The sequence below is a fragment of the Streptomyces sp. P9-2B-2 genome (assembly GCF_030406865.1).
In the GTDB taxonomy this organism is placed as follows: Bacteria; Actinomycetota; Actinomycetes; order Streptomycetales; family Streptomycetaceae; genus Streptomyces; species Streptomyces platensis.
Genome location: NZ_CP129126.1, coordinates 1086770 through 1317455, shown reverse-complemented (window position 1 = coordinate 1317455; position 230686 = coordinate 1086770). Strand labels below are relative to the sequence as shown.

The window sequence follows — 230686 nt, the reverse complement described above, 5'->3', positions numbered from 1 at the left end:
GCTCGGGCCACGGAACTTCCGGCTCTATGGGGGCCCAGCAGTCATCGCCCGCCCTCGGGGTGCGCCCTGGTCGGGCGCCCGGTGGACGCGGCGCCGGCCTCGGTATCGCCCTGGTGTCCGCGCTCGCCTTCGGCGGTTCGGGTGTCGCCGCCAAGCCCCTGATATCCGCCGGCCTCGAACCGCTTCAGGTCACCTGGCTGCGGGTGGCCGGGGCGGCGCTGGTCATGCTGCCGCTCGCCTGGCGCCACCGGAATCTGCTGCTCCGCCGGCCCGCGCTGCTCGCGGGCTACGGGCTGCTCGCCGTCGCCGGCGTCCAGGCGTGCTACTTCGCCGCGCTCTCCCGTATCCCCGTCGGGGTCGCGCTCCTCATCGAATATCTGGCGCCCGCCCTGGTACTGGGCTGGGTCCGCTTCGTTCAGAAACGGCCGGTCACCCGGGCCGCGGCGGTCGGCGTGGTGCTGGCCGTCGGCGGACTGGCCTGTGTCGTCGAGATCTGGTCCGGGCTGAGCTTCAACGTCGTCGGCCTCGCGCTCGCGCTCGGCGCGGCCTGCTGCCAGGTCGGCTACTTCGTACTCTCGGATCATGGCTCGGACGGCGACGATGCGGTGGACCCGCTCGGTGTGATCGCCTACGGCCTGCTGATCGGCGCCGTCCTCCTCACCGCGCTCGCCCGCCCCTGGGGCATGGACTGGACCGTGCTCGGCGGCGGCGCGGACCTGAACGGAACCCAGGTGCCCGCCGTTCTGTTGCTCGCCTGGATCGTGCTGATCGCGACGGTGGCGGCCTACCTCACCGGTGTGGTGTCGATCCGCCGGCTCTCGCCCCAGGTGGCCGGGGTGGTCGCCTGTCTGGAGGCCGTCATCGCGACGGTGCTGGCCTGGGTCCTGCTCGGCGAGCATCTCTCCGCACCGCAGATCGTGGGTGGGGCGGTGGTGCTGACCGGCGCTTTCATCGCGCAGTCGGCCAAGCCGAAGACGACCGAGACCGCATGGGTCGCCGGTGCGGGGACGGGCGACGGCGTGAGCGCCCCTGGGGGCCGCGGTTCCCCGGAGTCCCCAGGGGGCGGCGACTCCCCGGAGTCCCTGGCCACCCCGGCGTCCTCGGCCCGGACCGGGGACGACTTGTCGGCCGGCTTTCCCGCGACATAGGGTATCGATCATGCATTCGACTGTGCTGCCCCCTCCCGCCGCGTAACGCGGGCGGCGGCCTCCGAGGAAACCCCGGCTCGGGCTGATCCCGAGCCGCCGGGGCCTGTCCGAGCCAGAGGCGCCGGACAGACCCCAGTCGCTGCCTGCACACGGGACCACGCGACCACTCCACGGCGCATGACGCCGTCCTGGATTTCCCGGAGCACCTCTCCCATGCATGCCACTGATTCCTCCGCCCTTCCCGTGGGCCGGGGGCTGCTGTACGTCACGTTCGCCGCGACCGCCTGGGGCACCGCGGGCGCGGCCGCCGCCCTCCTCTACCGCGGCAGCGGACTGGGCCCGCTCGCCCTCACGTTCTGGCGCACCTTCGGCGGGCTGGTTCTGCTGCTCGCCGTACGGGCGCTGCTGCGCCGCCGGTCGCGCACCGCCGCCGCCCCCGCCCCGTACGAGCCGCTCGGCCGGCGCCTGGCCCGGATCGTGCTGACCGGGGTCGCCCTCGCCGTCTTCCAGGCCGCCTACTTCGCCGCCGTCGAGACCACCGGGCTGGCCGTGGGCACCGTCGTCACCATGGGGGCGGGGCCCGTCCTCATCGCCATCGGGGCGCGGGTCACGATGGGCGAACGGCTCGGCGCGGGCGGAGTCCTGGCCGTCGCCGGGGCGCTGGCCGGGCTGGCGATCCTGGTCCTCGGCGGCGACGGCGGTGCCACCGTCCGTCCGGCCGGGGTGGGCTATGCCCTGCTGTCGGCGGCCGGCTGCGCCGCGATGACGCTGATCACCCGGCGGCTGGGCAAGGGCGGCGGCAGCGACCCGTACGCCTCGACGGTCAGCGCCTTCGCGGTCGGTGCGCTGTGTCTGCTGCCGCTCGCGGCGGTGGAGGGGCTGTGGCCCCAGGCGCACGATCTGGGCCGCAGCCTCAGCCTGCTGGCCTATGTCGCGGCGGTACCGACCGCGCTGGCCTATGGGCTGTACTTCGCGGGACTGGCCGCCGTGCGCGCCGCGACCGCGTCCGTGATCTCGCTCATCGAGCCGGTGTCGGCCGCGGCCATCGCGGTGCTGTTCCTCGGGGAGCGGCTCACCATGGCGACGGCGATCGGAACGGGCGTGCTGCTGACGGCCGTTGCCGCGCTGGCGGTGACCGAGGCGCGCGGAGCGGTGTCGGCCGCGCGGTCGGCGGCGCCGGTGGCGGGCTGAGGGCTCGGGTGCCCGGCCGGCGGTGGTCGGCCGGGCACCTGTATGCCCCCGTACGTCCGGTCCCCTTGGGCCGGGGGCAGGGGGAGCAGCCGGTCAGGAAGCGGGCTTCCCTGTGGCGGCCGCGGTCAGTCTGCGCTGCTGGTGGGTGCGCGCCGCCGCGTCCCCGGGGCCGTCGCGCTCGGCGAGGCGCTCCGAGATGCGGTGCTGGACGGCCTCGCTCCGCTTGCCCCCGTACTTGAACTTGGCGCGGACCTCCCGCACTTCGAGGCGCAGGCCACGGATGCCGGACAGCAGCCGCCCGTATGGAGCGGCACCCGTGGCGACCGGCGCCGAGCCGCCGTCCGGCTGGAAGTGCCCCATCTGGCGTTGCAGCAGCGCCGCCTTCTCCTCCGGGTCGTCCACGACATGGGCGGTGCAGGTCAGCTGGACCGCGGCATAGAAGCTGGTGGGAACGCCGTGCTCGGGCGGCTGGTCTTCGGCCGCCTGCCAGGGGCCGGGGATGAAGGTGTAGTCGTCCACCACGCTCAGCAGCACGGTCGGCCGGTCCTCCAGCGCGCGCCAGAGGGGATGGGGGCGGGCCAGATGTGTGACGGCCTCGTGGCGGGCCGGGTCGTAGGCGAAGTGCAGCGGCTGGAGCATCGGTGGTTCGCCGGGCCTTCCATTGGCGGCCAGCTGACCGAAGTCGTGTGCCGCGAGCCACTGTTGCCACTCGGCGTCTTCGGTGGGGGCGTCCCAGGGGTGGATCAGCACGGTGGCTCCTCAGCGGGCGGCGAGATACGCCGGCTCGGGCGTGCCGGGCGCGAGGTCGTCGGAGGGTATGGGGGCGCCGTACACGGGTGCCACGGGCAGGACGCCGCTCCAATACGGCAGCGCGAGATCCTCCGGCTCGTCGTTGGGGCCGCCGGTGCGGATCTTGGCGGAGACCTCGCGCAGGTCGAGACGGATCACGGAGGTGGCGGCCAGTTCCTTGGCGTTGCCCGGCCGGGAGTCCGCGGCGCGCCCGGGCAGCACATGATCGACGAGCGCGTCGAGCGCGGTGGTCTTCTCCTCCTCGTCGGTGACCTGGTGTGCGGTGCCGTGCACCACGACACAGCGGTAGTTGATGGAGTGGTGGAACGCCGACTTGGCCAGTACCAGACCGTCGACATGGGTGACCGTCACACACACGTCGAGGCCGGGGTCCGGTGCCGCGCCGGCCATCCGCAGCGGCCGGGATCCCGTTGAGCCGTGGAGATAGAGACGGTCGCCGACCCGGCCGTAGAGCGTCGGCAGGACGACCGGGGAACCGTCGCGGACGAAGCCCAGATGGCAGACATAGCCCGCGTCGAGGATGGCGTGCACCGTGTCGTGGTCGTAGGCGGCGCGGTCGCGGGCACGGGTGGGGGTCGTGCGCTCGGTCGGTTCGTACGCCTCGGCTCGGGCCATTGCGATCTCCATTGCACTAGTGCATAATCAATTTTGTGCTAGGAGAGTATCTGATCGAAGGGCGGCGCGCATCGGAGATTGCCGCCAGCGTCGAGCGGGCCGTCGGTGCGGGCCGGCTCCAACCGGGCGAAGTGCTGCCCCCGCTGCGGGAGTTGGCCGTCTATCTCGAGGTCAATCCGAATACGGTCGCGGCGGCATACCGCTCCCTCCGCGACCGAGGGGTGATCGAGACCGCGGGTCGACGCGGCAGCCGGGTGCGCCCGCGCCCGGCCAGCACTTCACGTGAGGCGCTGCGGGTGGAGGTGCCGCCGGGCGTCCGGGATGCCTCCGACGGAAACCCCGATCCGTCCCTGCTGCCCCCGCTCGAACGGGCACTGGCCGAGGCCGCCGCACGCAGCGCGCGGCGCCCCGTCCTCTACGGCACACCGGCCGTGGATGACGACCTGGCCGTTCTCGCCCGCGCGGCGTTCGCCGCCGACGGGGTGCCGGAGGCGCCCGTCGCCGTCACCAGCGGCTCGCTCGACGCCATAGAGCGGGTGCTGGCCGCCCATCTGCGACCCGGCGACGCCGTGGCGGTGGAAGACCCGGGGTGGGGCAGCCTGCTGGACCTCATCCCGGCACTGGGACTGCGCCCCGTCCCGGTCGGAGTGGACGACGAGGGCCCGCTGCCCGAGCAGTTGGCGCGCGCGATCCAGGACGGCGCCCGTGCCGTCGTCGTCACCGACCGGGCGCAGAACCCCACCGGCGCCGCCATCGACCGCGCCCGCGCCACCGAACTCCGCACCCTCCTGGCCGAATACCCCCACCTCCTCCTCATCGAGGACGACCACGGGCACGGCATCGTCGACCTCCCGCTCCATCCGCTCTCCGGGGTCACCGACCACTGGGTCCTGGTCCGTTCGACGGCCAAGGCGTACGGCCCGGATCTGCGGCTTGCCGTGCTCACCGGCGATGCGCTGACCATCGACCGGGTCTGCGGCCGCCAGCGCCTCGGGCCGGGCTGGATCAGCCATCTGCTCCAGGACACGGTCGTCCACCTGTGGCGGACCTCCGCGATCGACCCGAACGAGGTGGCCGGAGCGTACGGGCGGCGACGGGACGCGCTGATACGGGCGCTGGCGGAGCGCGGAGTCCGGGCCCGCGGCCGCAGCGGTATGAACGTCTGGGTGCCGGTCCCCGACGAAACCGGTGCGGTGGCCCGCCTCCTGCACGCCGGCTGGGCGGTGGCGCCTGGTGCACGCTTCCGCCTGCACTCGCCACCCGGCATCCGCATCACCGTCTCCGGCCTCTCCGATGACGACATCCTCCCCGTGGCAGACGCCATTGCCTCGGCTACGGGGGTGGGGGAGGCGCGGCGGTATGAGTGAGGGGTGGGGAGGGCGCTCGGGCTGGGGGGCGTGTGGCTGACCGTGGGCCGGGGCTTGGGCTGGCTCGGGGGGGGGCGGTGAGGCTCTACGCCTTGCCGGGAGGTCGGTAGGGGGCTGCGCCTCGCCGGGAAGTCAGTGGGGGTCTGTGCCTCGCCGGGATGTTGGTAAGGCCCTGCGCCTCGTCGGGGGTCGGTAAGGCTCTCCGCCTCGTCCGCCTCGGCTGCGACGTCCTTCGTGCTCCTCGCCCAGGATCGCAGCCGGGCACCGGGAGGGGGCGAACTGCCGGGGCAGGCTGGGTCGTTGACGCCAGGGCGCGGGGGAGAACGCCGGGAGCCCCCGAGACGAACTCGGGGGCTCGGCGGTGGCTCGGGCCCGGGTGCGGACGGGCGTCGTCAGGAAGAGGTCGCGTCGGTTCGCGAGGGTGCCGGGCGCCTCGGGCGGGGCCTGCTCTGGGTGAGGGCGGCGCCGGCCAGGATGATGAGGGCGCCGACCGGGGTGTTCCAGCTGAGCTGTTCGTGCAGGAGGGCCACGCCCGCCGCGGTGGCGATCACGGGGACGAAATAGGTGACCATCTGCGCGGTGGTGGGGCCGACCTCGGCGACCAGGCCGTACTGGATGAGGAAGGCGAGGCCGGTCCCCAGGGCGCCCAGGGCGAAGACGGCGAGCAGCGGGATGAGCGGGTAGTCGGCCGGTGCGGTGGTGAACAGGGGTGTCACCACGGCCAGTTGGGCGGTGGCCAGCAGGAGCTGGGCGCTGGACATGGACAGGTGGGAGTGCCGGGTGCCCGCCAGGGTGCGGCGGACATAGATCCAGCCGACGGGGTAGCTGAGCGAGGCGCCGAGCGCCATCAAGGTGCCGGTCAGATCCGTGCCGGCGAAGCCCTGCCAGGCGCCGAGCACAGTGAGCACACCCAGGAACCCGAGTCCGAGGCCTGCCACCCGGCGCCGGGTGGGACGGTCCTCGGAGAGCGCGACGACCGACAGCACCATGCCCCACAGTGGTGAGGTGGCGTTGCAGATGCCGGCCAGTGTGGAGGGGATGGTCAGCTCGGCGTACGCGAAGAGGGAGAACGGCAGCACGTTGAGGAAGAACGCGGCCACGGTCAGATGGGCCCAGGTGCGGGCGGACCGGGGGAGCCGTTCGCGCTTGACGGCGAGGACTGCCAGCAGCACCAGCGCACCGAACCCGACCCGGCCCAGGGTCACCTGGAGAGGGGCGAAGCCCTGGGTGCCCACCTTGATGAAGAGGAAGCTGAAGCCCCAGATGAGGGAGAGGACGGCGAACCGGAGCTGCCAGCCGTGGGCCCGGCCGCCGGCCTTCGGGGCCGCGGTCGCGGTGGTGGCGCGGAGCGAGGCGACCGCGAGGGCCTCGGTGGCGGTGGCGTCGCGGTCGGCCGCGGCGCACTCCGTCGCGACGGGAGGGTTGGCGGTGGTGTCGGCGGAGGCGGTGGGTGCGCCGGTGGCGGTGCTCATGAGGTCTACGATGCGCGGTACAACTTCGTAGCACAAGCGAGAATTCGTGGCCGGTATCGCTTAGCATTGCTTATATGTTGAACCTTGATCGCCTACGGACGCTGAGTGCGGTCGCCCGCCATGGCTCGGTGAGCGCGGCCGCCGACGGGCTGCATGTGACGACCTCGGCCGTCTCGCAGCAGATCGCCAAACTGGAGCGGGAGACCGGGCAGCAGCTGCTGGCGAAGAACGGGCGCGGGGTACGGCTGACCGACGCCGGACGGCTGCTCGCCGATCATGCGACGCGCATCCTTTCGCAGGTCGAGCTGGCCCAGGCCGAGCTGGAAGCGCATCGCGGCCAGGCGGTGGGCGAGCTGCGGCTGGGCGCCTTTCCCACCGCCGCCCGCGGACTCTTCCCGGCCGCACTCGTCACCCTGCGCGCCGAGCACCCCCAGCTGCGGGCGCGGCTGACGGAGATGGAGCCGGACGAGTCGGTCCGTGGAGTGGTGCGCGGCGACATCGATCTGGCGGTCGTCCTGGACTGGTACAACCGTCCGCTGTCCCTGCCCGACGGGCTGGCGAAGGCCCCGCTGCTGGACGATCCGGCCGATGTGGCGATGCCGTCCGCCCATCCGCTGGCCCGGCGGCAGTCCGTGGAGCTGGAGGAGTTCGCCGACGACGAGTGGATCTCCTGGCCCCAGGGGGAGTTCTGCAATGAATGGCTGATGTTCACGCTGCGCAGCAAGGGCATTGAGCCGCGGGTCGCGCACATGGCGGAGGAGCACGGCACCCAGCTCGCCCTGATTGCGGCGGGGCTGGGCGTCGCGGTGGCTCCACGCCTCGGCCGGGGGCCGGTGCCGGAGGGCGTGAGCGTGGTGCCCGTACGCCATACGATGCGCCGCCATGTCTATGCCATCTGGCGCGCGGATGCCGACCGCAGGCCCTCGATCCGGGCCGCGGTGGGGGCGCTTCGCACGGCCGGGAAGAACGTGGAGACATCCTGAACCTGGAGACTTCCTGAGGCGTCCACCGTCGCACCTTGAGGCGGCCTCCGTCGGCAGCCCCCGGCTCTTCTCAGGCCGGTGGCACGATGCCGCGGATGACGCCCAGGTCCAGCAAGTCTTGTGGGCGGATGCGGAGTTGGTCGGCGGTCTCGTGGACCTGCGTCTCGTCGCGTTTGAGGATGGCCGCGGCCAGTTCCGGGGCGATCACGGAGAAGTAGCTGTCGGGTGTGGCCCAGAGCCGGTCCGGTGCGGCCAGGGCCAGTGCGCCGCCCGAACCGCCTTCGCCGATGAGCATGGAGGTGACGGGGACCCGGGCGGTGGCGAGCGCCGCGAAGGTGTCGGCGATGGCGGCCCCGGCGCCGGCACGCTCGGCTGCCGCGTCGTTGGCGGCGCCCGGTGTGTCCACGAGGGTGAGGACCGGGATGCCGAGTCGGTCGGCGAGCCGGACGAGCCGCGCCGCGGTACGGAACCCGGCCGGGCGGGTGGCCGTACCGCACTGGGCGGCGAAGGCGATGGTGCGCCCCTGGCGACGGCCGAATCCGCACCGTATCCCGGGGTCGACGCCGCCACAGCGGTCGCCGCTGATCTCCTCCCGGTCGTCGAAGTAGGCACCCAGATACGCCTCGGCGCGCGGCCGCCCGGAGGCGCGGGCACGGACCACCGCACCCCAGCCGCTCTCCGGCAGCTCGGGCGGGCCGAGCGCCGCCGGCGGGGGTGCCGGCTCGACCGTCGTAGCATCGAACTCCCTGGGTGTACCCAGTAGTTGCAGCCATCGCTGGAGAGTGGCCCGCAGCCGGTCGGGCGGGACGACGGCGTCGATGTGGCCGGCGGCGAGCTGCCCCTCGGCGGTGTAGGCGGCGGGGTCGGCGTCCGGGGGACGCACCCGCGAGCCCGCGAAGCCGACCTGGGCCCCGGGGAGCGCGAGGATCACATCTGCGGCCGCGCCCAGGGTGGCCCAGCCGCCGCCGGTCGTCGGGTCGCGCAGCACGGCGAGCTGCGGGAGCCCCGCGGCACGGTTCAGCGCCGACTGCTGTGCCACCCGCTGGAGTTGGGTCAGCGCGCGCATCCCCTCCTGCATCCGGCTGCCGCCCGTGGCGATCAGTGAGACGACCGGCAGGCCGTGCTCGCGCGCATGGGTGTAGGCGGCCTCCAGCCGGTCGCCGGTGCGCTCGCCGAGGGAGCCGCCCAGATAGCGGAACTCGAAGGAGAGCACGACCGTTTCCCGGCCGCCTATCGTGGCCAGGGCGGTGACCACCGACTCGTCCTCGCCGGTCCGCTCCCGGGCGCGGGCCCGCGCGTCGTCGTAACCGCGCCAGCCGAGGGGCCCGTCCGGCGCGGACGACGCCCCGGGCGCGGTGCCACGACCGTCCGGCACAGCCGCCTCGCTGTAGGTGTCCGCCACCGCCGCGATGGCTTGACGGGCGGTCAGCCGGGCGCACGGCAGCGTCGCGGCGCCGACAGCGGCATTGGCACCGCCGCCCGGAGTTCCTCGGCGGGCCGCGGCCCCCTCGCCATCACGGCGGCCATCGGCCTCTCCGGAGCCCGCCTCGCTGTCCTCGGCACCGCCGCTTCCGCCGCTACGCATGCAGCTCACGCTTGAGGATCTTGCCCATGTCGTTGCGCGGCAGGGCGTCCAGGAAGTGCACGGTGCGGGGCCGTTTGTGCGGCGCGAGCTGGCGGGCGACATGATCGGCGAGTTCCTCCGCGGAGGGTGCCGGGCCGGCGTCCGGACCGGTCTCCGCCACGATCCAGGCGACGATCCGCTCGCCGAGATCCTCGTCCGGCGCGCCGGTGACGGCGGCCTCGGCGACACCCGGGTGGGCCAGCAGCGCGTTCTCGATCTCGCCCGCGCCGATCTTGTAGCCGCCGCTCTTGATGAGATCGGTGGCCTTACGGCCCACGATGCGGTAATTGCCGGCGGCGTCGCGGACCGCCATGTCGCCGGTGCGGAACCATCCGCCGTCGAAGGCCGCGGCGGTGGCATCGGGACGGTTGAGGTACTCGACGAAGAGGTTCGGGCCGCGCACCTGAATCTCGCCGACGGTCTCGGCGTCGTTCGCCTCGATGGCCTGGCCCGCCTCGTCGACGAGCCGGACATACACCCCCGGGAGCGGTACGCCGACGGTGCCCGCCGCATCGGGCCCGTCCGCCCGGACGCTGGTGTTCATGAGCGTTTCCGTCATCCCGTAGCGCTCGATCACCCGTCTGCCGGTGGCCGCCGTGATCCGCTCATGATCGGTCAGCGGCAGCGCGGCCGAGCCGGAGACCAGCAGCCGGGCCCGGGAGAGCGCGTTGGCGAGCGCGGGATTCTGCCCCGCTTCGGCAGCCAGACGGTGGTACATCGTCGGCACGCCGAACAGCATCGTGCCCTCGGCGGCGAGCTCCCGGGCCACCGCCTCGGTGCTGAAGCGGCCCAGATGGTGAACGCTGCCGCCGCGGCGCAGCGGCCCGAGGATGCCGAGGATCAGCCCATGGACATGAAAGAGCGGCAGGGCGTGCACCAGCACGTCGTCGGCGGTCCACTGCCAGGCGTCCGCCAGCGCGTCGAGGGTGTGCGTCAGGGCACGGCGGGGGAGGACCACGCCCTTGGGCGGCCCGGTCGTGCCGGACGTGTAGACGATCAGGGCCGGTGCCTCATCGCCCGGTTCGTTCGGCAGCGGGGCCGGCCCGGCCTCCTCGGACGGCGCCGCGGCCTCGATGTCGATACGGGACAGCGCGGCGAGCGGGCCCGGCAGCTCGGCACCCGGCTCGGCCAGGACGAGCGAGGGCACGCTGTCCGCGATGATGTGCGTCAGTTCGCTCTCGCCGATCTTCGGATTGACCGGCACCACGGCCACCCCGGCGAGCAGCGCCGCCACCACACCGACCGCGGTCTCCAGCGTCGGCGTCGCCCACAGGGCGATACGGGTCTCACCGGCGATCCGCTCGGCGACCACACCCGCCGCCGAAGCCAACTCACGATGGCTGAGGCTGCGATCGCCGAAGCGCAGCGCGGGTGCGGGCGAAGCGTCGCGCAGCGCGGGGAAGAGCACGTTCACCGGATCTCCTTCGTCCTCGTCGGCACCCGGCCACCTCGCGGCCGGGCCGCCCCGCTCGCGCACCTGCCGGTACCGAACGGGCTGACCCACACCACTCTCGCAGAGACCACTGACATGACGGCTTTGGTGTGGGCGTGGGCGTGGATGTCGGGGTGGGAGTCGGTCTCGGCGCTGCGACTTTGCGGGACAGGCGATGCCTGGTCTTGGTGGTGGGCACCAGCCTGAGAACCACCGAAGCCGTATCGGATTTCTGGGGTGGCCGTGCCCCACGCGCCCCCATGGCGGCAGCTCGTCGTCCAGACCGCCCGCCGCGCACTCGAAGACACCGGCGGCACTCTGGTCGCGGCCGGCGCCCGCGCCCTCACCCCGGGATCTTGCGGAAGTCCCACGACGCGACGGACTCCGGCGTCAGCCGCAGCCACGCATGCCGGCCGTCGTGCGGCATCGCGGACATCCCGAAGTACTTCTCCGCGAAGAGCCGCTCCGGGGCGTCCAGTTCGGGGCACGGCTCGCCGGTGCGCGGCGCCTCGCCGACGAACTCCACACGGCCCGCCAGCTCGGCCCCGCGCAGCTCGCCGTACCCGTGCCCGTCATCTACGACCACCGCGATCCGCGGGTCCTTGCACAGCTGGGCCCACCGCTTGCTGCGGGTGATCGAATAGAGCCACAGCGCCGTACCGTCCCAGACGAACCACAGCGCCCCGACGTGCGGCGCGCCGTCGCCACCGACCGTGGCGACCCGGCAGGTGCGCTGCGCCGCCAGGAAGGCGTCGAGCTCGCTCTGCGCCATCATGATCCGGCGCCCACGCCGCTGTGTGTCGGCCATCCGTCATCACCTTCCGCCGTGCGCCGCTCATGCGGCCCGGACCCGGTCATCTGACACTGCCACTGTCTCCAGATGCCTGACTGCCAGTTGTCTGGCTGCGCGCCAGAAAGCATGCGGGCTCTTCCTGATGTACGCAATGGCCGCTAGCCTCGGGCGGCCTTTAAGGGGCTCGCCTGACCCACGGGGACCAGACCCGCCAGAGAGGAATGCGATGTCTTCCGACACTGCACGGCTCATCGGGCAACTGGACCCCGCCGCGACGGTGCTGCTCACCGTCGAGTGCCAGCGCGGGGTGGTCGGCCCGGACAGCGCACTGCCCGAACTCGCCGACGCGGCCCGCGAGTCGGGGGCGCTGTCGAATGTCGCGCGCCTGGTGGCGGCCGCCCATGAGGTCGGCGTCCAGGTGCTGCACGCGGTCGCCGAACGCCGCCCCGACGGTCGCGGCGCCAGCCGCAACGCCCGCCTGTTCAAGGCCGCCGAACGACTGCCCGTCCAACAGCTCACCGGATCCGCCGCGGTCCGCATCGCCGACCCGATACCTGTCTCCGACGGCGACCTGGTGGTGCGCAGGCTGCACGGCCTCTCGCCGATCGCCGGTACCGACGTGGACGCACTGCTGCGCAGCTTCGGGTGCCGGACCCTGATCATCACCGGAGTGTCGGCGAATGTGGCCATCCCCAACGCCGTCTTCGACGCCGTGAACCTCGGCTACACGGCCGTAGTTCCCGCAGACGCCATCGCGGGCGTACCTGCCGACTACACCCCCGCGATGATCCGCCACACCCTTGCCCTGGTCGCCACCGTCACGACCACCGATGAGGTCCTGACCGCCTGGAGCCGACCGCACCAGGGCGCCTGATCGAGATCAAGCTGCGGATTTCGTTGCCGAGAGGGTCCATCTCAACGAAATCAGAAAAGCATCTAGCCACATACGGATGTAATCAGTAGGCTCCATGCAAGCTTCCGGACTCACCCCTCAACAACTACGCCCGTTCCACCACCAGTTACGGCTCCGCCCCCGGCCCCCGCACGCAGTCGCCACACCCAAGGACAGCCATGCCGCCGCCGCCCCCTCACGACCGGCCCCTGCCGGAGACCGAGCGCACGCGCCACCGCCGTCTCCGCGAACAGGGCAGCCTCGACCGTGCCGACCTCGACGCGATCCTGGCAGCAGGTTTCGTCTGCCACCTCGGGGTGAGCGTGGACGGCACCCTGATGGTCGTGCCCACGGTCTACGGCGCGGACGGCAGCACGCTCTACTTCCACGGCTCCGTCGCCAGCCGCAGCCTGGTCGCGTCCCCGGGGGCCGCCGTGTGCGTCACCGTCACCCACGTCGACGGACTGGTACTGGCCCGCTCGGTCTTCGAACACGGTGTCAATTACCGCAGTGCCATGGTCTTCGGCGTCCCCCGCCCGGTCACCGACGCGGACGAGAAACTCGAAGGACTGCGCTGCCTCACCGAGCAGGCCACACCCGGCCAGTGGGACTACGCCCGTCGCCCCAGCCGCAAGGAACTGGCCGCCACCGCCCTGCTCGCACTGTCCCTGGAGGAGGCATCGGTAAAGGTACGCACCGGTCCCCCCGACGATGGCGACAGCTCTGACGCGGAGCTGCCGGTGTGGGCCGGCACTCTCCCCCTGCACGCTTCCTGGGGCGCCCCCGAACCGGACCCCCTGCTCACCCCGGGAATCGTCGCCCCACCCCACATCGCCGAACGCTCGGCGGTCCAGTAGCGGCCGGCCGCTCCGCGCTATCCGAACTGGCCGACCTGGTAGTCCCCGGCGGGCTGCTGGGTGATGACGTTCCCGCGGTTGAAGGCATTGATGAGGGCAATGGCGCACACCAGGGCGGAGAGCTGCTCCTCGTCGTAGTACTTGGCGGCGTTCGCCCAGGCCTCGTCCGTGACGCCACCGGCCGCGTCGGCGATACGGGTGCCCTGCTCGGTCAGCTCCAGGGCGGCGCGCTCGGCATCGGTGAACACCGTGGCCTCCCGCCAGGCCGCGACCAGGTTGAGGCGCACCGAGGTCTCCCCGCCGGCGGCGGCTTCCTTGGTGTGCATGTCGATGCAGCCGGCGCAGCCATTGATCTGACTGGCGCGGAGCTTCACCAGCTCCTGCGTCGCGAACGGCAGCGCCGAGTCCGCGAGCGCCTTCCCCGCAGCAATGATGTGCTTCATGGTCTTGGCGGCGACCGGGCCGGCCATGAGGTTCAACCGAGCAGTCATGCTGCACTCCTGTGGGCTCGTGGTTGCTGTTGCCCTCTTGGACGGGACAGCTTGACGAGATGTGACACGGGCGGAAGAGGAAGCGGGCGTCGTCGCCCATGCCGCCCCAGGACGTTGTGGCCTACCTTGCGAGAGCCCCGCACCCGCCGTAATCCACCAGCCAGTTGACTTGCCGAAGGATCAGACCGCTCGCAACCGGGGCTGCCCGAACCGCCCACCCGCCATCCTCAGCGGCGGGGCAAGCGGCATCACTTGGCGCGGCGCAGTTCCCCGACGTCACCCCGTTGGCAAGAAGAAGGACCGTCCCCTGCCCCGTAACGAAGAATCGCCACAGCCAAGAGCGCAAACCACGCTCCGACGGAAGCCAGATGGATGCGCTGGGCCAGGCCATGGCCGCCCGGGTGTCCGAAGAAGGGGCCGACCGTAAGGATTGCGGCCGTCATGGAGATCGCCAAGAGCCATGGTCCCCAGCGGCGCACGAGTTCCAAGGGCGGGTGGCCGTGTCGGGCGGCGATGATGAAGAGCGCCATGGAGGCGAAAATGGCGAAGTGCACCATGCCGCTGGTTGTGGTGTGCCAGGGGCTGCCTTCCGGGCAGCCGCGTTCCACCGAGGGTGCGCAGTGCAGTGGCAGCAGCACGTCGGCGATGGAGAACACCCCGAAAGCTATGGTGGCCGCGGCCCCGGCCGAGGCCCAGCCCCCGGGCAGAATGCTCCAGGCGAGGGCTCCGCCTGTCACCACCAGCACCGCGCAAGCGACCTCTACCAGGCTGAACAGGAGCCGGTAGGGCTGGTCGGCAGCGAAGAGCTCGCTGACGTAGGAGTCGCGCTGGTGCAGCCCCGTGGGCAGGAAGAACTGGAGCACCCAGTCGTTGTAAACCACCGACGCCGTCAGCAGCAGCCCTGCCGAAGCCGTCCCCCGCGTCGGCCGCAGCCTCACCGGTACCGAACGGAAGTGGAAGCGGACACCGCAGCCTCCTCACGTATCGCCGAAACGCTGTCCATCGGCCGGCCACCACAGCGCGCAAAACCAAGCCCCCTAATGGTTGCTGCCCGAACCTGCGCCTACGCATCTCTGGCATGGCCGCCCTTCACCCGAACAGCCGACGGCTGTTCCCTTGCGGCGCCGATCTGTTTTTGGGTGTGAAGGGGAAAGGCGTGAGGGTGAGAGCGCAAGGAGTTCGCTGGGTCCGGCGCGCGGTCGGGTTCTCTCGCTTCTACGGTGAGGAAGGGTGCTGCCGGTCATCCGGGGGGAGAGTTCCGTGCCGGCCTTCCGAGGATTCCGTTGTCGTGAGGAGTGCGTGATGGCCCGTTGCCGGAGAGCGCATTCTCTTTATGGGCGCACTGCTGTGGTGACCGGGGCCGCTCGTGGGGTGGGGAGTGCGCTGGCTTGGGAGCTGGCTCGACGGGGAGCCCATCTCGCCCTGCTCGATCATGACGGGGATGCTCTTCGCCGGGTGGCGTCCTCTTTGCCGACCGAAGTGCATTGCTGGAGCGTCGATGTCACTCGGGACGGGGCCATGGCCCGGGTGGCGGAGGAGGTTCGCGAACGGCTGGGGGAGGCGAGTGTCGTCGTGGCGAACGCGGGAATCGCCGAAGGCGGGCCGTTCGCGGAATCCGATCCGATGACGTGGCGCCGGGTGATCGAGGTCAATTTGATCGGCAGCGCGATTACCGCTCGCGCTTTCTTGCCGGACCTGCTGTCCACCCGCGGATACTTTCTTCAGGTGGCCTCACTGGCGTCCATCGGCGCGGCTCCGCTGATGAGTTCGTACTGCGCTTCCAAGGCCGGTGTCGAATCCTTCACGCAGTCGTTGCGTGCCGAACTCGCCGCGCAGCATGTCCGGGTGGGAATCGCCTATCTGAATTGGACCGAGACCGACATGGTCCGGGATGCGGACCAGTACTCCGTGCTGCGCGAACTCCGCGCCCATATGCCGCCGCCGGCCCGAAAGGTCTACCGCCCGGAGTGGGTGGCCGCCCGGTTGGCAACGGCGGTGGAACGACGGTCGACCGCCGTGTACACACCCGCCTGGCTCCGTAGTGTGCAGGTGGTGCGCGCCGCACTGCCGATCGTCGTCACCCACTTCTCGCGCAGGGAACTCCCGCGGCTGGCTGCCCGTACCTCCTTCGAAGCGACGGGTCTGCTGGGGGCTGGAGGGCGAGCGGATGCCGAGGCCGCCCTCCGCCGGGCTGATGCCGAAGACAGCCCGCGGTGACCGAACGCGCCCGGCATCGCCGTCCCATTAGGGGGCGGTGCGGCGCGAGCCGCCTTCTTGGGGCCGAGGCGTGTCAGCGTGCAGTCTCTCCCTGACGCCGAAGAGGTCGAAGAAGCACGGTGCTTACGTGGTCACGCCTTCCGTACGGTGACGCCCGCCGCGGTCAGGTGGTCGGTCTGGTCGTCCGGTGCGGAGTCATCGGTGACGACGGCGTGCAGGGCGGGGGCGGGGGTGACGAACGCGAGGGCGGTGCGGGAGAGTTTGGTGGCTTCCGCGACGGCGATCACGCGACGGGAAGAGGCGATCGCGGCACGTTTGACGGCGGCGTCGTCCAAGTCGTAGGCGGTCATGCCACTTTCGGCGTTCAGTCCGCAGCAGCCGATGATCGCGGTGTCGAAGCGCAGGGCGGCCAGGGATGCCTGCGTCAGGGGGCCGGTCAGCGCCAGTTCGCCCGGCCGGGGCCGGCCGCCGGGTACCAGCAGGGTCAGCTGCGGCGCCTCTGCCAGTGCGTTCACCGCGTGCAGGGAGAGCGGCATGACGGTCAACCGGCGCTGCGCCAGCACACGGGCCACTTCCAGGCAGGTGGTGCCGCTGTCGAGGACGACGGACTCTCCGTCGGCCACCAGCCGGGCGGCCTCGACGGCAATGCGCCGCTTGACCTCCGTCCCCTCCTGGGCCCGCAGCGCGAACGGCGGTTCCTCGCCGCGCAGTAGCAGGCTCCTCGCACCTCCGCGGTAGCGCTCCAGTACCCCCTGGGAAGACAGAGCCTCCAGGTCACGCCGGATGGTCATCTCGGAAGCGCCGGTGAGCCCGGCCAGCTCCGCGACGCCGATGCTGCCCGCCTCCCGTACCGCCTCAGTGATCTGCCTCAGTCGATCTGTGCCAGCCATAGTGAGATTGAACATCGATCGCGTTCGAAAAGCAACCTTTCGAAAGCTGAACTTGTTCGCTATGTTCGGAGCGTGGAGAGATCACTACGGCTCGGCCGCCTGGCCACCTTCGCCTACTTCGTCCTGAACGGCTTCCTGATGGGGATGTGGGTCGTCCATATCCCCGATATCGAGCAGCGCGCAGGGATCAGCCATGCCGTACTCGGCTGGCTCCTGCTGCTGCTCGGCGCGGGAGCCTTCGCCGGTATGCAGCTCGTCGGCCCCCTCACCGACCGTTTCGGCGCCCGTACGGTCGTACCGCTCAGCGCTGCTCTGTGCAGCGCCGGTGTGGTCCTGCCGGGATGGGCCGCGAACCCCTGGACGCTGGGGGCCGCACTGCTGGTGCTCGGCCTCGGCAACGGCTGCCTGGATGTCAGCATGAACGCCCACGCCATCCAGGTCGAGCGCGGCTACCAACGGCCCGTCATGTCCGCCTTCCACGCCGCCTTCTCCATCGGTGGCGTCCTTGCCGCGCTGGTCGGCGCCCGCATGCTCAGCTGGGGGTGGAGCCCGGTGGCGAACCTCGGCACGGTGGCGCTCCTGGGGTTGGCGATTGCGGTGGCTGCAGCCCCTGCGCTGCTCAGGTCCGGCGGCACCGATATCCCCGAGACCTCCGAGACGCACGAGACCCCCGATGCCCCCGATGGCCTTGCTGCTGCCGCGAAGGGCCGGCGCAGGACCAAAACCCCCAGGCGCATCTGGGGACTTGCCACTCTCGCGCTGATGATCATGCTGTGCGAAGGCGTGGCCAATGACTGGAGCACGCTCCATCTGCGCGACGTCCTGGGGGCGCCGGCCGCCACCGCCGCCCTCGCCTACGGAGCCTTCTCCACCGCCATGACCATCGGCCGCCTGCTCACCGACCGGGTGGCCGCGCGTTTCGGCTCGGTGGCCGTGCTCCGCTACGGGGCGTCAGCTGCCGCACTCGGCCTGACCGCGGCGTCGCTCTCCTCCTCGATCCCCTTGACTCTGATCGGCTGGACCCTGTTCGGAGCCGGCCTGTCCGGTTGCGTCCCCCAGCTCTTCAGCGCCGCGGGCCACGCCGACCCGGACGCCGCCGGCACCAACGTCTCCCGCGTCGCGGGCCTCGGCTACGTCGGCATGCTCGCCGGCCCCGCGATCATCGGCCCCCTGACCCAGGTCATGCCGCTCCACCTCACGTTCTTCCTGCCCGTGGCATTCTGCGCGGTCGCCGCCGCCACGGCCGGCATCCTGCGGCCCCGTAACGCCGCCCCCACACGCCCGGAGAGCGGAGGCGGCACGACCGATTCCGGCAACAGCCCGGCCCATGCGGCCCCTCGTGAGACCGCACCCGACACGCACTCGGGAGAGCGAAGCCATAAGGGGTGAAGTGGAGAGCCTCCGGCACCCAGTTGGTGCCGGTGCTTGAGTCGATCCGGGTTCCACGCTTCGGCTCAGGCAGGCCCCGCAAGAAGCCCGACACCGTCGCGGCGGATAAGGGCTACCGCAACGGTCCCTGCCGCGAGTATGTGCGGCGCGGGGACGCCGGGCGGGCGGCGGCTCAGATGACCAGGACCCGGCGTCCCCGGGTGTGGCCGGCGCGGCTGTCGGCGTGTGCCGCCGCTGCCTCGGTGAGCGGGTACGACTTCTCGACCGGGATGTGGAGTCTGCCCCGGGCGATGAGGTCGACGGCCTCGGCGAGCGCGTCAGGCACGCTCCCGGCCACGCCGGAGAACCGGACGCCCAGCTGTGGCGCACCGAGGTCGGCGATGGAGACGACCTTGCGTGAGTCCCCGGTCAGCTCGACGAGTTCGCGGATCACGCCCGAGCCGGCCAGGTCGAGGGCCGCGTCGATCCGGCCCAGGTGCCGCACCCGTTCGACCCAGTCCTCGCCGTAGGTCGTGGCGAGGGCGCCCAGGCCGCGCAGGTAGTCCTGGTTCGCGGCCCCGGCCGTGCCGATCACCGTGATGCCGCGCTCGCGGGCGATCTGCAGCACCGCCGACCCGACGCCGCCGGACGCGCCGCTGACCAGCAGCGTCTGCCCGGGCCGCACGCCGACCTCGCGGATGATACGCAGCGCGGTCTCCACCACCGACGGGTACCCGGCCGCCTCGTCGAAGGTCAGTCCCACGGGTATCCGGGCCCAGGCCGACAGCACGGCGAACTCGGCGTACGTGTCGGCGCCTTCGCCGAACACGCGGTCGCCGACGTCGACCCCTTCGACGCCCTCGCCGACCTCGTCCACCACCCCGGCGGCGTCCAGTCCGACCCCGGCGGGCAGCTCGACCGGATGGGCTCCCAGGACTTGGCCCTCCCGAATCCTCCAGTCGACGGGGTTGACGCCCGCCGCTCGTACGGCGATGCGTATCCGGCCGGGGCCCGCGTGGGGCTCCTCGGCTTCCACCAGTTGCAGGACTTCGGGACCGCCGAACTCGGCGAAGCAAATTTTCCTCATGGGGCCGAACGTAGCCCTAACGGTTAGCTTTCCGCAACCGTTAGGAATTCATACCTGGTAGTGTCACGGCATGACCGAGCCGCCCGGACGCCGCGAACGCAAGAAGGCTGCGACCCGTCAGAAGATCGCCGACACCGCGCTGCGACTCTTCCTGGAGCGCGGGTACGACGCCGTGGGCATCCGTGACGTGGCGGCCGAATCCGACGTGGCCGTCACCACGGTGTTCTCCCACTTCGCCTCGAAAGAGGCCCTGGTGTTCGAGCGCGACCAGGACTTCGAGCAGCGCCTCACGCGGGCGGTCACCGACCGCGCCCCGCACGAGCCGCTCATCCCGGCGCTGCACCGCGAGGTCCAGGCCCTGGTGCGGCACTGCACGGCGGAGGGCAGCGCCCCCGTCCGGCGCATGATCGAGGGATCACCCGCCCTGCGGAAGTACGAGGAGTCGATGAGCCTGCGTCACGCGCAGGCGCTGGCAGCGGCCCTGGCCGCCGATCCCCACCTGTCCCGGAGTGCGACGGCCTGCCGGGCGACCGCGCGGTTCACCATCGACGCCTACGCACTGGCCTGCCAGGCGGACGATCCCGAGTCCACGACGGACGAGGTCTTCCGAATGATCAAGGCGGCTTGGGAAGCCACCGCGCCCTGAGAAGAGGCCCTGGATGCGTCGGCTGCCGCGGCCGGTGGTGTGCGTCAGCTCGCGTAGGGTCACGCCGCCGTCGCGGGTGCAGAGCAGGTCCCAGACCTCGGTGATCAGCGGGGAGGCCGGCGGGCCGGCCGCGAGTTGTCGGGCGAGGAGGGAGTCGAGAATCGCCCAGCGCCGGGGCCAGTTCGGCGCGGCCGCCAGCTGTTCGGTGATCCTTGTGGTCCAGCCGGTACCCATCACCTCGTCCGGCTCGACCACTGCCCTCGCCAGGTGGTGCAGGGGGATGCGCATACAGCGGTGGGCGCCGAGCGGGGTGAAGTCGACTTCGACCGCATGACCGGGGCCGAGGTAGCCGGCCAGGACGGGGGCGGTCTGGATGCCCGCGATCATGGCAGGCCATACGCTCGACGGCCCGGACCGGTTGAGGCCGTCGGTGATGTGGAGAGGGTCACCCCAGCCCAGGAGCAGGGTGACCGTGGCGGAGGGGAGCGAGAGCCGGGGCGGCCTGGGCCCTGCCATCCGGTAGCCGCGATAGCGGAGCACGTGCCCGCGCAGCCACCCCGGCGCGACGCGGTCGATGCTTTCGCCCTGGTCGCCCTGGTCGCCCTGGTCGCCCTGGTCGCCCTGATGGGCCTGACCGTGCTGGTCGCCCAACTCGCTCGCCGCCATGTGCTGCTTCGACACTGTGGCCCACCCCCGTCAACTCCCCAAGCCCGATTGCGCTTTCGTACAAGACCTAGGTTGCCCCCGGGGCCCAGGCTGTGGCCGTGCAAACAGTCTCTTTGGGAGGGGTTTCTCCATGAAGTTCAGCATTCGGGCGGCCGCGGGCGTCGTGGCGTCGGCTTCGTTCGTCCTGGGCGGGGCGCCGGCCGTGCCCGCCGACGCCGCGACACCGGCCGGGGCGGGCGCCGCTCCCGCCGTCCAGCGGCCGGCCGACGCGGTCGAGACGTACGGGAACATGGCCACCGGGTCCTGTCTCGACGACAGCCAGTTCGGCCTGCGCGGCTACGCCTGCAACGGCTCCGTCTTCCAGAAGTGGAACGTGCACAAGTGGGCCGACAACACCCGCCAGTTCCGCAGCCTCGCCACCAATGAATGCCTCTACGACGACGGCGTCACGCTCGACACCCGCTCATGCAACTCGTCTCGCCAGCAGAGCTGGTTCGTGTTCGTGAAGGGCGACAAGCTGACCTTCCAGAGCCAGGCCACGGGGGAATGCCTGGACGACAGCCAGTTCGGGCTCCGTACGATCCGGTGCAACGGCGGTCGCAACCAGACCTGGCGCTGAGCCGCCGCTGGACGGGAGCAGGGCGGCATCTGGTGAGCCCGCGTGCCTGGCCCGGTTGGCACTCAGCCGAGGTCGGCGACCAGAGTGGCGGCGAGCTCATCAGGACGGGCGGCGAACGGCGAGTGGCTGCCGGGTAGTTCGCGGACGGTGAAGGGGTTGTCAGGCGCGAACGCGTCGGCCTCGGTGATCATCAGGTCCTGCATGGCCGGTGTGGCAGCCCAGTCCTCGGCCAGCCGGAGGAACGTACGCGGTATGCGCCCCCAGCGGGCGGCCGTCAGGTGAACGGGCGTCGTCACGAGGGCAAGCGGCAGGTCGGGGCTGAGGGCGCGGCGCCAGCGGGCGAACTCCTCGGTGGGCACGTCGTGGTAGTAGGCCTGCCGCATGTCCTCGATGTACGCGGGATCGGTCGACAGGGGGTTGATGCGGAGGGCGCCGAGGCTCTCCATGTCACCGATGCCGAGCCCCCGGCCGCGGGCGGTCGTGGTCTGCTCCGGGGTGCTCAGGTAGTCGGTGAAGCGCGGGCGCCCGGCCGGGACGCAGGCGGAGAGGTAGACGAGCCGGTCGACGAGGTGCGGAGCGGTCTCAGCAGCGAGGGACGCCGGTCCGCCGCCCGCGCTGTGGGCCACGAGCACGACCGTGCGGAAGCGTCCGCGGACCTCCGTCAGCGTGGACAGGATGCTCGCGGCGCACTCGTCCGTGGTCAGCCCGGCGAGCGCGGACTTCTCCGTGGAGAGGCCCGGCTGCCCGGGGAGCAGATACCCGGAAGGCAGCGGCGCGCCGAAACCGTGACCGGGCAGGTCCAGCGCGACGCTCGCCGCACCGCGGTGCGTCAGCGAACGCTGCGTGGCCGCCCAGTGCCAGGAGGAGTGCCAGGCGCCATGGAGGAGGACGAACAGGGTGTCTCGGGAGGGAGCGTTCATAGGGACGTCACCTTTGAGGGGGTGGGGGCGGGAGTGGGGCGGAGTACGGGGGATGACTCTTGGCCGAAGAGGCCGATGAGGCCGATGAGGCCGAGGACGAGGACCAGGACGACACCGACGACGGTGGCGGCTCGGCTCAGGGGAGCCCCGGTGGTGGCATGGGGATCACCAGCGCGGGGTGCCGTACCGCTCCATTCCAATCGGCCTGCGACGCGCGGCCAATGCCGATGCCGGACAGGGGCCCGCGTGATACCTCACAGGTATGACGGGAGGGCTCCACTTACGCTGGGCGTATGGAAGCCCGTCATTTCCGCTACGCCCTCGCCGTGGCCGAGCACCAGCACTTCGGGCGGGCGGCAGCAGCCCTTGGTATCGCGCAGCCGCCGCTCTCCCGCCAGATCGCGGACCTTGAACGGGAGGTGGGCGAGCGTCTCTTCGACCGCACTCCCGGAGGCGTGTTTCCGACCGCGGCCGGTGCGGCGTTCCTGACGCCGGCGCGACGGGCGCTGTGCGAGATGTCGGCCGCGACGGTCGAGGCCGGTCGCGCGGCGCGGGGGGAGACGGGGCGTCTGCGTCTCGGCTTTATCAGCTCGGCCCTGCTCCAGTTCCTGCCGTCGGTCCTGCCGCCGTTCCGACGGGACCACCCGGATGTCCGGCTCGAACTGCGCGAGATGTCGACAGCGCGCAGCGCCGCCGCCCTGATCAGCGGCGAGCTGGACCTGGCCATCGGACGGGGCGCCCCTCGCGGGCCGGGTGCCGAAGGGCTCGTCTCCGTCACCGTCGGCCGGGACCACCTGGTCACCGTGGTGGGTACGGGCCACCCCTACGCCGGACGGAAGACGGTGGGACGGGCACAACTCAGCCGCCAGCACCTCATCGTGGCGCCGGTGGATGACGAACCGGCCACCTACGCGGGCCTGCGCACCTTCCTCGGCGACGACGCGTCGGCTCTCGACACCGCCACCGAGGCGAGGGACCTGCACACCATCATCGGTCTGGCGGCGTGCGGGGTCGGCGCGGGCCTCGGCCCGTCGTGCATGCGCGCGGTCGCCCGGCCCGGCACCTGGTTCTGCGATGTGACTCCGCGGACGCCGCTGCCCGACCTGGTCCTGTCCTACCGGGGCGACGAACGCTCCCCGGTACTCGCCGCATTCCTCGCGGAGACCCGGCGTCGTTCCACGGTGGGTGCTCGGCCGGGCCGCACGAAGAGGAGCGGACGCAAGGGGCCCGGGGCGAGCGACTCCGCTTAGGGGGCTGCTGGCGAGCTCACGGCCGTCGTCCCCACGCGGAGATCATCGGGGCCGTGGCCAGGTCGAGTTGACCGGTGGCGACGTTGGCCAGGTGACGGTCGATCTCCTCGTCGGTGGCCAGGCCGTTCCCGGTCAGCTGGTGGCGGATCTGCCGGACCGTCGCGTCTTCCAGTACGGCGCAGGCCGGCGAGGTGATGGGGAAGTACGCGTCCGCCTGCACCTCGTCCAGCCCGGCTTCGCGTAGCACCCTGGGCAGGGTCCGCCCGTACGCGAGGTCCGCACCGCGTGCCGCCATCAGGGTGCGGAAGCCGGACCGCAACCGGTTGGCGAGCTGTTGTTCGGGACCCGACTCGTCGGGGCACAGCAGTGGCTGCAAGGCGGGGTCGGCGTCCTCCAGGAGCAGCCAGCCGCCGGGCCGCAGCGCTTGGATCATCCGCCGCAGGGCCTCGGCGCGGTCGGCGACATGCACCAGGACCAGCCGCGCGTGCACGAGGTCGAAGCCGCCGGGCGGCGGATCGCCCGCCACGTCGTGGGAGCGCACCTCGATCACACCGTCGGCGACATCGCAGGTCCAGGACACATCGATATCGGTGGCGAGCACCGTGCCCGTTGGACCGACCCGCTCGGCGAGCCCGAGAGGTACGGAGGGACCGCCGGCGCCGACCTCCCAACACCGCATGCCGACACCGATGCCGAGCCGGTCGATATGCCGGAACGTCACGGGGTCGAACAACTCGGAGAGCGCGCCGAAGCGGATCCCCGCCTCCGACTGTTGGTTGTCCAGAAGGTATCCGCGGTCGCTCTCGTGTTCAGCCATGGGGCGAGTCTGGCAGAGGGGCGTAGTGTGGACTCGACCAAGAGAATGCGCTGGCTTGCGTGGGACGCACCCACACCCCTCGGCCCGGTCAGTGCGCGCGGAGAGGGCGCTTCAGCGGATCGCGCCATCCCCCAACTCCCGGGCCCAGCCGATCAGTTGACGGTCATCCAACCCGGCCCCCAACCAGTCGTGGTCGAGGTCGGCGCCCGGGAGGGACGGTGCGACCGCGACGTGCAGTCCGGCGGCACGGGCCGCAGCGATGCCGGTGGCCGAGTCCTCGAAGGCGACAGAGTGCTGCGGGGCCGCACCGAGTGCCTCGCAGGCCACCAGGTAGAGGTCCGGTGCGGGCTTGGGGGAAGCCACCTCGTCGGCGGCGAATGTGTGCGTGAAGTGCGCGGCGAGGCCCGCCGATTCCAGTGCCGTGTCCAGCAGTTCCCGGGGGCTGTTGCTGGCGACGGCTATGGGCACGGCCGCCCGGCAGGCACGCACCAGCTCCGCTGCTCCGGGGAGGGCGGCGGCGCCCGCGGCCAGCTCCTTACGGACTCGTCCGAGGAGCTCGGCGGCGAGCTCGGTACCGGCTCCGGGCCGCCCGAAGTAGTCCGCCATGGCCGCTGCCGCGGCCTCCACGGTACGGCCGATGACCAGCGCTTTCTGTTCGGGGCCGAAGGAGTGGCCGTGCGCGGCGAAAATGGCCGTTTCCGCGACGGTCCAGCAGACCTCGGTGTTGACCAGCAGACCGTCGCAGTCGAAGACCACGGCCTCCGCGCTGGTGGGGAGCGAGCGCATACGGGTGTCCTTTCACTTTGGGTGAGTCGGTTGCCTGTTCAGAGGGTGTGGGCGGGCCGGTCAGCCGTTCACGCTCATACCGGCCTGCCTCATGAACTGATCGTTCGGGTTCCGGAAGTCACCGAGACTCCGGCCTCCGGTCGTCGGCGTGCGGTCGACGCGGCCGGTGTCTCACTCCCCGAGCGCGAGCCGGACCCCGAAAGCGGCGATGACCGTACCGGTGAGGCGGTCGAGATAACGGCGCGCCGTGGGCTGTTGCAGGCGGTCCCGGAGCACGTGCCCGAGGGCGATCAGTACGCCGGCCCATAGGACGGCCAGCAGGATGTGGATGCCGGTCAGAAGCACGCCCGCGGTGAGGTGCGAGGTGTCGGCGGGGAGGAACTGCGGGAGCACCGCCACATAGAAGGCGCCCATCTTCGGGTTGAGAAGGTTGGTCGTGATCCCCTGACGCCAGCCGCCGGGCAGGGAGTCGCCGGAGCCTGATCCCGACGTGACTTCGGCCCCGCTCCCAGGTATCTCCGGGGCCTCGTCCACCGAGCGGCGCCAGGAGGCCCACAGCATCCTGCCGCCCATCCACACCAGGTACGCGGCCCCGGCCCAGCGGAGGATCTCGTACGCGAGGTGGGACGCGGTGAGCAGCGCGGTCACGCCGAGCGAGGTGAGGGTGCCCCAGATCAGGGTGCCGCTCTGGATGCCGAGGACCACGCCCCAGGCACGCCGACGGTGCCCGAGCGCGGCAGTGCGCAGGATGAGGGCGGTGTCCAGTCCGGGAGTGAGGGTGAGGAGTCCCACCATCAAGGAGAACGTCCACAAGGCGTCGATGGCGATCATGAGCGCTCACGATACGTCCGGAGCCATGGAACGGCTACATTCCTGCCCGGTATCGGGCAGGGATTGCGCTGCGATCAGGAGAAGATTGCGTGCACCTGATCGACTGATTCAGGCCCGTAGAGGGTGTGGCCGGAGGTCGGAGCCGAGGCCGCTACTCGCTCGCGTTCCGGAGGGGCGCGGCGCTGGATGCGCTCGGCCCACCCCACCAACCGGCCCACTAAGTCCGACGGGCCGGCGCTCAACACGTACAAGGGCAAATCAGAATATTCCGGTGTGCGTGATCCTAGAGTGGCCTGGTGAATGGTGGCCGGCCGGTACGGGATGACGAGGGGAGCGCGGCCCGGCTCCTCGCCTTGGCTGACGGAGTGTTCGCCATCGCGATGACGCTGCTGGCGCTGGACATCGCGGTGCCCGACGGGCTGGACTCCGCCGGGTTCGCGCAGGCACTGCGGGATGTGATGCCCAAGGTCTGGGCGTACGTCCTCAGTTTGGTGGTCATCGCGGCGTTCTGGCGGGGCCACTACGAGACCTTCCGGTACGTGCGGGACGTGGACGGCACGATCATCAAGCTGGTGCTGCTGGGCCTCGGGCTGATCGCCCTGATGCCGTTCCCCACCACCCTGCTGGCCGAGTACGGGGACGAGCCGCAGTCGGTGGCCGTCTACTCCGGTGCCGTCGCGGTCATGGGCGCCACGCAGCTCGCGCTGACGCTCGTGCTGTGGAAGCGCCCATGGCTGGGGAGAGCGGTGCTGTCCGACCCCGTAGCGCGCAACGATCTGGTCGATCTCGCGGCAACGGTGCTGGTCTTCGCCGTCGCCATCCCGCTCGCCTTCGTCTCGCCGACGGGCGCGAAGCTGTGGTGGGCGGTACTGATCCCGATCAGAATACTGACGGGCAAACGGGGCAAGCGCCTGCGCGCGGACGCTCAGCGGACCAGTGCCTAGGTGTATTGACCTGGAGCGTTGTTCACGCGGCTGATGGGTGGCTGGCCTGCGAGTGCGGTGTGGCACCGGTGGTGGTTGTAGTGGTGCAGGAACCTGTCCAGGGCTTCGGTGCGCTCAGTGTTGCTGGTGTAGGGCCGAATGTAGGCCCACTCGTCGGCGAGGGTTCGGTTGAAGCGTTCGACTTTGCCGTTGGTCTGCGGCCGGTAGGCGCGGGTGAGCTTGCCTCTTGCGCCGAGGCGGGCGAGGGCGTCGCGCCAGGCGAAGCTCTTTCGGTAGGGCCAGGCGTTGTCGGTCAGGACACGTTCGATGTGGTCGATGCCCACGGTCTTGAAGAACGCGGCGGCCCTTTCGAGGAAGGCCGCGCAGGTGGGGCCCTCTCGTCGCTGTGGATCTCGCTGTAGGCGAGGCGGGTGTGGTCGTCGACGGCGGAGTGGACGTAGTCGAAGCCCATGTTGCTGCGGGTGGCGCGACCGGCTTGGCGGCCGAGGACTCTGTGTCCGCCGCCGTCGGGGATCCGGCCGAGTTTCTTCACATCGACGTGGACCAGCTCGCCGGGGCGGTCGCGCTCAAGCGGCGGATGACCTGCCCGGTGGGCCGGTCGAGGAAGGCCAGGCGGCCCAGACCGTGGCGAGTCAGGACGCGGTGCACGGTGGAGGCGGGCATCCCCAGAATCGGGCCGATGCGGGCCGGTCCGAGCTTGCGGCTTGTGCGGAGGTGGCACACGCGCGCTTCGTCGGCTGTCGAGGTGCGGTGCGGGGTCCTGTGCGGACAGCTGGAGCGGTCGCGCAGTCCCGCTTCGCCTTCCGCCATGAAACGCCGGACCCACTTGTGTGCTGTGGTGCGTGAGACACCCATCTCCGCGGCCACATGGGCCACAGGGCGGCCGGCCCGGACGCGGTCGACCAGCAGCCTCCTGCCGTGAACGGTCAGCCGGGCATTACGGTGGGACACGAAGACCTCCGTCGTGTGGTGAAGCCTAGACACCTCCACCACACCGGAGGTCTTCGCCATTGATCAAACCGAGCAGCTGTCAACAAGGCTCGTGATCAATACAACTAGGGCCTGTCGTAGGACGGTGATGTACACGCCCGCCTCCGGGCGAGCGGCCGTGACCACGAGCCTCAGGTCATCCGACTTTGCCCCTGACGCACGTAGGCTGCCCGCGCTGACCATTCCTCACGAAAGGGGCAGCTCATGACCACTCGCCTCAACCCGTACATCAGCTTCTCCGGTGAAGCGAAGCAAGCCATGGAGTTCTACAAGGAGGTCCTCGGCGGCGAACTGGCCGTCAACACCTACGGTGCTTTCGGCTCCGAGGCGCCGCCCGGATTCGCCGACAAGATCATGCACAGCCATCTCGAGACCGCCGCCGGATTCACCCTGATGGCTGCCGACAACCCGCCCGGGACCGAGCACAAGCCCGGGAACAACTTCGCGGTGAGCCTGACCGGCGACGACTCGGACGAGCTGCGCGGCTACTGGCAGAAGCTGTCCGCGGGCGGCACCGTGGCCGTACCCCTGGAGAAGCAGATGTGGGGGGACGTGTTCGGCATGTGCACGGACAAGTTCGGTATCACCTGGATGGTCAATATCAGCGAGCAGTAGAGCTGATATTGACCAGACGTCGGCGCGTCGGTGCTCCAGCCGGGGCACCGACGCGTTGTCCGTATCCGGGACCGGCTCGGCGCGCATCCGATCGTGTCCCCAGCCGTCCCCGGCCGGGACGGGGCGCGCTTGATGCGGAGGCTAGGGGATAGGCGCTAGGGACGTTGCGTCAGTGCGCTGTTGGCGACATCGAGGATGTTGCGGAAGGTGCGGCTGATCACCGGCCGTGCGAGGTGGCGGGTGAGGAACGTGCCGAGCAAGGGGACGGGGATCTCGGCGCGGGTGGTCCAGTGCACGTGGGTGCCGCCGTCGACCTCGGTGAAGGTCATGCGGCCGAGTTCGCGCCGGGACGGCGGCAGACTGCGTTCGACGACGTACTCGGTGGCGTACGGCGGGTCGTACTGGGTGATGCGTTCCCGGAACCAGCCGATCAGCCAGAGGTGGCTGCGCACCGCGCCGACCCCATAGGGCGCGGACTCGCCGTGCCGGGTCAGACGGCAGCGCAGAATCAGGGGCGAGGCCGTGTAGTTGGTGGTCGTGGTGAGCCAGGTGAAGACATCCTTGATCGGGGCGGCGATGACGCGTTCCACGGTCATGGTTTCCACAGCGGGTGACCTCCTCGGTCGAGTGGGCGCACCGTCTCGGCGCGGTGCAGCTTGTCCGGGTTGCGGATGCCGTAGAGGCCGGTGATCCGACCGTCGTGAATCTCGAACGCGACCAGCCAGTCGAGTGCGTCACCGGTGACGAACCGTGCCGCGGGCATGCCGTTATAGGTGGCGTGCTCGATACGGGTCGCCGCGGTGGTGGTGCGGAGCACGCCGAGGACGAACCGGGCGACCTCGGCGTGGCCGGTGATCGGGCGGCGGGCGGCGACAACCTTCCCGCCGCCGTCGGAGATCTGCACGGCATCGGGCGCCAGCAGGTCCATCAGCGTCTGGACTTCGCCGGTCGCCGCCGCGTGCAGGAACCGCCGGACGACCTCCCGGGTGGCGCCCGAGTCGGGCTCGAAGCGGCGACGCCGCGCCTGCACGTGCCGGCGGGCGCGGTGGGCGATCTGGCGGACGGTGACCTCGGCCTTCCCGACCGAGGCAGCGATCTCGCCGTGGGTGTAGCCGAACACCTCGTGCAGGACGAACACCGCCCGCTCGGTCGGGTTCAGCGTCTCCAGGACGAGCAGCATGGCCATCGACACCGACTCGGCCAGGATCGCGTCCTCGCTCACTTCGGGCGCGGTACGGATCGGCTCGGGCAGCCATGTGCCGACGTACTCCTCGCGCCGTGCCCTGACCGCACGCAGGTGATTGAGGGCCTGGCGGGTCACGACGCGGACCAGGTAGGCGCGCGGATGCTCGACCGTGGCCGGATCGACCGCACTCCACCGCAGGTAGCTCTCCTGGAGTACGTCTTCGGCGTCGGCGGCGCTGCCGAGTATCTCGTAGGCGAGGGTGAACAGCAGCGGGCGATGCTCGGTGAACGCGCCCTCAGCCATGGCCTGACCCCACCACCAGCATGCGTCGGTACGACGGCATCACACGCGGCCCCTTTCTTCGGCTGCCCATCGAGTTCCGTGGCTGCCCATCGAGACACCGCACGTCAGCGATCTGTGACAGTCCACCATGGTGATTCGCTTCACAACGGACGCTCAGCGCTGTTGATCACTGCGCTACTTACTGAGCCGCAGGTCTTGGTCATCACCAGCCGGAGGCTGACAGACATGAGGGAGCCGCAACCCCTGTCGGCAGGGTTGCGGCTCCGGCTGGGGCCGGTGCGGCACGGGATGTGCCGGCGGGATCAGCAGGCCGTCGTGGTCTCCCAGGCGTAGAACGTGGTTCCGCCGACCTCGTAGCAGGTGTCCTGGTTCGCGGGCGCCTTCCGGGTGTTGATGGTGGACCAGTTCGGCCCGCCTTCCGCGGCCGTGCGCCAGAATCCGGTCCACCAGAAGCCGGTGTATTTGGACATCGTCACATCGACCTCTCCGGTGGTCCCCGGCTCGATCTTGGCGGTCTTGCACTGTCCGACGGGGAAGGCGCTGACCCACTTGTTGTTCACGGCGAAGTCGGCGACATAGGCGCCCTTGTTGCAGACCCTGATGCTGCCCGTTTCGCCGTCCGCTGCTGACGCTGCTGACGCGGAGGTCAATCCCGCGCCGGCCAGGGCAAGTGTGAGTGCGGCGGTGAACCCTGCGGATCGAAGGATACGTTTCATTGTTCAATGTCTCCGGATCTTCTCAGGTCGCCCTGGCGGACGGTGGACCGCAACAGGGCTTGAATATGGCCTATTCCTCGGCACATTGCCGGAGCCGTCCTATCCGTGGTTCTCGGCTCTTGTTTTCTGCTGCTCCTCTTCCGAGGTGAATGCAAGGGAGTGGAAGCAACCAGGTCAAGGGCCCGCCGCTAAGCTCGTGGCGCGTCTGAGTCAGCACTTCGGTGACCACGAGAATGCCGGGACTCGGGCGTGCGATCCGGGAGTTGTCGCCCCGGGCCGTGGCCGGATTTGCTTCAGGTTCTTGGGTCGCAGCCTCGTGGTCGGGCCTAGTTGATTCTGTGGCTCCGTCTTCGCCCAGCCGCATCTCGTGCCGGTGTGAGGGCATGGTCAGAAAGCCGCTTCGACCCGATCTCTATAGTCGTCCCCATGGATGAGAGAAACAGCGGAGAGCCTCAAAACCCTCGTACCCTGCGGGTCGCATTGTCAGTGGGCTGCACCTTATTGATTCTGGGACTTTTATGGGTCGTGGCGTGGAAGGTGGGGTGGTGGACTCCCGGCCTGGGGCTCCTGTCGGTAAAGGTGGCCGCCATGCTGTCGATGGGGCCCGCGGCCTTGGTCGCCTGGTTCGCCCGACGCCGGTAGACGTGCCGCGCCACTGCGAGTGCACTGCCATCGGTGCGGTGCGATGGCCTGTTGGCGGCAACCCAGGGGCTCACACCAAGAGCCGAGTGGTCAGTGGCTGACTGTGCGGGCAGCCAGGTCGAGGGGCGAGGCGCTGAGCCTTGGACAGAAGCAACTGTGGTCGCTTCTCTGTGCGTTGCTCAGGACCGCTCCTTGCAGTGCGGGCCGGTGAGGCGGCGTTCGGCGAAGCGTGACCCTACTGCCAGGACCATGAGAACCGCGGTGCATCCGCCCAGCGGCATGAGCGCGGAGGGAGAGGTGCGGTCCAGGATGAGGCCCCCTACGAGGGCACCAGTAGAGAGCGTTGCCTGGAAGGAGGCGGTGAACAGGACCGATGCCGCTTCCGGGGCATGCGGTGCCGCCTTGGAGAACCAGGTCTGCGACGCGACCGGCACGGCGCCATACGCCACGCCCCACACGATGAGCAGTATCACTGCGCCGATCTCCCAGCGGCCCAACACTGGAAGCAGGAGGGTTACCGCGGCGATCAGACCGGCCGCGAGCCCGAAGACGGTCCGGGGATACCGGGCCACCCAGGCGCCGCCCAGGAAGTTGCCGAGGATGCCGGCGGCACCGTAGAGCAGCAAGAATGTGGTGATCAGAGCACTGCTGGCGTGGGTGACCTGTTCCAGGAAGGGTGTCACGTAGGTGTAGGTGCCGAAGTGAGCCAGTACCACAAGGAACGTCAGCAAGAGTGCGAAGCGGGTGTTGACGCTGCGGAGCATGTCGTTGAGGACGCCCAGCCGTGTGACCTGGACAGGAGGAAGCGGCGGCACGAGCAAGAGCAGCATGACCAATACGCCGACCGTCAGGGCTCCTATGACGGTGAAGGCCGTTCGCCATCCGCCGAGATCTCCGATCAGGGTGCCGGTCGGCACGCCGAGGACGGATCCCAGCGGGACGGCGGAGAAGATCACAGCAGTAGCCCTGCCGACCGAGGCCGGCGGCACCAGTCGTTCCGCCAACCCGGCCCCGATCGACCAGAAGCCGCCGATCGTGATCCCGACCATGATCCGGGAGATGAGTACGAGCCAGTAGTCGGTTGCCGCAGCGGCAAGGAAGTTCGCCAGTGCCAGCAGGAGCATGAAGACGCACAGCATCAGTCGGCGGTCGAAGCGCGCCGTGGCCACGGTGACCAGTGGAGCCGCGATAGCAGCCAGGAAGCCGGGCATGGTCATCATCAGTCCAGCCACCCCGTCCGAGACGGTGAAACTGGATCCGATCGAGGTCAGCAGGCCGATCGGCAGGATCTCGGTGGTGACGATGGCGAAGATTCCCAGCATCACTGAGACCACGGCCAGCCACCCCATCAGCGGGGACCGAGGCGATAGGCGTGGGCCGTTGACTGAAGCGGTAGAGGTAATCGGCATGGCATTCCGTCCTGTGAAAGGCAGCGCGTTTCGCGATCAGTCCAGCAGGCTGCGTCGAGAGGTGGCTGGCAGGATTGCGACTGCACCCTTGCCCTTCACGGTGATGTCGCATATCCGCCGACAACTGCCCACGCAATGCGGTGCCTTGGTGCGCGAAGTGGTGCCGGCAGGGCGAACTCAGCACTCTGACTGCTTGGGGGCTTCACCATGGATCGTGCGGGACTGGACCGAGGCCGGAGGCCGGCAGCCGATCGCTGCCTGAGCCGGTCTGGCTGGCAGAGACGTCCGCAGGGCGGTGGACCGTGGTTCGGCCGGGGCTACCTCGCCTCTCGCCCGTGTCCATCCGCGTCACCGCAGGCACCCATGCGGCACTATGTGCGGAAACACCCCATTTGCCTGGAGGCTGGCATGAGCCGTGATGATCTTCCGTATCCAGAGACCGGGCTGCTCCTCACCCACTTCCTGACGGTGGCCGACGTGGCCCGATCCCGTGCCTTCTACGCCGATGTTCTGGGCGGTGAAGTGGTGCTCGCTGAGAATCCCTGCATCGTCAAGCTCGCCAACGGATGGATCATCATGAACCCCGGCGGCGGGCCGACCCCCGATAAGCCGGACGTCACCCTGCGCCCGCCCACGGACCCGAACACCGTCAGCAGTTTCCTCAACATCCGCGTCGCCGACATCGAGGAATGTCACCGGCAGTGGAGCGCCAAGGGAGCGGAATTCCTCACCCCGCCCCTCGACCGCAAGGCGGAACTGCGCTGCTATCTACGAGACCCCGACGGGTACCTCATCGAAGTAGGACAAGCCACCGGTATGCAGCAGGGCGTCTTCGCCGACCCACCCGCCGGCAACGACTGAGACTGACGGGCCGAGAACGCGGCCGCCTGCTGCGAAACCCAAGGCGAATCGGTGCATCAACAAGCTCAAGCAGTGGCGGCGCGGCCTGGCCACGCGCTATGACAAGACCGCCGCCAATTGCCTCGCTGCCCTCCACACCGTTGGCAGGATTCTCTGGCCGGCAAGGACTTCCAGAAGGATGAAGTGCCCCGGTGGCCTGGGCCGTGTTTTAGGTTCGGATTCCTGTGTGCGCCCTGCACGATGATGATCAAGATGTGGGGCGAGGGGATCTTTCTGATGAGCAGTGGTCGGTGCTGGAGTCGTTGCTGCCTGCGGTGGGCATACGTCGCAGGAGGCCTGGCTGTCGGCGGCTGGTAGACGGTGTGCGGTGGCGGGTTCGGACCGGAGTTCCGTGGCGGGACCTGCCGTTCGAGTACGGACCGTGGCAGAAGGAACCGCCAGGCGGAGTGAGCGCCGAACCTGAAGACCATGGACTGGGCAGGTCGCGAGGCGGGTTCACCACGAAGATTCATCTGGCGTGTGGGCAGGGACAGAAGCCGTTGTCGCTGCTGATCACCGCCGGGCAGCGCGGTGACAGTCCGCAGTTCGAGCCGGTCCTGAACGCGATCGGGGTGGCCCGGCCTGGTGTCGGCCGGCCGAGAAGCCGCCCGCTGCGGGTGCGAGGCGATAGGACGTACTCTTCACGCGCGAATCGCGCCCACCTGCGCAGACGTGGCATCAGGTGCACGATTCCTGAGCCGGTCGATCAGGTCCGCAACCGCAGGCGCCGCGGACGTGCCGGTGGCCGTCCGCCCTTCTTCGACCGCGAGGACTACAAGGCCCGGCACGCGGTTGAATGCGGGATCAGCCGTCTCAAGCAGCACCGGGCCGTGGCGACCCGGTTTGGCGAACTTGCAGTTCGGTTCGAGGCGACGGTTCAGGTCGCAGCGATTCATCAGTGGCTGTGAACCCTCAGCCTGCCGCCGTGCGGATGCCCCAGCAGAAAGCGACGGCCCTGCGGTCCTTACGGAGGAAGGGCGCATTTCCTGGCATTGGCGCGGGGCGGTGTGTAGGGGGTTGCACCTTCCGTAGCGGCATGTGGTCCGGTGGACCTACGTCCCGATCCTCTTGAGGAAGGTCCCTGCTCATGCATTCGTCTTTCATGCCACCCCGCCAGGTCAAGATCGGTGACGCGGCGGCCTTCGCCGGCAGCACGCCACGGGCGATTCGCCATTACCACGAGATCGGCCTGCTCCCCGAGCCTGAGCGGGGCGGCGATGACCGCCGCCGCTACGGGTACGAGGACATGATCCGCCTGCTGTGGATTCGCAAGATGGCCGACGCCGGGATCGCCCTGGACGACATCCGTGACGCCTTTACCACCGGCATGGCTTCCGCCGGGGCGGACAACGGAGACGGTATCGCGGACATCCTGGAGCGGTTGGAGGAATCCTTCGCCGAGCAGGAGGCGGAATTGCGGCGGCAGCGGACCGCCGTGCAGCGGATGCGCACCGAAGGCAGCCGGATGGGCCTGCTCTCCGACGTCGTCACCGAACGCCTCAAGAGCCTGCCCGAGGGCTCCCTGCGTCCGGCGGACCTGGACAGTCTGCTGGTCACCGAGCGGATCTTCGGACCGCTCGGCGCGGCCGTCCAGGCCACCCGCTTCGTCGTCCTGGCCACGCATCCCACTCTGCGGGAGGATTCCGACCGCATCGATGACGCCGAGGAGGCACTCGATGACAGCGTCGCCGTCGACGATCCACGGGTGGCTCAAGTGGCCGTCGAGCGGCACGCCTTCGAAAGCGCCCTGCAAGCCGTCATCGAGGAGTCCGGCCTGGATGAGGACGACGATGCCCTCTGCGAAGCCTGGGACATTTTGCACCCTGCTACCGCCGATGACGGCGAGGACGAGGCCGACCTCAGCTCTGGCAGGCGGGAGGCTGACTCCATGAGCGTGTTCGAAGCCACCGGCAAGATGCCTTACGACTTCTCCCCAGCCCGCCTGCGCTGTATGGAACTGGCCGAAGAGCTATCCGCCCAAGACTCACCCGCTACCTAAAACTCGGCCTAGGGGGTGTCCGCAAAGTCCCGTCGTTCGCCCGGAGGGCGGGGCTCGCGGCGTCTGGTGCGTGCGCTCGCAAGGCGGAGGGTCGTCCTCGTAGTGGGCCTACGTGGACGATCCCGACAACACAGCGAGCGTGCGTGCCTGGGGGCACCTCCCAGCGGTAGCTGGGGGAGCGTCGCGAGCCAGGCGGGACTTTGCGGACACCTCCTAGCCCTTCGAGTCCGGCTTCCAGTCCTGGGCGAGGAGCCCGAGCAGCACCTCGTCCAGGAACTCGCCCATCACCCAGGCCGAGGAGCGCATCACGCCCTCGCGGACGAAGCCGTTGCGCTCGGCGGCGCGCAGCATCGCGGCGTTGTCCGACAGCGTCTCGACCTGTAGCCGCTGTAGGCCGCGCACGATGAAACCGTAGTGGCACAGCGCCGCGACCACGTCGGTGCCGTAGCCCTTGCCGCGGGAGGACGGCAGCAGCCCCAGCCCGATGTGCGCGGCCCGGTTGTGGTTGTCGATGCCCCACAGGTTCGCGGTGCCGATCAGCGTGCCGCCGTCCAGTTCCACCACGGAGAACGGGACAACCCCCTGCACCTTGTCGTCCACCACGAGCCGCGGATCCTTCGAGCCGGGCGTGATCGGTCGCCACGGACCGCCCTCGGCCCGCGAGGCGTTGACCACGTCGTCGTAGAGCTCAGCCCGCAGGACCGGGATGTCGTCCTCGTGCCGGGCCCTCAGCCCGACCCTGTTGCCCTTTAGCATGCAGGCTTCCTATCCGACGGGGCTGGCCTGCGCAAATGAATTTGAGGCCAGCTCAGTTGGTGTAGTGGAGGTAGTAGATGAGGGCGGCGGTGATGCCGACGAAGGCCAAGGGGGGAGGCGCTCGGCTTTGTGAGACAGCGCGCTGCGTCAGCCGAGGGTGACCGAGCCGCCCTTGACCGTCACCTTGGCGGGGGCCAGGCCCTTGGTGGCGGGGCCGGTCTTTACGCTGCCGTCGGTGATGTCGAACTTGCTGCCGTGGCACATGCAGTTGATGGTGCCGCCGGAGACCTCGCCGACGACGCAGCCCGCGTGGGTGCAGATCGCCGAGAAGGCCTTGATGTCGCCGTCCTGGGGCTGGGTGACGACGACCTTCTCGCCCTTGAAGATCTTCCCTCCGCCCTTGGGGATCTCCGACGTCTTGGCGAGGGCGGGGCCGCTGTCCCCACCGGCGGAACCGTCGGCCCCGCTCCCTCCGGCGCCGCCCGCACCGTTGTCGCCGCCTCCGCCGCTCGTCTCCGGGGCGGCCTGATCATCACCCGCGGCCTTGGAGCCCCCGCTCCCCGCATCCGACATGCTGCCGCCGCAGGCCGCCAGCGCTGCCGTGAGACCGGCCGCGCCGACCGCCGCGACGACGGCCCGCCGCCCCGTCCCACGTCCCGCCGGCGCCGGGCCGGCCTCCTCCGCTGCGGTCACCGCTGCGGTCTCCGTCCGCTCCGACGCTGCCTGTCGAGCCATGGTGTGCCTCCGGTTCTTGGTGGTGCCTTCGGTGCGCGATGTGCTCCATGGACGTTGCACAAGGTCCATACGGAGCCACCGCCCGGAGCGTTCAATGCGGGGGTGTGTCATCCGCAGGAGCAGGCCTCGGGGGGCAGGCCGTGGCGGTAGGCGGAGGGCGGAGGTGGGCGGCGGAACAGCAGGAAACGTCACGCATCTGACGGGCAACGAGCGACCGTCGAGCGGTGCGAACGGGCCTTTCGTCGTTGGCCTCTTCCTGGTCAGCTCGTGCCCGACAGAGTTCATTCGAGGAGAGCCTCAGCTGCCGCCCGTGAGTGCCGGCCGTAGTTCGCTTCCCCCAGCACCTGGCGCGACTGGCTGCTCCGAACGAAATGCCTGGGCGTCTCGCTTGGACCTTGCGGGCTCGCGTGCCCCAGCTGGTTTTGTTCACGAGTGTTGGCAGTAGTTGTTCACCATCTCGGGAGGCAGCTGGATCGACACGGGGGCGATGTGCAGGAGAACGGACGGCACCAAATGGTCCGGCTTCCTGTGAGGTCACCGTGATCCACTCATGACTCGCGGGTCACGGCTCTTCCGCCAGTCGCTGGAGCGTCCGCCAGCGCGGAGCGTCGTCATCAGGGATGTCCGGGGAAGCGAAGTGGAACGGCACACCAAGGCGGTCGGCTAGCGCGCGGCCGGTTTTGGCGGCGGCAACGCCAGGAGGAGAGCCGTCAGGGCGTTGGTAGAAGGTCGCCAGGTGCCCTTCCCCATCTGGGGCGTCCAGGACCGCGACCAAGAGCACGAACCAGTTGTGCACGGTATCGCCGTCCCAAAGCGCCTCTACCGCTGCCACAGGGCCCGGCAGAGCCGCGGCGCGGGTTTCGAGTGAGGCGAGGTCGTGTGGATCGGGAGGCGTAAGCTGCACTCGGTCGCCGAGGGCCTGGTATCGCGCGTAGACCACCCGCTCGGCCTCGTGCAGACCCACCCCCAAGGGCCGCAGTGCGTCCCAGACGGACCTGACCGCCGACAGCCGACGATCCCGCAGTACGTCGGCGTCGACCGCCGGGCAGGTCCGTTCTTCCAGATAGGCCCACCAGCCGCTCATTGGGCCACCAGCCGGGATTTCAGGGCACGTGTCATAGGTCCGAACGTACGTCAAGGCGCCGAGTCGGCTCCGGCCGCACCTTGGTGGTGCAGTCAAATCTCGTGAACATTGCCTGCGGTCTCGTGGGTTTGCTGTCTCCCGAGTCGGTGTCGATGTGCTGTTCGAGCTCGTGGACGAAGCCACCCGACCCCCGTGCCGCGTCGGCCTTGTCGTCGGCCGGTCGGGCTCCGCCATGGCTCCCTTCCCCGTCACACGCATCACGGCACCGGCCCCCGCTCGCTGATCCGGCCTGATCCGGGGCCTGGTCCGAGCGCAAGACCTAGTGCACGGTGTGGTCCCCCTCGTCCGCTGGAGTGAGGGCTTCGAGGTCGTCAGCATAAGAGCGGATTTGGGTGTCTCGGTGGGCGCGGGTGGCGGCGATCACGGGGGTGAACGCCGGGTATGTGTGGGGGTGTTCCTCCAGCAGGGCTACGGCGGCGACGGCGCCGCACTCTGCGGTGTCCTCGTCTTGCGACTGGGTCAGCCGTAGGCAGATCTCGGCCGCGCGGACCGGGTCAGCCATGACGATGAGCGTTTCTGCCAGCGGGTTGTCCGACCAGCGCCACTGTTCGCCTTCAATGACATCGCCGTTGAGCACGTCGCCGTGCGCCCAAGCCTCGGCGACGGCGGTGGTCGCCTCGGTGGTCCATGGCAGTCCGGCTTGGGCGATGCCCCACGCCGCGGCGGCGCGCACAGCAGGCGAGTGACGGGGCGCCAGAGCACCGGAGAGCCACGCGGCGCGGCCGGCGACGTCGTGCCGGGCGACGCCGCCGGTCATGACCGCCGCGATGAGCGGGTCCGGTTCGCTGAGCGCGCGCTCGGCCAGCGCACGTACGGCCAGTTCCTCGTGCCCGGTGCGCAACCCGGTCACGTAGGCGATGCGGTGCCGCACTTCACGGGCCGGGTCGGCGAGGAGGGGGAGCAGGCGGGGTGTTGCCCGTGTGTGGGCCGCACGGATTTCGCGGTGTACGGCTTCGGTCTCCGCGATGCCGATGGTGATGCCGAGCAGCAGGTCGGCGAGGGTTGCCCGGCCGGGTGCCGTGGGGTCGAGCAGGAGGTCCACGAGAACGGGGTACGCCCTTGCCGACCCCGCATAGACGCTTCCCTGGTGGACCAGACAGTTGTGGAGGACGCCAACAGCCCGCTCGGCGCGATCCGGGTCCTCGCCACAGGCGTCGAGAAGCCACTTGAGGGTGTCCGCTCCGTCGCCGTAGGCGTGTTCGGCCCCGGTCCAGTCGGTGTCGTGCAGTTCGGTCCGTGCCCGCATCGTTGCCTTCGTCCCTCCGAGGTGTGCGGCGCACCGTCGCGCCATCGGTCGCCAAGGCTAGGGTCCTTCGTTCGGATCAGGCCCCCGGGGCAGGCCGGATCAGCGAGCGGGGGCCGGTGCCGTGATGGGTAGGGCGCGGAAGGGGGCCGTGGGCGGATCCGCCTGGGGAAATGAGCGGCAGAGTCCTTCTGGTACGCGGTACGGTGCGCCGATGTCGGCGATCAAGAAGTTCCAAGTCACCTTTGACTGCGCAGAACCTGAGCGTCTCGCTCGCTTCTGGTGTGAAGTGTTGGGGTACGTCATACCGCCGCCACCGGAGGGGTTCACCACCTGGGACGATTTCCACCGCACCTTGCCTCCTGAGCAGCAGGGATCATGGTTCGCTTGCAGTGATCCCTCAGGTGTGGGCCCGCGCCTGTACTTCCAGCGCGTCCCGGAGGGGAAAGTCGTTAAGAATCGGGTGCATCTTGATGTGCGGGTCGGCACCGGGCTTGTGGGGGACGAGCGCCTCGCCACGCTCGAAGCCGAGTGCGCACGACTGGTCGCGCTCGGTGCGACCCACGTGCAAACACTGTATGCCGATGAGGAAAACGAGTCGTGCATCCCGATGCTGGACATCGAGGGCAACGATTTCTGTATCGACTGAGTACTCTCCGAGCCGGGGAGTCGGCTTGTGCTCCTCTTTCCGAGCTGGCAGTTCGGTCTGGCCGCGTTCACGTGGCGGTGTGGGATGAGCAGGCCGGTGCCCTGATAGCCGCCGTCCGCGAGGGCCGTAGCCCGGCCGACGGCGGCCTTCTATGGGAAAGCCCCTGGCCGCCCGAAGACCGCCCGGCCTTCCCGCGCCTATCACTTCTTGCCGGCGCCTCCCTCCAACGCGTTCATCAGGAAGTCCCGCTGGAAGTACAGAAGTTGGGCGTTGACCGTGTCGTCGGCTGGGAGGTGGGTGGCGCCGGGGAGGGGGAGCACGCTGTGGGGTTTGCCTGCTGCGAGTAGTTCGGCCGAGAAGCGGAGGGTGTGTGCGGCTGCCACATTGTCGTCCGCGAGGCCGTGGACCAGCAGTAGTGGGCGGCTCAGCAGATGACCGTGGCCTATCAGGGAGGTGCGCCCATAGTTTTCCGGTTGCTCCTCCGGGTGGCCCAGGTAGCGCTCCTTCCAGTGGGTGTCGTACATCCGCATGTCGGTGGGCGGGGCACCGGCGACCGCCGCGTGGAAGATCTCGGGGTGGTACAGCACGGCGGCCGCGGCCAGGAACCCGCCGAAGGACCAGCCGCGGATCGCCACCCGTGTCAGATCCAGGTCGCCGCACTGCGCCGCGGCTGCCTGTAGCGCGTCCACCTGGTCCGCCAGCGCCGGGCCGAGCTGGTCGCCGTGAATGGTCTTGTCCCAGGCCGGGCCGCGGTTCGGGGTCCCGCGTCCGTCGACCGCCAGCACCGCGAAACCCTGCTCGGCGAACCACTGCGAGACACAGGTGAACCAGTCCCGGGCCCGTCCTACGACCTGCATGCCCGGCCCGCCGTACGGGTCGAGGAGTACCGGCAGCTTTCCGGTGCCCTTCTCGTGCCACGACGGCAGGTAGAGGACGCCGCGCAACTGGCGTTCGCCGAGGGTCAGATGGACCGGTCGCGGGGTGATCGACGGTTCCTCGGCAAGCGAGGTGAGGGTCTGGTACGGCGGGTCCCCGGCAGCCCCGGCAGTCCCGTCGCCCCGCAGTACGGCCACCTCGTTGCCCCGTGGGGTCAGGCCCGCCAGGACGAGCGTGCCGCCCCGCGCCGCCCCCGTATACCTGCCGGGCTCCCGGCTCAGCCTACGGAGGCCGTGGCCGGGCTCATGGCACCACACATGGGTCTCCAGCGGGTCGTCGCTCGCGGTGAACAGCACCTGCTCGCCCTCGACCCCGAGGACCGCGCACAGCTGTAGCCCCTGCGGGGTGATCCGTTGGCCGCCGACGGTCAGATAGCGGGTGTCGCCCTCGTCCTCGGGGAGCACCAGGGCGCCCGACGCCGTACGGGCCGGGGTGCCCGTGATGATCTCCACCCAGGCGGGGTCGGTCCGTTCATGGAGCACTTCGGTGGCACCGGTCTCCGGATCGACCGCGAGCGTGCGCATGATGCGCTGGTCGCGGCTCTGCACGGTGACGAACGGACCGTGCGCGTCCCAGCCGGCCGCCACGACGTACTCGTACGCCTTACGGTCCCACTCCACCTCGACCCGCTCGCCCTCCAGCGAGAGGAGCTCCAGGGTGACCTCCGCATTGGCGGTGCCGGCCGACGGGTAGCGGATCGCCTGCGGCGGCTTCGTCGGGTCGGCCGGATCGCTGAGGTAGCGCCGTTCCACGGGGCTGGTGTCGACCCTGGCCACCAGGAGGTGGCGGCTGTCCGGCGCCCACCAGTAGCCGCGCGACCGCTGCATGGATTCGGCGGCGGCGTACTCGGCGAGACCGTAGGAGATCTCCGGGTCCTCCGCACGGGCCAGTTGCCGGTCGGCGCCGGTCAGATCGACGATGTGGAGGCAGCGGCGGCTCACGTAGGCGATGTACCGGCCGTCGGGGGAGGGGCGGGGGTCGACCACCGGACCGGCCGCGGGGACGGAGAACGGTGTGCCGCCGTCGGTACGGACCGCCCACAGGGCCCCCGACAGCGCGAACGCCACCAGACGGGCGGCATCATCCGTCGCGTACGACACCACTCCCACCGACCGCTCACGAGCGCGCTCCCGGCGCAGCCGCTCCTCCTCGGGGACCGCTCCGGAACCGGCCCCTACCAGGAGCGCCGGATCGGCCAACAGCCGTTCCGTGCCGTCCTCGTACTGCCACAGCCGGCCTACCGGATCGGTGCCCGAGCCCGTGCGGATGAAGAGCACCCGGTGGCCGTCGGGGGAGACGGTGAAATGCCTTGGAACGCCCAGGGAGAAACGGCGGGTGCGGGCGAACTGGCGGGGAAAGTCAGCGGAGTTCGTGGACTGCTCGGACATCAGGGTGCTGCTGTGCAAGATGCTGTCCTCCAGATGCTGAGGGCGTTCCGGTCTGCGGCGGTCCCGGGGCGCGGCAAGCCCTGGGTGCAACCTAGGCATATTTCGGATTCAGGGAAAAGGCCTGGCTGTGAGGTGTGGATCGGTGCAGCGCTGAGCGCCGGTAAGTGACCGGGCGCAGCGGGATGAAGGGCTGGCGACGGGACGAAGCCGTGGCCATGGTGGTGGTGCAGAAGGTGGCCTGAGAAGCCAAGCACTGTGGGCTGTGACGCCGTGCGTGAGGGCGGCCGCTCCCGGAGATCGTAGGGACCGACGATCTCTGTACTTCTATCACAGGGCCCCGTCGGCGTGACGAGAGCAGGTTGTTGGAGAACTGGGGGTCAGCGTCGGGGGTCGGCGGGGTGTGCGCGCGGTCTTCGTCGGACCCCGCCCCCGATGCCGAGCACTTTGCCCGGGCCGAGCAGGTCGCGCTCCTGCAATAGCGTCTGGTGCTTCATGTACTGAAGATTATTGAAGTCAGGGCGAGTTGGCGCAGATCCCGTCGTGGCTGTGGATAAGTGCGGCAGCGGTGGGTGGGACCGGCCGCGGCAGCCGTGGGTGGGACCGGCCGCGATCAGCCCGCGTACAGCTCCGGGCGGCGGTCCCTGAGGTAGGTCGTGGTGCGGCGCGCCGAGGCCAGTGTGGTGGGGTCCACCTTGCCGAACAGGAGCTGGTCCCCGTCGGAGGCGGCGGCGGGGTCGAGGCATTCCACCGTGCCGTCCGGGGCGGCGATCGTGGTGCGGCCGCAGAAGCGGAGGCCGCCGTGCTCGCCGGTCCAGTTGGCGTAGGCGACGTAGAGCTGACTCTCGAAGGCGCGGGCGGGCACGAGGGTCCGGGCGACGAAATCCCAGGGGCTCATCAGGCCCGTGGGGACCAGGAGCAGATCCGTGCCGGCGAGCGCGTGGGCCCGTACGGCCTCGGGGAACTCGACGTCGTAGCAGATCAGCATGCCCACCGTCAGGCCGCCCAGGGAGGCCTGGACCACGCCTTTGTCCCCAGGGGTGAACAGCTCGTGCTCGGCCCGGCCGTAGAGATGCGCCTTGCGGTAGACGGCCAGCGGCCGCCCGTCCCGGCCGACGAGCCGCACCGCGTTGTAGAGGTGTGCACCGTTCCTCTCGGGCCAGCCGTACGCCATCGCGATCCCGGCTTCCCGGGCGATCTCGGAGACCGCGGTGCACTGCGAACCGTCCGCGGTGCCGGCCGACTGCGCGAGGGCCGCGGGCTGGAGCGGATAGCCGCCGAGGGTCATCTCGGGAGCGAGCAGCAGCTCGGCGCCCTCGGCGGCCGCCTTCCCCGCGGCGTCCCGCAGCCTGTCGAGGGTCTGCGGGAAGTCCGTCGGGCCACAGACGGTCTGAAGGCAGGCGATCTTCACTGCGTACGTCCTCCGGGGGTGACACCCGCCGGCGGTGCCGGTGCCGCCGGCGGCGACCTCACCGGCCGCGGGCCCGGGCGAGATGCTCCAACTGCCGCTTGTCCGGCTTGCCGTTGCGGTTGAGCGGGAAGTGTTCGAGCACGACAACCCGGTCAGGGTGCTCGTAGGCCGCCAGCATGCCACAGAGCCGCTCGCGCCAGTACGCGTCCTCCTGGCCCTTGTCGTCCTCCACGAAGAAGACGAGCTGGGCGCCACGCCGCTCGTCGGGCAGGGCGACGATCCTGACGGAACAGCCCTGCGCCGCCACACTGCGTTCGATCAGTTCGGGGTAGAGGGTGTACCCCTTGCGGTGCACCGCGTATTTGCGGCCCAGGACGATCAGATTGCCGTCGGCGTCGAGCCGGCCGAGATCGCCGGTGCGCTGCCAGCCCTGGGGGGCGGGCTGGAGGGTGCCGTCCTCGGCGAGGTACCCCTCCAGTGCGTCGGGGGTGTTCACCTCCACCTCGCCGGGCTCGCCAGCGGGGACCGCCCGGCCCTCGTCGTCGACGACGCGCACCCGGATACCGTCCATCGCCTGCCCGCACGCCACCGGGTTGTCCGGCGTCGCGAAGGCGATATTGCCCAGTTCGGTGCTGCCGTAGCTGTCCAGCAGCGGCCGTCCGAACTCCGTCTCGTACTGGCCGACCAGCGGATCGTCCAGCGGCGCCGCGCCGACGCAGAACATCCGCGCCCCCGCCAGCCCGGGGCGCAGACTCGGCTTCCGCGAGGCGAGGTTGAGCATGCTGCGGTAGCTGGACGGCGTGGCGTCGATGACCGTGGCTCCTGACTCCTCCGCCATCAGGAGCGCGCGGTCCAGCCGCCGGTACGGGGCGATCACCAGCGAACACCGCTTCAGCCAGGCGATCAGCACCATGGAGAGGCCGTATTGGTGGGCGAACGGCAGCAGCGGCAGCAGGACGTCGTCCTCCCGGTGCCCGACCTGCGCCGCGTTCCGTTCGAGGTTCTTCAGGAACTTGCGGCCCGACTTGACCACGCCCTTGGGGGTGCCGGTCGAGCCGGAGGTCCACATGATCAGGCCGTCGGGGAGCTCGCACCAGGCGTCGGCGGTCAGCCGCTCGCCCGTGACCTGCCGGCCGGCGGCGGACACCAGCAACTCGTAGAGGTGCACGGCTTCCTGGTTGCTGTCGAGCGGTGAGTCCTCGTCACTGAGGACCAGCTTCGTACCGGTCCGCAGGATGATCCGCCGGGTCGGCTCCGCATGCTCCTGCTGGTCGACCAGCACGATCGAGGCGCCTATGTGCATCAGCCCGAGCAGTGTCGCCACCCAGGCGGGTGAGTTGCCGGCCTTGAGCATGACCCGGTCTCCGGGGCCGACGCCCCGCTCGCCGAGTACCTGCGCGATGCGAAGTGCGTCGTGCTCGAATTCGGACAGGGTCCGCACCGAGTCAGGGGCAAAGATCTTTGCGTTCACTGGTCGCACGCTTCCTTCCTCGTGGGCAGACCTCACATGCGGCATCACTACGGAAATCCAGTGGGAGCCGCCCAGCCGACAGGGCAGGGCACGTGCCTCACCTACGGCGAGTCTGGAAGCGGGGGCGCGGGGAGGGAACCCTTATCCGCACCCCTAAGGTCCCTTCTCTTGCCGCCCCGGACTCGGGGCGTTCCGGCCGGAATTCCGTTGCGGGCCGGGCCCACCAGGGACGTTGCGCAGGGCGCACCGCGGGTATCGGCGCCGCTGTGAGAAGGCGTCCGGCGAACACGGGGGGCGAACGCGGGCGGGGGGAGTGGCGTGTGCGCGGGCGCGTTCGCCGTGGCCTGCCCACCGTCGCCGCGGCGTTCGAGGTGCGGCGGACGGCAGCATGCTCGATCTTGGTTTCGCGGGGCAATTCCGCCTGCCGGATTTCGTCCGTGTTCACCTTCCTGCCCGGGGGCGTGATACGTCGCGCCGCGCCACCCCGGTAATTCCTTTCGGCCATCTTCCGCCGCACCGGCTCAGGTGTCCGTGCACCGCCCCTGGCCTCCTTCGTGGTGCCACCCGTGGGGGCCCGGGCCGGCGGGATGAACTGACTTTTGCGGGTTACTCACAGGTCAGTTCTTGTACTTACTCTGGGTAGCGCCTCGTGTGGACGTGTCAAGGCGGGGTCATGCGCTGCCACGCCAACTTCCTTCGCTCCGCTGCGGATTGCGCCGCGGGGTGGGGTAGTCACGGTGTGATGGTGCGGAGAAGTGCCTGCCGGCCGTTGGTGTCCACGTAGTGCCGCTCGTCCGTCGAGGTGTGTGCGGGAGTTTCGGCCCGTGGGCTGCGCTGATGGTGTGCGACCTCCAATTGGTTGCTCAAGCGCACTTTTACGTGACTCATACTCAGGAGGCCTTGCGGAAGGCCCAGGAGGCCGAGAAGCGTGGTTGGTGCGTCGTGTGAACATCTGACGGCGCCGCGTCGTCGACCGCCGGGTGGAAGCGGTTGTTCCGCTGATCGAACGGGGGGTTCCGGATGGCTCGGCCGGTTCGTGTCTGCACAGGTAGCGGCAATGAAAACTGCGGAATCATGAATTCCGTGACGATGTACCGGCTCCCGGAACCTGAAATTCCGCGGCAGCCGGACCCTGATCGGATTCCGAATTTCGCGCGAATGGCACGCCGGTCGGTGGCGTACACTCAGCGGCCTCCATGTGACTGTCGTCACACCGGACCGGCTTGAACCCCAGGGGTGTGATCGTTCATATTATTGACCGTAGTGCCTTTGCGACATGAAAACGCCGACTTTAACGCCTCTTGATGTTCTGTGGTGTGGATTTCAAGTGTGCGTTTTCTGCATTCGGGAGGTCGTGAATTCTCGCTTAAATCTGCCTTCCGGGTGCTTACGAGCGGGGAATTCCACCCCCGCGATGAGTGCCATGCGGCGTGGAATAGTGCCTCCGGAGGCGATGTTGTCTTCTTGCTTGTTGCGATTCTTGAAATTCGATATTGACTCCTGAGTCAAGTTTTACAGCGTTGGTTGACAACGTTTGCCTGATCTGTTTCGCCGGTCAGATTTCACCCGTGCACTCGGGGTGGAGCCAGACGGCGGGAAAATGTTGATGACGATGAGCGTTCCGGTGAGCGTGTGGTACTCGCACCGACCGGCACTGCCGTCGTTCAAGTAAATCTTGTGGGGAATGTGCATTGCCTCGGGCAGGAGAGGTGCGCCCGGGGTTCTTCTTCGGGGAGGAAGAGCTGCATGGGGTTAGTGGAACGAGAAGCAGTGATGTCGGAGCTACGCGCCGCATTGAGTGACAGTGCCAAAGGGTGCGGCAAGGTAGCGGTGATACGAGGGGGAATCGCCAGTGGTAAGACTGCCCTGCTCAGGGCGTTCGAGAAGCATGCGGTGGCCGCGGGCGCCACGCTGTTGCGGGCCTCGGGCGCGCCCAGTGAGCAATCGCTCCGCTTCGGTGTGATCGAGCAGTTCCTCAGCGGGGCGACCACCCGGCCGGAAGCCACCGAGCCGCTGTCCCACCTGGCGGGTCTGACCACGCCCCAGGTGGGGGGCGAAGCGCCGTCCTCTGCGCAGTCCGGGACCAGGGCCGCGCACGATCTGTGCGTCGGGCTGCTCGAACTCAGCAGGCAGGGGCCGTTGGTGATCACCGTGGACGATCACCAGTTCGCTGACAGCGCCTCGCTCCAAGTGCTGACGTACCTCCAGCACCGGATCGGTACCGCGCGGGTGATGCTGCTGCTCAGCCAGGGGACCGAGGCGCCGTCCGAGCTGGTGGCGGAGGCGCTCCGGCAGCCGTACTCGCGGCAGTTCACGCTGTCCCCGTTGTCCCCGGAGGGGGTCGGGCAGCTGCTCGCCCAGCGGCTGGACTCCTTGGTCGCCGATCAGCAGGCACCCGGCAGTTACGCCGTGACCGGTGGCAACCCCCTGCTGACGCATGCCCTGATCGACGACAGTCTGGCGCCGGACCAGGAGGCGGCCGCCGGAGCGGCGGTCGAACCGGTCGCCGGGCAGGCGTTCACCAGGGCCGTGCTGGCGATCCTGCGCCGCGGCGGCCCGCAACTGCTGCGGACGGCGCGGGCCGTCGCGGTGCTCGGTGAGTTCGCCGCCCCCGCGCTGCTGGCCCGATTCCTGGACGTGCGGCCGTCAGTCGTGGGCGGTGCGCTGGAAACCCTGGAGCTGGCGGGGCTGACCACCGACGCCCAGTTCCGCTACCACGGCACCCGGACCGCTGTACTGGACGAACTCACGCCCGAGGAGCGTTCCGCACTGAATCGCCGCGCGGCCGAGCTGCTGCACCACGACGGCGTGGCGCCTTCGGATGTGGTGGGTTACCTGCTGGCCGCCGGTGAGGCCGACGAGCCCTGGGCCGTCCGGGTGCTGCATGCCGCCGCCGACCAGGCGCTGGCCCACGCGGAGCAGGCGCTGGCGGGCGGCAAGGTGGCGGAGGCCGTGCAGTACCTGGAGTTCGCCAGCCGCTCCTGCGGCGACGAGCACAAGCGCGCCATGCTCACCGCCCGGCTCGCCTGGGTGCAGTGGACGATCAGCCCCGCGGCCGCGACCCGGCACCACGGGCCCTTGCAGACGGCGCTGGAGAAGGAGTTGCTCAGCGGCCGTGAGGTGATGCGGCTGGTCCGTTCGCTGGCATGGCACGGCCGCCCCAAGGAAGCGGTGCGCGCGCTGGAATGCCTCGGCGCCCTGCCCGAGGGCGACGGCTCCCGCGATCCGGCCGAACGGAGGCTGACCCGCCAGTGGCTCGCCCGCTGGTATCCGCAGATCTTCGCCCAGGTCGAACGGCACGCCGCGATGGCCGAACCCATGAGTTCCCCGGGCCCGGTGCGCCGGCCGCACACCGCCGTCCTTCCTCGTGGCACCGCACCCGCCCCGGCCGTGGACGGGCCCGAGCAGGTGCTGCAACGGGCCCGGGTCCGGGAGACTCCGCTGGCATCGGTGATCTCCGCGCTGCATGAACTCCTCGCTGCCGAGCGGTTCGAGCGCGCGATGTACTGGTGCAATGAGCTGCTCCAGAAGGCCGAGGGCCAGCACGCCGCCGCCTGGCGCGGGGTGCTGCTGGACACCCGGGCCGCGGTCAGCCTCCGGCTCGGTGATCTCGCCGATGCGGAACGGGACGCGTGCAGCGCCTTGACGGCCCTCTCCGCACGGAGCTGGGGCGTGGCGATCGGTTCCCCGCTGTCGCATGCGATACATGCCGCGACGATGCGTGGCCACTTCGACCGGGCCGAGGCGCTTCTCCATCAGATGATCCCGCAGTCCATGATGGACACCCGTTACGGGCTCCAGTACCGGACGGCGCGGGGGCATTTCCATCTCGCGACGGACCGGCCGCATGCCGCGCTGGAGGATTTCGAGGCCGTGGGTGATCTCGTGGTCAAGTGGAAGCTTGATCACCCGATGACGCTGCCCTGGCGCGGTGACCTGGCCCAGGCCCTGGTCAGGGTGGGTCAGACGGACCGGGCCAGGGAGCTCATCAAGGATCAACTACGCATGATCGGGCCGGACTCCACCCGGATGCGCGGGATCTCCCTCGGCATCCTCGCCTCGGTCAGCGACCTCAAACAGCGACTGCCGCTGCTCGGCGAGGTCGTCGATCTGTTGCAGGCCGGCGGGGACCGCTACCAGCTGGCCCAGGCGTTCGTCGAACTCGGTCAGGTCTGGCAGATCCTCGGCAAACTGGACCGCGCCCAGCTGATCCGGCGCCGCGCGCTGCAACTCGCCAAGAGCTGCCATGCCGAGCAGTTGTCCCATCAGCTGCTCGCCACCAGGGAGCCGCTGAACAGCGAGCCGGCCACGAGCCAGTGGGAGGACGCCGAGGGCATGGCCGTGCTGAGCGAGGCCGAGCGCCGGGTGGCCGCGCTCGCCGCGCTGGGGCGGACGAACCGGGAGATCGGCCGGAAGCTGCACATCACCGTGAGCACCGTGGAGCAGCATCTGACGAGGGTGTACCGGAAGTTGAACATCAAGCGCCGGGCGGATCTGCCGGTCGGGCTCCCGGCGGACATCGCGGATATCGCCTGACCGGCGGGCACGCGGCACCAACTGCCGGGCGCAATACGGGAGTCGAAGCCGCGTGCCACTACGGGCGCGGCGGACGGCTGCCTCAGACATCGGCGCGCAGACACACCGTGTCCAGTGGAACGTCCAGCGGCTTGAGCGTTCCGCAGGGCGGTGCGTCGGCGTCCCGGTCGGCCGGGTCCGGCAGCGCCAGCGTGCCGTCCTCCTGGGGGCGGGCGAAGGTCACCCCGTGCGCGCCGACGGCGTCCGCGAGCTCGACCAGCCACCGGGTCGCGGCGTTCCCCGGCGGGGGCGGGATGACGCGGGTGTACAGCTGGGTGGGCAGCCCGGCCGCGGCCATGGCGCGGGTACCGGAGACCAGGCGTCTGAGTCGGTGCTCGCGCTCGTCGGGCCGTAATCGGTGCCGTCCGGTGGCCGCGGTGTCCACGCAGATGCGCAGTGCGTCGACACAGTCGGCGAGCGCCTCAGCGTGGCGCTCGGCCGGGCAGCGATCGGTGGTGAGGCTGACCGTGCAGCCGTCGTCGGTGAGATGACCGGCGATATCGGTGAGATCGGGGGTGGGCAGCGGATCGACCTCGTGCAGGTCCACGGTGAGCAGCCCGGCGCAGGCCAGCGCGCGCGCCGCCCGGCGGTGCACGGAGTCCGCGGGCACCCACGCGGGGGACGGATCGCGCTGCACCACCGGGGACCAGCGCACCCCGAGGGCCGACGATCCGCCCAGCGCGGCCAGGTCGGCCACGGGGTGCGCGGCGACCTCACTCGCCCGCAGCATCGTGCGGCCCACCGTGATCAGTTGGTCCCGGTGGTGGGTCGTACCGGTCAACGGGTCATGCACGACGAGGTGACCGGCGCAGACGCCGACGCCGTAGACCCGGGCCGGTGCGACGGCTGCACCGCGCGACGACCGCATCGAATACCTCCTGGCGATGAGGGAGGGGAGTCGGTATGGACCTTTGCGCATCGTGAATCGTCGTATGCAGAAAATATGCCGTGGCGGTCCATTCCGTGAATCAAGCTACGGCTACACGACGGGTGGAGCTACCTCTACCCCGGTTACCCGATATCTCATTCCTTACCGCGGAGAGAGGGGCCGGACTCGGCGGACAAAGTGTCGGCGGCGGCTTCACCTGGCCATCCTTGGCGGGCCCAAGGCACCTTTTCCAGCCAGGTGTTGGGGCTTGTGGCCGAGCGCGGCGGGGATCCGGAGGGCCGTGCGGAAGGGGGCGATCCGCTACGGGACGCGGCTCGGATATGCCGCGGATCGCGGATAGTGAGAGGGCGCCGGGAATTGAGGATCGATTCCCGGCCAATGGCCCCCTATTGAGGCCAGGGGTGTCGGCCAAAAGAAACCGGGAACCGCTGCCTCCGGTCGGTATTGTGGCAGGCGGCGAACGCTCCCGCCGGGGGGCATCGGAAACACGGGGAGAGCGATGTTCGGACGGCACCTCTGGGCGCCCCTGCGCGGCCTTGTGCTCTTCGGGCTGGGACTCACCGCCGGCCCGATGCTGGCCGCCGTCGGCCTCGGCACGCTCTTCGGCATCCAGTCGCTCGCCCAGTGGTACCGCGATCCGCTCAATGTGTACCGCACCCTCGCCGGCCGCTGGTGCGGGGTGGACATCCCGGTGCCCTACCAGCCCCCGCCGCCGCCCCCCGAACCCGAACCCGACGGCTGGTACCGCTACAAGAACCGGCTCTACCTGACCCCGAAGAAGCTCTCCTACGAACGTCGCTGGGACTGGCTGGTCAAGGACCCGGCCACCTCCCGGGACATCCTGTGGATGCTGATCAACCCCGTCGCCGGCAGCCTCACGGCGCTGCTGCCGCTCACCCTGGTCGTGGTGGGCGCCACGTCCCCGTGGCACTGGCCAGGACACCCCGGGATCACCATCCCGGTCGCCGTGGCGACGGCACTGGCCGGCTTCGGCTTCGGGCCGGTTCTGCTCCATCTGCACGGCCGCTGGACCTGCCAACTCCTCGCGTCCGCCGCCGACTCCGGAATACGCCGTGCGCTGATCCGGATCGGCCGTGGGGGGCTCGCCACCTGGCGGCTGGCCCTGACCGCCGGACTCGCGGTCGCCGAACTGGCCGCCGCCCTCATGCATCTGCTGGCGATGGTGCCGATCCTGCTGTGGGCCTGGCCGACCGTACTGGTCGCCGGCCGGCAGCTCACCTCCTGGCGCCGGCAGCAGATCCAGGAGTGGACCGGCATCCGGATCGACCGGCCCTACCTGCCCGAACCGGTCCTGCCGGCGCCCCGGCCCGACGGCACCTACCAGATCGGCCGCACGCTGTACTGCACCCCGGAGATGGCGCTGCGGTCCCTGCGGTACCGGCAGAACGCCCGGGACCTCGCCACCTGGCGGGACCTGCTCTGGCTGCTGCTCGATCCCGTAGTGGGGGTGCTGCTCGCCGCGGTGCCCGTGCTGCTCACCGGATACTGCTTCTTCGGCCTGATCTGGTCCTGGGCCTGGGCGTCGCTGCTTCAGCTCTTCGTCGACTTCCACACCTTCGAGAGCTGGCCCCTGCTGACCCGCGGCGTGCCGGTCCTCGGCGCATATCCGATCGCCACCGCCCCCCTGATCGGTGTGGTCGGCACCCTGACCGGGAGCCTGCTCGCCATCCCGCTGCTGCGGCTGCACGGCCTGTGGAGCTGGCTCCTCCTCGGACCGACCAAGTCGGCGCTGCTCGGGCGCAGGGTGGACCAGCTCACCGAGACCCGGATGGAGGCCCGGGAAACCCTCTCCTCGGAGCTGCGCCGGATCGAACGGGATCTGCACGACGGGGCGCAGGCGCAGTGGGTGGCCATGGGGATGAAGCTCGGCGCCATCGAGGCGCTCATGGAACGCGACCCGGCCGCGGCCAAGACGATGGTCGGGACCGCCAGGGAAGCCTCCGCGAAGGCGCTCATCGAGTTACGCCATCTGATCCGCGGGATCAATCCGCCGGTGCTCGCCGAACGCGGTATCGCGGACGCCATCCGCGGGCTGGCCCTGGACTCGCCGCTCTCCGTCGGTCTGCGGATCGAGCTGCCGGGCCGTCCCGAGCGCCCGGTCGAGTCCGCCGCCTATTTCGCGGTGTCCGAACTGCTCACCAATGTTTCCAAACACGCCGAGGCGGGCCGGGTGCACATCGAGGTGCGCCACACGGCGAACCAGCTGCGGATCGCGCTCACCGACAACGGGGTCGGGGGCGCCGATCCGGCGAAGGGCAGCGGGCTGCGCGGCGTCCAGCGGCGGCTCGCTACCTTCGACGGAAGTCTCGCCGTGCACAGTCCACTTGGCGGCCCCACCACAGTCACTCTGGAGATTCCGTGCGTGTTGTCCTCGTAGAGGACCTCTACCTGCTTCGCGAAGGTCTGACCCATCTGCTCACCGCGCACGGCTTCGAGGTGGTCTCCGCGGTCGAGACCGGCCCGGAGCTGCTCACGGCCGTGCAGGAGCACCGGCCCGACGTCGCGATCGTGGATGTCCGGCTACCGCCCACGTTCACCGACGAGGGGCTCCAGGCGGCGCACGAGGCCCGTCGGCGGATCCCCGGTCTGCCCGTCCTGGTGCTGTCCCAGCACGTCGAGCAGCTCTATGCGCGCGAGCTGCTGGCCGACGGGTCCGGTGCCATCGGTTATCTGCTGAAGGACCGGGTGTTCAACGCCACGCAGTTCGTGGACGCGCTGCGCCGGGTCGCCGAGGGCGGTACCGCGATGGACCCGGAGGTCATCTCCAAACTGGTGGAGAGCAACGCCCACCAGGAGCCGCTGGGCACCCTGACCGCCCGGGAACGGGAGGTCCTGGAGCTGATGGCCGAGGGCTGTTCCAACGCGGCGGTCTCGCACCGCCTCTACATCAGCGAAGGCGCGGTGAGCAAACACATCGCCAGCGTCTTCGGCAAGCTGAATCTGACCAACTCCAACGACACCAACCGCCGGGTGCTCGCCGTCCTCGCCTACCTGAACAGCGCGAACCTGGACTAGTGGGAGCCTGTCCGCGCCCGGCGGGCCGGTCTCAGGCCGCCCGGCGGTTCCGGAGCTTCGGGGGTCCCGGGCGCAGGGCGTTCTTCGGGTTGACGGTGAGGACGTCGAAGGCGCGGACGGTGCAGTTCAGCCGGTGGAACATGTCGTCGGCGCCGGTGACATGAAGCGTTTCCACGCCGAGGCCGACCATCGAGGTGACCATGGCCGGCCAGTGGATCGTTCGGTCGAAGGTGTCCAGCAGCATGGTCCGCATCGCCTCGGCGGAGTCCACCACCGTGCCGTCGGCGTCCGAGATGACGGGGAGCCGGGGCGCCTTGATCCGGTACTTGGGGAAGACCTCGGCCTCCGCCTTGCGGCGCAGTGCGCCGAACGCACGGGCGTGCACCGGCGGGCGCATGGTGTACATCGAGTATCCGCCGAGGTCCCGCACCGCCCGGATGAACTCCTCCAGCCGGGATTCCGGCAGGGACACCATGTAGAACCCGCGGTCCAGCTCGCCGGATATCTCGAACCAGTCGCCCCGCGCCCGCATTTCGCCCAGCAGGGCGTGGAACTCCTCGTCCGGGACGCGGTAAACGGCGTGGGTCACCACGTCCGAGTGCTCGGTGGTGAAGTACTCCTTCTCGCAGTGCGCCAGCTCCGCCGTCATCCGTACGACATCGGGGAAATCGAGCGAACCGGCGTACGCGGCCGCCGCCTTCTGGCCGAAGCTGGCCCCGGCACAGACGTCCGGCCGCATACCGAACCGGTCCTCGGCCCGGTCCGCGGCGGCGAGCGAAGCGATCAGAAAGGCCAGCTGGGCGTACTCGGAGTAGTCGGCGCCGGCCTCGTGGAACCGTTCCAGTACGGAGAAGCCGAGCACCTCGTCGGCGGCCGCGAGCCGGGCGCGGGCATACCGGTCGAGCACCAGGAACCGGCCGGCGCTCGCGAAATCGAACCGGCCCATGCCGGGGAACAGCACGGCGGTCCGCGACGCCCCACCGGAGTCCCACGCGACGGCCGGCGCGACGGGGGAGTCCCCGGTGTGCGCTTCAGTCTGCCCCATGGTCAGGCACACACCTTTTTCAGCGCTTTGATGTTGGTGACGGTTCCCTTGACCCATACCGCCACCCGGCCGAAATCGCGGGCGGCCTCGGCCCGCGCCATGCCGTATTGGTGAGCGACCTGGCGCATGGCCTTCGCGACATCACGGTCCCGTACGTTCTTCGACAGCTCGCGTAATTCCTTGCCCTTTTTCTCGTAGTCCTCGGCCTTCTTCGGATCCGGCACCAGATCGACGATTCGCAGTGCCTTCACACAGGCCGACGCTTTGTCCTTGAGATCGGACGCTTTATCGGAATGCCCCTTGTCCGTGCATCCCGCGGTCAGCAGTACCACTGCTAACGCGAAGGCACCGACGCGGGCCGCCCCCCTGGGCATATGAATCCTCCCCATGTCTCGTGCCGCGGTCGTCAACACCGTTCCGGATGACGGCCCCAGCGGCTTCAGCGTATCCGGTCCGCTCCTCGCCTGTCACCGATGTGATGTGCATTCAGACGCTGGTGCATGGCGCAAAATTAAGGGGTTCACGGGTACCGGATAGGGGTAGCCGACGCGTGGATCGCGGCTCTAACCTGACAGCCGCAAGAGAAGCGGGATTTCGTGCGCTTCGCTCGTTCCCCCGGCCCTGGTGCCCAGAGGTCGCCCATGTGCCCGTTGGTGCCGTGAGCAGGGGAAATGGCGGCTCCGTCACTGCTCAGCGGTACGGCCGTGGGGGCGGCCGGCGGGCCTGGAGTACGCGGGAGCCGCGACCGGTATTTCGCCACCCGACCTTCCTTGCGACCCGTATCCACGCGCGGAACTTCTCCGCTTCACACCCGTACACCGGGTAATTCACCGCGACCCTGACCGGACCGCCGGTATCAACCCCTGATCAGCCCTCATCGCCCCACCCTTATCTCAGGGTTGGGCGATATCCCTTAGGGGACGGCTAGGGGTTGGAGTACCCACCGGCGATTCCGTAGCGTGGCCCGCAGTGAGTCGAAGGGGGATCTGTCGAGCTGGGAATTCTTGGGAAGCCGACTGCTCGGCCTCAATACGCGCCCTCATCAGGGCGAATGATGCGGCGCCCGGCGCGGCAGGGGCTGCCGCCGTCGTGTGCGCCGTACCGGTGTCGTGGCGTTCGGTGTCTTTCGGTGTCATCGACGTAAAGGTCCTCCGACCGATTCAGTGGAGTGGAATACGGTGGCGAACAACGAGGGAAAGCTGCTCGAGTACCTCAAGCGGACAACGGCTGAGCTTCGGGATACCCGGGCCCGGTTGACCGAAACCGAGCGGAAAGAGTCCGAGCCGATCGCCATCGTAGGAATGGCGTGCCGCTATCCCGGTGGGGTGTCCTCGCCGGAGGAACTGTGGGATGTGGTGTCCGCCGGGACCGACGGCGTCTCGGAGTTCCCCGTCGACCGCGGCTGGGACGTGGACTCGCTCTACCACCCCGACCCCGAGCACCTCGGCACCTCGTACACCCGGGAGGGCGGATTCCTCCACGGGGCGGCGGAGTTCGACCCGGGGTTCTTCGGCATCTCCCCGCACGAGGCGGTGGCCATGGACCCTCAGCAGCGGCTGCTGCTGGAGGTGTCCTGGGAAGCCATCGAACGTGCCGGCATCGACCCGACCTCGCTGCGGGGCAGCAAGACCGGCGTCTTCACCGGCGTGATGTACCACGACTACGGCTCCGGCGTCTCCGGCGTCGCCGAGGACATCGCGGCGTTCCAGGGCAACGGTGCCGACTCCAGCGTCGTCTCGGGCCGGGTGGCCTACCTCTTCGGCCTGGAGGGCCAGGCGGTGACGGTGGACACCGCCTGCTCTTCGTCGCTGGTGGCGCTGCACTGGGCGATTCAGGCGCTGCGGGCCGGCGAATGCAGCATGGCGCTGGCCGGCGGGGTGACCGTGATGTTCACCCCGGAGACCTTCATCGACTTCTCGCGGCAGCGCGGTCTCGCAGCCGACGGCCGCTGCAAGTCGTTCGCGGCGGCCGCGGACGGCACCGGCTGGGGCGAGGGCGCCGGTGTGCTGCTGGTGGAGCGGCTGTCCGACGCCCGGCGCAACGGGCATCCGGTCCTTGCCGTGGTGCGGGGCTCCGCGGTCAACCAGGACGGCGCGAGCAGCGGGCTGACCGCGCCGAACGGCCCCGCGCAGCAGCGGGTGATCCGGCAGGCGCTGGCCAACGCCCGGCTGTCCACGGGCGAGGTGGACGCGGTGGAGGCCCACGGCACCGGCACACGGCTGGGCGACCCGATCGAGGCGCAGGCACTGCTGGCCACGTACGGACAGGACCGGCCGGAGGAGCAGCCGCTCTACCTGGGCTCGATCAAGTCGAACCTCGGGCACACCCAGGCCGCCGCGGGCGTGGCCGGGGTGATGAAGATGGTCCTCGCCATGCGGCACGGGATGCTGCCGAAGACCCTGCACGTGGACGAGCCCTCGCCGCATGTGGACTGGTCGGCCGGCTCGGTGGAGCTGCTCACCCGGGAACGCGCGTGGCCGGACTCCGGCCACCCCCGCCGGGCGGGCGTCTCCTCCTTCGGGATCAGCGGCACCAACGCGCACGTCGTACTGGAACAGGCACCGGAGCCGGAGCCGCAGTCGGAGCCGGATTCGGAGCCGGATGACGCGCGGCCGACGGCCCCGGAGGACGTGGCGGACCTGCCGGCCACCGCGGCGCCCGGGACCGGGCTCGTCCCCTGGGTGCTGTCCGCCCGCTCCCGGGAGGCACTGGCCGACCAGGCCGGGCGCCTGGCGTCCCATGTGGCGTCCCGTCCCGAACTGGACCCGGTCGACATCGGCTTCTCGCTGGTGACCACGCGCGCCGGACTGGACTATCGCGCGGCGGTGACCGGCGCCGACCGCGACGAACTGCTCGCCGGACTCCGGGCACTGGCCGAGGACACCGACCAGCCGCGGGCCGTGAGCGAGGGACGGCTCGCCACGCTGTTCGCCGGTCAGGGTGCCCAGCGGCTCGGCATGGGCCGCGAACTCCACGCGGCGTACCCGGTGTTCGCGCGGGCCTGGGACGAGGTGTGCGCGGAGTTCGACGGTCTGCTGCCGCGTCCGCTGACCGAGGTCGTCTGGGCCGTGCCCGGCGGCGGTGAGGAGGAGCTCCTCCACCAGACGCAGTATGCGCAGGCGGCGCTGTTCGCGCTGGAGGTCGCGCTCTTCCGGCTCGTCGAGTCCTACGGCGTGGTCCCGGACGTGCTGCTGGGCCACTCCATCGGTGAGGTCACCGCGGCCCATCTCGCGGGTGTCTGGTCGCTCGCGGACGCGGCGAAGCTGGTCGCGGCCCGTGGACGGCTGATGCAGGCCCTGCCGAGCGGCGGCGTGATGGTCTCGGCGGCGGCCTCCGAGGACGAGGTGCGCGCGCTCCTGGAGGGCCGCGAGCAGATCGGTATCGCGGCGGTGAACGGCCCGGCATCGGTGGTGCTCTCCGGTGCCGCGGAGCCGGTGGAGCACCTGGTCGCGGTACTGGAGTCGCGCGGCCGCAAGGTGAAGGGACTGCGGGTCAGCCATGCCTTCCACTCGCCGCTCATGGAGCCGATGCTGGCGGAGTTCCGCACCGTCGTCGAGCAACTCACCTACTCCGAGCCCCGGTTGCCGGTGGTGTCGAATGTGACCGGCCGCCTCGCCGACCCCGCCGAACTCCGCGACCCGGAGTACTGGGTGCGGCACGTCCGGGAGGCCGTCCGCTTCCACGACGGCATCCAGGCCGCCCACGCCGACGGTGTCACCACCTTCCTCGAACTCGGCCCTGGCGGTGTGCTCTCCGCCATGGGACGCGACTGCCTGCCCGAGGACGACACCGTCACCTTCCAGCCGAGCCTGCGGGCACCGCTCGCCGACCCCGAGGCCCTGCTGAAGGCGCTGACCGGGCTGTGGACCCGGGGCGTCCGCGTGGACTGGCCCGCCCTGCTGCCCGGCGGACGGCTGGTGGACCTGCCGACCTACGCCTTCCAGCGCGGCCGCTACTGGCTGGAGGGCGCCGCCGGAAGCGCCGATGTGACCTCCGCCGGGCTCGGGGCGGGAAACCATCCTCTGCTCGGCGCGGTACTGCCGCTGCCCGGCTCCGACGGCTTCCTCCTGACCGGCCGGCTGTCCCTCGCCACCCACCCCTGGCTGGCCGACCATGTCGTCCTGGGCACCGTCGTACTGCCCGGCTCCGCCCTCGTCGAGCTGGCCGTCCAGGCCGGTGACCAGGCCGGCTGCACACTGATCGAGGAACTGACGACGCTCGACCCGCTGGTTCTGCCCGTCCGCGCCGGGGTGCGGATCCAGCTCACCGTGGACGCGCCGGACGAGAACGGCCGACGCGCTCTCTCGGTGTTCTCGAAGCCCGAGGACGCCGAGGACACCCGGCCCTGGACCCGGCACGCCACCGGTGTCCTCGCCGCCGGGGGCACCGCGCCCGCGCCGGCCTTCCCGGAGACCTCCTGGCCCCCGGCCGCCGCCGAACCCCTCATGGTGGAGGGGCTCTACGACGAGCTGGCGGCGACCGGCTTCGGCTACGGGCCGGTCTTCCAGGGCGTCCGCGCGGCCTGGCGCCGCGGCGCGGACCTGTACGCGGAGGTCGCCCTCCCCGACGAACCGGCCGCTCAGGCGGATGGCTACGGGCTGCACCCCGCCCTGCTGGAAGCCGTGCTCCAGACCCTGAGCCGGGCCGAGTCCGCCACCGACGGCCCCCGGCTGCCCGCTTCGTGGACCGGCTTCCGGCTGCACGCCGTCGGCGCCACCACCCTGCGGGTCAAGATCTCCCCGGCCGGTGCGGACGGCTTCTGCGTAGTGGCCGCCGACGCGGACAACGCCGTCGTCGCCTCCGTGGACCGGGTCACCCGCCGCACCGTGACCGCCGACGAACTCGCCGGCCACGCGGACACCCCGGACTCGCTGTACCGGCTGGACTGGACACCCGTCCCGGTCGCCGAACGGACCGGCGGCTCCTGGGCGGTACTCGGCGACGATCCCGCCCTCGCCGCAGCCCTGGGCGCCTCCCTCCTCGACCCGGACGACACCGACGCGCCGGTACCGGACACCGTGGTGCTGCCGGTCAACGGGGCCACCTCAGGCGCCGTGCCCGATGCCGTACGGGAAACCACCCATCAGCTGCTGGCCCGCCTCCAGTGGTGGCTGGCCGAGGAGCGGTTCGCCGGCACCCGGCTCGTGGTGCTCACCCGCGGCGCGGTCTCGGTGGCCGAGGAACCCGTCGATCTGGTGACGGCACCGGCCTGGGGCCTGGTGCACTCCGCGCAGTCGGAGCATCCCGACCGCCTCGTCCTCGTCGACATCGACGACGACACCCGGTCCCTGGACGCGCTGCCCGCCGTGGCCGACGCCGGGGAACCGGAGCTGGCGATCCGCGGCGGACACGTCTCGGCACCCCGCCTCGCCCAACTGCCCGCCCCCGAGCGGGAACCGGAGCCGGTGTGGACCGCCGACGGCACGGTGCTGGTCACCGGCGGCACCGGCAGCCTGGGCGCGATCACCGCCCGCCATCTCGTGGCCGGCCTCGGCGTCCGGCATCTGCTGCTGACCAGCCGCCGCGGTATGGCCGCCGACGGCGCCGCCGAACTGCGCGACGAACTGACCGCCCTCGGCGCCCGGGTGACCATCGCCGCCTGTGACACCGCGGACCGGGAGGCGCTGGCCGCCCTGCTGGCCACGGTCCCCGCGGACGCCCCGCTGACAGGGGTCGTGCACACCGCGGGCGTCCTGGACGACGGTGTCCTCGCCTCGCTCAACCCGGAGCGCATGGACAAGGTGCTGCGGCCCAAGGTCGACGCGGCCTGGAACCTGCATGAGCTGACCCGCGACCTCGACCTGTCCGCGTTCATCCTGTTCTCCGCCGCGTGCAGCGTCTTCGACGCACCCGGACAGGCGAACTACGTGGCGGCCAACGCCTTCCTCGACGCCCTGGCCGAACACCGCCACGGCCTCGGCCTGCCGTGCGTCTCGCTGGCCTGGGGTCTGTGGGCGCAGGACGGCGGCGGGATGGCCGGCGGCCTCGGCGAGAACGACCTGCGGCGGATGGCCCGTAAGGGAATCGTGGCGCAGACCCCCGACGAGGGCATGCGGATGTTCGACGGCGCCGTCCGCTCCGGCGCACCGCTGGTCGTACCGGTGCGCCTGGACATCAACGTCCTCGCCGTCACCGGCGACTTCCCGCCGATGCTGCACGGCCTGGTCCCGTTCCGCCGGCGGACCGCCGCGGCGGCCGGGGCCGGCACCGGCGACTCCCTGCGGGAACGGCTGGCCGGACTGCCGCAGACCGACCAGGACCGGGCCCTGATGGACCTGGTCACCACGCAGATCGCCTTGGTCCTCGGATATGCCGGCGGCGGCGCGGTGGAGACCTCCCGCGCCTTCCGGGACCTCGGCTTCGACTCCCTGACCGCCGTCGAACTGCGCAACCGGCTGGACACCGCGACCGGTCTGAGCCTGTCCGCGACCCTGGTCTTCGACTACCCCACCCCCGTTGCCCTGGTCCGCCATCTGCGGGAACAGCTGCTGGGCGCCTCGGCCGCGCCCGTCGCCGTGCGGTCCACCGCGTCGGCGACCGACGACGACCCCATCGTCATCGTCGGGATGGCCTGCCGCTTCCCCGGCCAGGTGGCCTCCCCGGACGACCTGTGGCACCTGCTGGTCTCCGGCGGCGACGCCATCAGCGACTTCCCGGAGAACCGCGGCTGGGACGTCGAGGGCATCTACGACCCGGACCCCGGCCGCAGCGGAAAGACCTACACCCGCGAAGGCGGATTCCTCTACGACGTCGCCGACTTCGACGCGAGCTTCTTCGAGATCAATCCGCGCGAGGCGCTGGCCACCGACCCCCAGCAGCGGATCCTGCTGGAGACCGTCTGGGAGGCCTTCGAGAACGCCGGCATCGACCCGACCACCCTGCGCGGCAGCAAGACCGGTGTGTTCGCCGGAGTGAGCTACCACGACTACGCCCCGCCGAGCGGCCAGATCCCCGAGGACCTCGAAGGCTACGTCGGGACCGGCAGCGCGGGCAGCGTCCTCTCCGGCCGGGTCTCCTACACCTTCGGATTCGAAGGCCCCGCCGTGACCGTCGACACCGCCTGCTCCTCCTCACTGGTCGCCCTGCACTGGGCCATCCAGGCACTGCGCACCGGGGAATGCACCCTGGCGCTGGCCGGCGGCGTATCGGTGATGTCCACTCCGGACACCTTCGTCGACTTCTCCCGGCAGCGCGGCCTGTCCGCGGACGGCCGCTGCAAGGCGTTCGCCGCCGCGGCGGACGGCACCGGCTGGGGCGAGGGCGTCGGCATGGTCCTCGTCGAGCGCCTCTCGGACGCCCGGCGCAACGGCCACACCGTCCTCGCGGTGGTCCGGGGCACAGCGGTGAACCAGGACGGTGCCTCCAACGGTCTCACCGCACCCAACGGCCCCTCGCAGCAGCGTGTCATCGAACAGGCTCTGGCCAACGCAGGGGTGACGGCTGATCAGGTCGACGCGGTGGAGGCCCACGGCACCGGCACCACCCTCGGCGACCCCATCGAGGCCCAGGCGCTGATCGCCACGTACGGCCGTGACCGGATCGCCGACCGGCCCCTGTGGCTGGGGTCGATCAAGTCCAACATCGGGCACACCCAGGCCGCCGCCGGCATGGCCGGAGTGATGAAGATGGTGCTGGCCATGCGGCACGGCCTGTTGCCGAAGACCCTGCATGTCGACGCGCCCACCCCGCACGTCGACTGGTCCGCCGGCACCGTCGAGCTGCTGACCGAACTCCGCCAGTGGCCGAAGACCGGCGAACCCTGGCGGGCCGGTGTGTCCTCGTTCGGCATCAGCGGCACGAACGCGCATGTGGTGCTGGAGCAGGCACCTGCGGCTGAGCCGGAGGCCGTGGAGCAGGGCAGAGGTGTGCCCTCTGGGGGCACGTCTGCCGGCTTGGTCCCGTGGGTGCTGTCGGCGCGTTCGGAGCAGGCGTTGGTGGCGCAGGCGGGGCGGTTGGCGTCGTTTGTGGAGGAGCGGCCGGAGGTGGGTCTGGCTGATGTTGGGTTGTCGCTGGTTGCTTCGCGGGCGGTGTTGGAGCACCGGGCCGTGGTGGTGGGTGCTGAGCGGGAGCAGCTGCTGGGTGGCTTGCGTGGGCTTGCCGGTGGGGTTGCTGGTGGTTTTGCCGGTGGCCTGGATGGTGCCGGTGTGGTGCAGGGGAGTGTGGCGGCTACTGCGGCTTCTGGTGCGGTGCTGGTTTTCCCTGGTCAGGGGTCGCAGTGGCTGGGGATGGCGGATGAACTGCTGGCCTCCTCCCCGGTGTTCGCGGGGCGGATGGCTGAGTGTGGTGCGGCGCTGTCGGAGTTCGTGTCCTGGAAGTTGGATGAGGTGCTGTCCGACGAGGACGCGTTGGCGCGGGTTGATGTGGTGCAGCCCGTCCTTTGGGCGGTGATGGTGTCGCTTGCTGCGGTCTGGGAGGACTGTGGCGTGATGCCGTCGGCTGTCGTCGGTCATTCCCAGGGCGAGATCGCGGCCGCTTGTGTCGCCGGGATTTTGTCGCTGCGTGATGGTGCCCGGGTGGTGGCATTGCGCAGTCAGGCCATCGGTCGGGTGCTGGCCGGTCGCGGCGGAATGGTGTCGGTCGCCGGTTCCCGCGAAGCCGTACAGGAGCGCATCGCCAGGTGGGGTGACCAGCTGTCCGTGGCTGCCCTTAACGGGCCGTCCGCCACGGTGGTTTCGGGTGATCCCGATGCCTTGCAGGAGTTGTTGGCGGAGTGTGCTGAGCAGGAGGTGCGGGCCCGGAAGGTTCCGGTGGACTACGCCTCGCACGGTGCGCAGGTCGAGTTGTTGCGCGCGGAGCTGGCGACGGTTCTTGCCGAGGTGTGCCCTGGTCAGGGTCGTATCCCGTTCTACTCGGCGGTGCATGCGTCGGTGGTGTCGGGCGAGGAGCTGGATGCCGGGTACTGGTTCGAGAACCTGCGCAACACGGTGCGGTTCGAGGAAGCCGTTCAGGCGCTGGTCGCCGATGGGTACGGCGTGTTCGTGGAGTGCAGTGCGCATCCCGTACTGACCCCGGGCATCGAGGACACGGCGCAGGAAGCGGGCAGCCCCGTCGTGGTGACGGGAACCCTGCGCCGCGACGAAGGCGGCTGGTCCCGCTTCGCGCAGTCGCTCGCCCAACTCTGGGCACACGGCGTCCCGGTGGACTGGAGCACCCTGCTCCCGGCCGGTCGGCGGATCGACCTGCCCACCTACGCCTTCCAGCGGCAGCGCTACTGGCTGGAGACCTCGTCCGGCGCCGGAGATGTGTCCTCGGTGGGGCTGGGCGCGGCGGACCATCCGCTGCTCGGTGCCGCGGTGGCGCTGCCGGACTCGGACGGTTTCTTGTTCACGGGGCGGCTGTCGCTGTCCACGCACCGTTGGCTGGCCGAGCACAGCGTGCTGGGCACGGTGCTGGTGCCGGGCACCGGGCTGGTCGAACTGGCCATCCGGGCCGGGGACCAGGTGGGTTGCGATCTGCTGGAGGAACTCACCCTGGAGAGTCCGCTGGTCATCGCGCCGACCGGCGGGGTGCAGCTGCGGGTCACCGTGGGTGAGTCCGACGAGAACGGGCGCCGGAACCTCGCGGTGTTCTCCCGCGACGAGGACGCGGCGGCCGATCAGCCGTGGACCCGGCACGCCGCCGGTGTGCTGGCCGTCGGCACCGGGGCTACGGCCGCGCGCGGCGAGGAGTCCTGGCCGCCTGCCGGTGCGGAGGCCGTTCCGGTGGACGGGTTCTACGGGGAACTTGCCGCGGCGGGTTACGAGTACGGCCCGGTATTCCAGGGGCTGCGGGCGGCGTGGCGGCGCGGGGAGGACGTCTTCGCGGAGGTCGCCCTGCCCGAGGAGGCCGTCGGAGAGGCGGGCCGGTTCGGTCTGCATCCGGCACTCCTTGACGCGGTGCTGCACACGGTGGGCCTGGGCGAAGCCCACGGCGACCAGGGGCCGGGGCTGCCGTTCGCGTGGACCGGGGTCCAGCTGCATGCGGTGGGCGCCACCGCGCTGCGCGCCAGGCTGAGCAAGGCCGGTGAGAACGGTGTGCGGGTCGAGGTGAGCGATGCCACCGGGGCTCCCGTGGCGACCGTCGAGTCGCTGGTGGTGCGTGAGGTCTCGGCCGATCAGTTGCGGGCCGCTGGGAGTGGCCGGGACGCGGTCTTCCGGCTGGACTGGACGGAACTGCCCAGCTCCTCCAGCCGAGTCATCGAGACGTCCATGGCCGTGGTCGGGCCCGCCGCCGACGAGTTCGCGGGTTCGCTGCGGGCCGCCGGTATCGAGGCCGGTGTCGCGGCGGATCTGGCGGTGCTCGGCAAGCAGGACACGGTGCCGGAGTATGTGCTGCTGCCGGTCCCGGCGGCCGGCGCGGGTGCGGTGCCGGATGCCGTGCGCTCGGCGGTGCACCAGGTGCTGGGGACGGTGCAGACCTGGCTGGCCGAGAGCCGGTTCGCCGACGCGAAACTGGTGGTGCTCACCCAAGGCGCGGTCGCCGTGTCCGGTGAGCTGAGCCCGGATCTCGCGCTCGCCCCCGTCTGGGGTCTGGTGCGGTCCGCGCAGTCCGAGAACCCGGGCCGGATCGTGCTCGCCGACCTCGACGGCGAGGCGTCGTCGCTGCGGGCCCTGCCCGGACTGCTGGCCGAGGCGGAACCGCAGCTGGCGGTGCGCGACGGGGTCGCCTCCGCTCCCCGGCTGGCCCGGTTCGGGCCGGTGGATGCCGACCGGGAACCCGTATGGGCTGGTCACGGCACAGTGCTGATCACCGGTGGCGCCGGCATGCTGGCCGGTCTGGTCGCGCGGCACCTGGTCGCCGAGCACGGTGCCAAGCGGCTGATTCTGGCCGGCCGGCGGGGCCTGGCAGCCGACGGGGCCGCGCGCCTCCGGGAGGAGCTGACCGCGATCGGTGCCCACGTGGACGTGGTCGCCTGTGACGCGGCCGACCGGGACGCGCTCGGCGCACTGCTCGCCGGGATACCGGCGGACGCGCCGCTGACCGGTGTGGTGCACACCGCCGGAGTGCTGGACGACGGACTGATCGGCGCGCTGACCCCGGAGCGGATCGAGACCGTACTGCGGCCCAAGGTCGACGCGGCCTGGAATCTGCACGAGCTCACCAAGGATCTGGACCTGTCGGCGTTTGTGCTGTTCTCCTCGGCCTCCGGGGTGCTCGGCGCGCCCGGCCAGGCCAACTACGCGGCGGCGAGCACCTTCCTCGACGCGCTGGCCGAGCACCGGCACGCCCACGGCCTCTCCGCGCTGTCACTGGCCTGGGGGCTCTGGGCGGAGCGCAGCGACCTCACCAGGAAGCTCACCGACACCGATCTGCGGCGGATGAACCGGGAGGGGCTGCCGCCGATGTCCTCGGAGGAGGGCGTGGCGCTGTTCGACGTGGTGGGCGCCGCCGGAACCCCGGTGGTGATCCCTGTCGCGCTGGACGCCAGGAAGGTCGCGGCGGCCGGGGAGGTGCCCGCGATCCTGCGTGGCCTCGTCCGCGCTCCCGCGCGCCGCACGGTGAGCGCCGGGCCCGCCCCGGCGAAGTCCCTGCGCGACCGGCTGACGGAGGTGCCGGCCGCCGAACGCACCGCTGTGGTCCTGGAGTTGGTGCGCAACCACACGGCCATGGTGCTGGGGCACTCCGGTGCCGACATGGTCAGCGCGGATCAGAGCTTCAGCGAGCTGGGCTTCGATTCGCTGACCGCGGTGGAACTGCGCAACGGCCTTCACGCGGCGACCGGGCTGCGGCTGCCGGCCACGTTGGTATTCGACTACCCGACCTCCACGGCACTGGCGAACCACATTCTCACCGCGCTCGTCGATGACGAACCCGATGCGGTCGCCGCGGCGCTGGCGACCCTCACCAAGCTGGAAAACGCTCTGCTGACGCTGGAAACGGAAAGCCGTGAACGAACGACCATCACGAAACGCCTTGAGCGGGCCCTGAGCAGGTATCGCGACGGCGGCCCGGCAACGGATCAACGCGAGACACACAGCGATATCCGAGATGCCTCCGCCGATGAACTACTGGACTACTTCGACCAGGAGTTCGGAAAGTCCTGATCGCGATTCTGTCCAAAACTTTCTTTCCAGCCTGAGGGGGCCGGTGCAGGTGACGAACAACGAGAAGCTTGTCGAGTATCTGAAGCAGGCGGCGATCGACCTGCGAGAGAGCCGCCGTCGCGTCTGGGAGCTCGAATCCGAGCCGATCGCGATCGTCGGAATGGCCTGCCGGTACCCGGGCGGCGTGGCGTCACCGGAGGACCTCTGGGACCTGGTGTCCCAGGGCGAGAACGGCATCACCGAATTCCCCGCCGACCGCGGCTGGGACCTCGACTCGCTGTACCACCCGGACCCCGCACACCGCGGCACTTCCTATGTCCGACAGGGCGGATTCCTGCACGAGGCAGCGGAGTTCGACCCGGCATTCTTCGGGATCTCCCCGCGCGAAGCGCTGGCCATGGACCCACAGCAGCGGCTGATGCTGGAGGTCTCCTGGGAAGCCGTCGAACGCGCCGGAATCGACCCCCTCTCGCTGAAGGGGAGCAAAACCGGTGTCTTCGCCGGCGTCATGTACCACGACTACGGCACCGGAGTCTCCGGCATATCCGAGGAAGTGGCCGCCTTTCTCGGCAGCGGTTCCGACGGCAGCATTTTCTCCGGCCGGGTCGCCTACCTGCTCGGCCTCGAAGGCCCCGCCGTATCCGTGGACACCGCCTGTTCCTCCTCGCTGGTCTCCCTGCACCTCGCGATTCAGGCGCTGCGCTCCGGCGAATGCTCGATGGCGCTGGCCGGCGGCGTCACCGTGATGTCCACCCCGGTCACCTTCGTCGACTTCAGCCGCCAGCAGAACCTGGCACGCAGCGGTGAGGTCAGGGCGTTCGGTACGGGAGCCGATGGCACCGTGCTCTCCGAAGGCGCCGGAATCCTGCTGGTCGAGCGGCTGTCGGACGCCGAGCGCCACGGTCACCCGATCCTCGCGGTGGTACGGGGCTCGGCGGTGAACCAGGACGGTGCGTCCAACGGCCTGACCGCGCCGAACGGCCCCTCCCAGCAGCGCGTCATCGACCAGGCACTCGCCAACGCGGGCGTGACCGCCGGCCAGGTGGACGCGGTCGAGGCGCACGGCACCGGCACGACGCTGGGCGACCCGATCGAGGCCCAGGCACTGCTGGCCACGTATGGCCAGGACCGCCCCGAGGACCGGCCGCTGTGGCTGGGGACGGTCAAGTCGAACATCGGACACAGCCAGGCCGCGGCCGGCGCGGCCGGTGTCATCAAGATGGTCATGGCCCTGCGGCACGGCGTGCTGCCCAAGAGCCTGCACATCGATGCGCCCACTCCGCATGTCGACTGGTCCGCGGGCGCGGTCGAGCTGCTCGCCGAAGCGCAGGAGTGGCCGGACACCGGCCGTCCCCGCCGTGCCGGTGTGTCGTCGTTCGGTATCAGTGGGACGAATGCGCATGTGGTGCTGGAGCAGGCTCCTGAGGAAGAGGGGCGGGTGGCGTCGGTTGCTCCGGTGGTGGTGGGTCCGGTGCCGTGGGTGTTGTCTGCTCGTTCTGCGGAGGCGTTGGCGGGGCAGGCGGAGCGTCTTGGGTCGTTTGTGGCGCGGCAGCCGGAGGTGGGGGTTGCTGACGTCGGGTTTTCGCTTGCGGTGAGTCGTGCGGGGTTGGAATACCGTGCGGTGGTCACGGGGGCGGACCGGGAGTCGTTGCTCGCGGCTTTGGAGAGCCTGCCTTCGGTGAGTGGGCCTGTGGCTGGGGACGGGCGCCTTGGTGTGCTGTTCACCGGTCAGGGGGCGCAGCGGCTGGGGATGGGGCGGGAGCTTTACGAGACGTATCCGGTGTTTGCGCGGGCCTGGGATGAGGTGTGTGCGGAGCTGGATGGTCTGCTGCCCGTGCCTTTGCGCGAGGTGGTCTGGGGTGGGGGTGACCTGCTCGATCAGACGCAGTTTGCGCAGGCGGCGCTGTTTGCGCTGGAGGTGGCGCTGTATCGGCTGGTGGAGTCGCGTGGTGTGGCTCCGGCTGTGTTGCTGGGTCACTCCATCGGTGAGGTGACAGCTGCGTACCTGGCGGGTGTGTGGTCGCTGGCTGATGCGGCGAAGCTGGTGGCGGCGCGTGGGCGCCTGATGCAGGCCCTGCCCGCCGGGGGCGTCATGGTCTCCGTACGGGCTTCCGAGGGGGAGGTCGCGCCGCTGCTGGAGGGCCGCGAGCAGGTCGGTATCGCCGCCGTGAACGGCCCCGAGTCGGTCGTGATCTCCGGCGCCGAGGCCGAGGTGGAGCAGGTCGCTGCCGCTCTCGAGGCGGAGGGGCGGAAGGTCAAGCGGCTGCGCGTAAGCCATGCCTTCCACTCGCCGCTGATGGAGCCGATGCTGGCGGAGTTCCGCTCGGTTCTGGGTCAACTCACGTACGACGATGCCCAGTTGCCGGTCGTCTCGAATGTGACCGGCTGTCTCGCCGACCCCGCCGAGCTTCGTGACCCGGAGTACTGGGTGCGGCATGTCCGGGAGGCCGTCCGCTTCCACGACGGTATGCGCGCCGCCCACGCCGAGGGTGTCACCACCTTCCTCGAACTCGGCCCCGATGGCGTCCTGTCAGCCATGGGGCAGGACTGCCTCCGTGAGGTCGAGGGCACTCCCGCGGCCTTCCTGCCCGGGCTGCGCAAGGACCGGCCCGAAGCGGAAGCCGTCCTCCAGGCCCTTGGCGCTGCGTACGCGCGGGGTGTCGTGGTGGACTGGGCGACGTTCTTCCCTGACGCCCGCCAAGTGGCACTGCCCACCTACGCGTTCCAGCGGCAGCGGTACTGGCTGGACCGCACCGGCGTGGGTACCGGCGATGTGGCGTCGGCCGGTCTGGGCGCCGCGGATCACCCGCTGCTCAGTGCTGCCGTCGCCCTCCCGGATTCGGACGGGTTCCTCTTCACCGGGCGGCTGTCCCTGGCCACCCACCCTTGGCTCGCGGACCACTCCGTACTCGGCACCGCCGTGCTGCCCGGCTCGGCCCTGGTCGAACTCGCCATCCGGGCCGGTGACCAGGTCGGCTGCGACCTGCTGGAAGAACTCACCGTGCGGGCGCCGCTGATCCTGCCCGAACGTGGCGGAGTGCAGCTCCGGGTCGCACTGGGCCAGTCCGCGGTGGACGGTCGCCGTGAGATTGCGGTGTTCGCCCGTGACGAGGACGCGGTGGACGAGGCCTGGACCCGGCATGCCGACGGAGTGCTGGCCGCGGGGACACCCGTCGGGAGCGTCGACGCTCCGGTATGGCCGCCGACTGACGCGCAAGCCGTCTCCGTGGAAGGGCTGTACGGGGAGCTGGCCGCGGCCGGATTCGAACATGGGCCGGTGTTCGGCGGTGTGCGAGCGATGTGGCGTCGTGGCGATGAGGTCTTCGCCGAGGTTGCGCTGCAGGAAGAAATCGCTGATCGGGCGGGCGAGTTCGGCTTGCATCCGGCATTGCTGGACGCGGCCCTACAGCCGGTGATCGACGGCCTGCGGCTGCCCGTCTCCTGGTCCGGGGTGCGGCTGCATGCGGTGGGTGCGGTGTCGTTGCGGGTGCAGCTGACCAAGGCCGGAGATGGCTATGCGCTGACCGCGACGGACGAGGCCGGCGGCCTGGTGGCGTCGGCGGGTGTGGTGGCGTGGGGCGCGGTCGAAGCCGAGCAGTTCGCCAACGCCGGGGTGCGGCACCGGGATGCGCTGTTCGGGGTGGAGTGGACGGCTGTGCCGCTTCGCTCTGAGTCGGTGGCGGGTTCGTGGGCGGTCCTTGGTGAGGATGCCGGGCTGGTTGCGGCGTTGGGTGCGTCGGGTGCGGAGGTGCTGAGTGAGTTGGTGGAGGTGCCGGAGTGTGTCGTGCTGGCGGTGCCTCGTACGGATGGTGCGGTGGCGGTGCCGACGGCGGTGCGCGCCACGGTGGGTCGGGTGCTGGAGGGTGTGCAGTCGTGGCTGGCTGATGACCGTTGTACGCGTTCGAAGCTGGTGGTCGCGACCCGTGGTGCCGTGTCGGTGGCGGGGGAGCCGCTGGATGCGGTGGGTGCCGCGGTGTGGGGTCTGCTGCGTTCCGCGCAGAGTGAGAACCCGGATCAGTTTGTGCTGCTGGACCTTGACGAGCGTGAGTCGTCGGTGGAGGTCATTGCTGCGGCGGTTGCTTCGGGTGAGCCGCAGGTGGCGATCCGTGATGGCGTGGTTTCCGTGCCGCGCCTGGTTCGGACTGCGCCGTCGGACAGTGCTCCGGTGTGGGGCTCCGAGGGCACGGTGCTGATCACGGGTGGCACAGGCACCTTGGGCGCACTGTTCGCCCGACACCTGGTGTCTGAACACGGTGTCCGCAGCTTGGTGTTGACGAGTCGCCGTGGTCTGGAGGCGGGCGGCGCCCGGGAGTTGCAGTCCGAGCTGACGGAGCTGGGCGCTCGCGTTGGGGTCGTGGCATGTGACGCGGCTGACCGGGACGGGCTGGCCGCCGTACTGGCGGGCATCCCGGCCGACGCCCCGCTGACGGGCGTAGTGCATACGGCAGGCGTCCTGGACGACGGCATCATCGGCTCACTGACTCCCGAACGCCTCGACACCGTGCTGAGGCCGAAGGTGGATGCCGCCTGGAATCTCCACGAGCTGACCCAGGGCCTGGACCTGTCGGCATTCGTGCTGTTCTCCTCCGCCGCCGGTGTGCTCGGCAGTGCCGGACAGGGCAATTACGCCGCGGCCAACTCCTTCCTCGACGCGCTCGCTGAGCACCGTCGCCTCAGTGGCCTGCCGGGTACCTCGCTGGCCTGGGGCCTGTGGGCCGACGCCAGCGGAATGACGGGGCAGCTGAGCGATGTCGACCTGCGGCGTATGGCGGCTGACGGTGTGCTGCCCGTCTCCGCCGCCGAGGGCGTGGACCTGTTCGACGCGGCGATCGCCGTGGAATCGGCGCTGTCCGTGCCGATCCATCTCGACGTGCGGGCCCTTGCCGCCGCGTCCTCGGTACCGGCGATCCTGCACGGCCTCATACCGGTCCGGCGGCGCTCTGCCGCGGTCGGCGGCGGTGCCGGCAGCACATTGCGGGACCGGCTCGTCGGGCTGACGAAGGCCGAGCAGGACCGTGCTCTGCTGGACCTTGTCACCGCCCAGGTCGCCCTGGTGCTGGGCTACTCCGACAGCAGTGGGCTCGACGCGTCCCGGGCGTTCAAGGACCTCGGGTTCGACTCGCTCACTGCCGTGGAACTGCGTAACCGGATGGACAACGCCACCGGTCTGCGGCTGCCGGCCACGCTGATTTTCGACTACCCCACTCCGTCCGCGATGGTGCGCCATCTGCGGGAGGAACTGCTCGGCGGCCAGACCGCCACCCCCGCAGTACGTGCCAAGGCAGCCGTGGACGACGAGCCCATTGCCATCGTCGGCATGGCCTGCCGGTTCCCCGGCGGGATCGACAGCCCTGACGCGCTGTGGGAGCTGCTGGCGCGTGGCGGCGATGCGATCGGTGACTTCCCGGCCGACCGTGGCTGGGACGTGGAGCGGTTGTATCACCCGGATCCGGAGCACAAGGGCACCTCGTATGTGCGCGAGGGCGGCTTCCTCGGCAACGCCGGTGAATTCGATGCCGGCTTCTTCGGCGTCTCGCCGCGCGAGGCGACCGCGATGGATCCGCAGCAGCGAATCCTGCTGGAAACCTCCTGGGAGACCCTGGAGAACGCGGGCATCGACCCGACCACCCTGCGGGGCAGCGATGCGGGTGTCTTCGTCGGCACCAACGGCCAGGACTACGGCTCGCTCCTCGCCCAGGGCGCGGACAACGCGGACGGCTACCTGATCACCGGAACCTCAGCCAGTGTCGTGTCGGGCCGGGTCTCCTACTCGCTCGGCTTCGAAGGCCCCGCGGTCACCGTGGACACGGCGTGCTCCGCCTCGCTGGTGGCGCTGCACTGGGCGATGCAGGCACTGCGGTCCGGCGAATGCTCGCTGGCCCTGGCCGGCGGCGTCTCGGTGATGTCCACTCCCGATACCTTCGTCGACTTCTCCCGGCAGCGCGGTCTCGCGGCGGACGGCCGCTGCAAGCCGTTCGCCGCCGCCGCGGACGGCACGGGCTGGGGTGAGGGCGTCGGCATGCTGCTCGTGGAGCGGCTCTCCGATGCCCGGCGGAACGGCCATACGGTCCTGGCGGTGGTGCGGGGCTCGGCGGTGAACCAGGATGGCGCGTCCAACGGTCTGACCGCCCCCAACGGCCCCTCGCAGCAGCGGGTGATCCGGCAGGCGCTGGCCGGTGCGGGCCTGGAGCCGTCCGAGGTGGACGCGGTGGAGGCGCACGGCACGGGCACGCGGCTGGGCGACCCGATCGAGGCGCAGGCGCTGCTGGCCACGTACGGCCAGAACCGGCCCGCCGACCAGCCCTTGTGGCTCGGCGCGATCAAGTCCAACCTCGGGCACACCCAGGCCGCGGCCGGTGTCGCCGGCGTCATGAAGATGGTCCTCGCCATGCGGCAGGGCCTCCTGCCCAAGACCCTGCACCTGGACGAGCCCACTCCGCATGTCGACTGGTCCGCGGGCGCGGTCGAGCTGCTCGCCGAAGCGCAGGAGTGGCCGGACACCGGCCGTCCCCGCCGTGCCGGTGTGTCGTCGTTCGGTATCAGTGGGACGAATGCGCATGTGGTGCTGGAGCAGGCTCCTGAGGAAGAGGGGCGGGTGGCGTCGGTTGCTCCGGTGGTGGTGGGTCCGGTGCCGTGGGTGTTGTCTGCTCGTTCTGCGGAGGCGTTGGCGGGGCAGGCGGAGCGTCTTGGGTCGTTTGTGGCGCGGCAGCCGGAGGTGGGGGTTGCTGACGTCGGGTTTTCGCTTGCGGTGAGTCGTGCGGGGTTGGAATACCGTGCGGTGGTCACGGGGGCGGATCGAGAGTCGTTGCTCGCGGCTTTGGAGAGCCTGCCTTCGGTGAGTGGGCCTGTGGCTGGGGACGGGCGCCTTGGTGTGCTGTTCACCGGTCAGGGGGCGCAGCGGCTGGGGATGGGGCGGGAGCTTTACGAGACGTATCCGGTGTTTGCGCGGGCCTGGGATGAGGTGTGTGCGGAGCTGGATGGTCTGCTGCCTCGGCCGCTGACGGATGTGGTCCGGGGCGGGGGAGAGCTCCTCGATCAGACGCAGTACGCGCAGGCGGCGCTGTTCGCTCTGGAGGTCGCGCTCTACCGTCTCGTCGCGTCCCATGGTGTGGCTCCGGCTGTGTTGCTGGGTCATTCCATTGGTGAGGTGACGGCCGCCTATCTGGCGGGTGTCTGGTCGCTGTCGGACGCGGCGAAGCTGGTCGCGGCACGTGGGCGCCTGATGCAGGCCCTGCCCACCGGCGGCGTCATGGTCTCGGTACGGGCCTCGGAGGACGAGGTCGCGCCCCTGCTGGAGGGTCGCGCGCAGGTCGGTATCGCCGCCGTCAACGGCCCCGAGTCCGTGGTGATCTCCGGTGCCGAGACCGAGGTGGAGCAGGTCGTCGCCTCTCTGGAGGCCGAGGGCCGCAAGGTCAAGCGGCTGCGCGTAAGCCATGCCTTCCACTCGCCGCTGATGGACCCGATGCTGGCCGAGTTCCGTACGGTCCTGGACCAACTCACGTACGACGAAGCCCAGTTGCCGCTGATCTCGAACGTGACCGGCTCGCTCGCCGACCCCGCCGAACTCCGCACCCCGGAGTACTGGGTGCGGCACGTCCGCGAAGCCGTCCGCTTCCACGACGGCATCCAGGCCGCCCACGCCGAAGGTGTCACCACCTTCCTCGAACTCGGCCCGGACGGCGTCCTGTCCGCCATGGGACAGGACTGCCTCCCGGAGACCGCCACCCTTCAGCCGAGCCTGCGCAAGAACCGGTCCGAGCCGGAAGCGGTGCTCCAGGCTCTGGGCGCCCTGTACGCGCGGGGTGTCGTGGTGGACTGGGCGACGTTCTTCCCCGGCGCCCGCCAAGTGGCGCTGCCCACCTACGCGTTCCAGCGGCAGCGGTACTGGCTGGACCGCACAGGCGCGGGCGCCGGCGATGTGACCTCGGCCGGTCTGGCCGCCGCGGATCACCCGCTGCTCAGCGCCGCCGTGCCGCTGCCCGGGTCCGACGGGTTCCTCTTCACCGGGCGGCTGTCCCTGGCCACCCACCCCTGGCTGGCCGACCACGCCGTCATGGACACGGTCCTGGTGCCCGGCACCGCACTGGTCGAACTCGCCATCCGGGCCGGTGACCAGGTCGGCTGCGACCTGCTGGAGGAACTGACCCTTCAGGCGCCCATGATCATTCCGTCGACCGGTGGCATACAGGTCCAGATCACCGTGGATGGTCCGGACGCCCACGGCCGACGCGAGCTGTCCATGTTCTCCCGTGGCGAGGACGGCGCCGAGCCGTGGACCCGGCATGCGCTGGGCGTGCTGACCACCGCGGGTGCCCTCCCGGTCCCGGACCTGGGCGAAGCGGCCTGGCCGCCGAACGGGGCCGAGGCCGTCTCCGTGGACGGCTTCTACGCGGAACTCGTCGACGCCGGATTCGGCTACGGACCGGTGTTCCAGGGGGTACGGGCGGCCTGGCGACGCGGCGCGGAGCTGTTCGTCGAGGTCGCGCTGCCCGAGGGCGCGGCCGAGGAGGCAGCCAAGTTCGGGCTGCACCCGGCCCTGCTCGATGCCGTACTCCAAACCTTCGGTCTCAGCGACGACCTTGGCACGGACGGCCCCGGTCTGCCCTTCGCCTGGGCCGGAGTGCGCCTGCACGCCGTCGGCGCGGCTTCGTTGCGGGCCCGGCTGACGCCGACGGGCGACGGCGGGATGCGGATTCTGGCGGTCGATGACGCGGGCGCCCCGGTGGCCGCCATCGACGCCCTGACCACTCGTCCGGTGCCTGCCGCCGGGCAACTGGCGAGTGCTGGTGGCGGACAGCGGGAGGCGCTGTTCGCGGTGGAATGGGCGCCGGTCGCGCTGCCCGCCGGGGACGTGGACGGCTCGTGGGCGGTGGCCGACGAGGACGTGGTGTTGGCGGCCGGTCTGGGCGTGGGAGTCCTGGATCCGTCGGCGGAGTCGGTGCCGGGGCATGTGGCGTGGTCCCCGGACGTGGAGACGGGCGCGAGCGCGGATGTTCCGGGCTCGGTGCGCGGGGCTACGGCCGAGGTGCTGCAGCGGGTACAGGCCTGGCTGGCGGATGAGCGGTGCGACGGTTCGACGCTGGTGATCGTGACCCGGGGCGCCGTCTCGGTGGCGAGCGAGCCGGTCGAGGTGGCGGCGGCCGCGGTGTGGGGGCTGGTGCGGTCCGCGCAGTCGGAGAATCCGGGCCGGCTCGTGCTGGTTGACGTGGATGGCGAGGCGGGTTCGCTCCAGGCGGTCCGTGCGGCCGTGGCGTCCGGTGAACCGCAGCTGGCGATCCGGAACGGTGTGGTGTCCGTGCCGCGGCTGGCGCGGACTACGCCGTCCGACAGCGCTCCGGTGTGGGGCTCCGAGGGCACGGTGCTGATCACGGGTGGCACGGGCACGTTGGGCGCACTGTTCGCCAGGCACCTCGTGTCTGAACACGACGTTCGCAGCTTGGTGTTGACGAGTCGCCGTGGCCTGGAGGCCGGCCGCGCCCGGGAGTTGCAGTCGGAGCTGACGGAGCTGGGCGCTCGGGTCGAGGTCGTGGCGTGTGACGCGGCTGACCGGGAGGCACTCGGAGAGCTGCTGGCGGGCATCCCGGGGGAGGCCCCGCTGACGGGTGTGGTGCACACGGCAGGTGTTCTGGACGACGGCATCATCGGCTCGCTGACCCCGGAGCGCCTCAACACCGTGCTGCGGCCGAAGGTGGATGCCGCCTGGAACCTGCACCAGCTGACCGAGGACCTGGACCTCTCTGCGTTTGTGGTGTTCTCCTCGGCTGCCGGTGTGCTCGGCAGCGCCGGGCAGGGCAACTACGCCGCGGCCAACTCCTTCCTCGACGCGCTCGCTGAGCACCGCCGTCTCAGTGGCCTGCCGGGTACTTCCCTGGCCTGGGGGCCGTGGGCGGCGGACACCAGTGGAATGACCGGCCAGGTCGAGGACACCCATCTGCGGAGGATGGCCGCGGACGGGTTCCTGGCGATCTCCGCGGCCGACGGCACCGCGATGTTCGACGCGGCCGTCGGCGCCGACGAGGCCGTGATCGCCCCGATCCGGCTGGACGCGCGGGCCCTCGCGGCCTCCGGGGCGGTGCCGGCGATCCTGCGGGGAGTGGTGCGGGCTCCCGTACGCCGCAACGCCGCCGAGGCCACCTCGGCCGGATCGCTGGGCGACCGTCTGCTCGGTCTCCCCGTCGAGGAGCGCGATGAGCTGCTGCTCGACCTGGTGACCACCCAGGTGGCGGCCGTACTGGGCTACGAGAGCGCGGGTGCGGTCCGGATCGACCAGGTATTCAAGGACCTCGGATTCGACTCGCTGACGGCGGTCGAACTGCGCAACCGGCTCAACTCGGCGACCGGACTGCGGCTGCCCGCGACCTTGGTGTTCGACTACCCGACCCCGGCCGCGCTGTTGGACCATCTGCGCGACGAGTTGCTCGGGGACCGGGATCAGCAGGCCGTCACCAGCGTCGCCACCCATACGACGCTGGACGAACCCATCGCCATCATCGGTATGGCCTGCCACCTGCCGGGCAACGTCCACAGCCCCGAGGACCTCTGGCGCATGCTGGAAACCGGGCGGGACGGCATCTCCGCCTTCCCCGGCGACCGCGGCTGGAACCTCGACGCCCTGTACCACCCGGACCCCGACCACCAGGGCACCTCGTACACGCGCGAGGGAGGTTTCCTGGACGGCGCCGCGGACTTCGACCCCACGTTCTTCGGAATCAGCCCGAACGAGGCGCTGGCCATGGACCCGCAGCAGCGGCTCCTGCTGGAGACCACCTGGGAGGCCCTGGAGAGCGCGGGAATCGACCCCACCACCCTGCGGGGTACCCCGACCGGCGTCTACGCCGGGCTGATGTACCACGACTACGTCCACCAGTTGCAGTCCGTGGGCGAGGGCGTCGAGGGCTTCATGGGCACCGGCAACTCCGGCAGTGTCACTTCCGGCCGACTGGCCTACTCCTTCGGGTTCGAAGGGCCCGCGGTCACCGTGGACACCGCGTGCTCCTCGTCGCTGGTGGCCCTGCACTTCGCGGTGCAGGCCCTGCGGTCCGGTGAATGCTCGCTGGCCCTGGCCGGCGGCGTGACCGTGATGGCCACCCCCGATACGTTCATCGACTTCTCCCGGCAGCGCGGCCTGTCCGCGGACGGCCGCTGCAAGCCGTTCGCCGCGGCCGCGGACGGTACGGGCTGGGGCGAGGGTGTCGGCATGCTGCTCGTGGAGCGGCTCTCGGACGCCCGCCGCAACGGTCACCGGGTCCTTGCGGTGGTGCGGGGTTCGGCGGTGAACCAGGACGGTGCGTCCAACGGTCTGACCGCCCCCAACGGCCCCTCACAGCAACGGGTGATCCGGCAGGCATTGGCCGGCGCACGACTGTCCCCGTCCGAGGTGGACGCGGTGGAGGCGCACGGCACCGGTACGCGGCTGGGTGACCCGATCGAGGCGCAGGCGCTGCTGGCCACGTACGGCCAGGACCGCCCGGAGGACCGGCCGCTGTGGCTGGGGTCCATCAAGTCGAACATCGGTCACACCCAGGCCGCGGCCGGTGTCGCCGGCGTGATGAAGATGATCCTTGCCATGCGGCAGGGCGTCCTGCCCAAGTCGCTGCACGTGGACGCGCCCTCCCCGCATGTGGAGTGGGCCGCGGGTGCGGTCGAACTGCTCGCCGAGGCCCGCGAATGGCCGGACACCGGCCGTCCGCGCCGCGCGGGTGTGTCCTCGTTCGGCATCAGCGGGACGAATGCGCATGTGGTCCTGGAGCAGGCACCTGACGAGGCGCCGGAGGAGCCGGTTGAGGAGACCACCCGGCCCGGGGCTGTGCCGTGGGTGCTGTCGGCGCGTTCGGAGCAGGCGTTGGTGGCGCAGGCGGCCCGGTTGGCGTCCTTTGTGGAGGAGCGGCCGGAGGTGGGCCTGGCTGATGTCGGGTTGTCGCTGCTGAGCACGCGGGCGGTGTTGGAGCACCGGGCCGTGGTGGTGGGCGCGGAGAGGGATCAGCTGCTGGGTGGCTTGCGGGGGCTTGCTGGTGGGTTTGCTGGTGGCCTGGATGGTGCCGGTGTGGTGCAGGGCAGTGTGGCGGCTACGGCGGCTTCTGGTGCGGTGCTGGTTTTCCCTGGTCAGGGGTCGCAGTGGCTGGGTATGGCGGATGAACTGCTGGCTTCCTCCCCGGTGTTTGCGGGGCGGATGGCTGAGTGTGGTGCGGCGCTGTCGGAGTTTGTGTCCTGGGATCTGATGGCGGTGCTGTCGGATGAGGACGCGTTGGCGCGGGTTGATGTGGTGCAGCCGGTGCTGTGGGCGGTGATGGTGTCGTTGGCTGCGGTCTGGGAGGACTGCGGCGTGGTGCCGTCGGCTGTCGTGGGGCACTCTCAGGGTGAGATCGCTGCGGCTTGTGTGGCGGGGATCTTGTCGCTGCGTGATGGTGCCCGGGTGGTGGCGCTGCGCAGTCAGGCCATCGGTCGGGTGCTGGCCGGTCGCGGTGGCATGGTCTCGGTTGCCGCCTCCCGCGAGGCCGTTCAGGAGCGCATCGCCAAGTGGGGCGAGCGGGTGTCCGTTGCCGCCATCAACGGGCCGTCCGCCACGGTGGTTTCCGGTGAGCCGGACGCGTTGCAGGAGTTGCTGGCGGAGTGTGCTGAGCAGGAGGTGCGGGCCCGGAAGATTCCGGTGGATTACGCCTCCCACGGCGCGCAGGTCGAGGAGCTGCGCGAGGAGCTGGCCACGGTTCTGGCCGAGGTGTCGCCTGCTGAAGGCCGTATCCCGTTCTATTCGGCGGTGCATGCCTCGGTGGTCTCCGGCGAGGAGCTGGATGCTGCCTACTGGTTCGAGAACCTGCGCAACACGGTGCGGTTCGAGGAAGCCGTCCAGGCCCTGTTGGCCGACGGGCACGGCGTCTTCGTGGAGTGCAGCGCGCACCCCGTACTGACACCGGGGATCGAGGACACCGCGCAGAGGGCGGACAGCCCCGTCGTGGTGACCGGCACCCTGCGTCGTGAAGAGGGTGGCTGGTCCCGGTTCGGGCAGTCGCTCGGCCAGCTCTGGGCGCATGGCGTCCCGGTGGACTGGAACACCCTGCTTCCGGCCGGTCGGCGGATCGACCTGCCCACGTACGCCTTCCAGCACAAGCGCTACTGGCCCGCCACTGTGGTCGCGGCCGGTGATGCCACCGGCCTCGGCCAGGCGGACTCGCAGCACCCCCTGCTGGGCGCGGCCGTGGCCCTGCCCGAGTCCGACGGCTACCTGTTCACCGCGCGGCTGTCCCTGGCCACGCACCCCTGGCTGGCCGACCACTCGGTGCTCGGTGCCGTGGTGCTGCCGAGTTCCGCCCTCGTGGAGCTGGCCATCCGGGTCGGTGACCAGGTCGGCTGCGATCTGCTGCAAGAACTCACCGTGCTGGTTCCGCCTCTCCTGCCGGAAGGCGCCGGGCTCCAGCTCCGTGTCACCGTCGGCGAGTCCGACGCGCACGGCCGCCGGGAGCTGGCCGTGTTCTCCCGCAATGAGGACGCCGAAGCCGATCTGCCCTGGACCCGGCACGCCACCGGCGTACTGGCCGCGGGTGCTGCACCCGTCGGGTTCGGCGAAGCGGTCTGGCCCCCGGCCGGCGCCGACACCTTGACGGTGGACGGGCTCTACGACGAACTCGCCGCCGCCGGGATCACCCATGGCCCGGTCTTCGAGAACGTCCGAGCGGCCTGGCGCCGCGGTGCGGACCTGTTCGCCGAGGTCGCTCTGACCGAGGAGAACGAGGGCGAGGCGGGCCGGTTTGGTCTGCACCCCGCTCTGCTCGACGCCGCGCTCCACCCGGTGACGCGCCAGGAAGCCGCGGACGGGACGCGACTCGCCACGCAGTGGACCGGTGTGACGCTGTTCGCCGAAGGCGCGACCGCGCTACGGGTCAAGCTCTCCAGCGTGGGGGACGGCTACGCCCTCGTAGCCGCCGATCACGACGGCGAAGTGGTCGCCGCGGCCGAATCCGTTGCCTGGACGGCGATTTCCGAGGACGAAGTGACGGTCGCCGGTCCGGGGCACCGGGATGCGCTGTTCGGGGTGGAGTGGTCGGAGTTGCCGCTTCGGTCTGAGCCGGTGGCGGGTTCGTGGGCGGTACTCGGCGAGGACGTTGCCCTGGTTGCGGCGTTGGGTGCGTCGGGTGCGGACGTGCTGAGTGAGTTGGTGGAGGTGCCGGAGCATGTCGTGCTGGCGGTGCCTCGTACGGATGGTGCGGTGGAGGTGCCGGCGGCGGTTCGGGCCAAGGTCGGCCGGGTGCTGGAGAGCGTCCAGTCCTGGCTGGCTGATGAGCGGTGCACGCGTTCGAAGCTGGTGGTGGCGACTCGCGGTGCCGTTTCCGTGATGGGTGAGCCGCTGGATGCGGTGGGTGCCGCGGTGTGGGGTCTGCTGCGTTCCGCGCAGACCGAGAACCCGGATCAGTTCATGCTCATCGACCTTGACGAACAGCAGCCCTCGGTGGAGGTCATCGCTGCGGCGGTTGCTTCGGGGGAGCCGCAGGTGGCGGTTCGCGACGGCGTGGTTTCCGTGCCGCGGTTGATGCGGACTGCGCCGTCGGACGGTGCGTCGGTGTGGGGCTCCGAGGGAACGGTGCTGATCACCGGTGGCACGGGCACATTGGGTGCGCTGTTCGCCAGGCATCTCGTGTCTGAACACGGCGTTCGCAGCTTGGTGTTGACGAGTCGTCGTGGTCTGGAGGCGGGCGGTGCCCGGGAGTTGCAGTCGGAGCTGACTGAGCTGGGTGCCCGGGTCGAGGTCGTCGCCTGTGACGCGGCTGACCGGGACGCGCTGGCCGCCGTACTGGCGGGCATCCCGGCCGACGCCCCCCTGACGGGTGTGGTGCACACCGCCGGAGTCCTGGACGACGGCATCATCGGCTCGCTGACCTCGGAACGCCTCGACACCGTGCTCAGGCCGAAGGTGGATGCCGCCTGGAATCTGCATGAGCTGACCCAGGGCCTGGACCTCTCGGCGTTCGTGCTGTTCTCCTCCGCTGCGGGTGTGCTCGGCAGTGCCGGGCAGGGCAGTTACGCGGCAGCGAATACGTTCCTGGATGCGCTCGCTGAGCACCGCCGTCTCAGTGGCCTGCCGGGTACCTCCCTGGCCTGGGGCCTGTGGGCCGATGCCAGTGGGATGACCGGTCAGCTCAGCGAAACCGACCTGCGGCGGATGGCCCGGGGCGGGATGATCCCGCTCGGCCAGGCTGAAGGCGCCGCGCTGTTCGATGCGGCGATGGCCACGGACCAGGCGGTTGCGCTGTCCGCCCATCTCGATCTGAACGCCATCGCCGCCACCGGAGAGGTGCCGTCGCTGCTGCGCAGCCTGGTGCGGGTCCGGCGCCGTGCCGTGACCACCGGCAGTGCGACGGCCGACACCCTCGCAGAGCGACTGCGTCCGATGACCGAGGCGGAGCGCGAACGGACCTTGGTGGAACTGGTCCGCCGGCAGGCCTCCGCCGTACTCGGTTACGACGGCAGCGACGCCGTGGGGACCACACGAGCTTTCAAGGAGCTCGGCTTCGATTCGCTCACCGCGGTCGAACTGCGGAACCGGCTGAACGCGGCCACCGGGCTGACCCTGCCGGCCACGCTGATCTTCGACTACCCGAACCCGGAGGCCCTCGCCCGCTACGTACGCGAGGAACTGCTGGGCACGGTGGCCGCACCGGTCGCCACGGTCCCGGTGGCCCGGCCCGTCGACGACGACCCCATCGTCATCGTCGGCATGGCCTGCCGCTACCCCGGCGGGGTGGCTTCGCCGGACGACCTCTGGCAGCTCGTGACCAGCGGTGGGGACGCCATCTCCGGCTTCCCCGTCAACCGTGGCTGGGACCTGGACAACCTGTTCGGCAGCGACTCCGGCGAAACCGGGAAGAGCATCACCCAGCAGGGCGGATTCCTTTACGACGCGGGCGAGTTCGACGCCGGGTTCTTCGGGATCAGCCCCCGGGAGGCCCTGGCGGCCGATCCGCAGCAGCGGATTCTGCTGGAGGCCGCCTGGGAGACCTTCGAGAACGCGGGCATCGACCCGCTGGCCTTGAACGGCAGCCAGACCGGGGTGTTCACCGGGATCAACTACCACGACTACGCGCCCGCCGACGGAAACGTCCCCGAGGACATCGAGGGCTACCTCACCACCGGTGGCGCGGGCAGTGTGCTCTCCGGCCGAATCTCCTACTCGCTCGGCCTCGAAGGGCCCGCGGTGACCGTGGACACGGCGTGCTCCTCGTCGCTGGTGGCACTGCACCTGGCCATCCAGGCGCTGCGCTCCGGGGAGTGCTCGATGGCTCTGGCCGGCGGTGTCTGCGTCATGGCCACTCCCGGCAACTTCGTGGAGTTCTCCCGGCAGCGTGGTCTCGCGGCGGACGGCCGCTGCAAGCCGTTCGCCGGCGCCGCGGACGGCACCGGCTGGGCCGAAGGCGCCGGCATGGTGCTGGTCGAGCGGCTGTCGGATGCCCGGCGGAACGGTCATCCGGTGCTTGCGGTGGTGCGGGGTTCGGCGGTGAACCAGGACGGTGCGTCCAACGGCCTGACCGCCCCGAATGGTCCCTCGCAGCAGCGGGTGATCCGCCAGGCGCTTGCCAACGCCGGACTGGAAGCGTCCGATGTGGACGCGGTGGAGGCGCACGGCACAGGCACGACGCTGGGCGACCCGATCGAGGCCCAGGCGCTGCTTGCCACGTACGGGCAGAACCGGCCCGCCGACCAGCCGCTGTGGCTCGGTGCGGTCAAGTCGAACATCGGGCACACCCAGGCCGCCGCCGGTGCGGCCGGCGTCATCAAGATGGTCTTCGCGCTCCAGCAGGGGCTGCTGCCCAAGACCCTGCACGTGGACGAGCCCACCCCGCATGTCGACTGGACCACGGGTGCGGTGGAGCTGCTCACCGAGACTCGGAAGTGGCCGGAGACCGGCCGCCCGCGCCGGACCGGTATCTCCGCCTTCGGCATCAGCGGCACCAACGCCCACGTCATCCTTGAGCAGGCGCCCGTAGACGAACTCGCCACGACGGAACCCACCACGACGGGACCCGCGCCGTCGGGACCCGCGACGTCGGAAACCGCCGTGGCCGCGCCCGCCGAGAGCGGACCTGCCGGTGTGCTGTCCTGGACGCTCTCCGCGCGGACGCAGGAAGCCCTGTACGCACAGGCGGGACGGCTGGTGTCCTTCACCGCCGAACGCCCGGAACTGGCCCCGGCCGACATCGGGTTCTCGCTGGCCACCACGCGTGCGGCGTTGGAACACCGCGCGGTCGTCACCGGGGCGGACCGGGATGCCCTGCTGGCCGCGGCCGGACGACTGGCCGCGGGCGAGCACCCCACAGCGGTCGCCGGAGAGGGCCGGGTCGGTGTGCTCTTCACCGGTCAGGGCGCGCAGCGCCTGGGCATGGGCCGTGAGCTGTATGACGCCTACCCGGTGTTCGCGCGGGCCTGGGACGAGGTGTGTGCCGAGCTGGACGGTCTGCTGCCTCGGCCCTTGCGTGACGTGGTCTGGGGCGAGGAAGGCGAGCTGGATCAGACGCAGTACGCCCAGGCGGCGCTGTTCGCCCTCGAAGTCGCGCTCTACCGTCTCGTCGAGTCGCATGGTGTGGCTCCGGACGTGCTGCTGGGTCACTCCATCGGTGAAGTGACGGCCGCCTATCTGGCGGGTGTGTGGTCGCTGGCGGACGCGGCGAAGCTGGTCGCGGCCCGCGGACGGCTGATGCAGGCGCTACCGGCCGGCGGCGTCATGGCGTCGGTGCGGGCCTCGGAGGACGAGGTCGCGCCGCTGCTGGAGGGCCGCGACCAGGTCGGTAGCGCTGCCGTCAATGGCCCCAAGTCTGTTGTGATCTCCGGCGCCGAGGCCGAGGTGGAGCAGGTCGTCGCCTCTCTGGAGGCTGAGGGGCGCAAGGTCAAGCGGCTGCGGGTGAGCCATGCCTTCCACTCGCCGCTGATGGACCCGATGCTGGCGGACTTCCGCACCGTTCTGGGCCAACTCACCTACAGTGAGCCCAAGTTGTCACTGGTCTCGAATGTGACCGGCCGTCTCGCCGACCCCGCCGAACTCCGCACCCCGGAGTACTGGGTGCGGCACGTCCGTGAAGCCGTCCGTTTCCATGACGGCATCCAGGCCGCCCACGCCGAAGGGATCACCACCTTCCTCGAACTCGGCCCGGACGGCGCCCTGTCCGCCATGGGACAGGACTGCCTCCCGGAGACCGCCACCCTCCAGCCGAGCCTGCGCAAGGACCGCTCCGAACCCGTCGCGCTGATGGACGCACTGGGCGTGTTGTGGACCCGCGGCGTCGCGGTGGACTGGACCCCGCTGTTCCCGGGGGCCCGGCGGGTGGCGCTGCCCACCTACGCGTTCCAGCGGCAGAACTACTGGCTACAGGCCAACACGGGGAGCGGCGACGTGTCCTCGATCGGGCTGGGCGCCGCGGACCATCCGCTGCTCGGTGCCGCGGTCACCCTGCCGGATGCGGTGGTCCTCACCGGGCGGCTGTCCCTGGCCACCCACCCCTGGCTGGCCGACCACACCATCATGGACACCGTTCTGCTGCCGGGAACCGCTCTGGTCGAACTCGCCATCCAGGCCGGGGACCAGGTCGGTTGCGATCTCCTGGACGAACTCACCCTGCACGCCCCGCTGATCCTCCCGCCGCACGGCGGAATGCAGCTGCGCGTCACGGTGGGGGAGGAGTCGGCCGGGGACGGGCGCCGCGAACTGGCGGTGCTCTCCCGGAACGAGAACGAGCCCGACCAGGAGTGGACCCGGAACGCCACCGGCACCCTGACCGTCGCGACGGACACACCGGTGCGCTTCAGCGAAACCGTCTGGCCGCCGGCCGATGCCGAGCGCATCCCGGTGGACGGGTTCTACGAGGAGCTGGTCTCGGTCGGCTTCGCGTACGGGCCGGTGTTCCAGGGGCTGCGCGCGGCCTGGCGGCGGGGTGCGGAGGTGTTCGCCGAAGTGGCCCTGCCCGAGGAGCCGGGCGCCGATGCGGCGACGTTCGCCCTGCACCCGGCGCTGCTCGATGCCGCGCTACAGACCGTGGGACTGCTCGGGGACGCCGTATCGGGCCTGCCGTTCGCCTGGACCGGTGTACGGCTGCACGCCGTCGGTGCGACCGCACTGCGCGTCCGGCTCTCCCCGGCCGGTGACGGCGGGGTGCAGGTCCTGGTGGCCGACGAGACCGGTGCGCCGGTGGCCACCATCGATTCCCTGGTGACCCGGCCGGTGCCGGCCGAACAGCTCGGCTCCACAACGCGGCGCGGAGCGCTGTACGAACTCGCCTGGGCCGCCCTCGAAGAGGAGGCCGTCGAGCCCGTATCCGGCAGCTGGACCGTGGTCGGCCCGGACGCGGAGAAGGTCGCCGAACCCCTGCGGCGGGCGGGCGTGGACGTCGGCACCTGCCCGGAACCGGCGCAGGCGGCGGGCCAGGACGCGGCACCGGACTTCATGGTGCTGCCGGTAACGGTGCCGGTGTCCGGTGGAGGAGGGGCGGAGGCGGTGCCGGTGTCCGGTGCCGGTACGGAGGCGACGCCGGCCTCGGCCCGTGCGGCGGTGCACAGTGTCCTGGGCACGGTCCAGGCGTGGCTGGCCGACGAGTGCCTTGCGGACACCCGGCTGATCGTCCTCACCCGGGGTGCGGTCGCACCCGACGGGGCACCGGCCGACCTCGCGACCACGCCGGTCTGGGGCCTGTTGCGTTCCGCGCAGTCCGAGCACCCGGACCGGATCGTGCTGGCCGACCTCGACGACGAGGACGCCTCGATGGCGAGGCTGCCCGCGCTGATCGCCGCCGGTGAACCGCAGGCCGCGATCCGCCGGGGACTCCTCTCCGTGCCTCGCCTCACCGCGCTCGAACCGTCCGGCCAGGACAGCGCCCCGGTGTGGAACACCGATGGGACGGTGCTGATCACCGGCGGTACCGGTGTGCTGGGCGCCGAGGTCGCGCGGCACCTGGTGACCGGACACGGCGTACGGAACCTGGTGCTGACCAGCCGCAGCGGCCCGGCGGCCGAAGGTGCCGGGGAGCTGCGGGCCCAACTCGCCGCAGCCGGCGCCCGGGTGGAGATCCTCGCCTGTGACGCGGCCGACCGGGACGTCCTCGCCGCGGTGCTGGCCGGGATTCCGGCGGACGCTCCGCTGACCGGGGTGGTGCACACCGCCGGAGTCACGGACGACGGGGTGATCACCTCGCTGACCCCCGACCGGGTGGACCGGGTGCTGCGCCCCAAGGTCGACGCGGCCTGGAATCTGCACGAGCTGACCCAGGAACTGGACCTGTCCGCGTTCGTACTGTTCTCCTCGGTCGCCGGCATCCTCGGCGCGCCGGGACAGGGCAACTACGCCGCCGCCAACACCTTCCTGGACGCGCTCGCCGCGCACCGGAGGGCGGCCGGGCTCCCCGCGGTCTCGTTGCCCTGGGGCCTGTGGGCGCGGAGCAGCGGGATGACAGGCAAGCTCGGCGAGGCCGACCTGCGGCGTATCGGAAGCGGCGGGCTGGTACCGCTGTCCTCCGAGGCGGGTGTGGCGCTGCTCGACGCGGCCACCGTGGCCGGTCCGGCCGTGGTGCTCCCGATGGACCTGGACCCGCGGAAGCTGGCGGCGTCGGGGGACATCCCCGCGATGCTGCGCGGTGTGGTGCGGGCACCCGCACGGCGGGCGGCCGCAGCCGCTCCGGCCGTGGCGGAGGTCTCGCTGGGCGACCGCTTGGGGGCCGTACCGGCAGCCGAACGGTCCGGCATGGTGCTCGACCTGGTGCGCACCCATGTCGCCGCGGTCCTCGGACACGCGGAGACCGGAACGATGAAGGCGGATCAGCAGTTCACCGAGCTGGGCTTCGACTCACTGACCGCCGTGGAACTGCGCAACCGTCTGCACACCGCCACCGGTCTGCGGCTGCCGGCCACCCTGATCTTCGACTATCCGACCTCCGCCGCGCTCGCGGACCACATCCTCGGTGAGGTGGTGGCGAACGAGCCCGACCCCGTCGCGACGGTGCTGGCCACCATCGAAAAGCTGGAAGCCGGTCTCTCGATGCTGCGGACGGAGAGCGGTGACCGAAGGGACATCACCAAGCGGCTGGAGCGGGCGCTGAGCCAGTACCGCGACGGCGATACGGCGGAATACGGCGACGACACGGACAGCGATATCCGCGACGCCTCCACCGATGAACTACTGGACGTCTTTGACCGGGAGTTCGGTAACTCATGATCTTCCAGAACATTTTTCGTGCCGGTCGAAGGGGCGGAACCAGGTGACCAACGACAAGAAACTTGTCGAGTATCTCAAGCAGGCCACCATCGATCTGCGGCAGAGCCGCCGCAGGATATGGGAGCTCGAATCGGAACCGATCGCGATTGTCGGCATGGCCTGCCGCTATCCCGGCGGGGTCGCCTCTCCCGAAGACCTGTGGACGCTGTTGTCCGAGGGCCGCGACGGTATGTCCGGCTTCCCGGCGGACCGGGGCTGGGACGTCGAGGGGCTGTACCACCCCGACCCGGAAAACCCCGGCACGTCCTATGTCCGGGAGGGCGGATTCCTCCAGAACGCCGCGGAATTCGACCCGGGGTTCTTCGGAATCTCACCGCATGAGGCGCTCGCGATGGACCCGCAGCAGCGGCTGCTCCTGGAAACGGCGTGGGAGACCTTCGAACGCGCCGGAATCGACCCGGGCACCCTGCGAGGCAGCAAGACCGGCGTTTATGCCGGGCTGATGTACCACAATTACGCCGCGCGGGTCCTCGATGTCCCCGACGACATCGCCAGCTTTATGAGCACCGGCGCGGTGAGCAGTGTGGTCTCCGGCCGTATCTCCTATCTGTTCGGCTTCGAAGGCCCCGCGATCACCGTGGACACCGCCTGTTCCTCCTCCCTGGTGGCCCTCCACCAGGCGGTGCTGGCGCTCCGGGCGGGGGACTGCGACCTCGCACTGGCCGGCGGCGTGACCGTGATGGCCACTGCGGACACCTTCATCGATTTCTCCTACCAGCGCGGTCTCGCGGCGGACGGTCGCTGCAAGCCGTTCGCCGCCGCCGCGGACGGCACCGGCTGGGGCGAGGGCGTCGGCCTGCTGCTGGTCGAGCGCCTGTCGGATGCCCAGCGCAACGGCCACCCGGTGCTCGCGGTGGTGCGCGGTTCGGCGGTGAACCAGGACGGTGCGTCCAACGGCCTGACCGCTCCCAACGGCCCCTCGCAGCAGCGGGTGATCCGGCAGGCACTCGCCAACGCCCATCTCTCGCCGTCGGACGTGGACGCGGTGGAGGCGCACGGCACCGGTACGACCCTCGGCGACCCCATCGAGGCCCAGGCGCTGCTGGCGACCTACGGGCAGGACCGCCTGGCGGACCGCCCGTTGTGGCTGGGCGGCATCAAGTCCAACCTCGGGCACACCCAGGCCGCCGCCGGAGTCGCCGGCATCATCAAGATGGTGCTCGCCATGCGGCACGGCGTGCTGCCCAAGACCCTGCATCTGGACGCCCCTTCACCGCACGTCGACTGGTCCGCCGGCGCGGTCGAACTCCTCGCCGAGGCCAGGGACTGGCCGGCGGCCGAACGGCCGCGCCGGGCCGGGGTGTCCTCCTTCGGCATCAGCGGCACCAACGCCCATGTCGTCCTCGAACAGGCCCCCGCCGAGGAGCGCGCAGAGCCCGGCTCCGCCCCCGCGGCCCCCATGGCATCCGACCCGTCCGGTCTGGTGCCCTGGGTGCTGTCCGCCCGTTCCCGGCAGGCACTCACCGCACAGGCAGCCGGACTCGCCGCCTTCGTGGACCAGCAGCCGGAGCTGAACCCCGTCGACACCGGCTTCTCGCTGGTCACCACGCGTGCCGCCCTCGACCATCGCGCGGTCGCCCTGGCCAGCGACCGGGCCGGACTGCGCACCGCGGTGTCCGCCCTGGCCACCGGTGACGCCGCCCCCGGCGTGCTCACCGGACTGGTCAGCGACGGCAAACTCGGCGCGCTGTTCACCGGTCAGGGAGCGCAGCGGCTGGGGATGGGCCGTGAGTTGTATGAGACGTATCCGGTGTTTGCGCGGGCCTGGGATGAGGTCTGCGGGGAGCTGGATGGTCTGCTGCCTCGGCCGCTGACGGATGTGGTCCGGGGCGGGGGAGAGCTCCTCGATCAGACGCAGTACGCGCAGGCGGCGCTGTTCGCTCTGGAGGTCGCGCTGTATCGGTTGGTGGAGTCGCGTGGTGTGACGCCGGCTGTGTTGCTGGGCCACTCCATCGGTGAGGTGACAGCTGCGTACCTGGCGGGTGTGTGGTCGCTGGCTGATGCGGCGAAGCTGGTGGCGGGGCGTGGGCGGTTGATGCAGGCCCTGCCGACCGGTGGCGTGATGGTGTCGGTGCGGGCTTCGGAGGACGAGGTCGCGCCGCTGCTGGAGGGTCGGGACCTGGTCGGGATCGCCGCCGTCAATGGTCCTGAGGCTGTGGTGATCTCCGGCGCCGAGGCCGAGGTGGAGCAGGTCGTCGCCGCTCTGGAGGCGGAGGGGCGGAAGGTCAAGCGGCTGCGGGTGAGTCATGCCTTCCACTCGCCGCTGATGGAGCCGATGCTTGCCGAGTTCCGTGCGGTGTTGAGTCAACTCACTTACGCAGACGCTCAGTTGCCGGTGATATCGAATGTGACCGGCGCGCTGGCCGAGTCCGCTGAACTCCGCAACCCCGAGTACTGGGTGCGGCATGTCCGGGAAGCCGTCCGCTTCCACGACGGAATGCGCGCCGCCCACGCCGAGGGCGTCACCACCTTCCTCGAACTCGGCCCGGACGGCGTTCTGTCCGCCATGGGACAGGACTGCCTGGCGGAGGACGTGCTCTTCGTGCCCACGCTGCGCAAGGACCGTCCCGAACCCGAGGTGGCGACGGAGGCTCTCGCCGGGCTGTGGGTCCGTGGGGCCCCCGTCGACTGGCAGCCGATGCTCGCCGACGGCCGCCGGGTGGAGCTGCCGACGTACGCCTTCCAGCGGCAGCACTTCTGGCTGGAAGGGGACACCGGGGTCGGCGATATGACCGCCGCGGGTCTGGGCGCCGCCGATCACCCGCTGCTCGGCGCCACCGTGACCCTGCCGGACGCCGTGGTCCTGGCCGGCCGGCTGTCCCTGGCCACCCACCCCTGGCTCGCCGACCATGCCGTACTCGGCGCCGCCGTACTGCCCGGCTCGGCCCTGGTCGAACTTGCCATCCGGGCCGGTGACCAGGTCGGCTGCGATCTGATCGAAGAACTCACGGTGCGGCTGCCGCTGGTTCTGCCGGAGCGCGGCGGAGTGCAGCTGCGCGTCGTCGTCGCGGAGCCCGACGAGGACGGGCGCCGGGAACTGGCGGTGTACTCGCGGCTTGAGGAGTCTCCGGAACAGTCCTGGACCGTGCACGCCGTGGGTGCGCTGGCGGCGGGTGCGGGTGCGGGTGCGGGTGCCGGGGCGGTGACGTTCGGCGAAGCGGTCTGGCCGCCGGTCGGTGCCGAGGCGCTCTCCGTGGATGCCTGCTACGACGCCCTGGGCGCCGCCGGATTCCACTACGGTCCCGTGTTCCAGGGCGTCCAGGCCGCCTGGCGGCGTGGCGACGAGATCTACGCCGAGGTCACTCTGCCGGACGAAGTCGCCGCCGAAGCAGCGAAGTTCGGACTGCATCCGGCCCTGCTCGACGCCGCGCTGCAACCAGCGCTCGACGGGCTGCGGCTCCCCGCGTCCTGGACCGGGGTGCGCCTGCACGCGGTGGGTGCCACCGCGCTCCGGGTGAAGCTGAGCAGGGCAGGTGACGGGTATGCCCTCGTCGTCGCCGATGAGGCCGGTGGTGTGGTCGCGTCCGTGGACGCGGTGCGCTGGGAGCCGGTGGTTCCCGAGCAGCTGACGACGAGCGTCCCGGGCGATCACCACGATTCGCTGTTCGCGGTGGAGTGGGTGTCGCTTCCGGAACTTCCCGAGGCTTCTGACGCCGAGGGTGCTGACGCCCTCGTACTCCTGCATCCGTCGGTGGCCGGGGAGTCGGCGTCTGTTCCCGACGGCGTACGTGCGATGACCCGCCAGGTGCTGGAACAGCTTCAGAGCTGGGTCGCAGATGACCGCACCGCCGACGACCGGAACGCCGCTTCCCAGCTCGTGGTGGTGACCCGGGGCGCCGTCTCGGTCGCCGGTGAGCCGGTGGATCTGGCCATGGCGCCGCTCTGGGGGCTGGTGCGCTCGGCGCAGTCGGAGCACCCGGGGCGTTTTGTGCTGGTCGATGTCGACGACCACGAGAAGTCCTCCGCCGTGATCCATGCCGCGGTGGCCACCGGTGAGACTGAACTGGTTCTCCGGGAAGGCGCGTTGTCGGTACCGCGGCTCGCCAGGCTCACACCGTCCGCACCGTCCGCACCGTCCGCACCGTCCGCACCGTCCGCACAGTCCGCACCGTCCGCACCATCCGCACCGTCCGGATCATCTGGCCCGTCTGGACCGGCAGTACCCTCCGGCACAAACGCGGTCTGGAACCCCGACGGCACCGTACTGATCACCGGCGGCACCGGAACCCTGGGCAGCCTGATCGCCCGGCACCTGGTGACCGCACACGGCATCCGCAGCCTCCTGCTGACGAGCCGCCGTGGCCCGGACGCCGAGGGCGCAGCCGCACTCCGCGCGGAACTCACCGCGCTCGGTGCCCAGGTGGAGATCGCCGCCTGCGACGCGGCGGATCGTGACGCCCTCGCCGAGCTGCTGGCGGGGATCCCGGCGGACGCTCCGCTGACCGGTGTCGTGCACACCGCGGGGGTCACCTCCGACGGGACCCTCCGCTCCCTCACCGGGGAAAGCCTGGACACCGTGCTGCGGCCCAAGGTGGACGCGGCCTGGAACCTGCACGAACTCACCCAGGACGCCGATCTCTCCGCGTTCGTTCTCTTCTCGTCGGCCGCAGCGGTACTCGGCGCGGCCGGACAGGGCAACTACGCCACCGCCAACACCTTCCTGGATACGCTCGCCCGCCATCGCCGGAACCACGGCCTGCCGGGCACCTCCCTGGCCTGGGGGCTCTGGGCCGAGACCAGCGAGATCACCAAGCAGCTCAGCGACACCGATCTGCGCCGGATGGCCCGCGGCGGACTCGTCCCGCTCACCGCCGAGGAAGGCGTGGCCCTGTTCGACGCCGCGCTCACCATGGACGCTGCACTGTCCGTCCCCATACGGCTGGACCTGCGGGCGCTCGCCGCCTCCGGGGAGGTGGCGCCCGTTCTGCGCGGACTGGTGCCGGTGCGCCGGCGTGCCGCCACGGCCGGCGTCGGTGCGGGTAATGCCTTGCGGGACCGTCTCGTCGGCCTGCCGCAGGCCGACCAGGACCGGGTGCTGCGGGAACTGGTCACGGCCCAGGTCGCCCTGGTACTCGGGTACGCGGGCAGCGGCGCGGTGGAGGCCTCCCGTGCCTTCAAGGACCTTGGGTTCGACTCGCTGACCGCCGTGGAACTGCGCAACCGCATGGACACCGCGACCGGACTCAGCCTCTCGGCGACCCTGATCTTCGACTATCCGACCCCGGCCGCCCTCGTGCGGTTTCTGCGCGAAGAGCTACTCGGCGGGCAGACCGCCACCACCGTGGTGCGGTCCCGCGGGGCCGTGGACGACGAGCCGATCGCCATCGTCGGAATGGCCTGCCGCTTTCCCGGCGGCGTCGCCTCTCCGGCGGAACTCTGGGACCTGCTGGCCCGCGGCGAGGACGCGGTCAGCGACTTCCCCGGCGACCGCGGCTGGGACGTCGAGCGGCTCTACCACCCGGACCCCGACCACCACGGCACCTCGTACGTCCGCGAAGGCGGTTTCCTACGGGACGTGGCCGACTTCGACCCCGGTTTCTTCGGCATCTCACCGCGTGAGGCGACCGCCATGGACCCCCAGCAGCGGCTGCTGCTGGAGACCTCCTGGGAGGCGCTGGAGGACGCGGGGATCGACCCGACGACGCTGCGCGGCGCCGACACCGGCGTCTTCGTCGGCACCAACGGCCAGGACTACGGCTCCTTCCTGGCCCAGAGTTCCGCCGAGGTGGACGGCCATCTCGCCACCGGCACCGCGGGCAGCGTGGTCTCCGGCCGGATCTCCTACACCTTCGGCTTCGAGGGCCCCGCGGTCACCGTCGACACCGCGTGCTCGTCCTCGCTGGTCGCCCTGCACTGGGCGATCCAGGCGCTGCGTTCCGGCGAGTGCTCACTGGCCCTGGCCGGCGGTGTGACGATCATGTCCACACCGATGGAGTTCATCGAGTTCTCCCGCCAGCGCGCCCTCGCTCCGAACGGCCGCAGCAAGGCCTTCGCGGAGAGCGCGGACGGCGCGGGCTGGGGCGAGGGCGTCGGCCTGCTGCTGGTCGAGCGGCTGTCGGAGGCCCGCCGTAACGGTCATCCGGTGCTTGCGGTGGTGCGGGGTTCGGCGGTGAACCAGGACGGTGCGTCCAACGGTCTGACCGCCCCGAACGGCCCCTCGCAGCAGCGGGTGATCCGTCAGGCGCTCGCCAACTCCGGACTCGAAGCGTCCGAGGTGGACGCGGTGGAGGCGCACGGCACCGGTACGACGCTGGGCGACCCGATCGAGGCCCAGGCGTTGCTGGCCACGTATGGCCAGGGCCGGCCGGAGGGCCGGCCGTTGTGGCTGGGTTCGGTGAAGTCGAACATTGGGCACGCCCAGGCCGCGGCCGGGGTTGCCGGGGTGATGAAGATGGTCCTGGCCATGCGGCACGGTGTGTTGCCGAAGACGTTGCATGTGGATGAGCCGTCGTCGCATGTGGACTGGTCCGCGGGTGCGGTGGAGTTGCTGACGGAGGCCCGGGATTGGCCGGAGAGTGGCCAGCTGCGGCGGGCAGGTGTGTCGTCCTTCGGCATCAGCGGGACGAACGCGCATGTGGTGCTGGAGCAGGCCCCTGACGAGGCGCCGGCGGAGCCGGTTGAGCAGGACCGGCCCGGGGTTCTTCCGTGGGTGCTCTCGGCGCGCTCCGAGCGGGCGTTGCTCGCGCAGGCGGGCCGGTTGGCGTCCTTTGCCGAGGGCCGCGCGGAGTCGGATCCCGTTGATGTGGGGTTCTCGCTGCTGAGTGCGCGGGCGGGGTTGGAGCACCGGGCGGTGGTGCTCGGGGATGACCCTGAGGGTCTGCTCGACGGCCTCCGTGGGTTGGCTGCGGGGGTGGATCCTGCGGGTGTGGTGCGGGGTTCGACCGGTACGGGAGCTGGTGGCCGTGTGGCGCTGATTTTCCCTGGTCAGGGGTCGCAGTGGCTGGGGATGGCGGATGAACTGCTGGCCTCCTCTCCGGTGTTTGCGGGGCGGATGGCTGAGTGTGGTGCCGCGCTGTCGGAGTTTGTGTCCTGGAAGTTGGACGAGGTGCTGTCCGACGAGGACATGCTGGCGCGCGTTGATGTGGTGCAGCCCGTCCTATGGGCGGTGATGGTGTCGCTGGCTGCGGTCTGGGAGGACTGTGGCGTGGTGCCGTCGGCTGTGGTGGGGCATTCGCAGGGCGAGATCGCCGCGGCATGCGTAGCCGGCATTTTGTCCCTGCGTGACGGCGCCCGGGTGGTGGCGTTGCGCAGTCAGGCCATCGGTCGGGTGCTGGCCGGTCGCGGCGGGATGGTCTCCGTCGCCGCCTCCCGCGAGGCGGTTCAGGAGCGCATCGCCAAGTGGGGCGAGCGGGTGTCCGTCGCCGCCATCAACGGGCCGACCTCGACCGTCGTCTCCGGCGAACCTGACGCGTTGCAGGAGCTGCTGGCGGAGTGTGCCGAGCAGGACGTGCGGGCCCGGCAGATCCCGGTGGATTACGCCTCCCACGGCGCCCAGGTCGAGGAGCTGCGCGAGGAGCTGGCGACGGTTCTTGCCGAAGTCCGCCCTGGCCAGGGCCGTATTCCGTTCTACTCGGCGGTGCATGCGTCGCCGCTCTCAGGCGAGGAGCTGGACTCTGCCTACTGGTTCGAGAACCTCCGCAACCCCGTACGGTTCGAGGAAGCCATCCAGGCTCTTCTGGCCGACGGTCACGGCGTCTTCGTCGAATGCAGCGCACACCCCGTCCTCACCCCTGGCATCGAGGACACCGCACAGGAGTGCGGGAGCCCCGTCGTCGTAACCGGCACCCTGCGCCGAGACGAAGGCGGCTGGCCCCGCTTCGCATACTCCCTCGCCCAACTCTGGGCACACGGCGTCCCGGTGGACTGGAGCACCCTGCTGCCCACCAGGCGGCGGATCGACCTCCCCACCTACGCCTTCCAACGTCAGCGCTACTGGCTGTCGGCTTCAGCGGGTACGCAGGATGCCGCCGGTCTCGGGCTGCAACCGGTTGAGCATCCGCTCGTCCCGGCCGCCGTTTCGATGGCCGGTACGGACACGGTCGTCCTCACCGGGCGGATCAGTGCGGCCACCCACCCGTGGATCGCCGACCACACCGTCCGGGGCGTCACCATCCTTCCCGGCACCGGCTTTGTGGACCTTGCCATCAGGGCGGGTGACCAGGTCGGCTGCCCCAGGGTCGAGGAGCTGGTGCTGGAGGCGCCGTTGATCCTCTCGCATCGAGGCGGGGTGCAGCTCCAGGTCAGCGTCGGTGCTCCGGACGACCAGGGCCGCCGGCCGGTCACGGTGCACTCGCGCGCCGATGACGCGCTCGACGGTGAGCCGTGGACCGGGCATGCCACCGGGCTTCTCGGACCGGACACCGCAGACGGCAGTGGCGCCGGCCTCGACGTGTGGCCCCCTAAGGGAGCCACCCCGGTGGACCTGGACGGTATTTACGACCAGCTGGCCGCCGCCGGAGTGGATTACGGGCCCGTGTTCCAGGGTCTGCGGGAGGTCTGGCGTCAGGGTGACGACCTCTACGCGGAGGTGACCCTGCCGCAGGAGCAGCGGGACGAGGCCGAGCGGTTCGGGCTGCACCCGGCTCTGCTCGACTCCGTACTGCACGCCCTGTCGTGGTCCCCGCTCGCGGAGCAGGAGGGTGGCCCCTGGATGCCGTTCACCTGGAACGGCGTCTTGCTCTTCGCTACCGGGGCGACCACCCTGCGGGCCCGCCTCAGCACCGCGCCCACCGGGGCGGTGACGCTGGACATCGCCGACGGCCTCGGTGAGCCCATCGCCTCCGTCGACACGCTGCGGCTCCGCGCCGTCACCGCCACCGCGCTGACCGGCGCCGCACCGCGCGACACCCTCTTCCGCCCCGAGTGGACGGCCCTCCACGGGTCGCAGTTCACCGGCTCCTGGGCCGTGCTCGGGACGGACCGCGGGGGGCTGACGGCCGCGTTCACGGGGAGCGGCGGCACCTATGCCGATCTCGCCGCGCTCACCGCTGCGGTGGAGGCGGGCGCGCCCGTCCCCGAGGTCGTCCTGACCGCCGCACCATGCAGCGACCAGGACGGATTCCTCCCGGGGGCGGTACACGGCACCGTGCGCGACGCCCTGGAACTCATCCAGCGCTGGCTGGCCGACGACCGGTTCGCCACCTCCCGTCTGGTGGTGGTGACGCGCGGCGCCATGGCGGCCGAGGCCACCGACCCGGTGACCGACCTGCCGCACGCCTCCGCCTGGGGGTTGTTCCGGTCCGCCCAGTCCGAGCATCCCGGCCGGTTCGTCCTCGTCGATCTGGATGAGCAGGACTCCTCGGCCGCCGCCCTGCCGGAGGTCATCGGCTCCGCGGAACCCCAGGCCGTGGTCCGGGCCGGTATGCCCCGCGCCGTACGGCTCGCCCGGGTCCACCTGGCCGGTGAGGCGCCGGCCTTCGACGCGCAGGGCACGGTGCTGATCACCGGCGGCACGGGCATGATCGGCACCCTGGTGGCCCGTCATCTGGTGACGCAGCACGGGATACGTCATCTCGTGCTCACCAGCCGCCGTGGGGCGGCGAGCCCGGGGGCCGCGGAACTGCGGGACGAGCTGGCCGTACTCGGGGCGGACGTCACCCTCGCCGCCTGCGACGCCGCGGACCGGACCGCGTTGGCGGAGCTGCTGGCGGCTGTTCCGCAGGACCGTCCGCTGACCGCGGTCGTGCACGCGGCCGGGGTGGTCGAGGACAGTGTGGTCACCTCGCTCACCCCGGGGCATCTGGACGCCGTGCTGCGGCCCAAGGTGGACGCGGCCTGGAACCTGCATGAGCTGACCAAGGACCTGGGCCTGTCGGCGTTCATCCTGTTCTCCTCGGCGGCCGCGCACTTCGGCAACGCCGGGCAGGGCAACTACGCCGCCGCCAACGCCTTCTTGGACGCCCTGGCACACCACCGGCACGCCCAGGGCCTGCCCGCCGTCTCGATGGCGTGGAGCGTCTGGGCCGAGCGGGTCCAGGCCGCGGACCAGAGCGAGGAGATGCGGGCGGAGCGGATCTCGGCGGGAGCGATGACCGCGGAACTCGGCATGGTCCTCTTCGACCACGCCCGCCGGGCCGGCGAACCGGTGCTGGTGCCGATTCCGCTGGACATCCCGGCGATCCGGGCCCTGCCGAAGGACCGGATACCGGTCCTGCTGCACGGTCTGCTGCCGGGCGACACCCGGCGGTCGGCCGGCGCCGAGGGGCCGGGCGAGAAGGGCTGGGCGGACCGGCTGATCGCCATGCCGGCGGACAAACAGCGGGAGACCGTGCTGGCCCTGGTACGTACCCAGGTCGCGTCGGTCCTCGCCTATGAGTCGGCCGATCAGGTCGAGGACCACCGGCCCTTCAAGGATCTGGGGTTCGACTCGCTGACCGCCGTCAAGCTGCGCAATCAGCTCGCCGCGGTCGGCGGCCTGACCCTGCCCGCCACCCTGGTCTTCGACCATCCGACTCCGGTCGCGCTCGCCGAGTTCCTGCGGGCGGAGCTGGTACCGGCCGAAGCGGACCCCTCGGCCCGGCTGCTCGCCGAGCTCGACCGGATCGCCGCCGGGCTGCCGGAGATCGACCCCGACGCCGCCGGCCGGGACAAGATCACCGCTCGGCTGCGGAGCATCTTGTGGCAGTGGGACGAGAGCAGGAACGGCGAAAGTCCGGAGAACTCCGAAGAGGACTTCGACTCAGCCACCGATGACGAACTCTTCGACGCTCTCGACAACGAACTCGGAATGTCCTAACGCGTGCGGATCAAGCGCCTGACAGTGTTTTGGGGGAAGGTACCGGATGGAGAATGAAGCCAAACTCCGGGATTATCTCAAGCGAGCTACGGCTGATCTCCGCCGCACGCGCCAGAGGTTGCGCGAGGTCGAGGAGAAGCAGCACGAGCCGATCGCCATTATCGGCATGGCCTGCCGGTACCCGGGAGGAGTGAGTTCACCCGAGGAACTCTGGCAGCTGGTGGCCGACGGCCGGGACGCCGTCACCACCTTCCCGGACAACCGGGGCTGGGACCTGGAATCCCTGCACGACCCGGATTCCGGACGCCCCTACACCTCATATGTCCGCGAGGGCGGATTCCTGCACGACGCCCTCGAATTCGACCCCGAGATGTTCGGCATTTCCCCGCACGAGGCCTCCGCCATGGACCCGCAGCAGCGGCTGCTGCTGGAGGCGTCCTGGGAGGCGTTCGAGCATGCGGGAATCGACCCGCTGGCCCTGCGCGGCAGTTCCACCGGGGTGTTCGCCGGGCTGATGTATCACGAGTACGCGTCGCGGCTGAACCATGTCGCCCCCGAAGCCGCGGGATTCCTCGGCACCGGGAGCATCGGCAGCGTGCTGTCCGGCCGGATCTCGTACTCCTTCGGCCTGGAGGGCCCGGCGGTGACCGTGGACACCGCCTGCTCCTCCTCTCTTGTGACACTGCATCTGGCGGTGCAGGCGCTGCGGACCGGGGAGTGCTCGCTGGCCCTGGCCGGCGGGGTGACCGTGATGTCCACCCCCGATACGTTCATCGACTTCTCCCGCCAGCAGAACCTGGCACGCAACGGGCGCTGCAAGGCCTTCGCCTCGGGCGCGGACGGCACCACCCTCGCCGAGGGCGCCGGAATGCTGCTGGTGGAGCGCCTGTCGGACGCCGAGCGCAACGGCCATCCGATCCTGGCGGTGGTGCGGGGTTCGGCGGTGAACCAGGACGGCGCGTCCAACGGTCTGACCGCCCCCAACGGCCCCTCCCAGCAGCGCGTCGTGGAACAGGCCCTGGCGAACGCCCGGCTCTCCGCCGATCAGGTCGACGCGGTCGAGGCCCACGGCACCGGCACCGCCCTCGGCGACCCGATCGAGGCCCAGGCGCTGCTGGCCACGTATGGCCAGGGCCGGCCGGAGGGCCGGCCGTTGTGGCTGGGTTCGGTGAAGTCGAACCTCGGACATACCCAGGCCGCGGCCGGGGTCGCCGGTGTGATGAAGATGGTCCTTGCCATGCGGCACGGTGTGCTGCCGAAGACGCTGCATGTGGATGAGCCGTCGTCGCATGTGAACTGGTCCGCGGGTGCGGTGGAGTTGCTGACCGAGGCCCGGGAGTGGCCGGAGGGTGAGCAGCCGCGGCGGGCGGGTGTGTCCTCGTTCGGTATCAGCGGGACGAATGCGCATGTGGTGTTGGAGCAGGCGCCTGTGGCTGAGCCGGAGGTTGAGGGACCGGTTGAGGGTGTGCCTGTTGGGGTGGTGCCGTGGGTGTTGTCGGCGCGTTCGGAGCAGGCGTTGGGCGCCCAGGCGGGGCGGTTGGCGTCCTTCGTGGCGGACCGTCCGGGGCTGGATCCAGCTGATGTGGGGTTCTCGCTGCTGAGTACGCGGGCGGGGTTGGAGTGTCGGGCGGTCGTGCTCGGTGGCGACGGTGAGGGCCTCCTTGATGGCCTCCGTGGGTTGGCTGCGGGGGTGGATCCTGCGGGTGTGGTGCGGGGTGCGTCCGGCACGGGAGCTGGTAGCCGTGTGGCACTCGTCTTCCCTGGTCAGGGCTCGCAGTGGCTGGGTATGGCGGACGACCTGCTGGCCTCCTCCCCGGTGTTCGCGGGGCGGATGGCTGAGTGTGGTGCCGCGCTGTCGGAGTTCGTGTCCTGGAAGTTGGATGAGGTGCTGTCCGACGAGGACGCGTTGGCGCGGGTTGATGTGGTGCAGCCCGTCCTTTGGGCGGTGATGGTGTCGCTTGCTGCGGTCTGGGCGGACTGCGGTGTGGTGCCGTCGGCTGTGGTGGGGCATTCGCAGGGCGAGATCGCCGCGGCCTGCGTAGCCGGCATTTTGTCCCTGCGTGATGGTGCCCGGGTGGTGGCGTTGCGCAGTCAGGCCATCGGTCGGGTGCTGGCCGGTCGCGGCGGGATGGTCTCCGTCGCCGCCTCCCGCGAGGCGGTTCAGGAGCGCATCGCCAAGTGGGGCGAGCGGGTGTCCGTCGCCGCCATCAACGGGCCGACCTCAACCGTCGTCTCCGGTGAGCCGGATGCCTTGCAGGAGCTGCTGGCGGAGTGTGCCGAGCAGGACGTGCGGGCCCGGCAGATCCCGGTGGATTACGCCTCGCACGGCGCCCAGGTCGAGGAACTGCGTGAGGAGCTGGCCACGGTCCTGGCCGAGGTGACACCTGCCGAAGGCCGTATCCCCTTCTACTCCGCGGTGAACGCCGCACCCATATCGGGCGAGGAGCTGGACTCCGCCTACTGGTTCGAGAACCTCCGCAACCCCGTACGGTTCGAGGAAGCCATCCAGGCTCTCCTGGCCGACGGGCACGGCGTCTTCGTCGAATGCAGCGCACACCCCGTCCTCACCCCTGGCATCGAGGACACCGCCCAGCAGGAATCCGGCAGCCCTGTCGTCGTAACCGGCACCCTGCGCCGAGACGAAGGCGGCTGGCCCCGCTTCGCATACTCCCTCGCCCAACTCTGGGTACATGGCGTCCCGGTGGACTGGAGCACCCTGCTCCCCACTGGCCGGCGGATCGACCTCCCCACCTATGCCTTCCAACGTCAGCGCTACTGGCTGGACGACACCGGCGCCGTCGGTGATGTCACCGCCGCCGGACTGAGCAGCGCCGATCATCCGCTGCTCGGTGCGGCCGTCTCGATGCCCGGTACTCAGGTGCTCACCGGGCGGCTGTCCCAGGCCACCCACCCCTGGCTGGCCGAGCGGATCGTCCTCAACGCCGCGGTGGTGCCCGAGACGGCGTTCGTTGACCTTGCCATCCGGGCCGGTGACCAGGTCGGCTGCGACCTCGTACGCGAACTCACCGTGGAGACGCCGCTGGTGCTCCCGGATCGTGGTGCCGTGCTGCTGCGGGTACTGGTTGCGGAGCCCGACGCGGACGACGGCGGCCGGGAGATCAGCGTCTACTCGCGGCCCGAGGATGCCCCGGACGAGCAGGCATGGACCCGGCACGCGACCGGTGTTCTCGTCCGAAGCGCCGAGCCGGCCGGCTTTGACGCACGGAGCTGGCCGCCCACGGACGCTGAGCCCGTCGAGCTGGCGGACTTCTACCGCGAACGGGCCGAGCTGGGGCTGGGCTACGGCCCGGTGTTCCAGGGGCTGCGCGCGGTCTGGCGGCGCGGTGGCGAGCTGTTCGCCGAGGTGGCCCTGCCCGAGGGGGAAGCGGGCGACGCGAGTGGCTTCGGGCTGCACCCGGCGCTGCTTGATGCGGCGCTGCACTGCGCCGGACCGGACGGGGCGCAACTGCCGCTCGCCTGGACGGGGGTGAGCCTGTATGCCGTAGGGGCGACCGCACTACGGGTGGCGCTGACCCCGGCCGGGGACGGGTACGCCGTACGGGTCGCGGATGTCGAGGGCGCTCCCGTCGCCTCCATCGCGTCCGTGACCTGGGATGACGTGTCGGCAGAGCGGCTCGCCGAAGGCACCGGGCGCCGCGAATCGCTGTACGGGGTGGACTGGGTGGCCCCGACCCCGACCCCGACCACGACCCCGGCCCTGACCCCGGCGCCCGTGGACCCCGAGGGGAGTTCCCTGGTGGTGCTCGGGGGCGACGGCCTAGGGGTTGCTGCCGTGCCGGGTGCCGACGTCAGGGACCTGGAGGCCCTGAAGGCGCTCGATCCGACCCCGGAAGTAGTGGTTCTCCCGGTACCCGATTCAGGGGTTGTCGGGGTTTCCGGTGGGGTTCGGGAGGTCGCATATGGGGTGTTGGAGACGCTGCGTGCCTGGTTGGCTGAAGAACGGTTCGCCGGGTCGCGGTTGGTGATTCTGACCCGAGGCGCGGTGTCTGTGACGGGGGAGGAAGTAGATCTGGTGACGGCACCGGTATGGGGGTTGGTGCGTTCGGCACAGTCGGAGAACCCGGATCATTTCGTGCTGGTCGACAGCGATGAGCGGCAGGTGTCGCGCGCTGAGCTGGCGGTGGCCGTCGCCCTGGATGAGCCTCAAGTAGCCATTCGGGACGGGGAGTTGGTGGTCCCTCGGCTCACCATGCTGGAGCCGTCCGCGAAGGACGGCGGACCGGTGTGGAAGCCGGAGGGCACCGTGCTGATCACCGGTGGTACCGGAACCCTGGGCACGCTGGTCGCCCGGCATCTGGTCACCGAGCATCAGGTGCGGAACCTGCTGCTGACCAGCCGCCGCGGCCCGGACGCCGAGGGCGCTGCCGCACTCCGGGACGAGCTCACCGCTCTGGGTGCCCGGGTGACCATCGCCGGCTGTGACACCGCCGACCGGGACGCGCTGGCCGGACTGCTCGCCGGGATCCCGGCGGAGGCCCCGCTGACCGGTGTCGTGCACACCGCGGGCGTTCTGGACGACGGCGTCCTCGGGTCCCTGACCCGGGAGCGGATCGACGCGGTGCTGCGGCCGAAGGTGGACGCCGCCTGGAATCTGCACGAGCTCACCAAGGATCTCGACCTGTCCGCCTTCGTGTTGTTCTCCTCGTCCGCCGGGGTGTTCGGCGCACCGGGGCAGGGCAACTACGCCACCGCCAACGCGTTCCTGGACGCGCTCGCCGCATACCGTCGCGCCCACGCGCTGCCTGCCGAGTCCTTGGCCTGGGGGCTGTGGGAGGAGAGCAGCGGGCTGACCGGCACGCTCAGCGAGGCCGACCGGCAGCGTAAGGCCCGGGACGGTCTGCGTCCGATGCCGTCGGCGGAGGCGCTGGCGCTGTTCGACGCCTCGGTCGCGGGGGGACGGGCGCTCACCGTGCCGGTCCGGCTCGATCTCACGGCGCTCGGCGCGGGCTTGCATGCCGACGAGGTTCCTCCGCTGCTGCGCCGACTCGTCCGTGGGAACCGGCGGAGCGCCGCGGCCGGTCAGGGTGGTGCGGACGGACTGCCGGAGCGGCTGAAGACCGCCTCCCCGGCGCAGCGGTCGCGTCTGCTGCTGAACCTGGTGCGTGGCCATGTGGTCGCCGTACTGGGCTACGCCGACGCGGACGCGGTGGAAGCGGGCAAGGCCTTCAAGGACCTGGGCTTCGATTCGCTGACCGCGGTGGAGCTGCGGAACCGGCTCAACCGGGACACCGGGCTGAAACTCCCGGCGACCACGATCTTCGACTACCCGAACTCGCGGGTGCTCGCCGAATACCTCGGCACGCACTTCGCGCCGTACGGGGACGCCGGCTCCGGTGCCGACGACAACGAGGAGACCATCCGCCGGATGCTGACCTCGATTCCGCTGAACCGTCTTGCCGAGGCCGGGCTGATGAGCTCCCTGCTGGAACTGGCCGGGATCACCGAGGAAGCGTCCGAGACCACCGAAGACGACGACCGCGAATCGCTCGACACGATGGACATGGAAGCCATGATCCAGCTCGCGCTCGACGGTTCCGGCGCCGAAGACGACATGACGCGAGGACTGTGAGTTCACGATGGCCGTGCAGAAAGACCGCGTCGCTGAGGCTCTGCGAGCATCGCTCAAGGAGACCGAACGGTTGCGTGAACAGAACCGCAAGCTCGCGGGCGTGATGCGGGAGCCGATCGCGATCGTCGCGATGGCGTGCCGGTTCCCCGGCGCGAACTCTCCCGAGGAACTGTGGCGGATCCTGGCCTCCGGTACCGACGCCATGACCGAATTCCCGGCCGACCGCGGCTGGGACGTGGCGAGCCTGTACCACCCGGACCCCGACCACCGCGGGACCTCCTACGTCCGGGAAGGCGGCTTCCTGGACGGCGTCGGCGAGTTCGATGCCGGGTTCTTCGGGATCTCGCCGCGTGAGGCGACCGCGATGGACCCGCAGCAGCGGCTGCTGCTCGAAGCCTCCTGGGAGACCTTCGAGCGGGCCGGTATCGACGGGCTCTCGCTGCGCGGCAGCCGGACCGGCGTCTTCGTCGGGGTGAACTACCAGGACTACGCCTCGCAGCTGCGGGTGGCGCCCGAGGTGGCCGAGGGCTACGGCGTCACCGGCGCCTCGGCGAGCGTGCTGTCCGGCCGTATCGCCTACACCTTCGGCCTCGAAGGCCCCGCGATCACCGTGGACACCGCGTGTTCCTCGTCGCTGGTGGCGCTGCACTGGGCGATGCAGGCCCTGCGCGCGGGGGAGTGCTCGCTGGCCGTGGCCGGCGGTGTGTCGGTGATGTCCACCCCCGATCTGTTCGTGGAGTTCTCCCGGCAGCGTGGTCTCGCCGAGGACGGCCGGTGCAAGGCGTTCGCCGGTGCCGCGGACGGCACCGGCTGGGGTGAGGGCGCCGGGCTGCTGCTGGTGGAGCGGCTGTCGGACGCCCAGCGCAACGGCCATCCGATCCTGGCGGTGGTGCGGGGGTCGGCGGTGAACCAGGACGGTGCGTCCAACGGTCTGACCGCCCCCAACGGCCCCTCGCAGCAGCGGGTGATCCGGCAGGCCCTGGCCAGCAGCCGGCTGTCGGCCGATCAGGTCGACGCGGTGGAGGCGCACGGCACCGGTACGACCCTCGGCGACCCCATCGAGGCCCAGGCCCTGCTGGCGACCTACGGGCAGGACCGGCCCGCCGACCGGCCGCTCTGGCTCGGCTCGGTGAAGTCCAACATCGGCCACACCCAGGCCGCCGCCGGAGCCGCCGGGGTCATCAAGATGGTGATGGCCCTGCGGCACGGTGTGCTGCCCAAGACCCTGTACGTCGACGAGCCCACTCCGCATGTCGACTGGTCGGCCGGCGAGGTGCGGCTGCTCACCGAGGCCCGCGACTGGCCGGAGACCGGCCGTCCCCGCAGGTCCGGTGTGTCGTCCTTCGGGATCAGTGGCACCAATGCCCATGTCATCCTCGAGCAGGCCCCGGAAGGCGAACCGGCCCCGGAGGAAGCCCCGGTGGCGTCGGCCGCTCCGGCGGCAGCCGCGGTGCTGCCGTGGGTGCTGTCAGCCCGTTCCCGGCAGGCCCTTGCCGCCCAGGCGCGTGAACTGACGTCCTTCGTGGCCGACCGGCCGGATCTGGACCCGGTCGACATCGGCTTCTCCCTGGCGACCAGCCGCGCCGCGCTGGAGCACCGCGCGGTCGTCTTCGGCACCGGCCGTGCCGAACTCCAGGCCCGCGTCGAGGAGTTGGCCGAGCGCGGGGACGACGCCACCGGTGCGCTGTGCGGGGTCGCGGGCGACGGCCGGGTCGGTGTGCTGTTCACCGGCCAGGGAGCGCAGCGGCTCGGTATGGGCCGTGAGCTGTACGAGAGCTACCCGGTCTTCGCGCGGGCCTGGGACGAGGTGTGCGCAGAACTCGACCCGCGGCTGCCCCGGCCGCTGAGGGAGGTCGTCTGGGGCGAGGACCAGCACCTCCTGCACCAGACCCGGTACGCCCAGGCCGCCCTGTTCACCGTCGAGGTCGCGCTCTACCGGCTCCTGCGGTCCTGGGGGCTGACCCCGGACGTGCTGCTGGGCCACTCCATCGGTGAGGTCACGGCCGCCTACCTGGCGGGGGTGTGGTCCACGGCGGACGCGGCGCAGCTGGTCGTGGCGCGTGGGCGGCTGATGCAGGCGCTGCCGGACGGCGGGGTGATGGTCTCGGTGCGGGCCTCGGAGGACGAGGTCGCCCCGCTGCTGGCGGACCAGGACCTGGTGGGGATCGCTGCCGTCAACGGCCCCGAGTCCCTCGTGCTGTCGGGTGCCGAGGAGGCGGTGGAGCAGGTCGTCGCCGCTCTGGAGGCCGACGGCCGCAAGGTCAAGCGGCTACGGGTGAGCCATGCCTTCCACTCGCCGCTCATGGAGCCGATGCTCGCCGAGTTCCGTGCCGTCGCGGAGCAACTCACCTACCAGGAGCCGCAGCTCGCGGTGGTGTCCAACGTGACCGGACGCCTGGCCGAGCCCGAGGAACTGCGCGATCCGGCGTACTGGGTCCGCCACGTCCGCGAAGCCGTGCGCTTCCACGACGGCATCCGGGCCGCGCACCGCGAAGGTGTGGACCTCTTCGTGGAACTCGGCCCCGGCGGGGTGCTCTCCGCCATGGGCCAGGACTGTCTGCCGGAGTCCGTCACCTTCCAGCCCAGCCTGCGCGCGGACCGCCCCGAACCCGAGGCGCTGCGCGACACCCTCGCCGGTGCCCACGTACGCGGTGCCACTGTGGACTGGACCGCGCATCTCCACGGCGGCCGGCGCACCGCCCTGCCCACCTACGCCTTCCAGCGCCGGCGGTACTGGCTCGAAGGCTCCGCCGGTGCCGGTGATGTCACGGCCGCCGGACTGGGCCCGGCCGGACACCCCCTCCTCGGCGCCGCCGTGGCGCTGCCCGACTCCGACGGCTTCCTCTTCACCGGCCGGCTGTCCCTGGCCACCCACCCCTGGCTCGCCGACCACGCGGTCTCCGGCACCGTGCTGGTACCGGGCACCGCACTGGTCGAACTCGCCATCCGCGCCGGGGACCAGGTCGGCTGCGACCTCCTGGAGGAACTCACCCTCCAGACGCCCCTGACCCTCCCCGGCCAGGGCGCGGTGCAGACCCGCGTCACCGTCGGCGAGCCCGCCGCGGACGGCCGCCGGGAGATCTCGGTGTTCTCCCGCCCCGAGGACGCCGACGGCGATGAGCCCTGGACCCGGCACGCCACCGGCTTCCTCGCCGCGGCGGCCGGCACCGGCACACCCGCCGGTTTCGAGGAGTCCTGGCCGCCCGCCGGGGCCGAGCCCGTCGCCGTCGACGGCTTCTACGAGGAGCTGTCCGCCGCCGGATTCGCGTACGGACCGGTGTTCCAGGGCGTGCGGGCCGCCTGGCGGCGCGGCGACGAGGTGTTCGCCGAGGTCGCACTGCCCGCGGACACGGCCGAACAGGCGGGCCGGTTCGGTCTGCATCCGGCCCTGCTCGACGCGGCAGTCCAGACCGTCAGCCTCGGCACGTCCCTCACCAGCGGCGGGCCCGGCCTGCCGTTCTCCTGGACCGGCGTCCGGCTGCACGCCGTCGGTGCCGCCACCCTGCGCGCCCGGCTCTCCCCGTCCCCGGACGGCGGGGTCGCGGTCCTCGTCGCCGACGACACCGGCGCACCCGTGGCCACCATCGACTCCCTGGCGATCCGGCCCGTCTCCGGCACCCTCCAGACCGCCGCCCGCGACCACTGGTCCTCGCTCTTCCACCTCGACTGGATCACGCTGCCCGAAACGGGCGAGCCCGCCCCGGTCACCTGGGCGGCCGTCGGCAGCGGCACCGAGACCGTGGCCGGAACGCTGCGCGCCGCCGGCACCGACGTGGTGACGGCCGAGGACTTCGCGGCCCTCGCCGCCCGGGACACCGTGCCGGACGCCGTGCTCTGGGCCCTGCCGGAGGCCGCCCCCGGCGAACTGCCGGACCGGGTACGGGAGACCACCACCCGGACGCTGGCCGCCCTGCGCGGCTGGCTGGCCGAGGAGCGGTTCGCCACCTCCCGGCTGGTCCTCCTCACCCGGGGCGCGGTCTCCGTCACCGACGAGCGCGGCCCGGACCTCGCACCCGCCCCGGTGTGGGGGCTGGTCCGGTCCGCGCAGACCGAGAACCCGGACCGCCTTCTGCTCATCGACCTCGACGACCAGGACGCGTCCTGCCGCGCGCTGCCCGCCGCCCTCGCCTCCGGCGAACCGCAACTCGCGCTGCGCGGCGGCACCCTGCACGCCACCCGTCTCATGAAGGCCGCCTCCGCCGCCCCGCTGACACCGCCGGACGGCCGGGCCTGGCAGCTCACCAGCACCGCCAAGGGCAACCTGGACGCCCTCGCGCTGGTCAACAGCGACCGGGCCTCCGGGCCCCTGGCCGGGCACCACGTCCGGATCGAGGTACGCGCCGCCGGCCTCAACTTCCGGGACGTCCTCAGCGCCCTGGACATGTACCCCGGCGACGCCGGAGCGATGGGCCTGGAAGGCGCCGGCGTCATCGTCGAGGTCGGCTCCGGCGTGACCGGCCTCGCCCCCGGCGACCGGGTGATGGGCACGTTCACCGAGGCCTTCGGCCCCCTCGCCGTCGCCGACCACCGGGCCATCGTCCGCATCCCCGAAGGCTGGTCCTTCGCCGAGGCCGCGGCCACCCCGATCGCATTCCTCACCGCCTACTACGCCCTGGTCGATCTGGCAGGAGTGCGGCCGGGCGACACCGTGCTGGTGAACTCCGCCGCCGGTGGCGTGGGAATGGCCGCGGTCCAGCTGGCCACCCACCTCGGCGCCGAGGTGTACGGCACCGCCAGCCCGGGCAAGTGGGACGCCCTGCGGGACCTCGGTCTGGACGACGGCCACATCGCCTCCTCCCGGACCCTGGACTTCGAGAACCAGTTCCTGGCCGCCACCGGGGGCCGTGGCATGGACGTCGTACTCGACTCCCTGGCCGGGGAGTTCGTGGACGCCTCCCTGCGGCTGCTGCCCTCCGGTGGCCGGTTCATCGAGATGGGCAAGGCCGATGTCCGCGGCGCGGACGAGATCGCCACCGCCTACCCCGGCGTCCGCTACCGCGCCTTCGACCTCCCCGAGGCCGGCCCGGAACGCACCCGCGAGATGTTCACCGAGCTCCTCGCGCTGTTCGACCGGGGTGTGCTGCGCCCGCTGCCGCTCACCACCTGGGACGTGCGCCGCGCCCCGGACGCCTTCCGCTACATCAGCCAGGCCCGCCAGGTCGGCAAGGTGGTCCTCACCATCCCGCCGTCGCCGCACCCGGACGGCACCGTACTGATCACCGGAGCCAGCGGCACCCTCGCCGCCGTCATCGCCCGGCACCTGGTGACCGAGCACCGGGTGCGCCACCTCCTGCTGGTCAGTCGCCGCGGCGCCGACGCGCCCGGCGCCGCCGACCTGCGCGCCGAACTCACCGCACTCGGCGCCGAGATCACCCTGGCCTCCTGCGACATCGCCGACCGGGCCGCGGTGGCCGCACTGCTCGCCGATATCCCCGCGGAGACCCCGCTGACCGGTGTCGTGCACACCGCCGGGGTGCTCTCCGACGGCGTGATCGACTCACTCACCCCCGAGCGGCTCGACCACGTCCTGCGGCCGAAGGTGGACGGCGCCTGGCACCTCCACGAACTCACCAAGGACCTCGACCTCTCCGCCTTCGTCCTGTTCTCCTCGGTGTCCGGGCTGTTCGGCGGCCCGGGGCAGGGCAACTACGCCGCCGCGAACACCTTCCTGGACGCCCTGGCCGCACACCGCCGCGCGCTCGGCCTGCCCGCGCTCTCCCTGCCGTGGGGCCTGTGGGCCGAGGCCAGCGCCATGACCGGCAAGCTCGCCGAGCACGATGTGCGGCGCGCCGCCTCCGGTGGCGTCCTGCCGATGACCTCGGAGGAAGGCGTCGCGCTGTACGACGCCGCCGCCACCGTCGCCCGAGCGGTGGTCACCCCCGCCAAGCTGCAACTGAAGGGCGCCACCGCGGCGGAACTGCCGCCCGTGCTCAGCGGCCTGGTACGCACCCCGACCCGGCGCGCCACCGTCGCGCTCACCGCCCCGGACGCCGGCAACACCCTCGTCCAGCGGCTCGCCGCACTGTCCCCCGCCGAACAGGACCGGACCCTGCTCGACCTGGTCCGTACGCAGGTGGCCGCGGTACTCGGCTACCCGGGCCCCGAGGCGGTGGAGGCCGAGCGCGCCTTTTCCGAACTCGGCTTCGACTCGCTGACGTCGGTGGAGCTGCGCAACCGGATCAACAGCGGCACCGCCCTGCGACTGCCCGCGACCCTCGTCTTCGACTACCCGAACTCGCTCGCCCTGGTGCACCACCTGCGCGGCGAACTGCTCGGCCGGCAGACCGACACCCCGGCGCCCGTGCAGTCCTCCGCAGCCGCCGACGACGAGCCGATCGCCATCGTCGGCATGGCCTGCCGTTACCCCGGCGGAGTGGAGTCGCCCGAGGACCTCTGGCGGCTGCTCGCCGACGGCACCGACGCGCTGTCCGGCTTCCCCGCCGACCGCGGCTGGAACCTCGACGAGCTGTACCACCCCGACCCCGACCACCGCGGCACCTCCTATGCGCGCGCGGGCGGCTTCCTCGCCGACGTCACCGGCTTCGACCCCGCCTTCTTCGGGATCTCCCCGCGCGAGGCCCTGGCCATGGACCCGCAGCAGCGACTGCTGCTGGAATCCTCCTGGGAGGCCTTCGAGAGCGCCGGAATCGACCCCCAGTCGGTCCGCGGCACCAAGACCGGAGTATTCGCCGGCGCGACCTCCGACGACTACGCGACCCAGCTGGCCCCGGTGTTCGACCAGACCGAGGGCTACGCCAGCACCGGCACCGCGGGCAGCGTCGTCTCCGGCCGCATCTCCTACTCCTTCGGCCTCGAAGGCCCGGCACTGACCGTGGACACGGCCTGCTCGTCCTCCCTGGTGGCCCTGCATCTGGCCATCCAGGCGCTGCGCTCCGGCGAATGCTCCCTGGCACTGGCCGGCGGCGTCACGGTGCTGGCCACCCCGGATGTGTTCATCGAGTTCTCCCGCCAGCGCGGCCTCGCCGCGGACGGCCGCTGTAAGCCCTTCGCGGACGCGGCAGACGGCACGGGCTGGGGCGAAGGCGCCGGCATGGTGCTCGTCGAGCGCCTGTCGGACGCCCGCCGCAACGGCCACCCGATCCTCGCGGTGGTGCGGGGTTCGGCCGTGAACCAGGACGGAGCCTCCAACGGTCTGACCGCCCCGAACGGCCCCTCGCAGCAGCGGGTGATCCGTCAGGCGCTCGCCAACGCCGGACTCGAAGCGTCGGACGTGGACGCGGTGGAGGCGCACGGCACCGGTACGACGCTGGGCGACCCGATCGAGGCCCAGGCGCTCCTCGCCACATACGGCCAGGATCGCCCCGAGGACCGGCCCCTGTGGCTGGGCTCGATCAAGTCCAACATCGGACACACCCAGTCGGCGGCCGGTGCGGCCGGCGTCATCAAGATGGTCATGGCGCTGCGGCACGGTGTGCTGCCCAAGACGCTGCATGTGGATGAGCCGTCGTCGCACGTGGACTGGTCCGCGGGTGCGGTGGAGTTGCTGACGGAGGCCCGGGACTGGCCGGAGGGTGAGCAGCCGCGGCGGGCGGGTGTGTCGTCGTTCGGCATCAGCGGGACGAATGCGCATGTGGTGTTGGAGCAGGCGCCTGACGAGGCGCCGGATGAGCCGGTTGAGGAGACCCGGCCCGGGGTGGTGCCGTGGGTGTTGTCGGCGCGTTCGGAGCAGGCGTTGGTGGCCCAGGCGGGGCGGTTGGCGTCCTTCGTGGCGGATCGCCCGGGGCTGGATCCTGCTGATGTGGGGTTCTCGCTGCTGAGTACGCGGGCGGGGTTGGAGTATCGGGCGGTCGTGCTCGGTGCTGATGGTCAGGGACTTCTCGACGGCCTCCGTGGGTTGGCTGCGGGGGTGGATCCCGCGGGTGTGCTGCGGGGTGCGACCGGTACCGGAGCCGGTAGCCGTGTGGCGCTCGTTTTCCCTGGTCAGGGCTCGCAGTGGCTGGGAATGGCGGATGAACTGCTCGCCTCCACCCCGGTGTTTGCGGGGCGGATGGCTGAGTGTGGTGCGGCGCTGTCGGAGTTTGTGTCCTGGGATCTGATGGCGGTGCTGTCGGATGAGGACGCGTTGGCTCGGGTTGATGTGGTGCAGCCGGTGCTGTGGGCGGTGATGGTGTCGCTGGCTGCGGTCTGGGAGGACTGTGGCGTGGTGCCGTCGGCTGTCGTGGGGCACTCCCAGGGCGAGATCGCGGCCGCTTGTGTCGCCGGGATCCTGTCCCTGCGTGATGGTGCCCGGGTGGTGGCGCTGCGCAGTCAGGCCATCGGGCGGGTGCTGGCCGGTCGCGGTGGCATGGTCTCGGTTGCCGGCTCGCGTGACGTGGTGGAGCAGCGCATCGCCAAGTGGGGCGAGCGGGTGTCCGTGGCTGCCATCAACGGGCCCACGTCGACCGTCGTTTCCGGTGAGCCGGATGCCTTGCAGGAGCTGCTGGCGGAGTGCGCCGAGCAGGACGTACGGGCCCGGCAGATCCCGGTGGACTACGCCTCCCACGGCGCGCAGGTCGAGGAGCTGCGCGAGGAACTCGCGACGGTCCTGGCCGAGGTGGCACCTGCCGAAGGCCGTATCCCGTTCTACTCGGCGGTGCACGCGTCGGTGGTCTCGGGTGAGGAGCTGGACGCTGCGTACTGGTTCGAGAATCTGCGCAATCCGGTGCGGTTCGAGGAGGCCGTCCAGGCGCTGCTGGCTGACGGGCACGGAGCGTTCGTGGAGTGCAGCGCGCATCCCGTACTGACGCCTGGCATCGAGGACACCGCGCAGGAAGCGGGCAGCCCCGTCGTGGTGACCGGGACCCTGCGCCGCGACGAAGGCGGCTGGCTCCGCTTTGTGCAGTCGCTCGCCCAACTCTGGGCACACGGCGTCCCGGTGGACTGGAGCACCCTGCTCCCCACCGGTCGGCGGATCGACCTGCCCACGTACGCCTTCCAGCACAAGCGCTACTGGCCCTCCGGTGTGTTCTTCGGCGGGGATGCCTCGGGGCTCGGACTCGATGCGGCCGATCATCCGCTGCTCGGTGCCGCCATGGCGCTGCCGGACTCCGACGGCTTCCTCTTCAGTGGCCGGCTGTCGCTGGCCACCCACCCCTGGCTGGCCGATCACTCCGTACTGGACACCGTGCTGCTCCCCGGCACCGGACTGGTGGAACTGGCCATCCGGGCCGGTGACCAGGTCGGCTGCGATCTGCTGGAGGAACTCACCCTTGAGGCCCCGCTGATCATCCCGACGGCCGGAGGTCTGCAACTCCGCGTCACCGTCGCCGAGTCCGATGCGGACGGCCGCCGGGAACTCGCCGTGTACTCCCGTGCCGAGGAGGCCCCGGCAGACCAGCAGTGGACCCGGCACGCCACCGGCATGCTCGCGCTGGGTGCCGAGCCGGTGGACTTCGGCGAGGAGAGCTGGCCTCCCCTCGGCGCCGAGCCGGTCTCCGTGACCGGTGTGTACGACGAGTTCGCCGCGGTGGGTATGACGTACGGCCCGGTGTTCCAGGGCCTGGGCGCAGCCTGGCGACGTGGTGAGGAGATCTTCGCCGAGGTCGCCCTGCCCGAGGACATGGCTGCCGACGCGGCGAAGTTCGGCCTGCATCCGGCCCTGCTCGACTCCGCGCTGCATGCGATCGGTCTCCACCCGGCCACTGCGGCCAGGGAACAGGCCCAACTGCCCTTCGCTTGGAACACAGTTCGCCTGCACGCCGTGGGAGCGGCCGCACTGCGGGTGAAGCTGAGCCCGGCCGGCGGCGGTTTCTCGGTCCTGGTCGCCGATGGCACGGGAACCGTCGTCGCCTCCGTCGACTCCCTGGTCACCAGGCCGGTGACCGCCGGCCAGCTCAACGAAGGCACGGGCACCGATGCCCTGTTCACCGTGGAGTGGTCGGAGTTGCCGCTTCGGTCTGAGCCGGTGGCGGGTTCGTGGGCGGTACTCGGCGAGGACGTGGCGCTGGCTCCCGCGTTGGGTGCGTCGGGTGCGGATGTACTGAGTGAGTTGGTGGAGGTGCCGGAGTGTGTCGTGCTGGCGGTGCCTCGTACGGATGGGGCGTTGGCGGTCCCGGCGGCGGTCCGCGCCACGGTGGGTCGGGTGCTGGAGGGTGTGCAGTCCTGGCTGGCTGATGACCGTTGCACGCGTTCGAGGTTGGTGATCGCGACCCGCGGTGCCGTGTCGGTGGCGGGGGAACCGCTGGATGCCGTGGGCGGCGCGGTGTGGGGTCTGCTGCGTTCCGCGCAGAGTGAGAACCCGGATCAGTTTGTGCTGCTGGACCTTGATGAGCGTGATTCGTCGGTGGAGGTGATTGCTGCGGCGGTTGCTTCGGGGGAGCCGCAGGTGGCGATCCGCGACGGGGTGGTTTCCGTGCCGCGGCTGACGCGGTCCGTACCGTCGGATGCGGACAGCGCGCCGGTGTGGAACACCGAGGGCACAGTGCTGATCACCGGTGGCACGGGCACCTTGGGCGCACTGTTCGCCCGGCACCTGGTGTCTGAACACGGCGTCCGAAACCTGATGCTGACCAGTCGCCGTGGCCTTGAGGCTGACGGCGCCCGGGAGTTGCAGTCCGAACTGACGGAGCTGGGTGCCCGGGTCGAGGTCGTGGCGTGTGACGCGGCCGACCGGGACGGGCTGGCCGCCGTACTGGCGGGCATCCCGGCCGACGCCCCCCTGACGGGTGTGGTGCACACCGCCGGAATCCTGGACGACGGCATCATCGGCTCCCTGACCCCGGAACGCCTCGACACCGTGCTCCGGCCGAAGGTGGACGCGGCCTGGAATCTCCACGAGCTGACCCAGGACCTGGACCTCTCGGCGTTCGTGCTGTTCTCCTCGGCCGCTGGTGTGCTCGGCAGCGCTGGGCAGGGCAACTACGCCGCGGCGAATACGTTCCTGGACGCGCTCGCTCAGCACCGTCGCCTCAGTGGCCTGCCGGGTACCTCGCTTGCCTGGGGATTCTGGGCGGAGCGGAGTGCCATGACCCGCGAGGTGGGTTCCGCCGATGTCCGGCGGATGGCCCGCGGTGGTGCGCTTGCGCTCGACCAGGCCGAGGGTGTGGCCCTGTTCGATCTCGCCTGTGCCGCGCCCGGCTCCGGACTGCTCGTACCGATCCGGCTCGACCTGCGTGGTCTGGCCGCCTCCGGCGCGGTGCCGGCGGTGCTGCGGAACGTCGTACGGGTGCCGGTGCGGCGCGCCACCGCAGCGGCCGGTGAGGCCGCGTCCCTGCGGGAGCGGCTGGCCGGACTGCCGGCCGAGGACCGTGCGGAGCTGCTGCTCGACCTGGTGACCACGCAGGTCGCGGCCGTACTGGGCTACGAGGACGCCGGCGCGGTGCGTACGGACCAGGTCTTCAAGGATCTCGGCTTTGATTCGCTGACCGCCGTTGAGCTGCGGAACCGGCTGACGGGGGCCACGGGTCTGCGGCTGCCCGCCACCTTGGTGTTCGACTATCCGACACCCCTCGCGCTCACCGACTGTCTGCGTCGTGAACTGCTGGAGGAGACAGCGGCGGTGGTGCCCGCCACGCGGGCTGCCGCCACGGACGAGGAGGCCATCGCGATCGTCGGGATGGCCTGCCGGTACCCCGGTGGTGTCACCTCACCCGAGGAGCTCTGGCAGCTGCTGGCGGCCGGGACCGATGCCATCGGCGAGTTCCCCGCCGACCGTGGCTGGGACCTCGACCGGCTCTATGACCCGGAGCCTGGTCTGCCCGGCAAGACCTACACCCGTGAGGGCGGATTCCTTTACGACGCGGGCGAGTTCGATCCCGCCTTCTTCGGGATCTCCCCGCGCGAGGCGCTGGCCATGGACCCGCAGCAGCGGCTCCTGCTGGAGATGTCCTGGGAGGCCGTCGAGCGGGCCGGGATCGCCCCGGCTTCCCTGCACGGCAGCCGGACCGGTGTCTTCGCCGGCCTCATGTACCACGACTACGGATTGCAGACCGACTCCATACCGGAGGAGGTCGAAGGACACCTCGGTACGGGGACGTCCGGCAGTGTCGCCTCCGGCCGGGTGGCGTACACCTTCGGTCTCGAAGGGGCCGCGGTCACCGTGGACACGGCGTGTTCCTCCTCGCTGGTGGCGCTGCATCAGGCGATGCAGGCGCTGCGGGCGGGGGAGTGCGAACTCGCGCTGGCGGGTGGCGCCTCGGTGATGGCGACCCCGGGCACCTTTGTCGACTTCTCGCGGCAGCGGAACCTCGCGAGCGACGGCCGGGTCAAGGCCTTCGCCTCGGGCGCGGACGGCACCACCCTCGCCGAGGGCGCCGGAATGCTGCTGGTGGAGCGACTGTCGGATGCCCGCCGTAACGGTCACCCGATCCTGGCGGTGGTGCGGGGTTCGGCGGTGAACCAGGACGGTGCGTCCAATGGCCTGACCGCGCCCAATGGTCCCTCGCAGCAGCGGGTGATCCGGCAGGCTCTGGCGAACGCCGGGCTCGACGCGTCGGACGTGGACGCGGTGGAGGCGCATGGCACCGGTACGACGCTGGGCGACCCGATCGAGGCCCAGGCGCTGCTGGCGACCTACGGCCAGGACCGGGACGAGCCGCTGTGGCTCGGTACGGTCAAGTCGAACATCGGGCACACCCAGGCCGCGGCCGGCGTCGCCGGTGTGATGAAGATGGTCCTCGCCATGCGGCGCGGTGTACTTCCGCGGACCCTTCATGTCGATGAACCCTCCTCGCACGTCGACTGGACGGCCGGTGCGGTCGAACTGCTCACCGAGGCGCGCGACTGGCCGACCACCGGGCGGCCGCGCCGGGCAGGCGTGTCCTCCTTCGGGATCAGCGGCACCAATGCGCATGTCGTGCTGGAGGAGGCACCGGGACCGGTGGCCGAGGAGCCCACAGCGATCGATTCCGGCTCCAGCTCGCACACCGGCGTCGTGCCCTGGGTGCTCTCGGCCCGCTCCGCGGAGTCCCTCGCCGCACAGGCCGGCCGGCTGGCGTCCTTCGTGGCCGCACAGCCGGAGCTGAGCCCGGCCGACATCGGGTACTCGCTGGTCACCACCCGTACCCCGCTGGACCACCGCGCGGTGGTCCTGGGCACCGACCGTACGGAACTCCTCGCCGCCCTCCGGAACGTCACCCCGGACGCGGACGCCATCGGCGACCCACGCCTCGGTGTGCTGTTCACCGGCCAGGGTGCCCAGCGACTGGGCATGGGCCGTGAGCTGTATGACGCCTACCCGGTGTTCGCGCGGGCCTGGGACGAGGTGTGTGCGGAGCTGGACGGTCTGCTGCCTCGGCCGCTGGCGGAGGTGGTCTGGGGCGAGGAAGAGCAGCTGGATCAGACCCAGTACGCGCAGGCGGCGCTGTTCGCTCTGGAAGTCGCGCTGTACCGCCTGGTCGAGTCCCATGGTGTGACACCGGCTGTGCTGCTGGGCCACTCCATCGGTGAGGTCACGGCCGCCTATCTGGCGGGTGTCTGGTCGCTCGCAGACGCGGCACAGCTGGTTGCCGCACGTGCGCGCCTGATGCAGGCCCTGCCCAGCGGCGGCGTCATGGTCTCGGTGCGGGCTTCGGAGGACGAGGTCACGCCGCTGCTGGAGGGCCGGGAGCTGGTCGGCATCGCCGCCGTCAACGGCCCCGAGTCCGTCGTACTCTCCGGCGCCGAGACCGAGATGAGCCAGGTCGTCACCGCCCTGGAGGCCGAGGGTCGGAAGGTCAAGCGGCTGCGAGTCAGCCACGCTTTCCACTCGCCGCTGATGGACCCGATGCTGGCCGAGTTCCGCGCGATCCTGGACCAACTCACATACAGCGAGCCCCAGTTGTTACTGGTCTCGAATGTGACCGGCTCGCTCGCCGACCCCGCCGAACTCCGCACCCCGGAGTACTGGGTCCGGCACGTCCGCGAAGCCGTCCGCTTCCACGACGGCATCCAGGCCGCCCACGCCGAAGGCATCACCACCTTCCTCGAACTCGGCCCCGACGGCGTCCTGTCGGCCATGGGTCAGGACTGCCTACCGCAGACCGGCACAACCACCGCAACCACTGCGACCATCACAACCACCGCCCCCGTCACCCTCCAGCCGAGCCTCCGCAAGGACCGCTCCGAACCCGTCGCCCTGCTGCATGCTCTCGGCGTTGCCTACGCCCGGGGCGTGCCGGTGGACTGGACGCCGTTGTTCCCGGGCGCCCGCACCGTGGAGCTGCCGACCTACGCCTTCCAGCGTCGGCGCTACTGGCTGGAGGGGACCACCGGGGCCGGCGATATGACGGCCGCCGGGCTGGGGAATGCCGAGCACCCGCTGCTCGGTGCCACCGTGACGCTGCCGGATGCGGTCGTCCTGAGCGGGCGGCTGTCCCTGGCCACGCATCCGTGGCTGGCCGACCACGCCGTCATGGACACCGTGCTGCTGCCGGGAACCGCACTCGTCGAACTGGCTCTCCAGGCCGGAGACCGGCTCGGCTGCGACCTCATCGAGGAGCTGACGCTTCAGGAACCGCTGGTTCTGCCGGAGCGGGGCGGTGTGCAGCTGCGCGTCGTCGTCGCGGAGCCCGACGAGGACGGCCGCCGGCCACTGACCGTGTACTCGCGCTTGGAGGAGGACGCGGAGGAGAACTGGACCCGGCACGCCGTCGGTGCGCTGGCCACCGGGAGCGCCGTGCCGGTCGGCGAGGGCGCGGAGGTCTGGCCGCCGGCCGGGGCCGAGCCGATCTCCGTGGACGGCTTCTACGACGAACTGGCCGCCGCCGGTTTCGGCTACGGCCCCATGTTCCAAGGTGTCCAGGCCGCCTGGCGGCACGGTGACCAGGTCCACGCCGAGGTCACGCTGCCGGAGGACGCGACCGCCGATGCGGCGAAGTTCGCACTGCACCCGGCCCTGCTCGATGCCGCGCTCCAGACCGTCGGACTGCTCGACGATGCCGCGGCGGGGCTGCCGTTCGCCTGGCGCGGGATCCGGCTGCACGCGGTGGGCGCCGGCGCGCTGCGTACCACGCTGACCCGGGAGGGCGACGGCGTACGGGTGACGGTCTCCGATGAGACCGGGGCGCTCGTGGCCACCATCGACGCGCTGACCGTCCGGCCGGTGCGCACCGAGCAACTGGCGGGCGGGCGCGGGGAGTCGATGCTCCAGCTGCGCTGGACCCCGCTGCCCACCCCGGACACCACGACGGTGGCGGCCGAGAACTGGGCCGTGCTGGACGAGAACGGGATCGGTCTGAAGGCCGTCCTCGACGCGCCCGCGTGCGACTGGCCCGCGCTCGCCGAGCAGGACGAGATCCCGGACGTGGTGCTGTGGTCCGTGCCGGACACGGTGGGGGAAGACTTGGCCGACGGTGCACATGTCCTCGCGCGCCTGGTGCTGGAGCGGCTTCAGGGCTGGCTCGCCGAGGAGCGGTATCAGGATGCGCGGCTGGTGATCCTGACCCGTGGTGCGGTTCTGCTGGAGGGTGACACGGTCTCCCCGGCGGCAGCGGCGGTCTGGGGCCTCGTCCGGTCCGCGCAGTCGGAGCACCCGGAGCGGATCGTGCTGATCGATGTCGATACCGATGCCCTTGGTGGCGACGGCGCCGGAGATGTCCTGCGCGCCGCCGTGGCCAGTGGTGAACCGCAGTTGGCCGTGCGCGGTGGGAGTGTGCTCGTGCCCAGGCTGGCTCGGTCCGCCACGCTCGGACAGGAGGGTGCGCCGAGGTGGAATGCCGGGGGCACCGTGCTGATCACCGGGGGTACCGGAGCCCTGGGGGCCCTGGTGGCGCGGCATCTGGTCGCCGAACACGGTGTCCGGAAGCTGCTGTTGATGAGTCGTCAGGGACTGGCTGCCGAGGGTGCCGCAGATCTGCGGGCGGAACTCGCCGGGCTCGGTGCGAGTGCGGAGATCGTCGCCTGTGATGCGGCCGATCGGGAGGCCCTGGCCCGGGTCCTGGAGGGGCTGCCCGCCGATGCCCCGCTCACCGGGGTGGTGCACACGGCAGGCGTCCTGGACGACGGGGTGTTCGGTTCGCTCACCCCGGAGCGGCTCGACGCGGTGCTGTCGCCGAAGGTGGACGCCGCGGTGAACCTGCATGAACTCACCAAGGGCCGGGAGCTCTCCACGTTCGTGCTGTTCTCCTCCGCGGCCGGGGTGCTCGGCGCCCCGGGGCAGGCCAACTATGCGGCGGCCAACAGCTTCCTGGACGCCCTGGCCGGCCATCGCCGGTCGCTGGGCCTCCCGGCGGTCTCCCTCGCATGGGGACGCTGGGCCGACACCAGTGAGATGACCGGTGGGCTCGACCAGGCCGACCTGCGGCGGATGAGCAGTGGCGGCATCGACGCGCTGACCTCCGCGGAGGGGCTCGCCCTGTTCGATGCCGGGACCGTCTCGGCGGAGAGCCTGCTGATTCCGGTGCGGCTGAACACCGCCGCGCTGCACGCCCGTGCGGCCGAAGGGATGCTGCCACCGGTCATGCGGGACCTGGTCCGGGCGCGCGTGCGCCGCTCCGCCGCCGGCGGGAAGGCCATGGCCGAGGGCCTGGGTCGGCGCCTCGCCGGGCTCAGTGATCCCGAGCGGCAGCAGCTGCTGCTCACCGTGGTGCGTACGCAGGTGGCCGCGGTGCTGGGCTACTCCGGGCCGGACGAGGTTCCCGGCGGGCGGCCGTTCAGCGAGCTGGGTTTTGACTCGCTGACCGCTGTGGAGTTGCGCAACACCCTGACCGCGGTCACCGGGCTGCGGCTGCCGGCCACCCTGGTCTTCGATTATCCGACCTCGGAAGTCCTCGCCGAGAAGCTCCGCGCGGAACTGCTCGGCGAACGGGACGAACAGTCCGGCCTCCTCTCCGTGCTCGCCGGGCTCGACCGGCTGGAACTCTCGCTGCCCGAGATCGTCACGGACGAGGTCGCCCGGGACCGGCTCGCCGTCCGGCTCCAGAGCCTGCTGTCGGAGCTGGGCGGGGCGCAGGAGGACGACGGGGCGGGGACGGTCGCCGCGACGCTGGACGCGGCGAGCGACGACGAGGTCTTCGACTTCATTGAGCGAGAGTTCGGGAGTTCCTGATATGGCACGTGCACACGTCGCGGGCGTCACCTGGAGGGCCGCAGCAGATGGCGAATGAGGAGAAGCTCCGCGAGTACCTCAAGCGGATGACGGCCGATCTCTACGAGACGCGTCAACGCCTTCAGGACGCCCAGGAGAAGAGCCATGAACCGCTCGCCATCGTCGGCATGAGCTGCCGGTACCCGGGCGGGGTGGCCTCGCCCGAGGACCTGTGGCGGCTGCTCGACTCCGGTGGCGAGGGAATCACCGGATTCCCCGTCGACCGCGGCTGGGACACCGAGGGTCTGTACGACCCGACGGGCCGGGCCGGGGGCACGTCGTACGCGAAGGAAGGCGGCTTCCTGCACGAGGCGGCCGACTTTGACCCCGCCTTCTTCGGGATCAGCCCCAAGGACGCGCCCGCGGTGGACCCGCAGCAGCGGCTGCTCCTGGAGACCTCCTGGGAGGCTCTGGAGCGGGCCGGGATCGATCCGGCGAGCCTCCGCGGCAGCCGGACCGGTGTGTTCGCCGGGCTCATGTACCACGACTACTTCGGCAGCACGAGTTCCGGTTCCGCGCTCTCCGGCCGGGTCGCCTACCACTTCGGCTTCGAGGGCCCCGCGATCACCGTGGACACCGCGTGCTCGTCGTCGCTGGTGGCGCTGCATCTGGCCGGGCACGCCCTCCGTAAGGGCGACTGCTCACTGGCCCTGGTCGGCGGGGTGACCGTGATGGCCACCCCGTGGACCTTCATCGAGTTCTCCCGGCAGCGCGGGCTGGCCGCGGACGGCCGGTGCAAGTCCTTCGCGGACGCGGCCGACGGCACCGGCTGGGCCGAGGGCGCCGGTGTGCTGCTGGTGGAGAAGCTCTCCGACGCCCGACGGAACGGGCACCCGGTGCTGGCCGTGGTGCGCGGTACCGCGGTGAACTCCGACGGCGCCTCCAACGGGCTGAGCGCCCCGAACGGCCCCGCCCAGCAACGGGTCATCGAACAGGCGCTGGTCAACGCGGGGCTGGCCCCCGGCCAGATCGACGCGGTCGAGGCACATGGCACCGGTACCACCCTCGGTGACCCCATCGAGGCGCAGGCGCTTTTGGCGTCGTACGGGCAGGACCGGGAGCGGCCGCTGTGGCTCGGTTCGGTGAAGTCGAACATCGGGCACACCCAGGCCGCGGCCGGAGTCGCCGGCATCATGAAGATGGTCCTGGCCATGCGGCACGGTGTGCTGCCCAAGACGCTGCATGTGGACCGGCCCTCGACCCATGTGGACTGGACCGCGGGTGCGGTGGAGCTGCTCGCCGAGGCGCGCGAGTGGCCGCAGACCGGGCAGCCTCGACGGGCCGCGGTGTCCTCCTTCGGGTTCAGTGGCACCAACGCGCATGTGGTGCTGGAGCAGGCCGAAGCGGTGGCAGTCGTCGGGACCGAGTCCGAGTCCGAGAGCGAGACGGGGGCTGAGGCTGCGGAGTCGGTGCCGAACGACGGGCCGGTGCCCTGGGTGCTGTCCGCCCGTTCCGAAGAGGCGCTCGCCGCCCAGGCCGGGCGGATCGCGTCGTTCGCCGACGGGCGGCCGGAGGCCACGCCGACGGATATCGGCGGGTCGCTGGTCACCACCCGCTCCGCGCTGGAACACCGTGCGGTGGTCCTCGGCGCCGACCGGGACGGTCTGCTGTCCGCCGCCCGGGGGCTGGCCGCCGGACGGCGCCCGGCCGGAGTGGTCGCCGATGTCGTCGCCGACGGCAAGCTCGGTGTGCTGTTCACCGGGCAGGGTTCCCAACGGGCCGGGATGGGCCGGGAACTGTATGCGACGTACCCGGTGTTCGCCCGCGCCTTCGACGAGGTCTGTGCCGCCTTCGACGGCCGGCTGCCGGAGCCGCTGCGCGAGGTCGTGCACGGTACGAGTGAACTCCTCGACCAGACGCAGTACACCCAGGCCGCCCTGTTCGCCCTCGAGGTCGCGCTGTACCGGCTCACCGAATCCTGGGGCCTGGCGCCGGACCTCCTGATGGGCCACTCCATCGGTGAGATCACCGCCGCCCATGTGGCCGGAGTCTGGTCGCTGGCGGACGCCGCCACCCTGGTGGCGGCCCGTGGCCGGCTGATGCAGGAACTCCCGCCCGGCGGCGCCATGGTGTCGGTACGGGCCACCGAGGACGAGGTCCGTCCCCTGCTGGCGGGCGAGGACCAGGCCGGTCTCGCGGCCGTCAACGGGCCCGAGTCGGTCGTGCTGTCCGGCGACGGGGACGCGGTCGGCCGGATCACCGCGGAACTGTCGTCGCGCGGCCGCAAGGTGAAGCGGCTGCGGGTCAGCCATGCCTTCCACTCGCCGCTGATGGAACCCCTGCTCGACGCCTTCCGCGCGGTCGCGCAAGGCATCACCTACGCCGAGCCCCGGATACCCGTGGTGTCCAACGTGACCGGACGGCTCGCCACCGACCGGGAACTGTGCGACCCCGAATACTGGGTGCGGCACGTCCGCGAGGCGGTGCGCTTCCACGACGGCCTGCTCGCCGGGCACGCCGACGGTGTGACCACCTTTCTCGAACTCGGGCCCGGCGGGGTGCTCTCCGCCATGGGCCAGGACTGCCTGCCGGGGAACGACACCGTCCGGTTCCTGCCCGCCCTGCGCGAGAACCGCACCGAGCCCGTCGCGCTGCTGGAGGCGGTGGGCGGGGCGTACGCCCGTGGCGCCACGGTGGACTGGAACCCGCTGCTCACCGGAGCCCGGCGGGTCGAGCTGCCCACCTATCCCTTCCAGCGGCGGCGGTACTGGCTGGACGAGGCGGACGTCACCGGCGAGCCGGACCGTCCGGCCGCCGCGGACGACGCCCGGTTCTGGGACCTGGTCGCCCGCGATAACCTCCCCGAACTGCTGCACACCCTGGAGCTGGACGAGGACCAGCCGCTCGGCGCGATCCTGCCCGCGCTGTCCGCCTGGCGCCGGCGTCAGGAGCACGAGTCCACGGTGGACAAGTGGGCCTACCGGATCTCCTGGAAGCCGGTACCGACCGGCGCCGCCGCGCTCCACGGCACCTGGCTCCTCGCCGGACCTGACGAGGACGACCCCGTCGCGGCGGCACTCACCGCGCACGGCGCCCACGTGGTACCTCTCGCCCTCGGCGGCAGCCGCGAGGAACTCGCCACCGCCCTGACGGCACTCGACGGCGACATCGCCGGAGTGCTGGCCCGGCCGACCGTCACCGACGCACTGGCGCTGGTACAGGCGCTGGGCGACGCGGGTATCGGCGCGCCCCTGTGGTGTGTCACCAGCGGGGCGGTGTCGACCGGCGCGGCGGACCCGCTGCGGGAGCCGGCACTCGCCCAGGTGTGGGGGCTCGGCCGGACCGTCGCCCTGGAACAGTCCGACCGCTGGGGCGGGCTCATCGACCTGCCCGCCGAACTGGACCGGACCGCGGCGGCCCGGCTCTGTGCCGTCCTCAGCGGCGCCGGGGACGAGGACCAGCTCGCGATCCGGCCGGCCGGAGTATTCGCCCGCCGACTGGTCCGCGCCCGCCTCGACCGGGACGCCGCGCCCTGGAAGCCCCGCGGCACCGTGCTGATCACCGGCGGCACCGGCGCGCTGGGCGCCGCGTGTGCCCGCTGGCTCGCCGCCAACGGGGCCGGGCACCTGGTGCTCACCAGCCGCCGCGGCCCGGACGCCCCCGGCAGCAGCGAACTCGCCGCGGAACTCACCGCACTGGGCGCCGAGGTCACCCTCGCCGCCTGCGACGTGGCCGACCGGGGAAGCCTCACCCGGCTGCTCGACGGCCTGCCCGAAGCTCCCTCGGCGGTGCTGCACATCGCCGGCACCGGCGGGCCCGTTGTGCCGGTCACCGAGCTCGGCGCGGCGGACCTCGACGGGGTCCTCGCCTCCAAGGTCGCCGGTGCGGAGAACCTGGACACCCTCCTTGGCGACCGGCAGCTGGACGCCTTTGTGCTGTTCTCCTCCGTCGCCGGGATCTGGGGCAGCGGCGGCCAGGCCGGTTACGGCGCCGCCAACGCCTACCTCGACGCCCTCGCCGAACAGCGCCGGGCCCGCGGACTCACCGCCACCTCGGTTGCCTGGGCCCCCTGGGGCGGCGACGGCCTCGCGGCGGACGCCGCCGTACAGGACCAGCTCCGTCAGCGCGGACTGCCCGCCATGGCACCGGAACTGGCCATCAGCGCGCTGGCCGCGGCGCTCGGCCAGGACGAGACCTGTCTGACCGTCGCGGACGTCGACTGGGACCGGTTCATCCCCGGCTTCACCTTCGTCCGGCCCAGCCCGCTGTTCGCCGGGGTGCCCGAGGCACGCGGTCTGCTGAGCGGGGGTGACGGCCCGGCGGTCGCCGATTCGGCGCTGCGCCGGGAGCTCGCCGGGCTGACCGACGCCGACCGGGACAAGGCGCTGCTGGACTTCGTCCGCACCCAGATAGCGGACGTCCTCGGCTACGACAGCCCCGAACTCGTCGACCGGGCACGGGCGTTCAAGGATCTGGGCTTCGACTCGCTGAGCGCGGTGGAGTTCCGCAACCGGCTCACCACCGCGTCGGGGCTGACCCTGCCCGCCACGATGATCTTCGACTATCCGACCCCGGCGGTCCTCGTCCGCCATCTCCGGGACGAGATCACGGACTCCGCCGGCACCCCGTCGGCCACCCCGGGCGCCGTCGCGGCATCCGACGAACCCATCGCCATCGTCGGCATGGGCTGCCGGCTGCCCGGCGGGGTCCGCACCCCGGAACAGCTGTGGCAGCTGCTGGCCGAGGGGCGGGACGGGATCACCCCGTTCCCCGCCGACCGGGGCTGGGACACGGAGGGGATGTACGACAGCGACCCCGACCAGGCCGGTGCCAGCTATGTGCGGCACGGCGGTTTCATCGACGGACTGGCCGAATTCGACGCCGGTTTCTTCGAGATCAGCCCGCGTGAGGCGCTCTCGATGGACCCGCAGCAGCGGCTGCTGCTCGAAGTGGCCTGGGAGGCCATCGAGGCCGCCGGGATCGACCCGGCGACCGTGCACGGCACCGACACCGGCGTGTTCGTCGGCGCCAACGGCAACGACTACATGAGTGTCCTGGCCGGCGCCGGACAGGGACCCGACGGATTCCTGGGCACCGGCACCAGCTACAGCGTGATGTCCGGCCGGGTCGCCTACGCCCTCGGCCTCGAAGGCCCCACGATGACCATCGACAGCGCCTGCTCCTCCTCGCTGGTGGCACTGCACCTCGCGGCCGCCGCCCTGCGGTCGGGGGAGTGCTCGCTGGCCCTGGCCGGCGGGGTGACGCTGATGACCACCCCCGGTTCCTTCATCGAGTTCAGCCGGCTGCGCGGACTGGCGCCCGACGGCCGGTGCAAGGCCTTCGCCGAAGGTGCCGACGGCACCAACTGGGGTGAGGGCGTCGGTGTTCTGCTCGTCGAGCGGCTCTCCGACGCGGTGCGCAACGGCCATCCGGTGCTCGCCGTGGTCCGGGGTTCCGCGATCAACCAGGACGGTGCCTCGAACGGCCTGACCGCGCCCAACGGGCCCTCCCAGGCCCGGGTGATCCGGCAGGCCCTCACCGCCGCCGGTCTCCAGGCGTCCGAAGTGGACGCCGTGGAGGCGCACGGCACCGGCACCCGCCTCGGCGACCCCATCGAGGCGCAGGCCCTGCTCAGCACGTACGGGGCGGAGCGCGACGCGGACCGGCCGCTGTGGCTTGGTTCGGTGAAGTCGAACATCGGGCACACCCAGGCCGCCGCCGGGGTCGCCGGCGTGATCAAGATGGTGCTCGCCATGCGGCACGGGCTGCTGCCGCAGACCCTGCACGTGGACGCGCCGTCGACCCATGTGGACTGGTCCAGCGGCGCGGTGGAACTGGTGACCGCGCCCCGGACCTGGCCCGAACTGGACCGGCCCCGGCGGGCCGGGGTGTCCTCCTTCGGCTTCAGCGGCACCAACGCCCATCTGATCCTGGAGCAGGCCCCGGACCTTCCGGCGCCTCCCGTGGACGACGCGGTGGCGGACGGACCGCTGCCCTGGGTGCTCTCCGGCAAGACCCCGCAGGCACTGGCCGCCCAGGCCGCCCGGCTCGCGGAGCACCTCACGGCCGCCCCGGACACCGCGCCCGGCGACCTCGCCTGGTCGCTGCTCACCTCCCGGTCGGCGTTCGAGCACCGGGCCGCGGTGATCGGCACGGACCTTGACGACCTCCGGCGCGGACTGGCGGCGCTCGCCTCCGGTGCCGCCGGAGCCGAGGTGGTGACCGGCACGGCCACCACCGGTGCGCTCGCGGTGATGTTCACCGGCCAGGGCGCCCAGCGGGTCGGCATGGGCGCCGGACTCCACCGCCGCTACCCGGTCTTCGCGCGGGCCTTCGACGAGGCCGCCGCCGAACTGGACCGGTGGCTGCCCCGCCCGCTCCGGGAAATCGTCTGGGCCGAACCCGGCTCCCCGGACGCCGCGTTACTGGACCGCACCCAATACACCCAGGCCGCCCTGTTCGCGGTCGAGGTCGCGCTGTACCGCCTGCTGGAGTCCTGGGGCGTCCGCCCCGACCGGCTGGTCGGCCACTCCATCGGTGAAGTGGTCGCGGCCCATGTGGCCGGGGTGTGGTCCCTGCCGGACGCCTGCGCCCTGGTCGCCGCGCGCGGCCGGCTGATGCAGGAACTGCCCGCCGAGGGCGCGATGGTGTCCGTCCGCACCACCGAGGACGAGGTCACCGCACTGCTCGCCGGACGCGCGCACGAGGTCGGTATCGCGGCCGTGAACGGCCCCGCCTCCGTGGTCATCTCGGGAGCGGAGAAGGCCGTACTGGAGGTCGCGGAAACCCTCGCCGCCGCGGGCGTCACCACCAAGCGGCTGGCGGTCAGCCACGCCTTCCACTCCCCGCTGATGGAACCGATGCTGGACGCCTTCCGACAGACCGTGGCCGGGCTGACCTTCCGGCCGCCGTGGATGGAGATCGTGTCCAACGTGACCGGCCGGCCGCTCACCGCGGAGGAGGCGTGCTCGCCGGACTACTGGGTCGGCCATGTCCGCGGCGCGGTGCGGTTCTGCGACGGGGTGCGCGCCCTGGAAGCCGCCGGGGTGCGGACCTTCCTCGAAGTCGGCCCGGACGGCGTGCTGTCCGGAATGGGCCAGGAGTGTGTGACCGGCGATGACACCGTGCTGGTGCCGACGCTGCGCCGGGACCGCGCCGAGGACGGGGCCGCGGTGACCGCACTGGCCCGGCTGCGGCTGCGCTGTGTCCCGGCCGACTGGACGGCCTTCTTCTCCGGACGCGGTGTGCGGCGGGTGGATCTGCCCACCTACGCCTTCCAGGGCGAGCGCTACTGGCCGCGGCCGTCCGGTACGGCCGGTGATGTCACCGCCGCCGGACTGGGCGCCGCCGGTCATCCGCTGCTCGGCGCCGCCGTCGCGGTGGCCGGCTCCGACGAGGTCCTGTTCACCGGGCGGATCGGCACCCACAGCCACCCCTGGCTCGCCGACCACACCATCGGCGACCTGGTCCTGCTGCCCGGCACCGCGTTCGTCGAGATGGCGGTACGCGCCGGTGACGAGGTCGGCTGCGGTCTGCTGGAGGAACTGACACTGGCGGCGCCGCTGGCGCTGCCCGCACGGGGAGCGGTCCGGCTCCAGGTCGTGGTCGGTGCCGCCGACGAGGACGGCCGCCGCTCGCTGAGCGTGCACTCCCAGCCGGAGTCGGACGCCGCCGGGCAGGACTGGACCCAGCACGCCACCGGAGTCCTGGCCCCCGCCGGCGCCCCCGGCGGCCACGCGGAAACCGTCTGGCCCCCGGCCGGTGCCGAGCCCGTCGACACCGCGGACTACTACCCGCAGCTGGCCGAGGCCGGGATGCACTACGGCCCGGTCTTCCAGGGCCTGCGGGCGGCCTGGCGGCGCGGTGAGGAGGTCTTCGCCGAGGTCGCACTGCCCGAGGCGGCGGCCGAGGACGCCGCTTCCTTCGGGCTGCACCCCGCCCTGCTGGACGCCGCGCTGCACGCGGCCGGGCTGGGCTCCTTCTTCGCCGAGGAAGGGGGCGCACGGCTCCCGTTCGCCTGGAGCGGTCTGACGCTGCACGCGGGCGGTGCCGCCACCTTGCGGGTGCGGATCGCTCCGGCCGGTAAGGACGCCGTTTCGGTGGCCGCGGCGGACGAGACGAACACCCCGGTCGCCACCGTGGAGTCCCTGGTCCTGCGCCGGCAAGACCCGGCCGCCACGGTCGCTGTACCGTCGCTGCCCGACTCGCTGTACCGGATCGACTGGCCGGCGGTCGCCGCCGAACCCGACGGCACCACGGCCTGGGCGACCCTCGGAACGCTCGACGAGGCACCCGAGACGGCCGTTCGCTACGCCGACCTGGCCGCGCTGACCACCGCGCTCGACACCGGCACCCCGGCGCCGGAGGTGGTACTCGTCCCGTGCGTCGGCGACACCGGTGTCGATGAACTCCCTGTTGTGATACGCCAGTTGACCGGCCGGATGCTGGAGCTGGCGCGCGACTGGCTGGCCGATGACCGCCTGGAGGGCACGACACTGGCCGTGGTCACCCGGGGCGCGGTCGCGGTGCACGCCGACGAGGGCATCGCGGATCTCGTCGCCGCCCCGGTCTGGGGCCTGCTCCGGTCCGCGCAGTCGGAGAACCCGGAGCGGATCGTCCTGATCGACTCGGACGGTTCGGGCGGCCCGGACGCGCTCGCCGCGGCGCTCGGCTCCGGTGAACCCCAACTCGCCGTACGTGAAGCAGAGTTGCGGACCCCGCGACTGGCCTCGCTCGCCTCCGGCGGCACGCTGGTGCCACCGGCCCCGGGCACGGCCTGGAAGCTGGATGTCACCAGCTCCGGTACGTTCGACAACCTCGCGCTGGTGCCCTCGGACGCGGACCGCCCACTGGTCCCCGGCGAGGTCCGGATCGGGGTGCGGGCGGCCGGGCTGAACTTCCGAGACGTCATGATCGCGCTCGGGATGTACCCGGAGAAGGCGGCCATGGGCATCGAGGCCGCCGGTGTCGTACTCGAAGTCGGCCCCGAGGTCACCGCCTTCGCCCCCGGCGACCGGGTGATCGGCATGTTCGCCGGTGCGTTCGGACCGGTGGCCATCACCGACAACCGCATGCTGGCGCGGATCCCCGACGACTGGTCCTACGTCCGGGCCGCCTCGGTACCGATCGTCTTCTCCACCGCCTACTACGGCCTGGTGGAACTCGGCGGACTCCAGGCCGGGGAGTCCGTACTGGTGCACAACGCGGCCGGCGGTGTCGGCATGGCCGCCGTACAGCTGGCCCGGCACCTCGGCGCGGAGGTCTTCGGTACGGCCAGCGCCGGAAAGTGGGACACCCTGCGCGCGAGCGGTCTCGACGAGGGGCACCTCGCCTCCTCCCGTGACCTGGACTTCGAGGAGAAGTTCCGCCGCACCACCGGCGGCCGCGGCATGGACGTCGTGCTGGACGCGCTGGCCCGCGAGTTCGTGGACGCCTCGCTGCGCCTGCTGCCGCACGGCGGCCGGTTCCTGGAAATGGGCAAGACCGATGTGCGCACCCCCGAGGACGTCGCGGCCGCCTACCCCGGGGTGGAGTACCAGGCCTTCGACCTGATGGGCGCCGGACCGCAGCGGGTCGGCGAGGTCCTGCGGGAGGTGGTGCGCCTGCTCGACTCCGGTGCGCTGCGCCCGGTCCCGGTCACCACCTGGGATGTCCGACGGGCCCCGGACGCCTTCCGGTACCTCGCCAAGGCCCGGCACACCGGCAAGATCGTGCTGACCATGCCGGAAACCCTCGCCGAAGGCGGCACGGTCCTCGTCACCGGCGGCACCGGCACCCTCGGCGGACTGGCCGCCCGGCGCCTGGTGCGCGAACACGGCGTGCGGCACCTCCTGTTGACCAGCCGCACCGGCCGGGCGGCGGACGGCGCACCGGAGCTGGAGAGCGAACTGCGCGCACTCGGCGCCGAGGTGGAGATCGCCGCCTGCGACGCGGCCGACCGCACGGCGCTGCGCGAACTGCTCGACGGCATCCCCGCCGACCGTCCGCTGACCGCGGTGGTGCACACCGCCGGAGTCCTGGACGACGGGGTGATCGGCTCGCTGACCCCGGAACGGCTCGACACGGTGCTGCGGCCCAAGGCCGACGCCGCGGTGAACCTGCACGAACTCACCGCCGGCCAGGACCTCGCCGCCTTCGTTCTCTACTCCGCCGCCGCCGGCACCTTCGGCGGCGCCGGGCAGGGCAACTACGCGGCGGCGAATGTGTTCCTGGACGCGCTGGCCGCGTACCGGCGGGCCAACGGCCTGCCCGGCACCGCGCTGGCCTGGGGACTGTGGACGGAGACCAGCGGTATCACCCGGCACCTCGGCGAGGCCGATGTCCGGCGGATGAGCCGGGCCGGCATGCCGCCGCTGTCCACGGAAGAGGGCATGACGCTCTTCGACGCGGCACTGCGGGCCGACGAACCGACGATGCTGCCGGCCCGGCTGGACGTCTCGGTGTTCCGCGGCGCCCCCGCCGAGGCCGTACCCCCACTGCTGCGCGGGCTGGTGCGGACACCGGCCCGGCGGACGGTGGCGGCGGCCACCCGCTCGGCGGACGACTTCGCCCAGCGGCTGACCGGCCTGACCGCCGACGAGATCGACGGTGTGCTGCTGGACTTCGTCCGGGAACAGGCCGCGGCCGTCCTCGGCCACGGCTCGCCGGCCTCGGTGGAACCGGGCCGGGCGTTCAACGAGATGGGCTTCGACTCGCTGACCGCGGTCGAGTTCCGCAACCGGCTGAACGGGGCCGCCGGACTCCGGCTGCCCGCCACGCTGGTCTTCGACTACCCCAACGCGGACGTGCTGGCGGCGCACCTCAAGGAGACGCTGGCCCCCGAGGCCGCCGATCCGGCCGCCGTGGTGCTCGGCGAACTCGAACGGCTGGCGGGCGCCCTTGCCGGGCTCTCCCCGGACGAGGGCGCCGGAGCCTCCATCACCAGCCGGTTGCAGGCCCTCACCAAAGCCTGGGAGGACCGGCGGTCCACGGCCGGCCCCACCGATGTCAAGGACAGGCTCCAAGCGGCGAGCACCGACGAGGTCTTCGCGTTCATCAACGACGAACTCGGACTCTCCTGATGCACAAGCCGGAGACCGACAAGGAAGGCGCGCCTGATGGCGGATGAAGAGAAGCTGGTCGACTATCTCAAGCGGGTCGCGGCTGATCTGCACGACACCCGGCAGCGCCTGCGCGAGGCCGAGGAGAAGGGCCGGCAGCCGCTCGCGATCATCGGCATGAACTGCCGCTACCCGGGGGCCGCTACCCCGGAGCAGCTCTGGGACCTGGTCGCCGCCGGTGGCGACCCGATCTCCGACTTCCCCGCCGACCGCGGCTGGGACACCGACGAGCTGTACGACGCCGACCCGGAGAAATCCGGCAAGAGCTATGTCAAGCAGGGCGGATTCGTCTACGACGCGATCGACTTCGATGCCGCGTTCTTCGGCATCAGCCCGCGCGAGGCGCTCGCGATGGACCCCCAGCAGCGGGTGGTCCTGGAAGCCGCCTGGGCGGCCTTCGAAGACGCGCGGATCGACCCGTCCAGTGCGCGGGGCAGCGACACCGGGGTCTTCTTCGGTGCCAGCGGCGCCGAGTACGTGCCGGTGATCCAGCAGCTCCCGGACGCGTCCGAGGGCTACACGATGACCGGCGTGGCCAGCAGCGTGCTGTCCGGCCGGGTCTCATACTCCTTCGGCTTCGAGGGCCCCGCGGTGACCGTGGACACCGCATGCTCGTCGTCGCTGGTCGCCCTGCACATGGCCGCCCAGGCGCTGCGGCACGGGGAGTGCTCCCTGGCGCTGGCCGGCGGGGTCACGGTGATGGGCACCCCCGGGGTGTTCACCAGCTTCTCCCGGCAGCGCGGACTGTCCCCGGACGGGCGCTGCAAGGCCTTCGCTGCCGGGGCCGACGGCACCGGCTGGGCGGAGGGTGTCGGGGTGGTGCTCGTCGAGCGGCTCTCCGACGCGCTCCGCAACGGCCATCCGGTGCTCGCGGTGCTGCGGGGTTCCGCGGTGAACCAGGACGGCGCCTCGAATGGCCTGACCGCGCCCAACGGGCCGTCCCAGATACGGGTCATCCGCCGGGCCCTGGAGAACGCGGGCATCACCGCGGCCCAGGTCGACGCGGTCGAGGCGCACGGCACCGGCACCACCCTCGGTGACCCCATCGAGGCGCAGGCGCTGCTCGCCACGTACGGCAAGGCACGGTCCACCGAACGGCCGCTGTGGCTCGGCTCGGTCAAGTCCAACATCGGGCACGCCCAGCAGGCCGCCGGTATCGCCGGTGTGATCAAGATGGTCATGGCGCTGCGCCACCGGGTACTGCCGAAGACCCTGCACGTGGACGCGCCCACCCCGCATGTGGACTGGGAGTCCGGCGCGGTGGAACTGCTCACCGAGGCCAAGCCGTGGGAGAGCGCCGACCATCCGCGGCGCGCCGGGGTGTCCTCGTTCGGCATCAGCGGCACCAATGTGCACCTCATCCTGGAGGAGGCACCCGACGCCGACGCCGAGGCCGCCGGGGAGCCCCCGGCCCAGGCCCCGGGCCTCGCCGCGACCGGCACCGTGCCCTGGATCCTGTCCGGTGCGACGGCCGGGGCACTGCGGGCCCAGGCCGCACAGCTCCGGGCCTTCGTGGCGGACCGGCCGGAGCTGGACCCGGCCACCGTCGGATACTCCCTGGCCACCACCCGGGCCGCCCTGGAGCACCGGGCGGTCGTGGTCGGCGCGGACCGCGCGGAGCTGCTCGGCGGGCTGACCGCGCTGGAACACGGTGAACCCGCCGGAAACCTGGTGGAGGGCGTCACCGGCAGCCGGGGCAAGGCCGCCTTCCTCTTCCCCGGCCAGGGCGCGCAGTGGGCCGGTATGGCCGTGGAACTTCTGGACTCCGCCCCGGTGTTCGCCGCCCGGATACGGGAGTGCGAGACCGCGCTGTCGGCGTTCACCGACTGGTCGCTGACCGACGTCCTGCGGGGCGCGGAGGGCGCACCGGGCTTCGACCGGGTGGATGTGGTGCAGCCCGCGCTGTGGGCGGTGATGGTCTCGCTGGCCGCGCTGTGGCAGTCCTGCGGCGTCACCCCCTCCGCCGTGGTCGGGCACAGTCAGGGCGAGATCGCCGCCGCCTGTGTGGCCGGGGCCCTGTCCCTGGAGGACGCGGCCCGGGTGGTGGCTCTGCGCAGCAAGACCCTGATCGAACTGGCCGGACACGGCGGCATGGTGTCCGTCCCGCTGCCGCTGGAGCAGGTCGAGGAGCGGCTGCGGGCCTGGGGCGAGCGGCTGTCCGTCGCCGCGGTCAACGGGCCGGGCTCGGTGGTCGTCTCCGGTGAACCGCAGGCCCTGCAAGAGCTGCTGGACGGCTGCGCGGCCGACGGGGTGCGCGCCCGCCGGATCGATGTGGACTACGCCTCGCACTCGGCACAGGTGGCGCAGATCCGGGAACGGCTGCTGGAGGTGCTCGCCCCGGTCCGCCCGCGGGCCGCCGACATCCCGGTGTACTCCACGCTCACCGGGGACTGGCTGGACACCACGACCATGGACGCGGAGTACTGGTACCGCAGTCTGCGGCAGACCGTACTGTTCGAGCCGGCCGTCCGCGGTCTGCTCGACGCGGGCTACGGCACCCTGATCGAGGTCAGCGCGCACCCCGTCCTCGCGCTCGGCGTGCAGGACACCATCGAGGCCACCGGCCGGTCCGCGCTGGTCACCGGTTCGCTGCGGCGCGACGAGGGCGGGGTGGCCCGGTTCCTCACCTCGCTCGGGCAGGTGTATGTCCACGGGCAGAGCCCGGACTGGGCCGCCGTGTTCGCCGGGGCCGCGCACGGGACGGCCGCCTTGCCGACCTACGCCTTCGAGCGGCAGCGGTACTGGCCGAAGGGCACGATGACCGCGGCCGGGGACGCCGCCGGCTTCGGGCTGAGCGCCGCCCGCCACCCGCTGCTCGGCGCCGTGGTGACCCTCGCCGACGACGAAGGAGTGCTGTTCACCGGGCGGCTGTCGCTGTCCACCCACGCCTGGCTGGCCGACCATGTGGTCGCCGGGCGGGCGGTCCTGCCCGGCACCGCGTTCGTGGAACTGGCCGTGCGCGCCGGTGACGAGGTCGGCTGCGAGGTCCTGGAGGAACTCACCCTCGCGGCCCCGCTGGTACTGCCCGACCGGGGCGGCATCCGGCTCCAGCTCGCCGTCGGCGGGCCCGACGGCTCCGGCCGCCGTGAGCTGAACGTGCGCTCCCGGCCGGAGGACGCACCCGACGAGGAGCCCTGGACCACCCACGCCACCGGCACCCTCGCCACCGGCGCGGGCGCCGCAGTCGCGCGCGCGGAGTCCTGGCCGCCCGAGGGAGCCGAACCCGTCGAGTGCGACGGGCTCTACGAACGGTTCGAGGGCACCGGTCTGTCCTACGGCCCGGTGTTCCGGGGCCTGCGCGCGGTGTGGCGACGCGGCGGCGAGCTGTTCGCCGAGGTCGCGCTGCCCGAGGCGGCCGAGGACGAGGGCGCCGCGTTCGGACTGCATCCCGCGCTGCTGGACGCGGCCCTGCACCCGCTCGCCCTCGGCGGGTTCGTCGAGGACGGAAGCGGGGACCGGCCGTGGCTGCCGTTCGCCTGGTCCGGGGTGCGCCTGCACGCCGCGGGCGCCGGCACCGTGCGGGTACGGCTGTCCCCGACGGGCCCGAACGCGCTCGCGGTGACCGTCGCGGACGCCACCGGAGCCCCGGTCGCCTCGGTGGCCTCCCTGACGCTGCGTCAGCTGACCTCCGACACGCTCGACGCAACCCGCCCCACCTTCCACGACGCGCTCTTCCGGGTCGACTGGACTCCGGCGCCGGTCCCGGCGGAAACCCCCGCCGGTACGGTCGCCCTGCTCGGCGCGGCCGGGCCGGGCCACCGCGCGGCACTCGAAGCGGCCGGCTCCCGGGTCGACGAGTACCCGGAACTGGCCGCGCTGCTCCGCGCCATGGACGCCGGTGCGCCGGTCCCCGACGCCGTGCTCGTCTCCTGCGCCCCGCCGGAGGCCCCCGAGGTCACCGCGGCGGTGCGGGAGGCGACCGGCCGGCTGCTCACGCTCGCCCAGGACTGGCTGGCCGAGGAGCGGTTCGCCGACGCCCGGCTGGTGATCGCCACCCAGGGCGCGGTGGCCACCGAGCCAGGGGCGGACCTGACGGATCTGGTGCACGCCCCGGTCTGGGGCCTGCTGCGCACCGCTCAGTCCGAACACCCCGGCCGGTTCGTCCTCCTGGACTCCGACGGGCTGGAGACCTCCGCCCGTGCGCTGCCCGCCGCGCTGGCCCTCGGCGCGGACCAGCTCGCCCTGCGGGCCGGTGAGATCCGGCTGCCGCGGCTGGCCAGGATGGCCGTATCCGCCGCCCCCGCACCCGAGTTCACCCCCGGCGGCACCGTACTGATCACCGGCGGCACCGGAACCCTGGGCGCGCTGTTCGCCCGTCATCTGGTGGCCGAGCACGGCGTCCGGCACCTCCTGCTGACCAGCCGCAGCGGCAGCACGGCCAAGGGCGCGGCCGTGCTGACGGCCGAACTGCGGGAACTCGGCGCCGAAGTCGAGATCGCCGCCTGCGACGCGGCCGACCGTACGGCGCTGCGCGCACTGCTCGCCGACATCCCCGCCGACCGTCCGCTGACCGGCGTGATCAGCGCCGCCGGCACCCTGGACGACGGGGTGCTGGAGTCGCTGAACCAGGAGCGCCTGGACGCGGTGATGCGGCCCAAGGTGGACGCCGCCTGGCATCTGCACGAGCTGACCCGGGACCTCGACCTGGCGGCCTTCGTGGTGTTCTCCTCCGCCGCCGGTGTCCTCGGCGGCTCCGGGCAGGCCAACTACGCGGCCGCCAACGCCTTCGTCGACGCCCTCGCCGCACACCGGCGGGCCGCCGGGCTGCCCGCGCTCTCCCTGGCCTGGGGCCGCTGGACGGAGGCGAGCGGTCTGACCGAGGCACTGGACGAGGCCGCGCTCGCCCGGATGTCCCGCTCCGGCATGACCGGACTGTCCACGGCACAGGGCGTCGCACTGTTCGACGTGGCACGCGCCGCGGGGGACGCACTGCTGGTCCCCGCCCGCCTCGACCTCGCCGCACTGCGGCAGCAGGCCGGTTCCGGGATGGTGCCCGAACTGCTGCGCGGCCTGGTCCGGATGCCCGGCCGACGGCAGGTGGACAGCGGCGCCGCCGCCACCTCCGAACTGCGCGAGCGCCTGGCCGGGATGTCCGCGGCGGAACGGGACCGCACCCTGCTCGATCTGGTCCGCGCCCAGGTCGCGGCCGTGCTCGGCTACGCCGGTCCGCAATCCGTGGAATCCGCCCGGCCGTTCAAGGAGATCGGCTTCGACTCACTGACCGCGGTCGAGCTGCGCAACCGGCTCGGCGCGGCGGTCGGCCTCCGGCTGCCCGCGACCCTGGTGTTCGACTATCCGACCCCGCTGGAGCTCGCCGGGTTCGTCCGGGACGAACTGCTGGGCGCGGCCGCCGGCACCCCGGCCGGTGCACCCGCCGCCGTCCGCGCCGACGAGCCGATCGCCATCATCGGCATGAGCTGTCGCTACCCCGGTGGCGTCGACTCACCGGAGAAGCTGTGGCAGCTGCTGACCAGCGGCACGGACGCGGTGTCCGCCTTCCCCGCGGACCGGGGCTGGGACATGGAACGCCTCTTCGACCCGGACCCGGACCACCCGGGCACCAGCTACTGCACCGAGGGCGGATTCCTCTACGACGCGGCGCGGTTCGACGCCGGCTTCTTCGGGATCAGCCCGAAGGAGGCCCTGGCGATGGACCCGCAGCAGCGGCTGCTGCTGGAGACCGCCTGGGAGACCTTCGAGCGCGCCGGGATCGACCCGGCGGCGCTGAAGGGCAGCGGCACCGGTGTCTTCGCCGGGGTGATGTACAACGACTACGGCATGCTGACCGCCGCGTCCGAACAGCTCGACGGCTATGTGGGCGTCGGCGTCGCCGGTGGCGCCGTCTCCGGCCGGATCTCCTACACCTTCGGCCTGGAGGGCCCCGCGGTCACCGTGGACACGGCCTGTTCGTCCTCGCTGGTCGCCCTGCATCTCGCGGTACAGGCCCTGCGGCAGGGGGAGTGCTCCCTCGCGCTGGCCGGCGGGGTGTCGGTGATGGCGACGCCGGGCACCTTCATCGACTTCTCCCGGCAGCGCGGGCTCGCCCCGGACGGCCGGTGCAAGTCCTTCGCGGACGCGGCCGACGGCGCCGGCTGGGCCGAGGGCGCGGGTGTCCTGCTCGTCGAGCGGCTGTCCGACGCGGTGCGCAACGGGCACCCGGTCCTCGCCGTGGTGCGGGGCTCCGCGGTGAACCAGGACGGCGCCTCCAACGGGATGACCGCACCGAACGGCCCGTCCCAGCAGCGGTTGATCCGCCAGGCCCTGGCCAACGCCCGGCTAAGCGCCGACCAGATCGACGCGGTGGAGGCACACGGCACCGGCACCACCCTCGGTGACCCCATCGAGGCACAGGCCCTGCTGGCGACCTACGGGCAGGACCGGCCCGAGGACCACCCGATGTGGCTCGGCTCGATCAAGTCCAACATCGGGCACACCCAGGCCGCGGCCGGTGTGGCCGGGGTGATGAAGATGGTCCTCGCCATGCAGCACGGCGTACTGCCCCGGACCCTGCACGTGGACCGGCCCTCCACCCACGTGGACTGGGAGTCCGGCGCGGTCGAGCTGCTCACCGAGGCCCGCGAGTGGCCGGAGACCGGACAGCCCAGGCGGGCCGCGGTCTCCTCGTTCGGGATCAGCGGCACCAACGCGCATCTGATCCTGGAACAGCCCTCGGCGGCCCGTACCCCGGCCGCCGCCGGTACCGGGCCGACCCCCGCGGTGCTGCCGTGGGTGCTCTCCGCACACTCGGCCCAGGCCCTGCGGGCCCAGGCCGGACGGCTGGCCGCCCTCGCCGAGAGCGACCCTGACCCGGTGGACGTGGGCTTCTCCCTGGTGTCGACCCGGTCCGCGCTACGGCACCGCGCCGTGTTGGTCGGGGACCGGGAGGCACTGCTCACCGGCGCCCGGGCGCTGGCCGCGGGGACGCACCCGGCGGGTGTGGTCTCCGGGGTCGCCGGGGAGGGCCGGATCGGGGTGCTCTTCACCGGTCAGGGTGCCCAGCGGCTCGGGATGGGCCGGGAACTCCACGCGGCCCACCCGGTGTTCGCCCGGGCCTGGGACGAGGTGTGCGCGGCCTTCGACGCCCTGCTGCCCCGGCCGTTGCGCGAGGTGGTGTGGGCCGCACCGGACACCCCCGAGGCGGCCCTGCTGGATGAGACCCAGTACGCCCAGGCCGCGCTGTTCGCCGTCGAGGTGGCGCTGTTCCGGCTGGTGGAGTCCCTCGGCGTGGTTCCGGACGCCCTGCTGGGCCACTCCATCGGTGAGGTCACCGCGGCCCATCTCGCGGGCGTCTGGTCGCTCGCGGACGCGGCGAAGCTGGTCGCGGCCCGCGGCCGGCTCATGCAGAGCCTGCCCACCGGCGGCGTGATGGTCGCCGTACGGGCCCCTGAGGACGTGGTGCTGCCGCTGCTCTCCGGCCAGGTGAGCATCGCCGCGGTGAACGGGCCGGAGGCCGTGGTGCTCTCCGGCGCCGAGGCCCCGGTGACCGCACTCGCCGCGGCCCTGGCCGACAAGGGATACCGCACCAAACAGCTCCGGGTCAGCCATGCGTTCCACTCGCCGCTGATGGATCCCGTCCTGGACGAGTTCCGCACCATCGCCGAAAGCCTGACCTACGCCGCACCACGTCTCCCCGTGGTGTCCAACCTGACCGGCCGGCTCGCCGAACCGGACCAGCTGTGCGACCCCGGCTACTGGGTCCGGCACATCCGGGAAGCCGTGCGCTTCCACGACGGCATGCAGGCGCTGCACGCCGAGGGGCTGGACACCTTCCTCGAACTCGGCCCCGGCGGTGTGCTCAGCGCCATGGGCCAGGAGAGCCTGCCCGGCGGGGAGTTCCTGCCCGCGCTGCGCAAGGACCGGGCGGAGGACGAGGCGCTGCTCCAGGCCCTGGCCGGTGCCCATGTCCGCGGCGCGGCCGTGGACTGGCTCCCGCTGTACGGCGGTGGCCACCGGGTCGCCCTGCCCACCTATGCCTTCCAGCGGCAGCGGTTCTGGCCCGAGGCCGACGGCCCGGCCGGTGACGGCCGCCCGGACGCATCGGACCCGGTCGAGGCCCGCTTCTGGGAGCTGGTGGAACAGGAGGACCTCGGCGCCCTGCTGCGTACCCTGGACCTCGACGAGAACCAGCCGCTCAGCGCGCTGCTGCCGGCCCTGTCCGCCCTCCGCCGCGGCGAGTCCGCGGCGGACGGCACGCGCTACCGGGCCGACTGGCACGCGGTCAGCGAACTGTCCACGGCCGAACTGTCCGGCGCCTGGGCGCTGCTCGTCCCGGAGCGGCACCTGGAGGGGGACTGCGCACGGTCGGTCGCCGAGGCGCTGCGGGCGCACGGCGCCGAGGTACGGCAGCTCACCGTGACCGGCGCGGACGCCGACCGGGAACGGCTGACCGGGCTGCTCGCCGGACTCCCGGCGGGAATCGCCGGAGTGGTCTCCCTGTGGGCGCTGGACGAGCAGCCGCATCCGGAGCACCCCTCGGTGCCGTCCGGCGTGGCCGGGACCGTGGCCCTGACCCAGGCGCTCGACGACGCGGCGCCGGGAGCACCGCTGTGGTGTCTGACCCGGGGCGCGGTCTCGCTGACCCGTACGGGCCGTACGGCCGGAACGGCAGCGGCGCTGGTGTGGGGCCTCGGCCGGGCGATCGCCGCGGCCCGGACCGGACACCGGGGCGGCCTGATCGATCTCCCGGACACCCTGGACTCGCGTCAAGGCGCCTGGCTGGCCCAGCTGCTGGCCGACGCCGACGGCGAGGACGAGCTGGCCCTGCGCCCCTCCGGGGTCTTCGCCCGCCGGCTCGGCCACGCGGGCCGGGGCGCCGCCCACCGCCCCTGGCGACCCACCGGCACCGTGCTGCTCGCCGGTGAACTGGGCGCCGCCGGCGCGCCGGTCGCCCGCTGGCTGGCCCGCAACGGCGCCGCGCATCTGCTGGTGCCCCCGGCACTCGCGGGGGAGTCCCTCGGCGTCCCGGTGACCGTCATCGACGAGGCACTGACGGACCGCGAGGCGGTGGCCCGCCTGTTGGGCCGCGTCCCCGCGGAGCATCCACTGAGCACCGTCGTGCACGGCATCGACAGCGCCGAGGACCAGCCGGTCGGCTCCGCCAGCGTCGCCCAATTCGGTCAGGTGCTGGAGCGGGCGGTGCGCGAGTCCGAGAATCTGCACGAACTCGCCCACGACGCCGCCGCGTTCGTCCTGCTCGCCCCGGCGGCGAGCACCTGGGGCGATCCGTCGCAGGCCGCGGTCACCGCGGCGGGCGCGTACCGCGAGGAACTGGTGCGCCGGCGCCGGGCCGAAGGGCTCAGCGGGACAGTGCTCTGCTGGGACGGCGCGCCCTCCCCGGACAGCGTGTTCGCCCGGGCGGTCGAGTGCGGCGAGCAGACCGTCACGGTCGCCGAGGCGGACTGGGCGGAACTCGCCGTCACCCGGACCGGTTCGCTGCTGCGCGCCCTGCCCGAGGTGCGCCGGCCCGCCCAGGAGCCCGCCGCGGACGCCGGGGACGAGGTGGACCCGGAGGCGCTGCGGGCCTATCTGAAGGAGCTGGACGCGGCGGGCCGGCAGGAAACCCTGCTGGAAATCGCCTGCGGTGTGGCGGCCCGGGCACTGGGACACGAAAGCGCCGCAGCGGTCGAACCCGACCTCGATTTCCTCGATGCCGGATTCAATTCGCTGTCCGCGGTCGAATTCCGTAATGCACTGAACCGGATCACCGGACTGTCGCTGCCCGCTGCGCTTGTCTACGATTATCCGACCCCCCACGCGGTCGTCGAGTTCCTGGAATCCGAACTCGCCTGACACCGCCCGGGTGTTGTTCAGGTCCTCGCCGGACGGGCCCGGCCCGTCCGGCTAACCGGCCTTCCCCTGGGCCGGTTCGGGGTACTAAGGGGTTCCTTAGGGGTGTTCCGGCTCCTGGGACGGCTCATACGCTGCGTGCACCGACACGCTCAGCTCGGAGAGTGAATCCACATGGCAGTTCCCGGCTCGTGGAAAACGTTGACTTCGGACGGAAAGGATCTGGTACTCGCGGTCGATTTCGCGGTGACCGGAAGGCCGCAGGCAGGTTTTCCGGAATTCGTCGCGCTCGCCCATCCGCAATTCTCGCTCTGGGAGACACTGCCGCCCGCCCCGGAGGAGGACGCCGGAATGACCGGCGCCGACTACGTCGAACGCTGGGCGCAGGACGTGCTCCGGGACGGCCGGCCGGTCCGGGCCGTCATGGGCTACTGCGTCGGAGCGGTGTACGCGGCGGCGCTGGCCGAGCGCATCGGGCGCAGCCAGGGCGAGCCGCCCGTCCTCATCGGATTCGACCCCGAGCTGCCCCGGCGGGATGTGGTCTGCCACCACTTCCTGACCACCATGGAGGGGATGTCCGGGCTGCTGAAGCCGGAGGAGATCGCGCACGCCCAGCAGGCCGCCGGCCAGGCACTGACCGACGAGGGCGACATCAAGAGGTTCGGTGAGCGGCTGCTGGAGATCTTCCGGGAGGTCGGCGGCGCGGCCTTCGCGCGGGTGGGCCTGGACGCCAAGCGCAGCGAGGAATTCGTCGCCACCTTCGGCTTGTTCCTGCACTTCTTCGTACGGGGCAGCGACCTCGACCCGACGGCCGGCTGGAAGTCGCTGACCGCGATGACCTCCGCGACCCCCACCAGCGGACTCAACCCGCTGTCCGAAGCCGACCGGGCCGCCCGGGTGGCCAAGGAGATCCGCTTCCCCGTCGAGCACGCCGATCTGCTGCGCACGCCCGACGTCGCCACCACGGTCACCGGCCTGCTGAGCTGACGGCCCTCACCCCAGCAGTCGAAAGGAACTCGCGCATGCAGCCAAGGAGCACGCCGCTCTCCCGGGCCAGTCAGAAAGAGGAGGCGCTGTGGCTGCTCGACAAGCTGGTCCCGGACAGCGGGGTGAACAACATCCCCGCCGCCCTCCAGGTGGCCGGCCGGCTGCGGACCACGGCCCTGCGCGAGGCCGCCACCCGGCTCCTGCGCAAGCACGAGGTGCTGCGCACCGTCTTCCATGACGAGGGCGCCGGGCTGCGCAAGGCGATCCTGCCCCCGCAGGACGCCCCGATCGACATCGAGGTGAGCCGGTCCACCGCGGACGGGCTGGCGGACGATCTCACCGCGCTCGCTGCCCGCCCGTTCAAGTTCAACGGCCGCCCCATGCTGCGGATCTGCCAGGTCGAGGCGCCCGAGGGCGATGTGCTCTGCGTCGTGGCGCACCACCTGGTGTTCGATGTGGCGTCCGCGCAGATCGTGATGGGTGAACTCACCCGGCTGTATGGCGCGGTCCTCGCCGGGAAGGATCTCTCCGGCGAGGCGGTCGTGCCGGTCGCGGCGGTCGCTGCCGACGAACCCCGCCCGGAGAGCTTCCAGTTCTGGCGCGACCATCTGAGCTGCTTCGACGCCGGTGCGCTGGATCTGTGGATGGACCGGCAGGGGAGTGCGGAGACCACCCTGAAGGGGGCCACCGTCGCGCACGACCTCTCCGACGAGGCCCGGGACATCGTCCGCCGGCTGCGCAGGGAACTGCGCGCCTCCGAACCCGTCATCCTGCTCGCCGCCTACTATCTGCTGCTCGCCCAGCACGGTGCCGGGCCGGACATCGTGATCGGCTCGCCCGCCGACATCCGCGGGCAGCAGGCCGCCGGTGCCATCGGCTACTACGTGAACATCCTGGCGCTGCGCGTCCGGACCGACCCGGCACAGAGCTTCCGCGCCCTGGTGCGGCAGGCCCGGGACGTCTTCCTGGAGGCGGTCTCCCATGTCGATGTGCATGTGGACCTTCTGCTGCCGGAGATCCCGCGGGTCAACTCCGCGTGGAGCACCACGCTGTTCCGGCATATGTTCAACTACCTGCCGGGCGGGCTCTCCGACGAAACGACCATCGGCGGGCTCCCGGCGCGGGCCCTGATGGTCCGCAACGGTTACAGCCGGATGAACCTCGAATTCGACATCCTGTCGGAGCCGGACCGCATCACCGTCGAGGCGCTCTACGGGGTCGAGTCCCACCGCCGGGCCGATGTCGCCCTCCTGCTCCAGCGCTATGACGCGCTGCTGGTCGCGGCCGGTGCGGAACCGGACCGGCCCGTCGGCGAACTGTCCGCGTGGTCGGAGCGGGACCGTACGGTCATCGCCGCGGCCAACCGCACCGCCACCGACGCACCGACCCCGTCCGTGCTGCGCACCGTCGCCGAACGGGCGGCCGCCGCCCCGGACGCGGTCGCCGTCGCGCACGGCGACCGGAACGTGACCTACGCCGAGCTGTGGCAGGCGGCCGCGGACACCCGGGAGCTGCTGAGCGCCGCCGGGGTGACCGAGGGCGAGGTGGTCGCGGTGGCCGCCCGCCGCGGACCCGAACTCGCCGCCGCGGCCCTGGGCGTGTGGCTGGCGGGCGGCGCCTACCTCCCGGTCGACCCCGACCACCCCGCGGACCGGATCGCCTACCAGCTCGCGGACTCCGGCGCCCGTGCCGTACTGGCCGGTGACACGGTCACCCTGCCCGACGGCACCCCGCGCCTGGACATGGCCGGTCTCCGCGCCGCGGAGGGCGCCACCGCCGATCTCCCGGCGGACCCCGACCCCGCCTCCTGCGCGTACCTCATCTACACCTCCGGTTCCACCGGCCGCCCCAAGGGCACCGAGGTCTCGCACGGCAACCTGGCCAACCTCGTCCGGCACTTCCTCGACGAGCTCGCGCCCGGCCCCGGCGATACCACGCTGTGGATGACCACCTTCGCCTTCGACATCTCCGCACTGGAGCTGTTCCTCCCGCTGGCCTCCGGCGGACGGCTGGCCGTCGCCCCCGACGAGGCCCGGGTGAACGGCACCGTGCTGCGGGACCTGCTGGTCCGGCACGACGTGGGCATCGTGCAGGCCACCCCCACCACCTGGCGGACCGTGCTCGACCAGGTGGGCGACCACCTGTCCGGGCGGCGGGTGCTGTGCGGCGGCGAGGCGCTTCCCGCCGACCTGGCGGTGCGACTGCTGGCGACCGCCGGTGAGGTCCGCAATGTCTACGGCCCCACCGAGACCACCATCTGGTCCACCGCGGGCAGGCTCGACGCCGCTGACGGGGCGGTGCACGCCGGCACCCCGCTGCGGAACACCACCGCCTTCGTCCTGGATCCGGGCGGCCGGGAACTCCCGCTCGGTGTGCACGGCGAACTGTGCCTCGCGGGCGCCGGAGTCGCGATCGGCTACCACGACCGCCCGGAACTCACCGCCGAACGGTTCGGCGAGCATCCCGAGTACGGGCGCTTCTACCGCACCGGGGACCTGGCCCGCTGGCGGGACAACGGAACACTGGAGGTGCTCGGCCGGGTGGACCGACAGATCAAACTCCGCGGCAACCGCCTGGAACTCGCCGAGATCGAGGCGGTGTTGCGGGAGCATCCCGAGGTGACGGACGCCGCCGTGGTCACCGTCGGCGATCTCAGCGCGGACGCCGTGCTGGTGGCCTTCGCGGTGGCCCACCCCACCGAGGGCCTCGCCGAGCGGCTGTGGGAACACGCCAGGGCGAAGCTGCCCTCGTCCGCGGTGCCGCACGACTTCGTGCTCACCGATGAACTCCCCACCAACGCCAACGAGAAGGTGGACCACCCGCACCTCACCCGGCTGGCCACCGCCCGCCGCGCCGCGGCCGGCCACGGCGCGGCCGCGGAACACCACGAGGATGTGCTGGTCGACGCGCTGCTCTCGCTGTTCCGCGAGCTGCTCGGCCGGGAGGACGTCACCGCCGACGCGAACTTCTTCGTCCTGGGCGGGCATTCCCTGCTCGCCGCGCTGCTGGTGCAGCGGATCCAGGAGTCCTTCGGAGCGGAGATCCGCCTCGCCGAGTTCTTCGCACTGCCCACCCCCCTGGGGCTCGCCGCGTTCCTGCGGTCCCGCGGGGTGGATCCCGGTACCGACTGACCCCCGGGTACCCGCGCCACCAGGCACACGAACGGCTGACCGAGGAGAGTGGACACATGCCGGCGATGATCATGAACGGCCATTGCAAATCCTTCAACGGCGACGGGAAGCGGGATCTGCTCGTTCGCCACGACACCAGCGGGGAACTGCTGGTCTTCCCGCACAGCGGAAAGTTCGACGGCACCCGCACGTTTCTCGACCCGGTGACGATCGGTACGGACTTCAGCTGGGAGAAGCACCTGATCATCCGGACCATCGACATCCGCGGCAACGGCCTGGCCAGCGTCCTCGCCGGCAGCGAGGAATCCGTCAACACCGACCATCCGCACGGGGTCTACCTCTACGAGAACAAGGGCGGCCTCAACGGCCTGCACACTCTCAGCGAGCCGATCCGGATGTCCGGCCGCCGCGACGACGACCGGATCTGGGAGAGCATCGGCGTCGCCGACGTCAGCGGGGACGGCAAGGACGACACCTTCGGCCGGGAGAGCGAACTCGGCCATGTGGACTGGTTCCGCAACACCGGCGACGTGGTGGAGAACGACACCTTCGACAAGACGCCCCAGCGGCTGACCGTCACCGAGCCCACCGACTTCCCCTTCGGCATGGCCGATGTGACCGGTACCGGCCGGCTCGATCTGCTGATCCTGCGCGACAACGGCGATCTGTGCGTCTACGAATTCCCGCCCGGACCGGACGGCTTCCTCGGCGACGGAGCCGGTCAGGGCACCTGGTACACCGTCGGCAACCTCGGCGCGGACTGGAACCCGCTGGAGGACGCGCTCGCGGTGACCGATATCGACCTGGACGGCAAGCCCGATCTGCTCGTCCGGCAGCGGGACGGCGTCCTGGTGGCGTACGCGCACTCCGGCACGTTCGACCGGAAGAAGCCGATGAACACCTTCCACCCCCCGGTCGCCGTCCTCCAGGACTGCGCGGAGTACCACACGCTCACCTGATCCACAGGCCCTCGGTCGGAGTCCGCGTATGAATGCCCTCGACGAAAACCCCTCCCTGATCCAGAAGTTGACCGGGCTGTCCCGGCCCGAGCAGGACCGGGCGCTGCTGGATCTGGTGTGCCACCACGCCCTCGGGGCGCTGCGCCGGGTCCGGCCCGACGACGCACCGCGGACCCTGGCCCCGGACCGCCCCTTCACCGACCTCGGATTCGACTCGCTCACCGCGGCCGATCTGCATGTCCGGCTGGTGGCGGCCACCGGACTGCCGCTCCCGGTCACCGTGGCCTTCGACTATCCGACGCCGGTACGGCTGGCCCGGCAGCTGCGCGCCGGACTCTTCGGTGCGGATGGTGGGGACGGCGGGGACGGCACGGAGACCACCGCCGAGCCCACGGGGCAGCCGGGCGGGGCCGACGACGCGGACCCGATCGCCATCGTCGGGATCGGCTGCCGCTACCCCGGCGGCATCGGCAGCCAGGAACAGCTGTGGCGGCTGGTCGCCGAGGGAGGCGAGGTCCTCACCGGGCTGCCCGAGGACCGCGGCTGGGATCCGGAGACCCTGTACGACCCGGACCCGGACGCCCCGGGCAAGACGTACGTCCGCCGCGGCGGATTCCTGCACGACGCCGCGGAGTTCGACGCGGAGTTCTTCGGGATCGGCCCGCGTGAGGCGCAGACGATGGACCCGCAGCAGCGGCTCGTGCTGGAAACCTCGTGGGAGGCGCTGGAGCGGGCCGGTATCGACCCGACCGCGCTGCGCGGCAGCCGCGCCGGGGTCTTCCTCGGCGCCGAGCCACAGGAGTACGGGCCCCGGCTGACCCGGGCCGGCGGACTGGAGGGCCATCTCTCCACCGGCAACACCACCAGTGTCATCGCCGGCCGGGTCGCCTATGCCCTGGGCCTGGAAGGCCCCACGATGACGGTGGACACCGCCTGTTCGGGTTCCCTGGTCGCGCTGCATCTGGCCTGCCAGGCGCTGCGGCAGGGGGAGTGCTCGGTGGCGCTGGCCGGCGGGGTGGCCGTCATGGCCGCGCCCGGCACCTTCCTGTCCTTCTCCCGGCAGCGCGGCCTCGCCCCGGACGGCCGGTGCAAGCCCTTCTCGGCCGACGCGGACGGCACCGGCTGGTCCGAGGGCGTCGGCGTCCTGGTCGTGGAGCGGCTCTCCGACGCCCGCCGCGCCGGGCATCCCGTACTCGCCCTGGTCCGTGGCTCGGCGGTCAACTCCGACGGCGCCTCCAACGGCCTCACAGCGCCCAACGGCCCCGCCCAGCAGCGGGTGATCCGCCAGGCCCTGGACGCCGCCGGACTGGACCCGCACCAGGTCGACGCGGTGGAGGCGCACGGCACCGGCACCAGGCTCGGTGACCCGATCGAGGCGCAGTCCCTGATCGCGGCCTATGGCACCGGACGTACCGAACCGCTGTGGCTGGGCTCGGTCAAATCCAACCTGGGCCACACCCAGGCCGCCGCCGGTGCCGCCGGCATCATCAAAATGATCATGGCGATGCGGCAGGAACTGCTGCCGCGCACCCTGCATGTCACCGAGCCCACCCCGCATGTCGACTGGACGCAGGGCAAGGCCGCACTGCTCACCGAGGCACGGCCCTGGCCGCTTACGGACCGTCCGCGCCGGGCCGGCATCTCCTCGTTCGGCTTCAGCGGCACCAACGCGCACCTCATCCTGGAACAGGCCCCGCCCGCCCCCGCGCCGCCGCCCGCCACCGCACACCCCCCGCTCCTCGCGCTGCCGGTCTCCGCGCGCACCCCCGACGCCCTGCGGGCGCAGGCCGCCCGGCTGAAATCCTTCCTCGACGCGCACCCCGAGCCGGCCCTCACCGATGTCGGCCACGCACTGGCCACCACCCGGGCACAGCTGGAACACCGCGCGGTACTGGTCGCCGCCGACCGGGAGGAACTCACCCGCGACCTCGACGCCCTGGCCGCAGGTGCGCCGGGACCGGGCGTCCGCCAAGGCCGGGCCGGGCCCGGTGCGGTCGCCGTGCTGTTCACCGGCCAGGGCGCCCAGCGGCTCGGGATGGGCCGCGAACTGTACGCCGCCCACCCGGTGTTCGCCCGCGCCTGGGACGAGATCTGCGCCGAGCTGGACGTCCATCTGCCCGGCCCGCTGCGCGCAGTGGTGTGGGCGGAGCCGGACAGCCCCGAGGCCGCCCTGCTGGACCAGACGGTCTACGCCCAGTCGGCGCTGTTCGCCCTGGAGGCCGCGCTGTTCCGGCTGCTGGAGTCCTGGGGGCTGCGGCCGGACTTCCTGCTGGGCCACTCCCTCGGCGAGGTCACCGCCGCCTACGTGGCCGGGGTGTGGTCACTGCCCGACGCGGCCGCCCTGGTCGCCGCCCGCGGCCGGCTGATGCAGGAACTCCCGCCCGGCGGCGCGATGGTGTCCGTACGGGCCACCGAGGAGGAGGTCACCGCCGAACTCGGGCGATGCGAGGGCCGGGTGGGCCTCGCCGCGGTCAACGGACCCGCCTCGGTGGTGCTCTCCGGGGACGCGGACGCCGTCACCGAGATCGCCGCCACCCTCGCCGCGCGCGGCCACAAGACCCAGCGGCTGCGGGTGAGCCATGCCTTCCACTCCCCGCGGATGCAGCCGATGCTGGACAGCTTCCGCTGGGTGACCCGGGTGATGTCCTACAAGCCGCCGAAGATTCCGGTGGTCTCCAACCTCACCGGCCGGATCGCCACCGCCGAGGAACTGTGCGCACCGGACTACTGGGTGGACCATGTCCGCGGCGCCGTCCGGTTCGCCGACGGCATCCGCGCGCTGGCGGACAACGGGGTACGCACCTTCCTCGAAGTGGGCCCGGACGCCGTGCTGTCCGCGATGGCACCGGACTGTGTGCCCGGCGAGGACCGGCCCGTGTTCCTGCCCACCCTCCGCCGCGACCGCGCGGAGACCCGCGAGGTCACCGGTGCCCTGGCCGCTGCCTGGGCGCACGGCGCCGAGGTGAACTGGGCCGCGTTCCACGGCGGTCCCGGCCACCCGGTGGATCTGCCCACCTATCCCTTCCAGCGGCGGCGTTTCTGGCTGGACGCCGGGGACCAGGAGCTGGACCCGGCCGCGCTCGGCCAGGCCGACGCCGGACATCCGCTGCTCGGCGCGGTGATCGAGTCCGCACAGGCGGACACCCGCTCGTACACCGGCCGCCTCTCCCTGCGCTCCCACCCCTGGCTGGCCGACCACGCCATCAACGGCGCCGTCCTCCTGCCGGGCACCGCCTTCGTCGACCTCGCACTGCACGCCGGCGACCGCACGGGCTGCCCCGTCCTGGCCGAACTGACCCTGGAAAGCCCGCTGGTGCTGCCGGAAACCGGTGCGCTACGGCTCCAGGTCGAGGTGGCCGCACCGGACGCACAGGGCGACCGCGAGATCCTGGTGTCCTCCCGTGCCGAGCACGATCCGGCCGAGGCGCCCTGGACGCGGCACGCCACCGGCCGGCTCACCGCCACCACCCCGGACCACGACGGCCCCGACCTGAGCGTCTGGCCGCCGGCCGAGGCCGAGCCGGTCGCTCTCGACGGGCTCTACGACGGTATGGCACAGCGCGGCTACGACTACGGGCCGGAGTTCCAGGGCCTGCGCGCCGCCTGGCGCCGTGGCACGGAGGTGTTCGCCGAGGTCGCCCTGCCCGAGGGAGCCGACAGCACGGACTTCGCGCTCTCCCCGGCGCTCCTCGACGCGGCCCTGCACGCCCTGGACCTGGGGGAGTTCGTGCCACGGGACGGGCGGCCCTGGGTGCCGTTCGCCTGGGCCGGGGTGACCCTGCGGGCCGTCGGCGCGAAGGCGCTGCGGGTGCGGCTGTCCGCCGCGGGGGACCATGCGGTCGCCCTGGACCTCGCCGACTCCACGGGCGCCCCGGTCGCCTCGGTGCGCTCTCTGGTCTCCCGGCCGGTCGCCGCCGAACAGACCGCGGCGGCCCGGAAGGGCGTGGTGGCCCAGTCACTGTTCCGGCCGGACTGGAGCACGGTGGCCACCCCGGGCACACCGGACGGCGACTGGGCGCTGCTGGGCGACGGCGACGGCCCCCTCGGCCGCGCGCTGCGGTCCGGCGGAGCCCGCCTGCGGTGTCACGCCGAGCTGTCCGCCATGGACGTACCGGACCTCCTGGTGGTGCCCTGTGCCCCCGCCGAGGGCACGCCACCCGAGGCCGCCCGCCGTACCGCGCACCGCGTCCTCGCGCTGCTGCGGTCCTGGCTCGAAGACGAGCGGTTCGCCGGCTCCCGGCTCGCCCTGGTGACCGAGGGCGACGATTTCGCCGCCTCGGTGGCCTGGGGCCTGGTGCGCTCGGCGCAGGCCGAACACCCGGACCGGATCACCCTGCTCGACGTGGATTCCTGGACGGCCTCCGGCCCGTCCGTGACCGGTGCACTGGCCACCGGCGAACCCGAACTTGCCCTAAGAGACGGCCAGTTGCGCCTGCCGCGGCTGGCCCGGGTCACCCCACCGGATACCGCTGCGGACTGGGACCCGGAAGGCACCGTGCTGATCACCGGCGGCACCGGCGGGCTCGGTGCGCTGGTCGCCCGGCACCTCGTCAGCGCGCACGGGGTGCGGCATCTGCTGCTGGTCAGCCGCCGGGGACCGGACGCACCGGGCGCGGCGGACCTGCGCACCGAACTGACCGCGCTCGGCGCCACGGTGACCGTGGCCGCCTGCGATGTCGCCGACCGTGCGGCCGTGGCCGGGCTGCTCGCCGGGATCCCCGCCGCGCATCCGCTGCGCGCCGTGGTGCACGCCGCCGGGGTGCTCGACGACGGAGTCCTCACCTCGCTGACCCCGGAACGCTTCGACGGTGTCTTCCGGCCCAAGGCGGACGCGGCCTGGCTGCTGCACGAACTGACCGCGGACCTGGAACTCAGCCGGTTCGTGCTGTTCTCCTCCACCGCCACCGTGCTCGACGGAGCGGGACAGGCGAACTACGCGGCCGCCAACCTGTTCCTCGAAGCGCTCGCCCGGCACCGTCGCGCCAGTGGCCGCCCGGCGACCGCGCTGGCCTGGACGCTGTGGGACGAGGCCGACGGGATGGCCGGCCGGCTCGGCGAGGCCGGTCTGCGCCGGGCCGCCCGGTCCGGCTTTCCACCGCTCGCCCCGGCCGAGGGCCTGGCACTCTTCGACGCCGCGCTCGCCACCGCGGAGACCACCCTGGTCCCGCTGCGGATCGACCAGGCCGTGCTGCGGGCCCGCACCGGCGGCGTCCCCGCGCTGCTGGTCGGGGTGGTCCGGGCCCCGTCCCGGCCCGCCGCCGACGCCCAGGCACCGGCTCCGGCCGCGGAGTCCCTGGCCACCCGGCTGGCGGCGCTCTCCGCCGACGAGCAGCGGCGCACCCTGCTGGGCCTGGTCCGCGGGCAGGTCGCCGAGGTCCTCGGCTACGACCGCCCGGATGCGGTGGTCAGCGGACGGGGCTTCCTCGAACTCGGCCTGGATTCGCTCGCCGCGGTCGAACTGCGCAACCGGCTGACCGCCGCCACCGGGGTCACCCTGTCGTCCACGCTGGTCTTCGACCACCCCACGCCCGAGGCGGTCGCGGAGCACGTGGGCAGTCGCCTCATCGAGAGCGAAGCGGACCGGACCGCCTCGGTGTTCGCCGGAATCCGGCGGCTGGAGGCGGAGCTGACGGCCGTCGCCCCGGACGACGAGGAGTACGCCGGAGTCGCCGCCCGGCTGCGCGGTCTGCTCACCACATGGACCGAAACGCATCGCCCTGAAGAGCGGCCGGAGGAGTCCGCTCTGGGGGCCGCCACCGCCGAGGAACTCTTCGACATCCTCGACAGCGAACTGGAGGCCGGCAGATAACGACCGCCCCCCACGGTGGGTCACCGGCCCCCGGCCTAAGGGGGCCGGTGACACCGGGGGAGCGGCTACCGGCGGACCCGCTACCAGCGGACCGGCATCGCGTGCAGTCCGAAGACGAAGTTCTGGTATTTGAACGGCAGTTCATCCATCGGCTTGTCCAGCCGCAGAGCGGGAATCCGCCGCAGCAGCGTGCCCAGACCGATCTCCAGCTCGGCGCGGGCCAGATTCTGCCCGATGCACTGGTGCACCCCGTATCCGAACGCGATGTGGTGCCGCGCCTTGCGGTGGATGTCGAACGTATCGGGGCGCTCGAAGGCCCGCTCGTCCCGGTTGGCCGACGCGCTCAGCACGAAAATGCCCTCACCGGCCAGGATTTTCCGGCCGTCGATCTCGATGTCCTCGGTGGCGACCCGGTCGAAGGCGGCCCAGTCCGACACGGAGTGAAACCGCAGCAGCTCATCGACGGCCCCGGGCAGCAGCGCGGGGTCCTCGCGGAGTTCGGCCAGCTGCTGCGGGTGTTCCAGCAGGGTCAGCATGCCCAGCGGAAGCATGTTCGCGGTCGCCTCGTGCCCGGCGGTCAGCAGCAGGAAGGCCATGCCCACCAACGCCGCACGGGTCAGCTCACCGCTGCCGACCGGTTCATTGATCAGCCGCCCGATGAGGTTGTCGCCGGGTTCCCGCACGGCCGCCTTGACCAACTCGTCGAGGAAGTCGATGAGCCCCTCCATCGCCGCCTTGAGCTGCTCGGGCTCGGCGTCCAGCTGGACCAGGGTCCTGGTCGCGGACTGGAAGTACTCGTGATCCTCGTACGGGACGCCGAGTAACCGGCAGATGACCAGCGAGGAGAGCGGCAGCCCCAGATCCTCCACGAGGTCCGCCGGGGAGCCCTTCGCCAGCATGTCGTCGACCAGCCGGTCGGTGATGCGCTGGACCTCCGGCCGCAGCTCGTTCATCCGCCGCGCACCGAACTCGGAGATGAGCATGCGCCGGTAGTGACCGTGCCGGGGCGGATCCAGGTTGATGAACTGGCCCTCGTGGAACTGGGCGATCTCCGCCAGCTCGGTGAGCTGCTCGGCGGTGAGCGGCTCCGCGCCGTCCGTGCCCTCGTCGGCCGGCGGCTCCTGGGGCGGCCGGACGCTGGGGAAGCCCGGCCGGTTCGCATCCGAGCTGACCCGTGGGTCGGTCAGCAACTGCTGGGCCTCCGCATGCCGGGTCACCACCCAGGCGGTACCGCCGTGCGGCAGTTGCACCCGCACCAGCGGGGAGTCCGCGCGCAGCCTTTCGTACTCCGGTGGCGGGGCGAAGGGGCAGCGCCGGGCCATGGGGAAGCTCAATTCCCGCACCGACCCGTTGCTGTCAATCTCCGTCATGGAATGCTCCCCTCAAGGTAATTGCCAAGCGACAGGCCAGGAACTTATTAGCGAGAAGTGGTGACGTCAAGATCCAAATGTTTTTGCCAGGCATTTAGGGAGGCGTTCGCTATTGCGTGCCAGACGTCCCGCAGTGCGGCGGAGGGCGGGCGAAGAAATGCCCGCGCATTACCCATTTCGGACGTCAATTCGACGGCGGATGAATAATCCGAAAATTGTCCGCCGGGCAGCGTAAAACGCCTGCTCAACTCGCCGGGCCCGGGGAAATGGCCCGGCGCTATGCGGTGAATCGTCCGTGCGTACGCGGCCGTGCCCCGGCGGTGGGCGAACCGGCCGTCACGGACACCTCCGGCGGCCCGTCAGGCGGCCGGGGGGTAGAGCTACCTCCACCCTTTCTCGGGACCTAGCTGGGATGTCCGAGGGATCGTCTCCGGCCACCATGGGAGATGTTGAAGAGCCTCGTGGGGAGAACGAACCATGCACGACACCGATGTGACCAGGCTGCATACGCGCCACCGAGCCGAGGCCGGAAAACTCACCGGCCACCTGCCGCACCCCTGTGCCGACCACCCCCGACAGGGCAGCCGGCAGCTCCGGGCCGGTGCTGCCTGATGGTGACTTCTCCGCTGCTCTTCCTGCGGGGCCCGGGTCCCACACAGCCCTTCGACTCTCAACTGGGGGAGACGTGAACCACTCGGCCGAGTCGCATTCCTCGTCCGTGACCGACGCACCGGAAAAGGCTGCCAAGGACGAGCCGAAGAAGGTCCCGGAGAATTTCCAGGACCAGCTGGCCTACGCCTGGGAGTACATCGGCGGGGTCTACGGCACCATCCTGACCATCCTGCCGGTCATCACCTACATCGTGGTCAACGCGCTGACCAGCATGTGGCCGGCGATCTGGGCCTCCATCGGCACCGCGGTCCTGGTGGGCATCTTCCAGCTGCTGCGCAAGGAAAAGCTGGCCGCCGCCTTCGTCGGGCTCGGCACCGTCCTCATCACCTCCGGCGTCGCCGTGTTCGTCGGCGAGGCCAAGGGCTACTACCTGCTGGGCAACTGGATCACCGTCGGTATCGGGAGCATTCTGCTGCTGTCCGTCCTGGTGCGCCGGCCCCTGATCGGCCAGGTCTGGTCGGCGGCCAACCTCCAGGGCACGTTCTGGCGCAAGGACCGCAAGTCGCTGTTCTACTACGACGTGGCGACGCTGCTCTGGTCGTTCCTGAGCTTCTCCCGTTTCGCGGTGGAGCGGTGGCTCTACAACATGGACGAGACCACCTGGCTCGGCATCGCCCGGCTCGTCATGGGCTGGCCGCTGACCTTCTTCGCCGTCATGACGAGTATTTGGGCGGTCCGTAAGGTGGACGGGCGGCGCAAACTGCACGACCCGAATTACAAGGATCCCAAGCAGCAGGCGGAATCCGAGGAGAGCGGCCCGACGGATGTGGAGACCGCCAAAAGCCGCGGAGAATAGCGACGCCGAGCCCACGCGAAACGGTGGGTGAGGCGACCCTCCGGTGAATGCCCCTCCCCCGTGTCGGTGACGGTTCGCGAACGTCGCTGCCAGGGGTATGACACCGCCCACGATTTCCGGTCCGTTGTCGCGGACCGGAAATCGTGGTTTCCGCGCCCTTACCGTAGGGGCGTCCGCGGAGGGTTAGGGGTTGCCCACGGCACGGCCGGCAAGCACTGTCGTGCGAGGGGTTTCACCCGTACGGAAATCTGAGGGGACGCACACGTGAACGCGCACGCCGATGAGGATCTGTGGATCCGACGGTTCCATCCCGCGCCGGAGGCGGCGACCAGGCTGGTCTGCCTGCCCCACGCCGGCGGCTCGGCCAGCTTCTACTTCCCGGTGTCCAGGGCGCTCGCCCCGGCGATCGATGTGCTGGCGGTTCAGTACCCCGGCCGTCAGGACCGCCGCACCGAGCCCTGTCTGGACGACATCGCGGACCTCGCCGACGAGGTGGCCGAGCGGCTGCTGCCCTGGACCGACCGGCCGCTGGCGATCTTCGGACACAGCATGGGCGCCACCCTTGCCTTCGAGGTGGCGCTCCGTCTCGAACAGCGCGACCTCACCCTCCAGGCCCTGTTCGCCTCCGGCCGCCGGGCACCGTCCCGGCACCGTGAGGAGACGGCGCATCTGTACGACGATGCCGCACTGGTCCGGGAGATCAAGGCGCTCAACGGCACCGAGTCCCAGACGCTGGACGACGAGGAGATGCTCCGCGCGGTGCTGCCCGCGATCCGCAGCGACTACCGGGCCGCGGAGACCTACCGCTATCAGCCGGGACCCCCGCTCAACTGCCCCGTCTACGCCATGATCGGGGAAAGCGACCCGAAGGTGAGCATCGACGAGGCCCGCTCCTGGGTCGACCACACCATGGGCAGCTTCGAGTTGCAGACCTACCCCGGCGGGCACTTCTACCTGAACGCCCAGGCGCCCCGCGTCATCGCCGCCATCTCCCAAGCGGTGTCGGCGACTTCCGGAACCGTCTGACCGCGGAGATACGACGAGGGCCTGCACCGCCTGGTGCAGGCCCTCCGCACGCGGCCCGAAGACCCCGCACGCTTACTCCGGGAGCCGGACCGGCGCGATCTCGTGGAAGACATCACCGGGGCCGGGGTTCTCCGGATCCGTGCTGCCACCGAGGTGGTTGACCACGCCCCAGACCGCGTTCAGCGCCGTGGTCACCGCGCCCTCGGCGAACCCGCCGGTCCACGAGATGTCATCACCGCACAGGAAGAAGCCGCGATGCCGCGGGGCGAGCTCATGCTGCATGAAGTGGCTGAACAGGCGGCGCTGATAGCGATAGTGACCCGGCAGATTGGCCTTGAAGGCCCCCATGAACCGCGGCTCCGTCTCCCAGGTGATCGTCAGCGGTGCGCTGATGAGATGCGAGCGGATGTCCACCCCGGGATAGACCTCCCCCAGTTTGGTCAGCAGCAGCTCCAGCCGCTGCTCCGCCGACAGGGTGGCGAACTTCAGCGAGTCGTCGTTCCAGGTGTAGGACAGGCACATCACACCCGGTTGGTCCGGGCCCGAGTCGAAGAGGTAGACACTGCGCGGCATCCGGTCCGTGAGCGTCATCCCCATCGCCATCCGGCCGGTGTCCGAATCGGTGTCCAGCCAGAACGGCCGGTCCGTCAGCACAAACACCTTCGAGGAACCCATGTAGTGGGTGCGTTCGACGGCGCTCCACAGGCCGGCCGGGAGCAGCTCCGGATCGCTGTCCACATGATTGAGCAGCGCCCAGACATGCGGGCTGAACACCACGGCCGGATACCGGTCCCGGCGCCCGTCGGCGTCCGTCACCGTATAGCCCTCGGCATCACGCCGGATGCCCACGGCCGCGGGCCGCGGCGCGCCCCCGTGCAGCCCGGCCAGCGAGGTGCCGGCCGGCCAGTGCGCGAGCCGTTCGGGCCGAAGCGTCCACAGACCGCGGGGCACTTGCTGGGCGCCGCCCTCGATCGTCATCTGGTCGTCGTCCGCCGCGGTGCACACGACCCGGAGGATCTCGACGATGGAATTCGGGAAGTCCGTGTCCCAGCCGCCGGTGCCGAAACCGACCTGACCGAAGATCTCCCGGTGCCGGAAGGACGCAAAGGCCGGACTGGTGGCAAGGAAACCATAGAAGGACTGGTCGTCGTACTCCTTGACCAGCTGATTCCAAATCGCCTTCAGTACGGGTATATCGCGGCGGCGGATCGCGTCCTGCAGGCTGGAGAGTTCGGCGCGGTCCTGCAACGCCTTGGCCCAGGCATCCGCCACTTCCTGGAACTCCGACGGCAGATCGGCCGCCGACCGCGCCCGGTGCGAGCGTCCCTCCAGATTCACCAGAGTGGCCGGGGTGCAGGGCGCCAGCGGATTGGGGAACGGCGAGGTGCGCAGCCCGAGCGCGTCGATGTAATGGAAGAGAGTGGTCGCCGACAGCGGAAAGCGCATCGCGCCCATCTCGGCCTGTAACGCGGGATATTCCGGGAATGGCACCGAACGCATCCGCCCGCCCAGCTGCTCCGCTTCGTACACCACCGGCCGCAGACCGAGCCGCATCAGCTCATAGGCCGCGGTCATCCCGGACATCCCACCGCCGATCACCGCCACCGGAGTGCCGTGCCGATGCCTGGGTACGGTGCCGAGCCCGGCCGGATGTCGCAGCCAGTCGTCATAGGCGAAAGGGAAATCCGGTACGAACATGGTCACTCGTTCCGAACTGGCCAAGGTCATGAGGCAACCTCTCGATCGGTCGCGGTCGGAGCGGCGCCCGATACCACTCGGGTCGGCGTTCCCGCAGAGCGGAGTGCCGGCACGCGCCGTACGAAGTTCCCCGTGGGCCACCGGTATTCCCCGGTGGGAACCTAATTTCCGCGCATAACACGCGGCAACCCCTACCGACCCCGGCTTCACAAAGCCGGACCCGCAGCCCCGCGCCCACCCCCTGAAGGCGATTCAGGGGTATCAGTCGCACGAGCCCGGGGCGTACTTTGCCCCGCCCTCGGGGCCTGGCGGGCGTATGACGGTGCGTCCTTGACCTGGACTTCCGCTTACCATGTCCCGGTCAACTGATCACGGCGGGGGAGCTGGGGGAGAGAGCCGCGGGCTTTCTTCTCCTTCGCAGCCGAGGCGCTGCCCGCCGTAACCGGTAGGCGCGTGCTCGGCCCAAAGCCACAACTGCAAAGGGACGTCATGCGTTTCCACCGAATACTTGCCACTGTCGGAACTGTCTGCGCCTTGGCGTCGGTCTCCGCTTGCGGCCTGCCCTCCGCGGGCTCGCCCCAGGAGGCCGGGGACTTTCTTCAGTCGGCGCTCCACTGCGAGAGCATCGACATCGCCTCGCCTCCCGAGGTGCAGCGGGTGGAAGCCATGGGAATGACGGGCATCAACGGCGGCGGCGAGTGCGACAACCCGGCGGGCGGCGACGGTGACGTCGACTTCCTCACCATCGAGGACATGACGGCGTTCCAGACCGCCGTCAAGGGGGACGAGGACGAACAGGACGACCTCATGATCGGCGACGACTTCGCCGTCGACCCGAGCAGCGACGACCAGCGACGCCAACTCCTCAAGTCCGGCCTGCTGTTCCTCAACTGCACCCGGGACTTCAAGGCCCCTTCCGACAGCTCGACGGACGACGCCGAAATCGACGGCTGCTCCACTACCGACTACTCGGACGACCTCGACTGACCTCGACTGTCCTCGGCTGACGTCCCACCGACGGATCTGCGCGGTTCGGCCTCGTGCGCGCAGATCCGTCAACCAGCCCTACCCATCGGCGAACGCGGCGCGCAACTCCTTGCCATTCACCCTCACGACGACCCCGGCCAACAGAAGACCGCACACGCCCTGCTCCACCTTCAGCCACAGCGGAAAAGCGCCCGGCACCGCGATGATGACCGCAATGGCCACGAGCATGATGCCGGACGCCCATCGCAGCCGGAGGTAGGAGCGACGATGGCCGCGGGCCGCCCGGGCGGCGAAAGAGGCCATGAGCAGGGAAGTGGCCACGACGATGGTCGCGCGGACCCAGACGGCATCGGTCACGAGGCCAGGGTGGTTGCGCAGCAGGATGATGGCGACGAGCGTCAGCGCACTGAGCCCGACATAGCAGCCGACGAGCAGCTTGGCGCTGCGGAACGCCTGCCGTATGCGTGGCAAAGGGTTGCGGGAGCGCGCGCCGATTTCCGCGGCTTCCTGGACCGGCGCGCCGGTCGACCGACCGACCGGCCCCAGGACCCTAACTGGCTTCTGCTTCGGCCGACGCGAAGTCGTACACAGCGCACTCGGCGATCGGGCGGTACCCGAGGCGCTGGTAGAGGGCGTTGCTGGTGGGGTTGGCCGGGTCGGCGTACAGCGCGACGTCGGTGGCGCCTGCGGTCAGTGCGGCCTGGCTCACCTCGGCCGTCACGGCGCCCGCGTAGCCGCGGCCCCGGAGGTGAGCCGGGGTGTAGACGGGGTCCACCCGGACCATGCCGCCGACCATCGACGTCGCGCCGGCCATGGAGACCGGAGTGCCGTCCGGGGTCTCCCAGAAGGTGAAGTGCTTGTCGGCGAAGCGTGTGCCGGCCCAGGAAGCGGCGTCGATGGTGACGGCCTCCCTGACATCCGTGGTGAACTCGCGGAGAAAGAGCATGAGTTGTTCACGGTCCTGCTCGCCGACGAGTCGGCCCCGGCCCGCTGGGACCGGCGTTGGCGGGGTGAGGGTGCCGAGGCGGTACAGGCGGATCCGGTCGCGCAGGGTGGGTGTGGCGCCTGTGCGTCGCTGCCACGCCTCGGCGAACGCAGTGGCGGTGTCGTGGTCCGCGCTGACGAAGGGGAGTGACTGCCCGAGGGCGGCCAGGTGGGCGGCGAGGGTGTCGGCCTGCTCGGGGGTGAGGTGGGTGAGGCTCAGGCCGCGGAGGAGGCAGAAGGTGGCGTGGACCTTGCCCGCTCGCTCCAGGCGGCCCAAGACGGGGGCTGGGCCGCCGAATGCGTCCGCTGCGCGCGTCCGCAGTCTCTCGATCGTGGTCAGCGGTGTGGTGTGCAGGGCGGGGCGCGAGCGCAGGAATTCTCCGGTTCGGGCGTGGAAGTCATGGACGTCTTCGGTGAGGTGCCAGTCATCCGGGCGCATGCTTCATGATCCCGGATGGACTCGGCTGGGAGGAAGGGAAGGCCCGGAGACCGGCCATCGTGATGCCTGAAACGTGCTGCCCACCGCGTGCGAACGGCGCGCCAGGCCCTCGCTCACTCGCTGGCCAACGGCCTGAGTCGGTAGGAGTCGCCGTGTGAGTGCACCAGGCCGCCGGTGGGGGCGGGGAAGTGGGTGCCGAGTAGCAGGGTGTCGGTGTCGGCGAGGGAGGCGAGCAGGTGGCGGCGGGTGGCGGTGGCCTGGTCGGGGTCGGTGTCCACGCAGCTTCCCATGGTGGGGTCGAGCAGTTGGACGGGGTGGTGGATGCAGTCGCCGGTGATCACGGCGGTGGAGGTGCGGCCGCGCAGTTCGACGGCGACGTGGCCGGGGGTGTGGCCGGGAGTGGGGATCAGACGGATGCTCGGCGCGATGTCGGTGCCCTCTGCCGGGATGTCGATGAGGTCGAGAAGGCCGGCGTCCTTGATGGGGTGGACGGAGTCCCGGAACATCTGCTGCCGGGCCTCGTCCATGTCCACCGCCGCCCAGTGGTTCCACTCCGTGCGGGCCGTCAGGTAACGGGCGTTGGGGAAGGTGGGCTTCCAAGTGGCGCCATCGGCATAGGTGTTCCATCCGACATGGTCGGTGTGGAGGTGTGTGAGGATCACGAGGTCGATGCTCTGGGGCGGGAAACCGGCGGCGTCGAGGTGCGCGAGGTAGTCGCTGTCGAGGTTGTTCCAGGCGGGGTTGGCGCGCGGTTTGCCGTTGCCGATCCCCGTATCGACGAGGACGCGCAGGCCGTCCACGCAGAACGCGAAGCTGTGGCTGCTCAGCCGCAGGATGCCGGCCTCATCGGCGAAGTCGGGCCGTAGCCAGGGCGCTTGGGCCACCACGTCAGGTGTGGCCGCCGGGAGCAGCCAGGGGCCGGTCTGCGGGGGCAGGGCCACCTCGTCGATGCGGTGGATGGTGAGGTCGCCCAGCTCCCAGGTCGCGGGCGTGCTGCTGGCGGAGGGGGTCGAGTGGTTCTGCATCGGCGTTCTTTTCCGTTCCTTCGCTCGTGTTTCGGAGAGGGGCGGGTGCGGCGGTGAGGCCCGGCGGGCGCCCGGTCGGACAGATGGCGGAGGGGTTCGGGGCGGGCGGCGGGCTCCTGCTGTCGGGGAGATGCGGGAGCTGACGCCGATCGTGACGGACCCTCAGCCGTAAACGCTATTTATTTGCTTTAGGTGACGTTAGCCCCTACCGTCGACTAAGGCAAATCTTTTGCTTTGCTGGGGACGGCTGAGATGGCCGCTGGACGGCCGCTCCGCAACGCACCCTGCACGCACAGGAAGGGGATCCATGAGCGACGTCGAACTCACCGCCACGGAGGCCGCCCGATGGGCGCTTCGCGCCGGGCTCCCGTTGGAGAGCGAGCGCCACGCCGAGGTGGCCGCCACCGCGAACCACATCCACACCGTGGTGCGCACCTTGCGCGAACTGGACTTCGGGGAGACCCCGCCCGCCACCCACACCATCGAAGCGGAGGCCACCGATGGCTCTGTTTGAACTGGCCCTCGCCGAGGCGGCCGACGCCGTGGCGGAAGGGGAGCTGTCCCCCGTGGAGCTGACCGGTTCCGTGCTCGAACGACTCGACGCCGTCGAAGAGCGGCTCGGGGCGTACGTCGCGGTGTCGCGTGAAGCGGCGCGGGAGTCGGCCGCATCGGCGGAGCGCGAGATCGCGGCCGGCCGGTATCGGGGCCCGCTGCACGGCATCCCGTTCGGGCTGAAGGACCTCATCGATGTCGCCGGTCTGCCGACCACGGCCAGTTCCCGGGTGCGGGCGGGGCATGTCGCGCAGGCCGACAGCGCGGTGGCCCGGCGCCTGTTCGACGCCGGCGCGGTCCTCCTGGGGAAGACGCACACACATGAATTCGCCTACGGGCTGACGACGCCCCAGACCCGCAATGCCTGGGACCAGGGCCGCATCGCGGGCGGATCGAGCGGTGGCTCCGCCGTCGCCGTGGCCGCCGGGGCGGCCACCTTCGCCCTGGGCACGGACACCGGAGGTTCCATCCGCGTGCCCGCGGCGCTGAACGGAGTCGTCGGACTGAAGCCGACCTACGACCTCCTCTCCCGGCACGGAGTGACCTCGCTGTCCTGGTCCCTGGACCATGTCGGCCCCCTCACCCGTACGGTGCGGGACGCGGCGCTCGTGCTCTCCGCACTGACGGGCCACGGTTCCAAGGACCCGGTCGGCCCCGGTGTGATGCGGCCCGGCTACCCGCCGTCCGGGGAAGGGGACTTGACGGGTCTGCGGATCGGCGTGCCGGTCAACTACTACTTCGACCGGGTCAGCCCCGCGGTCGAGACCGCCGTACGAGGTGCCCTTGCCCAGATGTCGGAGCTCGGGGCCGAGCTGGTCGAGGTCGAGGTTCCGCTGGCCCGCTACGTCCAGGCGACCCAATGGGGCCTGATGGTCCCCGAGGCGACCGCCTACCACGAACAGGCGCTGCGGTCGGTCCCCGAGCTGTACGCGCCGGATGTCCGGGTGCTGCTGGAGGCCGGCGAACTCCTTTCGGCCGGTGACTACCTGCGGGCTCAGCGGGCCCGTACTCTCATGCGCCAGGCGTGGGGGCGGGTGCTCGAACAGGTCGATGTGATCGCTGCGCCCACGGTGCCGATGACGGCCGCCGAGGTGGGCCAGGACACCGTGGAGTGGCCGGACGGTACGACGGAGAGTGTCTCCGACGCCTATGTCCGCCTGTCCGCCCCCGCGAACATCACCGGGATCCCGGCGCTGACACTGCCGGTCGGCCGCGATCAGGCGGGCCTGCCCATCGGGATGCAGCTGATGGGGCCGCCCATGGGGGAGGCCCTCGTGCTGCGTGCCGGTCAGGCTTACGAAGCGGTCCAGGGCGGGCACGGTGGGCTGGCGCCGGTGGCGGCCTGAAGCACGCAGCTCAGGCAGGTGCGCGGCAGCCGGTTCAGCTGTAGGTGTCGGTGTGCCCCTGCCCGTGCCCTCGTCGGTGGGCGGCTGGGCTCCCCGCGAGCAACGAGGGCTGCTGTTGAGCGGGACGGACGTCAAAGAGGAAGGCTCCACTCCAGATGCAACGATTTTGCTTTAAGGTGGTCGCATGAGTCCCAAGGCCATGGCTCGCCCCGGGGGGCGCAGCGCCCGCGTCCAGGAGGCAGTGCACGCCGCCGTGCGGGAACTCGAAGCCGAAGCGGGCCGCGCCTCGCTGACCGTGCCGGCCGTCGCGGCCCGCGCGGGTGTCACCCCGTCGACGATCTACCGCCGCTGGGGCGACCTCCATGAGCTGCTGTCCGACGTGGCGGTGGAACGCCTGCGTCCGGAGGAGCCGCCCGCTGACCACGGCAGCCTCCACACCGATCTGGAGGCCTGGGCCAGGCAGTTCCTCGACGAGATGGCCTCGCCGTCGGGCCGCTCCTATATACGCGACGCGCTCCTCGGCGATCCTGACGGCAGCAATGCCGGCCAGTGCTCGGCCTACGCCGCCGACCAGATCGAGGTCATCCTCGGTCGCGCGACGGGACGCGGCGAAGCCGCTCCCGACGTCGAAGCGGTCATGGACCATGTCGTGGCCCCGATGATGTACCGCATCCTGTTCCAGCCGGGCCGGCTCACCGCCACCTACGCGGATCAGCTCGTACAAGCCGCCCTTGCCTCATCCGTCCCGCCCGACTGACGGAGCGAGCGGTCGGCCTCGTCGTCACCGTCGTGGGACTGTCGTGGGACTTTGGTTGCTGCACCTCGCGACGAAAGGTGGTGTCGGGCGACGCGAGGGGTTGCTTAACGTGGCTGCGTGACAGGTGCGGAAGGTATGGAGCGTGCACAGCGCGCTCGGCAGGTGCCCGCGGTAAGGGTGCGTGCGGGGCTGCGGCGGCTGGCCGAACCGGGCAGGACTCTCTTCGGTCCCGGAATGTGGCCGCCCAAGCGCATGGTGCTGGAATCGCTGCTGAGTGTCGTGCTGGCGACGCTGGTGGCGGGAACCGAAGCTGTGGGCGACGCGGGCGCGGTGCAGATCCTTGCCGTCGCGCTGGCGGCCGGACTGGTGTCGCCGCTGCGCCGGGTGCTTCCCGCAACCGTCCTGCTGGTGGCCATTGCGGCCTCGTTCCCGTTCAGCGGGTTCGCTCTGCTGATCCCCGTCGCCAGCTGGTCCGCCGGGCGCCGGATCGACGGGGTGGGCCGGGCGACCGGCATCTTCGCCTTCGCGTACGTCCTCGACTTCGGCCTGGCCCTCTCGCGGGAGTTGCCCCACGTCTCGCCGGCGTTCCTGGTCATAGGCGCCATGGCGACCCTGGTCGGGACCATTGTGCCCGGCCTCGCCGGCCGCTACTGGTCGCAGCGCCGCACGCTGCTGGACACCCTGCGCGAGTACAACGCCCAACTGCTGCGCGAGCGCGCGATGATCGCCGGACAGGCCCGGATGCGGGAACGGCAGCGCATCGCGCAGGACATGCACGACAGCCTCGGCCATCAGCTCGCCCTCATCTCGGTACACACCGGTGCGCTGGAGGTGGACCGCGAGCTGACCGGACGACAGCGGGAAGCCGTGGGGGTGCTGCGGGAGGCGTCGGTCGGTGCGATGCACGAACTGCGCGAGGTGGTGGGGCTGCTGCGGGACGGCACCCACGCCACCGGTGACGGAGCCCTTCCCTCGGTTGTCGCAGGCGGCATGCCCACCCCTGCCCTTGAGGCGATGGGGGAGGAGGACGCCAAGGCGCCGTCGCGCGGGGTGGCAGGCATCGAGCGCTTGGTGGAGGTGTCCCGGAGCGCGGGTACGGCCGTGGAGCTGCGGCGCTCGGGCGAGATACGTCCGCTCGCCCCGACCGCCGACCACGCGGCGTACCGAATAGCTCAGGAGGGCCTGACCAACGCCCATAAGCACGCCCCGGGCGCCTCGATCACCATTGAACTGCGCTATGAGCCGGACTCGTTGGTCGTGGAGGTCGCGAACGGCCCCGTGCCCGAGACCGCGGACGACGGCCGGAGTGTGGTGAGTGGCGGCCAGGGGCTGACCGGGCTCCGGGAGCGGGCCCGGCTCGTCGGCGGCATGGTGCATGTGGGCTCCACGGCGGACGGCGGCTTCCGGCTGGCGGGTGTGCTGCCGTACACAGCACCGGAGCGCGGTGCCACCGGCTCCTCGCCCGGCGACGAGACGGCGACGTTCGTTGACCCCACCGGCGACTTTCGGCAGCAGATCGCGGCGGGTTCGTCCGGCGAAGCTGATCCGGTCATTGACTGGAACGGATCGCCGAAGGAGCTGGCCAAGGCCATGAGCACACAGAAGAGAAGCAGCGGTATAGCCATCGGTTGCGGAGTGGCGGCACTGCTCGCCCTGCTGTTGGTGGCCGGCCTCCTCGTCGGTGGGGCCTTCCTCATGACCGAGGTGGACAAGGCCATGATCGAGCCGAAGGAGTACAAGGCGGTGAGGGTGGGCCAGTCCGAGACCGCGGTGCGCAAGCAGCTGCCCGGGGGCTCCTCCGTCCTGACCGAAGGCCTGGACAAGGGCGCACCGCCCATACCCGAGGGCGCGACGTGCCTCAGCCTGAATTCCTCGGAGCTCGGCAGCAGCTGGGAGAAGGAGCCGGTTTTCCGGTTCTGCTTCAAGGACGGCAAGTTGATCGAGAAGAAGTCCTTCGAGGTCAAGACGTAAGGGCGGAACGCTCGCCGTGAGGTCCGGGCGGGCGGCGTGATCGGGGATGATGGTGAGCGGCCGCAGCTATGAACCGTTCAAGAGGGCGCAGGAGACTCGTGATCAAGGTTCTCGTCACGGATGACGAGCCGCTCATTCGGGCGGGTATCAGGATGATTCTCACCTCGGCCGACGACATCGACGTCGTCGCGGAGGCGGCGAACGGCCGCGAGGCGATCGAACTGGCCCGCGCCCAGCGGGTGGACGTCGTGCTGCTCGACATCCAGATGCCGGTCATGGACGGGCTGACCGCCCTCGCCGAACTCCGCCGGGCCGCCCCCGATGCGCGGGTGCTGATCCTCACCACCTTCGGGGAGCAGCAGAACGTGCTGCGCGCGCTGGCGGAGGGCAGTGCGGGTTTTCTGCTCAAGGACTCGGCGCCCGCGGAGCTGATGGGCGCGGTACGGGCCGCCGCGGCCGGGGACGCGTATCTGTCCCCGGGGGCCACCCGCCATGTCGTGGACTCGCTGGCGTCCGGCCAGAGCGCGCGCCGCGCCGCGCAGGCCCGCCGTCGGCTGGAGACCCTGTCGGACCGTGAGCTGGAGGTCCTGGCACTGCTGGGCGAGGGCCTGTCCAATGCGGACGCCGGTCAGCGGATCCACATGAGCGAGGCCACGGTCAAGACGTATGTGAGCCGCATCCTCGCCAAGCTGGGCTGCGAAAACCGGGTACAGGCCGCACTCCTGGCACGAGACGCCGGCCTGGGCACCTGAGCACGCCTCCCCGACGCCGCGACGGGTTCCTCAACAGAAAGACAACAGCCATGTCCAGATTCCCGACGCTCCGCACCACCTCACTGGTCTCCGCCTCCCTCCTGCTCACCCTCGGCGCCACCGCCTGCGGCCCCAGCAAGGACGACGCCGGCCGTCTGCACTCCTCGCCCACGGCGGCCGCCGCACTCCCTGGTTCCCTCGCCTCACAGAAGCTCAACTGGCAGCCCTGTACGGCGCCGTCCACCGCTCAGGGCGGTGGCGCCGCGCCCGGCAGGCTGCCGGACGGCACGGCGTGGGAGTGCGCGACCATGAAGGCGCCCCTGGACTACGCCGAGCCCACCGGCGACACCCTCGACCTCGCGATGATCCGGGCCAAGGCCGAGGGCGGCGGCAAGCGGACCGGTTCGCTGGTCTTCAACTTCGGCGGGCCGGGCGCCTCGGGCGTGGCCACCCTGCCGGGCTACGCCCCGGCCCGTACCCTGCGCTCGCACTACGACCTGGTCAGCTTCGACCCGCGCGGCGTCGGCGACAGCGCGGGCGTGCGGTGCCTGAGCGACAAGGAGATCGACGCGCAGCGCGCCGAGACCTACGATCTGGCGGGGACGGCCGAGCAGAGCAAGCGGACCGCGGCGGCCTGCGCGAAGCACTCCGGGAAGGTGCTGCCGCACGTCGGTACCGAGAGCGCCGCCCGCGACATGGATCTGATGCGCCAGGTACTGGGCGACGCCAAGCTCAACTACTTCGGTATGTCCTACGGGACCGAACTGGGCGGCGTCTACGCCCACTTGTTCCCCCGGCGCGTCGGCCGCACCGTCCTGGACGCCGTGGTCGACCCGACCCGGACCGCCGAACAGGAGTCCCTGGGCCAAGCGAAGGGCTTCCAGCTGGCCCTGGACAACTACCTCGCGCAGTGCGTGAAGACGCCCGGCACCTGCCCGTACCGGAGTCCCGAGGACGGGCGCCGGCGGATCATCGACCTCCTGGCGAGGACCGCTGAGCAGCCGCTGCCGACGAAGAGCGGGCGCAAGCTCACCAAGGAGCAGGCGATCATAGGCATCGTCGCGACCCTCTACTCCAAGGAGGCCTGGCCGGCCCTGTCGGTCTCGCTCGCCGACGCGGAGCAGGGGAGTGGCGACAACGTCCTGATGCTGGCCGACGGCTACCTGGGCCGGGACGACAAGGGGCACTACAACACCATGCAGTCCGCCAACACCGCGGTGAACTGCGCCGACACCAAACAGCGCCGCACCCCCGAGGAGGTGCAGGCCGGACTGCCGGAGTTCCGCAAGGCATCCCCCGTCTTCGGTGAGGTGATCGCGACCGGCCTGCTGGGCTGCCACGGCTGGCCGGTCACCGGCACCAGCGACACCCCGGAGGTCTCGGCACCCGGCGCCGCCCCCATCGTCGTCATAGGCAACGCGGGCGACCCGGCGACGCCCGTCGCGGGCGCCCGGAAGATGGCCGAGAAGCTCGGGAAGGGCGTGGGGGTGCTGCTCACCGTCGAGGGCGAGGGCCATGGCACCTACGGCGTCAACGCGTGCGCCACCAAGGCCGTGAACGGACATCTGCTGGACGGCAAGGTCCCGGCGAACGGCACCGTCTGTTCATGACCACTGGTCATGACCACCGTGTGGCGCGCCGATGCGCACGCTCCTGTTGTCGGGGCGTGCGCATCGGCTGAGGTGCTCAGGAAACCCTGGCAGATGTCAGGTACCTGTCATCCATGCGTATAGAACTTCGTGTGGTCCAGCAGGTCCGCCGGAGTGACGTCGTTCCATGGCTTCATGGTGTCGTGGAGGTCGATGACGTCGCGCGTGTTGCCGGTCGGCAGATACCCCGATTTGGGGTGCATCCGCTGCCAGTCGGCCCAGAGCTTGTCGATGAAGCAGTGGTGCAGCCAGAAGACCGGGTCGTTGGGCGAGGCGCCGGTGGTCATCTGCCCGCCGACCCAGACGTGCACCCGGTTGTGCAGATTCGGGCCGCGCCAGCCCTCGATGTTGTTGCGGAAGCTGTCGGACGAGCTGTTCCAGGGGGCGGCGTCGTAGACCGTCATGGCGAGCACCCGGTCGACCTCGGCGCGGGTCGGCAGTTCGCGGACCCCGGTGCCGAGCGAGCGGCGCAGGAACGTCCGGCCGTCCACCCGGATGTTCATCGGCCACTTGCCGCCGGTGAAGGCGAACGGCCCCGAGGCCACCCGGCCGTCGCCGCTCCGCCCGTCACCGCCGAGGAAGTCGTCGGCCCACAGGGAGCTGCGGGGTGTGCGATCGACGGTCCAGTCCCAGTAGGGGAGCATGACCGACGGCGTGATGCTCTGCAGGGCTTGTTCGAACTGGAGCAGGAACCTGCGGTGCCAGGGCAGGAACGACGGTGACCGGTGGCCGGTCCGCTCTCCCTCGTCGGTGTCACCGATGATGAAGGCGTTGTGGGTGCTGATGAACTCGTCGTAGCGGCCGCTGCGCTTGAGCTCCAGCACCGCATCGACGAAGTTCCGCTTCTCGGTGGCGGTGAGGTCCGCCTGGTTCTTCCTGACTGCCATGTCGAGGACTCCTCGGTGGGGGGACGGGCAGGGGCGGGTCTCAGCCGGTAACGACGGGGACCAGGTCGGCGCCCTGGAGTTCGCGGACGGCGGCACGCGCCAGAGCACGTGGCGTGGTGAAGGTCTCGTAGTGGTTCACCAGGCTTATCCAGGTACCGTCGGCATTCCGCATGACATGGAGGTCGTCGTTGTCGATACGGACGACGAAGTCCATCCCCTCGTGGGGACCGGCGGCCCGGCCGGCGTGGTGACCCCCGTGGCCTCCGTCCTCGGACGGCCAGCCCTCGATGTGGCGGCCCTGGTACACCTCGTCGAAGGGCTCCGCCATCTGGTGCCCGCCGGACGGCCCGTGACCGGCCGGGTGCCCGTGACCGGCTGAGCCTCCGTGGCCTGCGGCGGGGCGGGTGGCGGTGTCGGCGAAGGCGGCCGGTGCGGCCAGCACCGCACCGGTCACGGCCGCGGCGCTGCCGTACAGCACCTGGCGTCGGGTGGGACGCGACATGTTCCACTCCTCTGTTCGTCTCGGCTCCTCCTCCGGGGTGGGCCCGGGTCGGGCCCGCCGAGGAGGGTTCTTCGAGCCGGCGGACCGGCGGTCGGTCCGCGCCGCCACATGCTGGCAGGGACGAACGGATCATCAAGTTGTCCCGGTGAGCGAGGCAAGGAACGAGCCAACACCCGGACAGAGGTGCAGAATTCAACGGCGCCGATCGTCTTCATGTCCCGGCGCGGCTCGCCCCGGAACCGGATATTCCGCGATGTCGGCCACCCTTCGCCGCAGATCCTCCGCTCGCGCGATCGAAACCATGAGCCCCCGCACGGCCGGAACTCGGCGCGAATGCCGGGGGCTGCGGGGGTGGGTGGTTTGCGGCACCAACATCGTTGCCACGTCGAGGGGTTGATGTGCCGCCACCCGGCTCAGTGGTGCTGCTCACAGCGAGCGTGGCGCGCGCTCGTGGGCTGGGTGATCCGGGACAATGAGCGAGATCCGGAACGCTGAAACAGGTGATGACCTGGGGAAACGAAGACCCCTGCACAGCTGTTCCGGAATGCTGGAACGAGCAGAGGATCAGGGTGGGGACGGAAACAGAGGAGTTCGCACGGCAGTTGCGCCGGTTGAAGGAGCGCTCCGGCCGTAGTTATGGCGTTCTCGCCAGGCAGTTGCATATGAGCGTGGCCACGCTGCACCGGTACTGCAACGGTGATGCCGTGCCGAGGGAATTCGCGCCCGCCGACCGTCTCGCCAGGCGGTGCGGGGCGACACCGGACGAACTGGTGGAGCTGCACCGGCGCTGGATCCTCGCCGACGAGGCCCGCAAGCGCAGCCGTGCGGGGTCCGCGGGGCCCGCCTCGTCCGCCCCGGCCGCAGCTTCGGCCCCTGCCGCACAACCCGCCGACGCGCACGCCCACGTTCCCGGGGAAAACCCGGACGCACCGCGCGCCTCGGACTCACCGCTCACCCCGGCCCCGCCGGCGCCCAAGCCTGCCCCCTCCCGCCGCCTCACCTACCTCCGTATCGCCCTCGGGGTCACCGCCGTGGCCTGCCTCGCCGTACCGGCGGCCCTGGCCGTGGACGCCCCCAGGGCGGGCGATGCCGAGCGGCGGAGCGCGCACAGCGCCGACCGGCCCCCGGCCGCCAGTGACGCTCCCACGCGGCTGCCGAAGAGCCCTTCGCCGGGCCACAGCGCAGCGGACCGGAAGCCCACCCCGAGTGGGAAAGCGCGGCACCCCGGACCCGGCCCGGAGCGGTCCGACGGCCCCGGCGCGAGCCCGGCCCCGGAAGACGACCAGGGCGGAACGGCTCCGCGCGTGGGCATCAGCTCGTACAACTGGGATCAGCCCTGTGGCGTCAACTACCTCCTCCAGAAGTCCCCGGACCGGGTCCCGCCACCGCCCCCGCCCCAGGACTTCCGCGGCTGGGCGCGTGCCGAGGGCGGCATCGACGGCGGGCATCTGCGGCTCCAGCTCACCGCGACGGGCCGTACGGCTGACGCGGTCGTGCTGACCTCCCTGCACGTACGGGTGGTGGGCCGGCATACCGCGCTGCCCTGGTCCGCCTATGAGATGGGCAATGGCTGCGGCGGCGGTATCACCCCGCGGACCTTCGCCATCGACCTGGACGATGCCCAGCCGCTGGCGAAGCCCAGGGCCGGGCAGGACGGCGACATCGTGGTGCCCGCGAAGAACTTCCCCTTCAAGGTCTCCACCCAGGATCCGCAGGTCCTGAACCTCGATCTGCACACCGAGGGTCATGACGTCAGCTGGTACCTGGAGGTCGGCTGGAGCAGCGGCGGCCGGCGCGGGACGGTCCGCGTGGACGACGGGGGGAAGCCGTTCCGTACGAGCGCGATCGAGGGCCGCGAGCGCTACTCCTACCGGTCGGACACGAACCGCTGGGTCACCGACGAATGACCCGACAGCCTTCGGGAGCCCCGCGCGCCGACTGACACCTGGTCAGTTCGCGGACCGGATACGGGGAACGACGACCGGTGAGGCGTCGCCGGGGGCCCGCAGGATGTCGGCGTCCAGTGCGTAGAGATCCTTGACCAGGGCTTCGTCGACCGTTTCGTGGGGCGGGCCGTGGGCGATGATGCGACCGTCCTTCATCGCGATGAGGGTGTCGGCGTAGCGGGCGGCGGCGGCCAGATCGTGCAGGACCATGACGACGGTGCGGCCGGCGGCGGCGACCTCGCGGACGAGTTCCAGGACCTCGACGACATGGCCGAGGTCGAGGGCGCTGGTGGGTTCGTCGAGCAGTACCACCGGGGTGTGCTGGGCGAGCACCATCGCGAGCCAGCAACGCTGGCGCTGACCGCCGGAGAGCCGGTCGAGGCGTTCGGCCGCGAGCGCGGTGGTGCCGGTGGCCGCCATCGCCTCGCGTACGGCCTGCTCGTCCTCGCGCGACCACTGGCGCAGCAGGCCCTGGTGGGGGTGGCGGCCGTAGCGGACGAGCCCGGCGACCGTGACGGCTTCGGGGGCGCGTGGGGACTGGGGGAGCAGGGCGATACGGCGGGCGGCCTGCCGTCGGCCGAGCCGCCAGACGTCGTCGCCGTCGGCGTGGACCTCCCCGGACTCCGGGCGGTGGAGCCGGGCGAGGGTGCGCAACAGGGTGGATTTTCCACAGCCGTTGGGGCCGACGATCGCGGCGACCTGCCCCGCGGGGATGGTGAATTCGGCTCCTTCGACGACGGTGCGGCCGGAGTAGCCGGCCCGCAGTGCACGTACGGCGAGCCCGGGAGTTGCGGTCATGCTGGTCATGCCTTTCCGGTGGTCCGGTCCGAGCGGAAGAGGACCCAGAGGAGGAAGGGCCCGCCGAGGACGCTGGTGACGACGCCGACGGGGAGTTCGACGGGGGCGGCGACCCGGCCCAGTGCGTCGGCCGCGGCGATGAGGGCGGCGCCGGTCAGCGCGGAGCCGAGGACCGGGATGCGGGTGGGGCCGCTGAGCCGCTGGGCGAGGATCGGGGCGGCGAGGGCGACGAAGGCGATGGGTCCGCCGACGCCGACCGCGATACCGGCGAGCGCGACGGCGAGCGCGAGGGCGGCGGCCCGCACCCGCCGCAGGTCGACACCGAGGCAGGCGGCCATGTCGTCGTCGAAGCGCAGCAGTTGCAGCCGGTGTCCGGCGACGAGGGCGAGCGGTACGAGGAAGAGCAGCGCGATCAGCAGCGGTGTCCCCACGCTCCAGTCGCGGCCGTTGAGGCTGCCGACGGCCCACAGGAACACCCCGCCCGCGGTGTTGTCGTTCTCCCGCGACATGATCAGGTCGCTCACCGCCCCGATGAAGGTGGAGACGCCGATACCGACCACCAGGACGCGATAGCCGCCGCTGCCCGCACCGCCCGCGCAGAGCACCACCAGGGCGGCGGCGACGACGGCGCCGAGCGGGCCGAGCCACCAGCCGCCGACCATCCCGGTCGCCGATCCGGCGGCCGCGGCGACGACGGCCGCGGTGGCGCCCTCGTTGACCCCGACGAGGTCCGGGGTGGCGAGCCGGTTGCCGGCGAGGGTCTGGGTGAGGCAGCCGGCGAGACCCAGGGCGCCGCCGACCATGATGCCGACGACCACACGGGGCAGCCGGAAGTCCCGCACGATCATGACGGTCCCGGGATCGCCGGTACCGAGCAGCCCGGCGAGGGTCTGCGGCAGCGGCATACCGGTCGAACTCGCCGCGACCGCAAGGGCGATGAGGCACAGCAGCAGCGGTACGAGGAACGCGGCGACGAGGGCGCTGCGGCGCGGGAAGAGCCAGGACAGGGTGCCGGCGCGCAGCACCGTACTGTCCGGCGGGGTGAGGGCCGGGTGGGTGCCGGGGTCCGTCGGGGCCGTCATGCCGAGGCTCCTGCCGTGGACAGGCGGGACGAGCGGGCGATCCAGACGAGCAGCGGTCCGCCCACGAAGGCGAGCAGCACGCTGACCGGGGTCTCCCAGGGCCGGATGACGATCCGGGCGAGGATGTCCGCGAGGAGCATGACATCGGCCGCGATCAGCGCGGACAGCGCGAGTTGGACCGCCATCCGGGCCCCGGCCAGCGCGCGGGCGGCGTATGGCGCGAGCAGTCCGAGGAAGGCGATCGGGCCGGCCACCGCGACCGCACAGCCCGCCAGCAGTGAGACGGCCGCCGCGACCAGAAGCCGGATCCGGCCGGGATGGTGGCCGAGCGAGCGGGCGCTGTCGTCGCCGAGGCCGAGGGCGGACAGCGGGCGGGCGCAGCCGAGCGCGAGGAGCAGGCCTCCCGCTGGCCGCGCACGGCATCGCCACCCCCACCGAACTCGCCCTGGTCGTCGACGAGTTCAACCGGACGGACCGGAAACTCCCGCCCACCACCCTCATTGGCCCCATCGAGGCCCGCGCCGCCCGCACCCCCACCGCCACCGCACTGGTCCATGGCGACACCGCGCTCAGCTATGCCGAGCTGAACACCCGCGCCAACCGCCTGGCCCGCCACCTGCGGACGCTCGGCGCCCGCCCCGGAGCGGTGGTGGCGGTCTCGGTGCCGCGCTCGGTGGACCTGGTCGTCACCCTGCTCGCCGTGCTGAAGTCCGGCGCCGCGTATCTGCCGCTCGACCCGGACCACCCGGCACAGCGGCTCACCGGCATGCTGGACGACGCCGCGCCGGTCTGCGCCGTCACCGACCACCCGGCCCGGCTGCCGCAGGACACCGGGACGCCGCTGGTCGTCCTGGAGGGCCTCGATCTGTCCGGCTACCTCCCGGTCGACCCGGGCCGGGCGCTCACCCCCGCACATCCCGCCTACGTCCTCTACACCTCCGGCTCGACCGGCCGCCCCAAGGGCGTCGTGGTCTCCCACGGCGCGATCGACAACCGGCTGCGGTGGATGCAGGACAGCTACCCGCTGACGGCGGCGGACCGGGTGCTCCAGAAGACCCCCTCGTCGTTCGATGTGTCGGTGTGGGAGTTCTTCTGGCCGCTGCGCGAGGGCGCGGTACTCGTCGTCGCCGATCCCGGCGGCCACAAGGACCCCCACTACCTGGCCCGGCTCATCCGCGAACAGGCCGTCACCACCTGCCACTTCGTCCCGTCGATGCTCCAGGTCTTCCTGGCCGGGACGGACACCGCCGGGTGCGGTGCGCTGCGCCGCGTCTTCTGCAGCGGCGAGGCGCTGCCCCGCGACACCGCGCACACCTTCACGCGCAGCCTCCCCGGCGTCGAGCTGCACAACCTGTACGGGCCGACGGAGGCCGCCGTCGATGTCACGTACCACGCCTGCGCGGCCGACGACCGCGGTGCGGTGCCCATCGGGCGGCCGGTCTGGAACACCCGGCTGTACGTCCTCGATGCCGCGCTCCAGCCCTGCCCGCCGGGCATCCCCGGCGAGCTGTACCTGGCCGGCCGGCAACTCGCCGAGGGCTATCTGCACCGTCCCGGGCTCACCGCCTCCCGTTTCGTCGCCGACCCGTTCGGACCGCCCGGCAGCCGCATGTACCGCACCGGCGACCTCGCCCGCTGGACGGAGAAGGGCGAGGCCGAGTACCTCGGCCGCACCGACCACCAGGTGAAACTGCGCGGCCAGCGCATCGAACTCGGCGAGATCGAGGCGGCGTTGACGGCGCAGGACGGGGTGACCGGTGCCTGCGCACTGGTCCACGAGGACGGTTCCGGCGAGCAGCGCCTCGTCGGCTACGTCACCGGCGGTGCCGCTCCCGAGACCGTACGCGCCGGAGTGGCCCGCACCCTGCCGGAGCACATGGTGCCCGCGGCCGTCCTCGCCCTGGACGCCCTGCCGCTGAGCTCCAACGGCAAGCTGGACCGCCGCGCCCTGCCCGCCCCGGTCTTCACCGGCGCCCGGAGCGCCCGGCGCCCGTCCGGCCCCCGAGAGGAGACCCTGACACGCCTCTTCGCCGAAGTACTCGGCCTCGCACACACCGGCCCCGACGACGCGTTCTTCGACCTGGGCGGCACCTCCCTGCTCGCGGTGCGGCTGGTCGCGCGGATCCGTGCGGCGTTCGACTGCGAGCTGACGATCGGCTCACTCTTCGAGGCACCCACCCCGGCCGCGCTGGCCACCCGCCTCGACAGCGCCGGCCCGGCGGCCGAGGACGCGCTGGACGTCGTCCTGCCGCTGCGCACCACCGGCGACCGGCCCGCGCTGTTCGCGTTCCACCCCGCCGGCGGTATCGCCTGGTGCTACGCGGGCCTGGCCGCCCGCCTGGGACCCGACCAGCCGGTCTACGGCATCCAGGCCCGCGGCCTGCTCGACGACGAACCACTGCCCCGCACCCTCTCCGAGCAGGCCGCGGACTACGTACACCACCTCCGCCGCATCCAACCCCACGGCCCCTACCGCCTGTTGGGCTGGTCCGTCGGCGGCGTCCTCGCCCACACCGTCGCCGTACTGCTCCAGGAAGCCGGGGAAACGGTCGAACTCCTCGCACTGCTCGACGCGTTCCCCGCCGAGCAGTGGCGGGAACGCCCCGCACCCGAGGAAGGCGACGCACTCACCGCGGTGCTGCGGATGGCCGGCTTCGACCGCACCGGCGAACGCACCCGGGACGACGTCCTGACCACCCTGCGCCGCGCGGGCAGCCCACTCGCCGGCCTCACCGACCACACCCTCTCGAAGATCGTCGACATCGTCCCCAACCACGCACGCATGATGCGCGCCCACCACCACCGCACCCACCAGGGCGACCTGCTGTTCTTCACCGCCGCCGCGCCCCGAGCCGAAGACTGGCTCACCCGCGAGGCCTGGCACCCACACGTCAGCGGCACGATCACCAACCGCGACCTCGACTGCACCCACCCACAACTGATGCAGGACCGCCAACTCGACGACATCGCCGCCGTCCTGGCCCCCCACCTGAAGGAACTCGACGCATGACCCCCCACCCCACCCCCTTCGACCCCGCCCCCGACCCCGATGCCCACACGACCCACCTGATCCTGGAAAACCCCCACGGCCACCTCTCCCTGTGGCCATCCTGGCGAGAAACCCCGGCGGGCTGGACCATCTCCTTCGGCCCGGCGTCACATGACGCTTGTATGCGGCGGGTGGAGGCGGTGGGGGACTGAGGGGTGGGGGCGGCGGTAGGGCAGTGTCCGGCGCGGCGGCGGTACGGGTGGGTCGTGCCGCCGCAAAAACGGGTTGTTCCCCGGCCGGTGATCAGCTTGGGTTCGTGCTCGTGACCAACTTGAACGACCTCATACGCCCGGACCGCTACCCGCGCTCCTCTCGCTATGACCCCGCCTGGTTGCTCGACCTCGACATGGGCCCCAACCCGTTGTGGCTGCTGGAGGACCTCGCCCGGGACCTTGATCTGCGCCCGGGGATGCGGATTCTCGACCTCGGCTCCGGCAAGGGCGCCACGTCGGTATTCCTGGCCCGCGAATATGACGCCCAGGTCGTCGCGGCCGACTTGTGGATCGCCCCCGAGGACGCGGCAATCGTCTTCACCGAGGCGGGCGTCGGCGACCAGGTGCAGGCCGTTCGAGCCGAGGCACACGCCTTGCCGTTCGAGAAGGAGAGCTTCGACGCCATCGTGAGCGTGGACGCGTTCGAGTACTTCGGTACGGCGGACAGCTACCTGCCCTACCTGGTGCGGTTCCTCCGTCCTGGCGGACAACTGGGCATGGCGACTCCTGCCATGACACGGGAGGTCCGTGACCTCGGGGCCATCCCACCTCACATCAAGAAGGTGGTCGGCTGGGAAGCGACCGCCTGGCACACGGGCCCCCGGCGACACCGCAGCACGCCGACGGCCCCCAACACCACTGCCTCTCCTCCGACTTCTAGGATCAGGGACCGGTCGATGAAGACACTTCCTGGGGGCACGGATGGCACTCGAGCTGGACTTGCCGCTCGGCGATGACGCCGACGCTGCCCGGCTCGCCGCCGACCTCACCGAGCTCGGCAACGAGCGCTTCCTGCGGGCGGTACTCCGCGACCGGGCGCGCATCCACCACCGCAGCACCGACGGCCTCCTCGGTTGACCCACCGACGCGCCCGAGACCGCCGAGCCGACGTCCCCGCCCATGTTTCCCGCGTCCCGTTCCGCTGGGAGACCCTCGGCGGAACCTTTGTCACGGCCCAGACCTCGGAACTGCGCTGCGCGCGCTCTGAGGGGGCGCCCCACAGCCGGGGGTGGTCAGGCTGTGGGGGCCTCTGGCCGTGACGGAGAACTCAGGCGGAGGTCTCGGTCGCCGGGGTGTGATCGTGGATGCCGTCGTCGAAGATGACGGTCAGGGGTTGGGTGCCATGGCGGCTGGTGGTGGTCAAGTCCTCGGCGAGGCGCTGGTAGAAGGCGCTGGCCAGGGCCCAGGTCCCGTCCATGGAGGCAGCGGAGTGTGTGTTGCGCAGGGCGATGAGGAGGCCGATGACGGAGGGGCCGGACAGCACCGCCCGAATCCTTCCCTCGCCCTCGTCGCAGACCTCGGTGGTCTTGCAGAAGTGTTCGTTCTCGGACGCGCAGGCAGCCAGGAAGTCCCACGCCTCGCGGTGACAGATCAGTGCCACCCGCCCGGTCACCGCCGCGGTCGACAACAAGGCCCCGTGGTCGCTCTTCTCCCGTGCCTCACGCCGGAGCCGCTCCGCGTCGGCATCCCCGTCGCTGATTCGCTGGGTGCCCGTCTCATGGCTGGGCTCCGGGCCATCGGTTGGCGCCGCCAACACCGCACGACAGAGCGCCATCAACGCCCCGCGAACCGGTCCACCAGAACTTCGAGTCGCCGTGACGCTTCCTTCCGGGGGAGCCGGCCCGAGCGTGTGAGGGTGACCAGGCCGTGCAGGGCCGACCAGAAGACCTCCACGAACAGGGCCGGTTCGGCGTCCTCCGCCACATCGCCCAGTGTGTCCAGCAGCGTCCCGAACGCCTCGCGCAGCGGCACCGGTGTCGCCGCGTCGGCGAACGGCAGGCCGGTGTCCAGGAGGAACATCGCGTCGTAGAGGGCGGGGTTGCGCTCGGCGAAGTCGACGTACGCCTTCGCGAGCGTGGCCACCGCGGCCCGCCCTTGCGGCCCCTTGGTCACCGCGCGCCGCATCGCCGCGGTCAGCTCGGCGAATCCTTCCAGGGCCACGGCCCCGACGATCTCCCGCTTGCCGCGGAAGTGGCTGTAGAGCACGGGCTGGCTGTACTCGATGCGCTCGGACGGCCGACGGGTGGTCACGGCGTCCCAACCGTGGGACTCGGCGAGTTCGCGCGCCGTGGTGACGATCAGCTGGTGGCGGTCGGCTCGCTCGCGTGCCTTGCGTTCTTGCACTGACATGCCTGATGCTAGCACTGCTAGACATTCGAGCATCGATTCCCTAGTATCGCATCAGAATCTAGCGGCGCTAGTAATTGCGCTCGGGGAGCCTCGGGAGGGGACATGCAGCACGTAATCGCCATTGTCACGGTCGTGGTCGTTGGCCTCATGGTGGGCGTCGAGTTCGCGGTGGCGGCCTTCGTCAATCCGATCCTCGACCGGCTGCCGGACAACGGCGGCCTCGCGGCCCGCAGCGACGGAGCCCGCCTTCTCGGCAAGGTGATGCCGTTCTGGTACATCGGCTCGGTCGTGCTCGGCGCGGTCTGGGCGGTTCTGGCGTGGGGTGACGCGGGGGCGGGCCTCGTCATCACGGCCACCGCCCTGCTCGTCCTCAGTGTGCTGATGTCGATCGCCCTGCTCGTCCCGATCAACTCCCGTGTCGCCCGGTGGACGCCGGGCAGTGTCCCGGCGGACTGGAAGCAGCAGCTCGGCCGCTGGGACCGGTTCCACTTCGTGCGCGTCGGCGTCATCGTCACGGCATTCGTCCTGCTGGTCATCGGCAAGGGCTGATACCTCGGCGTCTCCGGTAGGGGTTTCCCGGTATCTCCGGAGGGGCTCCCCGGCGTCTCCGGGCGGACGCCCCTGCGTCATGGAGGGGAGGCATCCGCCCGGTAATACTCCGCATCAAGGCTGTTGCGCTGCTTGCCCCGTGTGTATCGGTGAAGAGCCTGTTAGGTGCAGTGAGGCGAAACCTTCACTGATCGTTTCACTGTCGGCCTTGTGATGCCGACAGGTTCCAGCGCATGAAACCAATTCGCGCAGCAGCCAGAGCCGCTCTTGTGCTGTTGTTCTTCGTCCTGGGTTTTGGTGCGCAGCCCGCGTCGGCCCATGTGTCGCCGCACCACGCCGAACTCGTCGTCTCCACCAACAAGAACGTCACCAGCGGCAGGCTGATCGTCCACCGTGACGTGGTCTCGCCCGATAAGGCGGGCGCCTGGGCGTCGCGTCTGCTGACCGCCTCCTGTCCGGCCGGCGGCTCCGGTGTCGCCGGCGACAGCGGCGGAGTCCCCGGGGGTGTGGTGGTCGAGCTGGCGTGGAGCTGCCATGTCGACCAACTCGACCTGACCGCGATGCTGAAGCAGGGCGGACTGACCCAGGCCGTCGTCGAGTTCGACGGCAATACGGTCAATGCGACCGCGGCGGCCCCGGTCGTCGATGCATGGGGCGCCCATGAGAGCCCCGCGAGCAATGCCTTCCCGTGGCGCACCGTGGTGCTCGGCGCGGCCCTTGCCCTCGTGGCGCTCCAGGCCATCCGCTGGGCACTCCGGCGCCGTTCACCGCACCGGCAGCACCAGTCCGCACACCCGCACCCGTGGCAGTCGGTGCGCCGCACCCCTCGGCGCCGTAAGCAGCTGATCGCGGCCGGTGCCGCCGTGGTGGCGAGTCTGGTGCCGTCCGTCACGGCCGGTACGTCGTTCGCCGCGGACGAGACGGCCGCGGCGGCGGCGAACGCTGACCCGGTGTCCGTCCAGGGCACGGTCTTCAAGGACGTCAACCGCAATGGCGTACGGGACGGGGGCGAAGCGCCCATGTCCGGCGTCGATGTCACCGACGGTGCCGTCTGGACGACGACCGGCGCCGACGGGTCGTACACCCTGCGGATGGACCCGAGCCGACGGGAGACCGATCTCGTCAGCGTGGTGTCCCCCAACGGCTATACCCCGGCCCTGCGCAAGGACTACGTCCCGCAGTTCTTCCACAAGGTGCCTGACGGCGACGGTCCGCATAACGGCATCGACTTCGCCCTGGTGCCGGACAAGAACGCCGCCAACCCCACCGAGAAGTGGGTGATGGACTCCGATATCGAGGTATCCAACACCTCGGACCAGGCGGCGCGCAGCACGCGGCCGCAGTGGACCGGCCAGGTCGAGGCGATGTCCGAGGTCGACGGCGCGACGATGGCCATCGCGACCGGCGATCTGACCGTCACCGACTACGCCCAGGAGCCGCGCCGTCAGGCCGGTTACGACATCCTGCGCAAGGGCCTGACCGACGGAAAGCTCGGGATGCCCTTCTACCCGACGGTCGGCAACCACGACGTCGGCGGCACCGCCACTTCCCAGGGATACGGCGGCAGCATGGAGTATTACCGCCGGAACATGGGTCCCGAGTGGTACAGCTTCGACCGCAACGGCCGGCACATCGTCGTCCTTGAGGACAACTACGACGCGAGCGGCCTCAAGCCGCAGCTGGAGTGGCTCCGAGAGGACCTGAAGCGCCACGCGGCCGGCAAGCAGGTGCTCCTCTTCGCTCACCGGTCACTGTTCACCCAGTGGGGACCGGGCGCCGGTATGCAGCCGACCATCGATGAACTCGCGAAGTATGACGTGCGGATGTTCGCCGCCGGCCACAACCAGCAGGCCGAGTACCGCCGTGGCGCCTTCGACCGCTCCGTCGAGATCAACAACCAGGGCACCTACGGCATCGACGGCTCCCACCCGGATTACAAGGTCCTGAGCTTCAAGGACATCACCGACAACCCGCGCACCCGCCGCAACGAAGACACCGGCTATGTGCGGGGTACGCACCGGCAGTTCGATATCGATGACGACGCGGCCCTGGTCAGCCCCGCGCCAGGCAGTGTCCACAGAACCGGCGACGCCGTCCCCGTCGAGCTGTACGCCGAGGACGACGGCCGCACACCGGCCACCGCGACTCTCACCATCCGCGACAGTCACGGCCGCACGGTACGGCGCGAGAGCGACCTGAAGTTCGGCGCCGGCAACGACCGGACGGGGAAGCAGAACTGCTACACACCGCCCGGCGGCAAACCGGAGCCCTGTCCCGACGCCCGGATCTCCTGGACCCGGGTCAGCGACCGGATAGCCGGACTGCGGCCGGGAACGTACACGGCGCAGATGACCGCCGTCGACACCAAGGGCAAGGCTTGGCCCACCCTCAAGAACCCCTTCAAGGTGGTGCCCGACAAGGAGCTGGCGAAGCCGAAGAGCGGTCAGGACTGGACCCGTCAGGGCCGCGACGAGTCCGGACGCGGCGCGAGTACGGACAACCCGGGCACCGCTCTCGATCTGCGCTGGGCCGCGAGCACCGGTGAACAGTTCAATCTCAACGGCTCGGTGATCGCCAACGGCAAGGTGATCGCCTCCTCCCGGGCGTTCGACTCCCCGTACAGCATGATGCTCGCCTACGACCTCGCCTCCGGCCGCGAGATCTGGCGCACCTACCTGGACGGCGACGCCGAATCGGCGCCCACCCTCCACAACGGGAAGGTCTATCTGACCACCGCCGTCGGCCGGATCTACGCTCTCGACGCCGGGGACGGCCATGTCGTCTGGCAGACGATCGAGAACGAGGAACGGCACGGCGATACCGTGCGCCGCTACGGCCGGGCCGGCGGTCCGGTCAGCGTCTTCGACATCAAGGGCGAGGACCGTACCGTCGCCGTCTACCAGGACTGGAACAAGATCCAGTGCCGCGATGCCAAGAGCGGTGACCTGCTGGGCGGCTTCAACGGAGCGACCAACTGGGGCCAGTTCCACAGCACGGCGGTACGTCAGCCCGGATCCAATACCGCGTACCTGCACACGGATTCCAGCAACACGCTGGTCGCCATGGACCTGGCCGGCTGCGCCCAGCTATGGGCCAAGGACACCCAGGGCGGCATCGACAGCCACTCCTCGCCCGCACTCACCGATCCGGCCCAGGGGGACCCGAAGCTGGTCACCATGACCCAGAGCGGCGCCCGGGGCCACGACCTCAAGACCGGTGCCGTCCAGTGGCAGTCCCCGGTGGGCGGCAGCAGCACCTGCGAGCCCGGGCAGGCTCCGCTGACCAGCCCCGCCATCTGGGGCGACCGCGCGTATATCGCCGGCCGTGACGGTGTCATCCGCGCCTACGACACCAGCGCGGCCGAGCCGGGCAAGCCGCTGTGGGAGACCCCCGCCGGACATCTCCCAGGGGAGAGCCCCCTGGACGACAAGTGGCGGGTGGCCATGGGGTGCACCAGCGCGGGGAAGGGCTCCCCGACGATGCACGCCGTGGTGACCAAGGACCGTCTGTACGCGGGCACATGGGACGGGCGCCTGCTCGTCCTGGACCGCGCCACCGGTAAGCAGCTGACCGAGTACAACCTCGGCGGCGGCGTGGCCTCGGCACTGTCCATCAGCGGCGACTGGATCATCGCCCTCACCGACGACGGGACGATCCACGCGCTGGCGGCCAGGCGCTGACCGACGACTGACCGGTACCTCTCTCCCGCCCTGCGGGTGCCTCCCCGGACACGGGAGGCACCCGCAGGGCACTCGTGATCGGAACACCACTGTGCAACCCCTCAGACACGCCGGCGCCAAGGCGGCCCGCCTTCTCCTCGTCGGCGTACTCACGACGCTGGCGCTGCTCGGTCTCGCGGGCACGGCGGACGCACACCCCTTCGGCGCGCCTCCCGCCGCCCGGGTCAAGGCACACGGCAAGACGGCCGAGGTCATCTGGTCGGCCGCGAAGGACGATCTGGCCGTACTCCGCAAGGAAGCCCACGCCGCCGACGAGTCCGAAGCGCGCTACCTCGGCTCGCACATCCGGCTGAGCCAGGACGGCCGGCCCTGTTCGCTGCACCACGCGGACACCTCGCACCTCGTCCAAGACGGTGCCCGCCTCAGCTACCTATGCCCCCGACAGGTCACCACGCTCGCCGTGACCATCACCGCCCTCAACGACGTCGACCCGAAATACCGCACCATCTCCGTCACCCCGTCGGGCAGCGGCGGCCTGCACACGGCCCAAGAGCCGACCCATACGCTGACGCTCGCCCCGTCCGGCAGCGGCGCCTCAGGTGCGGCGGCCGGCCCGCAGGGGCCGTTCAGCGTCTGGACGACAGACCTGTCCGCACTGCTCGCACACCGCGTCGTACTGCCCCTGGCACTCCTCGTCGCGGCGGCCGTCGGAGCCTTCCACGCCTGCGCCCCCGGACACGGGAAAACGCTCGCAGCCGGCTTCCTCCTAGGCGGCCGGGGGAGAGCCCGGGACGCGGTGTGGCTGGGCGTCATTGTCGCCGTGATGCACACCGCATCCGTCGCCGCACTCGCCCTCGCATGGTGGCTCGCCGCGGACAACGCCCCCGACATCGCAGAACTGACCGGCTGGCTACAACTGATCGCCGCCATGGTCGTGGTCGCGGTCGGACTCGGACTGCTACGCCGGCATCTGAACAACCGAAGGCATACGCACGGGCACGGGCACGGCCATGACGGTCACGGGCACGACCACGACGGTCACGGGCATGGACACGGGCATCACCATGGGCACGGCCACAGCCACTCCCACCCCCATGCCCACCTCCTCCCCGGCACCTCCCTGCTCACCTGGCGCGGCATCGCACTCCTCGGCACGTCCGGCGGACTGCTCCCCTCGCCCTCGGCGTTCCTCGTCCTCCTCAGCGGACTGCTCACGGGCCAGGTGGGCGCCGCGGTGCTGATGGTGGCGGCATTCGGACTCGGAATGGCCTTGACCCTGACCGGCGTCGGCCTCGTCGTACTCCGGGGACGCGACGCACTCCTCACCCGCGCCACCAACTCCCCGAAGTTGCGCGCATGGACCCTACGAGCCCCCGTCATAGGCGCCTCGGCCGTGGTGCTCGGCGGCGGCCTGGCCTCCGCACTCGCCCTCACCCGCGTCCTGGCTCCGTAGGGGCCTGTCGAGCCGTGAGCAGTTCTGCGGGCAGTGTGCGCATGGTGCGAAGCGGTGACAGGAGGCTTTCGAAGCGGTGACAGCAGGCTGGGGAGAACGCTCAGCGTCATACCGGCTGTACCGATCCACAAGGCGCTCCGCTGTCAGTGGCCCCGCGTACGGTCTCCGCATGACTGATCAGCATTCCCCCTCGCCCTCGGTGCACGACCTCGCGACCTGGGAGCCCGTTCTGCGGCTGCTGAGGAACAACGGCGCGGAGGAGCAGGCCGGCCCGTCCCTCCGGGTGGCGGGACGCATCGGACGAGGGGGCTGGAGTCTGCCCCTGCGGCGACGACTGGACACGCCCGGGCGGGCCGCGCAGGCCGAGGACATGCGGGACGAGGCGGAGGCGGTGGAGCGAGTGCGTCACGCGCTCGCGGACGCAGGTGTCGACGACGTCTCGTTCACAGCGGAGATAGCGCCGACCGGGAAGACCACACTCCGCCTGCTCGGGCCCAGCCCCGCCGTGGAGCCCGGCATCGGCACGCCGCACCCGGGGGCGCTCCTCCTGGTCGAGGGCGCCATTCCGCACCCCTGGCGCTGTCTTCCCGAACCGGCGCCCGTGGCGGAGCCGGCCCCTTCGGCGGATGTGGCGCTGCTGGAGCGGACGCTCCGTGAGCGGCTGCCCGACGCCATCGGCGCGACGGAGGCGGAGATCGCCACCGCGGAAGCGCGCCTCGGCGTCACCCTGCCCGAGGAGCTCAAGGCGCTCTACCGGGTGACGCGGTCACGCTGGCAGGACTGGGGCGAGGACCACGAGGCGGCGGAACGTGCGTGCAGGGCGGTCGGCTGCGAACTCTTCGCGCTGGACGACCTGTACATCGCCGACGCGCCGTCCCGCCACTGTCGCTGGGAGTTCGCGGCGCACGAGGCGGTCGTCACCCCGCCCGACGCTGCCGTGCAGGGCCTGGTCGGCTCACCCGGCTGGATCGCCTTCGGAGACAACGGCGGCGGGGACCGGCTCGCGGTCGACCTCACGCCGGGCCCACGCGGCCACGTCGGCCAGATCATCATGCTCTCCCACGAGGAAACCACCGGCGCTGAACTGCTCGCCGACTCCCTCACCGACCTGGTGCTGGACCGGCCCAGCGGACACCGCGGCGGCCGTCGCCACGACCAGCCGCCGGCCGTGGCCCATGTCAACATCAGAAGCCTGAAGAGCGTTGAGGCCGCCGCCCACCCCGGTCTGGAGGTGCTGTCCCTCGGCGTGTGGGACGACGCGCCCTTCAGCCTCGCCCCCGTTGTCGGGCTGCCGCGCCTGCGGACCCTCACCGCCTACCCCGGTACGCTCGCCGACCCGCTTGAGATCACCAAGCTCACCGGCCTGGAGTTCCTGGAGCTCGGGCCACAGGAGTGGCGCGTACTCCTCGACGCCGGAGCCGTCCCGCGCAGCCTGTTGGCTGCCGCCGTCACGGTGCACGGCGACCATGACCCCCTGCCCATCGTGGCCCTCGCCAACGAACTCCTGGCCCTCTGGGACCGGCCCCAGATCATCCAAACCGTCCTCGAAGGCGACCTCGGCCCCCTGTCTTAGCCGACTGAGTGCTTCAACAGGTGACGGGCCCGCGAGCCGGCGGCTGCGGCGTTCCCGCATCGATGGGCTCGAACAGCGAAAGCACGCCGGCCCCGATCATTGCTGTATCGGGGCCGACGTGCTGGTGGTTGACGCACTCACCGCAGTGACACGTGCGCCCTTGGGCTGAGCGGAGCCCGAACTCCCGGCTCCGCCGCCCGCGCGCCTCATGCCACGTCGTCACTCCTTGACGGCATCCTTGGCCTTTTCCTTGGCATCGCGCAGATCGCCCTTGGCCTCCTTGGACGAACCTTCAGCCTCCATACGTTCGTTGCCCACGGCGCGGCCCACCGACTTCTCCGCCTTACCGGTGATCTGCTCGGTCTTGGCCTTTGCCTTTTCGTTGGCGCTCATGGTGAATCCTTTCGTCGATTCATGAAAGGTCAATTCATGAAGGGGATGGGGGAGGGGGGCAGCCTTACGGGGGAAGGAATCTGCCCGCCGATAATTGATTCAACACCACGTCTCATCCACCCTTTCAGGCCCAGTGATTTCTACGGTCACCAGCGGTACCAGCGGCCTCGCTTGCCGCTGGGGCCCGCCGAACGCAGCACGAATCCCAGCAGCCATGCGGCAAGTACGATCACTGCTACGACCCACAGTGCCTTGAGCGCGAATCCGGCACCGAAGAGAACCAGGGCGAGAAGAAGAACGAGAAGCAGGGGAACCATAGTTATCAACCTCCGACCACCGTGTGCCCGCACGCCCTTCCGTCACACCTTGCATTCCTGTGTTTCTCCCACGGTGGTCGGGGCATCCGTAACGGCTTCTCCTGCGCCGAATTCACCGCCTCCCGGTATATCTCGGGGGCGGGACTTACACCTACGACGTACTCCGCCACCCTGCCGACCGCTGAAGACGCGGGGGCCAGGCTGCAAACGGTGTGCATACCTCACTGGGGTGCGGGTACCGGACCTCGCGACCGGGGAAGACACGGAGGGAGCACAACTATGCGTGCCGGCCTTGCGACATCCGCAGTCCACGCTCAGGATTCCGCTGCTGACATGCGCACGGCTCCGGCTGCGTCGCCGGAAGACCTGCCGCACATCGAAGACCCGCAGAACATCGCGCCCCGGGACGCCCGGGAGCTGACACAGGTGTTCTTCCGGCGACTGGAGACGCTCGAAGAGGGCACCCACGCATACCAGTACGCGCGCAACACCCTCATCGAGATGAACCTCTCCCTGGTCCGCTACGCGGCCCGGCGCTTCCGCAATCGCGGCGACGACATGGATGACATTCTCCAGGTCGGCACGATCGGCCTGATCAAGGCCATCGACCGCTACGACGTCTCCCGTGACGTCGAGTTCACCACCCTCGCCATTCCGTACATCACCGGGGAGATGAGGCGTTTCTTCCGCGACACCACCTGGGACGTACGGGTGCCGCGCCGCCTCCAGGAACTACGCGTCGACCTCGCGCGGGCCAACGAGAAGCTCTCCGGCCGGCTCGGCCGGGACCCCAAGGTCAGTGAACTCGCGGCCGAATTGGGCATCAGCGAGGACGAGGTCGTCGAAGGTCAGGTGGCCGCCAACGGCTACAACGCCTCCTCCATCGACGCCACCTTCAACGACGACGGCAACGACACGCCGCTCGCCGACCTGATCGGCGAACGCGACCCCGAGATGGACCTCGTCGAGGATCTGCACGCTCTCGCGCCCCTCCTGAATCAGCTCGAAGAGCGCGACAGGCACCTCCTCGAAATGCGCTTCGGCCAGGAGATGACCCAGGCACAGATCGGGAAGGAACTGGGCGTCTCACAGATGCACATCTCCCGCCTGCTGACCCGCGCCCTCACCCAGCTACGCGCCGGCCTGCTCAACGAGGAATAACACCTCACGCAGGTTATTCACCGTGGCTTGTGGCTTCGCAGGGGCATCGGCGCTTTCAGCAGCCTGAGCGCGGCACAGCAGACGATGAACACGGTGAGGCACCACGAGAGTCCGAGGGATTCAACACGGATGAGGCTGGCGGTGCCGTCGGTGAATACGCAGTCGACAGCCGGCGGCAGAAAGCCGAGCTCGGTATGCACGATTTCGCCGGAGGGCGCGGAGTGCAGATGAGCCACTTGCCAGCGGAAGCACTCATTGTCGAGATCGACGGCCGACAGGCGCATGAGCGGGGCGACTCCAGTGGCCCAGATGGTGGCGGCGGCCGCGGGCGCGAGGACCGTGCCCGCTCTGGCCCAGCGCGGTGTGCGCGAGCTCAGAGCCATCGCCCAGGCGACCGTGCCCGCCACCAGGAGGGCTGCCCCGCACCACAGCAACCAGGTGCCCGCGGCCGTGGGGTGGCTGGGGCCGTACGCCGCCGAATCCGTCCAGTAGCACGCCAGACGTGGGGGGAACATGTCGACGCGGACGTGGGTCAGCGGAAAGTCGTCGTCGAAGGTTCGCTGCCCGCACACCTCTGTCGGTCGCGTCAGAGCGAAGCCGTAGGCGAGTGTGTGGACATACCCCACGGCGCCCGTACACATCCCCAAGACCCACCAGCGCCGGTGCCGTGCGGGCTGACGCCGGCGCTTCCAGACCACGTAGGCGAACGCCCCGACGATTAACCAGATGCCCAGCACCAGCCACAGAAACAACCATGCAAACACCTTGCGCCCCCTTCGTCTCACCCCCAGACGAAAGGAGCCTGTCGGCGGTTCCGAGGCGGGGCAGCTAGGCCGCTCCCGCTTCCAGCTTCCCGACCTGTCCGGGGCCTGCGCCCCTGCGCGACAAGGGTGCCGCCGACGACGAATCAGTAGCCGATGGCGGGCACCGGTCAGTGTGGGCTATGGCAGTTCGGGTCGGTACAGCCGTGGTGGCCGGCGCCGGCGTGCGGTCCGGCTCAGGTCGCGCTGGCGGCGGCCACCGTAGCCGTGGCCGCCCTGCTGCGGGCCGCTGGTCGCGGGCCGAATCGTCCGCCGTGTCAGGGCACGGTGATGACGATCTTGCCTCGCGCGTGGCCGGTGGCGCTGACGTCATGAGCTGTGGCGGCCTCCTTCAGCGGGAACACGGCGTGCAGCGGGACGGTGAGGCGGCCGTGGTCGGCGAGGTCGGCCGCCAGCGGTAGTCCTGCCCAGCCCGGCGACTCTCCAGTTTCGGAGCGGAGGTACCGCACTCCGTGCCGGGCGGCGTCGAAGTCCGCGATGGTCACCACGCGGTGCGGGTCGCCGGCGATGGCCACCAGTTCGGCAAGAGAGCCCTTACCGGCCGCGTCCAGAACCACATCGACACCGTGCGGAGCCAGAGGGGCAAGGCGATCGGCCAGCCCCGCCCCGTAGGTGACCGGTACGACGCCGAGCTGGTCGAGGAAGCCGTGGTTGCCTTCGCTCGCGGTGCCGATCACGGTGAGGCCGCGGCCCTGGGCGAGTTGCGCGGTGATGGTGCCGACGCCTCCGGCGGCGCCCTCGATCAGCAACGTCATGCCTTCGGAGGCTTCCAGGGCCTCCAGTACGCGCGTGGCCGTGTCGATGTTGCCGGCGGCGCCGCCCGCTTCCTCGAAGGACCACGAGCGCGGCTTGGGTGCCCACGCCTCCAGCACGGCGTACTGGGCCGCGGCGCCTCCCTGATCCACGAAGGGGACGAGGCCGAAGACCGCATCTCCCACGGCGGTGCCGGTCACCCCCTCACCCACCTCGTCGACGATGCCCGCGGCATCCATGCCGGGTATGTGGGGGAAGTCCACGGTGGCGATGTCCCGCAGCGTCCCTGAGCGCAGGTACCAGTCAGCAGGGGTGACGCCGGTGGCGCGCACCGCGATGCGGACCTGACCTGGCCCGGCGTGTGGCTCTTCGACCTCCTCGATGCCAAGGACCTCGGAACCGCCATAGCGGTGGTATTGCACAGCAAACACGGACAACCTCCGTACACAGGAACGTCGTTGAGCAAGAGAACTCGCAGCCGCTCACCTCTGCGGCAGAGAGGTGACCGCGGGGCACCGCGGCACCAAGTCACGCTAACCCGCTAAACGGTCGACCCCTTCCGTTTGTGATTAAGTGGGAGACATGCCTGGCGAACTGTCTCGGAACGCGCCCCCCTCCGCCTCCGGCCCGCCCGCCCCGGGGCAGAGAGCCGACGCCCGGCACAACCGCGCCCGGCTCCTCCAGGCCGCCCGCGAGGCATACGCCCTCAATGGCACCGACGTATCTTCCAGCGCAATCGCCCGCAGAGCGGGGCTGGGTGCCGCCACCCTCTACCGGCACTTCCCGACACGCGGCTCGCTGATCGCCGCTGCGTTCTCCGAACAACTCAGCCAGTGCGTCGCAGCCCTCGACGAGGCCCTTCAGGACGACGATCCCTGGCGCGGACTCCGCAACGTCCTCACCAAGGTGTGCCTGATGCAGGCCCAGGACCGCGGGTTCAGCGCCGCGTTCCTCTCCCAATTTCCCGACGCGCCCGACGTCCATCGTGAGCGTGCCCGCGCCGAGGCAGGCCTCGCCCAGCTGGTACAGCGTGCGAAGGACACCGGACAGCTGCGCAAGGACTTCGACCCCAGCGACGTCACCCTCCTGCTCCTGGCCAACAGCGGCGTCGTGCGAGAGTCCCCGGCGGCCTCCGTGGCCGCATCCCGCCGCCTGCTCGCCTACTTCCTCCAGTCCTGCCTGCCGACAGACGGCACCACCCTGCCCCAGCCCGCGCCACTCCGCCTTGACGACCTCTACAAGCCACCGCATCGAACGGGGTGACCGCCGGCGTCCGCCCGGGGACACGCGCCCCTGACGTCTCCGCCCGCCGGGCCATCGCGCTTGCGCGTCGATCTCTGCTGGCGTGAGGAGGGCGTGTTCCGCGCCCGAAGGATGGGGCGTAGGCAACCGGGAGCAACGCCCCTCGCACGTCCCCGACCGGACGCGACTACCGAGTCGACAACTACCGAGTCGACAACTACCGAGTCGACAACTACCGAGTCGACACCGCAGCCGGCTCAGGGGATTGCGGCAATGGATCGACTGCACGTAGGGGGAGAGTGCCGGCCCCAGGCCGCTCCAGCATGTTTGCCAGGTTCTTCCTGGCGATCTGCCTGCGGAACTCCCCTTCGTAGGAGGGGTCACCGGAGTCGTGCATCGTCTCGGTCAACCAGACCGCGGCTGCCTGCCGCTGCCATGTGTGGTCCAGGCAGGTGTCGGAGTAGCTCTCGAGCAGACCGGAATCGTGGTTCTCGACCTGCTGGACGACTGCGCGGGCGAACACGTCGGCGTCATGGAGGGCGAGACTCATCCCCTCTGCGCTCATCGGTGAGATGAGGTGCGCCGCGTCCCCGAGAAGGTAGAGAGTGCCGTAGCTCATGGGGCTGAACACCACTCCGCGCAGCGGCACGACCTGCTTGCTGGTGATCGGTCCCTTGGGGGTCACGGGCTCGCCGAAGCGAGCGTCCAGTTCGTGCCAGATGCGGTCGTCCGGCCATTGCTCGATGGTGTCGGTGAGCGGGCACTGTAGGTAGAGACGACTGGCGCTCGGGCCGCGAGTGATCTGTGCGGCGAAGCCGCGGGAGTGCACGGCCAGCACGGCCGGCGGGTCCGCAGGCACCTCGGTCATGACGGTGAGCCAGGCGTACCCGAACTCGTGGGCGGAGCAGGTGAGGACGTCATCGGGGACGGCCGTCCGGCTGACGCCACGAAAGCCGTCGCTGCCGGCGATGAAGTCACAGCTGACGGTCTTTGTCGAGCCGGTGGCGTCCCGGTAGCGCACCAGAGGGTGCTCGGTATCGATGTCGTGCAGGGAGACGTCTTCGGCTCCGAAGCGCAGATCGCCACCGTCACGGAGAAAGACCTTGATGAGGTTCTGGACGAGTATCTGCTGCGGGCAGAACACACCGTCGACATCCTCCGAGTCGTCCTCCCTCCTCCACTGCCGCCTTTCGCCCTCGATGAGCAGCGGCACACCCGAATCAAGGTCCCCGCGGCTGCGGCCCTCGACGACCTCGGCCAGCCCCCACTCGCGCAGCCGTCGGACCCCGCCGGCGTCGAGCGCCCCGGCTCTCTGCCGCTGCTCTACGTATTCACGACCGTGCCTCTCCAGGATGATGCAGGAAATGCCCTTACGGAGAAGGAAGTTGCCGAGTGCCAGTCCGGCGATGCCGCCTCCCACGATGACGACAGTTGCCTTCTTGTCGGTTTTGCTCATGTGTTTTCAGGCTCCTCGCAGACGGCCGGGCCGAACCCGCCTGAGCGTGAGCGACTGCGCCGCCTAGATGGTGTGGCGTACTGAGCACCACTGTGGGACCCGACCACAGGGGCACCCAACCGGTAAATGGACAGCCGATGCCGCAAACCCGCCAACCTGGTGCACTCCGATGCCCGACGCGCGTCCGCCGGTGACCCCTGCCGCTGGGCCTGTAGCCACCCTCCCGTCGTCGCCAGAAGGGCGCCCCCGAGACGGCTGATGCATGCTCTCGGCATGCCGGGCTGAAGTCCTCGTACCGGACGTACTGGGGCTCTCGCCCGGTGCGGCGAGAGTGCGTGCCAGGCGTCGCGGGGCAGACGGGGATGTGGTGCCGAGCCCTAAGGAAGCGCGCGGCTGGTGCGCAGATCTGCCTGGTAGCTGCCCGGGGTCTGGCCGACGACCGAGTTGAAGGCGTCGATGAAGCTGGAGGGGTTCGACCACCCGCATGCCATCGCTGTATCGGTGACCGACATGCCGTGGGTGAGGTGGCCCAGGGCATGGTGGATGCGAAGCGTGGTGCGCCACTGGTGGAAGCTCATGCCGAGTTCGGTGTGGAACAGGCGGCTCAGGGTGCGTTCACTGGCTCCCGCGACGCGTCCCAGCTCGGCGAGGGTCGCAGGCCGCGCAGGATCGGCGTGCAGGAGGCCGGTGACGGTGCGCAGCCGGTCGTCGCTGGATTCGGGCAGGTGCAACGACTGCTCAGGCATGTCGTAGAGCTCGTCGATGACCACCGCGAGCAGTCGCCTGCGGGCGCCGGGACGGACCTCTGGCCGCTCGTCGGTCAGCGCCAAGACGGCCTCGCGCAGCAGCGGACCGACGGCGAACACACTGGGCCGGTCGACGAGTTCACCGCACAGGTCGATCGGGATGGTCAGGAGGCGGGCGTCGGTGCGGCCGTAGAAGCGATGAGAGTGGGCGAAGCCGGGTGGCGTCCACGTCACACGGTTGGCCGGGGCGACCCAGGTTCCGCGTTCGGTCGTGGTGGCCAGTGTCCCGGCGGCTGCGTAGACGAGCTGTCCGTGGTCATGAGTATGGGGGTCGAGGTGGTAGCCATGCGGCAGCCACCTGCCACCGCTGGGCACGGTCTGCGGTTTTGAGGGCCCCGGAGGGGACTGGCTGGTCTTCGGCATCAGATGACAGTCTGCCGGTGATGCGTCACCCGGTGCGACGCTGGAGCGGCGTTCCCGCGGGCTCGGACACTGGCCGAACGGTGGCGTGGGCCTGGTTGTTGCCCCGCAAGGACCACGACCAGCCCGGCACCGGCACGGGATGGCCCGCTGCCTGTTCGTCCTGGGCGTTCGGGTTCGGTGAGGATGCCCCTGGTGACCAGGGGTTTCAGCTTGACCGGATGTCTTCGGTGTTCTTCGGGACGATCGGCAGATCGAGGGCCCGGCAGAGATCGCGGGCCCGCAGCGGCGTCGCAGCATCGGCGAAGACGGCGAGGAACTGCTGGTAGGCAGGGTGGTCCGGCACGTCAGGCCCGGACGGTTCGTCGGCGGCGGCCGGTGCGGGGATGGAGAGGAGGGTCTTGCGGGTGATGCGCAAGTTCTCGCCCTCCGCGTCGAGTTCGCCAAGGGGGCGGTGAGTTCCGCGATGCGGGAGCGGAGTTGTCCGTCCTGCTCGCCGAGTTTCGGCCTCCCGGGCCTCGACGTGCTCCAGGAAAGCCCTGGTCTGCGGGTTGTCACTCACGCTGTCCTCCAGGAGGCAACGGTGGCGCCGGTGAGCCGATGGGCCATGACGGAGGGCATCGCCCGGAACACGCGCGAGCGTGACGTCGCGGGCCGGTGCTCGCAGTCGCGGACCAGACGCCGGTAGAACATCAAGATCCCGTTGGTGTGCTCGATGATCCACCGCTTGGCCTGCGGGACGAAGCCGGTGTCGGCCTGGTTGCGCTCAACGATCTCCACGTCGATGCCGTGACTCTTGCCGGGATCGATCACGGTCTTCTTGAACCCCTGGTCGACCAGGGCCTTTTCGACCCTGCCGGTCTGTGCGGGGGAGATGGATGCCGTCGTGTGCGCGGCTCGACCGGGCAACGGCCCTCTTTCAGCGTGCTGGCGGCGCGGGCTGTCGGGCGGGTGAGCCGCCGCAGATCCTTGCTGAGCACGTAGAGCAAACCGTACGTGCCGGGACAACACACCTTGTACTGCAACGGTTCCGAGGTCAAGCGGACCAGGCGAACCGGGTCCGGCTCGATCGAGAGGCGGCGCGCACCGGCGTGCTGCGCAGCCGCAGCCGGGCGGCGATCCGCCGGCCGGTCTTGCCTGTTGCGGCGAACTCACCAGCCCCGAATGCCTTGCATTCCAGGCATCAGATCGATTCGAACGCCGTTTCCTTCGTGGATGACGTGCGTGGTTCCGACCGAATGACTCCAGCCGAGGGGCAGCAGGTAGTAACGCCCGTTGCGTTCGATGAGTCGGCGGAGCCCGGTGTAGCGGTACCGATAGTGCGCTTTCGCGCCCAGGTCCTCTACGTTCACCCCCGGTCCGGCCAGGCTGAGGCGGTCGGCGCTCAGGACCACTACGGCGGTGCGCCGCACGAGGTTGTCGGCGGCCTGTTCTGCCTCTTGTTCGCCCATTTGGTCGGTGGCGAGGGTGAATGCCCACATCACCAGCAGGCCGGCTGAGAAGACGGGCACCGCTTTGCTCCACAGCGAGGCAGAAGCGGGCGCTGTACCGGACCAAGGGGTCTGGCCCAGGAATATGCCGAACCCCATGAGTAAGGGAACGGTCCATCCGTAGGGTTGGATGAGTGACCACCAAGGCAACAGAACCAGGCCGGTCAAGACGAACCACAGGTGGGCTCGGGGCACACCTCGGGCCCACCTCTCCATCATGAGCGCAGCGCGCCCCTGAACAGGTGCCGCTCCCCTGGTGGCGAGGTGACGCGCGACCAGTACAGCCACAGTCAAGAAGATCGCTACGGGCACTGTCACGACGCTCAGGCTCTGGATCGACAGCTCGGCGAAGCCGAAACCCAGACTGAATGCATCCAGGCGGAAGTAGCGGTAGTAGGACGTCATATAGACCGCACCCAGGTAGTACATGACCGCTACCAGGAAGGATGCTTGCGCTGTCACCATGCCGAGCAGCCCGGTTGCCGTACGGGCCCCGGCGGCGCGTTGTGTCGAAGCCGGCGGCGCCGGCCTCACTCGGACGCGGCTTCGTGTCCGTGGGACGGCGCGGGCTGTGCGACGTCCTCCGGTCTGCGCAACGCGGGTTGGCGAAGGCCGCCGTGCCGGATCGTTGGCTCGCGGTTGCGGGCCAACCCGCCCTGTCCTGGGCACTCTCTAGTCCCTTCTACCGGTCAAGCCCTGCGTCCTTCGTCCGTCCGCTACTCAGGTGGTGGAGGGGTGAGGGCAGGATTCGTGCGGTGCAGGACTTGTGTCAGGCGGGGATGATGGCGTTGCCGGTCCTGTTGGGTCCAGCGAGGGGAACGGAGATCCTTCAGGCCGAGGGCATGTTTCGGCGGGCGGCTCTTCATCGTTGCTGGGCGCCGAGCCTTCGTCCGGATCGCCGGGTTCGTGGGCGTTACCGCCGTCGGTGCCTCCCGAGGGATCCAGACCGGCGCCGTTCGCCGGGGGCATGCTGTGCTCGACAGGTGGAGACTCGACCGGATTGATGGGGTCACCGCCGTACGAAGAGCCGCCTCCTGAGGAACCTCCCTGGCCGTCCGACCCCGTGCTGCCGGGGGTCGGCGGCTCTGCTCTTCCACGGCCTGATGGGGCGGGCTGCGCTAACCCTGGCTCGGTGGGGGTGGGGGTGCTGGAAGAGGTATCCCTTTGTCTGTAGGCGGGGGCCTGGTCGGTCGTGTTGGGCGCGGCGTGAGCGCATCCTGCTGCCGCGATCATCACGGCGACGACCGTCGCATAACGGTGTAAATGCCAGCTTCGGTTCCCCATCAGGATCCCCCTTGAACTGCTCGACCGGTCCGCCGAACCTCGAACCATCCGTTGAAGGGCTGAGCTTCCGGTCGTTGTTACACGTGGTGTAAAGCCAATAACGCTCGGCAGTCAACTTTAGTTCCACATGCGGAGTGATTCCGCAGTTGCCTGAAGCGGATCGTTGACTCATCCGCGCCGCCCTCTGGCTGGAGGGCCCCGCGCCATGCGGGGTGATCAGCAGCAGGCGCCTGGTCGGCACCCGGGGCACCGAGCGGAACAGACTCCACTGTCTCAGGACGTTGGGCTGTGCCAGGGTGAGTTGGGCGGCCAGTGCGGTCGATCGGCCGGAGTCCTGTCCAGTGCGCCAGAGTGCTGGAGGAGGTCGACCACGAGGTCCGGCGTCGTCACTCCTCCAGTGCGAACGGCAGGGCCAGGGTAACCGCTTGGACCTGGCCGCTCGGCCTGATGAAAGCAGACGCTTCGTAACCAGGCACGTCGTGCTGCGGTGTCATCTCAGGACGTCACCCGGACAAGGTCGGGCTCGTCGATCCAGGTAGCCGTGAAGCCCGGGCATGCGCGGTCCAGGGCATGACCTCCCTCGTAGATCAGGGAGCGGCTGCGGAGCAGGCGCAGGCTCCTGAGCACTCCTCGCATTCGCCATGCCGGCTACACCGATGAAGGCGGACGCGGCTTGCAACTCGTCGCTGCCCTGTCCAGACGATGGGGCGCCCGCTACCTCCACGACAGCAAATGAATCTGGACCGAGCAAGACCTTCCGCGCAGAGCCGAGTCTCGGGAGTCTGAGAGGAAGGGGGATCCACCGTGCCGGTAGGAACTCCCCAGGTTCTCCCCGACGCTGATCGCGGCGGGTTTTCCGGCTTGTGCGGGGCCGGATTTAATTGTGGATTGTGAGGTCAGTGGGTCGGATAGCCTGGGAAAATGCTGACAGAAGTCACAGCGACTCGCTACGTCACACCTCTGCGTGAGGGCGGCTCGCTTCCGGGAATCGTCGAGGGTGACGATCTCGGTACGTACATCATGAAGTTGTCTACCAGGAGGCTGTGAGCTGCGGCGACACGGTCGTGGGCATCTCTGACCTGCGCAGATCCGTCTTTCATAGCCTTTCAGGCTCGTACTCGGTTACGCGGTCGATTCTCCCCACGCGCTCCCCAGCGCCGCCCAAACTCCCCAGATTCTCCCCAGGGAAGCCACGTGCAGCGGGATGAGGGCGCCGTCGGAAGCAAGATCATATGGGGCGCTGCTAGCTACGTTGCGTCACTGCCGTAGGCCAGGAAGAAGACCACCAGCAGGTTCTTGGTCTGCTGGTGGTACAGCGCAGGCACTGCGCTGACCTGCGGATATGGCAGCCATTGGGGCCTTTCCGGGATCGCTGGCCCGGGAATGGTCCGGATCTTGACTGATGCAGATACTGGGGCTATAGCTCTGTTGGATTGCCCGTAGTCGCCCGCTCCGAGCTCGACGGTCCCACCTGGCACAGGTTGTAAGGACCGTCCAGTGGCGTCCACTTGATCCAAGACAGCGGATCCGGTCCTCGCCGCACTGATGCACAACACCAGCAGCATCGCCGTCGTGGCGAACTCCGCCCGGCTCGTCAGCGACACCCCCCCATCTTCCCCAGACCGACGAGGACATGCTGATGGCGGCTCCGATGGAGGACCGCAAAGTGCGCTGAACACCGGCCTGAACGGTGAGGGCGATTCACCGCCCTCACCAGTCCGATGGACTTCGGCTCGCAAACAAGACTTGGGCAGCCTTACGCGGCTTCACGGGCCGGGTTCGATGCTGCGTTGGCAGCCGGCGGTAGTCGCGCGGTGCTCAGATGGACGTTCAGCCGAGCTGCGCTGCGTCGGTCTCCGGAATCCGGGTTCCCGTGCCGCCCACCCGAACTCGCAAATCGCTGGCGACCAGCTCGACCCACAGTTCGCCCGGGCGGCCCATGTCTGCGCCCTGGTGCAGGACGAGATTCGACTCCTCGGGGACCAGGCCCAGTTCGCGTGCGTACGCGCCGAATGCGGCGGCCGCGGCGCCTGTCGCCGGGTCCTCGACCACGCCGCCGACGGGGAAGGGGTCGCGCACGTGGAAGACCGTTTCGGACTCGCGCCACACCAGCTGCACCGTGGTGAGGTCCAGGGAGGTCATGAAGTCCTTCAGGCGCTCGAAGTCGTAGCTCAGATCGGCCAACCGGGAGCGGGTCGCGGCCGCCAGGATCAGATGGCGGGCGCCGGCATAGCCGATTCGCGGCGGGAAGGCCGGGTCGAGGTCCGTGGCATGCCAGCCGAGCGCCGTCAGGGCCTCGGTGACATCCCTCTCGGCAACGTCGTGGACGGCCGGCTCGACGCTGGTCAGGGTGGCCTGCAGGGTTCCGTCCGGGGTCTCGGTCACCCTCACCGGGACGGTGCCGGCAGGAGTGGCGAGGACCAGTTCGCCGGGCCCGTGGCGCTCCGCGTAGGCGATGGCTGTGGCGATGGTGGCGTGTCCGCAGAAGGAGACCTCGGCCTTGGGAGAGAAGTAGCGCACGGTGTACGCCCGTCCCTGGTCGGCCAGCTCCGCTGGGGGCGCGGTCAGAAACGCCGTCTCGCTGTAGCCGAGCTGCGCGGCGATCGCGAGCTGTTCGCCGTCGGAGAGGCCGGTGGCGTCCAGGACGACACCGGCGGGGTTGCCGCCCGCGCGGTCGGCGGAGAACGCGGTGTAACGGAGGATCTCGGGGCTGCGGTGCAGTGTCGTCATGAGGGTGGTAACTCCTTGCGGTCCGGGGACCATGGTGGGGCGGTGGTGGTACCGGTGCCGTCGAGTGTTCACGCGGCCCGGGGGCGGCCTAGCAGGTGACAGCCGCGGTCTGCGGGGTCAAGGACTGTGTGCTCTGCGTGAGTCAGGCATGCACCCCGCGGGCTTGGCGCCGGACCGACAGTGCGAGCAGGGCGCCGAGGGCGAACGTAGCCGCCGCGACGCCCGCCGACAGACTCAGGCCGGAGGCGAAGTCGTCCGCCGTGGCGGCGAACGTGCCGAAGAGGGCCACACCCACGGCGCTGCCGACCTGCCGCGACACGTTGAGGACGGCAGTGGCGATACCCGCGTCCGAAGGCGGCGCGGCCTCGACGACGGCGGCGATGGCGGCAAGGGCCGTCATGGTCTGGCCGAGGCCGGTGGCGATCAGCGCGAAGAGCAGGACGGGATAAGGAGTGCCGGGTCCGGCGAGCAGCCAGCCGAGGCAGCCGAAAGTGCCGAGGACGAGACCGGCGGCCATCGGGACGTACGGGCCGCTGCGGGCCGCGATGCGGCTGAACAGCGGGGCGGCGGCAAACCCCATGCACACCGAGGGCAGCAGGGCCAGGCCGGTGTCCAGGGCGCTCAGGTGGCGCTCCTGCTGGAAGTACAGCGTGGCGAGGAAAAGCATGCCGTAGTAGCCGAGGCTGATCAGCAACCCGATCACGGTGGTGAAGGTGAAGGCGCGCGAGCGGAACATGGACGGCCGCAGCAGCGGATCGCGCCGGGTGCGGCCCCGCGTCGAGCGTGACTCCAGGGTGCGTTCCGTCAGCACGAAGGCCACCAGGGCCGCGGCGCCGACGCCGAAGACGGACAGGACCAGGGGTGACGTCCAGCCGTGCGAGCCCGCCTCATTGAGGCCGCCGGCCACACCGACCAGGCCGATGACGGCGAGGATCTGGCCCATAGGGTCCGCCTTTCGCGTGCTCGGCCGGGGTGCGGAGGAGGGGATGTGCCGCAGCGTCAGCAGGACGGCGAGCGCGCCGAACGGCAGGTTCAGCCAGAACACCGAGCGCCAGTCCGAGCCTGAGACAAGCAACCCGCCGACCGCCGGCCCCGCACCGAAGGCGACCGACGCGACGCCTCCCCAGACGGCGATGGCCCGGGCCCGCACCGCACGATCGGGAAATGAGGCTTGGAGCAATGCGAGCGAGGCGGGTACGAGCAGCGCTGCTCCGGCGCCTTGGGCGAGTCGTCCGGCGATCAGCAGACCGGAGGTGGTGGCCAGGCCGCAGGCCAGGGAGGCTGCGGTGAACAGTCCCAGGCCAGCGAGGAACACGCGGCGATGTCCGAGCCGGTCGGCGAGTCCTCCGCAGAGGAGCAGCAGTGCGGCGAAGACGGTGCTGTATCCGTCGACGATCCACTGGAGCGCGGAAGGGCCCGTGCCCAGCGAAGACCGGATGTCGGGGATCGCTACGTTCACGACGGTGACGTCCAGCATCACGAGGAAGTAGCCGAGGCTGAGCGCGATCAGCGGAGGCAGATCGAGGGGCTTCTTCTCGCCGCTGGCCGGCGGGGGCGTTCGGCCGGCCGGGTCGCGGACACTGGTGGCAATCGCTGCGGTGGTCATGAGAAGAGCATCGAGGTCAAATACTTCGTCTCTTGACGAAGTGTTGTTGTTCTACGATGGCGCCATGCCTAACAACAGCCGCCCCACCAGCCCTCACTTGACGGCAGGTGCTGGGCCGACCGAGCGCCAGGCCGAGCCGCTCAAGCACCAGACCGACATCGCTCGCGCCGCCGCGCTCATAGCCGATCCGTCGCGTGCCCGCATCCTCAAGGGTCTGGCCGATGGCCGCGCGCTGCCCGCGAGTGTCCTGGCCGGGGAGGCGGGAATCGGCGCCGCCACCGCCAGCGTGCACCTCGCCAAACTTGTCGAGGGAGAACTCGTTACCGTCGAACAGCGCGGACGGCACCGCTACTACCGGCTCACCGGACCGGACGTCAGCGCCGCATTGGAGGCTCTGGCGCTGATCGCACCGCCGTTGGCCATCACCTCGCTCAAGCAGAGCAACCGCGCCAACGCGCTGCACCAGGCCCGCTCCTGCTACGACCACCTCGCCGGCCGGCTGGGCGTGGCGCTCATGCGTGGCCTGCTGGAACGTGGCGTACTCACCGGCTCCGACGGTATCCACCGGCCCGAACTGGCAGTACGTGACAGGCCGTCGTCGTATGGGCACGACAGCCAGTACGAACTCACCGGCACGGGCCGCGCAATGCTCGCCGAACTGGGCGTCGACACCGACCGGCTACCGCCCCGCCGCCCTGCGATCCGCTACTGCGTCGACTGGAGCGAGCATCAGCACCATCTCGCCGGAGGGCTCGGCGCCGTCCTGACGGCACGCCTGTTCGTGCTGGACTGGGTGCGCTGGGGACTGAGCCCGCGGGTGGTGCACCTGACCGACACGGGGACCCGCGGCCTGAAGCGCACTCTCGGAGTCACGCTCACCTGATAGCCCGGGCACCCATCGAATCGGCCCGGGTCTCTTGCCCCGCCGCCTAAGGGCCGTAGCCGCCCTCACCTGCCTACGGCAGCTGGCAGGAGATGTCTACTCGATTTCCAACCGCCCACTTCGTCCAAACCGCACGCGTCGCACCGGGGCAAGGATCAGGATCAGGATCAGGAGCCGCCGACCTCGTATCCTCCGTATACGAACCAACGATCACCTCAAAGATGCCCCCGGGTTGGGTAGGAGCCTCATTCAAAAGGCCACCCCTTCATGATGGCTCCCCGCTGGGATTCAGCGAAGTACTGAGCTTGTTCCGCTTTGACGGACACCATCGGTGTGGTGGTCAGGCTGCGAGTGCGGTCTCGTATTCGGCGGGACTGCGGTAGCCGAGGCTGCTGTGTAGTCGCTGCAAGTTGTACCAGCCCTCGATGAAGTCGAAGATCGCAGTGCGGGCGGTGGCCCGGCTGGGCCAGGAACCCGTGTCGAGCAACTCCCGCTTGATGGTGGCGAAGAACGACTCGGCGAGCGCGTTGTCCCAGCACTGCCCGGTGCGGCCGACGGACAGGCGGACGCCGAACTCCGTTGCCAGGGTGGCGAATTGCTGACTCGTGTACTGACATCCACGATCCGAGTGGAAGATCACTGGCCGGGTGGGACGACGCTGGCGGCAGGCGGATGTGAGAGCGTCCGCGACCAGTTCGGTCCGCAGGTGGTCGGCGGTGGACCAGCCGACGACGCGGCGGGAGGCGATGTCGATGACGGTGGCCAGATAGAGCCAGCCCTCCTCGGTGGCAACGTAGGTGATGTCACCGCACCAGCGTGTGTCGACGCCGTCCGGGTCGGGGGCGAAGTCCCGGACGACGAGGTCGGGCCGGGACGTGGCCCGCGGGTCGGGGATCGTCGTCAGCTGCCGTCGTCTGCGGTGCCGGCCCTGCAGCCCGGCGTTGCGCATCAGTCTGGCGATGCGGCGTCGGCCGCAGTCCTCGCCCTGTCGTTGCAGGGCGGCGTGGACTCGCGGGGCTCCGTAGGTCCCGCGGGACCGCTCGTGAACTTCGGCGATCTTCTCGGTCAGCTCGGCATCGCGGACCGCCCGCGGACCGGTCCTGCCACTGCGGCGGGCGTAGAAGGCGGCTCGGGAGACCTGCAGCAGTTCACACGCGCGCTTGACGTTGTGACCGTCTCGCTTCTCCGCCTCGATGAACGGGTGCACCGTCACCGGGTCTCCTTCGCGAAGAAAGCCGTCGCCCGCTTGAGGACCTCCACGTCCTCCCGCAACCGGCGGTTCTCCCGCCGCAGCGCGGCCAACTCCTCACGTTCGCTGCTGGTCAGCCCATCGCGCTCGCCCGCGTCGACCTCGGCCTGGCTGACCCACAGCCGCACCGCGGTCTCGGTCAGGTCGAAGTCCTTGGCGACCTGACCGACCGAGCGGTCACCACGCCGGCACAGCTCGACGATCTCGGCCTTGAACTCCGACGTGAACGAACGGCGAGGCCGAGGCTTCTTCTTCCCCATGCTCTCCATGATGGACATCCTCCCGGGGCAGAACCCCTGATCTCAGATGTCCGTCAAAGCGCATCAAGCCCAATGGGTACTGACAGCGAGATGTCATCGCCTACACGTCATGGTGGGCTGGCTGGTGGTTGCAACCCGCTCGCCGGCCCTCGCGCCCGGGGCGGGGATGCCCCCCTGTCCGTTGAAGAGAGGACCACGATGCTCTCTCATCCGCTCCAGTGGCGCGTTCCCGGGACCAGCATGGGCCCACCACCGGGCCGGGGGAGTGAGGTGGGGGTGGGGTGTGTCGCAGTTGCGCCAAGGGAAGCCGGTGGCGAGAGCCTTGAAGATCGCGTCGAAGGTCCAGGGGGGCCGGGTTGCTGTCGATCGAGGATCGCCAGGAGGCTTTCGGCCCAGGTGTCGTGGAGGTGATGGCCGAGGGTTCCGTGGAAGTCCCACAGCACAACGCGGGGAGTGCCTATCACCACAGGTCCAGACTCTCCAGGAGCTGGGCGGCCCGGGGCAGTTCGGCGGACGGGACGCCGGTGAGGATGTTGTCGGGGAGGTCGACCTTGCGGTCGAGCCGGATCATCTCGCGCCAGCGCAGGGCCTGGGCCCACTGGTCAGACCAGGTGGACTTGAGGGAGGCGGCGGGTACCTGGTCGAGGGTGGCACTGCCTGCCAGCAGCCGTACGGCGGTCTTCGGGCCGACGCCACGGATCCCGGCGATGTTGTCGGATTGGTCGCCGGTCAGGGCTCGGTAGTCGGGCCACTGGGCGGCCGTGACGCCGTAGCGCGCTGGCACGTCGGCGCTGGTGGTGTAGCGATTTGCCTCGGCCAGTCCGGTGTTGAGTAGGCGGACGTGGGGGTCGTCCAGGAGCTGGATGAAGTCTTTGTCCGCGCTCATGATGTCGGTGGGGCGCTCATCGCACCGGGCGGTGGTGGTGAGCGTGGCCAGGACGTCGTCGCCCTCGCACCCGTCATGCTCGATCCAGCGCACCTGGCACGCATCGAGGCCGCGCTTGATGTCGGCGAGGGATTCGATCAGACCCGGCTCGGGCGCGGCTCGGTTCGCCTTGTAGTCGCTGTCTTCGGCTGCCCGGCCCTGCGAGCCGTCCTCGGCGTCGATGACGACGACGATCTCGTGGCCGGGCGCGTGCTGGATCTGGGCCTTGCGAAGGAGGGCGGCGAACCCAAAGACGCCCGTGCAGTCCGCATCACGAGCACGGTTCCAGATGCGTGTGGGGAAGCCGAACCACGACCGGTAGAGCAGGTTATGTCCGTCGACGAGCAGCAGCGGCGTGCTCATGCCGCGGCCTCCAGTGGGTCAGATGTGCTGGTGGGTGCCTGTGACCGAGGCGTACGGGCATCCGGTTCTGGATAGCCGCCGAGTCTACTCACGGCCGTACCGCCGGCGGGCCAGGCGCTGCTCAGCGGCGGGGCAAGGTTGCCTGGACAGGCAACTGGTGTGCAGACGATCCTGTTCAACTGTGGTGGGTACAAGGGCGCGCCCGTTCGTGAGCGCGCTGTCGGCGCATTCGCCTTCGACGTTGGAGTTCGCGGCTGCGATCTGGCGGGCGAGGTCGGCGGCGGCTGCGTACAGGTGGCGGCGCGCTCAACCGGTGTGAGGTCGTCCACCGTGGCCTCGATGGCGGCACGGGGCCGTCCGCTACGGCGCGGCGCTCCCATTGCGGAGTTGCCCCGGGGGTGGGCAGGGGTGGTTGTCCCTGGAACGGTTTTGCCGCCTAGAGCCCGACACCGATGCAGATCGAGAGCCGCGGTCCGGCGAAGAAGGTGTTATGCCGCTGTCCGTACGGTGTGGAGGAACTGTTGAACTCCCTGCACCTTCAGGTGGGGCTCGTAGCCGCGTGCGAGGTCGCTGATCTGGCGGACGCAGCGTGAGGCGCCGATCCGCTCGGCGAGGACGAGGGCTTCGTGGGCGGTGGCGACGCTGTGGTCGATCTCGCCCTGGTGCAGAAGGCTTTCGGCTTCGTAGGCGAGGAAGACCGCGCGGGTCTTGTCCCGGGCGGTGGGCAGGAGGGCTACTCCCTGGGTGATCTGGTGCAGGGCGGGGCCGGTTTCTCCGAGGTCGATGAGGCAGCGGCCGGAGTCGACGGCGAGGTCTGCTGGGCTCATCCAGGAGCACCATGCGGGGGGGTGCGGCGGTGGCAGTATTGAGGGCGTGTTCGGCGGCGTTGAGGTCGCGGCGGCAGGCGCGGGCGTCGCCGTTCATGGCCAGGGCCCGGGCTTTGCGGAGGTGGAGCAGGGAGCGCGCGGTGGGGTCCTGGGTGCGGGACAGGGCGTGGTCGAGGACGTCGATGGCGGCGCCTGCCTGGTCGAGCCAGATGCTTTGGTAGGCGAGGTCGGAGAGGATGCCCGCTCCGCGGTCGTGGTCGCCGAGGTGGTGCGCGGCGTGGAGGGCCGCGCTCCAGTAGTGGCCGGCGTCGGTGTGGTGTTCGTGGTCGAAGCGGTGCCATCCGATCGTCTGGGCAAGGGAGGAGGCCAGAGCGTAGAGGCGGGTTCCGGTCGCCTGGTCGTAGCGGGAGTTTTCAAGCAAGCCGACGACGGTGTCGTAATAGCTGTCGAGGATTTGGCTGCTGTGCTGGCGGTCCGCGGTGGCCATGCCCGCGAGGTGCTTGACGCTGCTCTCCAGCCAGGTGACGAACTCCGGGGCGACGGCCTGGCCGTCGGCGGCTGACGAGGCCAGGGCCGGATCGAGGGTGGCCCACTGCTGTGCGAGCGCCGCGAGAGCGGCAGGTGCGAGTCCGAGCAGGCTGCGGCGGTTGAGCATGGCGCGGCGTTGGGCCTTTCTGAGTGCGGCGACCGTCGCCCCTGTGCCCAGGGCAACGGGCGCCTCGTTCCCGGGCAGCCAGTAAGGCCAGCCCAGCGCGGTCACAAGGTCGTGGTCGACACCGAAGACGTCGGCGATCAGTTGCTGATACCAGGCATCGGGTGCACGGCCCCCGGGACGCTCCCACACGGACACCTGCTGCTTGGTCGTGCCCGCTCTGCGGTCGCGGCGGCGCGCCGCCTGCTTGATTCCCTCGGCGAGGTCGCTCTGGGACAGGCCGTGAAGGAACCGGGCGATTGCGAGCGGGTGTTTTGGGAGCGCGTCCACCCGTCCATCTCAGCATCCGAAGGCAGGCGTGGGGGCCCGAACGCGACAGCTACATGACTCCCGCATGACCCTCGAACGCTGGTTCCAGGGACGGGTGTTGGGTGTACTCGCCATCCCGGGCCCGTCGGCACGGGACAGGCCCAGACAGGATCGGAGGCCCGGCATGGGCGACGACGCGGTGACCACCCTCGCGCTGAGCGGCGCGGACAACACCGGCAAGACCAAACAGCTCGGAATCCTTGCGCGTCGGATCGGCCCCGCCGCCGTGGCGAGCGGACCGCTGGACGCGCACGACGCCCGGTGGGAGGAGATCAAGAAGAACGGCATGAGCGCCTGGTGGTTCCAGACCGGGCCGATGCAGGAGGTCGCCGACGTCCTGGCTGCCTCCTACCTCCAGCGCGCCAGCCGCCCGGGTGCCGGGACGGGGCTGCGGTTGATGGACCGGGGCCTGCCGATGCTGGAGGCGTCCGTTGCCGCGACCGCCGCGGTGCGCGAGGACCTGGCCCCCGAGCAGGCCGCCGACAGAGCACGCGACTTACTGGAGCCGTACGCCCAGGACCTGAAGTCCGCCGAGGCCGGCGAGCACGGGATCGTCCTGCTGCACCACGAGGACCCGGCGATCGGCACCGCCCGCGCACTGTCCCACGAGACGAGCGTGACCCCCACCTACGCCGACTACCAGCGCCATCTGCACCACCAGATCCACCGCCTGGCCGGCGAGGGCCGTTTCGACGGGGTCATCGTCGTCGACAGCCGCTCCGTCGTCGCGGTCCAGCACGACCTGCGCGGCCTCCTGCATCCGCACACCGCGCTCGTACCGGCCGGGTGCCTGCCCGGCGTCCGCGTCGTGGCGCTCGGCGGGATGTCCGAGAGCGGCAAGAGCACCGCGGGGGAGTACCTGCGCACCCGCCACGGACACGCCCGTCTCAAGATCGGCTACCTGATCGACGACGCCGCCCACCGCGCTGGCATCGACGACCCGTACGCCCTCGCTCCCGTCGTCCGCGCCGAACTCCTCCTGGACAGCCTGGACCGCTACACGGCCGCGCACCACTTCCTCGACCGCATCACCCTGGAGTCCCTCCACGAATTCGACGTCACCTCCGAACTGCGCCGGATGCTCGGCGACCAGCTGTCGGTCGCCTACATCGATACCGCGGCCGAGCTGCGAGCCCGCCGCGGGACGGCCGGCCCTGAGGATGTGACTCTCAGGGACACGGTGAAGGCATCCCGGGGGGCAGGCGAGATCGCCACGATCGCCGACGCCGTGGTCGATAACAATCGCAGCCGCCTGGCGCTGGAGCGCCAGCTCGACGGAATCGCGCTGGATGCCGCCTGGCCCGCCGTCACCCCAGCCACCACGCCGGTGAATTGCCTCGGGCTGCCCGTCGCACTGGAGCGGTTCCTGACCGTCCTGCTGGAACGCACCACACATCATCCCGAGCCGCTGATCGACCTGCTCGCCGTCACCGGAAGCGGCGCCTGCGGCAAGTACCAGCACGGCTGGAGCGACCTGGACGTGTTCGTCATCGCCGAGCCCGACCGCACCAGCGAACTGCGCCAGGTCCTGACCGAAACGCAGAGCGATCTAGGCGAGGTCAAACTCGGACTGACCGTCCTGAGCCAGGCCGAGTGCCGTGCCGGCGCGGTCACCTCGCGTCTCCTGCACGTGATGACCCTTCTCGGCACCGGCTCCCTGCTCCCGCTGTGGGCCCGGCCGGGCCTGACGATCCCCGCCCCGCCGCTCGCCGACGACGTCGCCGCGAGCCTGGAAGCCGGAGTGCAGGCAGCCGTCGAGATCCGTCGGCAACTCTTGAAGGGTGCCTCAGACTTGCGCGCCCTGTTCAAGGTGACCGCCCTGCTGGCCAAGGTCCTTCTCCGCTTCGACGGCATCGAGCAGGCCGCAGACACCGACGCCCTGGACGCCCTTGTGCGCGCAGCGGCCGAGCCGAACGACAGTCTGGTGCTCAGAGCGCGCACCGACCGGGCCGCCGCTCAGGACCTCGCCCAGCTCGTCCTCGACCACTGGATGGCCACCATGCCGGCCTCCGAGGCAGCCGCATGAACACCGCGCCCGCCCATCGCCCCTTCCGCAAGACCCTTCCCACTGCCAGGGCGCATTCCGAAGAACTCGGCTGGCGCCAGATCGCCGGCCATCTCGAAGTCCCCACCCTCCTCCAACGCACCCGGCTCGACGCCGACACCGACGTCATCACCTACGAGGACGTCTTCGCCTCCGGCCGCTGCCAGCTCCTGCTGGGCGACCTCATCGCCCTCGCTGACCACGGCCACGCCCCCACCAGCGACGTCGCCGGCCTGATCAATGCCATCTGTGACGACCTGATCACCGCGACCACGGCGACCGGCCGCACCACGGCCCTGTCATGCTGCGTGCCCGCCCTCTACGCCGACCGCATCCGCCCCGGCGGCCGTCTGGACACGTGGTACCAGGACCCGAGCCTCACCGTCACCGACACGCACACCGGCGAACCGATTCCTCTCCCGGCGCTCACCGGCTACACCGCCACCGTCAACGACACCCCACTCCTCCTGGACGTGCCCGCCGCGATCAACGCCGCTCGCGGCGCGCTTCACCCCGACGGCCAGTGGACGTCCGCCATCACCCAAGGCGACCCGACCGAGCCCAACATCGCCGCCAGCGCCGCAGGCGCGTGCTGGCTCGACTTCGAGCACGCAGGACGCAACACCCTGTGAGATCGCCAACCTCCTGTGGTACCTCCTCGCCCTCGGCGGCTGGCTCGTGCCCACCTACCAGCGCGACGTCTACCACCGGACCCTGCCCCTCCACCTGCCCCCAGCCGCCACTCCCACCATCGAGCACACCGAACTGTCCAGTCGGCACCGGCGATTGGACCTGCACCACACCTGGCCCACCGGCCCCGGCCGCCACACCGCCCTCACCCGACTCCTCGACCGCATCACCACCGACCTCGGCGACGCCGCCGGCCTGCCAAGAGGCCGCCAGCTCCACGCCCTCCGCTCCTTCCTCACCCTCCGCATCCTCGGCGTCATCCCGCCCCACCTGCTCAACTCCAGCGACCTGCTCCTCCTGGTGGCCAAACTCGCCCAGGCCCAGCACCTGACAGACCCCACCCCGTTCACGCACACCGACCCGCTCAGCGACCTCGCGACCGTGGAGAACCCGTGACCACCGCCCTCCTCACCCCGCCCCTGACCGCCCGCCCCCTGCAGGGCCGCGTCGCTCGTCACCGGCGCCGCGACTGGGATCGGCGCGGCTACCGCCCGCGCACTCGCCAGCGCCGGCGCCACCGTCGCCCCCGGCCACTACGCCCAGATCGACCAGGCCCGCACCGCCCTCGACGAGGTACGCCGACTCGGCGCAGACGGAATCGAGGTGAGCGCCGACCTCACCGACCCGGATGCAGTCGGCCTGATGGTCAGCCAGGTCACCAGCGAGGTCGGCCCGGTGGACATCCTGGTCAACAACGCCGGCGCCTACCCGCGCATGACCTGGCACGAGACTGGCGAGGCCGCCTGGAGCCGCGCGCTCGACGTCAACCTGACCATCCACTACCGGATGAGCCACGCCGTCACCCCAGCGATGATCGGCCGCCAGTGGGGCCGCATCATCAACGTCTCCAGCGTCAACGCCCGCGCAGGACGCTCCGGACTGACCGCCTACAGCACTGCCAAGGCCGGCTTGCTCGGCCTCACCCGGTCCCTGGCCAGGGAACTTGGCCCCCACGGCATCTGCGTGAACACTGTCCTGCCGGGCGCCATCCAGGTCGACGCCGAGAACACCCTGCCCACCCACCACCGCCCACGCCCCGACGACCAGATCGCCCGCCAGTGCGTCCCCCGCCGAGGCCAGCCGGACGACGTCGCCGCCGCCATCGCCTTCCTCGCTGCACCGTCCGCATCGTTCATCACAGGCCAGTCGTTGCACATCGACGGCGGCTGGCTGCTCCACTGACCACCGCACCACCAAACCGAAGGAGACCGACCCATGAAGCAGCGCGTCCGCGCCATCCTGATCACCCAGGACAACACCCTGCTCCTGATGAAGCGCATCCGACCCGGCGCCGCCCCCTACTGGGTGATCATCGGCGGCGGCGTCGAGGACAGCGACGCCACCCGCGAGGACGCACTCCTGCGCGAGGTCCGCGAGGAGATCGCCGGGGAGGCCGAGATCAGCCGCCTGCTCCACCAACTCGAGAACCCCAAGGGCGAAACCGAATACTTCTACCTCGCCCACATCACGCAGTGGAACTTCGACGACAAGACCGGCCCCGAGTTCCAGCGGGACGACCGCGGCGAGTACCTCCTCGACGAGATCCCCCTCACCACCGAGGCCCTCGCCAGCGTGAACCTGCTGCCCGAGGAGATCTCCGACGTGCTGCGCGAGGCCCTCGAACGCGGCGATCTGCACACCACGGTATAACCGCTGGATGTTCGCGACTCGCGGACAAGGCGGGGAGACCGGCAGCGCGACGCCCGTGCCGCCACTTCGTCCGGGGCGCGGGTGCCCGCCGCGCGTGTCCGGGCCGAAAGCGTGAGTGGGGTCAGGGACCGATGGTGCATGCCTGGTTTCTCAGTAGCCGTCGATTCCGATGATGTTGCCGTACGGGTCGACAAGCTGTGCGATCCTGCGACCTGTGCCGTCCCCTACGTCGAGGGGCCCGCGGTGGTGAGTGCACCCGGCGTTGAGCAGCTTCTCGCGTGCGGTGTCGAGGTGCTTGACGGACCAGTACGGCACGGGGCTGCCGCCGCGTTTGTTGCGCTGCTCGTCGAGCATGTGGAAGCCCAGCTCGATGCCGGCGACGTCGAGCCAGGTATAGACGTTGGTGCCGGCGACGTCGCGGTGTACGGGGGTGTCGAGGACGTGCGACCACCATCGGGCGGACTTCTCGGGGTCCTCGGATTTACCGACTGCACGCGAGGCGCATGGGGTGATGACCTGCGGGGATACGTCGCGCACATGTACGTGACGTTGAGCTTGGATCACGGCTTGACCATCCTCAAAGTCGGCGACAGAACCGCCCGTTCGGCCTACCTGAGTTCCTCATGCGGCACCCGCGTGGCCGGGTCCTCTGCGTACAGTCGGGAGCCGGGCACGAGGCTCTGCTCGGAGTACAACCCATCCTGTTGGGTCGGGACAGGAGCTGGTTGTAGTCCCGCTGTAGTCCCACCGAGGCTTCAGTCGCTCTCTCTCCTGGCCCTGCGATAGCGTGCGCGGTCCGAACGGTTCGAGGAGGAAGCGTGTTTGGTCGGGTCCGAGCAGTCATGTACTTCACGCCCTCACCGGACGAGGTCGGCCGATGGTGGTCTGATGCGCTCGGGGCCGAGCTGCACCGTGAGGAAGCGGGAGAATCTGTCTACACGTGGCTCGACGTCGATGGCGTTGAGTTCGGCTTCCACATGGCTGACGAGAAACGAAACCCTCATGGTGGCAGCACAGTTACGTACTGGTCCGTGGACGACGTGGATGCCGTACGGCAGCGCCTCCTCGATGCCGGCTGTACTCATCACCGTGGTCCGCTGCAGGTCGTCCCAGGCAGGAAGATCTGCCAGGTGATTGATCCCTTCGGTATCGTGATCGGCCTGGACGGTCCGTAGCTGCGGGAAGGTGCGCAACGGACCTCTCGCGTAGGGCCCGCAGGCCGATGCGCAATGTCTGTGCCCGATGCGCATTGAATGCGCAATTCCGGGCCTGCATGCGCAATGGCTACGTCCAGTAGCGGCTCGCTCGCGGACCGATGCGTTCTGGGGATTTGGTGGGGCGCGCGCCCCGTGTGCGGGCTGTGTTCTCGCGGTGTCGGTCCTGGGCCCTTCGTGGTGCACGGCCGGCCGGTGCTATGGGTCGCGTTTCCCTGCGGGCGCCCCCTCGTGTCATCGGGAGAGGGCGCCCGCTTCGCATCTAGGACGCCGGGGGTTGCGGCACTACGCCAGGGACCGTCTCGCCCGCCGGACTCTCGGAGCCCTTGCCGAGGTCGAGGGGGGTAAGGAACGCGTACAGCCGCGTGTGCCAGTACGTCAGCTGAGCGGCGCCGAGCCCGTCGAAGTCGCGTGATCCCTGCTGAACGGGAGACCAGGTCTTGGTGCCGCTGTCGTACTGCGTCCAGGACAGGCAGTGATTGCCGTCCCGGCTGGTGTTGCGGGTGTTGAAGGTACAGACGAGATGGTCGTGGTACACGCCCAGCCGTGGCGCGGACCGGACTCGCCACTGGCTGGTCAGAGCCTCCTGCCTTCCGCTCCAGCCCTCGCCGTCGAACGTCCAGTAGCTGATGCCGTCGGCCTTCTCGTTTACGATCACGCAGTAGAGCAGGCTGCCGAACCCGATGAGGCCAGGAATGCTTACTCCCACCGCGGGCAGGGATGGGATCGTCGTTCCGGGAGCGGACCACTCGATGCCGTCGTAGACACGGTGGTGGTGGGTTTGACCGAAATTGTTCCTCAAGCTGAGAACGAGGTGGCCGCCGTATTCCGTGAGGGAAATTCCTGCGTCGGGTCCGAGTGGCTCCGGCGTGGTCCAGTGGTTACCGTCCGTGCTCTTGGTCCATCGCAACTTGTCGACGGTCTGGGGCTCGGAACGGCAGACACTGACGAGTTGGTTTCCGGTGTAGCGGGCCGAAACTACGCCTTCGGCCTTGAGGGAGGGGTCGGTGCCACCGACGTGCCACTGCGTGCCGTTGTCGGAGCTGGCCCACGAGAATTGCATGGTCTGCGGGTCGATGTAGGTACAGAACAACACCTCGTGGCCGTTGCGGTCCGTGAAGGTCGTGAGCCCGAATTCTTTCGGGTAGATGGTGAACGGGAGTTCCCTGGGGGTCGTCCAGCTGTGGCCGTTAAAGCTGGTCAGCATCGGGCGGATCGAGCGGCTCATGGGCGTCCTTTCGGTGGGATCCAGCGGCACGAACCTGCGCCAGGCGGGGCGTTGCGGGGCCCGGACGGCGGGTGTATGGGCGGAGCGTGTCGCGCGCGGGGCACGGGGCGGTTCTCTTTCGCGGAGTCGGGTCAGATGTCCAGGTCGCCGACGTATTTCTTGGCGTTGTCGCCGAGCTTCTCGACGATGTCCTCGCGGACTATCGCGTAGACGTCCTCGTCGAGGTTGACCCGGAAGGCGGAGCCGTAGATGTCCAGGTTGGCGTCGGTGAACGTGGTCCACAGAATGCGTGTGACGTTGAGCGAGGTACTGAAAAAGAACACGGAGCCGGCCAGGGATACGACACCGTTCTCTTCGGTGGCGGTACTGAGCTGGAAGTTGCCCTCCCGGGCGCTATGGCTCTCCCGCTCGAAGACCACGAGTCGGCCGTCGCTGTCGGAGAGGGCCGCGAGGGCATCGAGGGACGCCTTCATGGTGCGGATCTCGTCCTGGGACAGGACAGCCTCGAGGACCTTCAGGAGCACCTCGTCGATCTTGAACGAGTCCTGGCGCAGGGAGATCTCCGTGAAGCGGAAGTCCTGGAAGGGCCAGCCGATGTTGGACAGGACGTCCACATAGAACCGGTACCAGTCCCTGACCTGGGTCTCCCGGTCGTACTGCTTGCTCGCGGCCAGTTGCGCGAGCAGAGCGGAGTTGAGGACATCCGAGCGGTGTTGTCCGGAGACGCCGGCAACGAACGAGACCAGGCTGCCGGCGTTGACGTAGCCGGCCTCCGTGTCCTGCTCCTTCGGGGTGATCTCATGACCGGACAGATGGCTTACGACGCGCGGGTCTGCCAGTTCCAGTTGCTGCACGAAGTGCCGGGGATCGCTGGAACGTGTGGGCATAGTGTCTCCCTCTCTCGCGGGTGGGTGGTGCCTTGGACGCTGCCGGGACGCCGCCGCGCGGATGCCGGACGGCGCCGGCGAACGGGCAGCGATCGACGCGGGGCGACGCTGTGTTCATCCCGCTGTGGCGATCGGTCGTGGCGGGCAGCCTGGCGGCGCGCGGTGGGGGCTAGGCGTTCGGGTCTTTCTCCACGGTCCCGTCCCGGCCCTGCCGGGTGTCGAAGTCCTGCAGGTTCTGGGCCGCCTCCACGAGAGAGGACGCGGAATGCGTCCACGTGAAGTGTCCGAGCAGCGTGTGGAGCGTCCTGGCGTGCAGGTAGCCCTGGTGCAGGTTCCGCTTGAGGGTGTGCAGTGCGCGGGCCCACAGGAACGGGCGGTAGGCGGCGAATCCGCTGTCCTGGACCACGCACGCCTGACCCACGTCGGCGGGGACTCGGCTGGGGTCCAGCACGAAGCGGGCGAATCCGCTCTCCTCGCTGGCCAGGACGGGAACCCCCTGTTCGAGGGCCTCCAGGGAGACGAGGCCGAAACCCTCCGTATGGGAAGGCGCGATCATGGCGTCGCAGCCGCGGATCTCCCTGATCAGGAACTCGCGGTCGTTGGTGGTGTGCAGGACGGTCACGCGTCGTGTCTCTGGCGGTTCCTGGGCATCCTGCCCGCACATTTCGTTGGCCCACCGCTGGGTGACCTCCAGGAGCGTGGGTATGCCGGGGTCCGGCGTCCTCTCCGGGGGTACACCGATCACGGTCAGGCGGGCCCGGCTCGGCCGGTACGTCACCGAGTTGTGGGTGAAGCCTTCGTTGAGCTTGCGGACCGCGGAGATCGCGTCCGGCAGTCCCTTGGTCATGTCGTCTGCCCTGCCCAGCAGGAGGAGATTGAGGGTGTCCTCGTCGGTCTTGTCCTCACGCAGCGGCACGGGGCCGGCGCTCGGGTCGCTCCCCGGGACCAGTTCGTGGATCCGGGGCGTCTGCCCGTCCGTGCGCAGTTCCCGGAGCGTGTCGGTGAGCAGGGGCCCTACCCCGGACCCCAGGTCCGCCTTGCTCAGGCAGTCCAACTCGATGCTCGCGTTCCGCATGGCCTTGGCGAGCGCCTTGCCCTGGATCTGCCCGAGCCGCAGCGGGCTGGTGTGCAGGATGTGCGCGTACCGCGCGTCCTCGTACCACTTCTGCACGATCTGGACGGCCGCCGGGCCCGAGAACCGGGAATGCCCGACGACGACATACGCGCTCGTCAGGCGATGTGCCTCCGGAAGTCCGAACTTCGTCGGGTCCTGCGTGCTCCGCACCGCATCCTCGAGCAACAGACGCAGACTGTCCGGCTCGTCCAGGTCACGCGGATTGGGAATGATCGAGACCTCCACTCCGGGATGGTCTTCCCGCAGCTGATCATCCGTCTTTCCCTTGGGCCGGACGGTCAGCAGGAGCGGCTTGTACGCCGTGGAACCCGCAAGGCCGGTCACGAGCCTCTGGTTGAAGATCGGGACTCCGCCGAGCCCCGGACCACTCGCATCACAGACGAACAGGATGTTCTTCGCCACGGGGATTCGCTAGCCTTCCTTAAGAGGGTGGCGTCGTCGCCTTGCCGGCGTCCGACGCTCAAGAGGACGGCACACAGGGAATGTCAGGCTTCTTGGGGCCCGGTCCCGTCGACCGGCTTGCACCCAGGCCCCGCAGGGACCGGTCGGAGACACGCGCGTCCCAAGGAACGAGAGAGACGGAAGCCTCCCGGGGACCCTGCGCTACCCGCCGGGCCTCACAGCGGAGGCAGTCGCGCAGCGTCCGCCCGCGATCGGCTGCGACGACCGTGTCGGCCAACGCAGCCTTCGGCACCAGAGCCAAGACACCGCGGAGCTGGCCGCGCGACAACGGCATGAAGAACACCAAGCCGACCGGTCTGCCTCCGCAGACGGACCGGGAACCGAGGCTGTTCCGTCGGTGGTCGCCACCAGACCGTGACCAGCACGTGTTTCGATGCAGACGATCAGCACCTTGCCCAACGCCTTGGTCTGACTGGGCAGACCTTTCGACCAGCCATCGCCACGGCCGCCGACACCCAGGAGGATGCCGCCGACTACGGCGGGTGGGGCTTCGTGCCCAGGGCCGTAACCACCCACCCGCATCCGAACCCCCCACGCCCCGCCGCGCAACCCCGCCCATCACACTCCCCCGTGAATCGCTTCCCCGGTCCGCAGAAAGCTGGCCTGCACAGCCAGACAAAACCTCCCTCCGGGCCCCGTCCCTCACCCTCTCGCCTCACCGGCTCAGTGCGGTACAGCGCGAACTGGCCATCGGATACCGGGGGTACGGATCACGGCTCAGAGGCCGTTCCGCACACCCGAGCGACTTCAAGTCGTATCGATGTTGATCAGCCCTGGGAAGAACAAGTGCCATCCGAAAAGCCAGGCTTTGGCTCCACCTCCGTGAAGCCGTCGTTCTCCGTCACGCGAGGAGGACGCGTTTGCGGAGTAGACGGAAGCCAGCCCGGCCGAAAATCTGCCGTTTGGGCATCTTGATGCGGCTGACGTGCCCCTCGACCACGCCCGCGTTCCAGGGCAGGGTCATGCCGGCGATGACGGCGTCGCGGTCGATGCCTGCGGCGAGGCAGCCTGGACCGCCAACCGGGAGCTGACCCGAGCCCTGAACCAGCACGGAAGACTGGCGACCTCGCGCCAGATTCGTATGCGGGCCCGCCGATCAGCGATCAGCGGGCCCGCAACGGTCAGAAAGCTGTCAGCTGATCAGGACGATCAGCGACTCCACCACCGATATCACTCGATGGCCATGTCGTTGAACTCGATCTGGACGGTCTCGATCGCCGGTCCGGAAGAGTCGGCGCTGAGATCCGACGGACTCCACGTGGAGGCCCATGCGCGAGCGAGGTGGAGGCGTTGGACGGGCTCGCCAGCAGCGTTGGAGATCGTGAGGACGCCTTCCTGAGCGGGACCGTCCTGGGAAGCCTTCTGGCTTGCCTTCTTGAGAGCCTGGGCCTGCTCCGGCGTCAGCGCGAGCTGGATCGCGCCGGGCTGGGCGACATCGGGCTCCACGCCACCGACCAAGTCCTGCACCGTGGTGGTGCCGCTCTTTACCTCGACCACTTCCTGCCCGTAGGTCAGGCCGCTGACACTCCGGATCGTCTCAACCCGGATAGCGCCAAGCTCCAACGTGAACGTGTGGGTGTTCAGCGCGTCGCCGTTGCTCATCTCCGGCCGCCCTTCTTCGTCTCGTGGTGCCGGGCGAGGCCATCTGGGCCCGACACTTCCCAAGCCGCGAACCGGGCAGCCAGGCATCCGGCCAGCTTGAAGCCAGGCGAATGCGCCACCCTTGGTAGTGATCATGTCACAGAAAGTGGCGCACTGGCGTGGGTCGACAGGCGTGAGGTCATCTCGTCAGCGATGGTGGCCTCCAGCTCGGCGAGCCGCTTGTCCAGGAACCGGTTGTTCTCGCGGGCTCCCTTGAGGCGATCCTCCAATCTCCCCTTGTCCTGGCTGAGTTGCCAGACGGTTTGCTTCAGGGTCGTGTTCTCGGTGACGAGCTTCTGCACCGCATCGCTGGGCAGGTCCGCTTCCAGGTCCTGGACGCGTCCCAGGAGTACGGCGATCCTGGTCCGTTGCAGGCGGATCTCCCCGTGGCAGGTCTTGACTGCTTCTTCGGCGTTCAGCGCACGCTCACGCCAGGAAGCGTCCTGCTGCTCGGCGCGTTTGGTACGCAGCGCGCTCCGCTGGGCGTCCGCCTGCTTTGCGGCGCCCGCTACGAGAGCCTTGGCCTGCTCGTTCTGGTAGAGGAAGGTGCGGGAGACGTCCGCACGCCGGGCGACCGCGGCCACGGTCACCCGGGCGCGTTCACGGTGCATGTGCTGCAACGTGGTGTGGACTCGTTCCAGAAGCCTCGCTGTGCCCTGGTGGCGAGCCTCCATCGCGGCCGCGATCTTCTCTTGATCGGTGGACTTCACAGTTCCTCGCTGGGTGGGGCGAAGGAAGCTGACGGCAGGGCGGCGAGGTCGTCGGCGCGGAAGACCGTGCGCCAAACACGGTGGAAGTAGTCCTGGGGGCGGCGTATGTCCAACGCGAGGGCGTCCTCCAGCAGCCCCATCGCGCTCAGTGCCCTCTCCAGGCCGGCGATGGCCCGTGCGGTGGGCTCGAAGACTTGGTGGAGGTAGTCCGCGGTCGCATCGTTCGGAGCGCGCTCGGCGAGCAGACTCCACTGTTCCTGCTTGTGTCGCCAGTACACGAGATCCGCGCCAGACAGGACGAACTTGTCGCAGTTGTGGCAGTCGAGATTCCAAGGGCATGCGGACCCGTTGACAACGGGCTGGTACGTGCACAGTCCGCCCTCGGCGGGCGTGCTCCGGTGCGCGAGGTCCAAGGCAAGGGCGACGGCCTCCTGCTGGCCCAACGGCTCTTCCTGTGAGAGGAGTTCACCAGGTTTGGAGGAGGCAGGGCCGCCGACCCACACGGCCTGCAGCACTGTCTCCAGTTCGGAGATGGCGACCTTCGCGTACCGCTCTGCCATCCGCTCGGAGATCTGCCCGAGAAAGCGGCGGATCTGGGCCATCGTGGCGCCGTGCGCGAGGAGTTTCGTGGCCAGCGTGTGGCGGGCCTGGTGCGTCACTGCCTTGCCCAGGTCGAGTTCGTCGACCCATGCCCGGAACTCGGCGGCGAAGAAGGAGTAGGTGAGGGATCGCCGCCCGCTCGGGTTCTTCTTCGGCGAGGGGAACAGCGCCAGGCGCGTGCGTTCCTCGGCGGTCGGGAGCCGGCCGTGGCGGTGCTCGAACAGGACCAGGGTCTTGTCGTGGCGCCGCAGTAGGACCTCCTCCAGACGCTCTGGGATCCGGACGCCTTCGTTGATGTTGCCGACCTTGGTCTGGTCGTGCCACAGCATCGGCAGGTCCCGGATCCGGGCCGTGCAGTCCAGGCGCAGCTTGATGATCTCGCTGCACCGTCTCCCGGTGTAGACGATGCCTTCCCAGATGTCCCGGAGGCCAAGGTCGGAGTCGTCGTGCTCCCGCTCGAACATCTGCAGGTTGCCCTCGTCCGACAGGGCGCGGGCGACATCGTCGGTGAACGGGTTCCGCGACGGGCTCGGCACCGCGCCGCCATACGGCATGCTCGTGATGAACTCCCGGCTCAGACCGAGGCGGGAAGCGTGGCCAGACTCGAGCGCCCAGTAGAGGACGTTCCGCGAGTGGGTCAGTGCCCGACACAGCGTTCCGGCCGTGACCTTGGAGGGTTTGCCGTCGTGCTGGAACACACCGAGCGAGGGCAGGCCATGGTGCGCGCGATGCCGTAGGTCGGCGACGAACTGCTCGGCGTGCAGCTCCGTCAGCAGGGAGGGAGCACTCTTGGTCTCGGGGGCATCGAGCGTGAGGAACGACCCCAGCTCGGTGCAGGCCCGTCGGGCGTAGTCGAGCGTGGTGCGCGTGCGGGGGCACTTCGGCGAGCGCAGCCTCGACGCCAGGTACTCCCAGAGCAAGTCCCGCAGCCACTGCTGCGGGACGCCCGTCAGGTCGTAGCGGCTGGTCAACCGGTCGAAGTGCCGGCCGAAGTGGCTGAGCTCGATGAACCCGGCCTCCTTCGTCTCCTGCTTGGTGTAGTAGACCGCGGTGAGCTTCGCCTGGGTCTGCCGCACGATCGACTGGACGGCACGCTGCTCCGCCTCGACATCGACGTCCGCCAACGAGTCGCTTCTTCGGCTGCGGCAGATGTTGACGACACGCTGGACCCTCGTGATCACCCAGTCACTCGGGTCCTTCTGCTGGATGTGCGCAAACAGCCCCCACTGGATCTCGGCCTTGACCAAAGGGCGCAGGCCGATCAGGTTGAGCTGCCCGGTCCGGCGGATCGGCTCCTCGCTCTGGCACCACTTCCGGAAGGCGACCTCGTCGACTACTTCGGCAACCGCGCACCCCGCGGACCGCTGTCGCCGCCGGACGGCCACCCCGCCGGGGTTGCCCTGCTGCTTGTAGCGGGCGCGGTGCCCGACACACAGACCCATGGGGCAGGCGGCCGTCTCCGGGCACACGGCGACGCGGCATGGACCGGCGCCCGGCAGTGGCCCCTGATCACGGATCCACGCTTGGAAGGGGTTGGTGGTGGTGACACTCGGGTCGTTCTCGCTCAACGTCGTCCCGCTCGTGTAGAGCCATCGGTACATGTGCGTGTAGCAGAGTTGGAGGCGCACGGAGAACACGGGGCGCTCAGGGCAGACCAAACACCAGCCGCGGTCGATTCCCTGGGAGGCGGGGAGGGGATGCGCACTCGCAAGGAAGTTGCCCTTGCTGGACTCGGCCGCGCGCTGCTGCTTCCACTGTTCGTGGTGATCCGCGCAGAGATGCAGGCTGGTGCGACGTGGCCGCTCACAACGTGGCACCTGGCAGCCCCAGGCGTAGACCGGATGGTCGCGCGGGATGTCGATGATCTCGCTGCGGAACAAGGGGTCGAAGTTCGGGGCGTGGATCAGCGCAGCAAGGATCTCCAGCCGATCGCGGGTGGTCCGGGCTGTGCCGGCGGGTTGAACGACCTGCAGGTCCAGTGCGGTCACCGCTGCCCCCACGCCTTGCACAGTGCATCGGCGAGCGTCGGATCGTGGATGTCGGCGTGCCCGTAGACCTCATCGACCATCTCGGCCGACTTCCAGCCGAGGGCATCTCGCGCCACGGCCGCCTTGCCGTCTGCGGCGTCGAGGACCTCGTTGGTGAGGGTGTGGCGGAACTGCCTCGGCTTGATCCTCCCGAGTTCGACTCGGTACCCCGCACGTCGCAGCATGCCGCGCGCGCCAGCCGTGCCCCACGGCTGCCCATTGTTCGGTCCGTGCAGCTGGACCGCGAGCATGCCGTGATCCGCGTCAGCGGGGTACTCGGTGGTCATGTACTCGAAGTACGAGTGGATCATCTCCGAGCTCACCCGACGGATGAGACCTCCGCGGATCGTCGAATCCTCCACCCACCACTCGTACTTGACCTTCACCCGGGTCCGATTTGGGTTGGTCTCCCGGTGACAGATGTGCACGTGGGGAGCGCGGCACTCGCCGCACGGCGCGTTCTCACGCAGGTGGAGATCACACAGGTAGAAGCCGCAGAACTCGCCGATCCGGAAACCGCCGTCGGGCAGCCAGTCCACCGTCATCCGGTCGCGCGCCGTACGAAGCGTGCCACCGAGCTCGGATCGAGCCCCGTCCGGGAGCATCTTGGGGTGACGTCGGCGCACGGTCTTTGTGGGCGTCAGGGGGTTCGCGGGCATGCTGCGCAGCGTGTGCCCCAGCAGCGCGCGACGCCGGTCTGCAGTGGTCGGGAGCCGCTCAAGATCCAGTGCCTTGCTCAGCGACGGGTTGATATCCCGCTTGCCGAGGTGGACGTAGAAGCCCTTGAGGGCCGCCGCGGCGACCTCCAGCGCACTCTGCCCATACGGCCTCTTTCCCTGTCGCCACGGTGGCCCGAACGGCCCGGCGAACTCAGCGCCGACGGCGCCCATATACCCCTCCACGTCGGCGAAGGTCACCGTCTTGATCGACAGTGCTTCGGCCTCAAGCCATCGAAGGTGATCGACCAGCATGTACGCGTACGTCCGTGAGGTGCCGGCCGTGCAGGTCCTCAAGTAGCCGTCGGGCTCCTCGTACACCTCGCCGGTCGGCCAGACGATCGTCGAGGAGACACGACCGTCACTGCGGATCACCTCTTGGACGCGGATCTTGCCGATCACCAGTTGCGCTGCCAACACCGCTCCCATCGCTCACACTTCGCACACGCCGTGCTGGGGCGGTAAACGAGCACGCGACGGGGAGGACACACACCCTCGCGTACGTCGCGCACAGACTCAGGGCTGGTCGGTTAACTCGGAGAAGATCATGACGGTTCGGATGCCGGTGAACATGGTGCCTCCCTGGCGCATCGGTCGGCGCCGTGCAGGCAGTCCTCGACTGCACGGCGAGCTGCTGTCGGACGGTCGGGCAAGTGAAGACGAGCGGGCGCCGGGGCAGCTGCGCACCCCTAGTACTGCAACGGTGTTTGTGCTGATGGGTGGGCAGTTCTATGGGCTGTGGCCGCGTCGTGTGTAGTGGCTGGTGCGGGCTTGGTGTTGGCGTCTGCGGCGCCAGTGTGACCAGTGCAGGATGTGGTCGACGGGTGGGGGTTGGCGGTGGGTGAGGCGGGTGATCAGGCGTCTGATCTCGGCGAGGCTGAGGTGGATGAGCTGGGAGGATCCGTTTCTGCTTTCCCGGCATCGAGTGCACGGGCCCGCAGGACGGTCAGGCAGGCGTGGGCGGCCATGGCCAGGGTGATGTGGCGGTGCCAGCCCGGGTAGCGGCGGACTTGGTAGTCGTCCAGGCCACACTCCTGCTTCGCGGTCTGGAAGCATTCTTCGACGGCCCACCGGCTGCCGGCGATATGGATCAACTCGTCCAGGGTGGCACCGGCTGGGCAGTAGGCGATGTAGTAAGAGAGCTCCTCCGGCCGGCTGACGCTGCGACGGGCGAGGACCCAGTGCCGACGGTCCTCGCGGTGCCAGGGACGGACTTCGACACGCGCCCAGTCGAACACCCGCGGTCTATGGGCGCCGCGTCCGCAAGAGCGGCGTTTCCACTTCTGCCGCGCAAGGCCGGTGAACAGGTCGTGGACGGGATGGTCCAGGGCCCAGCGGGTGACGACGGTGTCGTGGCGGGTGGTGGCCATGACGTGGAAGACGTCGGCCTGCTCCAGCTCATGGCGCCAGCCTTTGCTGAAGCCGTAGGCGGCATCCGCCGTCACCCACCGGAACGGGATCTTGTCGGCGATCGCCCGGCGGACCATCTTCTTCGCCATAACGACCTTGGTCTCGAAGCCGACCTCGTCGTCGATACCGGCCCTGCGACAGCGTTCGCGGTCGTCCGTCCAGGAGGTGGGCAGATACAACCGGCGGTCGATCAGGGTCCGGCCGCCACCGGCTGCACAGGCGAGGAAGACACCGACCTGGCAGTTCTCCGTCCGTCCCGCGGTCCCGGAATACTGCCGCTGCACCCCCGCCGAACGGGTCCCCTTCTTCAGGAAGCCCGTGTCGTCCACGATGAGCACAGCCTCGGGGTCGCCGAGGTGCTCGACAACGTAGTCACGCACATCCTCAAGGACCTCATCAGCTTCCCACTCGATCCGGTTCAGCAGCCGATGGATACGGTCCGGAGCGGCATGACCGGCCTGTTCGGCCAGAGTCCAGCCGTTCTTCCGCTCCAGCGGAGCGATCAGTCCCCGCATATACGCAAGCGCCGACTCCCGCGGCTCCGACCTGGAAAACCTGTGCACGAACCGCTCGTGCACAGCGTCCAGTTCACCGGCCCACACCATGGCATCAGCAAGGTCCCCACCCATGACCAGCCCAACGACCGGCCTGTCCAACCGTCACGGCAAACACCGTTGCAGTACTAGGGCACTCCTCGCCCGCGATCACCCTCGGTTACTATGCTCACTTCATGCCGGAGGCCGGAAGCAAGGGGCGCACTGCCATCGACGGGCTGCTCGGGAAGCAGGGAGAACCCCATGCCATTCGAAACTCCCCAGATTCTCCCCAGGTCCGTTGACGGGCGATTTCCGCTGCTGCACCCGTCCGAAGTCGACCGTGGATTGCAAGGCTGAAGAGACAGGTGGCCTGGGAAAGTGCTTGCAGAAGTGACAGCGACTCGCTATGTCACGCCCTTGCGTGAAGGCGGCTCGCTCCCGGGAATCGTCGAGGCCGACGACCTGGGTACGTACATCATGAAGTTCACCGGTGCCGGGCAGGGGCGTAAGACGCTCGTGGCCGAGATTATGTGCGGGCAGTTGGGGCGGCGGCTCGGGCTGCGGGTGCCGGAGCTGGTGCGGATGCAGCTCGATCCCGTCATCGGGCTGAGTGAGCCCGATCAGGAGGTTCAGGAGCTGCTGAAGAGCAGTGGCGGGCTCAACCTCGGGATGGATTACCTGCCCGGATCGCTGGGGTTCGACCCGCTGGCCTTCGAGGTGAGTGCCCGCGAGGCGGGGCGAGTGGTGTGGTTCGACGCGCTGATCAACAACGTTGACCGGTCCTGGCGCAATCCCAATCTGCTGGTGTGGCACGGCGAATTGTGGCTGATCGACCATGGTGCGGCGATGATCTGGCATCACAACTGGCCCACCGCGGAGAAGGCTTCGGCCCGCCCGTACAACGCCTCGGATCATGTGCTCGCCACCTTCGGACCGGATGTCGCCGCGGCGGCCGAGGAGCTGGCGCCGCAGATCACCGAAGAGCTGCTGACCGAGATCGCGGCGGATGTCCCGGACGAATGGCTGTCCGGCGAGCCGGGCTTCGACTCCCCGGACGTGCTGCGCCAGGCATATGTGCGCACCCTGCTGGCCCGGGCCCGGACGATCAGTGAGCACATCACCCTCGGGGAGCCCTCCGGGGACAAGCCCTCGCAAGCACCGGAATGGCTGGCGGCGAAGCTGCCGCGGAGGGCAGTGAAGTGACCGGACTGCACAACGGCCGCGACGTTTTCGAGTACGCCCTGCTGAAGGTCGTGCCCCGGGTGGAGCGCGGCGAGATGATCAATGCCGGGGTGGTCGTGTACTGCCGCGCCCGGGGCTTCGTCGAGGCCCGGACCCATCTGGACGAGGCCCGGCTGCTGGCCCTTGACCCCACGGTCGATGTGGCCGGTGTACGGGCCGCGCTCGGCGCCGTCGAGGGGATCTGCGAGGGCGGCGAACGGGCCGGCCAGGCGGCCGGGGATGACGCGGGACGCCGCTTCCGCTGGCTGATCGCACCGCGCAGCACCATCGTGCAGCCGGGCCCGGTGCACACCGGTCTGACCGCCGACCCCACCGCCGAGGCCGAGCGGCTGGTGGAGCTGCTGGTGCGCTGAGGCTCAGCGGATCGCCGTTCGGGCGCCCGGCGCCGCCTTGGGGCGGGCCGGGCGCTTCGTCGTGGCGCGCCCGGGCCCCGGCCGGTCTCACAGGTGAGGTGGGCAACGGCGCGGTGGTGGGGCGTTGACAGCGGGTGGCCGGGCTTCTAGCGTCAGCCCTGCTCAGGCTACTAAGCGGTTGCTCACCTACGGGATCGGTGCGGCGGACCGCTTGTCGAGGTTTCGAGGGTGAGGAGAACCCGCATGTCCACCACCGAGCAGCGCGTTGCCATCGTCACGGGCGCGGCCCGCGGTATCGGCGCGGCCACCGCCGTACGCCTGGCCGCCGAGGGCCGTGCCGTCGCCGTACTCGACCTCGACGAGGCGGCCTGCAAGGACACCGTCGAGAAGATCACCAAGGCCGGGGGCAAGGCCATCGCGGTCGGCTGTGATGTCTCGGACGCGGAGCAGGTCGAGACGGCGGTCGCCCGGGTCGTCTCCGAGCTCGGTGCGCCGACCGTGCTCGTCAACAACGCCGGTGTGCTCCGCGACAACCTGCTGTTCAAGATGAGCGAGAGCGACTGGGACACGGTCATGAACGTGCATCTGCGCGGCGCGTTCCTGATGTCCCGCGCCTGCCAGAAGCACATGGTGGACGCCAAGTTCGGGCGGATCGTCAACCTGTCCTCCAGTTCGGCGCTCGGCAACCGCGGACAGGTCAACTACTCGGCGGCCAAGGCCGGTCTCCAGGGCTTCACCAAGACCCTCGCCTTCGAACTCGGCAAGTTCGGCGTCACCGCCAACGCCGTCGCCCCCGGCTTCATCGTCACCGACATGACGGCGGCCACCGCCGAGCGCGTCGGGATGGGCTTCGAGGAGTTCCAGGCCGCGGCCGCCACCCAGATCCCGGTCCAGCGCGTGGGCCGGCCGGACGACATCGCCAACGCGATCGCCTTCTTCACCGGCGACGCGGCCGGCTTCGTCTCCGGCCAGGTCATGTACGTCGCCGGCGGCCCGCTCAACTGACCGCCCCACCGACCTCAGGAGTTCTGGACATGACCGAGCAGGACAGCGGGCTCCCCGAGCCCACCGGCAAGGTGGCGCTGGTCACCGGCGCCAGCCGTGGTATCGGCTACGGCATCGCCGAGGCCCTGGTGGCCCGCGGCGACCGGGTCGTCATCACCGGCCGCAACGAGGACGCCCTCAAGGAGGCCGCCGAGAAGCTGGGCGGCGACCGGGTGCTCGGCGTGGCCGGCAAGGCGCATGACGAGGCCCACCAGGCCATCGCCGTCGAGCGCGCGATGGAGACCTTCGGCCGCGTCGACTACCTCGTCAACAACGCCGGAACGAACCCGGTGTTCGGCCCCATCGCGGACCTCGACCTGGGTGTGGCGCGCAAGGTGTTCGAGACCAATGTCGTCTCGGCGCTCGGTTTCGCGCAGCGCACCTGGCACGCCTGGCAGAAGGACAACGGCGGCGCCATCGTCAACATCGCCTCGATCGCCGGTCTCGCGCCCTCGCCGTTCATCGGTGCGTACGGGATGAGCAAGGCCGCGATGGTGAACCTGACGCTTCAGCTCGCCCACGAGTTCGCGCCGGGCGTGCGGGTCAACTCCATCGCGCCCGCGGTGGTCAAGACCAAGTTCGCGGCGGCGCTCTACGAGAACCGCGAGGAGGAGGCGGCCGCCGGCTACCCCCTGGCGCGGCTCGGCGTCCCGGAGGACATCGGCGGGGCCGCGGCCTTCCTGCTGTCCGACACCTCGGGCTGGATCACCGGTCAGACGCTGGTGGTCGACGGCGGTCTGTTCCTCAACGCCGGGGTCTGACGGCTCCGGGCGGGCCCGCGCGGCTTGCCTTGGTGTGCGCTCCAAGAGACAGAGTCCGTGGTGCCGGTCCTCATCAGGACCGGCACCACGCACGTCAGCGGACCCGTCAGGGAGACATGCCATGCACTACCGCACGCTCGGCGGCGACCAGGGCCTCGGGTATCAGCGCGATGTGTCTCGGGACGCTGCCGTTCGGCACCACCGTCGACGAGCCGACCGCCTCGCCGTCCTGGACCGTGCCGGGATCGAGAGCAGCCTGCGCCGTCTGGGCACGGACCGGGTGGATCTCTGCTACGCGTACCCGGAGGACCGCCGCGTCTCTCTGGACGAGACCGTCCAGGCGCTGGCCGGCCTCGTCCGTGACGGCGCCGTGGGAGCCCTCGGGGCGGGCGGTCACCGGACCTGGCGGCTCGCCGAGGCCCGGCACACCGGGACGCGTGCCTGGCGGCACTCGCTCTGCGGCTGGACGCCGTCCAGCGTGCCCGTCTCGACACCGCCGGAGGGGGCGGATCGCGGCCTCCGGGCCGGCCCGGTCGGCCCGCGGACGGCGTTGTCAGTGGTCGCCGGTAGGTTCGGGGACTGAGAACGCAACGCACACCGGAGGTTGTTGACGTGGTGACCGACATGCTGCCCGAATCCTGGCGCGGGGTCCTCGGCGAGGAGTTGGAGAAGCCCTATTTCAAGGAGCTGACCGACTTCGTCGAGGAGGAGCGGGCCAATGGCCCGGTCTATCCGCCCCGCGAGCAGGTCTTCGCGGCGCTGGAGGCGACGCCCTACGACCAGGTGAAGGTGCTCATCCTGGGCCAGGACCCGTACCACGGTGCGGGGCAGGGCCATGGCCTGTGCTTCTCCGTGCAGCCCGGTGTGAAGACGCCGCCGTCGCTGCGGAACATCTACAAGGAGATGAAGGAGGAGCTGGGCCACCCGGTCCCGGACAACGGCTATCTGATGCCCTGGGCCCAGCAGGGCGTGCTGTTGCTGAACGCCGTCCTGACGGTCCGCGAGGCCGAGGCCAATTCTCACAAGGGCAAGGGGTGGGAGAAGGTCACCGACGCGGTGATCCGTGCGGTGGCCTCCCGGCCCGACCCGGCGGTCTTCGTGCTGTGGGGGAATTACGCCAAGAAGAAGCTGCCGCTGATCGACGAGGAGCGGCATGCCGTGGTGCAGGGCGCGCACCCCTCCCCGCTGTCGGCGAAGAAGTTCTTCGGCTCCCGCCCCTTCACCCAGATCAACGCCGCGGTCGCCGCGCAGGGCCATGCCCCGATCGACTGGCGCATCCCTGACCTGGGCTGAGTCGGCGGGCCCGGGCGGCGGGCCGGACCACCCGGTGCGTCGCACACACCGCGCGCAGCTCCCGTCCGGCGGTTAGCGTCGAGGGAACGAGCCACCGATGGTGTGAGCGGATATGGGAGTGCAGTGGTGGAAACGCGGCGGGAGGCGGCGTCCGAGGACGGGGTGCTGACCCGGATCGGCCAGGCGATCATGCTGCATCGCGGCGGCGACCGGGAAGAGGCCCGTAACCGCCTCTCGGCGCTGTGGCAGGAGATCGGGCCGCACGGAGACGCCTTCCACCGCTGCACCCTCGCCCACTACATGGCCGACACCCAGGACGACCCCCGGGACGAACTCGACTGGGATCTGCGGGCCCTGGAGGCGGCCGAGGGATTCGTCACCGAGCGGCCCGCGGGCTCCGTCGCCACGCCGGGGGAGTCCCGGGTGGCCGACGGCCCCGGCCCCCGCCACCCCCTCGTCGCGCTCCGTGCGTTCTTCCCCTCCCTGCACCTCAATATCGCCGCCGATTACGCCGCGCTCGACCGGCCGGCCGACGCCCGCGCCCAGCTGCGGCGCGCGCGGGCCTCGGTCAACGCCCTCGCCGACGGCGAATACCGCCAGGGCCTCCGGGACGCGATCGAACGGCTCCAGCTGCGGATCGACCGGGCGGCGGGGCACATGCCGTAGGGCGTGTCGCCAACGCCTCGGCCATCTTGGAGGTGCCTCACCCACGAGGTTGCGCCGAGGGGCTCGGCCACCTCGGAGCACCTCACCCCCGCAGCATCCCGTCGAGCAGCTCCGCGCAGGACGTGCGCAGTGCGGCGCGGGTGGGGGCGGCCGCGTGGAACTGGCCCGCGATGCAGGAGAACAGGATCCCGTCGCACCAGGCCACCATGCTCATTGCATGCCGCTCGGGATCGGCGGAACCCGCCGCCGCCAGCATCGCCGCCATCGGCTCCCGGAAGGCCCGGCCGGCCCGGTCGTAGACCGCCCGCAGCTCGGGCCGGCGGGTGGCCTCCAGGGCCAGTTCGTACCGGGCGAGGAGCAGCTCCCGGTGCCGGGAGAGGTAGCGGTGCAGCGCCAGCGAGAGCGCCTCGGCGACCGCCGCCCCGGAGCCCTCGGCCTCGGCGACCGCCGCCCTGGAGTCCTCCGTCCCGGAGTCCTCGGCCCCGGCGCCCGTCTTGGCCCGCGCCGCCTCGGCCCGCCCCGCCGCGGGCCGCTCCCGCGCCGTGAGTACCGCGGCTTCCCGCTCCGCCAGCCGCCGCACCGCGGCCTCCAGCAGGGCCGCCCGGGTGCGCGCGACATTCGAGGTGGAGCCCTGCGGCAGCCCGGCCTGCTCGTCCACGGCCCGGTGGGTCAGCCCGCGCATCCCGCGCTCGGCGAGCAGCGTCAGCGCCGCGTCGGCGATCAGCTCATTGCGGGGGGCGGCGGCGGGTGCCGGGGTGCGGTCGCTGCGGGCGTTCATACCGGGAGCCTAGCCGCCGACTACAGGTGTAGTCTCGACGGCGCAGGGGTGACTACACCTGTAGTTGACCGGATACGGGAGGCAGCATGCGGCAGCACACCGCGCTCGTCATCGGCGGCGGCATCGGCGGACTCACCGCGGCGCTGGCACTGGACCGCCGCGGCTGGTCGGTCACCGTGTTGGAGCGCGCCGCCGCGCTGGAACCCGTAGGCGCGGGGATCGGCCTCGCCCCCAACGCGCAGCGCGCCCTGGACACCCTGGGCGCGGGCGACGGCCTCCGTGCCCTGGCCCCCGCGCAGACCGCGGCGGAACTCCGGCTTCCCGGTGGTCGCCGACTGGCCCGTATGGACCAGGCCGCGGCCGTCCGGCGGTACGGCGGCCCGGTGGTGGTCGCCCACCGCGCCGAGGTGGTCGCACTGCTCGCCGGCCGGCTGCCCGAGGGCGCGGTACGCACCGCCGCCGCGGCCACCCTGGCCGACCCCGGCGACGCCCGGCCGGACGGCCGCCCGGCGCGAGTGCGGATCCACGGGGCGGCCGGTGACGAGGAGCTGACCGCGGACCTCGTCGTCGCCGCCGACGGTATCCACTCCGCCGTCCGCCGCGCCCTCTTCCCGCAGCACCCCGCACCCCGTTACGCCGGCTTCACCGCCTGGCGCCTCGTCGCTCCCGCGCCCGGCCGCCCCTTCACCGCGCATGAGACCTGGGGCCCGGGCG

132 protein-coding genes and 5 pseudogenes (1 of these 137 only partly in view) are annotated in these 230686 nt (G+C 70.7%); 69 read left to right on the top strand and 68 right to left on the bottom strand.

Annotated features, from left to right (window positions below; all coding sequences use genetic code 11):
- The first annotated feature begins 26 nt into the window (after positions 1-26).
- Both QT196_RS05555 and QT196_RS05550 read left to right on the top strand, forming a co-directional pair.
- Positions 27-1148 (top strand): EamA family transporter, encoded by a 1122-nt coding sequence (locus QT196_RS05555; protein WP_290354469.1) that lies wholly within the window; start codon positions 27-29, stop codon positions 1146-1148.
- A gap of 213 nt (positions 1149-1361) precedes the next feature.
- Positions 1362-2339, top strand: a complete 978-nt coding sequence (locus tag QT196_RS05550) for an EamA family transporter (RefSeq protein ID WP_290354468.1) — start codon at positions 1362-1364, stop codon at positions 2337-2339.
- Positions 2340-2432: 93 nt separating this feature from the next.
- On the opposite strand, the gene QT196_RS05545 is transcribed toward QT196_RS05550, so the two are convergent.
- Entirely contained in the window at positions 2433-3089 is a 657-nt protein-coding gene (locus QT196_RS05545; protein WP_168477890.1) for an FMN-binding negative transcriptional regulator, read from the bottom strand.
- Between the two features lie 9 nt (positions 3090-3098).
- Positions 3099-3764 carry a pyridoxamine 5'-phosphate oxidase family protein gene (locus QT196_RS05540; protein ID WP_266735607.1) on the bottom strand — a complete coding sequence of 222 codons (666 nt, stop codon included), beginning with the start codon at positions 3762-3764 and terminating at the stop codon, positions 3099-3101.
- A gap of 35 nt (positions 3765-3799) precedes the next feature.
- Here QT196_RS05540 and QT196_RS05535 point away from each other — a divergent pair, with 35 nt between their 5' ends.
- Positions 3800-5131, top strand: a complete 1332-nt coding sequence (locus QT196_RS05535; protein WP_168477889.1) for an aminotransferase class I/II-fold pyridoxal phosphate-dependent enzyme — start codon at positions 3800-3802, stop codon at positions 5129-5131.
- 392 nt (positions 5132-5523) lie between these two features.
- Here QT196_RS05535 and QT196_RS05530 read toward each other — a convergent pair whose 3' ends face one another.
- On the bottom strand, positions 5524-6603 hold the full coding sequence (locus QT196_RS05530) for a DMT family transporter (protein WP_266734565.1): 1080 nt from the start codon (positions 6601-6603) through the stop codon (positions 5524-5526).
- A 74-nt stretch (positions 6604-6677) separates the two neighbouring features.
- On the opposite strand from QT196_RS05530, the gene QT196_RS05525 reads away from it, so the two are divergent.
- Entirely contained in the window at positions 6678-7586 is a 909-nt protein-coding gene (locus QT196_RS05525; RefSeq protein WP_168477887.1) for a LysR family transcriptional regulator, read from the top strand.
- A gap of 70 nt (positions 7587-7656) precedes the next feature.
- Here the strand turns inward: QT196_RS05525 and QT196_RS05520 are convergent, their stop codons facing one another.
- The 3 genes from QT196_RS05520 to QT196_RS05510 form a co-directional block, all read right to left on the bottom strand.
- Positions 7657-9171, bottom strand: a complete 1515-nt coding sequence (locus QT196_RS05520) for a carboxyl transferase domain-containing protein (protein ID WP_290354467.1) — start codon at positions 9169-9171, stop codon at positions 7657-7659.
- Positions 9164-10624 carry an acyl-CoA synthetase gene (locus QT196_RS05515; RefSeq protein WP_290354466.1) on the bottom strand — a complete coding sequence of 487 codons (1461 nt, stop codon included), beginning with the start codon at positions 10622-10624 and terminating at the stop codon, positions 9164-9166. Before QT196_RS05515 ends, QT196_RS05520 begins: the two co-directional genes overlap by 8 nt.
- A gap of 361 nt (positions 10625-10985) precedes the next feature.
- Positions 10986-11450, bottom strand: a complete 465-nt coding sequence (locus tag QT196_RS05510; RefSeq protein ID WP_290354465.1) for a pyridoxamine 5'-phosphate oxidase family protein — start codon at positions 11448-11450, stop codon at positions 10986-10988.
- A 211-nt stretch (positions 11451-11661) separates the two neighbouring features.
- Between QT196_RS05510 and QT196_RS05505 the strand changes: the two genes are divergently transcribed.
- Together QT196_RS05505 and QT196_RS05500 are read left to right on the top strand one after the other, a co-directional pair.
- A complete protein-coding gene (locus QT196_RS05505) occupies positions 11662-12309 on the top strand; it encodes a cysteine hydrolase (RefSeq protein WP_168477884.1) in 648 nt (215 codons plus the stop codon).
- Between the two features lie 197 nt (positions 12310-12506).
- Positions 12507-13184 (top strand): pyridoxamine 5'-phosphate oxidase family protein, encoded by a 678-nt coding sequence (locus QT196_RS05500; RefSeq protein ID WP_168477883.1) that lies wholly within the window; start codon positions 12507-12509, stop codon positions 13182-13184.
- A 17-nt stretch (positions 13185-13201) separates the two neighbouring features.
- Here QT196_RS05500 and QT196_RS05495 read toward each other — a convergent pair whose 3' ends face one another.
- The gene (locus QT196_RS05495) at positions 13202-13675 is read right to left on the bottom strand and encodes a carboxymuconolactone decarboxylase family protein (RefSeq protein WP_168477882.1); all 474 of its coding nucleotides are present in this window, start codon (positions 13673-13675) and stop codon (positions 13202-13204) included.
- Positions 13676-13923: 248 nt separating this feature from the next.
- The gene (locus QT196_RS05490; protein WP_282189741.1) at positions 13924-14613 is read right to left on the bottom strand and encodes a DUF998 domain-containing protein; all 690 of its coding nucleotides are present in this window, start codon (positions 14611-14613) and stop codon (positions 13924-13926) included.
- A gap of 364 nt (positions 14614-14977) precedes the next feature.
- Between QT196_RS05490 and QT196_RS05485 the strand changes: the two genes are divergently transcribed.
- Positions 14978-15892, top strand: a complete 915-nt coding sequence (locus QT196_RS05485; protein ID WP_168477881.1) for an SDR family oxidoreductase — start codon at positions 14978-14980, stop codon at positions 15890-15892.
- A 131-nt stretch (positions 15893-16023) separates the two neighbouring features.
- Here QT196_RS05485 and QT196_RS05480 read toward each other — a convergent pair whose 3' ends face one another.
- Positions 16024-16782: a DeoR/GlpR family DNA-binding transcription regulator gene (locus QT196_RS05480; RefSeq protein WP_290354463.1), complete on the bottom strand. Its 759-nt coding sequence runs from the start codon at positions 16780-16782 to the stop codon at positions 16024-16026.
- 72 nt (positions 16783-16854) lie between these two features.
- Between QT196_RS05480 and QT196_RS05475 the strand changes: the two genes are divergently transcribed.
- Positions 16855-18171, top strand: coding sequence for an MFS transporter (locus QT196_RS05475; protein ID WP_168477879.1), 1317 nt, complete (start codon positions 16855-16857; stop codon positions 18169-18171).
- Positions 18172-18343: 172 nt separating this feature from the next.
- Here the strand turns inward: QT196_RS05475 and QT196_RS05470 are convergent, their stop codons facing one another.
- Positions 18344-19237, bottom strand: coding sequence for an NADP-dependent oxidoreductase (locus QT196_RS05470; protein WP_168477878.1), 894 nt, complete (start codon positions 19235-19237; stop codon positions 18344-18346).
- Between the two features lie 70 nt (positions 19238-19307).
- On the opposite strand from QT196_RS05470, the gene QT196_RS05465 reads away from it, so the two are divergent.
- Together QT196_RS05465 and QT196_RS05460 are read left to right on the top strand one after the other, a co-directional pair.
- On the top strand, positions 19308-19883 hold the full coding sequence (locus tag QT196_RS05465) for a TetR/AcrR family transcriptional regulator (protein ID WP_168477877.1): 576 nt from the start codon (positions 19308-19310) through the stop codon (positions 19881-19883).
- 796 nt (positions 19884-20679) lie between these two features.
- Positions 20680-21168, top strand: a complete 489-nt coding sequence (locus tag QT196_RS05460; protein WP_168477876.1) for an RICIN domain-containing protein — start codon at positions 20680-20682, stop codon at positions 21166-21168.
- Between the two features lie 62 nt (positions 21169-21230).
- Here the strand turns inward: QT196_RS05460 and QT196_RS05455 are convergent, their stop codons facing one another.
- A complete protein-coding gene (locus QT196_RS05455; protein WP_290354461.1) occupies positions 21231-22088 on the bottom strand; it encodes an alpha/beta fold hydrolase in 858 nt (285 codons plus the stop codon).
- 293 nt (positions 22089-22381) lie between these two features.
- Between QT196_RS05455 and QT196_RS05450 the strand changes: the two genes are divergently transcribed.
- The gene (locus tag QT196_RS05450) at positions 22382-23338 is read left to right on the top strand and encodes a LysR family transcriptional regulator (protein WP_290354460.1); all 957 of its coding nucleotides are present in this window, start codon (positions 22382-22384) and stop codon (positions 23336-23338) included.
- 16 nt (positions 23339-23354) lie between these two features.
- Here the strand turns inward: QT196_RS05450 and QT196_RS05445 are convergent, their stop codons facing one another.
- The 3 genes from QT196_RS05445 to QT196_RS05435 all read right to left on the bottom strand — a co-directional run bounded on the left by QT196_RS05445 (position 23355) and on the right by QT196_RS05435 (position 25772).
- The gene (locus QT196_RS05445; protein ID WP_168477873.1) at positions 23355-24155 is read right to left on the bottom strand and encodes a methyltransferase domain-containing protein; all 801 of its coding nucleotides are present in this window, start codon (positions 24153-24155) and stop codon (positions 23355-23357) included.
- A 111-nt stretch (positions 24156-24266) separates the two neighbouring features.
- A complete protein-coding gene (locus tag QT196_RS05440; RefSeq protein ID WP_290354459.1) occupies positions 24267-24941 on the bottom strand; it encodes an HAD family phosphatase in 675 nt (224 codons plus the stop codon).
- A 171-nt stretch (positions 24942-25112) separates the two neighbouring features.
- On the bottom strand, positions 25113-25772 hold the full coding sequence (locus tag QT196_RS05435; protein ID WP_290354458.1) for a LysE family translocator: 660 nt from the start codon (positions 25770-25772) through the stop codon (positions 25113-25115).
- Positions 25773-26065: 293 nt separating this feature from the next.
- On the opposite strand from QT196_RS05435, the gene QT196_RS05430 reads away from it, so the two are divergent.
- The gene (locus QT196_RS05430) at positions 26066-26716 is read left to right on the top strand and encodes a TMEM175 family protein (protein WP_290356611.1); all 651 of its coding nucleotides are present in this window, start codon (positions 26066-26068) and stop codon (positions 26714-26716) included.
- Here the strand turns inward: QT196_RS05430 and QT196_RS05425 are convergent.
- A pseudogene (locus QT196_RS05425) lies at positions 26713-27667 on the bottom strand (IS481 family transposase). The gene QT196_RS05430 and the pseudogene QT196_RS05425 overlap by 4 nt on opposite strands.
- Before the next feature lie 243 nt (positions 27668-27910).
- Between QT196_RS05425 and QT196_RS05420 the strand changes: the two are divergent.
- Positions 27911-28321 carry a VOC family protein gene (locus QT196_RS05420; protein ID WP_168477870.1) on the top strand — a complete coding sequence of 137 codons (411 nt, stop codon included), beginning with the start codon at positions 27911-27913 and terminating at the stop codon, positions 28319-28321.
- Positions 28322-28476: 155 nt separating this feature from the next.
- On the opposite strand, the gene QT196_RS05415 is transcribed toward QT196_RS05420, so the two are convergent.
- The 4 genes from QT196_RS05415 to QT196_RS05400 all read right to left on the bottom strand — a co-directional run bounded on the left by QT196_RS05415 (position 28477) and on the right by QT196_RS05400 (position 32577).
- The gene (locus tag QT196_RS05415; protein ID WP_266734590.1) at positions 28477-28926 is read right to left on the bottom strand and encodes an SRPBCC family protein; all 450 of its coding nucleotides are present in this window, start codon (positions 28924-28926) and stop codon (positions 28477-28479) included.
- Positions 28914-29810: an RNA polymerase sigma-70 factor gene (locus tag QT196_RS05410; RefSeq protein ID WP_168477868.1), complete on the bottom strand. Its 897-nt coding sequence runs from the start codon at positions 29808-29810 to the stop codon at positions 28914-28916. Before QT196_RS05410 ends, QT196_RS05415 begins: the two co-directional genes overlap by 13 nt.
- Before the next feature lie 302 nt (positions 29811-30112).
- On the bottom strand, positions 30113-30526 hold the full coding sequence (locus QT196_RS05405) for a hypothetical protein (protein ID WP_168477867.1): 414 nt from the start codon (positions 30524-30526) through the stop codon (positions 30113-30115).
- 821 nt (positions 30527-31347) lie between these two features.
- On the bottom strand, positions 31348-32577 hold the full coding sequence (locus QT196_RS05400) for an MFS transporter (protein ID WP_168477866.1): 1230 nt from the start codon (positions 32575-32577) through the stop codon (positions 31348-31350).
- Between the two features lie 408 nt (positions 32578-32985).
- On the opposite strand from QT196_RS05400, the gene QT196_RS05395 reads away from it, so the two are divergent.
- From QT196_RS05395 to QT196_RS05385, 3 genes are all read left to right on the top strand, one after another.
- Positions 32986-33438: a VOC family protein gene (locus QT196_RS05395; protein ID WP_168477865.1), complete on the top strand. Its 453-nt coding sequence runs from the start codon at positions 32986-32988 to the stop codon at positions 33436-33438.
- Between the two features lie 254 nt (positions 33439-33692).
- Positions 33693-34385 (top strand): IS5 family transposase, encoded by a 693-nt coding sequence (locus QT196_RS05390; RefSeq protein ID WP_168483579.1) that lies wholly within the window; start codon positions 33693-33695, stop codon positions 34383-34385.
- A 179-nt stretch (positions 34386-34564) separates the two neighbouring features.
- Positions 34565-35476, top strand: a complete 912-nt coding sequence (locus QT196_RS05385) for a MerR family transcriptional regulator (protein ID WP_168477864.1) — start codon at positions 34565-34567, stop codon at positions 35474-35476.
- A gap of 213 nt (positions 35477-35689) precedes the next feature.
- Here the strand turns inward: QT196_RS05385 and QT196_RS05380 are convergent, their stop codons facing one another.
- From QT196_RS05380 to QT196_RS05365, 4 genes are all read right to left on the bottom strand, one after another.
- The gene (locus QT196_RS05380) at positions 35690-36232 is read right to left on the bottom strand and encodes a GNAT family protein (RefSeq protein WP_168477863.1); all 543 of its coding nucleotides are present in this window, start codon (positions 36230-36232) and stop codon (positions 35690-35692) included.
- 147 nt (positions 36233-36379) lie between these two features.
- A complete protein-coding gene (locus QT196_RS05375) occupies positions 36380-36967 on the bottom strand; it encodes a Rieske (2Fe-2S) protein (protein ID WP_168477862.1) in 588 nt (195 codons plus the stop codon).
- A gap of 562 nt (positions 36968-37529) precedes the next feature.
- Positions 37530-38051 carry a hypothetical protein gene (locus QT196_RS05370; protein ID WP_168477861.1) on the bottom strand — a complete coding sequence of 174 codons (522 nt, stop codon included), beginning with the start codon at positions 38049-38051 and terminating at the stop codon, positions 37530-37532.
- 319 nt (positions 38052-38370) lie between these two features.
- Positions 38371-39357: a hypothetical protein gene (locus QT196_RS05365; RefSeq protein WP_290354457.1), complete on the bottom strand. Its 987-nt coding sequence runs from the start codon at positions 39355-39357 to the stop codon at positions 38371-38373.
- 211 nt (positions 39358-39568) lie between these two features.
- Here QT196_RS05365 and QT196_RS05360 point away from each other — a divergent pair, with 211 nt between their 5' ends.
- Complete coding sequence (locus tag QT196_RS05360) at positions 39569-40003, top strand: VOC family protein (RefSeq protein ID WP_168477859.1); 435 nt, start codon at positions 39569-39571, stop codon at positions 40001-40003.
- Positions 40004-40030: 27 nt separating this feature from the next.
- Here QT196_RS05360 and QT196_RS05355 read toward each other — a convergent pair.
- The 4 genes and pseudogenes from QT196_RS05355 to QT196_RS05340 form a co-directional block, all read right to left on the bottom strand.
- A pseudogene (locus tag QT196_RS05355) lies at positions 40031-40152 on the bottom strand (IS5/IS1182 family transposase); the annotation flags it as partial.
- Between the two features lie 51 nt (positions 40153-40203).
- Positions 40204-42327, bottom strand: a complete 2124-nt coding sequence (locus QT196_RS05350) for an alpha/beta fold hydrolase (RefSeq protein ID WP_168483578.1) — start codon at positions 42325-42327, stop codon at positions 40204-40206.
- A gap of 610 nt (positions 42328-42937) precedes the next feature.
- Positions 42938-43735 (bottom strand): carbon-nitrogen hydrolase family protein, encoded by a 798-nt coding sequence (locus tag QT196_RS05345; protein WP_266734605.1) that lies wholly within the window; start codon positions 43733-43735, stop codon positions 42938-42940.
- Between the two features lie 58 nt (positions 43736-43793).
- The gene (locus tag QT196_RS05340; protein WP_290354456.1) at positions 43794-45206 is read right to left on the bottom strand and encodes a class I adenylate-forming enzyme family protein; all 1413 of its coding nucleotides are present in this window, start codon (positions 45204-45206) and stop codon (positions 43794-43796) included.
- A 1746-nt stretch (positions 45207-46952) separates the two neighbouring features.
- Here QT196_RS05340 and QT196_RS05335 point away from each other — a divergent pair.
- Positions 46953-49742, top strand: a complete 2790-nt coding sequence (locus tag QT196_RS05335) for an AAA family ATPase (protein WP_168477857.1) — start codon at positions 46953-46955, stop codon at positions 49740-49742.
- Positions 49743-49824: 82 nt separating this feature from the next.
- Here QT196_RS05335 and QT196_RS05330 read toward each other — a convergent pair whose 3' ends face one another.
- On the bottom strand, positions 49825-50649 hold the full coding sequence (locus QT196_RS05330) for a hypothetical protein (protein ID WP_290354455.1): 825 nt from the start codon (positions 50647-50649) through the stop codon (positions 49825-49827).
- A 520-nt stretch (positions 50650-51169) separates the two neighbouring features.
- Here QT196_RS05330 and QT196_RS05325 point away from each other — a divergent pair.
- Both QT196_RS05325 and QT196_RS05320 read left to right on the top strand, forming a co-directional pair.
- A complete protein-coding gene (locus QT196_RS05325) occupies positions 51170-53068 on the top strand; it encodes a histidine kinase (protein WP_266734610.1) in 1899 nt (632 codons plus the stop codon).
- A complete protein-coding gene (locus QT196_RS05320; RefSeq protein WP_085928338.1) occupies positions 53050-53706 on the top strand; it encodes a response regulator transcription factor in 657 nt (218 codons plus the stop codon). Before QT196_RS05325 ends, QT196_RS05320 begins: the two co-directional genes overlap by 19 nt.
- A gap of 31 nt (positions 53707-53737) precedes the next feature.
- Here the strand turns inward: QT196_RS05320 and QT196_RS05315 are convergent, their stop codons facing one another.
- Both QT196_RS05315 and QT196_RS05310 read right to left on the bottom strand, forming a co-directional pair.
- On the bottom strand, positions 53738-54751 hold the full coding sequence (locus QT196_RS05315) for an ACP S-malonyltransferase (protein WP_290354454.1): 1014 nt from the start codon (positions 54749-54751) through the stop codon (positions 53738-53740).
- Between the two features lie 2 nt (positions 54752-54753).
- The gene (locus tag QT196_RS05310; protein ID WP_290354453.1) at positions 54754-55125 is read right to left on the bottom strand and encodes a hypothetical protein; all 372 of its coding nucleotides are present in this window, start codon (positions 55123-55125) and stop codon (positions 54754-54756) included.
- 789 nt (positions 55126-55914) lie between these two features.
- Between QT196_RS05310 and QT196_RS05305 the strand changes: the two genes are divergently transcribed.
- The 11 genes from QT196_RS05305 to QT196_RS05255 all read left to right on the top strand — a co-directional run bounded on the left by QT196_RS05305 (position 55915) and on the right by QT196_RS05255 (position 153053).
- Entirely contained in the window at positions 55915-66774 is a 10860-nt protein-coding gene (locus tag QT196_RS05305; RefSeq protein ID WP_356948457.1) for a type I polyketide synthase, read from the top strand.
- Between the two features lie 49 nt (positions 66775-66823).
- Complete coding sequence (locus QT196_RS05300; RefSeq protein ID WP_290354451.1) at positions 66824-87955, top strand: type I polyketide synthase; 21132 nt, start codon at positions 66824-66826, stop codon at positions 87953-87955.
- A gap of 43 nt (positions 87956-87998) precedes the next feature.
- Positions 87999-98750, top strand: coding sequence for a type I polyketide synthase (locus QT196_RS05295; protein WP_290354450.1), 10752 nt, complete (start codon positions 87999-88001; stop codon positions 98748-98750).
- 46 nt (positions 98751-98796) lie between these two features.
- Entirely contained in the window at positions 98797-104340 is a 5544-nt protein-coding gene (locus tag QT196_RS05290) for a type I polyketide synthase (protein ID WP_290354449.1), read from the top strand.
- Positions 104341-104353: 13 nt separating this feature from the next.
- The gene (locus QT196_RS05285) at positions 104354-121303 is read left to right on the top strand and encodes an SDR family NAD(P)-dependent oxidoreductase (RefSeq protein WP_356948498.1); all 16950 of its coding nucleotides are present in this window, start codon (positions 104354-104356) and stop codon (positions 121301-121303) included.
- Positions 121304-121350: 47 nt separating this feature from the next.
- Entirely contained in the window at positions 121351-132342 is a 10992-nt protein-coding gene (locus QT196_RS05280; RefSeq protein WP_290354447.1) for a type I polyketide synthase, read from the top strand.
- 36 nt (positions 132343-132378) lie between these two features.
- Complete coding sequence (locus QT196_RS05275) at positions 132379-142170, top strand: type I polyketide synthase (RefSeq protein WP_290354446.1); 9792 nt, start codon at positions 132379-132381, stop codon at positions 142168-142170.
- Positions 142171-142368: 198 nt separating this feature from the next.
- Positions 142369-143154, top strand: a complete 786-nt coding sequence (locus tag QT196_RS05270) for a hypothetical protein (RefSeq protein ID WP_290354445.1) — start codon at positions 142369-142371, stop codon at positions 143152-143154.
- 35 nt (positions 143155-143189) lie between these two features.
- Positions 143190-146285, top strand: coding sequence for an amino acid adenylation domain-containing protein (locus tag QT196_RS05265; RefSeq protein ID WP_290354443.1), 3096 nt, complete (start codon positions 143190-143192; stop codon positions 146283-146285).
- A gap of 56 nt (positions 146286-146341) precedes the next feature.
- Positions 146342-147244 carry a VCBS repeat-containing protein gene (locus QT196_RS05260; RefSeq protein WP_266734621.1) on the top strand — a complete coding sequence of 301 codons (903 nt, stop codon included), beginning with the start codon at positions 146342-146344 and terminating at the stop codon, positions 147242-147244.
- A gap of 28 nt (positions 147245-147272) precedes the next feature.
- Positions 147273-153053, top strand: coding sequence for a type I polyketide synthase (locus tag QT196_RS05255; RefSeq protein WP_290354442.1), 5781 nt, complete (start codon positions 147273-147275; stop codon positions 153051-153053).
- Between the two features lie 80 nt (positions 153054-153133).
- Here the strand turns inward: QT196_RS05255 and QT196_RS05250 are convergent, their stop codons facing one another.
- On the bottom strand, positions 153134-154423 hold the full coding sequence (locus QT196_RS05250; protein WP_290354441.1) for a cytochrome P450: 1290 nt from the start codon (positions 154421-154423) through the stop codon (positions 153134-153136).
- A gap of 477 nt (positions 154424-154900) precedes the next feature.
- Between QT196_RS05250 and QT196_RS05245 the strand changes: the two genes are divergently transcribed.
- The 3 genes from QT196_RS05245 (at position 154901) to QT196_RS05235 (ending at position 156917) form a co-directional block, all read left to right on the top strand.
- A complete protein-coding gene (locus tag QT196_RS05245; protein ID WP_290354440.1) occupies positions 154901-155035 on the top strand; it encodes a hypothetical protein in 135 nt (44 codons plus the stop codon).
- A 106-nt stretch (positions 155036-155141) separates the two neighbouring features.
- Complete coding sequence (locus tag QT196_RS05240) at positions 155142-155891, top strand: DUF3159 domain-containing protein (RefSeq protein ID WP_168477851.1); 750 nt, start codon at positions 155142-155144, stop codon at positions 155889-155891.
- A gap of 264 nt (positions 155892-156155) precedes the next feature.
- Positions 156156-156917, top strand: a complete 762-nt coding sequence (locus QT196_RS05235; protein WP_290354439.1) for an alpha/beta fold hydrolase — start codon at positions 156156-156158, stop codon at positions 156915-156917.
- A gap of 72 nt (positions 156918-156989) precedes the next feature.
- On the opposite strand, the gene QT196_RS05230 is transcribed toward QT196_RS05235, so the two are convergent.
- Positions 156990-158615: an NAD(P)/FAD-dependent oxidoreductase gene (locus QT196_RS05230; RefSeq protein WP_290354438.1), complete on the bottom strand. Its 1626-nt coding sequence runs from the start codon at positions 158613-158615 to the stop codon at positions 156990-156992.
- A 534-nt stretch (positions 158616-159149) separates the two neighbouring features.
- On the opposite strand from QT196_RS05230, the gene QT196_RS05225 reads away from it, so the two are divergent.
- Complete coding sequence (locus tag QT196_RS05225; protein ID WP_290354437.1) at positions 159150-159602, top strand: hypothetical protein; 453 nt, start codon at positions 159150-159152, stop codon at positions 159600-159602.
- A 78-nt stretch (positions 159603-159680) separates the two neighbouring features.
- Here QT196_RS05225 and QT196_RS05220 read toward each other — a convergent pair whose 3' ends face one another.
- From QT196_RS05220 to QT196_RS05210, 3 genes are all read right to left on the bottom strand, one after another.
- Positions 159681-160073: a hypothetical protein gene (locus tag QT196_RS05220; RefSeq protein WP_290354436.1), complete on the bottom strand. Its 393-nt coding sequence runs from the start codon at positions 160071-160073 to the stop codon at positions 159681-159683.
- Positions 160074-160152: 79 nt separating this feature from the next.
- Positions 160153-161025: a GNAT family N-acetyltransferase gene (locus QT196_RS05215; RefSeq protein WP_290354435.1), complete on the bottom strand. Its 873-nt coding sequence runs from the start codon at positions 161023-161025 to the stop codon at positions 160153-160155.
- 113 nt (positions 161026-161138) lie between these two features.
- On the bottom strand, positions 161139-162050 hold the full coding sequence (locus tag QT196_RS05210; RefSeq protein WP_290354434.1) for an MBL fold metallo-hydrolase: 912 nt from the start codon (positions 162048-162050) through the stop codon (positions 161139-161141).
- A gap of 307 nt (positions 162051-162357) precedes the next feature.
- Here QT196_RS05210 and QT196_RS05205 point away from each other — a divergent pair, with 307 nt between their 5' ends.
- From QT196_RS05205 to QT196_RS05180, 6 genes are all read left to right on the top strand, one after another.
- The gene (locus QT196_RS05205) at positions 162358-162564 is read left to right on the top strand and encodes a hypothetical protein (RefSeq protein WP_168477845.1); all 207 of its coding nucleotides are present in this window, start codon (positions 162358-162360) and stop codon (positions 162562-162564) included.
- Entirely contained in the window at positions 162551-163948 is a 1398-nt protein-coding gene (locus QT196_RS05200; RefSeq protein ID WP_168477844.1) for an amidase, read from the top strand. The genes QT196_RS05205 and QT196_RS05200 overlap by 14 nt, the downstream gene beginning before the upstream one ends.
- 184 nt (positions 163949-164132) lie before the next feature.
- On the top strand, positions 164133-164705 hold the full coding sequence (locus QT196_RS05195) for a TetR/AcrR family transcriptional regulator (RefSeq protein ID WP_168477843.1): 573 nt from the start codon (positions 164133-164135) through the stop codon (positions 164703-164705).
- A 234-nt stretch (positions 164706-164939) separates the two neighbouring features.
- Complete coding sequence (locus QT196_RS05190; RefSeq protein ID WP_168483574.1) at positions 164940-166676, top strand: histidine kinase; 1737 nt, start codon at positions 164940-164942, stop codon at positions 166674-166676.
- A 98-nt stretch (positions 166677-166774) separates the two neighbouring features.
- Positions 166775-167428, top strand: a complete 654-nt coding sequence (locus tag QT196_RS05185; RefSeq protein ID WP_168477842.1) for a response regulator transcription factor — start codon at positions 166775-166777, stop codon at positions 167426-167428.
- Positions 167429-167478: 50 nt separating this feature from the next.
- Positions 167479-169038, top strand: a complete 1560-nt coding sequence (locus tag QT196_RS05180) for an alpha/beta fold hydrolase (protein ID WP_290354431.1) — start codon at positions 167479-167481, stop codon at positions 169036-169038.
- A 107-nt stretch (positions 169039-169145) separates the two neighbouring features.
- On the opposite strand, the gene QT196_RS05175 is transcribed toward QT196_RS05180, so the two are convergent.
- Positions 169146-169964 carry a tyrosinase family protein gene (locus QT196_RS05175; RefSeq protein WP_290354428.1) on the bottom strand — a complete coding sequence of 273 codons (819 nt, stop codon included), beginning with the start codon at positions 169962-169964 and terminating at the stop codon, positions 169146-169148.
- Between the two features lie 40 nt (positions 169965-170004).
- Entirely contained in the window at positions 170005-170466 is a 462-nt protein-coding gene (locus QT196_RS05170) for a tyrosinase cofactor (protein WP_290354427.1), read from the bottom strand.
- A gap of 569 nt (positions 170467-171035) precedes the next feature.
- Here QT196_RS05170 and QT196_RS05165 point away from each other — a divergent pair.
- A complete protein-coding gene (locus tag QT196_RS05165; protein WP_290354426.1) occupies positions 171036-172373 on the top strand; it encodes a transcriptional regulator in 1338 nt (445 codons plus the stop codon).
- A 42-nt stretch (positions 172374-172415) separates the two neighbouring features.
- Here the strand turns inward: QT196_RS05165 and QT196_RS05160 are convergent, their stop codons facing one another.
- The 3 genes and pseudogenes from QT196_RS05160 to QT196_RS05150 form a co-directional block, all read right to left on the bottom strand.
- Entirely contained in the window at positions 172416-173219 is an 804-nt protein-coding gene (locus QT196_RS05160) for an ABC transporter ATP-binding protein (RefSeq protein ID WP_168477838.1), read from the bottom strand.
- Positions 173216-174292: an iron chelate uptake ABC transporter family permease subunit gene (locus QT196_RS05155; protein WP_290354425.1), complete on the bottom strand. Its 1077-nt coding sequence runs from the start codon at positions 174290-174292 to the stop codon at positions 173216-173218. Before QT196_RS05155 ends, QT196_RS05160 begins: the two co-directional genes overlap by 4 nt.
- Positions 174289-174693, bottom strand: a pseudogene (locus tag QT196_RS05150) (iron chelate uptake ABC transporter family permease subunit); the annotation flags it as partial. The gene QT196_RS05155 and the pseudogene QT196_RS05150, both read right to left, overlap by 4 nt.
- Positions 174694-174695: 2 nt before the next feature.
- Here QT196_RS05150 and QT196_RS05145 point away from each other — a divergent pair.
- From QT196_RS05145 to QT196_RS05130, 4 genes and pseudogenes are all read left to right on the top strand, one after another.
- Positions 174696-177302 (top strand): annotated as a pseudogene (locus tag QT196_RS05145) (amino acid adenylation domain-containing protein); the annotation flags it as partial.
- Positions 177299-177493: an MbtH family NRPS accessory protein gene (locus QT196_RS05140; protein WP_290354424.1), complete on the top strand. Its 195-nt coding sequence runs from the start codon at positions 177299-177301 to the stop codon at positions 177491-177493. The pseudogene QT196_RS05145 and the gene QT196_RS05140, both read left to right, overlap by 4 nt.
- Before the next feature lie 110 nt (positions 177494-177603).
- Positions 177604-178290: a methyltransferase domain-containing protein gene (locus QT196_RS05135; protein WP_290354423.1), complete on the top strand. Its 687-nt coding sequence runs from the start codon at positions 177604-177606 to the stop codon at positions 178288-178290.
- Positions 178256-178411 carry a hypothetical protein gene (locus tag QT196_RS05130; protein ID WP_290354422.1) on the top strand — a complete coding sequence of 52 codons (156 nt, stop codon included), beginning with the start codon at positions 178256-178258 and terminating at the stop codon, positions 178409-178411. Before QT196_RS05135 ends, QT196_RS05130 begins: the two co-directional genes overlap by 35 nt.
- Positions 178412-178601: 190 nt before the next feature.
- Here QT196_RS05130 and QT196_RS05125 read toward each other — a convergent pair whose 3' ends face one another.
- Together QT196_RS05125 and QT196_RS05120 are read right to left on the bottom strand one after the other, a co-directional pair.
- The gene (locus tag QT196_RS05125; RefSeq protein WP_290354421.1) at positions 178602-179108 is read right to left on the bottom strand and encodes a hypothetical protein; all 507 of its coding nucleotides are present in this window, start codon (positions 179106-179108) and stop codon (positions 178602-178604) included.
- The gene (locus QT196_RS05120; protein WP_290354420.1) at positions 179108-179683 is read right to left on the bottom strand and encodes a TetR/AcrR family transcriptional regulator; all 576 of its coding nucleotides are present in this window, start codon (positions 179681-179683) and stop codon (positions 179108-179110) included. The genes QT196_RS05125 and QT196_RS05120 overlap by 1 nt, the downstream gene beginning before the upstream one ends.
- 102 nt (positions 179684-179785) lie before the next feature.
- Here QT196_RS05120 and QT196_RS05115 point away from each other — a divergent pair, with 102 nt between their 5' ends.
- The 4 genes from QT196_RS05115 (at position 179786) to QT196_RS05100 (ending at position 186938) form a co-directional block, all read left to right on the top strand.
- Complete coding sequence (locus QT196_RS05115) at positions 179786-180232, top strand: DUF1772 domain-containing protein (RefSeq protein ID WP_168477834.1); 447 nt, start codon at positions 179786-179788, stop codon at positions 180230-180232.
- A gap of 233 nt (positions 180233-180465) precedes the next feature.
- The gene (locus tag QT196_RS05110) at positions 180466-183912 is read left to right on the top strand and encodes a PQQ-binding-like beta-propeller repeat protein (protein ID WP_290354419.1); all 3447 of its coding nucleotides are present in this window, start codon (positions 180466-180468) and stop codon (positions 183910-183912) included.
- 91 nt (positions 183913-184003) lie between these two features.
- Entirely contained in the window at positions 184004-185365 is a 1362-nt protein-coding gene (locus QT196_RS05105) for a hypothetical protein (RefSeq protein WP_290354418.1), read from the top strand.
- A gap of 169 nt (positions 185366-185534) precedes the next feature.
- Positions 185535-186938 carry an SMI1/KNR4 family protein gene (locus QT196_RS05100; protein ID WP_266734651.1) on the top strand — a complete coding sequence of 468 codons (1404 nt, stop codon included), beginning with the start codon at positions 185535-185537 and terminating at the stop codon, positions 186936-186938.
- 219 nt (positions 186939-187157) lie between these two features.
- On the opposite strand, the gene QT196_RS05095 is transcribed toward QT196_RS05100, so the two are convergent.
- Both QT196_RS05095 and QT196_RS05090 read right to left on the bottom strand, forming a co-directional pair.
- Positions 187158-187331 carry a CsbD family protein gene (locus QT196_RS05095; protein WP_085923458.1) on the bottom strand — a complete coding sequence of 58 codons (174 nt, stop codon included), beginning with the start codon at positions 187329-187331 and terminating at the stop codon, positions 187158-187160.
- 146 nt (positions 187332-187477) lie between these two features.
- Positions 187478-187648, bottom strand: a complete 171-nt coding sequence (locus QT196_RS05090; protein ID WP_168477831.1) for a hydrophobic protein — start codon at positions 187646-187648, stop codon at positions 187478-187480.
- Between the two features lie 333 nt (positions 187649-187981).
- Here QT196_RS05090 and QT196_RS05085 point away from each other — a divergent pair, with 333 nt between their 5' ends.
- Positions 187982-188809 (top strand): RNA polymerase sigma factor SigF, encoded by an 828-nt coding sequence (locus QT196_RS05085; protein WP_168477830.1) that lies wholly within the window; start codon positions 187982-187984, stop codon positions 188807-188809.
- 17 nt (positions 188810-188826) lie between these two features.
- Here the strand turns inward: QT196_RS05085 and QT196_RS05080 are convergent, their stop codons facing one another.
- On the bottom strand, positions 188827-189573 hold the full coding sequence (locus QT196_RS05080; RefSeq protein WP_266734658.1) for a hypothetical protein: 747 nt from the start codon (positions 189571-189573) through the stop codon (positions 188827-188829).
- 314 nt (positions 189574-189887) lie between these two features.
- Positions 189888-190814, bottom strand: a complete 927-nt coding sequence (locus QT196_RS05075) for an NADP-dependent oxidoreductase (RefSeq protein WP_211117292.1) — start codon at positions 190812-190814, stop codon at positions 189888-189890.
- A 151-nt stretch (positions 190815-190965) separates the two neighbouring features.
- Between QT196_RS05075 and QT196_RS05070 the strand changes: the two genes are divergently transcribed.
- Positions 190966-191646 (top strand): TetR/AcrR family transcriptional regulator, encoded by a 681-nt coding sequence (locus tag QT196_RS05070; RefSeq protein WP_290354417.1) that lies wholly within the window; start codon positions 190966-190968, stop codon positions 191644-191646.
- A gap of 211 nt (positions 191647-191857) precedes the next feature.
- On the opposite strand, the gene QT196_RS05065 is transcribed toward QT196_RS05070, so the two are convergent.
- The 7 genes from QT196_RS05065 to QT196_RS05035 all read right to left on the bottom strand — a co-directional run bounded on the left by QT196_RS05065 (position 191858) and on the right by QT196_RS05035 (position 201357).
- Complete coding sequence (locus QT196_RS05065) at positions 191858-193081, bottom strand: 4-hydroxybenzoate 3-monooxygenase (protein ID WP_168477827.1); 1224 nt, start codon at positions 193079-193081, stop codon at positions 191858-191860.
- Between the two features lie 377 nt (positions 193082-193458).
- Positions 193459-194250 carry an AraC family transcriptional regulator gene (locus tag QT196_RS05060; protein WP_168477826.1) on the bottom strand — a complete coding sequence of 264 codons (792 nt, stop codon included), beginning with the start codon at positions 194248-194250 and terminating at the stop codon, positions 193459-193461.
- 205 nt (positions 194251-194455) lie between these two features.
- A complete protein-coding gene (locus QT196_RS05055; RefSeq protein ID WP_290354416.1) occupies positions 194456-194809 on the bottom strand; it encodes a hypothetical protein in 354 nt (117 codons plus the stop codon).
- Complete coding sequence (locus tag QT196_RS05050) at positions 194806-195156, bottom strand: hypothetical protein (RefSeq protein WP_168477825.1); 351 nt, start codon at positions 195154-195156, stop codon at positions 194806-194808. The genes QT196_RS05055 and QT196_RS05050 overlap by 4 nt, the downstream gene beginning before the upstream one ends.
- A gap of 242 nt (positions 195157-195398) precedes the next feature.
- Positions 195399-196202: a hypothetical protein gene (locus QT196_RS05045; protein WP_168477824.1), complete on the bottom strand. Its 804-nt coding sequence runs from the start codon at positions 196200-196202 to the stop codon at positions 195399-195401.
- A gap of 2649 nt (positions 196203-198851) precedes the next feature.
- A complete protein-coding gene (locus QT196_RS05040) occupies positions 198852-199751 on the bottom strand; it encodes a PhzF family phenazine biosynthesis isomerase (protein WP_168477823.1) in 900 nt (299 codons plus the stop codon).
- Between the two features lie 142 nt (positions 199752-199893).
- Positions 199894-201357: an MFS transporter gene (locus QT196_RS05035; protein WP_168477822.1), complete on the bottom strand. Its 1464-nt coding sequence runs from the start codon at positions 201355-201357 to the stop codon at positions 199894-199896.
- A gap of 64 nt (positions 201358-201421) precedes the next feature.
- Between QT196_RS05035 and QT196_RS05030 the strand changes: the two genes are divergently transcribed.
- Positions 201422-202240, top strand: coding sequence for a winged helix-turn-helix domain-containing protein (locus tag QT196_RS05030; protein ID WP_290354415.1), 819 nt, complete (start codon positions 201422-201424; stop codon positions 202238-202240).
- A gap of 340 nt (positions 202241-202580) precedes the next feature.
- Here the strand turns inward: QT196_RS05030 and QT196_RS05025 are convergent, their stop codons facing one another.
- From QT196_RS05025 to QT196_RS05010, 4 genes are all read right to left on the bottom strand, one after another.
- Positions 202581-203453, bottom strand: a complete 873-nt coding sequence (locus QT196_RS05025) for an IS3 family transposase (protein WP_168477820.1) — start codon at positions 203451-203453, stop codon at positions 202581-202583.
- Positions 203450-203758: a transposase gene (locus QT196_RS05020; RefSeq protein WP_168477819.1), complete on the bottom strand. Its 309-nt coding sequence runs from the start codon at positions 203756-203758 to the stop codon at positions 203450-203452. Before QT196_RS05020 ends, QT196_RS05025 begins: the two co-directional genes overlap by 4 nt.
- Before the next feature lie 451 nt (positions 203759-204209).
- Positions 204210-205037, bottom strand: coding sequence for a 5'-3' exonuclease H3TH domain-containing protein (locus tag QT196_RS05015; protein ID WP_290354414.1), 828 nt, complete (start codon positions 205035-205037; stop codon positions 204210-204212).
- 488 nt (positions 205038-205525) lie between these two features.
- On the bottom strand, positions 205526-205864 hold the full coding sequence (locus tag QT196_RS05010) for a hypothetical protein (protein WP_290354413.1): 339 nt from the start codon (positions 205862-205864) through the stop codon (positions 205526-205528).
- Positions 205865-205910: 46 nt separating this feature from the next.
- On the opposite strand from QT196_RS05010, the gene QT196_RS05005 reads away from it, so the two are divergent.
- From QT196_RS05005 to QT196_RS04980, 6 genes are all read left to right on the top strand, one after another.
- The gene (locus QT196_RS05005; RefSeq protein ID WP_290354412.1) at positions 205911-206426 is read left to right on the top strand and encodes a hypothetical protein; all 516 of its coding nucleotides are present in this window, start codon (positions 205911-205913) and stop codon (positions 206424-206426) included.
- Between the two features lie 583 nt (positions 206427-207009).
- Positions 207010-208911, top strand: coding sequence for a nucleotidyltransferase domain-containing protein (locus QT196_RS05000; RefSeq protein WP_248001032.1), 1902 nt, complete (start codon positions 207010-207012; stop codon positions 208909-208911).
- Complete coding sequence (locus tag QT196_RS04995) at positions 208908-209561, top strand: hypothetical protein (protein ID WP_290354411.1); 654 nt, start codon at positions 208908-208910, stop codon at positions 209559-209561. Before QT196_RS05000 ends, QT196_RS04995 begins: the two co-directional genes overlap by 4 nt.
- A 46-nt stretch (positions 209562-209607) precedes the next feature.
- Positions 209608-210015: a hypothetical protein gene (locus QT196_RS04990; protein WP_290354410.1), complete on the top strand. Its 408-nt coding sequence runs from the start codon at positions 209608-209610 to the stop codon at positions 210013-210015.
- Positions 210016-210093: 78 nt separating this feature from the next.
- Complete coding sequence (locus tag QT196_RS04985) at positions 210094-210801, top strand: SDR family oxidoreductase (RefSeq protein ID WP_168483567.1); 708 nt, start codon at positions 210094-210096, stop codon at positions 210799-210801.
- A gap of 33 nt (positions 210802-210834) precedes the next feature.
- A complete protein-coding gene (locus tag QT196_RS04980) occupies positions 210835-211269 on the top strand; it encodes an NUDIX domain-containing protein (protein WP_168477816.1) in 435 nt (144 codons plus the stop codon).
- 150 nt (positions 211270-211419) lie between these two features.
- Here QT196_RS04980 and QT196_RS04975 read toward each other — a convergent pair whose 3' ends face one another.
- Positions 211420-211806, bottom strand: a complete 387-nt coding sequence (locus tag QT196_RS04975; RefSeq protein WP_290354409.1) for a VOC family protein — start codon at positions 211804-211806, stop codon at positions 211420-211422.
- 305 nt (positions 211807-212111) lie between these two features.
- Between QT196_RS04975 and QT196_RS04970 the strand changes: the two genes are divergently transcribed.
- The gene (locus QT196_RS04970) at positions 212112-212444 is read left to right on the top strand and encodes a VOC family protein (protein WP_168483565.1); all 333 of its coding nucleotides are present in this window, start codon (positions 212112-212114) and stop codon (positions 212442-212444) included.
- A 301-nt stretch (positions 212445-212745) separates the two neighbouring features.
- Here the strand turns inward: QT196_RS04970 and QT196_RS04965 are convergent, their stop codons facing one another.
- From QT196_RS04965 to QT196_RS04925, 9 genes are all read right to left on the bottom strand, one after another.
- Complete coding sequence (locus QT196_RS04965) at positions 212746-213711, bottom strand: sialidase family protein (protein ID WP_168477815.1); 966 nt, start codon at positions 213709-213711, stop codon at positions 212746-212748.
- 131 nt (positions 213712-213842) lie between these two features.
- Positions 213843-214598: a hypothetical protein gene (locus QT196_RS04960; protein ID WP_168477814.1), complete on the bottom strand. Its 756-nt coding sequence runs from the start codon at positions 214596-214598 to the stop codon at positions 213843-213845.
- Positions 214599-214767: 169 nt separating this feature from the next.
- Positions 214768-216135, bottom strand: coding sequence for a glycosyltransferase family 4 protein (locus QT196_RS04955; protein ID WP_168477813.1), 1368 nt, complete (start codon positions 216133-216135; stop codon positions 214768-214770).
- Between the two features lie 901 nt (positions 216136-217036).
- A complete protein-coding gene (locus QT196_RS04950; RefSeq protein ID WP_248001719.1) occupies positions 217037-217246 on the bottom strand; it encodes a hypothetical protein in 210 nt (69 codons plus the stop codon).
- A gap of 119 nt (positions 217247-217365) precedes the next feature.
- Positions 217366-217797 carry a phage tail protein gene (locus QT196_RS04945; protein WP_168477812.1) on the bottom strand — a complete coding sequence of 144 codons (432 nt, stop codon included), beginning with the start codon at positions 217795-217797 and terminating at the stop codon, positions 217366-217368.
- 131 nt (positions 217798-217928) lie between these two features.
- Positions 217929-218546, bottom strand: a complete 618-nt coding sequence (locus tag QT196_RS04940) for a DUF6262 family protein (protein ID WP_248001030.1) — start codon at positions 218544-218546, stop codon at positions 217929-217931.
- Positions 218543-221134, bottom strand: coding sequence for a site-specific integrase (locus QT196_RS04935; RefSeq protein ID WP_290354408.1), 2592 nt, complete (start codon positions 221132-221134; stop codon positions 218543-218545). Before QT196_RS04935 ends, QT196_RS04940 begins: the two co-directional genes overlap by 4 nt.
- Entirely contained in the window at positions 221131-222306 is a 1176-nt protein-coding gene (locus QT196_RS04930) for a tyrosine-type recombinase/integrase (RefSeq protein WP_266734699.1), read from the bottom strand. Before QT196_RS04930 ends, QT196_RS04935 begins: the two co-directional genes overlap by 4 nt.
- 437 nt (positions 222307-222743) lie before the next feature.
- Positions 222744-223928 (bottom strand): IS701 family transposase, encoded by a 1185-nt coding sequence (locus tag QT196_RS04925; protein WP_290354407.1) that lies wholly within the window; start codon positions 223926-223928, stop codon positions 222744-222746.
- A 53-nt stretch (positions 223929-223981) separates the two neighbouring features.
- Between QT196_RS04925 and QT196_RS39335 the strand changes: the two are divergent.
- The 8 genes and pseudogenes from QT196_RS39335 to QT196_RS04890 form a co-directional block, all read left to right on the top strand.
- A pseudogene (locus tag QT196_RS39335) lies at positions 223982-224137 on the top strand (site-specific integrase); the annotation flags it as partial.
- Between the two features lie 76 nt (positions 224138-224213).
- Positions 224214-225038: a HipA family kinase gene (locus QT196_RS04920; protein ID WP_168477810.1), complete on the top strand. Its 825-nt coding sequence runs from the start codon at positions 224214-224216 to the stop codon at positions 225036-225038.
- The gene (locus QT196_RS04915) at positions 225035-225430 is read left to right on the top strand and encodes a DUF3037 domain-containing protein (protein WP_168477809.1); all 396 of its coding nucleotides are present in this window, start codon (positions 225035-225037) and stop codon (positions 225428-225430) included. Before QT196_RS04920 ends, QT196_RS04915 begins: the two co-directional genes overlap by 4 nt.
- Positions 225431-225673: 243 nt before the next feature.
- Entirely contained in the window at positions 225674-226435 is a 762-nt protein-coding gene (gene fabG / locus QT196_RS04910) for a 3-oxoacyl-ACP reductase FabG (protein ID WP_085923425.1), read from the top strand.
- A 29-nt stretch (positions 226436-226464) separates the two neighbouring features.
- Positions 226465-227235: an SDR family oxidoreductase gene (locus QT196_RS04905; RefSeq protein WP_168477808.1), complete on the top strand. Its 771-nt coding sequence runs from the start codon at positions 226465-226467 to the stop codon at positions 227233-227235.
- A gap of 121 nt (positions 227236-227356) precedes the next feature.
- Positions 227357-227818: an aldo/keto reductase gene (locus tag QT196_RS04900; RefSeq protein ID WP_290354406.1), complete on the top strand. Its 462-nt coding sequence runs from the start codon at positions 227357-227359 to the stop codon at positions 227816-227818.
- Between the two features lie 41 nt (positions 227819-227859).
- Complete coding sequence (locus tag QT196_RS04895) at positions 227860-228528, top strand: uracil-DNA glycosylase (RefSeq protein ID WP_168483562.1); 669 nt, start codon at positions 227860-227862, stop codon at positions 228526-228528.
- Positions 228529-228654: 126 nt separating this feature from the next.
- The gene (locus tag QT196_RS04890; RefSeq protein WP_168477807.1) at positions 228655-229194 is read left to right on the top strand and encodes a hypothetical protein; all 540 of its coding nucleotides are present in this window, start codon (positions 228655-228657) and stop codon (positions 229192-229194) included.
- Positions 229195-229276: 82 nt separating this feature from the next.
- Here the strand turns inward: QT196_RS04890 and QT196_RS04885 are convergent, their stop codons facing one another.
- Complete coding sequence (locus QT196_RS04885) at positions 229277-229972, bottom strand: TetR/AcrR family transcriptional regulator (protein WP_290354405.1); 696 nt, start codon at positions 229970-229972, stop codon at positions 229277-229279.
- 86 nt (positions 229973-230058) lie between these two features.
- Between QT196_RS04885 and QT196_RS04880 the strand changes: the two genes are divergently transcribed.
- A protein-coding gene (locus QT196_RS04880; RefSeq protein WP_168477806.1) for an FAD-dependent monooxygenase crosses the window boundary here: on the top strand, positions 230059-230686 show its 5' portion. The gene runs 617 nt beyond the window's last position; only the first 628 of its 1245 coding nucleotides appear in the window; it begins with the start codon at positions 230059-230061; the stop codon falls past the right edge of the window.

Excerpts from the sequence above, each read along its gene's own strand:
- QT196_RS05090 (WP_168477831.1), bottom strand. The coding sequence starts at position 187,648 with ATGGTTCCCCTGCTTCTCGTTCTTCTTCTCGCCCTGGTTCTCTTCGGT.
- QT196_RS05245 (WP_290354440.1), top strand. The coding sequence starts at position 154,901 with ATGCACGACACCGATGTGACCAGGCTGCATACGCGCCACCGAGCCGAG.
- QT196_RS05040 (WP_168477823.1), bottom strand. The coding sequence starts at position 199,751 with ATGACGACACTGCACCGCAGCCCCGAGATCCTCCGTTACACCGCGTTC.
- QT196_RS05540 (WP_266735607.1), bottom strand. The coding sequence starts at position 3,764 with ATGGCCCGAGCCGAGGCGTACGAACCGACCGAGCGCACGACCCCCACC.
- QT196_RS05315 (WP_290354454.1), bottom strand. The coding sequence starts at position 54,751 with ATGGGGCAGACTGAAGCGCACACCGGGGACTCCCCCGTCGCGCCGGCC.
- QT196_RS05155 (WP_290354425.1), bottom strand. The coding sequence starts at position 174,292 with ATGACGGCCCCGACGGACCCCGGCACCCACCCGGCCCTCACCCCGCCG.
- QT196_RS05400 (WP_168477866.1), bottom strand. The coding sequence starts at position 32,577 with ATGCCGATTACCTCTACCGCTTCAGTCAACGGCCCACGCCTATCGCCT.
- QT196_RS04895 (WP_168483562.1), top strand. The coding sequence starts at position 227,860 with ATGCTGCCCGAATCCTGGCGCGGGGTCCTCGGCGAGGAGTTGGAGAAG.
- QT196_RS05470 (WP_168477878.1), bottom strand. The coding sequence starts at position 19,237 with ATGAGGAAAATTTGCTTCGCCGAGTTCGGCGGTCCCGAAGTCCTGCAA.
- QT196_RS05190 (WP_168483574.1), top strand. The coding sequence starts at position 164,940 with ATGTGGCCGCCCAAGCGCATGGTGCTGGAATCGCTGCTGAGTGTCGTG.
- QT196_RS05265 (WP_290354443.1), top strand. The coding sequence starts at position 143,190 with ATGCAGCCAAGGAGCACGCCGCTCTCCCGGGCCAGTCAGAAAGAGGAG.
- QT196_RS05455 (WP_290354461.1), bottom strand. The coding sequence starts at position 22,088 with ATGAACGCTCCCTCCCGAGACACCCTGTTCGTCCTCCTCCATGGCGCC.
- QT196_RS05045 (WP_168477824.1), bottom strand. The coding sequence starts at position 196,202 with ATGGTGACAGCGCAAGCATCCTTCCTGGTAGCGGTCATGTACTACCTG.
- QT196_RS05370 (WP_168477861.1), bottom strand. The coding sequence starts at position 38,051 with ATGAGCGGCTGGTGGGCCTATCTGGAAGAACGGACCTGCCCGGCGGTC.
- QT196_RS05065 (WP_168477827.1), bottom strand. The coding sequence starts at position 193,081 with ATGAGCAAAACCGACAAGAAGGCAACTGTCGTCATCGTGGGAGGCGGC.
- QT196_RS05410 (WP_168477868.1), bottom strand. The coding sequence starts at position 29,810 with ATGGCTGAGGGCGCGTTCACCGAGCATCGCCCGCTGCTGTTCACCCTC.
- QT196_RS05030 (WP_290354415.1), top strand. The coding sequence starts at position 201,422 with ATGCCTAACAACAGCCGCCCCACCAGCCCTCACTTGACGGCAGGTGCT.
- QT196_RS04925 (WP_290354407.1), bottom strand. The coding sequence starts at position 223,928 with ATGGGTGGGGACCTTGCTGATGCCATGGTGTGGGCCGGTGAACTGGAC.
- QT196_RS05060 (WP_168477826.1), bottom strand. The coding sequence starts at position 194,250 with ATGCCGAAGACCAGCCAGTCCCCTCCGGGGCCCTCAAAACCGCAGACC.
- QT196_RS05310 (WP_290354453.1), bottom strand. The coding sequence starts at position 55,125 with ATGCCCAGGGGGGCGGCCCGCGTCGGTGCCTTCGCGTTAGCAGTGGTA.
- QT196_RS05160 (WP_168477838.1), bottom strand. The coding sequence starts at position 173,219 with ATGACCAGCATGACCGCAACTCCCGGGCTCGCCGTACGTGCACTGCGG.
- QT196_RS05530 (WP_266734565.1), bottom strand. The coding sequence starts at position 6,603 with ATGAGCACCGCCACCGGCGCACCCACCGCCTCCGCCGACACCACCGCC.
- QT196_RS05500 (WP_168477883.1), top strand. The coding sequence starts at position 12,507 with ATGCCGCCGCCGCCCCCTCACGACCGGCCCCTGCCGGAGACCGAGCGC.
- QT196_RS04980 (WP_168477816.1), top strand. The coding sequence starts at position 210,835 with ATGAAGCAGCGCGTCCGCGCCATCCTGATCACCCAGGACAACACCCTG.
- QT196_RS04965 (WP_168477815.1), bottom strand. The coding sequence starts at position 213,711 with ATGAGCCGCTCGATCCGCCCGATGCTGACCAGCTTTAACGGCCACAGC.
- QT196_RS05210 (WP_290354434.1), bottom strand. The coding sequence starts at position 162,050 with ATGCAGAACCACTCGACCCCCTCCGCCAGCAGCACGCCCGCGACCTGG.
- fabG (WP_085923425.1), top strand. The coding sequence starts at position 225,674 with ATGTCCACCACCGAGCAGCGCGTTGCCATCGTCACGGGCGCGGCCCGC.
- QT196_RS05505 (WP_168477884.1), top strand. The coding sequence starts at position 11,662 with ATGTCTTCCGACACTGCACGGCTCATCGGGCAACTGGACCCCGCCGCG.
- QT196_RS05485 (WP_168477881.1), top strand. The coding sequence starts at position 14,978 with ATGGCCCGTTGCCGGAGAGCGCATTCTCTTTATGGGCGCACTGCTGTG.
- QT196_RS05395 (WP_168477865.1), top strand. The coding sequence starts at position 32,986 with ATGAGCCGTGATGATCTTCCGTATCCAGAGACCGGGCTGCTCCTCACC.
- QT196_RS05110 (WP_290354419.1), top strand. The coding sequence starts at position 180,466 with ATGAAACCAATTCGCGCAGCAGCCAGAGCCGCTCTTGTGCTGTTGTTC.
- QT196_RS05325 (WP_266734610.1), top strand. The coding sequence starts at position 51,170 with ATGTTCGGACGGCACCTCTGGGCGCCCCTGCGCGGCCTTGTGCTCTTC.
- QT196_RS05115 (WP_168477834.1), top strand. The coding sequence starts at position 179,786 with ATGCAGCACGTAATCGCCATTGTCACGGTCGTGGTCGTTGGCCTCATG.
- QT196_RS05360 (WP_168477859.1), top strand. The coding sequence starts at position 39,569 with ATGTCGGCGATCAAGAAGTTCCAAGTCACCTTTGACTGCGCAGAACCT.
- QT196_RS04885 (WP_290354405.1), bottom strand. The coding sequence starts at position 229,972 with ATGAACGCCCGCAGCGACCGCACCCCGGCACCCGCCGCCGCCCCCCGC.
- QT196_RS05375 (WP_168477862.1), bottom strand. The coding sequence starts at position 36,967 with ATGGCTCGACAGGCAGCGTCGGAGCGGACGGAGACCGCAGCGGTGACC.
- QT196_RS05010 (WP_290354413.1), bottom strand. The coding sequence starts at position 205,864 with ATGAGCCCAGCAGACCTCGCCGTCGACTCCGGCCGCTGCCTCATCGAC.
- QT196_RS05525 (WP_168477887.1), top strand. The coding sequence starts at position 6,678 with ATGTTGAACCTTGATCGCCTACGGACGCTGAGTGCGGTCGCCCGCCAT.
- QT196_RS05020 (WP_168477819.1), bottom strand. The coding sequence starts at position 203,758 with ATGGAGAGCATGGGGAAGAAGAAGCCTCGGCCTCGCCGTTCGTTCACG.
- QT196_RS05175 (WP_290354428.1), bottom strand. The coding sequence starts at position 169,964 with ATGGCAGTCAGGAAGAACCAGGCGGACCTCACCGCCACCGAGAAGCGG.
- QT196_RS04970 (WP_168483565.1), top strand. The coding sequence starts at position 212,112 with ATGTACTTCACGCCCTCACCGGACGAGGTCGGCCGATGGTGGTCTGAT.
- QT196_RS04945 (WP_168477812.1), bottom strand. The coding sequence starts at position 217,797 with ATGAGCAACGGCGACGCGCTGAACACCCACACGTTCACGTTGGAGCTT.
- QT196_RS05195 (WP_168477843.1), top strand. The coding sequence starts at position 164,133 with ATGAGTCCCAAGGCCATGGCTCGCCCCGGGGGGCGCAGCGCCCGCGTC.
- QT196_RS05435 (WP_290354458.1), bottom strand. The coding sequence starts at position 25,772 with ATGATCGCCATCGACGCCTTGTGGACGTTCTCCTTGATGGTGGGACTC.
- QT196_RS05000 (WP_248001032.1), top strand. The coding sequence starts at position 207,010 with ATGGGCGACGACGCGGTGACCACCCTCGCGCTGAGCGGCGCGGACAAC.
- QT196_RS05015 (WP_290354414.1), bottom strand. The coding sequence starts at position 205,037 with ATGAGCACGCCGCTGCTGCTCGTCGACGGACATAACCTGCTCTACCGG.
- QT196_RS05335 (WP_168477857.1), top strand. The coding sequence starts at position 46,953 with ATGGGGTTAGTGGAACGAGAAGCAGTGATGTCGGAGCTACGCGCCGCA.
- QT196_RS05385 (WP_168477864.1), top strand. The coding sequence starts at position 34,565 with ATGCATTCGTCTTTCATGCCACCCCGCCAGGTCAAGATCGGTGACGCG.
- QT196_RS05550 (WP_290354468.1), top strand. The coding sequence starts at position 1,362 with ATGCATGCCACTGATTCCTCCGCCCTTCCCGTGGGCCGGGGGCTGCTG.
- QT196_RS05120 (WP_290354420.1), bottom strand. The coding sequence starts at position 179,683 with ATGTCAGTGCAAGAACGCAAGGCACGCGAGCGAGCCGACCGCCACCAG.
- QT196_RS05070 (WP_290354417.1), top strand. The coding sequence starts at position 190,966 with ATGCCTGGCGAACTGTCTCGGAACGCGCCCCCCTCCGCCTCCGGCCCG.
- QT196_RS05215 (WP_290354435.1), bottom strand. The coding sequence starts at position 161,025 with ATGCGCCCGGATGACTGGCACCTCACCGAAGACGTCCATGACTTCCAC.
- QT196_RS05380 (WP_168477863.1), bottom strand. The coding sequence starts at position 36,232 with ATGCTAAAGGGCAACAGGGTCGGGCTGAGGGCCCGGCACGAGGACGAC.
- QT196_RS05255 (WP_290354442.1), top strand. The coding sequence starts at position 147,273 with ATGAATGCCCTCGACGAAAACCCCTCCCTGATCCAGAAGTTGACCGGG.
- QT196_RS05420 (WP_168477870.1), top strand. The coding sequence starts at position 27,911 with ATGACCACTCGCCTCAACCCGTACATCAGCTTCTCCGGTGAAGCGAAG.
- QT196_RS05035 (WP_168477822.1), bottom strand. The coding sequence starts at position 201,357 with ATGACCACCGCAGCGATTGCCACCAGTGTCCGCGACCCGGCCGGCCGA.
- QT196_RS05125 (WP_290354421.1), bottom strand. The coding sequence starts at position 179,108 with ATGGCGCTCTGTCGTGCGGTGTTGGCGGCGCCAACCGATGGCCCGGAG.
- QT196_RS05520 (WP_290354467.1), bottom strand. The coding sequence starts at position 9,171 with ATGCGTAGCGGCGGAAGCGGCGGTGCCGAGGACAGCGAGGCGGGCTCC.
- QT196_RS05460 (WP_168477876.1), top strand. The coding sequence starts at position 20,680 with ATGAAGTTCAGCATTCGGGCGGCCGCGGGCGTCGTGGCGTCGGCTTCG.
- QT196_RS05450 (WP_290354460.1), top strand. The coding sequence starts at position 22,382 with ATGGAAGCCCGTCATTTCCGCTACGCCCTCGCCGTGGCCGAGCACCAG.
- QT196_RS05465 (WP_168477877.1), top strand. The coding sequence starts at position 19,308 with ATGACCGAGCCGCCCGGACGCCGCGAACGCAAGAAGGCTGCGACCCGT.
- QT196_RS05095 (WP_085923458.1), bottom strand. The coding sequence starts at position 187,331 with ATGAGCGCCAACGAAAAGGCAAAGGCCAAGACCGAGCAGATCACCGGT.
- QT196_RS05365 (WP_290354457.1), bottom strand. The coding sequence starts at position 39,357 with ATGCGGGCACGGACCGAACTGCACGACACCGACTGGACCGGGGCCGAA.
- QT196_RS05275 (WP_290354446.1), top strand. The coding sequence starts at position 132,379 with ATGGCGGATGAAGAGAAGCTGGTCGACTATCTCAAGCGGGTCGCGGCT.
- QT196_RS05170 (WP_290354427.1), bottom strand. The coding sequence starts at position 170,466 with ATGTCGCGTCCCACCCGACGCCAGGTGCTGTACGGCAGCGCCGCGGCC.
- QT196_RS05290 (WP_290354449.1), top strand. The coding sequence starts at position 98,797 with ATGGAGAATGAAGCCAAACTCCGGGATTATCTCAAGCGAGCTACGGCT.
- QT196_RS04995 (WP_290354411.1), top strand. The coding sequence starts at position 208,908 with ATGAACACCGCGCCCGCCCATCGCCCCTTCCGCAAGACCCTTCCCACT.
- QT196_RS05330 (WP_290354455.1), bottom strand. The coding sequence starts at position 50,649 with ATGCGGTCGTCGCGCGGTGCAGCCGTCGCACCGGCCCGGGTCTACGGC.
- QT196_RS05555 (WP_290354469.1), top strand. The coding sequence starts at position 27 with ATGGGGGCCCAGCAGTCATCGCCCGCCCTCGGGGTGCGCCCTGGTCGG.
- QT196_RS05480 (WP_290354463.1), bottom strand. The coding sequence starts at position 16,782 with ATGGCTGGCACAGATCGACTGAGGCAGATCACTGAGGCGGTACGGGAG.
- QT196_RS05200 (WP_168477844.1), top strand. The coding sequence starts at position 162,551 with ATGGCTCTGTTTGAACTGGCCCTCGCCGAGGCGGCCGACGCCGTGGCG.
- QT196_RS05405 (WP_168477867.1), bottom strand. The coding sequence starts at position 30,526 with ATGAAACGTATCCTTCGATCCGCAGGGTTCACCGCCGCACTCACACTT.
- QT196_RS05495 (WP_168477882.1), bottom strand. The coding sequence starts at position 13,675 with ATGACTGCTCGGTTGAACCTCATGGCCGGCCCGGTCGCCGCCAAGACC.
- QT196_RS05085 (WP_168477830.1), top strand. The coding sequence starts at position 187,982 with ATGCGCACGGCTCCGGCTGCGTCGCCGGAAGACCTGCCGCACATCGAA.
- QT196_RS04900 (WP_290354406.1), top strand. The coding sequence starts at position 227,357 with ATGCACTACCGCACGCTCGGCGGCGACCAGGGCCTCGGGTATCAGCGC.
- QT196_RS05250 (WP_290354441.1), bottom strand. The coding sequence starts at position 154,423 with ATGACGGAGATTGACAGCAACGGGTCGGTGCGGGAATTGAGCTTCCCC.
- QT196_RS04905 (WP_168477808.1), top strand. The coding sequence starts at position 226,465 with ATGACCGAGCAGGACAGCGGGCTCCCCGAGCCCACCGGCAAGGTGGCG.
- QT196_RS05280 (WP_290354447.1), top strand. The coding sequence starts at position 121,351 with ATGGCGAATGAGGAGAAGCTCCGCGAGTACCTCAAGCGGATGACGGCC.
- QT196_RS05100 (WP_266734651.1), top strand. The coding sequence starts at position 185,535 with ATGACTGATCAGCATTCCCCCTCGCCCTCGGTGCACGACCTCGCGACC.
- QT196_RS05510 (WP_290354465.1), bottom strand. The coding sequence starts at position 11,450 with ATGGCCGACACACAGCGGCGTGGGCGCCGGATCATGATGGCGCAGAGC.
- QT196_RS05180 (WP_290354431.1), top strand. The coding sequence starts at position 167,479 with ATGTCCAGATTCCCGACGCTCCGCACCACCTCACTGGTCTCCGCCTCC.
- QT196_RS05440 (WP_290354459.1), bottom strand. The coding sequence starts at position 24,941 with ATGCGCTCGCTCCCCACCAGCGCGGAGGCCGTGGTCTTCGACTGCGAC.
- QT196_RS05260 (WP_266734621.1), top strand. The coding sequence starts at position 146,342 with ATGCCGGCGATGATCATGAACGGCCATTGCAAATCCTTCAACGGCGAC.
- QT196_RS05205 (WP_168477845.1), top strand. The coding sequence starts at position 162,358 with ATGAGCGACGTCGAACTCACCGCCACGGAGGCCGCCCGATGGGCGCTT.
- QT196_RS05230 (WP_290354438.1), bottom strand. The coding sequence starts at position 158,615 with ATGTTCGTACCGGATTTCCCTTTCGCCTATGACGACTGGCTGCGACAT.
- QT196_RS05350 (WP_168483578.1), bottom strand. The coding sequence starts at position 42,327 with ATGTCCGAGCAGTCCACGAACTCCGCTGACTTTCCCCGCCAGTTCGCC.
- QT196_RS05140 (WP_290354424.1), top strand. The coding sequence starts at position 177,299 with ATGACCCCCCACCCCACCCCCTTCGACCCCGCCCCCGACCCCGATGCC.
- QT196_RS05130 (WP_290354422.1), top strand. The coding sequence starts at position 178,256 with ATGGCACTCGAGCTGGACTTGCCGCTCGGCGATGACGCCGACGCTGCC.
- QT196_RS05445 (WP_168477873.1), bottom strand. The coding sequence starts at position 24,155 with ATGGCTGAACACGAGAGCGACCGCGGATACCTTCTGGACAACCAACAG.
- QT196_RS04960 (WP_168477814.1), bottom strand. The coding sequence starts at position 214,598 with ATGCCCACACGTTCCAGCGATCCCCGGCACTTCGTGCAGCAACTGGAA.